Below are 229620 nucleotides of genomic sequence, written 5' to 3'. Positions count from 1 at the left end.
GGCGAGGACGCTCGCGATCAGGACCGCAGTCGTCACTCTCTCGAATTGTGACGGGTCGGTGTAGGCCAAACCGCCGATCAGCAGGGAAACGGTGAAACCCACCCCGGCGAGCATCGCGACTCCCGCGATCTCACGCCAGTGCAGATCCCCTCCGAGCGTCGCCAGGCCGAGCCGCACGGCCGCCCAGGCTCCGCCGAGGACGCCCACGAACTTACCGATCACCAGCCCCGCGATCACCCCGAGGGCCACCCGGTCGGTGAACACCGCGCCCAGGGAGGACGCGCTGAGCGTCACCCCGGCCGACAGGAACGCGAACAGGGGGACGCACACACCGGCGGAGAACGGCCGCAGGGCGTGGTCGGCGCGCTCGGCGTTCGTGGGCCGCTCGTCGGGCGTCTCCTTGGGGCTGGTCAACATCCCCAGGGCCACACCGGCCACCGTGGCGTGGACCCCGCTCCGCTGGACGCAGTACCAGGCGACCACGGCCAGCGGCACATAGACCCATGGCGAACGCACGCCCCTGGACTGCAAGGCCCCGTACGCGGCTATCAGCAGCACCGCGAGGACCAGGGGGATCCACTCCAAGGAGTCGGTGTAGAAGAGCGCGATGATGGTGATGGCGATCAGGTCGTCCACCACCGCGAGCGTCAGCAGGAACGCCCGGAGCGGCGCCGGGCAGGACGAGAACGTCACCGCGAGCACGGCGAGCGCGAACGCGATGTCGGTGGCGGTCGGCACCGCCCAGCCCTTCGCCGCCCCCGGTTCGCCCGCGCTCACGGCCAGGAAGATCACCGCCGGCACCACCACCCCGGCGGTCGCCGCGATCACCGGCAGCGCCGCGTCCCGGGCGTGCCGCAGCTCGCCGTGCGTCAGCTCCTCGCGCAGCTCAAGCCCGGCGATGAAGAAGAACACCGCCAGCAGCGCGCTGGACGCCCAGTGCTGCACGTCCATGTGCCCTATGTGCAGCCAGCCCGGACTGATCTCGTACTGCTGCAAGTCGGTGTAGGACTCCCCCCACGGGGTGTTCGCCCAGACGAGCGCCGCCACTGCCGCGAACAGCATGATGACGCCGCCGACCGTCTCCATCCGGAGCGCCTTCGCGACCTGCCTGCTGTAGCGGACGGTGGGGCGGAACGGCCAGCTGGCGGCGACACGGCTGGGCGTGGACCGGCGAGACGTGGAGTGTCGCGGCGCGGACTGGCGCGGCATGGGCAAACCCCCGAGAAGTCGACGAACGGCCTGATCGGGGCCGACCCCCGTCCATGACGGGCACGACCCCCTGCCGACCAGACTTCCCGGCGCTCCTCTGCGCACCTTACCCACAACATCCGAGCTCACGCCCCACACGCCCACGCGGCGACGCGGTCGAGCGGCTGCGGTTGCCGGTGTGCATGCGAAGGCCCGCGAGCAGGACGGGGCGTATGGGCCGTCCTGGACGCGGGCCATCGTGTGCAAGGGCGTTCGGCATGCACGGCATGCACGGCATGCACGGCATGCCGAACGTCCGGCGGATGCGGGCGGGCCGTCCGCGTGGGCGTGCGGGTCAGTCCTCCGACTTGGCGCTGGGGAGTTTCTCGGAGATGAGGTCCATCACGGTGCTGTCGGCCAGCGTGGAGACGTCCCCGATGCTGCGGTTCTCGGCGACGTCACGCAGCAGCCGGCGCATGATCTTGCCGGAGCGGGTCTTGGGCAGCTCCGGGACGATCATGATCTGGCGGGGCTTGGCGATCGGGCCGAGCGTCTTGGAGACGTGGTCGCGCAGCTCCTTGAGGAAGTCCTCGCCCTCGACGTCGCCCGCGCTGCCGCGCGGGATGACGAAGGCGACGATGGCCTGCCCGGTCACCGGGTCGGTCGCGCCGACGACGGCCGCCTCGGCGACCTTCGGGTGCGAGACCAGCGCCGACTCCACCTCCGTCGTGGAGATGTTGTGCCCGGACACCAGCATGACGTCGTCGACCCGGCCGAGCAGCCACAGGTCGCCGTCCTCGTCCTTCTTGGCGCCGTCACCGGCGAAGTACAGGCCCTCGAAACGCGACCAGTACGTCTTGACGTAGCGCTCGTCGTCGCCCCAGATGGTGCGGAGCATGGACGGCCACGGCTCCTTGACCACCAGGAACCCGCCGCCGCCGTTCGGGACGGGCTCGCCCTGGTCGTCGACCACGTCCGCCGCGATGCCCGGCAGCGGACGCATCGCCGCGCCCGGCTTGCCCTCCGTGACGCCCGGCAGCGGGCTGATCATGATGCCGCCGGTCTCGGTCTGCCACCAGGTGTCCACGACCGGGGTCCTGCCCGCGCCGATGTGCTCCCGGTACCAGACGTAGGCCTCGGGGTTGATCGGCTCGCCGACGCTCCCGAGCACGCGCAGGGACGACAGGTCGAACTGCGCGGGGATGTCGTCGCCCCACTTCATGAACGTGCGGATCGCCGTGGGCGCCGTGTAGAAGATGGAGACCTTGTACTTCTGGATGATCTCCCACCAGCGGCCCTGGTGCGGCGTGTTGGGCGTGCCCTCGTACATGACGCTGGTGGCGCCGTTGGCGAGCGGCCCGTACACGATGTAGGAGTGCCCGGTCACCCAGCCGATGTCGGCCGAACACCAGTACACGTCGGTTTCCGGCTTCAGGTCGAACACCGCGTGGTGCGTGTAGGCGACCTGGGTCAGGTAGCCGCCGGTGGTGTGCAGGATCCCCTTGGGCTTACCCGTCGTTCCGGACGTGTAGAGGATGTACAGGGGGTGCTCGGAGTCCATGGGCTCGGCGGTGTGCTCGTCGCTCTGCCGGTCGACCACGTCGTCCCACCAGACGTCGCGCTCGTTCTGCGCGACCTCCTGGCCGGTACGGCGCACCACGATCACGTTCCCCACGGACGGGGTCTGCTCGACGGCCTCGTCCACGGTCGGCTTGAGCGCGGACGCCTGGCCGCGCCGGTACCCGCCGTCCGCCGTGATGACGAGCTTGGCCTGCGCGTCGTCGATGCGGGTGCGCAGCGCGTCCGCCGAGAAGCCGCCGAACACCACCGAGTGCGTGGCGCCGATGCGCGCGCACGCGAGCATCGAGATCGGCAGCTCCGGGATCATCGGCAGGTAGATCGCGACCCGGTCGCCCTTGGCGACGCCGAGCTCCAGTAGCGCGTTCGCGGCCTTGTTCACCTCGCGCTGCAACTCGGCGTAGGTGAGCGTGCGGCTGTCGCCCGGCTCGCCCTCCCAGTGGAAGGCCACCTTCGCGCCCTTCCCGGCCTCCACATGCCGGTCCACGCAGTTGTAGGCGACGTTCAGCTCGCCGCCCACGAACCACTTGGCGAACGGCGGGTTGCTCCAGTCCAGGACGTCGTCCCAGCGCTTGGACCATGTCAGCCGTTCCGCCTGCCGGGCCCAGAAGCCCAGGCGATCCTCGGCCGCCTCGTCATACGCCTCGGCCTTGACGTTCGCCGACTCGGCGAGCTCGGCCGGGGGTGCGAAGCGCCGCGTCTCCTGAAGGAGGTTCGACAGTGTCTCTTGGCTCTGGCTCAACGCATACTCCTCGCTAGCTGAAACGACGGTCGCCCGGTGTGCCCACTTCACCAGGGAAGGTCCCGCCCACACAAGGCCGCTTCCCACGTGTTGAGCACCAATTCCCACGTATTGAGCACGTAAGGCGCCTTGCGCGCCCGCCTTCGGACGGATGCCCTGTGACGCCCGACACAGCGGCCGTGCCCCCGCACGCGAAACGGGAACCGCGCTGTTCAGCGTACGACGGCGACCAACTAGGGTCGGGCCGTGACCGATGCCTCTGGACGCCGAGCGCCCGCCGTATCCGGACGCGGCGCGTCCGGGGCGTCCGCGCGGGACGCCTTCGCGGACGTGGCGAACCTGCCCGGCGTGGCCGACGCCGTCGCCGAGGCGCGCACGGCGGTGGACCGCCTGCTCGGCCATCGCGTCCTGCGACGACGCAGCGCGGAGGTCTCCACCGAGTCCGCGCTGCGCGGGGCCAGGGCGTCGGCCGTCCTTGAAGGCGCTTCCGTCGGTTTGGACGAACTCCGCACTGGAGAACACCCGTCCGACCCCGTCGTGCAGGGTGCCCTGCGGGTATCGGCGGAGCTCGGACCGCTGACGGAGACGTGGCGGCAGGCGCCACGGCAGGTTCTCGCGCGGCTGCACGTCCTCGCCGCAGCGGACGTCGTCGAGAACGCCGATCTCGGACGCCCGCGCATGGACGGTCGTCCTGTGCGGGACGTCCTCGGCCTAGGCGAGCCTCCGCCCGCCTCCGAGGTGGCGGCACGGCTGGACGTGCTCAGCGGGCTGCTCACCCAGCCCACGAACGCCCCTGCGCTCGTGGTCGCGGCCATCGTGCACGGCGAGATCCTGGCGCTGCGTCCGTTCGGCTGGGGGGACGGCGTCGTCGCCCGCGCCGCGCAGCGTCTCACCCTCGTGGCCCGGGGTCTCGACCCGAAATCGCTCACCGCGCCTGAGGTCGGGCATGCGGAACTCGCCGACGACTACGCCCAGGCCATCCGCGCATACGCGTCGGGCACGTCCGAGGGCGTCGTGGCGTGGATCGCCCACTGCGCGGCCGCCACGTCCGCCGCAGCGCGCGACTCCCAGGCGATATGCGAGGCGTACCAGCGGGGCTGATGTCCGCCTGAAGGGACGCTTGTCGGTGGGAGACGTCATGGTGGTCCCATGGCCGATCGCATGCACGGGCGTCTCGCGGCGCCCACCGACACGACCGTCTCGTCCGCGGACTGGGACTCCCGGGACCTGACGGGCGAACAGCACGAACGCGTCCTGTTCGTGGATGTGGACATGACCGAGGCCAGCGGCGTGGGAGCGGCCTTCACTGACTGCACGTTCCGCGGCGTCCGGTTCAACGCGTCCACCCACACCGACTCGGCGTTCGTGAACTGCACGTTCGTCCGGTGCCGCTTCTTCGACACGACGTTCACCGGCTGCAAGCTCGTGGGCAGCATGTTCGACGGCTGCACCTACGACCTGCTCAAGGTGCGGGGCGGCGACTGGTCGTTCACCGGCCTCCCAGGCGCCGATCTGCGACGCGCGTCGTTCACCGGCGTCCGCATGCGGGAGGCCGACCTCACCGGCGCGCGCTGCGAGGGCGCCACGATCCGGGGCGTCGACCTGTCGGGCTCGTGGCTGCACAAGGCCGACCTGTCCCGCTGCGACCTGCGCGGAAGCGACCTGTCCGCCGTCGACCCGCGCACCGTCGAACTGAGGAAGGCGGTGATCGACCCCTACCAGGCGGTCGTGATCGCGACGACGCTCGGCCTGGACGTGCGCGACTGAACCTCGGCGCACAGCGGCAGCACGTAGGCGCACAGCGAGCGGCGCCTCTCTACGAGACGCCGCCGCCAGTCACGTCACACCGGGTTACCAAGCGTGCACCTCATGTTCGTCGGAGCGGGTCAAGCCCGTCTCGACGCGCCTCCCGCGGCTGGTCGCGCGTGGGTGCCCGGCTGCCGTGCTCGGACACATGGTCCGTAGCCCTTGTCTACGCCTCGTTTGCCCAGATGACAACCCCCTATTCGCAAAGCGGGCGCGCCATTGGGAACGCCTCCCGCGACGACGTCATCGCAGCCCGCGCCAGGGAACGGGGATGTAACTAACTATTTCGGACTATCTGCGGCTTCAGGAATCGATCACACGCTGTGATCGATTCCTTTCGCGCGCCGATCAGCGAAAGATCTTTAGTTCTCCTGTACGCTCCCACTCCCGTCGCGTTGCGGAAGACGGGGCGGAGACGGGGCAGGCGGGCGCCGCTTCCCCGCCCCCGACGGAGGTGGATCGCCCTAGCGGGACGAGAAAAACCGTTAGATCCGGCTCCAGTTTGTGACTCGACGGAACTCGCGGCGATCGGGCAGCATATGTTGTATCCACCTAGACTGGAGACGGCGAGTTTGCCTCTCCTATAGATCGAGCTTGCGCGGCACAACCCGATCTTCCTGAGACTTTCTTGGAAAGACGGGCCGGCTCTACCCCCCCGGAGCCGGACCGTTACGGCGACCCCCGCTATCCCCCCCGGCGGGGGTCGCCAAGACATGGAGCGCGGCCGGGCGGCACCGCCGCCCGGCCGCCGCCTTGTGGGGGCGGGCGAGGTTATCCACAGTTGGCGCGACCTCTTCCGCGGGCCTCGGGGCGGACCGCAGGGTGGAGTCCTCCGGACGACGAGGAGGACCCGATGGACCCGGCCGCGCTGATCGTCACGAGCGACCCCATGATCGCCGACGCCCTGCTCAGGCTCGCCGCCGCAGCCGGCACACGGGCCGAGGTCGCCCACGGCGCCGACGAGGCCCGATTCGCCTGGGCCTGGCCGCCCCTGGTCCTGGTGGGCGCCGACTCGGCGGCGGAGCTGGCCTCCGCGGCACTCCCGCGCCGCCAGGGCATCGTGCTGGTCACGGGCGCGGACGCCACGTCCGAGACCTACCGCACGGCGGTCGAGGTCGGTGCCCAGGACGTCGTCCGGCTCCCCGACCACGAAGACTGGCTGATCAACGCCTTCGCCACCGCCGCCGAGCCCGACGGCGCCCTCGGGTCCACCGTCTGCGTCGTCGGCTCCCGAGGCGGCGCCGGAGCCAGCGTCCTCGCCGCCGCCCTCGGCCTGACCGCCGCGAGCACCGGCCTGCGCACCCTCCTCGTCGACGCCGACCCGTTCGGCGGCGGCATCGACCTCCTGTTCGGCCTGGAGGAGCACGAGGGCGCCCGCTGGCACGACCTCGCCGACCGCCGGGGCCGCCTCAACACCGGCGTGCTCCGCGAGGCCCTGCCCAGCATCGGCGAGCTGTCCGTCCTCTCCTGGCGCCGGGGCGAACCCGTCCCGATCCACCGGGACGCGGCCCACGCGGTCCTCGACGCCGCCGCCCGCGGCTTCGACCTGATCATCGCGGACGTCCCCCGCCAGCCCGGCGACCTCGGCCGCATGGCCCTGCACACCGCCGACACCACCTACCTCCTCGTCCCCGCCGAGGTCCGCGCCACCGTCGCCGCCGACGGCCTCGCGACCGCCCTCCGCCGCGACACCACCGACGTCCGCCTCGTCGTCCAGGGCCCGGCCCCCGGCGGCCTGACCCCCGAGATGATCGCCAGAGCGCTCGACCTCCCACCCGCCGGCACCTTCGACCGCGACCGCCGCCTCCCCACCGCCCTGGACGAAGGCCACCTCCCCCGCGCCTGCCGCCGAGGCCCCCTGGCCGACTTCTGCACCCACCTCCTGACCGACCTCCCTCTACCCCGCCCCGAACACCAAGCAGAAGCCGCCTAACCCCCCGGCAACAAGGCCCAACAAGTCCAGGCAAACCCAGACGGACAGCCCCCGCCCCGGGCGTAAGGGCAACCTCCGTGGAGAACCGCGAGTCGTCCGCGAGGCACGCGCGACCTGGCTCGGCGCGGGAGGTGGTGACCATGTACTGGAACGGCCTGAGGGACATGCGGTGTGCACGCGCGGGAGGCCCCACGGCGAGCGGCTCCGAACGAAGTGGGGAACCGCGAGGCGCCTGCGAGGCACGCGCGACCTGGCTCGGCGCGGGAGGTGGTGACCATGTACTGGAACGGCCTGAGGGACATGCGATGCGCACGCGCGCGCCCCCACGGCGAGCGGCTCCGAACGAAGAAGCGTACGGAAGGCGCGAGAACCCGCAGGCAGAACGGGTGGCGCGCGGGTGCGCCGGCTTGGACGAGGTGTGCTGCGCGATGGCACGAAGTGATGGAACGGAGAGCGGCCCGGATGAGGACGTCCAGGACGCCGCGAGCGTGGGGAGGGATGGCATGACCAGGTTGTCCGAGGCTGTGCGCGACCGGCTCGCCGACACCGGCGGTGAGGCCACGGCCGGACGGGTCGCGGCGGCGCTGCGGGCCGAGGAGCGGCTGCTGGGCGACCGTGAGGTGCTGACGCTGGCCGACGAGTTACGCGCCGACTTCGTGGGAGCCGGTCCCCTGGAGCCGCTGCTGCGTTCTCCGGAGATCACCGACGTCCTGGTGAACGGTCCCCAGGAGGTATGGATCGACGCGGGCGGCGGCCTGGTCCGCACCTCCCTGCGCTTCCAGGACGAGGCGACCCTCCGGCGTCTCGCCCAACGTCTCACCGCCGCGGCCGGACGGCGCCTGGACGACGCCTCTCCCTACGCCGACGCGCGGCTGCCAGGCGGAATCCGGCTGCACGCCGTCCTGCCGCCGATCGCGCCGAGCGGCACCTGCCTCTCGCTGCGCCTCCCGCGCCGCCAGGCCTTCACCCTGGACGAGCTGGTCGAGAGGAAGACGATTCCTCCGGAGGGCGCGGCGCTCCTGGCCGCACTGATCGAGTCCCGTGCCCGGTTCTTGGTCACAGGGGGAACGGGTTCGGGGAAGACGACCCTGCTCAGCAGCCTTCTCAGCTTGGCCGACCCCACCGAACGGCTCGTCCTGGTGGAGGATTCCGCAGAGCTGAGACCCGACCATCCCCACGTGGTCCGGCTCGAAGCCCGGCCCCCGAACGTCGAGGGCGCAGGAGAGGTGACGCTGAACGACCTGGTTCGCCAAGCGTTGCGCATGCGTCCAGACCGCCTCGTCGTAGGCGAGGCCAGAGGCCCCGAAATCGCAGCTTTCCTGCAAGCGCTGAACACCGGGCACGAAGGCGGTTGCGGCACCCTGCACGCGAACACGGCGGCGGATGTCCCAGCCCGTCTCGAAGCACTGGCATGCGCCGCGGGCCTCACCCGCGAAGCCGTGCACAGCCAGCTCGCCGCCGCTCTGGACATCGTCGTCCACCTCGTCCGTGAACCAGGCGGTGGCCGACGCCGGGTGGCTGAGATCCACCTTCTGCGCAGGGGGACCGACGGCCTGGTCAGGGCCGTCCCGGCAGTGGCGTTCACCACCGACGGCGAAACGGTCGCGGACACCGGCGCCTCGGACCTCGACAGCCGCCTGCGCGCCCGAGGGAGGGCCGCATGATCAGCGCGACAGGGCTGGCGGCGCTCTTCTCCTCGGCCACCGTCTGGACGCTGCTGACGCCGTCCCAGGCGACCCGGCGTCTTGACCGCCTGCTCACCCCCGCGCGGCCGCCCGCCGAGAACCTGCTCAGATCCAAGATCAAGGAGTACAGGGAGCGCAGGAGCCTCCCCCACCGATGGCGGACCGCGGTCATCGAACTCTGCGACGGCATGGCCGCCGAACTCGCCGCCGGACGCACCCCGCACGAGGCGTTCAGAGCCTCCGCGACCTCCCTGGACCCGCACGTTTCCAAGACCCTCCTCAACCCTCCGCGTCCACCTCCCTCCGGCCACGACGAAATGCCCGATCACCTGGAGCGTTCAGCGGACCAACCAGGAGCGGAGGGCCTGCGCCTCCTCGCGGCCTGCTGGCGCATCGGCGCCGAGCGCGGCGGCACGCTCGCCACCGTCCTGGACGGCCTGGCCGCCGCCCTCCGCGACGAGGAAGCCCTGCGCCAGGACGTGACCGTCCAACTGGCGGGCCCGCGTGCAACCGCGCGCCTCCTGGCGGCCCTGCCCCTGCTCGGTGTCGCCATGGCGGCGGCCCTCGGCGCACACCCGATCTCCTTCCTCTGCGGCTCGCTCCCCGGCCTCGCATGTCTCACCACCGGCGTGGGCCTCAACGCGACGGGCCTGTGGTGGACGCGGCGCCTGGCCAGAGCTGCCGAATCTCCAGGTCGGCCCTCTCGCACCTCAAGGAGATAGGCGAATCGATGACAGTCCTCGTGATCGTTCTCTGCGCGGCCGGGGCCGGCTTCCTCTGGCCCAAGACCACAAGCGCCGCCACCCGAAGACTCGCGGGCCAACTGTCCCGGGCCTCACCCAGGCATGCGGCCCCGAGCAAGCGCGCTGACCGGCAACCAGGCGACAGAAGGTGCTGCGACCCCAGCACGCGACCAGATACGTGCCCTCTCGAAGCACAGCGAAGAGACGCCCAAGCCTCCAGCCGTCCACCCCCTGACAACCGCTACACCGCACCCGCCCCCGGCAGAATCACCTGCCGCAAAGCAGAAGCTCAACGCCGCGACCTCTTCCTGCGGCGCGCCGCGTCCGCCGCCGCGGCCCTGCTCTGCGTCGTGGTGTTCGGCGGCCTCCCAGGCATGGTGCTGGGCGCCTTGACCGGTCTGGGGGTCTGGCACTCCTTCACCCGTCTCGGAAGCGCCGAGCGGAAGCGCAGACAGGCGCGACTCGTCGCGGACCTTCCCGTTGCGGTCGACCTCCTGGCGGCCTGCCTGCGAGGCGGGACGCCCTGGCATGACGCGGTCGAAGCAGTCGCGGACGCCGTCGGTGGGCCGCTCGGGGACGAACTGCGCGGCGTCGCCATCCAGATCCGCCTGGGCGCCGATCCCACAGACGCCTGGCAGGCCCTGGCGAAGGAACCGACGCTGGCGCCCCTGGCACGCAGTGCGGTCCGCGCGACCTCAAGCGGCGCCGCGCTGGCCCCGTCCCTCAGCCGCCTCGCGCGCGACCAGCGTCGCGTCGCCCGCACGGCCGCCGCCGAGCGGGCCCGAGCAGCGGGCATCCGCGCGCTCGCCCCGCTCGGCCTGTGCTTCCTCCCCGCGTTCGTCCTCCTCGGAGTCGTGCCGGCCATCGCCGGAATCGCCTCGACGATCCTCATCCCGTAGCGCGGTTATCCACAGAACGACGTTCACCTGTCACTCACCGTCGCGGCCCAGCAGGCTGAGAACGGACGCGATCGAGCGTCCACCAGCAAGGAAAGGAACCTGATGCGGGCGATCGACATGGTGGTGCGACGGTGGCGCAACACGGCCAGAGACGAAGGCATGTCGACCGCGGAGTACGCCGTCGGCACGATCGCGGCGGCGGCGTTCGCCGGTCTGCTCTTCAAGATCGTAACGAGTTCGGAGGTGAAGGACATGCTGACCGGAATCATCGAGAAGGCGCTCCAGCTCGCCGGCTGAGCGACCGGGCCGAGCGCGAGCGGGGCATGGCGACGGCGGAGATCGCCGTGGCGCTGCCGAGCCTGGTCCTGATCACCGCGCTGGCGCTGTGGGGAGTGCTGGCCGCGTCCGTCCAGCTCACATGTGTGGACGCGGCCCGCGCCGGCGCTCGCGCGGCGGCACGAGGCGAACCTCTCGCCGCCGTCCGCGCCTTGATCGTCGAAGCTGTACCCGCCGGCGCCTCAGTGGAGGTCCGGCGAGACGCGGCGACGGTACAGGTCGACATCTCGGCCCCGGTCCAGGCCCCCGCAGCGTCCAGGCTGCCGCCGCTGGTCATCCACGCCCACGCCACCGCCGCCACCGAACCAGGCGCCCTAGAGGAGGCAACCACCTAACCCACACCCCACCAGAGCCCCCACCCCCGTGGGCCAAGTCCCAACGGGCCGAGCCCCGCCGGGCCCCCGTCCCAACAGGGCCCACACCCCGCCGGCCCACGCCCTGCCAGCACGTTCTGGCGGGTCCACCCCGCGCCGGGCAGGCTCCGCCAAGCCACGTTCCGCCGGGTGTGCGGCCGGGCCGGGTTCTGCCGGGCCGAGCCTCGCCGGGCCGCGTCCCAACAGGGCCCACACTCCGCCAACCTACGCCCTGCCAGCACGTTCTGGCGGGCCCACGCGGCGCCGGGCATGTTCCACCAAGCCACGTTCCGCCGGGTGTGCGGCCGAGCCAGGTTCCGCCGGGCCGGGTTCCGCCGGGGCAGGTTCCACCAGGCCCGGTTCCACCAGGCCAGGTTCCGCCGGGTCACGTTCCGCCGGGTCACGTTCCGCCGGGCCCCGTTCCGCCAGGGGTGCACCCCAGCAGGACCCACGCTTGGCAGGGACATGTTCCACGAGGTCTACGTCCCGCCTGGGTAGCGCGCCCAGGAGGGCCCCGTGTCGGCAGGGGCCCGTGTCGGCGGGGGCCCCGTGTCGGCGGGGGTCGCGTTTCGGCGGGGGCAGCGTCTCGGCAGGGGTCGAGTTTCGGCGGGGGGCGCGTCTCGGTAGGGCCGTGTCCCGACGGGTCCACGTTTCTGGGCGAGGTGGAGGCCTGTGTGCGGAAGGGCGTCCTAGCGAAAGGAAGACTCCTCTTCCGGGCTGGTTGAGCACTGCGGCTTCAGTGTTTGGCGTCGCTGAAGCCGCAGGATCACGCTCCGCCTGGGCCCGCTCCGGTGGGCTCCGTTCCGTCTGGCCCGCGCCCCAGCAGGGCCCATGCCTCGGTGGGGTGCACGTTCCGCGAGGGTCGCGGCCCAGCGGGCCTACGTCCGCGGTGAGGTGAATGCCTGCGGTGGAAGGCGTTCTTGCGAAGGAAGGCGTCGTCCGGCCTGCTCGGCCGCCGCTCCTTCTGGTGCTGTGGAAGGAGGTTCTTACGAAGTTAGGTGGCTCTGCTGGGCGGGCTGATGCTGCGGCTTCAGTGGTTGGGGCCGCTGTAGCCGCAGTGCTCACCCATTGCGAGCAGGAGCAGATTGGCTAGGGAGTGCGGCTCGGCGACGGAGAGCACTCTTCAGGAAGGAGCACTTCCCGAGCGGGGACTGCTGGCGACGCGCCTACGGCGGCGGCCGACTGAGCGTAGGAGCTCGTCGCAGGCAGGGAGCGACCCGGGCGGGAGTGGGTGAGGAAGTCGGGAGATCCGTTGTGCGGCTGAGGGAGGGGTGGCGTGCGCGTTCTGAAGGGCGGGGAGCGTGATCGGGGGGCCGCTACGTTGTGGGTTCTGACCTTCACGGCGATCATCTGGCTGGTCGGGGTGAGTGCCATGGCCGTGGGTGGGGTGCGGGCGGCCCGGCACCGCGCGGACGCGGCGGCTGATCTCGCGGCGTTGGCGGCGGCCGCGCGAGTGCCGGAGGGGGCCGCGGCCGCGTGTGCGAGGGCGCGGAGCATCGCGGCCGAATCCGGGGCGCGCGTCGCGCGATGCGCGGTCAAGGACGGAACGGTCGACGTCTCCGTCACGCTGGCGCTGAGAGTGCCGCTGGGCGTCGGCGCGGTGCGTGTCGGGTCCCGGGCCAGGGCCGGCCCCGTCGAGTAGGAGCCCTCTCCCGAGCCGGGTGGGGGTGGGTTGGCGAATGGTGGGGAAACGGGTGCTTTGGAGGGAGAGGTACGAGGTCGGGCATGGTTCTTGCGCTGCTTTGTCATCGAGCTGTGACTTTTGCTACCGGCTGGTACGTTACGCTGCCTAAGCGCACAGTCATCACTCGACACGGTGGCCGCATCGGTCCCCCGCCCCCAGCTGTTTAACGGCTGGGCGAAGCGGGGAGAGCCCGGCGGCGGGTTGCTCGATGAAGGGATTGGGGCCGTGACAATCATCCGCAGGATCGGCGTGGTCGCCCTCGCGACGCCCCTTGCGATGAGCTTCCCGGTACTCACCGCGCTTCCCGCGCAGGCCGCCGAATCGAGCGTCACGGCACCGGCCAGCGGCACCGTCATCACGAGCGGTTCCCAGGTCACCGCCAGCGCCCACTTCGACTTCGCGGTCAGCATGCAACTGCGGGTCATCGCGCCCGGGAGCGGCGACAGGCTGCTCAAGGAGCGTTTGCTGTCGGGCACCATGTCGGCCCCCGTACAGATCAGTAGGAACGGGAAGTACACGGTCCAGTTGAAGGGGGCGGTGACCCACCGCGTCTACGACTCCAGCGTCTTCACCGTTCGTATCCCGCCGGCCGTCCCCAGCGGGGCGACCGCGAAGGTGTCGGGCGGCAAGCTCGTGGTGAAGTGGAACCGCGGCTCCGAGGAGGACCTCAACGGCTACGCGTTGGCCGGGACGGGCGTGCAGTCCAAGTCGGGATCGGTGGGTTCGTTCTGCTCGGGCGCGCGCTGCTCCGCCAGCCTTCCGGTGACCCAGGCGAGCGGGCCCGTCTCGGTGGGCATCCGAGCGAAGCGCCCCGGCGGGGATCCCGGCCCTGTCTATTCGGGGGCGGCCTCCGTGAATGCCACGGTCAACGGGGGCGTGACCGGTTCATCGCCGGCCGGGTCCACGGGTCGGCTCCCATCGGGCGCCGCGGGCTCCGCACCTTCCAGCAGCGGGAACCCGCTGACCCCGTTCAACACCGATTCGCCGATCACCTTGCCGTCCGTCCAGCCCGACGGGGCGACGCCCGGCTTCGCCTACCCGACGCCGCAGCTCGCCGAAGCCCCGAAGGCCCAGAACGTCGCTGCGACCGACCGCCTACAATGGGGCAGGAGCGTCGGCATCGCGCTCGTGCTGCTGGTCGTCGCGGCTCACCTCGGCACCTGGACGCGTCGCCTGCGCGTCGCCCAGGCCGGGACGAGCAGCCGCGGCATGGCCGCCCGGGTCGCGCGCGGCGGGACCGGGCGCAAACGGGTCAAGAACTCGCGCGAGAAGATCGCCCGTGCCGAGGCCATCGCCAAGACGACTCCCGTTACGGCTGGAGAGGCCGAACGTCCCGCCCCTTCGCGGGGGGCGAGGGGCGGACGTCGCCCCGCCTCCGGTGCCAAGGGAGCGGTCAGCGGCGTGAGCGTCCGTATCGCCGAGCCCTCTTCCGAGGAGGCGAGCGGCGATCGTCGCCGTCCTTCGCGCGGGCGCCGCCGGAAGTAGTGTCCGGCGGCCAGCTTCGTACCGCGGTGTGAGGGCGGCCGGTCATCGTCATCGCGACGGATTGCGCGGAGCCCTGGTGCTCGGTGCTCCTGGTTGACCTCGCGGCGGCGTCCTGGCCCGCCTGGATTCGGCTGCGGGGGCCGTCCGCTATGGGGCGGGGGAGGCTTTTGCGGGGTGGATGAGTGGGGGTGGCGGGTGGATTGGGGGCGGGTCTAGGCTGCCTTGCCAGTCGGATCCCCCCGGATCGTCCGGCAGATGGAGAGGAGATCCTCCGCATGATCTTCCTGGGGCTGGTCATCGCGCTCGCCGCCGTGGTGGTGGGGACGGCGGTCGTGCTGGACGACACGGGCGAGGCGCAGTTGACCTTGTTCGGGGACGGCGTGCCGGGGGTCACCGAGCAGTGGCACGTGTTCATGGCGGGTGCCGTGGTGGCGATCGTGTTCGTGGCCGGGGCCGGGGTGGCGGCGCTCGGATACAAGCGGGCGATCGGGATGCGGCGGGAGTTGCGGGATCTGCGGGACGAGCACGAGCAGTCCTTGCAGACGCTGGAGATGGAGCGCCGCAAACTTCAGCAGGCGCTCGCCCAGGCGCGGCGTGAGATGGACGAGGCGCCGGTCCCCGCTCAGCGGGTCGCGCCTAGTTAGGGGCCCCCGCCAGGAGCGCGGCGAGGAGGTCCAGGGCGCCGTGCTTGTCCAGGGGGTCGTTGCCGTTGCCGCACTTGGGTGACTGGATGCAGGACGGGCAGCCCGAGTCGCATTCGCATGCGGCGATCGCGTCGCGGGTGGCGCGGAGCCATTCGGCCGCGTCGCCGTAGCCGCGTTCGGCGAATCCGGCGCCGCCCTCGTGGCCGTCGTAGACGAAGACGGTGAGCAGGCCCGTGTCGGGGTGGACGGCGGTGGAGACGCCGCCGATGTCCCAGCGGTCGCAGGTCGCGAACAGGGGGAGCAGGCCGATCGAGGCGTGCTCGGCGGCGTGCGCGGATCCGGCGAGGTCGATGTCGCCCAACGCGTCGATCTGGGACGGGGAGAGCGTCCACCAGACGGCGCGGGTGCGGAGCGTGCGGGGTGGCAGGTCGAGGGGCTTCTCGCCGAGCATCTCGCCCGTCTGGACGCGGCGCATCTGGTAGGCGACCACCTGGCGGGTGACGTCGACCATCCCGAAGCAGAGGGTCGCCTCGCCCCAGGACGTGGAGCGGAGCCGCTCGGCGATCGTGATGTCGGTGACGTCGCGGGCGGTGGTCGTGTAGTCGGGGTCGGCGGGTTCGACGAGCGCGACGGAGTCGTCCAGGTCCAGGGTCTGGACGACGAACGAGTCGCCCTGGTGGATGTAGATCGCGCCCTCGTGGACGGTCGTGTGGGCGGACGCCTCGTCCACCGTGCCGAGCAGCCGTCCGGTCATCGCCTCGACGACCTGGATGGGAGCGCCGCCCGCGCCGCGGATGTCGGCCAGGTCGGCGGCCCTGTCGCGGCGCGTCCAGTACCAGCCGGCGGGGCGGCGGCGCAGGAGGCCGCGGCGGACGAGGTCGGGCAGGAGGTCGGCGGTCGCGGGGCCGAAGAGGTCGCGGTCGTCCTCGCTGAGCGGCATCTCGGACGCGGCGGCGCAGAGGTGCGGTTCGAGGACATAGGGGTTGTCCGGGTCGAGGACGGTGGCCTCGACCGGTGTCCCGAAGATCGCCTCCGGATGGTGGACGAGGAAGGTGTCGAGCGGATCGTCGCGGGCGACGAGGACGGAGAGCGCGGCCTGTCCGGAGCGTCCGGCGCGTCCGGCCTGCTGCCAGAGGGACGCGCGGGTGCCGGGCCAGCCGCAGACCAGGACGGCGTCGAGCCCGGAGACGTCCACACCGAGTTCGAGCGCGTTCGTGCTGGCCAGGCCGACGAGGTCGCGGGAGCGCAGGGCGGCTTCGAGGGCGCGGCGCTCCTCGGGGAGGTAGCCCGCGCGGTAGGCGGCGACCTGGTCGGCGAGGTCCGGGGACACCTCGTGCAGTGCCCGCTTCGCCCCGAGCGCGACCGATTCGGCTCCCCGGCGAGAGCGAACGAAGGCCAGCGTCTGGACGCCCTCGACGACGAGGTCGGCGAGCAGGTCGCCCGCCTCGGCCGTCGCCGTCCGGCGGACCGGTGCGCCGCGCTCGCCGCGCAGCTCGGTGAGCGGCGGCTCCCACAGCGCGAACGTGGCGGGGCCCCGGGGGGACGCGTCGTCATCGACGGCGACCACGTCCAGGCCGGTGAGCCGGGACGCGGCGCTCGCCGGCTCGGACGTGGTGGCCGAGGCGAGCACGAACGTCGGGTGCGCGTGGTAGCGGGCGCACAACCGGCGCAGGCGGCGCAGGACGTGCGCGACGTGCGAGCCGAAGACGCCGCGGTAGCCGTGCGCCTCGTCGACGACCACGTACCGGAGGCGGCGCAGGAACGACGACCAGCGCGCGTGGGAGGGCAGGATCGAGCGGTGCAGCATGTCCGGGTTGGTCAGGATGTAGTTCGCGTGCTGCCTGACCCACGTCCGCTCGTCCCGAGGGGTGTCGCCGTCGTAGGTCGCCGCGCGCACCCGGGTGAGCCGGAGGGCGCGCAGGGCGCGGAGCTGGTCGGCGGCCAGGGCCTTGGTGGGCGACAGGTAGAGGGTCGTCCCCTCCTGATGGCGGTTCTCTTCGCCGTCGTAGATCGCGGCGACGGAAGGCAGCAGGTAGGCGAGCGATTTGCCGGACGCGGTGCCTGTGGCGATGATCACAGACCGGCCGGCGTGGGCGTGCTCGGCCGCGACCGCCTGATGTTGCCAGGGCGCGTCGATGCCCTGGACGGCGAGCCGCTCCAGCAGCAGCGGCGTGGACCACGCCGGCCATGCCGCGCGACGGCCCTCACGTGCGGGAACGCTCTCCACATGGGTGATGCGGTCGCGACGCGTGGGGTCGGCGAGGAGCCGGTCGAGGGGAGGTGAGGATCTTTGGGCGCCCATCAGGTTTTCAGTTTGCCAGCCGGGGCAATACTACGGGAACGCCCCGGTGCCGGAGGGCCCTTCCCCCCTGCCCTGACCATTAGATCAGCAGGTCAGACGGGATGGCGCGAACTTTCGCCCGAGTGGGCGATAACGTGCGTGCACGTCGCCGGGGCGTGGTTGAATCACGGCTAAGTCTCGCCGACCGAACGCCGCTCCGGGGTCGGACAATGCGAGATCAGATTGTGCTGCACGGCGCTGGAGGATCTGTGGACCTGAAGGTGAACGACTACACCACCGACGATGGCCTCACCGTCATCAACGTGGAGGGCGAGATCGACGTCTACACGGCGCCCAAGCTTCGCGAGAAGCTCATCGACCTGGTCAACAAGGGCAAGTTCCACCTGCTCGTGGACATGGAGAAGGTGGAGTTCCTCGACTCGACCGGCCTTGGCGTCCTGGTCGGCGGGCTCAAGCGGGTGCGCGCCCACGACGGTTCCCTGGAGCTGGTGTGCACCCAGGAGCGCATCCTCAAGATCTTCCGGATCACGGGGCTGACCAAGGTCTTCGGCATTCACGACACGATCGCGGAGGCCGAGGAGAAGCGCAGGGGCGCCAGGTAGGCGGCCTGAATCTGAGATGGCGACCGTTGAACTGTCCTTCAGTGCGCTGCCCGTCCATGTCCGGACCGCTCGGCTGATCGTGACCGCCGTAGCCCGTCGCAGCGGCGTCGCCGAGACGCTGCTCGACGAGGTCAGGCTCGCGGTCGGCGAGGCGTGCTCGCGTGCCGTGGAGGCGCACCGCCGGCACTGCCCGGACGAGCCCGTGCGGCTCGAACTGGTCGGTACCGAGCACCGCTTCGAGGTCATCGTGAGCGACACCGTCCCCGGCGACGACGCGGCGGGCGGACTCCCCACGATCGACGACGCGGAGGAATTCGAGTACGGCCTTGGCGAGGGCACCGCGGAGCTTGGACTGGCCGTCATCGCCGGGCTCGCCGAGGACGTGGACATCGAGGCCACGCCCAAGGGCGTCCAGATCCGGATGAGCTGGCCCGCCGAGGCCGAGGCGACGATCTGAGGCGCACCCGTCCCGACCCAGGCCCGCAAGGGCCTCGCCCGGCGGCCGTGCCGGCCCCAGCCCGGCCCGGCACCGCACGCCCGGCGGCGGTGTCTCCGCGATCCCGGCCCCTCGTGCACGCCCGGCGGCCCGCACGTCGGCCGTGATCGCACCGGCACCGCATCCTTTCGCGATCATCCCCGGGGTGAGGCACGCCTCCGGCCCCGCCTCACCCCGGGCCCGCCAAAGCACTCAGGCGGCGGCTGAAACCGCCCGAACCCCTCGCCTGACGGCTGCGTCAATGAGGTAGGCGCTCCGCTCGGCGACCGTGCCCACGAAGTCCGACCCCCCTCCCACCTCCCCTGCGCCGCTCGGGCCCCCTGCTCCTGTTCCCCGCGACCCACTCCGCAGGCTTGCTCCCGCTCCCGGCTCCTGCTCGCCCCGCGCTCCGCGTCCCGTGCCCCGCGTCCCGTGCCCCGTGCCCCGTGCTCCCGCGCTCCGCGTCCCGCACTCCGCGCTCCGCGTCCTGCGCTCCGTGCCCGCGCCCCGCGCCCGCGCTCCGTGCCCGCGCTCCGCGTCCTGCGCTCCGTGCCCGCGTCCCGTGCCCCGTGCTCCCGCGCTCCGCGTCCCGCACTCCGCACTCCGCGTCCTGCGCTCCGTGCCCGCGTTCCGTGCCCCGCGCTCCGCGTCCCCGTTCCGCACTCCGCGTCCCGTGCCCCGTGCTCCCGCGCTCCGTGCCCCGCGTTCCGCACTCCGCGTTCCGCACTCCGCGTTCCGCACTCCGCGTTCCGTGCCCCGTGCTCCCGCGCTCCGCGTCCCGCACTCCGCGTCCCGCACTCCGCGTCCCGCACTCCGCGTCCCGCACTCCGCGCTCCGCGTCCTGCGCTCCGTGCCCGCGCCCCGCGCCCCGCGCCCCCGTTCCGCACTCCGCGTCCCGTGCCTCGCGCTCCGTGTCTCGCGCTCCATGCTCCCGCGTTCGGCGTTCAGCTCTGGGGGCCTGTGGTCCGCGCCTCCGGGTCCCGTTTCGCGGGCCCGCTCTCGCTCTCCGTGTTCTCGCGTTCCGTGCCTGGTGGGTCGGGCTGTTGTGGGTGAGGGCGGCATCGCTTCTTGATGGTCCGCCTCCGGTGGGCTGGTGCATGCGACCGCTCAGGTCACTGTGGAGGGGACTCAGGCGATTCTCCGTCCGCGCGTGGGTCGCCCTCGGCCGCCTCCTGCGCGCCAGGCGCGGCCGCTCCTTGCCGGGTCGTCGCTCCTCCGCCTTGTGTGAGGCGTGGGGCGGGTGGGATTGCGGGCGGTTCTTGGGTCTTCCGGACGGACCCGTGTTTCAGGTGGGGGCGGTTGTCGGGTGCCGGAGCGGCATGTGGGATCTTCTGTAGGTCGATCTTGATATATCCCGATTTTGGGTCTGGACATTTCCCATGATAATGCCTAGCTTAAATGGGGAACGCCGGTGACTCTGATGCGGAGGGGTGCGGCGTGGACGTGTCAAGCTATCCGCCGGGCAAGAACTTACTGACCGCTGCTGACCTGCGGCGATGATGAACCACGGCACTTAAAGGTCAATTTCCGGCGTAACGCTCATTGCTTTTCCGTGACATCTCTGTAAAGGAGGTCGCGGCCTTCTCATTCGCATGCCGCCTGCGTAGACTCCCGGAACCCGCGCTGCCGTGCGAGGCGTTCGAAATCATGACTCGCGGGGTACGCGGTAAAGATCGTCTTTTGGACGGTTGAGAGCGCAACGCCCCTGTCGAGGAGGACGGATGTCTGGGCTTTCCCTGTCAAGCCCGGCCAGCGCAGACGTGGATCTCGGCGGCGGCGACCTCACCCTGGTCGTCGTCGTCGCCGTGATCGCACTGCTGGCACTGGCCGTCGCCGCAGGTCTGGTACGCGACGTGCTGGCCGCGGGCCAGGGCACGGAGAAGATGCAGGAGATCGCGCGGGCGGTCCAGGTGGGCGCGAGCGCCTATCTGAAACGCCAGTTCCGCACGGTCGGCGTCTTCGTCGTGCTCATCCCGCTTGTTCTGTTGCTCCTACCCGCCGATTCGACGTCCGAACGGATAGGACGGTCGGTCTTCTTCGTCATCGGCGCGATCTTCTCGGCCGTCACCGGGTTCACCGGCATGTGGCTGGCGGTCCGGGGCAACGTCCGGGTCGCCGCGGCCGCGCGCGAGGAGGGCGGCGAGAAGACGGCGATGCGGATCGCGTTCCGCACCGGCGGCGTCGCCGGGATGTTCACGGTCGGGCTCGGCCTGTTCGGCGCGGCGGTCGTCGTCCTCGCCTACAAGGGCGACGCCCCCAAGGTGCTGGAGGGCTTCGGCTTCGGCGCCGCGCTGCTCGCCATGTTCATGCGGGTCGGCGGCGGCATCTTCACCAAGGCCGCGGACGTGGGCGCCGACCTGGTCGGCAAGGTCGAGCAGGGCATCCCCGAGGACGACCCGCGCAACGCGGCGACGATCGCCGACAACGTGGGCGACAACGTCGGGGACTGCGCCGGGATGGCGGCGGACCTGTTCGAGTCCTACGCGGTCATGCTGGTCGCGGCGCTGATCCTCGGCACCGCGGCGTTCGGCACCGAGGGCCTGGTGTTCCCGCTGATCGTGCCGATGATCGGCGTGATCACCGCGGTGATCGGAATCTTCGCCGTCGCGCCCCGTGACGGCGACCGTTCCGGGATGTCCGCGATCAACCGGGGATTCTTCATCTCGGCGATCATCTCGGCGGTGCTGGTGGCGATCGCGGCGTTCGCCTACCTGCCCTCCTCGTTCGCCGACCTGTCCGGCGTCACCGACCCCGACATCCGCGACCTGGACGCCGACCCGCGCTGGGTCGCGCTCGGCGCAGTGATCATCGGGATCGTGCTGGCGAGCGCGATCCAGCTGCTCACCGGCTACTTCACCGAGACGAACCGCAAGCCCGTCCAGGAGGTGACGGGCAGCGCCAGGACGGGCCCGGCGACCGTCATCCTGTCCGGCATCTCGCTGGGGCTGGAGTCGGCCGTCTACACCGCGCTGGTGATCGGCGCGGCGGTGTACGGGGCGTTCCTGCTCGGCTTCGGCAACACCACCGTGGCGCTGTTCGCGGTGGCGATGGCCGGGACCGGGCTGCTCACCACGGTCGGCGTGATCGTCTCGATGGACACCTTCGGGCCCGTCTCCGACAACGCGCAGGGCATCGCCGAGATGTCCGGCGACGTCAAGGGCGAGGGCGCGGCGGTGCTGGAGCGGCTGGACGCGGTCGGCAACACGACCAAGGCGATCACCAAGGGCATCGCGATCGCGACGGCGGTGCTGGCGGCGACCGCGCTGTTCGGCTCGTTCCGGACGACGGTCGTGGAGGCGCTCGGCGACGCCTCGGCCGACGCCAAGGACGCGCTCGGCGACTTCAAGGTGTTCAGCCTGTCGATCGACAACCCGAACGTGCTGATCGGGCTGATCATCGGCGCGGCCGTGGTGTTCCTGTTCTCCGGCCTGGCGATCATGGCGGTCGGACGGGCGGCGGGACGGGTCGTGGTGGAGGTGCGCGAGCAGTTCCGCACCAAGCCCGGGATCATGAACTACACCGAGAAGCCCGACTACGACCGGGTGGTGGACATCTGCACCCGGGACGCGCAGCGCGAACTCGCCACCCCCGGGCTGCTGGCGATCATGACGCCGATCGCGGTCGGCTTCGCGCTCGGGTACGCGCCGCTCGGCGCCTTCCTCGGCGGCGCCATCGCGGCCGGGGTGCTGATGGCGGTGTTCCTGTCCAACTCCGGCGGTGCCTGGGACAACGCCAAGAAGCTCGTCGAGGAGGGGCATCTCGGCGGCAAGGGCAGCGAGGCGCACGAGGCGACGGTGATCGGCGACACGGTCGGCGACCCGTTCAAGGACACGGCGGGCCCCGCGATCAACCCGCTGATCAAGGTGATGAACCTGGTCGCGCTGCTGGTCGCGGACGCCGTCGTCACGTACGCGGGCAACGTCCCGCTGCGCATCGGCGTGACGGTCGTGTCGGTGGGCATCGTCGTCGCCGCGATCGTGGTCTCCAAGCGGCGCGCCGACCCGATCGCCGAGGCCCCGACCGCGCCGCCCGCCGCCGAGGGCTCCGGGTCGTCCGGGTCCATCGGCGGCGCGACGGTCGTCGAGCCGCGCAACGGCGAGACCGAGGCCGAACGCGCGGGTGAGGGGTCGGCGGCGAACAAGGGCTGACCGTCCGGAAGAGGCGAGATCGAGGGCCGGTGGCGCGCGAGGCGCCGCCGGCCCTTCCGCATCGGTGGGTGGTGTCGCGGGCATGCGGGCCCGGCCATACGCTGTACACGGACGTGCCGGGAGGACGGCCGACCGGCGAAGCGTGGAGGTGGACGGTGGCGAGCGGAGGGAAGTCGGCGATGTCCGGGCCCAAGGGGTTCGCGCTCGTGCTCGGCGGGATGCTCGGCATCATGCTCCTGCTCTGGGGCCTCGCGGCGCTCGTCGCCCCCTGAGCACTCCTGGACAAAACCGCCATCAGGCGTGTCCGTTTTTGGAGGGCGACCGGGCCTCGCAGGTGAGGCCGGGTTTACCGGGGTTGCCGTTTCCGGTCGTGCCGGATGCGGACCTTGAGGGGCCGCCGGCGCGGTGGGCACCGTGGCGGGTGACGCTCCCCCGTCCGATGTCAGGAGCCCGGATGTCGTCCGACCATCTCAGCCGCCGGACCGTGCTCACGGCCGGTGCCGCCGTCGCCCTCACCCCCGTCCTGGGCCGGACGGCCGCCTCGGCGGACGTGCCGACCTGGCAGGACGTGCCGGTCTCCCTCGGGGCGGACGTCGCCTCCCTCGACGCGCTCGCCCTCGTGGACCGCCACTGGGGGTGGGCGGGAGGCGAGCTGGCGGGGACGGCCTACAACCTCGCCCTGGCCAGGTGGAACGGACGTGCCTGGAGCCGCTTCCCCATACCCGAGCCCTTCGGCGGCGGAGGCGTCGTCATGGCCGCGGCGGACCGCCGCCACCTGTGGCTGATGGGGTACGGCACCTACTACAGCGCCTTCTGGGACGGCTCCGCCTGGCATGAGGCGGAGATCCCGCGTGACCCCGGTTTCAGCTTCCCCGTGGAGGTCGGCCCGTATTCGATCTCGGCGGCGCGCGACGGGACGGCCTGGGCGGTCCTCGTGGACGTGGTGAACGACCGGTACGCCGCCGTGCGCTGGGAGGACGGCGCGTGGGCCAGGGTGCCCGTGCCGGTGCCCGACCGGGGCGTCGCGCAGCGCGTCGCCGTCCGGTCGTCCCGCGACGTGTGGATCAGCGGGTGGTACCGCGGCGGGAGCGGGAACCGGATGCCGTTCAGCCTCCACTGGGACGGACGCTCCTGGACCGGTGTGGCCGTCTCGCCGCCCGACCAGCCCCGCGAGGGCCAGACCATCAAGCACCTGTTCCCCGTTTCCAGGTCGCTCGCCTGGGCCTACCGGAGCTGGGACGCGATGCCCACACGGCGGACCCTGCTCCGTTGGACGGGAGGCGATTCCTGGCAGGAGTTCCCGCTCCCCGACGACGTCCCCTACACCGGCGGGGCCCTGGCGGACGACGGCCGGGGCGGCGTGTGGATCGGGGGCGGAGACTACGGGTCCTCCGGCTACGGACACTTCCGGGACGGCGGCTGGACGGTCCTGAGAGGCCCCTCGCGCCAATCCGACGAGCGGGCCGACGTCATGAGCCTGGCCAGGGTGCCCGGCACGCGGACGGTCATGGCGGTGGGCCAGATCACCTGTCGCGACACCGGAAACCCGTCCGGCTACGCGAAAAGGCCCTTCGCCGAGCGCCTCCACTGACCTCGGCCGCACACGCGTGCAGCCGACTGGCCGATGCCGCCCGGGACGGGACACCGCCTAGGGTGGCGCCATGCCGACGCTCATCGTGCTCCGCCACGCCAAGGCCGTCTCCGGCCTGGAGATTCCCGACATCGACCGCACCCTCACCGACCGCGGCCGGCGCGACGCCGCCGCGGCCGGGGAGTGGCTGCGCGCGAACGACCTCGTCCCCGACCGGGTGCTGTGCTCGGTCGCGACGCGGACGCGCGAGACCCTCGACCAACTCAAGATCGACGCGGATACGGTCGTCGAGCCGAAGATCTACGACAACGACCCCGACGAGCTGCTCGCCCTGGTGGCCGAGACCCCCGCCGAGGCCGGCAGGCTCCTGCTGGTCGGGCACAACCCGTCGGTGCACCACCTCGTCCACGACCTGACCGGGCAGGCGCCCGACGCGTTCCCGACCTGCGCGCTCGCGGTGATCGGGCTGCCGGGCGCGTGGGCGGACGCGCGGCCCGGCACCGGAACGCTGGTCACCGTCCGGACCCCGAAGGACTAGGACCACCCGGCGGCCAGCGACCCGTCGATGACGCGTCCGGTGTCGCGGCGCAGCGCCCTGATCGTGTAGCGGGTGCCCGACACCTGGAGGAGGGCGTGCCGCAGCGGCGTCAGCTCGTCCCGGTCGACGCCCGACTTGATCTCCGCGCGGCGGCGGCGCGTGAGCGTGGACAGGTAGTCGTCGAGCCCGGCCAGCTCGTCGTCCAGCTCCAGGACCGTGGACGGGGCCTCGCGGTCCTCGGGCGGTTCCTTCACCGCGGTCGCGGCCTCCTCCAGCGTGTCCGCGAGCCGGTCGAGGATCTCGGGGACGGGCCCGGTGTCGGGCGCCTTCTCGCGGGAGATCCGGGCGACCGCGATCAGGTGGTCGCGGATCCGGTGCGAGGCGCGCACGACGGTGTCGAGCCGGTTGATCAGCTTGGTGTCGGGGACCCGCTCGTGGCAGAGCCGGGTCCGTGTCTCGGCGACGGCCTCGGCCGCCTCCTCGGCGGCGACGATCTTCTCGTGCGGCAGCCGCACGCGTTCGCCGCCGGTCACGTCCGCCGCCGCCCGGACGAGGTCGGCGTGCAGCGCCAGCAGCCGCGAGAGCTGGACGGGCAGCCGCTCGCGGTGCCCGGTCGGCCACAGCAGCGAGATCGCGAGGAACGACAGCAGGGTCCCGGCGAAGGTGAGCCCGATCCGCTCGCCCGCCGTGCGCCAGTCGGCCGGGACCGTGAAGTCCAGCAGCAGCATCGCCTGCGGCGTCCCGAACAGCGCCCAGTAGGTGAAGTTCACCGGGCGCAGCGCGAACCCCGCCAGCGCGAAGCAGAAGACGATCAGCGCCGTGGTGGGGCGGCCGGGCGCGAGCGTGAGCAGCAGCGCCGCGATGACCGAGCCCGCCGCCGTGCCGCCCACGCGCTGGACGAGCTGGTCGACGGTCTCGCCGTAGCTCGCGCGCAGGCTCAGCATCGCGGTGATCGTCATCCAGTGCCCGTGCGGCAGGTGCAGCGCCGCGGCCAGCGTCATCGACACCAGGGCGGTCACGAACACGCGCGAGACCTGCCGGAACCTCGGCGACCGCGTCCGGACGGCCTTGCGCAGCCGCTCCAGCGCCGAGACGGGGTGCGGCGCGTCCGGCATCCTGGGGTGGCCGAGCCCGATCCGCAGCCCGCCCGCGACGATCCGCCGCGCGGACGCGATCTCGCCGGCGATCCGGTCGATCGACCGGCGTACCTGGCCGATCAGCGAGACCGCGACGAGGTCCTCGTCCCCGGCGAGCCCGGCGCGCCTGATCGTCTCGGCGGCCCGCCCCATCCGGCGGACGGCCGCCGACTCCTCACCTCCCAGCGGCGCCTCGCCCCACGTCTCGATCGCGCCCGCCAGCAGCCGCAGCCGCGCCGCCAGCGCGGACACGGCGGTCTGCGCCTCCAGCTCCCACTCGCGGTCCGGCGGGTAGTTCCGCGCCGCCTCCAGCACGGCCTGCAACGTCACGGTCTCGTGCAGGACGCGCGACAGCGCCTCGATCAGCCGCTCGGGACGCGTGGGGTCGCCGCCGCCGCGCCCCGTCCGGTACAGGGCGTAGGTGGCGCGCGCCGAGGTGAGGGCCTCGGACGCGTCGCGCCTGCACCGCTCCCAGTCCGGCTTGCGGGTGACGGCGATCAGGTCGGGATGGACGTCGTCGAGGGGGCTCTCGTCGGACGCGCCGATGTCCTGCGCGACGGCGTCCAGCGTCATCGCGACCTTGTCGGCGGCCTCGAACAGCGCCTCCCGCAGCGGCCGCAGCCGCCGCGCGGGCCAGGGCGCGAGCAGCAGGGCGGTGGTGAGCAGCCCGCCGACCAGCTCCAGTGCCCCGGTGTGGACGACGTCGGCGGACGGCGGGCGGACCGCGCTGAGCAGCACCGCGAGCCCCGCCGTCGCCCCGATCCGCGGGACGGCCACGCCCAGCGCGATCAGCGGCGGCACCACGATCACGGTGGGCCAGGTGTGCCCGGACAGCGCCCCGCCGACCCCCGCGCCGACCGCGACCATGACGACGCCCGCGGCGAGATCGCGGGCGCGGGCCCCGTAGGGCCCCTCCGGCGCCCGCAGCGCGACCAGGTACGCGCCGAGCGCGATCACCGAGCCCTCCGCCGCGTGGCCCGTCAGCGACCCGGCGAGCAGCGGCACCGCCATGGCGAGCGCGGCGGCCAGCCCATAGAAGGGCGTGATATGCCCTTCTACCTGGGCGTACGCGTCCCGCGCACGCTTGAGCACGCTGCCTCCGCTGTCCGGCGACCCGCTATCTGATCACCAATACCCACGAGGGGGGCTCAGTAGGCTCCGGCGTCCGCGGCCTCGACTTCCTCGCGGGAGATGCCGAGGAGGAAGAGGATCGTGTCGAGATAGGGCACGTTGACCGTCGTGTCGGCGGCCTCGCGCACGACGGGCTTGGCGTTGTAGGCGATGCCGAGCCCGGCCGCCTGAAGCATGTCGAGGTCGTTCGCGCCGTCGCCGATCGCGACCGTCTGGCTGATCGGCACCCCGGCCTGCCGCGCGAAGCGCTTGAGCGCGGCGGCCTTGCCCGCGCGGTCGATCACCGGTCCGGTGACGCCGCCGGTGAGCTTGCCGTCCTTGATCTCCAGGGTGTTGGCCATCGAGTAGTCGATGCCGAGATCGTCCACCAGGGCGTCGGTGACCTGCGTGAACCCGCCGCTGACGATCGCGAACGCGTAGCCGAGGCGCTTGAGCGTGCGGACCATCGTCCGCGCGCCCGCCGCGAGCTGCAACTCGCCCCGGACGAGGTCGATCGCGGCGGCGTCGAGCCCGGCCAGCAGGGCCACGCGCTCGCGCAGCGACCCCTCGAAGTCCAGTTCGCCGCGCATGGCGGCCTCGGTGACCTTGGCGACCTCGTCCAGGCACCCCGCGTGGGCGGCGAGCAGCTCGATGACCTCGCCCTGGATGAGGGTGGAGTCGACGTCCATGACGATCAGCCGCTTGGCCCGCCGGTGCAGGCCGCCGCGCTGGACCGCGATGTCGACCTGCTGCTCGGCGGCCTCGGCGGCCAGCCCGGCCCGCAGCTCCTCGGGGACGGCACCGGAGACGTCCAGCTCGATGCAGGTGACGGGGGTCGCGGCGAGCCGCTCGATCCGGTCGATGTTGGCGCCGTTGGCGGCGATCCGGCTGGCGATCCCGGCCATCGCGGCCGGTGCCAGCGGCGCGCCGAGCACGGTGACGTGCAGCCGCCCGCGCCGCTTCGGCATCCGCTTGTTGCGGCCGGTGGACAGCTCGACCTCCATGTCGAGGTCCGTCGCGACCTTCTCGGCGGCGTTCCAGACCCGTCCGATGTCGGCGCCCTCGGTGTAGGCGAGCAGCACGCCGAGGACGAGCCGGCCGCGGATCACGACCTGCTCCACGTCGGCGACCGTCAGCGGGAACTCCGCGAGGGTACGGAACAGCCGGGACGTGACGCCGGGGCGGTCACGGCCGGTGAGGGTGATGAGCAGCGTGCGCTGTGCTGGGCCGTCCATGCTGTTCACAACGGTACCGGGCGGGGCGTGTGGATGGCCTGTGAGGTCCACCATGCAAGACGTCGGGTGCGTGACAAGGTCTTTACGATCACGGAACCAGAAGGTTGACCGCGCCTCCGAACTCGGATGGATCCCCCTGTCAACCCCATGGCAGGACCCACCCCCTCAAGCCGGACGGGCACTCCGCACCGTACCCGGCCATATATCCCAACCTTAACCACATTTTGAGACACCCCCACAAGACCCCCGCCCGCAGCAGGCCAGGGGCAGCACCCGCGACCCGGTGACCGCGGCCATCGCGACGGGCCGGGTTCCTGCCGTCCCTGCCTCATGGACAGGTCGGGACCGGTCCCGACCTGCCGATGTGACACTCGGCATCGCTCGCGATACCCGCCGTCTCCATGGGCGGAGAACGGCCAGAAGAGTTCGGACGGAGGAGTCATGAAGTCTCCGGACATCCCCAAGGCGCGCGGCGCACTGCCGCTGGTCGGGCACGCGCCGCGGCTGTTCCACCGGCCCCACGAATTCCTCACGGGGCTTCCCGCCTATGGGGATCTCGTCGAAATCCGCCTCGGCCCTGTCAGGGCGGTGGTGGTCTGCGATCCCGAACTGACACGACAGGTACTGCGGGGAGATCGCGTCTTCGACAAGGGAGGTGTCATCTACAGGCGCCTGCGAGAGTTGGGCGGGGACGGTCTCGTCACCAGCACGCACGATCGGCATCGGAGGCAGCGGCGCCTGACCGGGCATGCGCTCCACAGCGCCAACCTCCCCGGTTACGCGCGGACCATGACCCGCCAGATCGACTCGCTCACCGAGCGCTGGGGAGACGGGCAGGTCCTCGATGTGCCGGCCGAGATGCTCGGGTTCACCATGCGGGTGCTGACGGAGACCATGTTCTCCAGCGCCCTACCGAGGCACGCCCTCGGCGAGACGGTCGAGGACCTCGTCGTGATCATGAGAGGGATCCTCCGGCGGTCGGTCGTGCCCGCACCGCTGAACCAGATCCCGACCCGGGGCAACCGGCGCTACCAACGCGCCCTCGCCCACCTGCGGACCACGCTCGACGCGGTCATCGCCGACCGCCGCGCCGCACCGCGCGAAGGTGAGGACCTGCTGTCCCGGCTGCTGTCGGCGCGCGACGTCGCCGACGGCGGCCACGGCCTGACCGACCGGGAGGTCGCCGACAACGTCATCACCTTCTTCGTCGCCGGTTCCGAGACCACCGCGAACGCCCTGGCATGGGCCCTGCACCTGCTCGCCCGGCACCCTCGAATCGAGGACCGCCTCCACACCGAGGTGCGCCAGGTGCTCGGAGACGGCCCGGCCGGATACGACCACCTGCCGCGCCTCGGCCTGACCAAACGCGTCATCGCCGAGACCCTGCGCCTTTATCCGCCCGCGCTGATGTTCACCCGGATCACGACCACCGACACGGAACTCGGCCGACATCGGCTTCCGGCGGGCACCACAGTCGTCTTCTCGCCGTACGTCATCCACCATCGCGCCGACCTTCACGATGACCCCGAGAGCTTCGATCCGAGCCGGTGGGAATCCATGCCGCCCGCGCGCGGCGACTACGTGCCGTTCGGGTCCGGGCCCCGGAAGTGCGTGGGGGAGCAGTTCGGCATGACCGAGGCCACCCTCGCTCTCGCCACCATCACCGCCCGCTGGCACCTTGAATCCGTGCCGGGGCGCCGCGTCCGCACCGCCATGTCCCTGAATCCCCACGGTCTCCGGATGCGGGTCGTCGCGCGGACATGAGAAGCCAAGAGTGAGACCACGGAGCGATCAGTGACAAGCGCCAACGAAGCCCGGGACGCAGAGATACTCGCCGTGCGGCCGTTCTTCTGCCCCATAAAGCCCGCCTCCTCGCCCTGGGCCGCAGAACTCAACACCCTGGCCGAAGGCTGGCTTTCGGTCCAGGGTTTCGAACCGGACTGGAAGCAGCGGGAACGCCTCTCCCGAGCGAACCTCGGGGAACTCGCGGCCAGAACCATGCCGGACGGCCACAAGAACGCGCTGGCCAACGCCACCCGCCAGTACGTCGCGTTCTTCGCCCTGGACGACGCCTGCTTCGACGAACCGCCCATGCCGCTGGGCAGGCTGACGAGGAAACAGTCGATCATCCTCAGCGCCATCCAGCATCCGGAGACCCGCTGGCCCGGCGAGGACGCCTACGTCACCGCCTCACGCGATATTGCGAACGGATGGAAAGAAATCGCGTCACCCGTGCAGTTCCAGCGCTGGGTCGAAGGGATGCGTGCGTTCTTCTTCGGCGTCACCTGGGAGGCGGTCCATCGTCATGGGCGTGAACTGCCGAGGCTCAACGAGTATGTCGCGATGTGGATGCGCGCGATCGGCATGAGCCCGGTCCTCGCCCTCATCGACACGGTCGGCGGATACGAAGTGCCCTCCTCCGAGCTGGCGCACCCCCAAACACAGGCTCTGGTGGAGATGGCCCACTTCCTGGTGGCATGGGACAACGACTTCATCTCGCGGGCCAAGGAGATCCAACGCGCCCACGACCGCCTCAACATCGTCGACGTCATCGCCGCCGAGAGGGGAGTCGAGCCTGTCCAGGCATTGGACGCGGCCACGGCGATGCGCGATCGAGTGATGTGCCTGTTCCTTCACACGCACGACCGGTTGACGTCACGCCCAGCCACCCACCAGAACCTGCGAAAATACGCGGATGGCCTGGCGAACTACATACGGGGCCACCTGGACTGGGCATTGTCGTGCGACAGATACGCCAACGTTCGTCCCCCAGAAAATGACGCTCCAGCCAATGAGAAAGCCCCGCCGGCCTCATGGAAGGACGCTCCGGACGACGACGACTTCATGAGCCCCCTGCCCATCCCGGCCATCGCCTGGTGGTGGACCCGGAACTCGCAGTGACCCCGCACCTTTCTCGACTACAAGTGGACGGGTTGGCGGGGGAGTCCAGCCAGATGCTCTGCCCCTCCTAAGGCAGGCTCGACACGGCGGCCGTAGAGACCACGCGGTCATAGGGCGCGTTCGCCGGGTAGCCGAGCTCGCCGTCCCCGGTGATGACTTCCACGTGGCAGTCGAACCACAGATTGAATACAATTCTTCCGCTATTAGGGGAGCAGTAGGTTGGTGTCGCCGAATTCGTGCCAGAGGTAGTTCTCTTTCAGGGCGGCTTCGTAGGTCGTTGTCAGGAGGTTTCGGCCTGCTATGGCGGTGAGCATCATCAGGTGGGACGAGCGGGGCTCGTGGAGGCCGGTCAGGAGGCCGTCCACGGCGCGGACGCCCTTCTCGGGGGTGATCACGTGCTCCGTCCAGCCCGAGGACGGGGTGACGCGGCCCGCGCCGTCCACGGCCGTCTCCAGGGCGCGGACGACCGTGGTCCCTATGGCGATCACACGGCCCGACTGATTGCGGACGTGGTTCACCAGCGCGGCGGTCGGGGCGGGGACTTCGTAGCGTTCCGCGTAGGGCGGTTCGTGGGCCTCGGGGGAGGCCACGCCGGTGTGGAGGGTGATCGGGGCCACGAGGACGCCCTGGGAGACCAGCCGGGTCACCAGTTCGGGCGTGAACGGGCGTGCGGCGGACGGCATCTCCGCGCTCCCGGTCGTCCTGTCATAGGCGAACGCGGTCTGGTAGGTGGCCGTGGGCCAGTCGCGGCGGACGTAGCCGTAGCGGATCGGCGTCCCGTGGCGGCGCAGGTAGGGGACGACGTCGGTGCTCAGCCGCGCCTCCCAGAGGCGGGCGGTCCGCCGCCGGACGAGGGTGAGGGTCGTGCCGCCGGGCATGGGGATCCACTCGCCGGTGCAGCCGCCGCCGTAGGGGAGGCTGGTCTTGCCGGTGCGGCGGCGCAGTTCGACGAGCCAGAGCCGGTCGCCGTCGCCGCCGGGGAGCGGGGTGGAGAAGTGCACGCTGATCCGGTCGAGCCGGACGGCGGCGGGCAGCGTCGCCGAGGTGTTGACGACCAGCAGGTCGCCCGGGTCGAGGAGGGCGGGCAGGTCGCCGAACCCGTGGTGGGAGACCTCGCCGGTGGCGCGGCGCCCGACCAGCAGCCGGACGCCGTCGCGGCCGCGGCCGCGGGCCTCGGGCGGCTCGCGGGCCTCCAGCGCGGCGGGCAGGACGAAGTCGAAGGTGTCGGTCATTTCACGGCCTCCAGCCGGAGAGCGGCGATGACGCCGAGGACGGCGATCGCGGCGAACAACGTCCCGGCGACGGCGAGCCCGGTGCCGAGCCGGTCCTCGCCGAAGCCGGTGACCAGCGCGCCCGCGACGCCGACCACGAGGGACGCGCCGAGGGTGTCGCTGATCTGGAGCGCGGAGGAGTTGTGGCCCTGCTCGCTCTCGGCGGAGCGGTCGAGCGTCAGGACGCTGAGGCTGCCGTTCGCGAAGCCCATCCCGGCGCCGCCGATCATCCAGGCGGGCACGGCGGCCCATCCGGAGACCTGGAGCGCGACCGTCACGCTGACGATGCCGGCGGTGACGAGCACGGCGCCGAGCAGGACGAAGAACTCGCGGGAGCGCTCGGACCTGCCCTGGATCTGCGACGCGGCCGACCAGCCGAGCCCGCCCACGGTCAGGACGACGCCCGCCATGGTGGGGGTGAAGTCGTGCAGCGAGGTCAGGGTCAGGGGGATGTACACGTCGGCGCCGAAGAACGCGCCCGCCAGCAGGCCCCGGGCGAGGATCACGCTCGGCAGTCCGCGCCGCATCCGCAGCGCCCCGGCGGGCAGGAGCCTGGGCAGCCCGAAGCCGAGGCCCGCGATGCCCGCGGCGGCGAGCGGGACGATCGTCCAGCCCGCGCCGTCCAGCCCGTAGAGGAGGATCGCGGCGCCCGCCGTGATCGCGACCGCCGCCACCAGCCGCGACCGGAGCGGTGCCGTGGCGTCCTCGGTGGGCGCGGGCAGCCCGCGCAGGACGGGGATGAGCATCAGCGTCGGCGGCACCACCAGCGGGACGAGGGCGAGGAACACCCACCGCCAGCCGACGTGGTCGGCGACGGCGCCGCCGATCGCCGGGCCGACCAGCGACGGCAGCACCCAGGCGGCCGACAGCGCGGCGAAGACCCGCGAGCGCAGTTCCTCGGGGTAGGCGCGGGCGATGAGCACGTACAGCGCGACCATGGGGATGCCGGTGCCGAGCCCCTGGACGGCGCGCCCGGCGACGAACACCCACATGGTCGGCGCGGTGCCCGCGATCGCCAGTCCGACGACGAACGCGGCGATCCCGACCAGGAACGGGCGCGCCGGGCCCGACCGGTCGACCCAGCCGCCCGCCACCACCGTGGACAGCAGGCTGGTGATCAGCGTGGCGCTGAACCCCCACGCGTACAGCGACAGGCCGTCGAGGCCGCGCGCGACGGCCGGCATGACGGTGCTCACCGCCATCGCCTCGAACGCGAGCAGCGTGACCAGCGTGACGATCCCGATGGTCACGGCCCGGTTCCCGCCGCCGAGCAGGCCCCGCACGGGGGTCGGGGCGTCCGGCTCCAGGACGGTGGTCATCGCGCGGCGAGTTCGTCGGCCCGGTAGCGGCCGCTCGGACGGCGTTCGCTGATCAGCCGGTGCAGCGCGGCGGCGGCCTCGGCGGGCGGGGGCGCGGCGTCCGCGTCCTCACCGGCGGCGCGCAGCATGTCGGTGGCCATCTCGCCGGGGTCGGCCCACCACACCGCGAGGCGCGGCTCCTCGGCCGCCAGCACCCGCGACAGCTGCTCCAGCGCCGCCTTGCTCGACCCGTAGCCGCCCCACGTCTCATAGCCCTCGACCGCCGCGTCCGAGCTGATGTTGAGGATCGCCCCGCCGCGCGCCCGCAGGCTCGGCAGGACGGCCTGGATCAGCGCGAGCGGCGCGAGCACGTTGGTCGCGAACGTGTCCGCCAGCTCCTGGACGGGCTGGTCGGCGAGCCGGGGCAGCGGCGTCGTCCCGAGCGTGCCCGCGTTGTTGACGAGCAGGTCAAGGCCGCCGGACACGGCCGAGGCGAGCGCGGCGCGGTGCGCGGCGTCGGTGACGTCGCCCGCGACGGCGGTCACCGGGCCGATGTCGCGTGCGGCCTCGTCCAGGGCGGCGGCGTCGCGCGCGTCGAGGACGAGGTTCCAGCCGTCCCGCGCCAGCTCGCGGGCGAGCGCCCGGCCGAGTCCTCGGGAGCCTCCGGTGATCAATGCGGTCTTCATATCAGCGACGCTAAGGATCGGCGCAGCTCACGGCATCGGCCGTCGGGGCCCGGGCGGATCCGCAAATGGTCGTAGGACCGGCGTCCCCCGCCTTCGCGGAGGACGCCCCGCCGCCCCCGGGAGTAGGCGCGCGGCCGGAACCTAAGTCCCAGGGCTGATTCGGGATGACCTGGCCAGAGAGTACGGTTTCCACATGTGGACGCCGGGCGGGCGTCCACCGCGGACACGAGAGGCCGGAATGGGCACCGAGGCAGGCGCCGGCGGCGGGGGTGAGGGGGCGACCCTGCACGCCGTCAGCTCCGCCGTGCTCGCGGTCACCCGGCACCTGTCGGTCCACGAGGTGCTGCAGGTGATCGTCCGGGCGGCGGCGCAGCTGCTGGACGCCCGGTACGCCGCGCTCGGCGTGCCCGACGACGAGGGATCGTTCGGCGAGTTCGTCGTCGAGGGCGTCTCGGACGAGGAGTGGGACCGGATCGGCCCGCTGCCCCGCCAGCACGGCATGCTCGCCGCGATGCTGCACGGCGACACGCCCAAGCGGCTCAAGGACATCCGCCGCGAGCCGGAGTTCGAGGGCTGGCCGGTCGCGCATCCCGTCCTGAAGGACTTCCTCGGCGTTCGTATCCAGGACGGCGAGGACGTGCTGGGCATCATCTTCCTGGCGAACAAGCGCACCCCGGGCGGCTTCACCGAAGACGACGAGGAGCTGCTGTCGCTGTTCGCCGCGCACGCCGCGATCGCGATCATCAACGCCCGCCTCCACGAGCACAACCGCGAGCTGACCGTCGTCGCCGAGCGCAACCGGCTCGCGCGCGAGCTGCACGACGCGGTCGCGCAGAAGCTGTTCTCGCTGCGGCTGACGGCGCGCACCGCGTCCGCGCTCGCCGAACGCGACCCGGCGCGCACCGTCCAGGAGCTGGAGCAGGTGGAGCGGCTCGCGGCCGAGGCGCTCGCCGAGCTGCGCGCCGTCATCTTCGAGCTGCGCCCCGCCGACCTTGCCGACGGGCTGGTCGCCTCGCTGCGCAAGCACGTCGAGGTGCTCGACCGGGCGCACGAGACGTCGGTGCGGTTCGCCGCCGAGGGCGCCGACGTGCTGCCGGAGGAGCATGAGACCGTCGCCTACCGCATCGCGCAGGAGGCCCTCTACAACGCGCTGCGACACGCCGACGCGCGGACCGTCGACGTCCGTCTCGCGGCGCGCGACGAGCACGTCGTCCTGGAGGTGGCCGACGACGGCTCCGGGTTCGAGGCGTCGGAGGCGGGGCGGTCGAACGGCGACGACCGCGGCCTCGGCCTCGCGTCCATGCGCGAGCGGGCCTGCTCGATCGGCGGCACGCTGACCATCGACGCCGCGCCCGGACGCGGCACGACCGTCCGGCTGGAGGTGCCGCTGTGACCGGCGCGCGCCGCGGTACCCCGATCAAGGTGCTGATCGCCGACGACCACCCCGTCGTCCGGCAGGGCCTGCGCACCTTCCTCGGCATCCAGGACGACATCGACGTCGTGGGCGAGGCCGACGACGGCACGGCGGCCGTGACGCTGGCCGAATCGCTGAAGCCCGATATCGTGCTGATGGACCTCAAGATGCCGGGCGTCGACGGCCTGACCGCGCTGACGGAGCTGCGGGCTCGTGGGGTGGCCGCGCGCGTCCTGATCCTGACCAGCGTCACGGAACGCGGACACGTGCTGCCGGCAGTACAGGCGGGAGCCGCCGGGTATCTGTACAAGGACGTCGACCCGCAGGCGCTCGTGCAGGCCATCCGGGCCGTCCACGACGGGCACGTCCTGTTCGCGCCCGACGCGGCCGAGGCGATGCTGCGGGCGGATCCGGCGACGGAGGAGAACCGCGGCCTGGCCGCGCTGACCGAACGGGAACGGGAGGTGCTCGTGCACATCGCGCGCGGCAGGTCCAACCGGGAGATCGCCCGCGCGCTCGTCGTCTCGGAGAAGACGGTCAAGACGCACGTGAGTAATCTGCTCATGAAACTGGGAGTGCAGGATCGGACGCAGGCGGCGCTGTATGCCGTCCGGCACGGTGTCGGAGCCGCCGGGGAGGCCGCCCGTGACTGACAGAACTCCTCTGACAGGATCGTCATCGAAATTGGTATGAACGTAGCAATCAGGTACGCAGCAGGCAGCGACATCGGGTGCAACCGAGAGAACAATGAGGACTCGGGCTACGCCGGTGCGCGGTTGATCGCGGTCGCGGACGGCATGGGCGGCTATGCCGGCGGCGAGGTCGCGAGTTCGACCGTCATCGGTTCCCTGCGCTCGCTGGACACCGCCGCCCACAGTGACGACCTTGTCGAGATCATGGGACGCGCCGTCGCGGAGGCCAACGAGAAGTTGCGCATCGTCCGCGAGGAACGCCCCGACCTCAGCCGGATGGGCACCACGCTCACCGCCATGCTGTGGTCGGGCGAGTCCGTGGCGCTCGCGCACATCGGCGACTCGCGCGGCTACCTGCTGCGCGACGGCGAGCTGTTCCAGATGACCCAGGACCACACGATGGACGAGCTGCTCAAGGCCGAGGCCGAGCAGGCGGGCCAGACCGCCGACCCGGCGGAGACGTCCCGGCTGTCCCACGTGCTGTACCGGGTGCTGGACGGGCGCGAGGACCGCGAACCCGACCTCCGGCTGCGCGAGGGCCGCCTCGGCGACCGCTACCTGCTGTGCTCGGACGGGCTCAGCGGCCCGGTCGACGCCCAGCGGATCTACGAGATCCTCTCGGCGGAGGCCGACCCGCAGCGCGCCGTGGACCGGCTCATCGAACTGGCCCGCGAGAACGGCGGCCCCGACAACATCACCGCCGTCGTCGCGGACGTCGTCGAGTCCGAGCACATCGGCGAGCCCGACGCGCCGCGCGTGGTGGGCGCCGCCGCGAACGCCTGACGCCGCACACCGACCCGGCGCGCGTCCCGGACGCGAACACCACTCCTCCGCGCGCCGCCGACCCCCGCCACACCCCGCGCCGTCCTCCGCACGACCGCGCCGCTGTGCGACCGTGCCGTCCTCTGTGTGACCGCGCCTTCTGTGTGACCGAGCCGTCCCCGGCGCCGCGCTGCGTCGTCTTCCGTACTGCGCCGTCCTTCGTGCGGCTTCGTCCTGTGTGCCGGGTCGTCCTTCGCGCGACCGCGCGTGCTCCAGTGCTTCGTGCCGCCTCCGCTTCGCGAGTCGCGGCCGCCCTTCCTGCTCAGGTTGCGCCGCGCGCGGCGTTCGCTTCGCGTTGTTCCTGTGCTTGCGACCTTCTGCGGGTCGCGTCGTCTGGTTTGTGGTTCGTGTCCTCTGCTGTGACCTGCGGGGTTGTCTCCGGGTTCGCCGTCGGGTGGTGGCGGTGCGCGCGTCGTGGATGATCCAGCGGGGCGGTCCGGACGTTTTGCTCGTAGATGGGGCAGGAAAGGTGCCCATGTAGCTGGCACTTTGTCCTACTCTTGCCGTGAGGTGGTGTCCTCACGCTCTTGGTAACGGTCCCATCGCGGATGGTCGCGGAGACTTGACCCACCTCGGGGTGAACCCGGTATATGGGTCACTCGGACGAATGTCATCGAGGCGGAGGAATCCTTGGGGGGAGTGCCCGGGGCGGCGGCTGCGGGCGTACCGGACGGTGCGCTCGGCGGGATCGTCAGCCGGACCCTCACCGCGGCGCGGCACGGCCCCGTGGGGGTACTTCTGCGCGTCGCGGCGATGGCCATCGCGGCCGTCGGCGCGGCATGGATCCACCGTGTCAACGACCCCGGCGTGCTGTGCCCCCTCCGGGCGCTCACCGGCATCCCGTGTCCCGTCTGCGGCGGCACCACCGTGTTCATCGAGTTCGGGGCGGGCCGTCCGGCCGAGGCCGTGCTCGCGAACCCGGTGGCGCTCACCGCCGCGGCCGGCGTGGCCCTAGCGCCGCTGGGACTGGGTGGACGGTGGTGGGCACTCCAGCCAAGGACCCGTGCCTGGTTGCTCGGCTCCGCCCTCGTGGGGTCGGAGTTGTGGCAGCTCGTCCGGCTCGGTGTTCTTCGAGTTTGAGCCGATGTCCGTCGTCGGTCAGACTTGCGGAGCCCTCCGGGTCCGGCGGGCGTCACATATCCACAGGGTCAATCAATAAGGAGCAAGTGTGGGTAACCCCTACGACCCCTACGGTCAGCAGCCGGGCTACGGGCAACAGCAGCCCGGGTACGGCCAGCCGCCCGCCCAGCCCGGTTACGGTCAGCCCCCGGCGCAGCCGGGCTACGGTCAGCCTCCCGCCCAGCCTGGATACGGCCAGCCCCCGGCCCAGCCTGGTTACGGTCAGCCTCCGGCGCAGCCCGGGTACCCGCCCGCGGCGCAGCCCGGTTACGGCCAGCCTCCGGCGCAGCCCCCCGGGCAGCCCTACCAGGAGGTGCACCACCACCACTACGGCTCCACCGGCCAGCTCGCCGAGTGGGGGTCGCGTGCGGGCGGCTACATCATCGACTACCTGATCTTCGGTGGTCCGCTGTTCGTGCTCTACCTGCTCGGCGCGCTGCTCAGCAGCTCGGGCGGCGGCGCGGCGGTGCTCGGTCTGCTGCTCATCCTCGTCGGCGGGTTGATGTCGTTCGCCGGGGGCCTGTGGATCTGCTACCAGGAGGGCACGACCGGCCAGTCCATCGGCAAGCGGCAGATGGGCATCCGCCTCATCAGCGCGCAGACCGGGCAGCCGATCGGCTTCGGCATGGCGTTCGTGCGCAAGCTCGCGCACATCGCCGACAGCTTCCTGTGCTACCTCGGCTTCTTCTGGCCGCTGTGGGACGAGCGCAAGCAGACGTTCGCCGACAAGATCGTGAACACCATCGTCGTGCGCGCCTGACCGCCCGACGGTACGAGCGGGGCGTTCCCATCGGGGACGCCCCGCTTTCGTGCGTCCGGGACCGGTCCTAGGGCACCGGGTCGAAGGCGCTGTTGCACGCGGCGACCAGTGCCCGCCGGACGGCGCGGTCGAGCAGCCGCAGCGCCTCACCCCGACGGAACATCTGGTCGGCGGTGAGGCCATGGTCGTCCAGCCGCCGGGCCAGGTCCACGACGAGGGAGAGCCGTCCGGCGAGCGCGGCGAGCCGGTGCGCGCGGGGCGGGTAGCCGGGCGCGAGCGGGTGGTCGCCGCGGTGCGGGTCGCGCAGGTCGGCGAGCGCGTCGGTGATCTCGGGCGGGACGCCGGACACGCCGTCCACCGTGAGCAGCGCCTCGGTCGCGTCGCGCATCGCGAGCGTGAGCTGCCGGTCGGCGTCGGCGAGGGACGGGACGTCGGGCAGCCCCGGCGCCGCGCCCCAGGTCGTCCAGCGGACGCCGACGTAGGACGAGCCGCGCCGGTCCTCGGACGGCACGAGCCCCATCGCCCGCTCCCGCAGCTCCCGCTCGCCGAGCTGGACGACGACGGCCGCGCCCGCCTCGATCGCCGCGCGGTTGAGGTCGGGCGGGCCGGTCAGCCCGAGCGGGTCACCCGGCGCGGGCAGTGCCAGCCGGAACGCGCTCATGCCCGCGACGCGCAGGTCGCCGAGACCGCGCCGGAGCGTGACCTCGGCGGGCTCGCCGCCGAGGATCTGCGGCCCCGCCGCCTTCTCGACGGCGTCGACGGCCTCGTCCAGACCGACGTGCCCCGTCAGCCATGCGTTTCCCCACGCCACCAGCGCGGTCGCGACGTCGTTGCTCATCCATCCCCGAAAATCCCCAGTGGGCATGCGATCCACGATAAGCGCTCCCGTCGCCGGCGCCACCGCACGTGTGCGCAAGGCCCCACGGAGAGGGGAGCCCGCCGGGCCATGCGCGCCGCCGATCGCATAGGTTCTTTCCTGAGAAACAGGCCACCTGGATTGCGGGATCGAGGTCGAGGGCGCGCGATGACCGGCGAGGTACTGCAGCTCCACGGAGTCGGGGTGACGCGCGGCGGCGCCGACCTCCTGCGCGATGTCACGTGGACGGTGAACGAGAACGAGCGCTGGGTGATCGTCGGCCCGAACGGCGCGGGCAAGACGACCCTGCTCCAGATCGCGGCGGCGATGCTGCATCCGACGCGCGGGTCGGTCGAGATCCTGGAGGAGGAGATCGGCAAAACCGACGTCTTCGAGCTGCGCCCCCGGATCGGGCTGGCGAGTTCGGCGGTGGCCGAGCGGGTGCCGACGTCGGAGAAGGTCATCGACCTGGTCCTGACCGCCTCGTACGCGATCCTCGGCCGCTGGCAGGAGGAGTATGAGTCCACCGACCTGACCCGGGCGCTTGCGCTGCTGGACGCGCTCGGCTGCTCCGACCTGATCCGCCGCACGTTCAGCACGCTGTCGGAGGGCGAGCGCAAGCGGGTGCAGATCGCCCGCGCGCTGATGCCCGACCCGGAACTGCTCCTGCTGGACGAGCCCGCCGCCGGGCTCGACCTCGGCGGCCGCGAGGACCTCGTCTCCCGGCTGGCCGGCCTCGCCGACGATCCGGCGGCGCCCACGATGGTGATGGTCACCCACCACGTCGAGGAGGTCCCGGACGGGTTCACCCACGCGCTGCTGCTGCGCAAGGGCGAGGTCGTGGCGCAGGGCAAGGTCGACGAGGTGTTCACCGAGGAGCACCTGACGTCGTGCTTCGGGCTGCCGCTGACCATCGACCGGCAGAACGGCCGCTGGTACGCGCGCGCCGTCCGCTGACCCGGCGAACCGTCGCGCGGCCCTCTGACCCGGGGTTCGCGCGCGGGAGTGACCCCCCGTTCACATCGCGTGGCGCGCGGTCTCTACCATCGGGAGCGCAGTTGAGGAACCGCTAGCGCTTGGATGGGACGCCCTTGAACGTGCTCGACGCGCTCGCGGTGTTCGCGGCCGGGGTCGCCGCCGGCGGCATCAACACGATCGTGGGGTCGGGCTCCCTGATCACGTTCCCGACCATGCTGGCGCTCGGCTACGTGCCGGTGGTCGCGAACGTCTCGAACAACATCGGGCTCGTCATGGGCAGCGTGACCGGCGCCTACGGGTACCGCGAGGAGTTGAAGGGGCAGCGGGAGCGGCTCGTCCGGCTCGGCAGCGCGTCGGTGGTCGGCGCGCTGGTCGGCGCGGCGCTGCTGCTCGGGCTGCCGGCGGGCGCGTTCCAGGTGATCGTCCCGGTGCTGATCGTGATCGCGCTCGTGCTGGTGGTGGTGCAGCCGAGGCTCCAGGCGTGGACGCTGCGCCGCCGCGACGGCGAGGGCCGGGCGCACGGCGGCCCCTGGCTGTGGACGGGTGTGCTGCTCGCGGGCGTCTACGGCGGCTACTTCGGCGCCGCGCAGGGCATCGTGCTGATCGCGCTGCTCGGCATCGCGCTCGACGACGACCTCCAGCGCGTCAACGCGGCCAAGAACGTGCTGTCGGCCGTGGTGAACGGCTCGGCGGCCATCGTGTTCATCGGAATGTGGCTCTTCGCCGACACCCGGATCGACTGGCTCGCGGTGCTGCTGATCGCCGCCGGGTCCATCCTCGGCGGCCTGGTCGGGGCCCGGGTCGGGCGCCGGATCCCGCCGCTCGTCCTGCGCGGCGTCATCGTCGCGGTGGGCCTGGTCGCGATCGCCAATCTTCTGCTCTGACCTGCGGTTTCGTGCCGCTCGGGCGGCCCCGGGAAGGGTTGCCGGAGCCGGTTCGCGGGTATAAGTCGAATATATGTTCGACTACCGGAGGAGTCGCCGATGAAGGGTGACAGGGTCGAGATCATGATCGACGCCGGCGGTGAGGGAACGCGGACCTACGAGGTCCTCGCCACCCGGGCCGGGCGCCGGGTGGAGGTGGCGACCAGGCGCGGCGTCGTGGAGGTCAGCGAGGTCACCCGCACGGGCACCGCCGTCCGCACGGCGCGGTTCATGGCGAGCCGCGTCCTGGCCCTGGTCGAGTACCCGAGCGCGGACGCCGCCCAGCCCGACGAGACGGACTGACCCCGCTCAGCCGATGGGGCGCACCTGCACGAGGCCGTCCTCGGTGACGCGGCTCTCGAAGGAGGGCTGGCGGCCGGTGGCGGGGCCGTGCACGACCGAGCCGTCCACGACGCGGAACGTGCTGCCGTGCCAGGGGCAGACGACGCAGACGACCGCGTCGTCGTCGGTGACGATGCGCCCCTGGTGCAGCGGGCCCGCGAGATGGCTGCACCGGTCGGCGAGGACGTGGATCTCGTCCCCGGTCCGCAGCACGAACAGGCTGATGTAGCCGAGGCGCCGGTGCACCGGCCAGCCGTCGGGGAGGTCGTCGGCCGGGCACAGGTCGTGCCAGCCGAGCGCGACCAGGTGCGCGACCTGGTCGGCGTGGTTGGCGCCCGCCGCCAGTCGGAACGCCAGGTGCCCGCCGAGGTAGCCGCCCGCCAGCAGCGCGGCCAGGCCCGCGAACCCGAGGGCCCGCCCGGTGCCCTCCCGGCCCCGGGATCGTGCCACCAGCGACGCCGAGTACAGCGTGCTCGCCGTCAGCATCCCGGAGGCGTGCACGAGCCCGACGCGCTGCTGCTCGCGGTGCAGGGCCGACCAGTCGGAGAGCCCGGCGAGCGCGGTCGGGACCGCGCCCGCCAGGCCCGCCGCGACGAGGATCCGCGCGGCGCGGCCGGTGCCCGGCAGCAGGTCGAGGACGCCGGCGGAGATCCAGCAGCCGACCGGCACGTCGGTCAGCGGGGGGTGGGCGGGATGCCCGAACGGGACGCCGTGCAGCGTGTCCTTGACCGGCCCGGGACGCAGTGTCCGGCGGACGGCCGAGGAGATCAGCCGGATCGTGTGGTCGAGCCCCCGCGCGTGCTCCAGCCCCTCGGCCGCGTCCACCAGCCGCTGGGACGCCTGCGGCCCCGGCCTCCGGAAGATGTTGCTCGCCCGTCGGTTCATGTCCCTCCTCGGGTGCGTGCATATTCACGAAGTCACGGCGGTGTCATCGGGCCCCGGCCCGCGCCTGGCGGGCCCGGGTCGTGACCGTCCCCCGGCGAGCGCGGCGACGCTTCGCGATCCTCCCCGCGGGACCCGCCTCCGGCGTCGCCCCACCGAGAAGGTAACGCGCTCGCGCGACGGCTCAGGCCATTTCACGACACACCCTAGCCTCCGCGTTCCCCGGCGGCCGTTCTGGTGAGCTTACCTGCAGGTAGAGGGCCTAAACCGGTCGAAATGCGCAGTGGCCGCGGGGCCTGTCGCGCCGTCCGTTCCGGGGTTACCGTGAGAGGTGAGGACATCGGCCGCCTCAGGGAGCCGCTATGGAGGCGTGGATCGCCTGGCTGCTGCTGGCGGCGCTGCTCGGGCTCGCCGAACTGCTGACGCTGACCCTGGCGCTCGGGCTGCTGGCCGCCGCCGCGCTGGCCGCCGGGCTGGCGGGAGCGCTGGGCCTGCCGCTCGGCGCGCAGGCCGCGGTGTTCGCGGCCGGGTCGGTCGCGGGCCTGGCCGTGGTGCGGCCGCTCGCGCGGCGGCACATCCGGCAGGCGCCCGCGTTGCGCAGCGGCACCGCCGCGCTGGTCGGGCGGGAGGCGCTCACGCTCACCGAGGTCAGCCGCTCGGGCGGCCGGGCCAGGATCGGCGGCGAGGAGTGGACGGCCCGCCCCTACGACCCCGACCTGGTCATCCCCGCGGGCACGCCCGCCGACGTCCTCGCCATCGAAGGGGCCACGGCCCTGCTGTACCCGCTCGGGGAGCCGTCATGACCGACATCGCGATAGCCGTCCTCGTCGTCCTGGCCGCCGGGGTGGTCGTGCTGGCCACCGCCGTGATGCGGGCGGTGTGGATCATCCCGCAGGCGCGGGCCCGCAACGTGGAGCGGCTCGGCCGCTACCACCGCACGCTCGAACCGGGGATCACCTTCGTCGTCCCGTTCGTCGACCGCGTGAAACCGCTCATCGACCTGCGCGAGCAGGTGGTCTCGTTCAAGGCGCAGCCGGTCATCACCGAGGACAACGTCGTCGTGCACATCGACACGGTCCTGTTCTTCCAGGTCACCGACCCGCGCGCGGCCGACTACGAGATCGTGAACTACATCAAGGCGATCGAGCAGCTCACCGCGACGACGCTGCGCAACGTGATCGGGACGCTGGACCTGGAGGCGACGCTGACCTCCCGCGACCGGATCAACACGGCGCTGCGCGGCGTGCTGGACGACGCGTCCGGCAAGTGGGGCATCCGGGTGACCCGGGTCGAGATCAAGGCGATCGAGCCGCCGCCCTCGATCAAGGACGCGATGGAGAAGCAGATGCGCGCCGAGCGGGAGAAGCGCGCCGCGATCCTGACCGCCGAGGGCGCCCGCCAGTCCAAGATCCTCACCGCCGAGGGCGACAAGCAGTCGGCGATCCTGAAGGCCGAGGGCGGCAAGCGCGCGGCGATCCTGGAGGCCGAGGGGCAGTCGGCGGCGATCGCGCAGGTCTTCGAGGCCGTCCACGCCGCCGACCCGGACCCGAAGCTGCTCGCCTACCAGTACCTCCAGACGCTGCCGAAGCTCGCCGAGGGCCAGGGCAGCACGTTCTGGGTCATCCCCAGCGAGGTCACGGCGGCGCTCCAGTCCGTCTCGAAGGCGTTCGAGGGCTCCCTGGACGAGGTCACGTCGTCGATCACCCGCGCCGCGCGTCCCTCGCCCGACGTCCCGGCGCAGGCGGAGCGGCGGAAGCTGTCCGGCGACGATGTGGCGCCCTACGAGCTGGCGCCGGGCGAACCCCACGGCGTCGCGGACCGGAAGGCGCGCTAGACGCCTGAGGGGGCACAGGGACCCGAGTTTCCCTGTGCCCCCGGAGGGCGCGAATGCCGTGGACCGCCGTCGGCGGTCGGGCGGGCTCGCCACGACGTGATCGTGCCGTCGGCGGTCGAGCCCACAGTGGCACGGTAGCCGCCGGCGTCCACGATCGCCAGGAGGCCGCCGCCGACGTTTCCGGTCCGGGCGGCGAAAAGGGGCGGCCCCGAGCGGGGCCGCCCCTTCGCGCCGCTGGTCAGGTGCCGTTGATCCCGAGGCCAGTGGCGACGCGGTCGCCGAGGTCCTTGTGCACGTTGCGCCAGTACTCGACGACGCGCCTCCTCATGTCGGCGGTCACCTCCGGGGCCGAGGCGTGGCCCACGATGTTGGAGACCATGTGGTCGCGGTCGGTGCCGGACAGCACCTTCTCCCACAGCGTGCGGGGCTGGCCGTGGTCGTCGTCCTCCGCGTGGAGCGTGTAGGCGCTGCGGATGATCTCGCCTGCCACCCCGTGGCCCTCGCCCTCCCAGCGCGCCGGGTCGGCGGCCGGCCCGCCCGCGCTGTTCGGCGCGTAGACCGGGTCGCCGGAGTTGGCGTAGGCCATCGCGCCGTCCTTGTTGTAGGAGTGCACGGGGCTCTTCGGGCGGTTGACCGGGAGCTGGAGGTAGTTCGCGCCGACGCGGTAGCGGTGGGCGTCGGGGTAGGAGAACAGCCGCCCCTGGAGCATCTTGTCCGGGGAGGCGCCGATCCCGGGGACGAAGTTCGACGGCTCGAACGCCGCCTGCTCGATTTCGGCGAAGTGGTTCTCGGGGTTCCGGACGAGCGTCCACCGGCCGATCGTGATCGGCGGGTAGTCGCCGTGCGGCCAGACCTTGGTGAGGTCGAACGGGTTGAACCGGTAGTCCGCCGCGTCCTCGAACGGCATGACCTGCACCTGGACCGTCCAGGACGGGTGGTCGCCCTTCCTGATCGCCTCGTGGAGGTCGCGGAGGTGCGCGTCGGGGTCGACGGCCTGGAGCGCGGCGGCCTCGTCGGCTGTGTAGTTCTTGATCCCCTGGTCGGTCTTGAAGTGGTACTTGACCCAGAACCTCTCCCCGGCGGCGTTGTACCAGAGGAACGTGTGCGAGCCGTGCCCGTTCATGTGGCGCCAGGAGTACGGCGTGCCCCGGTCGGTCATGAGCAGCGACACCTGGTGCGCGCTCTCGGGCGAGAGCGTCCAGAAGTCCCACTGCATGTTGTGGTCGTGCAGGTTGGTGTCGGCGCGCCGCTTCTGGGAGTGGATGAAGTCGGAGAACTTCTGCGGGTCGCGGATGAAGAAGACCGGCGTGTTGTTGCCGACGAGGTCGTAGTTGCCGTCCTCGGTGTAGAACTTGATCGCGAAGCCGCGCGGGTCGCGCGCGGTGTCGGCGCTGCCGAGTTCGCCCGCGACCGTGCTGAAGCGCACGATCGACTCGGTCCGCGCGCCCTTCTGGAACAGCTTGGCCTTGGTGAACTGGCTGACGTCCTCGGTGATCTCCAGGACCCCGTACGCGCCGCCGCCCTTGGCGTGGACGACCCGCTCGGGCACGCGCTCGCGGTTGAAGTGCGCCATCTTCTGGATGAGGTAGTGGTCCTGCATCAGCAGCGGGCCGTTCGGGCCCACGGACTGCGAATGCTCGTCGCTCGGGGCGGGGTTCCCGGAGTCGTTCGTGGTGGTGGGCCTGTCGGACATGGCGCGGTTCTCCTCGCTCCGTGGGCGCTCTGGATCGTCTGGGTCAGCGGTGTCTGAGTGATCCCAACCTATCCGCTTAACTTGAATGGCTCAAGTTTAGGAACTTTGCGCCTTTGGTCGCCTCGGGTCCGGTGGCGGGTGATCCGCGAACCTTCGCTTGATCACCCGAGTCCAAGCAGGCACGACGAGCGGGAGGCGGACATGGGGACCGGACGTGGGACGAGACGGGCGTTCGCCCTGCCGAAGTCGCCTCTGCTCGCGGCGGTGGCGGCGGCGACGCTGGCGACGGCCGGGTGCGGGGCGCTCGCCGACGCCTCCGGGTCGGCGGACGGCAAGCGGCCCGCGGGCAAGCCGTTCACCGTCGCCTTCGGCGGTGACGTGCACTTCGAGGGCGAGCTGCGGGCCCGGCTCGACTCCTCCCCCGACACCGCGCTCGGCCCGGTCGCGGACGGCCTGAAGCGCGCCGACCTCGCCATGGTCAACCTGGAGACGGCGGTCACCGAGGGCGGGACCCCGGCGCCGAAGCAGTTCACGTTCCGGGCGCCGCCGTCGGCGTTCCGCGCGCTCCGGTCCGCCGGGGTGGACGTGGCGACGATGGCCAACAACCACGGCATGGACTACGGGGTCACCGGCCTCCAGGACTCCCTCGCCGCCGGGAAGCAGGCCGGGTTCCCGGTCGTCGGCATCGGGCGCACGGCCGACGAGGCGTTCCGCCCCTACCGGACGGCGGTCAACGGCGCGAAGGTCGCGGTGATCGGCGCGACCCAGGTGCTGGACGACAACCTCGTGCAGGCGTGGACGGCGACCGACGCGGGGCCGGGCCTCGCCTCGGCCAAGGACGCGCCGCGCCTCGTCGCGGCCGTGCGGAAGGCCCGCGAGGCCGCCGACGTCGTGATCGTCGACCTGCACTGGGGGCAGGAGCTGAACCCGTGCGCGACCCCCGTCCAGCGGCAGCTCGCGGCGCAGCTCGCCGACGCCGGGGCGGACGCCATCGTCGGAAGCCACGCGCACGTCCTGCTCGCGGGGGGATTCCTGAAGGGCAAGTACGTCCACTACGGGCTCGGCAACTTCGTGTTCTACAACTCCTCCGGGCGGACGGCGCAGAGCGGCGTTCTGACGTTGACGTTCGACCCGTCCGCGAAGACGCGGCGCGTGACCCGGGCCGACTGGGCCCCGGCCGAGATCTCCGGCGGCGTTCCGCGGCCGCTGTCGGGCCCCGCGGCGCAGGAGGCCCGCGCGCAGTGGGAGGGCCTGCGCCGCTGCGCCGACGTCACGGCGACCCCCTGACCCCGCTCGCCGGGCCGACCTTCCGGCGAACCCCCTGATTTCGCCCACCGCGCGGGCGTCAAGGCGCGCCCATGATCATCCCTGCCGGCGGGCGGGTGCGGCGTCCTCCCGCTAAGCGGGGGTTTCATGTGAATCATCGGACGGTTGTTACATCCGGGGCCCTCTGGGTGCTACGGGCGGTTTCTGTCATGCTGGGCCCCAGCCGAACAGGGAGGTCCGATGCGCGGGAGAACGCTCGCGGTCACCGCCGTCGCCGGGGTGACGGTGCTGGTCGCGGCCGCGTGCGGGGGCTCCGGCGGGTCCTCAGGGGAGACGGACGCACGGGGCGCGACGCCGCCCGCCGCGTCCCGTCCGGCCGAGGGGCCCGCGAGCCCGAAGGCGGCGGCGGCCAAGAAGCCGATCGTCATCGCGTTCGGCGGCGACACCCACTTCGAGGGGCAGCTCCGCTCGCGCCTCGGCAGCCCGAGGACGGCGCTCGGCCCGGTCGCGGCGCAGCTCCGGCGCGCCGACCTGGCCATGGTCAACCTGGAGACGGCGATCACCACGGGCGGGACGCCCGCGCCCGGCAAGGAGTTCGCCTTCCGCGCCCCGCCGTCGGCGTTCACGGCGCTCCGGGGAGCGGGCGTGGACGTGACGTCCATGGCCAACAACCACGGCATGGACTACATGGAGGGCGGCCTCCGCGACACGCTCGCCGCGATCAAGCGCACCGGGTTCCCGGTCGTCGGCATCGGAAAGAACGCCGACGAGGCGTACCGGCCCTACCGGACGACGGTGAAGGGCAACCGGATCGCGATCGTCGGCGCCACCCAGGTGCTCGACGACAACCTGATCGAGGCGTGGACGGCGACCGACACCAAGGGCGGCCTCGCCTCCGCGAAGGACGTGCCCCGGATGGTGCAGGCGGTGAAGGAGGCCCGCAAGGGGTCCGACGTCGTGATCGTCCACCTGCACTGGGGTCAGGAGCTGAAGTCGTGCCCGCTGCCCCGCCAGCAGGAACTCGCGCGGCAGCTCGTCGCGGCGGGCGCGGACATCGTCGTCGGCGGCCACGCGCACGTCCCGCTGGGCGGCGGCTACATGAACGGCAAGTACGTCCACTACGGCATGGGCAACTTCGTGTTCTCGTCCGCGTCGGGGCAGACGGCCAACTCCGGTGTGCTGCTGCTGCGCGTCCAGAACGGCAAGATCACCGCCGACAGGTGGAAGCCCGCCCGCATCTCCGGCGGCCTTCCGATCCCGCTGACGGGCGCGGCCGCGGCGGCCGAGGCCAAGCGCTGGAACGGCCTGCGCGGTTGCGCCGGCCTACAGGCGCGTCCCTGACTGGACTCTCCCCTTAGGGGAGGGGCGAGGCTGAGGGTGTGAGCGAAGATCTCCTGCCCATCGGGCGGTTCGCGCGGTTGTGCAGGCTGAGCGTCAAGCAGCTGCGCAACTACGACGACCTGGGGCTGCTCGCCCCGGCCTGGATCGACCCATCGTCCGGTTACCGCTACTACCGCCGCGACCAGGCCCGCGACGCGCTGTCGATCGGGCTGCTCCGGACGCTGGAGGTGCCGCTGCCCGCGGTGGCGCGCGCCCTGTCCGGGGACGCGGCGGACGCCCTGCGCGAGGCCCGCGACCGGATCGAGGACGACCTGCTGCGCCGCCGCCGGGCGCTGCACCTCCTCGACCGGGTGCTGGCCGGGGGACTGCCGGAGGCGCGGGTGAGGACCGTCCGCGAGCCCGCCCGGCGGGTTCGGGTCGCGGCGGAGGCGGCGACGCCGACCACGATCGCGAGGGCCACCTCGGCGTGCGTGGCGCGGCTCCTCTCCGGCGGGACGCTGGAAGGGGCGCTGGTCGGGCTGTTCCCCCTGGACATGACCGACGGGTTCGACGTCCGCGTGGCCATGGAGGCGGCGGACGGCGCCGACCTGCTGCCCGGCGGCCTGTTCGCCGCCGCGACGCACGTCGGCCCCTACGAGGAGATCCAGCTCACGGTCTACGGGGTGCTGGCGTGGATCGGCGACCACGGGCACGCGCCCGGCGGTCCGGTCCGGGAGGTCTATCTGGACGACCCCGCGGCCACCGAGCCCGAACGCCTGCGCACCCAGGTGCTGATCCGACTGGAGGACGCGTGATGAACCTGTACGAAGCGGCCGGGGAGCCGGAGATCGCGGAGTTCGGCCCGGCCTCGGCCCTGTCCGTCTCCGGGCAGGGCGAGCCGGGCGGCGCCGCCTACTCCGCGAGCGTCGCCGCGCTCTACGCGGTGATGGGCGCGCTCGACGCCCCCATGGTGCCGCTGGAGGGACGCTGGTGGGTCGAGGACGAGCGGTCGCCGTTCGACGTCCCGCGTGAGGAGTGGCGGTGGCACCTGTTCCTGCGCCTCACCGGCGACGTCGCGCCGGGCGCGGTGGAGCGGGCGCGGGAGCAGGTGCGGGCCGGGGTGCCGGCCGCCGCGCGCGTCCAGCGGGTGGCGTTCACCGACGGGCGCTGCGTGCAGATGCTGCACAGCGGACCGTACTCGGAGGAGCCCGCGAGCCTCACCCGCATGCACGCGCTGATGGAGGCCGAGGGGCTCGTTCCGAACGGGCTGCACCACGAGGTCTACCTGACCGATCCGCGCGAGGAGGACCCGGAGAAGATCCGCGTGATCCTCCGGCAGCCCGTCCGGTGAACACCGATCGGACCCCGCGGGCGTAGGTTTCTCCTGGGCGGCACCTTCTGAACGGGAGAGGGCTGTGCGGGATTTCCGGGTCAAGTCGGGGGAGATCGAGCTGGCGGTGCGGGAACGCGGGGAGGGGAACCGTCCGACGGTGGTCCTCGTCCACGGGTATCCCGATACGGGCGCGGTGTGGGACGAGGTCGCGGACCGGCTCGCGCCCCGGTTCCGCGTGGTCACCTACGACGTGCGCGGCGCGGGCGCCTCGTCCGCGCCCCGGGACCCGCTCGACTACGGGCTGGACGCGCTCGTCGGCGACCTCGGCGCCGTCCTGGACGGGGTCGGCGCGGACGAGCCCGTCCACCTGGTCGGCCACGACTGGGGCTCGGTCCTCGGCTGGGAGGCCGTGATCGGCGACCGGCTGCGCGGCCGCATCGCGTCCTACACCTCGATCTCGGGCCCCGACCGGCGGCACATGGCCCGGTGGGTGCACCGGTCGCTGCGGTCGGGGCCGCGCGGTGTCGCGGAGGTCGCCGGGCAGGCGCGGCGCAGCGTCTACATGCCGGTCCTGCGGGCGCCGCGCGTCGGCGAGTTGATGGCGCGCGGCCTCGCGGCGGCGTTCGCGCGCGGGATGCGGGCGCGCGAGGGCGCCGAGCCGCGCCCCGGCCACCCCGCCGACACGCTGCCGCGGGACGCCGTGAACGGCCTCGGCCTGTACCGCGTGAACCTGGGCCGCGGCTCCAAGGCGGGCGCGGACGGCGACGGGAGCACGGACGTCCCCGTCCAGCTGATCGTCCCGATCAAGGACCGGTACGGCTCGCCGTCGCTCCTGCTGTCGGCGCGCGGCCCGGTCGCCCGCCTCTACGTGCGGCGCGCCCCCGCCGGGCACTGGGTGGCGCGCAGCCATCCCGACCTGGTCGCCCGCTGGGTCGCCGAGTTCGCCGAGCACATCGGCGGCGGCCCGGAGACGCCCGCGCTCGCCGCCGCCCGCGCCGCCGGGGAGCCCGATCTGGACTTCGGCGGCGACCTCGTCGTCGTGACCGGCGCGGGCCACGGCATCGGCCGCGCGACCGCCCGCGCGTTCGCCGCCGAGGGCGCCCGCGTCGTCGTCGCCGACATCGACGAGGTCGCCGCGCGGCGCACGGCGGACGAGATCGGCGACCGGGCCCACCCGTACGGGGTGGACGTGGCCGACGCCTCCGCCATGGAGGACTTCGCCGCGCACGTCCGCGACGCCCACGGCGTGCCCGACGTGGTCGTGAACAACGCGGGCATCGCGATGGCGGGCTCGCTGCTGGAGACGTCCGAGGACGACTGGGCCCGCGTCCGCTCCGTCAACCTGGACGGCGTCTACCGGGGCTGCCGCCTGTTCGGACGGCAGATGGTCGAGCGCGGCGAGGGCGGTCACCTGGTCAACGTCGCGTCCATGTCGGCGTTCGGCCCGAGCGCGGACACCCCCGCCTACAGCGCCACGAAGGCCGCCGTCCTGCACCTCGGCGGGTGCCTGCGCTCCGACCTGGAGCGGCACGGCATCGGCGTGTCCACGGTCTGCCCCGGCGTGATCGACACCGGCCTGATCAGCCGGACCGACTTCGTCGGCCTCCCGCCCGGCGCCGCCGCCGCGGTCCGCGAGCGCATGGCCGGGGCGTTCGAGCGCCGGGGCCACCCGCCGGAGAAGGTCGCGGCCGCGATCCTGCGCGCCGTCCGGCGGGACGCGCCGGTCGTGCCCGTCGGCGTCGAGGCGCACGCGGCCGGTGTCCTCGCCCGCGTGTCCCCGTCGGCGACGCGCGCCCTGGCCCGCGCGGGCCGCCGCGCCGGCGACCGCCTCCGCGCCGAACTCCAGCCCCGCTAGCGCACATCGCGGGCACGAAGGCCGGGCACGAAGGCCGGGTGCGAGGGCCGGGTGCGAGGGCCGGGTGAGAAGGCCAGATGCGAGGGCCAGACGCGAGGGCCGGGCGAGGAGGCCGGGTTAGAAGGCCCGGTGCGAAGGCCGGGTGCGAAAGCCGGGCCCGAAGGCCGGGCGCGAAGGCCAGACGCGAAGGCCGGGCGGGGAGGCCGGGTTAGAAGGGCGCGTGCGAGGGCCGGGCGGGAAGGGTGCGCCTGGCCTTCGTGCACCTGGCGGGACGGGTCCCGGGCCGTCCATGTGAGGCTGCTCCCATCCGACGCCGGGCACCGGCAGGAAGGGACCCAGATGGACACCTGCCCGCGCTGCCGGTCGGCCGACCCCGTCGAGCGGGCCCACGCGATCGTGGGACGCGGGACGCGGCCGCTCTCCGGCCTCCTGTGCCTGCCCGCCCCTCCGCCCATGCCGGGCCGGATCAAGGCGTACCGGGCCTGCGTCACCGTCGGGCTCCTCCTGTTCCTCGCGGGGCTCGGCTCCACGTCCGACTCCGAGAACCAGCGGGACGCGGTGGCGGTCCAGGTCGGGGCGGCGATGTCGACGATCGGGCTGCTCGTGCTCATCGTCGGGCTGATCCTGCTGGCGTCCTCGGGAGAGGTGCGCAGGCAGTGGCGGACGGCCGGATGGGTGTACCAGACCGTCCGGCGGTTATGGCCGCTGCTCGACTACTGCCATTACTGCAACCTCGTCTTCATGGCGGGCGGGACGTTCGGCGTCGATCCCGTCCATACGGTCCGCTTTCTGTGGGATGCCGCCGACCACACGCTCAAGGTCGGGGCCCCGAGACCTCCGGGGATGTGAGCCGGCCATCAGGTGTCGGGGAAACGGCGCTTCTTCGCGGAGTCGATCCACCACAGCAGCAGAAATCCGACGACGATGACGGACGACGACACCAGCCACCACGCGGGGCTCGGCAGGCGCGTCGGAAGCGACAGCGTCGGCTTGCCGTCCCACAGTTTCGCGACGAACGGCATCACGCCCTCGTGGAGCCCGACGATGAAGACCACCGCCGACAACCCGTCATAGGACTTCGGACTGTTCATACCCGCCAACGTAGGGACGCCGTCCGGCCCCCGATAGCGACCAAGGTCGATGCGCCGCGTCCAGTGGTTCACACGTCGAGGGCGCCGAGTCCGTCCTCCACGGCCTGGTCGAGTTCGACGCGCAGCTCGGTGCAGTCGCGCACCGGGTCTGCCCTGGGGCAGGTCAGCATGTGCTCCAGGAGGTGCTGGGCGGCCCGCAGGTCCTCGACCCTGCCCCTGATCGTCTCGATCGAGGCCTCCAGCACCTCGCGTCCCGTCGGCCGGTCGTCCGCCGGAGCCTCGCAGATCAGCGCGGCGGTGTCGGCCAGGCTGACCAGCCCGCGGTGGTGCAGCCGCTGGATGAGCGCGAGCCGCCGCAGTTCGGCGGGGCCGTACAGGCGCACGTTCCCCTTGCGCCCGGCGGACGGGAGCAGGCCCAACTCGTCGTAGTACCGCAGCGTCGAGATCGGCACGCCGAAGCAGCGCGAGACCTGGCTGATCGAGTAGCGCTCGTCCGTCATGGCCCCATCTTGCACTCAAGTGGACTTGAGCGTGCAGGGTGGACGCCGATCGCGAAGGAGCAGGCGGATGCGTATTGACGATGTACCCGTGCTGGTGGTGGGCGGCGGACCGGTCGGCTTGTCGACGGGACTGTTCCTCGCGCACTGGGGGATCCGGCCGCTGGTCATCGAGAAGCGGGACGGGATATCGACGGTGCCTCGGGCGAGCACCTCCCTCCGCACGCTGGAGGTGTTCCGCTCCATCGGCCTCGGCCCGGCGCTGGACGAGCTCGGTTTCGAAGGCGGCCCCCCGATGCGGACGGTCTTCAAGACGAGCGGTCTCGGCGCCACCCTCCAGCGGTCGGGCCCACCGGCGCGCTACGCCGCGATGCTGGAGAGTTGCAGCCCGGTGAACTCCCGGCTGATCCTGACGCACGACCAGATCCAAGGTCTGGCCCTGCGGGAACTGCGCCGCCGTGACGTGCGATTCGGCGTCCGCCTGACCGGCCTCGTCCCCGATACCGACCACGTGCGCGCCCAGGTCGTCGACGTCGCCACGGGCGAGGAATGGCAGATCAGAGCCGAGTACGTGGTCGGCGCGGACGGGGCGAGCAGCGACGTCCGCGAGTACCTCGGCATCACCGTCCCCGACCGGGAGGTCATCGCCCGTCTCGACACCGCGTTCTTCCGCGCCGACCTCGGGCCCGTCCTGACCGAATGGGGCACGCACATGTGCTTCGTGCGCAACGACGCCGTCTACGCGACGCTGATGTCGAAGAACGGCCGCGACCAGTGGTCGTCCCACATCATGGACCACCCCGGCAAGGATCGGGCGTCGCGCCTGTCGGAGCCCGAGACGCTCGCTCTGCTCCGGGCCGCGATCGGCGACGACACGGTCCCGATCGAGTTGCACACCGTCAACGCCTGGGAGGCGGCCATCGGAACGGCGTCGTCCTTCCGGAACGGCCGGGTCTTCCTCGCGGGCGACGCCGCGCACGTCCAGAGCTCGGCGGGCGGTCTCGGCATGAACACCGGGATCCAGGACGGCCACAACCTCGCCTGGAAGATCGCCGCCGTTCTGAACGGGCAGGCCGCGCCCGGCCTCCTGGACGGCTACGAGCCGGAACGCCGGGCCGCCGCCAAGGCGTCCCTCGCCCTCTCGCGCGCACTCCACCGGGGCTACCAGTCGCTGGAAGGCGACCCGGACGCCCTGTACGAGAAGATCGCCATCGCCTACCTGCGCGGCATGATGTGCTACGCCTACCCTCCGCACGACACGGAATCAGATGTCCTGGACGACGCCATCCGCCCAGGCCGCCGATTCCCGCACCGCTGGGTGGGGTCCGACTCCACCCTCGACCTGATCGGCTCCCGCTGGACCCTGTTCGCCGCGCGGGACCTGGACCGCTGGCGGACGGCGGCCGCCCGCCTCGACCCCCAGGTCCACGCCCTCGACATCGACGGCGCCGTACTCGTGCGGCCCGACGGCTTCGTGGCCTGGCAGGGCACCACGGAGGACTCCCTCCGGGCTCACTGGGGCTGATTGGGCGCGGGCGGCAGGACCGGCGGCGTGGCGGCCACCTGCGCCCGCCGCGCCGACCACCGCTGCCCCTCGCCCTCGGCGATCTCCAGCACCGTCGCGCACAGCAGCCCGCGCGAATCCCCGGCTTCCCCGTAGGGGCCGTGCTTCATTCCGTAGAGCGCGATCTCCTTCTCGATCTGGTGCCGCGCCTGCGCGAAACTCATCCAGTTCTCATGCCACCCGACGACCTGACGGATTCCGGTGACCAGAACCAGTACCGCGCCGAGGATCGCCGCGGCCGTCGCGCTCTTCCACACGACGGCCGAGACGGGAATCGCCGCCGCGACCAGGAGGCTGGACAGTTCGAGCCCGTAATAGCTGAACCGCGCCCGCGTGGCAGAGCGCGCGTACCAGCGCCACGTCTGCGACACCACCTCGGGGAACTCCTGGTCGGCCTCGACGATCCGCTCGACCCAATGCCCGTCCGTCCCGGCCACAGACACGTCCCTTCCGTCGTCGAGCACGCACGGCCGCCACACGCTGCGGCACACGGTGCCCCCGCCCTGCGGGGACTCTATCCGTCCCGACCACGGCCCCCCACCGACGAGCCGCAGCCAACTCATGCACCCCTCCTCTCCGCAGAAGAACCTCCGCTTGTCGAACCCGGCCCATAAACCCACGGTCTCCCTTTCTATGAACAGCAGTGATCACGGCCCCGAAGGGCTGACCTTCTGCCCTAGAACGTGTAACGCGCCCAGACCCATTTGCCGGACGGAGGCGTCCTGCGCACCCCGCACTCCGACGACAGCGCGACCACGATCGGCAGGCCCCACCCGCCGTCGCGCCCCCGCTCCAGCGCCCGCGCGTCCGGGACGATGTCGTCCAGGCCCAGTTCCTTGACGGGCCGGGCAATGGGCATGCACTCGGAGGAGTCCCACACCCGCAGCACGACCGAGTGCGGCTCCCGGCTGACCCACACCCGGATCTCCTTGGACGGCGCGGCCGCCACGGCATTCGCGACCAGTTCGCCCGCGATCAGAACCACATCGCCGGCGATTCCGCTCAGGCCCCACTCGTCGAGCCTGAACCCGATCAACGTCCGCTCCAGCCCGGGGCCGGTAGGCGCCGCCAGGCAGGTCATGTCCAATTCATCCGAGCTAATGGCATTAATCCCCACCTGGCGGCCCCTTTCTTTTGCCGTTCCCAAGACAAGGGTGACCGCCCCGGATTAATTTGTCGTGTGTCGAATAAAGACCCGACACAGCGGAGGTAGATCCGGTGGCTCCGATCGACTACCTGAACCCCGACGCGTCCTTCAAGCACTGGATCGCCTCTGACCTGCGCTTCTTCCGCGAGCGAGAGGAGTTGTCGCTCTCCCAGATGGGCCTGGTCATGAAGTGCAGCAGGCACACTGTGTCGAACATCGAGCACGCCCGCGACGGCTGGAACATGAACGAGGAGCAGGCCGCCCGCCTCGACGTCCACCTACGACTCAACGGCCATTTCGCACGCCTCGTCCGCTACGCCCGCACCGCCCACGACCCGGACTGGTTCGCCGAATACGCCAAGTACGAGGCAAAGGCCCTGGTCGTCCGCCTCTACCGCCTCTCCCTGATCCCCGGCCTCCTCCAGACCCCCGAGTACGCCCGCGCGATGATCAAAGAGTCCGGGCTGGTGCAGGACGTCGAAGCGGCGGTGGAGAGTCGTATGAAGCGGCAGGAGCTGCTTTCTCGCCCCAAGCCGCCGCCTATCTGGGTAGTGCTCGATGAGGGCATCCTCCATCGCCCGATGGGTGGCGCAGAAGTGATGTATCAGCAGCTCGCACGCCTTAGGGAGGCGGCCGAACTGCCCCATGTGACGGTCCGAACGGTTCCGTTGTCCGTGGGCTCCTATGTGGGGCTGGACGGCTCGTTCAACAGCCTGGCCATGGAGACCGAGGACCTCGCTTTCGTGGAGGCTCCCGGTGGCGGCAGGCTGATACAAGAGACCGCAGAAGTGCGCGGGTTCGGGGTACGTTGGGAGCGAATCGGGGCATGTGCCCTACCCCGAGACGCCAGCCTGGGACTCATCGATCAAGCGATGGAGCGGTTTGCATGATCATTTGGCGTAAGTCCAGTTACAGCGGCAGCGGTGCGGCGGGGGGTCAGGACTGCGTGGAGGTGGCGCGGCTCGCGGGCACCGTCGGCGTCCGGGATAGCAAGGCGCCCGAGGCAGGTCACCTGTCTATCACCCGCGAGGCGTTCGCCGTCCTCGTGGCCCGCTTGAAGCGGGACGAGCCGGACCGCTGATCCTCGGCGTTCCGGCTAGGTGCGTGGGGCGTACATGATGACGAGGACGCCGACCAGGCAGATGGCGGCGCCGATGAGGTCCCAGCGGTCGGGGCGGAAGCCGTCCATCACCATGCCCCAGGCCAGTGAACCGGCGACAAAGACGCCGCCGTAGGCGGCCAGGATCCGGCCGAAGTCGGCGTCGGGCTGCAACGTGGCCGCGAACCCGTACAGGCCCAGCGCGATGACCCCGGCGCCGATCCACCAGACGCCCCGGTGCTCGCGCACCCCCTGCCAGACCAGCCAGGCCCCGCCGATCTCCGCGACCGCCGCCAGCGCGAACAGGACCAGGGATCGGACGACCGTCATGATCAGAACCGTACCCGCCGCTGGTCAGGCGCACGTCCAGCACTGGCGCGGCCCCCGCGTCGCCTTGGAGGAGACCCCCGAGCTTTGTTTCCTACAGGTCAGCGGCGGCGTGGTCGGTGCCCCAGTTCCAGAGGGTTTGGAGGACGGGGCCCAGGCGGTGGCCGCTCGGGGTCAGGCGGTAGCGGGTTCGGGACGGCCAGGCGGGTTCGCGGTGGCGGGTGACCACGCCGGTCTCGGCGAGGTGGGACAGACGGTCGGAGAGCACCTTGTCGGAGAGCGCGGGCAGGGCGTCGCGGAGTTCGGTGAAGGTGTGCTCGCCGCGCAGGAGTTCGCGGATCACCAGCGTCGTCCAGCGGCCTTTAAGGGCGGCGAGGGCGATCTCCACCGGGCAGGACGGGGACGGTTCCGTGGTGTGCCCGTGCGGGTCGTCGGGCAGGCCCGGACGGGGGCGGCCAACCGTTTGGTGAGTCACGAGGGGGGCTCCTAGCGTTTGCCGTGTCCCCATGATTTCTACCTGGTGAGAGGGCGTGTGCGCTGATGGCGCGGAGTCTTGCGGTTCGGCCCGAGGATGTGCCCGCGGTGTTCGCCGAGCGGTTCAACAGCGGTGACACGGACGCGGTGGCGGAGGTCTACGAGGAGGGGGCGGTGTTCGTCCCCGGGCCGGGGGCGCCGGTGACCGGGCAGCTGGCACACGACGCCAATGCCCAGTTCGTCAAGATGAGAGTGCCGATCAAGGTGCGGCCCCGGCACGTCTACACGGCGGGCGATGTCGCGTTGCTGATCGTGGACTGGGTCATCGAGGGCACCGCGACGGACGGGAGTCCCGTGAACATCGAGGGGACCGCGACCGATGTCGCCCGGCGCGGGGCCGATGGGTACTGGCGGTACGTCGTCGACAACCCGTTCGGTGTCGCCGGCTGAGTCTCAGGTGGGCCAGGCCGCCAGGGCGAACTCGGCGGTCTGGGCCAGTTCGGCGGCGTCGGCCCCGTCGCGGGCGCGTTGGGAGATGCCGAGGATGACGGTCGCGTAGAAGCGGGCCAGGGCGCGGGGGTCGGCGTCCGGAGGGATTTCGCCGTCCTCCTGGGCCGCGCGGAATCGATTCTCGAACCGCTGGAGCTGGAGGGCGCGGAGGCCCTGGAGGAACGTGGCGACCTCCGCGTCCTGGGGGCTGATGTTGGTGGCCGCGCTGATCGTCAGGCAGCCCGCCGGGTGGGACGGGTCGGTGTACAGCTCGGCGGCCTCGCGCAGGATGCGCTCGAACGCCTTGTAGGCGGTGGGCTCCTCGGCGAGGGCGGTCCTCATGAACGCTCCGCTGGGGCAGTCGCCGTAGGCGAGGACGACCTCCTTGAACAGCGACTTCTTGTCACCGAACGCCGCGTAGAGGCTGCCCGGCCTGATCCCCATCGCCGCGGTGAGCTCGCCCACGGACGTGGCCTCGTAGCCGCGCTCCCAGAACAGCCGGGTGGCCTGGGCGAGCGCGGCGTCGCGGTCGAAGCCGCGGGGGCGGCCCCGGGCGGTGCCTGTTCTGCTCATGACCTCATTGTAGAGCGTTCACTCAAAAAAGTGTGCTACGGTCTTTCTTGAGTGGTCGTTCAAGAAACAGGGAGGCCCGTGATGGGAGCACTGGACGGCAAGGTCGCGCTGGTCACCGGGGGTAGCCGGGGCATCGGCCGGGGCATCGCCGAGCGGCTCGGACGCGACGGCGCGCTGGTCGCGCTCACCTACGCCCAGGCGAGCAAGGAGGCCGACGAGGTCGTCGAGCGGATCCGCGCGAACGGCGGCGAGGCGTTCGCGATCCAGGCCGAGTTCGGGCAGCGCGGCGACGCGGCCCGGCTCTGGGAGGCGTTCGACGCGCGGACGCCGCAGCCGGGTGTGGACATCGTCGTCAACAACGCGGCCAGGGGAAGCAACCAGGACCTCGCCTCGGTCACCGAGGAGGAGTTCGACAAGGTCTTCGCGGTGAACGTCCGGACGCCGTTCTTCATCATCCAGGAGGCGGTCGAGCGGATGCGGGACGGCGGCCGCATCATCAACATCTCCAGCGGGGCGACCCGGCTCGCGATGCCGAACATCATCGCCTACGCGCCCACCAAGAGCGCGGTGGACAACCTCACGCTCCACCTGGCCAAACTGCTCGGCCCGCGCGGGATCACCGCGAACTCGGTGGCCCCCGGCTTCGTCGACACCGACATGAACGCGGACTGGCTGCGCAACGACGAGGAGGCCTGGGCGCGGTCCGCCGCGGTCTCGGCGCTCGGACGCGTCGGGGAGCCGCGCGACATCGCCGACATCGTGGCCTTCCTCGCCTCCGACGACGCGCGCTGGATCACCGGTCAGGTGATCGACGCGACCGGCGGTTCGCTGATCTGACCGGCGGCCGGGCGCGGTCTCGGGTCCTCGCTCGGGGGCGAGGGCCCGAGCGAACGCGGCGGACGTTGATGCTCAACGGCCCGGTGTGATGCCCGGATCTTGAGGTGACGCCGTTCTGCGCGGGGGAGCCGAGTGCCGTCGGCGGATTCGCCTACCAGGCGGCGAGGCCCGCGCGATCGGCCTTTATGATCAGCGCGAATTGCGCGTACCCAACCCTCGAAATTATTCGGAGGGTTGAGTTGAAAACTGACGATTGACAGTGATTGGCGCGAAAGTTACCCTTCGTGAAATTTCTGGATCGGAGGGAACGCGTGCATAAGGGAATGCTCGTTCTCGGCGCGGTCGTCGCGGGGCTGACCGCGGCCGCGACCCCGGCCGGCGCCGGTTCGCGCCCCGCTCATGGCCCGGTCGGCGTCACCATCGTCATCGCGGCCGCCAACGGCTCCGGGTGCCCGCCCGGCACCGTCCGGACTCAGCTCGACCCCGACAGGGACGGCTTCAAGGTCGTCTATTCCCAACACATGGCCCAGGTCGGAGGCTCGTCGAGCCCTGCGGATTCGCGTAAGAACTGTCAAATTCTTCTGAAGGTACGTGTACCTGACGGTTACAGCTACGCGATCTCGCAGGTGCGGAGCCACGGCTACGCCCAATTGCAGGATGGCGCGAACGCTCTGCACAAGGGTGCCTTCTACTTCCAGGGCGTCCTTGACGGAACGAGGATCACGCATGAGTTGAAGGGTGCCTTCAGGGGCAGTTGGCGGTTCACTGACACCCTGCCCGTCCTCGACTGGACGCGATGCGGGGAAGAGCCCGATCTGATCCTGTATACGGAGTTGCGGGTCGATAAGGGGACATCGGATCCGGCGAAGGTCAGTTTCATCAGCATGGATTCCACGGATCAAGACGCTGGAACCACCTACCGGCTTGCCTGGAGGACATGTCCCTAGCCTGCGAACCGCCGTCCCGCGGCCCGAGGGCGGCGCGCTCACAGGACCGCGCCGAGGGCCTTCACCTTCTCCTGGGCCGCTGCCAGGGAATCGGCCGTCATCTGCTTGAAGCGGGCCAGGTGCGGGACGAGGCCGGTCAGCGTCATCTCCGCGTTGGCGAAGTGCACGTCGTCCTCGCTGAGCCCGAGCCTTCCGAAATAGGCCCGCAGGTAGGGCTCCTGGAAGTCGAGGGCCTCATTGGGCGTGCCGGGGCCGTAGGCTCCGCCGCGCGCGGTGACGACGACGGCGCGGGTCCCGCGCAGCACGTCCTCCATGTAGGCGCCCGGGAAGGTGATCCGGTCGATCCACGCCTTCAGGGACGCGGGCACCGAGTAGTTGTACATCGGGACGCCCAGCAGAATGGTGTCGGCGGCGTGCACCTCCTCTATCAGCGGCAGGGTCAGTGCCCACTCGCGCTCCTCGGCCGGGTCCTCGACCAGCGCGGCGACCTTCTCCGGCGGGACGAGCCCGCGGCTTTCCACGCGCCGTCCGAGCGCGCAGTAGGCGGCGGTCAGTGGCGGCGCCGGGTCGGCGGCGAGGTTCCGGTAGCGGTATCCGGCGCGGCCGTTCGCCGCCGTCCAGGTGTCGGCGAAGAGCCCGGTCAGCCTCCGGGTGATCGAGTCGCCGGAATGGCTTGAATCAAGGTGCAGCAGGGTCATCTCGTCCTCGCGCAATGGTGCCCGGCCGACCCGCGTGCCCGGCGGGCGCCGCTAGCATGGGCGGGTCGGCTTCCTCGTCCGTTCGTCGTTCTCCTCATTGATATGACGGCGGGTGGCGAGGGAAGGTGACCGATGGACGAGCGAGCCGAACTGGCCGAGCAGTTCGACCGTGCGCGCGGGCATCTGCGGGCGGTGGCGTTCCGCATGCTCGGTTCGGCGGACGAGGCCGACGACGCGCTCCAGGAGGCGTGGCTGCGCGCCGACCGGGCCGGGGCCGACGGCGTCGCGAACCTCACCGGCTGGCTGACCACGATCGTCGGCCGGGTCTGCCTCGACGTGCTGCGCGCGCGCAAGCGCCGTCCCGAAGACCCCTCCGACCTGGCCGAACTCGTCACGGTCCCGGACGCGGCCGACCCGGAGGGCGAGGCGGTGCTGGCCGACTCGGTCGGGCTGGCGCTGCTGGTCGTCCTGGACAGGCTCGGGCCCGCCGAGCGGGTCGCGTTCGTCCTGCACGACCTGTTCGCCGTGCCGTTCGCGGAGATCGGTGAGATCGTCGGGCGGTCACCGGCCGCCGCGAAGAAGCTGGCGAGCCGGGCGCGCGCCCGTGTCCAGGGCGCCGCGGCGGTCCCGGTCGACGATCTCGGCCGGCAGCGGGAGGTCGTGGAGGCGTTCCTCGCCGCGTCGCGCGCCGGTGACCTCGACGGCCTCCTCGCGGTGCTGGCACCCGACGTGGTCAGGCGCGACGGCGCGACCGTGATGCGCGGCGCCGGACGCGTCGCGCGCGAGACGCTCACCAACGGCGGGCTGGCGCGGGTGGCCCGTCCCGCGCTCGTGGACGGGGCGGTCGGGCTCGTCGTCGCGCCGCGCGGGCGGCTGCTGCTCGTCCTGCGCGTCGAGGTCAGGGACGGACGGGTCGCCGCGTTCACCGCGGTCAAGGACCCGGACGCGCTCAGCCGCGTCGACCTGGCCGTCCTCGATGCCTGAGGGCGCGGACCTTCAGCGCTCGGTCCGCGCCGCGTGCTCACCCAGTTCGAGCTCGATGAAGGCGCCGATCATCGCCCGCCACACCGCCTCGGCGACGTCCGGCGCCAGCCCGCCCGCCTCGGCGCGCTCGCGTGCCAGCGCGACGACGGCCTCCACCCGGCCGGGTGCGCGCACGGCCTGCTCGTCCCGCTTGAACGCGGCGGCCGCGCGCACCAGTTCCTGCCGCTCGGCGAGCAGCCGCACCAGCTCACCGTCGAGCGCGTCGATCCGCGCGCGGACCTCGTCCAATGTCTCCATGCCGCCATCCTCGCACCGCCACGCCCTCGCCCGACGCCCGCATCCCCCGTCTCAGGGGTATCCGCAATCCCCACTAAATACGAATATCGTTCGGATCTTTGGGCTTGTGGTGTTCTGAGCGGAAGAGTCCGGTGTCCGCGAGGAGGGGATCGTGGTCCGTGGCCTGCCGCGGCGTGTCCGGCTCGGGTGACAATGGTCCGGTGACCGAGATCCGGACCCCGCTCCGCCGCCTCCCCGCCCAGCGCCGCAGTGCCGAACGCGTCCAACGGATGCTCGACGCGTGCGCGGACATCCTCGACGAGGACGGCTACGACGGCCTCACCACCACGCGCATCGCGCAGCGCGCCGAGGTCGCGATCGGCTCGGTCTACCAGTTCTTCCCCGACAAGCGCGCGGTCGCCCAGGCGCTCGCGCTGCGCAACCTGGAGGTCTTCGGCGACCGGATCTCCCGGACGCTCACCGAGGGCGCCTTCGCGGACTGGTCCGACACGGTCGGCGCGATCATCGACATCTTCGTGGAGATGCACCGGACCGTTCCCGGCTTCCGCGTCCTGCGGTTCGGCGACGTCGCCGACGTCAACCTGCTCGACTCCGACGCCGACAACAACGCCGTCGTCGCCGGGCGGCTCCGCACGATGATCGTGGAGACGTTCGGCGTCAAGGACACCCCGGGCCTCGCGACCGCGCTCGCGATCGCGGTGGAGGCCGGCGACGCCGTCCTGAAGATGGCCTTCCGCCGCGACCCGGACGGCGATCCGGAGATCGTCGCCGAGGCCGAGCGGCTGATCCACGGGTACCTGGCCTCCCACATCCGCGAGTCCTGACCCCGCGCCGCCCTGGCGGCGCGGCGGAGCACCCCTGTCCTGCGTGGGCCGAATTGTCACCTTAAACGGATGATTTGTGGCAGACTCCGCCTTTGATTCGTCAAAATCACGATCAGGATGGGTGAGTTCGCTGGACGACGAGCGGCTCCAGACGCAGCACCGGCTGCTCGTGCGGCAGCGGCTGCGGTTCATGGTGAACCAGTACGAGGTGCACGCCGAGAACCCGGACGGGTCGGAGGGCGAACTGCTCGCGTTCGCGCAGCAGAAGCGGATGGCGTTCAAGGAGCAGGTCACCCTGTACGCCGACGACAGCAAGACGCGCCCGCTCCTCGGGTTCAAGGCGCGCAAGCGCATCGACCTCGCCTCCGCCTACGACGTCACCGACGCCGCCGGGCAGCCGATCGGCGTCTTCCGCAAGGACTTCAAGAAGTCGCTGCTCGCCTCCACCTGGCACCTGGAGCAGCCCGGCCTCGGCGTGACGACCGGCAGCGAGCGCAACAAGTTCGTCGCGGTCCTGCGGCGGGTCTGGGACCTGATCCCGTACGTGGACGTGCTGCCGTTCGCCTGGCCGTACCACTTCGACTTCTACGCGGGCGACCAGGCCGTGTTCTCGGTGGAGAAGAAGTTCGGGTTCCGCGACCGCTACCTCGTCGAGATCCGGGACCCGCGCCTCGACCGGCGCCTGGTGATCGCCCAGGCCATCGCGCTGGACGCCCTCCAGTCGCGCTGAGCGGGCGGGCCGCCCCGATGGAGCGGGGACGGCGCGGGAGGCGAAACGGCCGCGCGCGGGTATGGCCTCACCCGGCTTTACATGTTACGAAAGCATGTAAAGCATCTAGGGTGGAACACAGCCCGCAACCCCGCGTCCCCCGGCGTCGCGACCGAGCGGCGTCACGCCCGGAGGAGGCTTCCCCCGTGAGTTCCCATGACCTGTACACCACGCCGGTGCCGACCGACACGTGGAACGTCCAGATGGCGGGCCAGGCCCGCTTCTCCTGGGAGTACGACGACGGCCGCGACCGGCTGCTCGGCCTGTACCAGAAGGGCAAGGACAAGCAGTGGGACGCGCAGAAGCGCATCGACTGGGACATCGAGGTCGACCCGCTGAACGTCGCCGGGCTCCCCGACGAGTTCAACCCGCTGCTCGGCTCCGACATCTGGGACAAGATGTCGCAGAAGGAACGTGACGAGTTCGGCCGCCACCAGGGCTCGTGGCTGTTCAGCCAGTTCCTGCACGGCGAGCAGGGCGCGCTGAACGTGTCGGCGCGCATCGTCCAGTCCGTCCCCGACCTCGACTCCAAGTTCTACGCCGCCACCCAGGTCATGGACGAGGCGCGGCACGTGGAGCTGTACGGGCGGTTCGTCCAGGAGAAGATCGGGATGTACTACCCGATCAACCAGGACCTCGCGAAGCTGCTCGCGGAGTCGCTGGAGGACAGCCGCTGGGACCTGCCCTACCTCGGCATGCAGGTCCTGATCGAGGGCCTCGCGCTCGCCGCGTTCGGCGTCTACCGCGACCTGTCGACGAACCCGCTGGTCAAGCAGCTTCTCGCGTACGTCATGCAGGACGAGGCGCGGCATGTCGCGTTCGGCCGGCTCGCGCTCAAGGACTACTACGCCGAGCTGACCGAGAAGGAGCGCGCGGAACGCGAGGAGTTCGTCGTCGAGGGCTGCTACCTGATGCGCGACCGGTTCCAGGGCCGCGAGATCTTCGAGCAGCTCGACATGCCGGTCGACCGGTGCCTGGAATATGTGGACAACGCGCCGATGTACCAGCTCTACCAGTCGTTGCTGTTCACCCGGATCGTGCCCTGCGTCCGCGATATCGGGCTGTGGGGCGACAAGGTGCAGGCGGCCTACACCGACATGGGCGTGCTCGACCACGCCAAGGCGAGCCTGGACGAGTTGATGCACCAGGACGAGGAGATCGCCGACAAGATCGACGAGGAGCGTTACGCGGCCGAGGTGGCCGCCCGCAAGGACGAGATCGACGAGGCCATCGCGGTCGGCGGCACGGGCTAGCGCGCCGCGCGGGCCCGAGCGGGGCGCCCCCGGAGCGTGCTCCGGAGGCGCCCCGACGCATGTCCGGCGCCGTCCGCTTTTCCTCCGGTAAGAGCCGCCGAATTGCCGGTCTTATCGCCATGTAACGCCCGGCGGAATGCCACCGGTTCGTTCACCTGGATTCTTATTTCTCCCCCAACGGATTCGTGTAACGCCGGTGCGCGGGGCCTTCGTGTACTAACGTCCCCCGACGACGGTGCGCCGGAGAGTCGCGGGCGCACGCACACCGCGCAGGGTCCATCCGACAACCGGGGGAAACAATGAAGCGATCCGCCATAAGCATGCTCAGCGTCTCCGTCCTCGCCGGCGCGCTCACCCTTTCGACCGTGCCCGCGCACGCCGCGCCGCCCGCCCCCGGCGGCGGTCCGGTCGGCTGCGCGCTGGACGGCGCCGCCGACCTCCCGCTCGGAGCGCTGGGCGACCGGCCGGGCGACTGCCTGCGCGCCGACCGGCACGCGGGCCGGCAGGCGGGCAAGCCGGCGCCCTCCCCGCTCGACACCGCCGGGAAGCTCGTCAGGACGACACAGAAGGTCACCCACACGGCGAGCAAGGTCACCAACCGGCTGGGCGTGGCCGGGGCCGCCCCGGTCGGGAGGTATGCGAACGCCAGGAAGGCGCAGGTCGGCGGCGCCCCCGCGCTGCCGGGCGGGCGGTTCGTGAACGGGAGCCTCGGCCAGGGCGGCGGCATCCTCGGCGCGCCGGACGTCCCGGGCGTGGTCCGCTCCGCCGACGCCGCCGGGCTCCCGGTCGGCTCCTCGATGCTGTTCCCGCCCGCCGGACGGCGCGCGCTGCGCGACCCGGCGCCGGGCGGCGACCTGCTGGGGCAGGTCGGCCAGACCGCGAACTCCGCGACCGGCGGTGTCGGCGGCGTCCAGCAGTCCGTCGGGCAGGTCGTCACCGTGCTCAAGGCGACCTAGCGAACCCGCGTCCCGCCCGGCCTTTCACGGGCTCCGGGCGGGCCGGAGGGCCTGCGAGAACCGCCGAACGGGGCGTTCCACGTTGCGTGGAACGCCCCGTTTCGCTTCTCCCGGAGTGCGCGTTATTCCCCCGTGATCATGTCTTCCATGGCGGGTAAAGTCGATCTTCAAAAACGATGACCCAATGGAGTTGATCAGCTTCGGAGGGCAAAGAAGAGGGTGATAAACCCCACAAAGTGGGGCCGAGTGTCGTGATCTAGGCCGGACACGCCGTACGGTCTGGGACTTGTGCGGCGTCGCAGTTGACCAGAAATGAAAAAGCGTTCCCGCCGCACCTGCCGGACGCCGGATCCGCGATGACGCGGACACGCCTGATGAGCAGGCGAGCGGTAAGGGGAAACGGGGACGAGAGGTCGCCCGTGCCCGCCGCGACACGGTGGTGACCAACGCCGGGCGTCCGGGGCCCTGTCCCCGATCAAAGGACTCCTTCGTGGGTAGCCCTCGATTTCGCTTTCGCACGATCCTGATCGCCTCCGGCGTCGCCGTGGCCGTTCTCGCGGCCGGCGCGTTCGCCCTGTTCAACGGCGGCGGCTCCGCCGACTCGGCCGTTGCCGCGCAGACGTCACCGCAGGTGAGCGCGCCGGTCGCCGACCCACCGCGCAGCACGCCGACCCGGGCGAGCCGGGGCGGGGCGCGCTCTCCCGAGCCGTCCGCCAAGCCCGCTCCGAAGAAGAGCGCCAAGCCCCGGCACACGGTGAAGAAGAAGGCGAAGAAGCCGGCGAAGAAGACCTACAAGGTCCTCAAGTCGGGCGCGTGCACGGCCTCCTACTACTGGGAGGGGCAGATGACCGCGAGCGGCGAGCCCTTCAACCCGAACGAGTTGACGGCGGCGCACAAGACGCTGCCGATGGGCTCGAAGGTCCGCGTGACCAACACCGGCAACGGCCGGTCGGTCATCGTCCGCATCAACGACCGCGGGCCCTACGCGGGCGGCCGCTGCCTGGACCTGTCCAAGGCCGCGATGCAGAAGGTCGGCGGCACGGGCGCGGGCGTGATCCCCGTCCGCTACCAGGTGCTCGCGCGCGACTGACGGTCAGTTCGGGTGGACGGCCGTCGCCCGCGGTTTCGGCTCGTCATCGGGGACCGGCGCGGAAGCCGGGGTCTCCGGGAGGCGCAGCCTGATCGGCGGGACGTCGGCGGGCGGCCGCGGCCGGGGCTCGGCCAGCCGGTCGCGGAACCAGTCGGTGAGGACGCCGTCCACCCGCACGGCCTCGGTGATCGGCGGCAGCGCCTCGGTGCCGGGCTCGGGCGCCAGCGCGTGCCCCATCCGCAGCGTGACCGACTCGGCGGCGGGCGCGCCCGCCTCGCGCAGCCGGTCGCACAGCGCGGTCACCTCGCCCGGCGGGACGACCCGGTCCTTGCCGCCCGCGACGAGCAGCAGCGCGGTCTCGCGCGCGGCGATGTCGGGGGCGAGGGCGCCGAGGTCGAGCCGGTCGGCGAGGGCGCGGGACCGCTCGCTCCACGTCCGCTCGCGGGCGGCGCGCTTCTCCACGGCGCGCGCGGCGCGCGAGGGGGCGATGACGGGCGCGACGAGCGCGGCGGTCGTCACCGGGACGACGTCGCGGGCCAGCGCGAGCAGCGCGACGGCGGCGCCCGCGCTGAACCCGGCGAGCCCGAGCGGGCCGCCCGGCCCACCGGCCTCGCCGGGCAGGCCGAGGACGTCGCGGAGTTCGGCGACGACGGCGGGCAGCGTCTCGACGGCACGTTCCACAGCCGCGCCGTAGCCCTCGATCGCCTCGTTCTCCAGGATCGCGCCGGAGCCCAGGCCGCCGGGCGGGCCGCCGGGCAGGTCGAGGAAGACGCGCCACGCGGGCACGCCGGTCATCGGCACCGCCGCCGCCAGCGCGCGGGCCGTGCGCGGCGGGTCGAACCCCGGCCACGCGACGATCAGGCGGGTCGGCCCCGAGGCGACCACGTCGACGGCGGTCGGCGGCAGCGCCACATAGCTGACACCCGCCGCGCTGCCGTACAGGGGCAGGGACAGGTCGTGCGGATGGTCGCCGCTCATGTCGGTCAGCTCCCACGATGCTGGACGGCCGGGCCAGGGAGGCGGCGCTCCTCCCGCGAATCCCGCGAACCGAGCGAGGTTCCCGCGTCCATCCTCGCAGCGGACCGCGCGAACCGTGGCCGGATCGTCACCAGAGTGACGTAGAACTCACTTCGGGTAACTGAAAACCGCTGCGAAACGCCGGGCGGACCTGAACGCGAGCGGGCTGTGGCCGACCTCATGGGCCCTTTATTGGAACAATTCGGGCGCCTGTCGCGTCGTAAAGAGTCGTGGGCGCCGCGGGGGCGCGCCCCCCTAGCCCGAGGAGTACCTGTGGACAGGAAGCGCAGCGCGGCCGCCGCCGGGCAGGCTTGGCAGATCTACAGCGAGACCTTTCGCCCCGACGCGCCGGGCCTGTGGGAGCGGACGCGCGCCGTCCCCCGGATGCTGAAGGCCGTCCTGCGCGGACGCTACAAGGGCATGTCGTTCGGGACGCTCGGCCTGCTCGTGCTCGGCCTCATCTACATCGTGTCCCCGATCGACGCCATCCCGGACGTCTTTCCCGTCGTCGGCATCGTCGACGACACGGGCATGGCCCTGTGGCTCGCCGCCGCCCTCGTCAAGGCCGCCGGAGACTTCGTCATCTGGGAACGCGCCGGCCGCCCCACCGTCCTGGTCGGCGAGCCCGTCGACTAGACGGTGTTCATGAAGTCCCGGCCCAAGCCACTCGCCTGGCGGCTCGTACCTTGACCGCGCCTTGGCGGGCGCGGCATCGCTTCGCGATCTTCCCGGTGGGGGCTCGCCTCCGGCTTCGCCCCCACCGGTCAGCTAACGCGCCCGCGCGATGGCCGAGGCCACTTCGCGGCGCGCTCTAGGCGGGGCGGAGTTCGTTCGCGAAGCGTTCGGCGGCGGCCAGCATGATGGGGGCGACGTCGGCGACGGTCTCGCGGGTCATCCGCGCGGACGGGCCCGACACGGAGAGCGCCGTCAGCGCGGGGCCGCCGCTCAGCGCGACCGCTATGCAGCGCACGCCGATCTCCTGCTCCTCGTCGTCCAGCGCATAGCCCTGTTCGCGGATGCGCTCCAGTTCCGCCACGAGGACGTCGGGGTCCGTGTAGGTGTGGGGGGTGTGGGCGTCCATGCCCGTGCGGGTGAGGATCTCCCTGACCCTCCGCTCAGGCAACTGCGACAGCAGCGCTTTGCCGACGCCGGTGCAGTGCGGCTGGACGCGGCGCCCGACCTCGGTGAACATCCGCATGGAGTGCCTGGAGGGCACCTGGGCGACGTAGACGACCTCGTCGCCGTCCAGCACGGCCATGTTCGCGGTCTCGCCGGTCGCCTCCACCAGCCTCGCCAGGACGGGTCGCGCCCACGTCCCGAGCAGCCGGTTCGCCCCCTCGCCCAGCCTGATCAGCCGGGGGCCGAGGGCGTAGCGCTTGGACGGCTCCTGCCGGACGTATCCGTGGTTGACCAGCGTCCGCATCAGCCGGTAGATCGTCGGCATCGGCAGGCCCGAGGCCTCCGTCAGCTCCGAGAGCGCCATCTCGCCGCCCGCGTCCGCCAGATGCTCCAGCAGGTCGAACGCGCGCTCCAGCGACCGTACGGCCTCCGCCACCTGCGCCCCCTTCTTTCGGTCACCCGATTCTACGGAGAACTGATTTCGGTATACGAAACGCGGGTGCCGCGTTACTCATGGTCATGATCGGGCAGGACTGTCTACGCCCGGCGCCCGGAGCCGCCGCCCCCCTGGCAACGTACGACCGCGAGGGGGAACGGGTGCGCAGGGGGGCACGGAAGAGACGCTGGGGTGCGATCGTCGCGGGCGGGGTGCTCGCCGTCGTACCGATCGCGGCCCCGGCGGCGGGGGCCCGCACGGGAGCGGGCGTCCGCCTGGTCGCGGACTTCACCGCCGTCCCCGCCCCTGGCAAGGGCCCGGACTACGCGATGACCTACATCGCCCTCGTCCGCGCGACCGGCGGGACCGCGCACGGCACCGCCGTCCGCCTCACCGCCGACCGGCCCATGTCATGGACGAGGCACTCGGAGGGCTGCGCGCTGTCGGGCCAGGATGTCGACTGCCGCTTGGGCGATGTCGGCAAGTCGGCCGTGAAGCGCGTCGCGGTCGTGCGGGTGCCCGCGTCGGCGCTCACGTCCAAGGCGCTGAACGTGTCCCTTGTCGCGTCCGCGAACAACGCCTCCACGCGGACCGTGCGCACGGTCATCAACCTCTCGGCCGCGAAGCCCAAGGCGAAGCCGAGAGCGAAGCCCGGCGGCACTCGACCCGGCACGCATGGCAAGGCGACTCATGACGACCATTCCTGCGCTACGGAGAAGCCCGCGCAGTCCGAAGGGGTCGCGCCGCCCGCCGAGCCGGACCCCGGTGGGAAGCCGCCGGTGTCCAGCGAGCCGTCGGCCTCCGGTGAAACGCCGACCTCGCATGGGGGACCGGCCACGTCGCATCACAAACCGTCCGCTGGTGGGACGCCCAAGGGGAACGGCATACCGGCGGTGGGCGGGAAGCCCGAATCGTCCGTCGGCGGTAAGCCGAAGGTGAGTTCCGGTACGGCGTCCAGCGGCAAGCCGTCCTTCAAGAAGCCCTCGTCCAAGGGGGAGCCTCTGGAAACAGGGCCTTTGGAGGAGGACGCCGCGCCGTCCACGCATGCGGCGCCGGGGGTCGCGCCGCAGATGTCGGTAGCGCCCCGTCCGCCGGAGGCGGTGGTGCTGCCGCCGGTGACCGCGCAGCAGCAGCAGGCTCCCCGGCCGAACGGGGAGCAGATGACGCTGGTCTCACCGGCCGCGACCGACGACGAGGGCGACGGCACGGACTGGGCCCTCGTGCTCGGGATCGTCCTCATCGCCGAGATCGGGCTGCTGTGGGGGGCCGCGTGCGTCGGGCTGTGGAGGCGGCGCCTGCTGTTCAGGCGGACGCCCGACCAGGGCGCCGACGCGTAGCGCGCGGGCGGGGCACGCCGGTTCCGGACACGCGATTCGGCGGGGGAATGTCCTGCTGGAATGCCGTTTGGACGATGGTGTCACTAAGCTGACCGACTGACGGTGAACGTAGTCGTTACCGACAGGGGGTCCGGTATGTCTGAGGCGACGCTGCTGTGTCCGAAGTGCGGGGCGGGGCTCGACACCCATGAGCGGCACGGGGTCGTGATCGAGGAGTGTCCGGGCTGCAAGGGCGTCTTCCTCGACCGGGGCGAGTTGGAGCAGCTCATCGACGCCGAGAGCGAGTACCTCGCCACGCTGCCGGACGGGGAGAACCCGGACACGACCTATCAGGGACGGCACCGCAGGGGCATCATGGAGCGGATCTTCGCGTCGGACTGACCGCCTGGGACATGGGGAAATGTCCGGCTATCTGCTGGATTTTCGGCAGCAATGAGGGGACCAAAGGGCCGCCGCGCCCGGTGATCGCGGGCTACTATCGCGCCGTGTCCACCCCCTGGGCGGCTCACGATCATGGCGGCCCGTCCCCCCGGAGCTGACTGATGGCCTTAGGCTCGCTGCTTCCCGAACTCCTCCCCGGCGGTGCCGAGCGGACGCCGCTGATCGAGCGGCTGGCGCGATGGGCGCGGGACCGGCCGGACGCCCCGGCCTTCACCTTCGTCGACTACGCGCTCGACCCGTCCGGCGCGGCGCGCACGCTGAGCTGGGCGGAGGCCGAGCGGCGGGCGCGGGCGACGGCGGCGGGGCTGCGGCGGGCGGCGGGCCCGGGGGAGCGCGCGGCGTTGCTGCTGCCGCAGTCCCTGGAGTACGTGACGGCGATGCTCGGCGCCCTGTACGCGCACGTCATCGCGGTTCCGCTGTTCTCGCCCGACCTGCCGGGGCACGCCGACCGGCTGCTCGGCGCGTACACGGACGCCGAGCCGGCGATCGCCGTCACGACGCGGAGCGCGCTCCCGCACGTGGAGAGGTTCCTGGCCGACCACGACGTCCCGCGTCCCGGGCACATCCTGCTGGCCGACGAGACCGGGCCGGGGAGCTGGCAGGACGAGCCCACGGGGTTCGACGATCTGGCCTACCTCCAGTACACGTCGGGGTCGACGCGCCGCCCGGCCGGGGTGGAGATCACGCACGGGAACATGACCGCGAACGCGGCGCAGCTGTGGGCGCGGTGGGCGCCCCGCGGACCGGATCCGGAGCTGGTGAGCTGGCTGCCGCTGTTCCACGACATGGGGTTGGTCGCGACGCTGGCGCTGCCGCTGGTGCGGGGCGCCCACGCGGTCTACACCGATCCGCTGTCGTTCCTGAAGAATCCGCTGCGGTGGCTGGAGCTGGTCGCGGGGCGTCCCGGGAGGAACGTCTATACGGCCGGGCCCAACTTCGCATACGAGTACGTCGCGTCCACGGCGTCGCCGGAGGGGGTCGCGAAGCTCGACCTGTCGGGGTTGACGACGTGCCTGAACGGCGCGGAGCCGGTCCGTCCGTCCACGCTGGCGAGGTTCGCGGACGTGTTCGCCGCCGCCGGGCTGCGTCCGGGCGCGCAGGCCCCGGGGTACGGGCTGGCGGAGGCGACGGTGTTCGTGACGGCCGCCGCCGAGGACCGTCCGCCCCGGGTGGTCGCCGTCGACCGGGACGCGCTGACCCGCGACGAACTGCGCCCGGGAGGCACGGGCGAGCTGGTGTCGTGCGGACGCCCGTCCGGGCAGCTCGTCGCGATCGTCGATCCCGAGACGCGCGTGGAGCGTCCGGACGGCCGGCTCGGCGAGATCTGGGTGCACGGCCCGAACACCGCGCGCGGGTACTGGCGGAACGAGGAGCGGAGCCGGAGCACGTTCGGCGCCGAGCTGGCCGACCCCGGCGGGCTGCCGCCGGGGCCGTGGCTGCGGACGGAGGACATCGGTGTCGTCCACGACGGTGAGCTCTACGTCACCGGACGGATCAAGGACCTGATCATCGTGGACGGCCGCAACCACTTCCCGCAGGACATCGAGATGACCGCGCAGGAGGCGCACCCGGCCGTGCGCCCGGGGCATGTCGCCGCGTTCGCCCTGCCCGGACCGGACACCGAGCGGCTGGTGGTCGTGGCCGAGCGCAACCGGCGCGTCCCGCTCGGACGGCTCGACCCGCGCGAGGTGGCGGCGGCGGTGCGCGGCGCCGTCAGCGCCGGGCACGAGATGAGCGTCCACGACTTCGTGCTGGTCGAGCCGGGCGGGGTGTCCCGCACGTCCAGCGGGAAGGTCGCGCGGGACGCCACCCGGCGGCGCTACCTCGCCGGCGCGCTGCCGACGACGCGGGCGCGCCTCGCGGCCCGTCCGGATGCTTGAGGGGCTCGGGCGGCTCGTCCACCGGCGGCGATGGGCCTTCCTGCTCCTGGTCATCGTGCTGACGGGCGCGGCCGGCGCGTTCGGGCCCGGTCTGTTCGGGCCCGGCGTGTTCGCCAGGTTCAAGTCCGGCGGCTTCGAGGACCCGCGCGCGTCGTCGGCGCTGGCCGACAGGCTCGGCCGGGCCTACTTCGGCGGCACGGACCCCGACGTCCTCGTCCTGTATCGCAGCGACACCATGAAGGCGGACGATCCGCGCTTCAAGCGCGCCATCACCATGACGACCGCGCGGCTGCCCAGGGACCGTGTCGAACAGGCGGTCACCTACTGGGCCCCCGAAGGCGTGAGGGCGGGCTCGCTGGTGTCCCGCGACCGGCACGCGACGCTCGTCGCGCTGGAACTGCGCGGCGCGGACGAGCCCGCGAAACTGAAGAACTACGAGGCCGTGCGGGACCGGCTGCGCGCGCCGGGGCTGACCGCGCGGTTCGGCGGCGCCGTCCCGCTGGCGAAGGAGTTCGGCGAGCAGGCCGCCGCCGACATCGTGCACGCCGAGACGATCACCGCGCTGCCGCTGCTCCTGCTGCTGACGATGCTGTTCGGCGCGTTCGCGGCGGCGGTGCCGCCGCTGCTCGTGGCGATGTTCGCGATCCTCGGCGGGCTCGCCGTCCTGCACGCGGTGACCTACGCGGCGGAGGTGACCTCGTTCGCGCCGGAGGTCGTCACGATGATGGGCGCCGGGCTCGCGATCGACTACTCGCTGCTGGTCGTCGGCCGGTTCCGCGAGGAACTCGCCCGCCGGCCCGGCGCGCCGCGCGAGGACGCCCTCGGCGCGACCATGGCCACCGCCGGACGCACGGTCGTGGCCTCCGGCGTCACCGTGTCCGCCGCGCTTGGCGGGCTCCTCCTCTTCCCCCAGATGTTCCTCCGGACGATCGGCCTGGCCGGGATCGCCACGGTCGCCGTCGCGGTCTTCGGCGCGACCGTCCTGCTGCCGACCTGCCTGGCGCTCCTGGGCCCGCGCGTCGAATGGGGGCGGATGCCCTGGCGCGGCCCCGGGCGAGCGCGGCGCGACCCGGACGGCGGCTTCTGGTACCGGCTGGCGCGGAGCGTGATGAGGCGTCCGCTGCCGTACTTCGCGGCGGTGCTCGTCGTGCTGGGGGTGATGGCGGTCCCGTTCCTGGGCGTCCGGTTCGTGGGAATCGACGCTCGGGTGCTGCCCGAGGGCAGCGGCGCGCGAACCGTCGCGGAGACGGTCGAGCGCGACTTCCCGGGCGGGGCCGCCGAGCCGATCGACGTGGTCGTGTCCGGCGACCTGGTCCCGCGCGGGTGGAAGCCCGGCCGCCGCACGACCGTCCCTCCCTATCTGGAGGACTTCCGCAGGCGGCTGGGGGCGCTGCCGGGCGTGACGGACGCGCGGTTCACCGGCTACTCCGGCGAGTACGGGGGCGCGCGGATCTCCATCACGCACCGCTATGACCCGCTTGACGCGCGGGCGCGGGACCTCGTGCGGACGGTCCGCCGGATGAGCCTGTCCAGGGACGGCTACCCGATGCACGTCGACGTCGGCGGCGGCACGGCCACGCGGATGGACCTGATGGCCGGCCTCGCACGGACACTGCCGAAGATGGCGATCGTCGTCGGGCTCGCGACGTTCGTCCTGCTGTTCATGTTCTTCCGGTCGATCGTGCTGCCGCTGAAGGCGATCGCGATGAACGTCCTGTCGATCGGCGCGTCGTTCGGCGCGATCGTGTGGGGGTTCCAGGAGGGGCACCTCGCGGGCGTCCTGGACTTCACCCCGACCGGCGGCGTCGAGGCCACCAGCATGATCCTGGTCCTGGCGGTCGTGTTCGGCCTGTCCATGGACTACGAGGTGTTCCTGCTGAGCCGGATCCGCGAGGAGTGGGACCGCACCCGCGACGACCGCGCCGCCGTCGCGTCCGGCATGCAGCGCGCCGGCGGCGTCGTCACCGGTGCCGCGCTGCTGTTCCTCGTCGTCGTCGGCGGGTTCGCGACGGCGGGCCTCACGGTCGTCAAGCTGATCGGCGCCGGCATGTTCGTCGCCGTGGCGGTGGACGCGGCGCTCGTGCGCTCGCTCCTCGTCCCGGCGACGATGCGGTTCCTGGGCGCCGCGAACTGGTGGCTGCCGCGTCCGCTCGCCGCCCTGCACGCCCATATGGATCTACGCGAACGCGATTCCACCGGCCCCCTCGACCTCCATTGGGAAAAGCCTCCCGGGTTGGAATGAAGAACGCGGCGCCGTTCTCCGGAATCGGGATTTCGTGCGGCGTCCGAACGGCGGACTTCCTCAGAATTCGGAGGCGCGCCGCCGGGGTAGGGTGAGGCCGCTGATCAGCCCGCCGACCAGGACGAGAACGGCCGCGAGCAGCAGACCCGACGCCGTTCCGTCACGGAACCTCTCCAATTCGGCGGCGCTCGCGCCCGGCGCGGGGACGTGCTGGACGAGCAGCCCGAGTATCGCGATGCCGAACGCGCCGGACGCCTCGCGGACGAGGTTGACGACACCGCTCGCGACGCCCGCCCGCTCCTCCGGGACGGCCTTCAGCACATAGACCATCAGCGGCATCCCCATGGCCGCGCCGACGCCGACGACCAGGACGCCGGGCATGAGGTCGGTGTAGCCGTCGCCCTGCCGGATCGTGGAGAACCAGACCATGCCGCACGCCATGACCGCGAGCCCGCCGCCGATCGCCGGACGCGGGCCGAACCGGTCGGCCAGCCGGAACGCGACCGGCGTCAGCAGCATGACCGCGATGGCCGGGGGCAGCAGCACGAGGCCCGCCCGGGGCGGCGAGAACCCGAGGTAGCGCTGGAGGAACACCGCCGAGTAGAAGATCATCCCGTTGAAGCCGGCGCCGTAGAGCAGTTGCGAGGCCAGCCCGCCCGCGAAGACCCGGTCGCGCAGGTGGCGCGGGTCGATCATCGGGTCGGCGGCCCGGTGCTCGACCCAGGCGAAGCACGCCGTCCCGGCGGCGGCGGCCACGAGCGCGCCGAGCGCCGCCCGGTCGCCGAAGCCGTGCCGCCCGCCGTGCTCAAGCGCGAACGTCAACGAGAACAACGTCACCGCGGAGACGAGGAGGCCGGGCAGGTCGACGCGCGCGCCACTCTTCCCCTCCCTCCCGGTGAGCACGATCAGCCCGAGCAGTATGACGAGCACCCCGGGGACGAGGTTGATGAGGAAGATCCATCCCCAGTCCCAGTGCTGGACGATCAGGCCGCCCACCCCCGGGCCTGCCGCCGTCGCCACGGACGCGGCGCCGACCCACACGATGGTGCCGACCGTCCGCCGCCGGTCGTCGCGCCCGACGGTGATCATGACCTGGGTGGCGGGCAGCGCGAGCGCGGCCCCGGCGCCCTGCACGACGCGCGCGAGGATCAGCGGACCGGCCCCGGTGGCGAATCCGCAGGCAGCGGACGCGGCGGTGAACACCGCCATGCCCGCGACGAACGTGGCGCGGCAGCCGAGGACGTCGGCGAGCCGCCCGCCCGCGACCAGCAGGCAGGCGAACGCCAGGATGTAGCCGGTCGCGACCCAGTCCCGCGCGGCGTCGGACAGGCGCAGCTCGCGCATGATCGTGGGCAGCGCGCCGGTGACGACCGTGTTGTCCATCGTGATCATGAAGGCGCCGACGGCGACCACCGCGAGCGTCCACCGGTACCCGCCGCGCGTCACCCGGCCCACCCGTCCCCGTGTTCCCGGGAAATTCGCCGCTTCCCCCTAAAACCACCATTCGCTATTGTCACTACAGGTTTGTAACCGGTCACACGCTTCCGAGCGACCTGCTGAGTGGGTGAACTATCCCATCGGTCCGAAATGGTCACTTCGGAGTCCTGTGATCACCGTGTTCGGCGCGAAGGGGGAAAGGTGGTTCGGGTCCGGATCATAAGACGGGCAACTTAGGACAAGTCGCCTCTCCCTCTGCCTTGATGAAAGATCCCGGTTTTCACAAGGGGAACCCCGCCGCATGCAGAGCAATGATCTTTCCGGAGCCGCCAGGACCCGCGCGGACGCGATCCGCCGGCACCTGGTCGAGCAGGTCGCACGCCGCGCCGGGATCCCCGGCGGCGAGGTCGACACCGACCGCCCGCTGGAGGAGTTCGGCCTCGCGTCCCGGGACGCGGTCGCGATCGCGGGCGAGCTGGAGCGGATGCTCGGCCGGGCCCTGCCCGCGACGCTCGTCTGGGAGCACCCGACGATCACCGGCCTCGCCGAGGCCCTGGCGGACGACCCGCCCACCGCCTCACCAGGGCCGGAACGCGGCCGCGCGCCCGGCGGAGACGAGCCGATCGCGGTGGTCGGGATCGGCTGCCGCTTCCCCGGCGGCGACCGCGACCTCACCGGCCCGCGCGACTACTGGCGTTTCCTCACCGGAGGCGGCGACGCGATCCGCGAGGTCCCGGACGGCCGCTGGGACGCCTTCGACGACGGCTCCCCCGAGACCCGCGACCTGCTCGCGCGGACGACGCGGCACGGCGGGTTCCTGTCCGACATCGCCGGTTTCGACGCGGCGTTCTTCGGGATCGCCCCGCGCGAGGCGGCGGCGATGGACCCGCAGCAGCGCCTCGTCCTGGAGGTGGCGTGGGAGGCGTTCGAGCACGCGGGCATCGCCCCGGCGTCGCTGCGCGGGAGCCGCACCGGCGTGTTCGTCGGGGTGTCGGCGCCGGAGTACGCGGCGCTCACCGCGTCCGACCCGGGCTCGCTCGAACCGTTCACGGCGACCGGCGCGGCGCCGAGCGTCGTCGCGAACCGCCTGTCCTACCTGCTCGACCTGCGCGGACCCAGCCTGGTCGTCGACACGGCGTGCTCGTCGTCGCTGGTCGCGGTGCACCTCGCGGCGCGGGCGCTACGCGGCGGCGAGGCGGACGTGGCGCTCGCGGGCGGCGTGAACGTGCTGCTGTCGCCCATGGTCACCAGGACCTTCGACCTCGCCGGAGGGACGGCGGCGGACGGGCGCTGCAAGCCGTTCGACGCGTCCGCCGACGGGATGGTCCGCGCGGAGGGCTGCGGCGCGGTCGTCCTGAAGCGCCTCCGCGACGCGGCGCGCGACGGCGACCGGGTGCTCGCCGTCGTCCGGGGCTCCGGCGTGAACTCCGACGGCCGCTCCAACGGGCTCGTCGCGCCGAACGCCGGCGCGCAACGCGCGCTGCTGCGCGAGGTGTACGCGGCGGCGGGCGTCGGCGTCCACGACGTCGACTACATCGAGGCGCACGGGACGGGCACGCTCCTGGGCGACCCGATCGAGGCGGGGGCGGTCGGCGCGGTGCTCGGCGCGGGCCGTCCGCCCGGCGAGCCGCTCCTGCTCGGCTCAGCGAAGTCGAACCTCGGGCACCTGGAATCCGCGGCGGGCGTCGCGGGGCTCATCAAGGCGGTCCTCGCGCTGCACCACCGGATGATCCCGCCGACCGTCCACTACCGCGAACCGAACCCGCACATCCCGTTCGGCGAGCTGCGGCTGGCGGTCGCCGCCGCCGGGACACCGTGGCCGGAGCGCGGCCGACCGGCGCGGGCCGGGGTCTCCGGATTCGGGTTCGGCGGGACGAACGCGCACGTCATCCTGGAGGAGGCGCCTGCCGCCGAGCCGCCCACCGAGCGTGCGGCGGTGCGGACCTTCCCGCTGTCGGACATCGACGACGCCCGTGTCCGCGAGCACGCCGCCGTCCTCGCCGGATGGCTCGGTACCCGCGATGGCGCCGCCCTCGCCGACGTCGCCCACACCATGGGGAGGCGCACCGGACGCGGCCGTTCCCGCGCCGCCGTGACCGCCCGCGACCGGGCCGGGCTCGTCGCGGGCCTGACCGCGCTCGCGGACGGCCGCCCGCACCCCGACGTCGTCGCGGGCACGGCGGACGGGGCTCCCGGCCGTCCGGTATGGGTGTTCTCGGGGTACGGCGCGCAGTGGCCGGGCATGGCGCGGCGGCTGCTGGACGAGGAGCCCGCGTTCGCCGAGGCCATCGACGACCTCGACACCCTGTTCGCCGACGAGAACGGCCCCGACCTGTGGACGCTGCTGGAACAGGGTCGCATCCAGGACGGGCCGTCCGTCGCGATGCCGGTCCTGTTCGCTGTGCAGATCGGGCTGGCCCGCATGTGGGCGTCCTACGGCGTGACGCCCGGCGCGGTCATCGGACACTCGATGGGCGAGGTCGCGGCGGCGGTCGTCGCGGGCGCGCTCACCCTCCAGGACGGCGTGAAGGTGATCTGCCGGAGGTCCCGGCTGCTGGCGCGGCTGTCCGGCGGCGCGATGGCGGTGATCGGCGCGTCCGCGCGGGAGACCGGCCTGCTCGCCGCCGGGCTCCCCGAGGTCCACACGGCGGTCCACGCCGCACCGGGCCAGACCGTCGTCACCGGCGACGCCGCGCAGGTCGCCGAGGTCGTCGCCCGCGCCGAGGCGGAGGGACGGCTCGCCCGGCCCGTCCAGGCCGAGGGCGCGGGCCACTCGCCGCAGGTCGACCCGCTGCTGCCCGACCTGCGCGAACTCCTCGCGGGCGTCGGCGCCGACCCCGGCACACCCCTCGCCGACGGGATCGTCCGCTACACCACCGCGCTGGACGACCCGCGCTCCGCGCCCGTGCCCGACGCGGAGTACTGGGCCGCGAACCTGCGCGCACCCGTCCGGCTGCTGGAGGCGGTGGCGGCGGCCGCAGGCGACGGCCACCGGACGTTCATCGAGGTCAACGCGCATCCGATCCTCGCGCACGCGATGACGGAGACACTGGAGGGCACCGGCGCGCTCGTCACGCACACGCTGAAACGGGCCCGGGACGACACGCTGACCTTCCACACCCGGCTGGCCCTCCTCGCCGCGCACGGCCACCCGACCGCCGCCCCCGGCGGACGGGTCACGGACGTGCCGCTCCCACCGTGGCGACACACCCGACACTGGGCTGACCTGCGCCGCCGCGTGTCCACGTCCGACGAACACCCGCTGCTCGGCGCCCATGTCGAACTGCCCGGCGAGGACCGGCACGCCTGGCGCGCCGACGTCGGCCTCGCCGTCCAGCCCTGGCTGCGGGACGCGGCCGTCCACGGTCTGCACGCGCTGCCGGTCGCGGCGTTCGCGGAGATGGCGCTGGCGGCGGGGGCCGAGGCGCTCGGCACCGGCGACGTCCGCGTCAACGGCCTGTGGATGGAGCGTCCGCTCGCGCTCGCCGACCACACGACCGTGACCACGACGTTCGCCGAGGCGGAGCAGCGGGTGGAGATCCACGCGCAGACCCCGGCGGGCACCTGGGTGCGGCTGGCCAGCGCCGACGTCGGCGAGGACCATCGCGCCCCCTTCGTCTCCGCCCTCCCCGCCCGCGCGGGCGGCGTCGAGGTCGCGGGAGCGGAGCGCGGCCGCTACCGCCTGCATCCCGAGGTGTTCGGACGCTGCCTCGCGGTGCTGTCCGCGGAGGCGGGCGCCGTCGAGCCCGGAGTGTGGCTGGCCGAGACCATCGACGTGCTGCGCGTCCACGGGCCGACCCATCGGGGCGGCCGGGTCCGCGCGGAGGTCGTCCAGGACGACGACGGCATGTCCGGCTCCCTGCGGCTCCTCGACCCGGAGGGACGCATCCTCGCCGAGGCGACCGGCATCGTCCTGCGGCGCGTCGAGCGCCACGACGTGCCCGTGCCGGTCGCGGACAAACTGGTCGAACACACCTGGGTCAGGGCGCCGCTCCCGGCACCGCCCCGGCCCGGCGGCACCTGGCTCATCCTCTCCGACGAGGACGACGCGCTCGCCGCGGCCACCACCGCCGGCCTGGAGGCGGCGGGCCGCCACGTCACCCGCGAACGGTCGACCACCGGCCTGCCGGACGGCGTGGTGCTGATCCCGTCCGCCGATCTGGTGGACGAGCGGCTCGTCCTCACCATCGCGGACATCAGCCGCTCCCTCCCCGAGGGGCCGCGCCTATATATAGCGACCCGCAATGCGCTTCCTGTTCTGGAGGGCGAGGCGGGCGAACCCGGCCACGGTTGCGTCGGCGCGCTGGCCCGCGTACTGGCGTCCGAGCGGCCCGCCCAGCGGACGACGCTCGTGGACGCCGACCGCCCCGCCGACCTGGTGACCGAACTGCTCGCGGGCGACGCGGCGCGCGAGGTCGCCTGGCGGTCGGGCACCCGGTACGCGGCGCGGCTGGCGCGCGCCGCCCTGCCGCCGCCGGACGGCAGGCGCGGACGCATGGTCCGGCGCGGCGGCGCCTACGTGATCACCGGCGGCTACGGACGGCTCGGCCTGCTCACCGCGCGACTGCTGGCCGAGCGCGGCGCCGGGCGGATCGTCCTGTCCGGACGCTCTGGCCCCGGCGCCGACGCCGAGAAGGTGATCGCCCACCTCCGCGAGGACGGCGTGGACGTCGGCGTCGTCCTCGGCGACATCGCCCGCCCCGGCACCGCCGAACGCCTCATCCGCGTCGCGGGCGAGGGCGGCGCGCGGCTGCGCGGGGTGGTCCACGCCGCGGGCGACGACGCTCCCGGCCCGGGTGTTCTCCACAGGGTGTGGACGGCGAAGGCCGAGGGCGCCCGCCGGATCAGCGAGGCCACCTGGGACCTCGACCTCGACTGGCTCGTCGCGTACTCCTCCGCGGCGGCGCTGCTCGCCGCACCCGGCCGGGCCGCCCACGCGGCGTCCGGTGCGGCGGTCGACGCGCTCATGGCCTACCGCCGCGCGAACGGCCGCCCCGGAACCACCATCAGCTGGGGCACATGGTCACCCCACGGGACCGCCGTCCCCATGCTCGAACCGATGAGCCCGGCGGAGGGCACGGAGGCACTGGAGGCGCTGATCGTCCACGGGATGCCCGCGACGGGCGTCCTGCGCTTCGGCGCCTACGCGGCTGTCGAGTTTTTCCCCGAGATCAGGTCCATTCCGTACTTCGCGTCGGTGCCCTCCCCGAGCGAGTGGCCGGGCGCGGCCGCACTCCAGCGCCTCGACCCCGCCACCGCCCGCACGATGATCGCCGCTCGACTCAGGGACCGGATCGCCGCCATCCTCGGCTACGCCCCGGCCCACCTGGACCCGGCCGTCCCACTGACCGACCTCGGCCTGGACTCGCTGCTCGCCGTCCGGATCAAAAGCGCCGTCGAACACGACCTGGGGCTGACGGTTCCCCCGTCCGTCCTGCTCCAGGGCGCGAGCGTGAACACGTTCGCGGACTGGACCACCGCCCGACTGGCCCTGACCACCCCCGAGAAGGCGGACGGTCCGAGTTCGCGGGAGGGCATCGCGCCGGGGCGGACAGCGAGTGAGGGCGGGGCCCTCTTCGTCGCGCATCCGGCGGGCGGGACGACCGCCTGCTACCGCGGGCTCGCCGGTCTTCTTGGGCCAGGCCAGAGCATCCACGGTCTGGAGCGGTTCGAGGACGCGCCGCCGGTCGAGGAGCGCGCGGCCCGGTACGTCCGGCACCTGCGGGACGTCCGGCCCGACGGAGCGCTCCGGCTCGGGGGCTGGTCGTTCGGCGGCGTCCTCGCCTACGAGACGGCACGGCAGCTCACGGCGGCCGGACGCGAGGTCGAGCTGGTCGCGCTGTTCGACGCGGGCCTCCCGCTCCCCGTCGCCGACGAGTCCGACGCCCTCGCCCGCCGCTTCGCCCTGTTCGTCCGCCACATCAACGCCACCTACGGCCTGGATGTGGCCCTCTCCTACGACGAACTCGCCGGGCTGGACGAGCGGGCGCAACTCGCCCTGGTCATGGAGCGCGCCGCGCCGCTGGCGGACCGCCTTCCCCCGGAGGCCCTCGTCCACCAGCTCGCGTCCCACCAGGACACGAGATCCCTGGAAACGTACGAACCGAAGCCCTACTCCGGACGCGTGATCCTCTATCGCGCACCGGAGGAGACGCCCTGGACGGTGAAGGACGCGCGGTACGTCCTCGACGGGACCAACGGCTTCGGCGCGTACTGCCCGGACCTTGAGGTCGTCCCGATCCCCGGGGCGCACCATCTGAACCTGCTCGACCCGCCGGCCGTGGAGACCCTCGCCGCGCACCTGAAGCAGGAACTCGCGCGGCCCGCCCCCACCCGCTGAGGAAACCCCCACGGAGGAACCCCCCATGGTCCACCTTTGCTCCTCGCACGACCTGCTCGACGCCGTCCGGTCCGGAGCGAGCGGACCCGAGCTGCGGGAGATCGAACTCCCCGCGCGGTTCCGCGCCGCGTTCACCCGCAAGGACGAGGTCGGCATCTTCGACGGCCGTGCCGACAAGGACGTCCGGCGCTCCCTGCACGTCGGCGAGGTCGACATGCCCGAACTCGCCCCGGACGAGTGCGTCGTCGCCGTCATGTCCGCCGCGATCAACTTCAACACGGTCTGGTCGGCGATCTTCGAGCCCGTCCCGACGTTCGCGTTCCTGGAGAGGTTCGGGCGCCAGGGCCGGCACGGCGCCCGCCACGACCTGCCCTACCACGTCCTCGGCTCGGACGGCGCGGGCGTCGTCGTCCGCACCGGCCCCGGCGTGCGGCGCTGGAAGGCGGGCGACAAGGTCGTGCTCTCCCCCTCCTACGTGGACGAGCAGGACCACGGCTCCTACGACGACGGCATGATGAGCGAATCCCAGCTCGCCTGGGGATTCGAGACGAACTTCGGCTCACTGGGCGAGTTCTGCGTGGTCAAGGCGAACCAGCTCATCCGCAAACCCGCCCATCTCACCTGGGAGGAGGCGGGCGCGAGCACCCTGTGCGCCGCCACCGCCTACCGGATGCTCGTCGGCCGCCACGGCGCCCGGATGAAACAGGGCGACATCGTCCTCGTCTGGGGCGCCACCGGCGGCCTCGGCTCGTACGCCACGCAACTGGTGCGCAACGGCGGCGGGATCCCCGTGGCGGTCGTCTCGTCCGAGGAGAAGGCGGAACTCGTCCGCTCCCAGGGGTGCGAGCACGTCATCAACCGCACCGACCTGGACCTCGGCGAGCAGGGCCTGCGCCACCCCAAGGCGGGCCGGATCCTCGGCGAGACCATTCGCCGCCTCGTCGGCGAGGACCCCGGCATCGTGTTCGAGTACCTCGGCCACGAGACGTTCGGCGCGTCCGTCTACGTCGCCGGGCGCGGCGGCAAGATCGTCACCTGCGGCTCCTCGACCGGCTACCGGCACGAGTACGACAACCGCTTCCTCTGGATGCGGCTCAAGAGCATCATCGGCTCGCACGGCTTCAACTACCACGAGGCCGTCGAGACCAACCGTTTGATCGCCCTCGGCATGCTCCACCCGACCGTTTCCACGGTGTTCCCGCTGGACGAGGCGCCGCAGGCGACCCGCGCCGTCCAGACGAACCAGCACGTCGGCAAGGTGGCGGTCCTGTGCGCCGCCACCGCCGAAGGCCAGGGCGTCGACGATCCCGCCCGCCGCGACCGCCTGGCCGGACACCTCAACCGTTACCGCCGGTGACGCAAACTTTGCGTAGTCATTTGATTACTGCTAGTTTGCGGCCGTGCCTACAAAGCTGCACGAGCTCCCGCTGGAGATGGTCCGCAACCGGCCGGAACTCGTCCCCGAACTCTTACGGACCGTCTTCCACATCGACGTCCCGGAGGAGAGCCCGGCCACGCTGACGTCGGAGTCCTACGCCGACACCAACCCGGCCGAACTCCGCTGCGACGCCACCGTCCTGCTCGGCGAGCCGGACGCCCCGACCCTCGGCGTCGTGGTGGAGTCGCAGCTACGGGTCAAGGAGGCCAAGTCCTACAGCTGGCCCGCCTACCTGGCCTCGCTGCGCCTGCGCCGCAAGTGCCCGGTCCTCCTCCTGGTGATCTGCCCCGATCAGGCCACCGCGCGCGGCTGCGCCGTCCCGATCGACATGGGCCATCCCGGCTGGGTGCTGAAGCCCCTGACCCTGTCCCCCGAGGGAGTACCCCCGGTCGCCGACGAGGCCACGGCCCGGCGCCTCCCCGAACTCGCCGTGCTCAGCGCCGTCGCCCACCAGGACGGCCCCTGCGCCGAAACCGTCCTGAACAGCCTGGCCATAGCGCTGGGGGCCCTGCCCGAGGACACCCGCCAGCTATACCATGAACACGTCGCGCCACAACTCTCCGAAGTCGCTCGCAAGCTCTTGGAGGAGTCCATGAGGAAGACCGGCCTCCCAACGCTGGAGGACTACGCGAACAAGTACAAGGCCGAAGGCGAAGCCGTGGGCCTGGCCAAGGGCGAAGCCATAGGCCAAGCCAAGGGCGAGGCTACGGGAGTGGCCAAGGGCGAGGCCAAGGGGGAGGCTAAGGCGCTGCTGCTCATGTTGGGGGCGCGGGGGGTTCCGGTGTCCGACGGGGTTCGTGAGCGGATCAGCGCGTGTAAGGACCTCGACCAGCTTGAGCGCTGGATCCTGCGCGCCGCTTCCGTTGAAACCGCCGAGGAACTTTTCGACTGAGGCCGAAGCGATCAGTCGTTTTTGCAGTGGGTCGGGGAGGGGCGGAATGGGCCCAGCGTTCCTCGTTGCATCCAGTAGTGGGACTGGTGCGGTTTCCAGATGGCCACCATGACCCAGCCCTGTGGGGTGTCCGTCCAGCGGACGACCTCAATGACCTCGCCGCGCGCTTTCTCTTGGATGACCTCGCTGCCCGTGTCCGAGTATTCGTAGACGGCGGCGGTCTCGGCGGTCACGCTGGTGCACTGCCATTTCTCGGGCGTCGAGGTGGGTGGCACCGGGGGCTTGCGGGCTTTGGGACGCGCGGGACGCACATGGCGGGGGACGGGGCGCGCCGGCAAAGGCGCGGGCGCGGGGCGCTGGGTGGAGCGTTTCGGCTCCGGCTTCGGCTCGGGCGACGTGGTGTCCGGGGCGTCGGGCGTGGCGGCGACGACCTGGGGCGCGGAGGGCGGCGGGGCGGGGGCCGACTGGTCGACCCAGCGGGCCTGCGAGGAGCCCGAGACGACGGTGGCCGTGGATAAGACGACGCCGAGGCCGAACGCGGCGCCGGCCCAGATCGCGGTGCGTGCGACGCGGAAGCCGCCGTCGGCCTGGGCCCGCGCGTGCGCCTCGACCCGCAGGACGATCGGGACGCCGGTCACCGGCGGCGGGTCGTCGGTGGGCGGGTCCTCGGCGGGGGGCCTGGGGGAGTAGAAGGCGCCGTTCTTGTGTTCGAGGGCGTCCTGGTAGAGCCGCGGCAGCAGTTCCAGGTCGTCGTCCTGGAGGGCGTGGGGAGTGGACTCGAAGTAGCGCAGCATCGTGGCGAACTGCACGGCGTCGGGCAGCGCCCTGCGCTGCGTGAGCCAACCCCGGACGGTTCCTTTCGGCAATCGGACCGGTACCTCAAGCTGCTCCCCGTATGTTTCCAACTTGCTGTACGTGCCGCGCCCGCACCTACCGAAAACTGCGGCGAGTCGGCCGTAGAAGGCGTTGATCGGATCGCTGCCCACGTTGATCACTCCCCCTGTTACTGCTCCCGTGCCAGAAGTGTGCCCCGCCGTTGGACTGGTCGCAAACACTATGCGCGCAAACGCGGGACCGGACCCTTCTGGACTGTGCCAAAACGCGGGAACGCGCGAGTTCGCGCGAGTTCGCGCGTTCTCGTCCACCAGTTCGGCGGGGCTGCGGTGAACCCCTTTCGAATGGCTTCCCGATCGGTCACGGTGATGCGTGAGCCGCTCGGTCCGGAGCGGTGATCCATGCGGACGCGGCCGACCATGTCGCGTCGTCACAGGAGGCTTACATGACCATGCCGATGCTCCCCGGCCGCCGGGTCGTCGTGACCGGAGTGGGCGCGGTCCTCGCCGCGGGAATGCTCGTGGCCGGGCCCAGCGCGAACGCCGAGAGCGCCGACGCCGCCGACGCCGCCCAGAACGGGGCGGTGGCGAACACCCGGTACACGGCCAAGTGGAACATCCGACTCACGGTGAACCGCAGGACCCACCGCATCCGCGCACGGGGCGAGATCACGGACACGACCAGGAACAAGAGGGTCCGGGTGGCGGTCCAGTCCCGCGTCCAGCGCAAGGACGGGCGCCGTTGGGTCACGGTCTACACGGGCCCCCGCGTCGAGAGGTGGGAGCACGCCGTCAGCGACACCGGCCTGCGCGGCTGCGCCCGCGGCAAGACCTACCGGGGGGTCTACAACTTCAACTACAACAGGGGCATGAAGCGGTTCACGAAGGTGACGCGCGCCGTCACCTGCTGACCTGGACAGCGGTCGGAGCCGTGCCGTGGCGCCACCGCACGGCTCCGACCGCTGTGAGGATTTCTCAAGACCCTTCCCGCGATTTGCGGTGGTCGGTGGCCAGCGCGGCGAAGGGGAGCGGGCAGCGGGGTTCGCGTGAGCAGGCCATGAGGTCGTCGCATCCGGCGTTCAGCGCCTCGCGCAGGCTGCCGGCGATGACCTCCAGGTCGGCGATCCTGGCCTCGACCTCGGCCAGTTTGGCCTGTGCGCGCACCGCGAGACCGGTTTCCGGGGGCCGGTGGCGGTGGGCGCCGGTCTCCAGCAGCTCGCCGATCTCCTCCAGAGTGAAGCCCAGCCGCTGCGCGGTTTTGATCACCCGGAGCAGGGTCACGGTCTCGGCGGGGTACAGGCGGTGGCCGCCCAGGCTCCGCGCGGGCTCGGCGATCAGCCCCCGCCGCTCGTAGTAGCGCAGGGTCTGCGGGTTCACCCCGGCCGCCTCGGCGACCTGGCTGGAGCGCAGCCCCTCGTATCCGAACCGGGCTCCCACCATCCCGACACCTCCTCAGACTCCGGCCGTCCACGCTACGACGGCAAACCCTGGCCGGGGTACCGGATGCGAGGACTTTTACCAGGTCAGCCTGGGCCGATCCGTTCGGCGAGCGCCGCCACGACCGGTGCGTGGCCGTCGTCGGCGGCGACCTCCAGCGTCAGCGCGCCGCCTGCCGCGGTCATCGTGAAGGTGAAGAACGAGCAGCACGCGGTCTCCCGTGCCGCGAGTTCGGCGGCGCGTCCGGCCAGTTCCGGTTCGGGTCGCATGCGGAGCCGCATTCGCCCTGGCGCGACCAACGTCACTTCGGTGGCCGCCTCGGCGAACAGCGCGTCGAACTCGGCGACGCGCAATGGCCTCTGGGCCGTGGGCAACGTGCACGACGGCGGGGCCCACCCTTCGTCCTGAACCGCCGGAGTCGGACCGGTCCGCTGCTTGAACTCCATGGAACGACGGTAAGGCTGTACCTCGGTACCGGATTCAAGGTGCGGGCTCCCGCCGGCGGGGGCGTCCGCCGGCGGAAGCGCCCGGGGGTCAGTAGGTCACGTCGCTCTTCTTGCAGAGGGTCTGCTTGCCCTTGTTGTTGTAGGTGCACTTGTCGTCCAGCGTCCAGAAGTTCTTGGCGTAGGCGGAGCCGACGTAGCGGTACTTGCCGTTGAACACGCAGTAGCCGCCGCCGCCCGCCTGGATGTAGCCGAGAGCGTCGTAGACGTTGAACTTGTAGACCTTGAAGCCCTGCCCCACGCGGAGGGTGAAGTGGCGGCGCGTCTTGAGGCGCCACCGCATCGAGATGTCGGTCGACTTCTCCTGGGTCACCTGGAAGCCGACGGCCAGGTTGATGGACTTGATGGGCGCGCCGAGGGTCGCGGTGACGACGTTGGAGACCTTCTCGCCCTTCTTGATCTCGACGTTCTTCGGGCCCCAGGCCGAGGTGCGCCACGGATAGTTGTTGTTCCAGACGTACTGCGTCCGCTCGAAGTGGCGGTATTTGGCGACCCTGGAGTTCGGGACGACGCAGGGCACCTTGGCCTTCTTCGCGGCGACGTGCGTCCCGGCCGAGACCGTGGATACCTTGCTGCTGCCCGGGTCGTCCTGGAGGACCGTGGCCAGGCCGCCCCCGCCGACGGCGGTCACGGCGGTCGCGATCATCGCGATCTTCACTGCCTTGCGGGTCATGGGGGTCCTTCCGACTGTGGCTGGTGCGTCGAAAGGAACCTAAGTCCGGGACGGGTGCGCAGGTCAGAGCCCTAGGGCCCCATTGGCGGCAGGGCCTTAGGGCCCTAGGCGGGGATTCCCGTGAGGTCGGCGGAGAGCCGCCAGAGGCGCGCGGCCGCTTCCGGGTCGGCGGCCCAGGCGGCGACGCCGTTGCCGAGGACGGCGCCCGGCTCGGCGGGCTCGGCTATGTCGCCGTCCTCGCAGTAGACGCCGCCGAGACCGTCCAGGAGGGGTGAGGTCGCGGCCCACACCTGGGTCGCCGCGCCCTGTTCGGGGGTCTTCCAGCCGGTGTTCGTGGGGCTGGCCTCGATCATCGCGGAGAGGTCGGCCAGTTCCCTCTCGGACATGTGGCGGCCCAGGGAGGTCGCGATGGTTCCGGGATGCACGGAGAACGCGCGGACTCCCGCGTCGCGGCCGAGAGCGTCCAGATGGACGGCGAACAGGGCGTTCGCTGTCTTCGCCTGGCCGTAGGCCAGCCACTTGTCGTAGCCGTTCTCGAAATGCACGTCGTCCCAGCGGATGTCGGAGAGCTGGTGGCCGTTGGAGGAGACCGACACCACCCGCGCGCCGCCGTCCGCGATCGCCGGCCAGAGGCGGTTGACCAGGGCGTGGTGCCCGAGGTGGTTGACGCCGAACTGGCTCTCCCAGCCGGGGCCGACGCGGGCCTCCGGGGACGCCATGACGCCCGCGTTGTTGATCATCAGGTCGACGGGGCGGCGGGAGGCGAGGAAGCGCTCGGCGAACGACTCGATGCTCCGCGGATCCGCGAGGTCGAGCTCCTCGATCTCGACGCCGGGGACGTCCTTCAGCGCCTCCTCGGCGGCCGGGCGGCGGCGCGCCGGGACGATCACTCGGGCGCCCGCCTGGGTGAGGGCCCGGGTCGTCGCCAGCCCGAGGCCCGAGGCTCCGCCGGTGACGACGGCGAGCCGTCCCGAGAGGTCGATGCCCGCGAGGACGTCCGCGGTGGTGCTCCGCGCGCCGAAACCCGAACCGATCTTGTGCTGCGGTGTGGTCATGGCTCGAAAGTAGGAGCTGGAGTGAACTCCAGGTCAAGCGCGAGGGGTTCCGCCATCAGCGAGAGTACGTTCCGTACGTTACGTACGTTTGGCAAGGTGGACCCATGAGGCTTCTGATGCTGGGTGGGACGGAGTTCGCAGGTCGCGCCATCACCGAGGACGCGCTCGCGCGCGGCTGGGAGGTCACCGTCTTCCACCGGGGACGCCACGATCCACCGGCCGGGGCGGCGTCGCTCCACGGTGATCGTGTGGAGCCCGGCGGGTTGAAGGCGCTCGGCGAGGGGGAGTGGGACGCGGCCGTCGACACCTGGTCGGGCGCGCCGTCCGCGGTGCGGGACGCGGCGCGCCTGCTCGCCGACCGCGTCGGCCGCCACGTCTACATCTCCAGCCGGTCCGTCTACCCGTTCCCGACGGCACCCGGGCTGGGCGAGGACGCGCCCGTCGTCGACGGTTCCGCGGACGCGGGCGAGGTCGAGTACCCGCAGGCCAAGCGGGGCGGCGAGCTGGCGGCGACGGGCGCGTTCGGTGACCGGGCGCTGCTCGCCCGGGTGGGGCTGATCATCGGGCGGTACGAGAACATCGGGCGGCTGCCGTGGTGGCTCACGCGGATGGCCCGGGGCGGGAAGGTGCTGGCCCCCGGGCCGCGGAACCATGGCCTGCAATATGTCGACGTCCGCGACCTCGCGGCCTGGACATTGGACGCTATCGAGCGAGGACTCGGCGGCCCGTACAATCTCGCCGGCCCGGTCGACCACACGACGATGGGTGAATTCCTCCAAGCCTGCGCCGACGTGACCGGGAACAAGGCGGAACTGGTCTGGGCCGATCCGGAATCGATTCTCGCGGCGGGCATCGAACCGTGGATGGACCTCCCGGTCTGGCTCCAGCCCGGCGAGGTCTACGACACGATGATGCGGGCCGACGTCAGCAGGGCGCTCGACTCCGGCCTTCGCAGCCGTCCGATACAGGACACGGTCGCCGACACCTGGGAATGGCTGCGGAGCATCGGCGGACAGGCCCCGCACCGCCCCGACCGTCCGAAACTCGGATTGGATCCGGAAAAGGAAAGAGAATTCCTCGCTCACACGGAATCGGGCGAGGTCGCCGAGCCCCGCCGGAACTCGGCCTCATAACGCGCCTCGCCCAAGACCGAACGCGCGCGGGCGGCGATCCGGTCGACGTCGGTGCGTTCCGCCGGGGGCAGCGGCGCGCCGACGGACGCGCGCAGCGCCGCGGCCGTGCCGAGGAGGCGGGCGGCCTCGTCCGGCGCCCCTCCGAGGACGCGCGCCCCCGCGATGCCCTCCAGGGCGAGCGCCACGGCGCGCGGATCGCCGACCTCGCGCGCCGATTCCAGACCTTCGCGGTGCGCGGCCAGCGCGGCGGACGCGTCGCCGCGAAGCTCGGCGATGAATCCCAGCTCCGCCAGTACGAGCGCCAGTCCCGGCTCGCCCTTCTGAGTCCGGATCCAGCGCAGCCACGGCAGGAGGTGCGCCTCGGCGGTGTCCAGATCGCCGCGGTGGCGGGCGATGAGGGCCAGGCCGACCTCGGCGAAGTGCTCGGCGACCCGGTCCGAGGCGCCGACCGCGAGGCGGAGCGCGCGGCGGTGGTAGTCCTCGGCCGCGGCCGGGTCGCCGTCCAGCAGGGCGACGCGGCCGAGGCCGGAGAGGCTGAAGGACGCCTCCGTCCACAGGGGCAGCTCCTCGGCCATGCGGAGGCCGTCGCGGCGCAGCCCGGCGGCGCGGGCGTTGTCGCCGTGGATCTCGGCCAGCTCGGCGAGCGTGTTCGCGGTCTTGACGCCGCCCCAGCGGTCGCCGAGGTCGCGGAAGCTCGCGCGGCTCTCCTCGGCGTCGGCGCGCGCGGCGGCGAGGTCGGCGCGGGCCCGGTGGATGGACGCGCGGACGCTCAGCGCCGCGGCCGTGCCCCACCGGTCGCCGCGTGCGCGGAAGTCGCCGAGCGCCCGCTCGACCATGGACATCGTCAGGGCCAGGTCGCCGCAGCCGCGGTGGGCGAGGGCGAGGAACCACTGCGCCCACGGGTCGGCGTCCGGGACGTCGAACTCCACCACCGTGCCGGACAGCAGCGTGAACCCCGTCCGCCACACTTCGGCGCGGTCGCGCAGCGCGCGGTCGCCGTCGGCGGGCGCGATCGCGAGGGCCAGGTCGAGGGAGCGGCGCGCCTCGGTCAGCCTGCCGCGCAGGAGCCAGTACCAGGCGAGCGCGTCGACCAGCCGGAGCGCGTCGTCCACGGCGCCGAGCGCGGCGGCCGTGTCGAGCGCGCCGCGCAGGTTCGCGGTCTCGGCGTCCAGCAGGTCGAGGAACCGCCGCTGGTCGTGCCCGTAGAGGCGGGGCGCGGCGCGGACGGCGAGGTCGGTGTGGTGGCGCAGGTGCCGCATCCTGACCGCGTCGTGCTCGCCCGCCTCGCGGAGCCGGTCCAGGCAGTAGGCCCGGACGGACTCCAGCAGCCGGTAGCGGCCCTCCTCGGTCCGGACGACGAGGGACCGGTCGACCAGCCGGGCGAGGACGTCGAGCACGTCCAGGCCGTCCTGCGCGCAGACCGCCTCCGCCGCCTCCAGCGTGCAGCCGTCGGCGTGGACGGCGAGCCGCCGCAGCACGGTGCGCTCGGCGGCGGGCAGCGGCTCCCAGCTCCAGTCGATCATCGCGCGGAGCGTCCGCTGCCGGGCGGGGGCGTCGCGGCGCCCGGCGACGAGCAGGCGGAACCGGTCGTCCAGGCGTCCAGCCAGCTCGTGGACGCCGAGCGCGCGGACCCGGGACGCGGCGAGCTCCAGCGCGAGCGGCAGGCCGTCCAGGCTCCGGCAGATCGCCGTGATCGCCGCCCGCTCGGACGGGGACGGCGCGTAACCGGGCACGGCGGCGGCGACGCGCGCGACGAAGAGCCGCTCGGCGTCGGGCGGGTCCAGCGGCGGGACGGGCCACAGCCGCTCGCCGGAGATCCCGAGCGGCTCCTGCCCGGTGGCGAGGATCCGCAGGCCCGGCACCTCCCGCAGCAGGTGCGCGGCCAGCTCGGCGACCGGTTCGACGACGTGCTCGACGTTGTCCAGCACGAGCAGCGCGGGCCGCGCGCGGAACGCGGCCGCCAGCCGGCGCAGCGGATCGGGGGCGGCGCCCGGCAGCGGGCCGTCCTCGCGCAGGCCCAGCAGGGCGGCGAGGCCCGCGACGAGATCGGCGAGGGCGGCCGTGCCGCGGTCGAACCCGGCCAGCTCGACCAGCCAGACCTCGTCCTCGTCCTCGTTCTCGGCCGCGGCGGCCTCCAGCGCCAGCCGGGTCTTGCCGACGCCGCCGGGCCCGGTCAGCGTCACGAGGCGGCTCGTCCGCATGAGGTCGAGGACGGACGTGATCGCCGCCGTTCGCCCGATCAGCCCGGTCAGCGGCGCGGGGAGGTTCGTGCGCGGCCGGGTCGCGGAGTGGTGCAGCTCGTAGGTGGACAGGTCGAGGTCGGGGTCCTGCTTCAGGATCGCCTCGTGCAGGGCCGCCAGCTCGGGGCCGGGGTAGAGGCCGAGGTCGGCGTCCAGGCGGGCGCGCAGCTCGGCGAACCCCGCGAGCGCCTCGCTCTGGCGCCCGGCCCGGTAGAGCGCCCGCATGTGCACGGCGCGGAGCCGCTCGCGCAGCGGGTTCGCCGCGACCAGGTTCACCAGGTCGACGGCCAGCGCGGCGTGCTCGCCCAGCTCAAGCCGCGCCTCGGCGCGGTCCTCCTCCGCGACCAGGCGCTCCTCGTCCAGCTCGACGATGGCCGGGCGGACGAAGTCCGCGTCGCCGAAGTCCGCGTAGGCCGACCCCCGCCACAGCGCCAGCGCCTCGTCGAGCAGCTCCACCTTCGCACGCCGGTCGGACATCGCCCGCGCCCGCACCGCGAGCGCCCGGAACCGGAACGCGTCCACCTCGGCGCCGCCGTCGGCGGGGTCGAGGTGCAGCCGGTAGCCGGGGCGCTGCGACACGACGACGTCGCGCCCGCCGGGCTCGGCCTCCTCCAGCGCGCGCCGGAGCTGGGACACGCGCGTGTGCAGGGTGGCGATCGGGTTGCGCGGCGGATGGTCGCCGTTCCACACGTCCTCGATCAGCCGGTCGGAGGAGACGACCCGGCCCTCGTGCGCGAGGAGGTCGGCGAGCAGCGCGCGGACCTTCAGCTCGGGGACGCGCACGGGCCTTCCGTCCGCCGCCCAGACCGCGAGCGGGCCGAGCACCCCGAAACGCATGTCCGCAGACTAACGTGCCCGCGAAAATCCGCGCCCGCGAAAGGCGCGCCCGTGAAAGCCGTCCGGCCTACAGGGAACCCGAAGGGGACCTGAAGCGCCCGCGGGCACGCTGGCGGCATGACTTCACAACCCACGGTCGGCCGTGAGATCCGGCTGGCGTCGCGTCCGGTGGGCGCCCCCGTCGCGGCGAACTTCCAGACCGCCGAGAGCGAGATCCCCGAGCTGGCGGACGGGCAGATCCTCGTCCGCAACACCTGGATGTCGGTGGACCCCTACATGCGCGGACGCATGGACGACGTCCCCGGCACCCTCCCGCCCTTCGCGGTCGGCGAGCCGCTCGACGGGTCCGCGGTCGGCGAGGTGATCGCCTCCCGGTCGCGGGACGTGCCCTCCGGCGCCCGCGTCTCGCACTTCCTCGGCTGGCGCGAGTACGCCGTCATGGACGCGGCGGGCGCCGCCGTCATCGACACGGACCTCGCGCCCGAGCCCGCCTACCTCGGCGCCCTCGGCGTCCCGGGCCTCACCGCGTACGCCGCGCTCACGGACGTGGCGGAGGTGCGCGAGGGCGACGTCGTCTACGTCTCGGCCGCCGCCGGGGCGGTCGGCAGCCTCGCGGGGCAGATCGCCCGCAAGCTCGGCGCGTCCCGCGTGATCGGGTCGGCGGGCGGGCCGGAGAAGAACCGGCTGCTGCTCGACCGCTTCGGCTACGACGCGGCGCTCGACCACCGCGCCGGGCCGATCGCGCCCCAACTCGCCGCCGCCGCGCCGGACGGCATCGACGTCTACCTCGACAACGTCGGCGGCGACCACCTGGAGGCCGCGATCGGCGCGCTGCGTCCCGGCGGTCGCGCCGCGCTCGTCGGCGCGATCAGCGGGTACAACGCGACGGAGGCCGCGCCCGGCCCGTCCAACCTGTTCCGGATCGTGCAGGGCGAGCTCACGCTGCGCGGGATGCTGGTCTCCTCCTACGTCGGCCTCCTGCCCGAGTTCATCGGGAAGGCCGCGGGCTGGCTCGCCGACGGATCGCTGCGCACCGAGCAGACCGTCCTGGACGGTCTCGACCGGGCGCCCGCCGCGCTCATCGGCGTGCTGAGCGGCGCGAACACGGGGAAGATGCTCGTCCGCCTCCACTGAGCCGGACCGGCGTCCGGTGGACGCGGCGCCCCCGAGTCCGCTAGAGAGACGTGGTATGACCGCATTGGTACTCGGGCCGCACCTCCGGCACGTGAGCGCGCACACCGCGACGATCTGGGTGGAGACCGACGGCCCGTGCGAGGTCCGGGTCGTGAACGCCGAGCACGGCCTGGACGCGGCCGCCCGCACCTTCACCGCGCACGGCCACCACTACGGGCTCGTGGAGATCGACGGGCTCGACGCGGGCGCCCGGATCCCCTACGCCGTCGTCCTGGACGAGGAGACCGTCTGGCCCGAGCCCGGCGACGGCTTCCCGCCGAGCCAGATCCGGACGCTGGACCCCGAGGGCGAGCTGCGGATCTCGTTCGGGTCGTGCCGCCGCTCGCCCGGCACGCCCGAGGAGTTCGGCCACGACGCGCTCGCCGCGTTCGCCCACCGGCTCCGCGCCGGCGGCGCCGACGTCGCCTGGCCCGACATCCTGCTCATGGTCGGCGACCAGGTGTACGCCGACGAGCTGAGCGACGACATGCGCGAGTTCATCCGGTCCAGGCGCGGCCCGGACGAGCCGCCCGTGGACGAGGCCGCCGACTTCGAGGACTACACCCACCTCTACAAGCTCGCCTGGCTGCGCGACCCGGCGGTGCGGTGGCTGCTGTCCACCGTCCCCACCTTCACGATCTTCGACGACCACGACATCCGCGACGACTGGAACACCTCCTACGCCTGGCGCGAGGAGATGTGGTCCCAGCCCTGGTGGAAGGCCCGGATCACCGGCGGCATCGGCTCGTACTGGGTCTACCAGCACCTCGGGAACATGTCGCCGCGCGACCGCGCGTCCGACCCGCTCTACAAGGCGGTGCTCGACGCGTCCGGCGACGCGGGGCCGATCCTGGACGAGTTCGCCGAGCAGGCCGACAAGGAGCCCGCGAGCACCCGGTGGAGCTACGCGCACGACTGGGGCGGCACCCGGCTGATCGTCGTGGACAGCCGCTGCTCCCGGCTGCTCACCGCCGACCGCCGCGGCATGCTGGACGACGAGGAGTTCCGCTGGCTGGACGAGCAGTGCCAGGGCGGCATGGACCACCTGCTCATCGCCAGCTCGCTGCCCTACCTGCTGCCCCGCGCGATCCACCACGCCGAGGCGTGGAACGAGGCGGTCGCGGGCGGGGCGTGGGGCAGGCGGGGCGCGGCGCTCGGCGAGAAGATCCGGCAGGCCGCCGACCTGGAGCACTGGGCCGCGTTCGAGCGCTCGTTCCGCGAGGTCGCGGGCGACGTCGTCGCGGTCGGCCAGGGCGACCGGGGGCCCGCGCCCGCCAGCATCTCGTTCCTGTCCGGCGACATCCACTACTCCTACCTGGCGCGGGTCGTCGCCCCGGAGGCCCGGTCGGAGATCACCCAGATCGTCTGCTCGCCGCTGCGGAACCCGCTGATCGGCAAGTTCCGGTGGGCGAACAAGATCGTGTGCTCGCGCGCCGCCGCCGCGCCGTTCCGGGTCCTGTCGATGCTGGCGAAGGTGCCCGCGCCGCCGCTGCGCTGGCGGATGACCGACGGCCCGTGGTTCGACAACGCCATCGCGACCGTCACGCTGTCGGGACGCGAATGCGACGTGCGCTGGGAGACGCCCCGGGACGCGACGACGCTGGGGGAGATGGGCCGCGCGTCCATCACCCCGTGACGCGCCATGCGCGGTTGAAGGCGAGGTCGTAAGGATCTCCCTGGCCGAGCGTTCACCTGCTGCTTCCCGTAAAGATCATGTGGATCCGGGAGGGCCGGCGGGCCCGGCTGGTAGCGTCCGCCGCGGCCCGCCAATCTTTGTTACCGGGGAGTCGCGAACCGGCGGGGCGTCATGAAAGAGTGGCGAATCGCCGTATCGACCTACGGGGCTGGTGGGCTTCACTACGCTAGAGGCGCCCGGGGCCGCTACGCCGGCCAGCATCCCCGAGCGCAGGAAGGCGGCCGCCGCACGATGGTCACTCTCGCCGGCCCGACGGCCCCGTGTTGAGGAAGGGCGGTGCCGCATGGATCGCTGCGCCCTGTTCGTAGACGCCGGCTACCTCCTGGCCGACGGCTCCATGGCGGTACACGGAACCCGCCACCGCGAGACCGTCTCCTGGGACTTCGGCGGCCTCCTGCAACTGCTGAGCAACCTCGCGCGAGAACGCACCGGCGTGCCGCTGCTGCGCTGCTACTGGTACGAGGCCACGATCGAGGGCAGGCGCTCGGCCGAGCATGAGGCGCTCGCCGACCTGCCGGGCCTGAAACTGCGCCTCGGCCGGGTCCGGCCCGGCCGCCGCGAGGGCGTGGACATCGAGATCCACCGCGACCTGATGACGCTCGCCCGCAACGGCGCGCTCGCCGACGCCGTCGTCGTCAGCGGCGACGAGGACCTCGCCCAGGTCGTCGCCGACGCGCAGGACCTCGGCGTCCGCGTCACCGTCGTGCACGTCGCCGTCGACGGCAACTGGACGATCTCGCGCGTGCTGCGGCAGGAGTGCGACGACCTCATCGAGATCGGCTCCGGCCACCTGCGCCCCTACGTCAACCTCCTCTCGGGCGCGGAGTCCTCGTCCCCGTCCTCGCTCGGGACGAGCCCGCTGTCCAACGGGCACGGCGGCGGGACGAGCCCGATCGGGCCGCTGCGCCCCACCTCGCAGCCCGGGCCGCCGCCCTCGACGCCGGTCGTGGGGCGGCCGCCGGCGCCGCTCGTGTCGCCGTCGGTCCGCGACCTGGGCCCGGCGATGACCTCGAACTCCCCCCTGTCCGGCTCCTCGATGGGCACGGGCCCGCTGCCGCTGCCCCTGCCGGGCGGCAGCGGCGGCTCGCTCGGCTCCTCGTTCGGCAACTCGACGACGCAGCCGCCCATGCCGCTCCAGGCCGCGCCGACGCCCAGCCCCCCGTCCACGACCGCGCCGGGCCCCGCGCCGTCGTCGCCGCCCTACAACCCGCCGATCCCGGCGCCGTCCCCGCCGCCGCCCCCGCAGTCGCCGCTGTCCTCCCAGCCCTCGCCGCTGCCGTCCAACACCTCGCAGCCGATGCCGGCGCCGTCCGCGGGGCTCCAGAGCCCGTCGCCGGGGCCCTACACCGGCCCGCAGCAGATCGCGCCCGTCCCGGCGCAGCAGAACGCCCCCACCCTCGCCGACGCGGTCAAGGCCGCGCACCAGGAGGGCCAGGACTTCGGCGAGTCCGTCGCCCGGGACGCGCCCGCGCTGTGGCTGGAGGCGGTGCTCGCGCGCAAGCCGCGCATGCCGTCCGACCTGGAGGCCCGGCTGCTCCAGGGCTCCTCGCTGCCGATCGACTTCCTCCTGCACGACGAGGTGCGGCACGCGCTGCGCCGTGGTTTCTGGGACGCCCTCGAACGTTCCCGCAGGTGAACCCCGCCCGTCCGGCGGGTTCGCGTAGGTAATTCACGATCATCATCGATTCGCCCGCTTCGGCCGCCGGGTGCCGGGTAGCGTTGAAGCGTGACGCATGTGACGGAAGACGATCTCGACGATCTGGAGTTCGACACCCTGCGCACCGGCGATCACATCTCGGCTGCCAGGCGGCTGTCCGAGCTGGCCGAGGCGGTGTCGGGCGGGGTCTCGCGCGCCAACGTGCTGCTGCGCGCGGGCGAGCAGTGGCAGCACGCGGGCGACCACGCGCGGGCGGCCGAGCTGTACCGCAGGGCGCTGGAGGACGGCGGCGAGGTCTACGGCGACCCGCGCGCCTACCTCGCCGACGCGCTGTTCGAGCTGGGCCGGGTCGAGGAGGCGCGCGGCCTGGTCGAGCAGATCCGCGCCGACCGGCCCCGCGATCCCGAGGTGTACCGGGCCGTCGCCGAGGTGCTGTACGCGCAGGGCGACACCTCCGGCGCGCACGAATGGGCCACGAGCGGCGCCGACGTCGTCCTCGCCCTGCGCGACCGGGCCGTCGGCACCGGCATCGGCGGCGGGCCCGACGAGGCGCCCGCGCCGCCGCCCGAGTCGCTGACGCCGGGCCCCGACGACGTCGCCCTGGCCGAGGACAGCCTCGAAGCCCTCCTGCGGCTGCGCTACCGCGCCCGCATCGACCTGGGCCGCGCCGAGGACGACTACGACGCGCTGCTGGACGACCTGCTGAAGAACGACGCCTGATCAGAGCGTGCTGACCAGCTCGCTGAGCGACTGCGCGACGGCGGCCGGGGGCTCGTGCTCCACGACCGTCCAGCCCCGCAGCCCCGCCTGCCTGACCGCCTGGTCATGTCCGGACGAGGCACTCCGGTCGGCGTGCGTCCGCAGGTACCCGCACGGTGCCTCGGGCCAGTCGGGCGGGATGGGGACCTGCTCATGATCATGGGCGCCCTGCGGGCGGGGCAGCGCGGCGTCGACGAACACATACCCGCCGACCATCCGGTGCGCCGCCCGCTGGGCCAGCGCGACCGCCGGCAGCAGCGGCCCCGCGTCCCCGTGCGCCACCAGGACGAGCGGCACCTCCGGCCCGGACGCCGTGATGATCAGCGACACCCGCGCGACGTACCGGGACCCGGTCTCGGCCACGTCCGGCGCGATCACGTCGAGCCCGTAGGAACGCAGCATCTCCGGCAGGTCGCCCCAGGACGCGGCGGACGCGCCGGGCGCGTGCAGCAGGACGAGGGAACCGGGGGTCACGTCCACATCCTCGTCATGCCCTCACCGTAGCGAACCCCGGCGGGCCCAATAGGGTTTCCTTCCGTGAGCGATCGTGATGACCTGCTGAACGCAATCAAGGGCAAGGCCGTCGTGCACGGCGACTTCGTGCTCTCCTCCGGCAAGCGCGCGTCCTGGTACGTGGACCTGCGCCGCGTGACCCTGGACGGGGCGATCGCGCCGCTCGTCGGGCGGGTGATGCTCGACGCGACCGCCGACCTCGACTACGAGGCCGTGGGCGGCCTCACCCTCGGCGCCGACCCGGTCGCCACCGCGATGCTGCACGCCGCCGCCGCCCGGGGCCGCCACCTCGACGCGTTCGTCGTCCGCAAGGCGGGCAAGGCCCACGGCCTGCAACGCCGCATCGAGGGCCCGGACGTGGAGGGCCGCCGCGTCCTCGCGGTGGAGGACACCTCGACGACGGGCGGCAGCGTCCTGACCGCCGTCGAGGCCCTCCGCGAGGCCGGCGCCGAAGTGGTGGCCGTGGCGACGATCCTGGAACGCGGCGCCGCCGACCGCATCGCCGCCGAAAACCTGGAATACCGCCACCCCTACGACATGACCGACCTCTCCCTCTAACCCGACGACGCGCCGCCGATCAACGCGGCCAGGTCGAGCCGATCGCCGCGAACGTCGGCGAGCCACGAGTCGTGGACGTACTCGAAATCGAGGGTGCGCGTGTCGAACAGCCCGATACTGCCCGGCGCGACCTGCTGGCGAGGATTGACCGGCGTCGAGTCCCTCAGGTCGCGCTTGGGCGGAATGAGCTGGGCAAGGGCATAGGAGACCGTCGCCCCATAGCGGCGTGGCCCGTTCTGGTGGTGGTAGTGCCCGCTGACGTGCAGGCGGGGCTGAAGGTGCTCGATGAGGCGACTCAGCTTCCTCGACCCCTGCGTGACCCCGCGCCAGGAGGACATGCCGTACGGTCCGTCATGGGTGACCAGAACATCCACGCTCCCGGGCTCGGCGGCCAGGAGGCGGTCATGGGCGTCCGGGTCGAGGTCCATATAGCCGTCCAGCTCGACCCTCCCCAAAAAGGCCACTCGCTGTCCCGCGACCTCGGCGATGTGCCCGCAGACGACGTGCTGGAAGACGCCCAACGGGTCCACGGGCGTCACAGCACCGCGCCCCCGATGCAGTCCCGCGAGCCATTCATGGTCCTCATGGTTACCACTGAGAAAGAGGAGCGGGGGAATCTCCCCAAGCGCCATACGAACACCCTCACCCAGCCGCGAAGAGGGATCCAACAGACGAAAGAAATCACTCTGTGCCGGACCTTCGGCACCGAACCGGCGACTGGGCTCGTCCCACCGCTCAGCCGAGGGAAAGGCGCCCAGATCCCCGACCTGGATCACAGCGTCGAGCCTGATCCGCCGATGCCGGGCCAGCAACACGGCCGCCCCTAACGCGTGCAACACACACCCATGCACATCACCGAGAAACGCAACCTTCATCCGACCTCCACGAACCGGTTGGGCGGACAGGCGAGCTTACGCGGCGGAGGCCGTTGGCCGGGTTTACGGCCCGCGGACGTGGCGATGGCCTCGCCACGTCGCTGTGGGGACGCCGCCCGCGGTAATCCGTTTCGGGTGACCACGGCCCTCTGCCAGCATGAAGCCCATGCGCCACCCTTTTGACACGCTGGACTGGCCGATCCCTACCGCCCGACTCCTGCTGCGCCGGGCCACCCCCGACGACCTGGAAGCGACCTGGACCTTCCGGCAACTGCCGGAGACCCAGGAATGGATCGGGGCCGCCCTGACGGCATACGACGACTACCGTGAGCACTTTCTCCACGACGAGCGGCTCGCGGAGCTGCTCATCGTCGAACTGGACGGCCGGGTAGTCGGCGATCTGACGCTGCGGGTCCAGGACGCTTGGGCCCAGAAGGAGGTCGCCGACCAGGCGAAAGGCGTTCAAGGAGAGCTCGGCTGGACGTTGGACCCCGCCTACGGCGGCAAGGGCTACGCGACCGAAGCGGTGCGCGCCCTCATCGACCTCGCCTTCGGGAGGCTCGGCCTGCGCCGCCTGCGCGCCGACTGCTTCTACGACAACGAACCCTCGTGGCGGCTGATGGAACGGGTCGGGATGCGCCGCGAACAGCACACGGTGAAGGACTCTCTCCACCGCGCCAGGGGATGGCTCGACGGTCTCTCATACGCACTCCTGGCCGAGGAATGGCCCGCTCCCAAGTGACGAACCGCCCCGCTATCCGACCCCAGTGGAGGCGGCTTTCCGGAGGACTTGAGGCGGAGTATTCACGATGACCATGCTGCCGCTTTGTTCATGGTCGAACCTCCGTCAGGGGCTCTTCTCGATGAACGGCACTCCGTCCGCACCCGCTGACGGTCCGCTTACTCTCTTGAACGGGCATCTCCAGCGGTGGTCAGTTCACAGCGGCCGTTGTTGCAGGTGCGTTGCAGGCGGCCTCGGGAGATGGTTTGGATCAGGCCGATCGTCCAGCAGGTCGGGCAGCCGCGCAGGGCCAGGAGGCCGAGCGGTGCCAGGAGGAGGGTTGCCGGGCCGAGCAGCGGTATGAGGGCGAAGGCGGCGATCAGGGCGCCGAAGCCCACTGCGCCGCGTAGCAGGTGCCGGGGGAGTGATGTGCTTGCGAAGCTGCTGGTCATTGTCCCGCCGAGTGGAGTGTGTGGTGGACGGCCGCCCGGGCGCGGTGGAGGCGTGACTTCATCGCGGGAAGGCTGAGGCCGAGGGCGTCGGCGACCATGCGGCCGCTGTGGCCCTGGACGTCGCGCATGATCAGGACCTGGCGCTGGTCGGCGGGCAGGGCGGCGATCGCGGCGGCGATGCGTCCGGCCTCCAGGCGTTGGAGGGCTTCGTCCTCGGCCGAGTCCGTGAGGATGTCGGCTGTGCCGAGGTCGGCCGGGACGTCGCGGCGTAGGCGTCGCAGGCATTCGTTGCGGACGATGCGGAACATCCACGAGGCGAGCGCGCTGGAGGCGCGGAGTGTGCCGATCTTCCGGTAGAGGATGATCAGCGCTTCTTGTGCGGCGTCCTCGGCGTCTTCCGGCGAGGCGCAGAGGGTGCGGGCGAATCTGCGCACGTGGGGGTGCGAGCCCGACACCAGAGCGGTGATCGACTCCACGTCGCCGCGCCGGGCGGCGGCGATGAGCCGCTCGCCCGGCCAGGTCGTCTCAGCCACGGGAGCGGCTCCGCCGCCGCAGGACCGTGACCGTGCACGCGCAGATCAGCACGGCCACGCCGATTCCGGCACCGATGACCATCATGACGACCTCCCAGTTCGGTTCGCCGCTGCACGCGGTTCGCCTATGAGAGGGGTGAAGCCGTCCAAAGGATTCAGACGGATTACTTCGTCAGGGACAGGCCGCTGGACGGGGTCACCGACAGGCGGTCGGCGGGCTCGTCCAGGTCGACGACCACCTCGTCGCCGTCCTTGACCTCGCCCGCGAGGAGTTCGCGGGCCAACTGGTCGCCGATCGCCGTCTGGACGAGGCGCCGCAGCGGCCGCGCCCCGTACAGCGGGTCGTAGCCGGTCAGGGCCAGCCATTCGCGGGCCGCGTCGGTGACGCGGAGGGCGAGCCGGCGCTCGGCGAGGCGTTCGGCGAGCTTGTCGACCTGGAGGTCCACGATGCGGGTCAGCTCGTCGGTCGAGAGGGCGTCGAACAGGAGGACGTCGTCCAGGCGGTTGAGGAACTCCGGCTTGAACGAGCCGCGGACGGCGTTCCAGACGGCCTCGCGTTTCGCGCCGTTCTCCAGCGTCGGGTCGACGAGGAACTGCGAGCCGATGTTGGAGGTGAGGATCAGGATCGTGTTGCGGAAGTCGACCGTGCGGCCCTGGCCGTCGGTGAGGCGGCCGTCGTCGAGCACCTGGAGGAGGATGTCGAACACCTCGGGGTGCGCCTTCTCGACCTCGTCCAGCAGGATGACCGAGTACGGGCGGCGGCGGACGGCCTCGGTGAGCTGGCCGCCCTCCTCGTAGCCGACGTAGCCGGGGGGCGCGCCGACCAGGCGGGCGACGCTCTGCTTCTCGGAGTACTCGCTCATGTCGATGCGGGTCATCGCCCGCTCGTCGTCGAACAGGAACTCCGCGAGCGCCTTGGCCAGCTCGGTCTTGCCGACGCCGGTCGGGCCGAGGAACAGGAACGAGCCCGTCGGACGGTCGGGGTCGGAGATCCCGGCGCGGGCGCGGCGCACCGCGTCCGACACCGTGCGGACCGCGGAGTGCTGGCCGATGAGGCGGCGGCCCAGCTCGTCCTCCATGCGGAGCAGCTTGGCGGTCTCGCCTTCGAGGAGGCGCCCGGCGGGGATGCCCGTCCAGGAGGCGACGACGTCGGCGACGTCGTCGGGGCCGACCTCCTCCTTCACCATCGCGTCGCGGTTCTCGGCCGCCTCCGACGCCTCCTCCAGCTGCTTCTCCAGCTCGGGGATCTCGCCGTAGGTGAGCCGCGCGGAGGTCTCCAGGTCGCCGTCGCGCTGGGCGCGCTCGGCCTCGCCGCGCAGCTGGTCGATGCGCTCCTTGATCTCGCCGACGCGGTTCAGCCCGGCCTTCTCCTGCTCCCACCGGCCGACCAGGCCGTTGAGCTGCTCCTGCTTGTCGGCGAGGTCGGCGCGGAGCCGTTCGAGGCGCTGCCTGGACGGCTCGTCGGTCTCCTTGGCGAGGTTCAGCTCCTCCATCTTCAGCCGGTCCACGGCGCGCTGCAGCTCGTCGATCTCGACGGGACGGGAGTCGATCTCCATGCGGAGCCGGGAGGCGGCCTCGTCCACCAGGTCGATGGCCTTGTCGGGCAGGAACCGGGAGGTGATGTAGCGGTCCGACAGCGTCGCCGCCGCCACCAGCGCCGAGTCGTTGATCTGCACCTTGTGGTGCGCCTCGTAGCGGCCCTTCAGCCCGCGCAGGATCGCGACCGTGTCCTGCACCGACGGCTCCCCGACCAGCACCTGCTGGAAGCGGCGCTCCAGGGCCGGGTCCTTCTCGATGCGCTCGCGGTACTCGTCCAGCGTGGTCGCGCCGATCATGCGCAGCTCGCCGCGGGCCAGCATCGGCTTCAGCATGTTGCCCGCGTCCATCGCGCCCTCGGCGGCGCCCGCGCCGACGACCGTGTGCAGCTCGTCGATGAACGTGACGACCTGCCCGCCGCTCTCCTTGATCTCGTTCAGGACGGCCTTCAGCCGCTCCTCGAACTCGCCGCGGAACTTCGCGCCCGCCACCATCGCGGCGAGGTCCAGCGAGACCAGCCGCTTGCCGCGCAGCGACTCGGGGACGTCGCCCGCGACGATCCGCTGCGCGAGGCCCTCGACGACGGCGGTCTTGCCGACGCCCGGCTCGCCGATCAGCACCGGGTTGTTCTTCGTGCGGCGGGAGAGCACCTGGACGACGCGGCGGATCTCGGCGTCCCGCCCGACGACGGGGTCGAGCCGTCCGTCGCGGGCGGCGGCGGTGAGGTCGACGCCGTACTTCTCCAGCGACTGGTAGGTGCCCTCGGGGTTCTCGCTGGTGACGCGGGCGTGCCCGCGGACCTTCTCGAACGCGTCCAGCAGCGCCTCGGGCGTCGCGCCGACCTCCTTGAGCAGCCCGGCGGCCGGACCGCCGTCGGCGGCGAGGCCGACGAGCAGGTGCTCGGTCGAGACGTACTCGTCCTCAAGCTGCCGGGCGCGGTTGCCCGCGGTGTTGATCGCCCGCTGGAGCTGGCCGGACAGCCGGGGCGTCGCGACCGTCGAGCCCGCCGCCCGCGGCTTGGCCGCGAGCTGCTCCTCGGCCTGCCGCCGGACGGCCTGCCAGTCGGCCCCGGCCGCCTCCAGCAGCGGCACCGCCGTGCCCTCGGGCAGCCCGATCAACGCCACCAGCAGGTGCTGCGGCTCCACCTCGGGATGTCCCTCGGCCGCCGCCCTGCGGACCGCGACCGACACCGCCTCCTGACTCTTCTGCGTGAGCTTGATGTCCACGATTCCCCTCTCGATCTGGGGGGACGACCCCCCAGACCCCCCGGCAACTGCTTTTAGTCGCGGTTGCGCTCGTGCCACACGACGACGCTGGTGTGCCTGATCGGCACCAGGTCGGAGCCCGGCGTCCCGCCCGCGTCCCCGCGCCGCCGCTGCTGCGCGAGGCGCGCGGCGACGGAGCGGGTCGATTCCAGTTCGTTCGCGAGGTCCTCCAGCGCGGCGTGGGCCTTCGCGAGTTCCTCGCGGAGCCGGACGTTGTCGCGCTGGAGTTCCAGGATGTGCTTGATGCCCGAGAGGTTGATGCCCTCCTCCTGGGAGAGCCGCTGGATCTCGCGGAGCATCACGATGTCGCGCATCGAGTAGCGGCGCCCGCGCCCGGCGGTCCGGCCGGGGGACACCAGGCCCAGCCGGTCGTAGGTCCGCAGCGTCTGCGGGTGCAGCCCGGAGAGCTGCGCCGCCACCGAGATCACATAGACCGGGGTGCTGTCGCCGAAGGGATCGGTGTTCATGGTCGCGCCTCCGCCCGCCGATCGTTCACCGGGTCACTCCGTTCTGGCCTGCTGGAGCAGGTCGGCGCGCAGGTCGTCGCCCGCGCCCGACTCGCGGAGGCGGGTGAGCGCCTCGCGGGTCTGGTCGTCGAGTTTCTGCGGCACCTGCACGTCCACGGTGACCAGCAGGTCGCCCTTGGTGCCGTCGCGGCGGGACGCGCCGCGCCCCTTCACCCGGAACGTGCGGCCGTTCGGCGTGCCCTCGGGCAGCCGCAGCGTCACCGGCTGCCCCTGGAACGTCGGCACCCGGATCTCCGCGCCGAGCGCCGCCTCCGGGAACGTCACCGGGACGGTCAGCGTCAGGTTGTCGCCGCTGCGGCCGAACACCTGGTGCGGTCGCACCTTGATGTTGACGTACAGGTCGCCGTTCGGGCCGCCGTTCTCGCCCGGCGCGCCCTTGCCCTTGAGGCGGATCTTCTGGCCGTCCGCGACGCCCGCCGGGATCCGCGCCTGGATCGTGCGGGTGCCGGTCGCGCGGCCGCTGCCGTGGCAGATCGGGCAGGGGTCGTCGACGACGAGACCGCGCCCGTGGCACTGCTTGCACGGCTCCTGGAACCCGAAGTTGCCGAGGTTGCGCGTCTCCTGCCCGGTGCCCTCGCAGTTGGGGCACACCCGCGGGACGGTGCCGGCCTTCGCGCCGGTGCCCCGGCAGCCGTCGCACGGCGCCTCGCTGGTCAGCTTGATCGGGACGGTCACGCCGTTCATCGCGCGGCCGAACGACAGCGTCACGTCGGTCTCGACGTTCGCGCCGCGCCTGGCCCGCCGCGTCCCGGTCGTGCGGGTGCCGCCGCCGCCCCGGTTGAACAGCCCGCCGAACAGGTCGCCGATGCGCTCCCCGGCGCCGCCCGGCTGCGTGCCCCCCTGCTGCCCGAAGAGGTCTCCCAGGTCGAAGGGGAAGCCGCCGCCCTGCTGGCCCCGGAACCCGCCCGGCATGGAGCGCACCGAGTCGTACTCCTTGCGGCGCTTCTCGTCGGAGAGGACGTCGTAGGCCTCCGAGACCTCCTTGAAACGGTCCTCGGCGTCGGTGTCGCCCTTGTTGGCGTCCGGGTGGTACTTGCGGGCCAGCTTCCGGTACGACTTCTTGATCTCCTCCTGCGAGGCCGTCTTCGCGACACCGAGGACCTTGTAGTAGTCCTTCTCCAGGTAGTCCTTGGTGCTCACGGCGCCCCGCTCTCTGCTATCGCCACTTGCCACATGTCTTCTGCACGCCCCGGGGGCCCGCCCCGGGCGGCACCGCTCGGTGCCGCCCGGGGCGCAGGCCCGCGAGCCGTTCCAGGGTCACCTCTGGAACGTGCCGGAGTCACCCCCGGATCCCTCCCGGGCCGAAGCCGGAGGGGTCACTCGTCGTCGTCGGTCTTCTCGTCGCCGTTCGGCGTGGCGTCGGACGCGGCGTCCGGTTCGGCGTTCGGGTCGGGCTCGGCCACCGCGACGCGCGCCGGACGCAGGATCCGCTCGCCGATGCGGTAGCCGGGCTGGAGGACGTCCGCCACGCTCGTCTCCGTCACCTCCGCCGAGTACGCGTGCATGAGCGCCTCGTGGACGGTCGGGTCGAACGGCTCGCCCTTCGCGCCGTAGCGCTCCAGGCCGAGCTTGCCCGTCACCGCCTCCAGACGGTCGCCGACGGACTTGAACCCGCCGGTCAGCTCGTCGTGGTCACGGGCGCGGCCGATGTCGTCCAGCACCGGGAGCAACTCCTGGAGCACCTGCCCGAGGGCCTGCTCCCGCACCGCGACCCGGTCGCGCTCGACGCGCTTGCGGTAGTTGTCGTACTCCGCCTTCAGCCGCTGGAGATCGGCGAGCCGCTCCGCGAGCTGGGTCTTCAGCGAGGAGTCCGCGTCGCCCTCGGCACCGGCGGCCGGCGCGGCGGGCGCGGCGGGCTGCTCGCCCGTCCCGCCGGACTCGCGGACCTTGCCCGTCTCGGGATCGATGCGCCGCTTGTCGCGGATCACCGGGCCCTCCCGCTCCTCGCCCTCGTTGGGGGAGGTCGTCACGATGCGTCACCCTTCGGCTTCTCGTCGTCCACGATCTCGGCGTCGACGACCTCGTCGTCCTGGTCGGCCTGGCCCTGGGCGCCCGCCGTGGGGCCGGGGTCGTCCGCGCCCGCCTGCGCGCCCTCGGGGTTCTGCGCGTACATCGCCGCGCCCATCTTCTGGCTGACCTGGGCGAGCTTCTCCGCGCTGGTCTTGATGAGGTCGACGTCGGTGCCCTCCAGGGCCTTCTTGACCTCGGCGACCGCGTCGCCCACCTCGGTCTTCAGCTCGGCCGGGACCTTCTCGTCGTTCTCCCGCAGGAACTTCTCGGTGGAGTAGGCGAGGGTGTCGGCCTGGTTGCGGACCTCGGCCTCCTCCTTGCGCTTGCGGTCGTCCTCGGCGTACTGCTCGGCGTCGCGCATCATCTTCTCGATGTCGTCCTTGGGCAGCGCGCTGCCGCCGGTGATGACCATCGACTGCTCGCGGCCGGTGCCCTGGTCCTTCGCGCTGACGTTGACGATGCCGTTGGCGTCGATGTCGAAGGTCACCTCGATCTGCGGGACGCCGCGCGGCGCCGGCGGCAGACCGGTGAGCTGGAACGTGCCGAGCTTCTTGTTGTAGGCGGCGATCTCGCGCTCGCCCTGGAAGACCTGGATCTCGACCGAGGGCTGGTTGTCGTCGGCGGTGGTAAAGGTCTCCGAGCGCTTGGTCGGGATCGTGGTGTTGCGCTCGATGATCTTGGTGAAGATGCCGCCCTTGGTCTCGATGCCGAGGCTCAGCGGCGTCACGTCCAGCAGCAGGACGTCCTTGACCTCGCCCTTCAGCACGCCGGCCTGGAGGCTCGCGCCGATCGCGACGACCTCGTCGGGGTTGACGCCCTTGTTGGGCTCCTTGCCGCCGGTCAGCTCCTTGACCAGCTCCGACACCGCGGGCATGCGGGTCGAGCCGCCGACCAGGACGACCTGGTCGATGTCGCTCACCGAGATGTTCGCGTCCTTCAGCACCGAGTGGAACGGCGCCTTGGTCCGGTCGAGCAGGTCGGAGGTCATCCGCTGGAACTCGCCGCGGGTGAGCTTCTCCTCCAGGTGCAGCGGCCCCTCGGCCGACGCGGTGATGTAGGGCAGGTGGATCGTGGTCTCGGACGAGCCGGACAGCTCGATCTTGGCCTTCTCCGCGCCCTCGCGGATCCGCTGCAGCGCCATCTTGTCCTTGGACAGGTCGACGCCGTTGGCGTTCTTGAACTTCTCGACCAGCCAGTCGACGACCTTGTTGTCCCAGTCGTCGCCGCCGAGGTGGTTGTCGCCGCTGGTGGCCTTGACCTCGACCACGCCGTCGCCGACCTCCAGCAGCGACACGTCGAACGTGCCGCCGCCAAGGTCGAACACCAGGATCGTGGCCTCGTTCTCCTTCTCCAGGTGGTAGGCCAGCGCCGCCGAGGTGGGCTCGTTGATGATGCGCAGGACGTTCAGCCCGGCGATCTGCCCGGCCTCCTTGGTGGCCTGCCGCTGGTGGTCGGAGAAGTAGGCCGGGACGGTCACGACCGCGTCGGTGACCGTCTCGCCCAGGTAGGACTCGGCGTCCCGCTTCAGCTTCTGCAGCACGAACGCGCTGATCTGCTGCGGGGTGAAGTCCTTGCCGTCGATGGTGGTCTTCCAGTCGGTGCCCATCTCGCGCTTGACCGAGCGGATCGTCCGGTCAACGTTGGTCACCGCCTGGCGCTTGGCGACCTCACCGACGAGCACCTCACCGTTCTTGGCGAAGGCGACGACGGACGGCGTGGTCCGCGACCCCTCCGCGTTGGCGATGACGGTGGGCTCGCCGCCCTCCAGGATCGCGACGACCGAGTTGGTCGTCCCGAGGTCGATGCCGACCGCACGTGCCATGTCTCTCGTCCTCCGTCGTTCTTGCCGGTCTGTCGTGCTGCCCGGCGTCGCCCCCTGGGTCACGCCGGTCGGTCCGTTGCCAGCAAGACTGCCGTCCGTCGGTTCCTCTTGTCAAATGACTTGAGTCGAGCGGACTCAACTTTGCTGACGACCTCTACAACAGGACGATTGAGCGGGCTATTCCGGTTCCCGTGACGTTCCCGGCGACCCGAAGATCGTCTGCACGGAGGAGGACCTCCCCGCCGCCGTCCCTCGGCGGGAGGAGCGCCTCCTCCGCGCGATCCGGAATCCACCGGGGCCTCGGCCGTGAATTCGATCACCCGCATTGGGCGATCAATAGCGACCGTCCAACCGGGGCGGTCGTGGCAGAGGAGACTCGATGACCCACAGACGCTGGAGCCGGGCGCTGCTCGGCATCTCGCTCACGGCCGGGGCGCTGGCGGTTCCGCCGGCGCCCTTCGCCCATGCCTCGCCGCCGCCCGGCGGCCTGGACCAGGGCGGATCCTGGAAGGTGACGCTGCTGACCGGGGACGTCGTCGACGTCCGGACGGTCAAGGGCAAGCCCCCGCTGGTGTCGGTGACCCCGGCGCCCGGCAGGGAGAAGCGCTCGTTCCGCAAGGAGATCCGGCCGGACGGGCACGTCGTCGTCACCCCGACCGACGTGTCCGGGCTGGTCGGCCGCGTCATCGACCCCAGGCTGTTCGACGTCACGACGCTGATCGCGCAGAGGTACGACGACGCGCGCAGCGAGGACGTGCGGCTGATCGTCCAGCGGGCGCCGGGGTCGGGCTCGCCGAAGTCGCTCGGTGGAACGTTCGAGACCACGCGCGAGCTGCCGAGCCTCGGCGCCGTCGCCGTCCGGCAGCCCAAGCGCGAGGCCCGCCGGCTGGGCGCCGCGCTGGCGGGGATGCCGTCGGCGAGGTCCACCGGCGACATCCGGCACATCTGGCTGGACGGGAGGGTCGAGGCGACCTTCAGCCGAACCCCGGCGACCCTCACCCGCACCCCGGCGGCGCCCTCCGGGCACCGGCTCGACCGGAACCTGGAGCAGGTCGGCGCGCCCGCCGCGTGGAAGGCCGGGTTCACCGGCAAGGGCGCGAAGGTCGCGGTGCTCGACAGCGGCGTGGACGCCGGGCATCCCGACCTCCAGGGGCGCATCGCCGAGTCGAAGAACTTCTCCGAGGCGGCCGACACCGTCGACCGGGTGGGGCACGGCACGCACGTCGCCTCGACGATCGCGGGCACCGGCGCCGCCTCGCACGGTGAGCGCCGGGGCGTCGCCCCGGACGCGAGCCTGCTGGTCGGCAAGGTCCTCGACGACGACGGCTTCGGCACCGACTCCGGCGTCATCGCCGGGATGGAGTGGGCCGCGCCGCGCGCGGGCGTCGTCAACATGAGCCTCGGCGGCGACGCGACCGACGGCACCGACCCGCTGTCCACGGCGCTGAACGGCCTCACCAAGAAGTACGGCACGCTGTTCGTGGTGTCGGCGGGCAACGAGGGGCTGGTCGGGAGCGTCGGCACGCCCGGCACCGCCGACACCGCGCTGACCGTCGGCGCGGTCGACGACCACGACGGGCTCGCCGAGTTCTCCAGCCGGGGGCCGCGCGGGCACGCCGCCAAGCCGGAGATCGTCGCGCCGGGCGTCGACACCATCGCGGCCCGCGCCGAGGGCACCTCGATGGGCACCCCGATCGGGGCCGAGTACACGAAGTCCTCCGGTACCTCGATGGCCGCGCCGCACGTGGCGGCCGCGGCCGCGCTGCTGGCCGCGAGGCATCCGGACTGGAAGGCGCCCCGGCTCAAGGCCGCCCTGGTCGGCACGGCCGCCCCGGCGACCGGCGGCGACGTCTACGAGCGCGGCGCCGGACGGCTCGACGCGGGCGCGGCCGTGCTCAGCCCGGTCCTGGCCGCGCAGAGCGTCGTCGACCTCGGCACCTCGCGGTATCCGGAGCACGGGGCGCTGTCGACCAAGCTCGCCTGGACCTCCACCGCGTCCAAGCCCGTCTCGCTGGGGCTGAGCGTCGAGGTCGTCGACCGGCACGGCCGGAAGACCGACGGCGTCGCGAGCCTCCAGCCGAGCGCGGAGGTTCCCGCCGGCGGGACCGGCTCGGCCTCGCTGGCCGTGGACGCGTCCAAGCTGGCTGCGCGCCCCGGCCTCTACACGGCCGTGGTGACCGCCAAGGGCGGCGGCGCCGCGCTCGGCACGCCCGTCACGTTCTACGTCGAGCCCCCGGCCCACACCCTCACGGTCAAGGCCACGCCCCTGCCCGGCACCGACCCCGCGAACTTCGGCGCCACCGCCACGGTGGTCAACATGAAAGACATGGCGGTGTTCTCCCAGTGGGTGGACGTCCCGGGCACGGCGGAGGTCCGCGTCCCCGACGGCGTCTACGCGGTCCTCGGCAACGTGGACGACTTCAGCGGCTGGCGGTCGGCCCTGGTCGGCGACCCCGAGGTCGTCGTCGAGGGCGACACGGCCGTCACGCTGGACGGCGCCGCCGCCGTCCCGATGAAGGCGAGCGTCGAGGGCGTCGAGGCCGAGCAGACGACGGCGACCATGGACCTGGTCCGCGACGCCGGGCAGGGGCTGTGGGCCTACAGCGTGTACTCGTCCGATCCCGGGGCCATGCCCGTGTACGCCCAGCCGATGGGCGGCGTCCGGACCGGGACGTTCCACGCCTACACCGGCAACCGGCTGACCGGGCCCGGCACCGTCTACGACGTCGTCCGCCCGCTGGGCGACGGGATCCCCGCCGACCTGACGCAGGTCGTCACCCCCGCCGATGTCCAGCGGATGGCCCGGGTGGAGCAGCGGTTCGCCGCGTTCGACGGCGACCCGTCCATCCCGATGAGCGAGAAGCGCTACGGCATCAGCCCCGAGGGCCTGCTGTCGTTCGAGGGGAGCGACTGGGTCAAGCCCGGGACGACCCGCACCGACTACGTCTCCACCGACGCCGGATGGCTGTGGGGCGACGAGGCGTTCGTCAAGTTCGGCGAGGACCTCTGGGTCGACCAGGGCGGCTTCACCGCGCTCAAGGCCGGCGAGCGGACCTCGAACCGCTGGGGCCGCCAGCCGCTGCGTCCGGGCCCGCTCTCCGGCACCGCCGTCACGCCCAGCGGCTGCAACCGCTACCCGACCACCCGCACCGGCCGGAACATCCGCGTCTCGCTCGTCGACCTCCAGACCCGGCCGGACGGCTTCGACTGCGACATCCACGAGGTGAGGGGAAGGCACCTGGAGCTGTTCGACGGGGACAGGAAGATCGGTGAGAAGGACGGCCCGTTCGGCGACTTCACCGTCCCGGCCGGTACCGGCGACTACCGGCTGACCTATGAGAACGACGCGTCGGCCCTCCTGCCGGTGTCGACCCACACGTTCACGTCGTGGCGGTTCCGGAGCCGCCAGCCGCGCGGCCACGGGAGCGCGGGCCTCCCGCTGCTGCTCGTCGACTACGACCTGAAGCTCGACCTGAACAACCAGCCCGCGGGCGAACCGGCCGAGTTCACGGTCGCGCGGATGGCGGGCTCGGGCACGGCGAAGGTCACCGGGCTGGAGTTCTGGACGTCCGTGGACGACGGCGGGACCTGGCAGGCCGCCCAGGTGAAGCCGCTCGGCGGCGGGCGCTTCAGCGCCCCGCTCCCGGCTCCCGCCAAGGGCCAGGCCGTGTCGCTGCGCGTCAGCGCGAAGGACGCGGGCGGCAGCGGCATCGAGCAGCGCGTCCTGCGCGCCTACCGGGTCCGGTAGGCCGGGGGCCGCGGGGCACGAAAGCGGCGGGGGCTTCCGGGTGATACGTCTGTGACCGCCATCCGTGCGACGGAAAGGCACCACATGACGGGGAAGCCCCTCACCGAGGCGCGGCCGGACCGGCCTGACACCGGTCCGGCCGCGCCGCGGTCGTCCCTGCACGACCCCCACCCGGTCGGCGACGTCTTCGACGCCCACTTCGCCGAGATCCACGGGTACGCCGCCAAGCGGCTGGGCCCGGACGCCGCGGGGGACATCGCGTCCCAGACGTTCCTGGAGGCGTTCCGCAACCGGGACCGCTACGACCCGGCGCGCGCGAACGTGCGGACGTGGCTGTACGGCATCGCGACCAACCTCATCGGCAAGCACCGGCGCGCGGAGGTGCGCGGCCTGCGGGCCCGCGAACGGCTCCCCGCCCCGGGCGCGGAGGGGCACGCCGACCGGGTGGACGCCCGGGTCAGCGCGCAGGGCCTGCGCGGACGGCTGGCCGGGGCGATCGCCGGGCTGCCGGACGGCGAACGGGACGTGCTGCTGCTCGTCGCGCTCGCCGACCTCAGCCACGAGGAGGTCGCGGCGGCGCTCGGCGTCCCCTACGGGACGGTCGGGTCGCGGCTGAGCCGGGCCAGGAAGAGGGTGCGCGAGGCACTCGGCGGGACGAATCCGATGCGTGAGGTGGAGGACGACCATGGATGAGCTGGAGACGATCCGCGAGGCGTACGGGGAGCCGGCACCGCCGACGCTCCGGGAGACGACCGAGGCGCGCGCCCGCGTGCTGGGGAAGCGGCCGCCCCGGCGCTCCGGCCTCGGCCGGCGGCTGAAGGCGGGGATCGGCGTCGCCGCCGCCGGCGCGGCCGTCGCCGTCGGGATCACCGTGACCGGCTCCGGCTCGCCCGCGCCGCCCTCGCGGACCTCGCCCGCCCCCTCGGTCGACCTGGGCAGGCAGGCCGTGCTGGCGGCGGCGGGCAGGGCCGCCGCCCAGCCGGGCGGCAGGTACTGGTACTCCGACAGCGTCGGCGGCCAGTCGTACCTGGTGCGGCCCAAGACGGGCGCCTACGCGATCGTCGGCGCGCACACGGAGTTCTACAGCTGGGCCGGGGCGAAGCCGGGCATGGGCGCGGGGAGCTACGGCCGCGACATCCCGTCCCGGCCGCTGACGAAGGAGGACGCGGAGCTCTGGAAGAAGGACGGGTCGCCGTCGAGGTTCCGGGTCTGGTCGAACGACCACTACGGCACCTACGGCCTGGGCACCTCGAAGTGGGAGATGGACCCGCCGTCCCCGGAGGGCGGCGGGAGGTGGCGCGGCATGACCGCCGAGCAGCTCCAGGACCTGCCGACCGACCCCGAGGGGCTGACCAGGGAGCTGTTCTCCGCGGAGGCCCGGTTGAAGCGCATGGATCCGCACCTCCCGGCCGCCGGCCGCCGGAACCTTGAGGAGGGGATCAAGGAGCGGCCGGTCGATCCCGCGTACACCTTCGTCGCGGCCGGCGAACTGCTGCGGGACGCGCCCATCCCGCCGGGCGTCCGGGCCGGTCTCATGCGGGTGCTCACCGCGCTGCCCGGGGTGACGGCGATCGGCACGGCGACCGACGCGCTGGGGCGGACCGGCCCCGCGCTGGCCAGGACCATGGAGACCACGACGGTCACGGCGGAGGACGGCGCGCCCGCCGCCGAGCGCGGTGACTACGACTCCCGCCAGGAGCTGGTCTTCGATCGGCGGACGGGTCGGCTGATCGCCTCGCAGAACGTGCTGACCAGGCCGGGCGGCCCGTACCGGGACCGCAGGCCGGGCTTCGTGATCAACTACGAGGCCGTCCGGGACGCGGGCTGGACGGACGCCAAGCCGGTGCCGCCCGCCCGGTTGCCCTTCTGAGCCGTTTCACCAGCGCCCCCGCCCGGCATTCCGGGCGGGGGCGCTCGCGCGTGAAGGCGGGACGGGGGATCGGTTGAGAGCGGGGTGACCGTGATCGTGCACTCCCCCGACAGCGAGGATCTACCCCATGGCCCTACACGACCCGCCGGATTCCGGTGGGGCCGACTTCGAGGCGGCGGCCGCGTCCGGCGCGTCCGCCGCCAACGCGTCCGACGCGGCGGCGATCACGCGTTCGCGGCGCGAGCCCGCCGCGTTCGCGGAGATCTTCCACCGGCACTTCACCGCGATCCACGGGTACGTGGCCCGGCGGCTCGGCGCGGACGCGGCCGACGACATCGCCGCCGAGACCTTCCTCACCGCGTTCCGCAAGCGCGACCGGTTCGACCCGGCGCGTGGAACGGTCCGGCCCTGGCTGTACGGCATCGCGACCCGGCTGATCGGGCTGCACCGGCGCTCGGAGGGCCGCCGCTACCGCGCCCTCGCGCGCACGCCCGCCCAGCCGTTCGAGGACGGCCACGAGGACGTCGTCACCGCGCGCGTCACCGCCGGCGGCGCGGGGGCGGAACTCGCGGACGCGCTGGCCCGGCTGCCGCGCGGGGACCGGGACGTCCTGCTGCTGGTCGCGCTGGCCGACCTGTCCTACGAGGAGGTCGGGCAGGCGCTCGGCATCAAGACGGGCACGGTCGCCTCCCGCCTGCACCGCGCCAGGCGCCGCCTCCGGGAGTCGCTCGGCGGCACCAACCCCACCTTGATCGTTGAGGAGACGCCCGCGTGAACAGGAACGAGATGGACCAGGTCAGGGGCCTGTTGGGTGATCCGCCCGCCCCCTCGGCGAGGACGACGAACAAGGCCCTGACGATGCTGGAGGACGAGATGGCGGGCAGGACGGCGGGCAGGGGCGCGCGGACGGGACGGCGCCGGATCGCCTGGCCGGTCGGGCTCGGCGCGGGGCTGGTCGCGGCGGGCGCGGCGGCGGCCGTGGCCATCGCCCTCACGGGCCAGGGCCCGGCGGGCCCGTCCGGCTCGCCGGAGGCGGCGGGGAACGTCGACCTGAACAAGCAGGCGGTGCTCGCGGCGGCCGCCAAGGTGGAGCGGACGCCGGTCGGCGAGTACTGGTACAGCGACAGGATCGACGGGCAGTCCTACGTCGTCCGGGCGAAGACCGGCTCGTACGCGATCGTCGGCGCGGCGAGCGAGTCCTTCCACTGGGCCGGCATGAAGAAGGGGGACGGCGAGGCGTACTACGGCCGCGACCTCCCGGCCCGGCCGCTGACGAAGCGGGACGGGGCGCTGTGGCGCAAGGCCGGGTCGCCGTCCAGCTTCCGGGTCTGGTCGAACGACCACTACGCCACCTACGCCGCCAAGGGCACGAACTGGACGTCGAGCGGCCCGGGGGTGGGCCTCGACCCGCGCGGCGGCGGCGAGTTCCTGGGCAAGCCGGTCGAGGAGTGGCGGAACCTGCCGACCGACCCGGCCAAGCTCGCCGAGCGGTTCCTCAGCGAGCAGGAGATGCGGCGGGCGGGGGGCCCGGCGGGGAAGGCGCTGAAGCTGCGGGACTCGGCGTCCGCCTCCGGCGGGATCTGGCGGACGGCGTCGATCCTCGGCGGCACCCCCGTCCCGCCGAAGGTGCGGGCGGGGCTGATGCGGGCGCTGGCCGGACATCGGGGCATCACCGCGATCGGCGAGGCGACCGACCCGCTGGGCCGACGGGGCGTCGCGCTGGCCTCCGCCGAGCGCACCGCGACGATCACCGGCGAGTGGGGCACGCCGAAGGACCACCAGGGGACCTACGCGTCGCGGACGGTGATCGTCTTCGACGAGAAGACCGGTGACGTGCTGTCCGTCCAGGACACGCTGACCAAGCCGGGCGGCCCGTACGCGGAGATGGGGCCGGGCTTCGTCATCAACTACGTGGCCATCCGCTCGACGGGCTGGAGCGACACCAAGCGGCAGCCCCCGGCGGAGCAGCCCTTCTGACCCTCCTGTGCACGGGGCCGGCGACCGCTGCCGTTATCCCCCGGTGAGTACCGCCGCCCCGCCGGTGCCCTCCGCCCCGACCAGGGGCGGAGGGCATCGCCGTCCCGGCCCTAGGGTCTGCGGGATTCGAGGCCGTCCAGCACGCAGCCGAGGCCGAAGGAGAAGCGCTCCTCCAGGACGGCGCGGGTCTCCTTCATCCAGATGTCGCGGATGTGGGCCGCGAGATCGGGGCGCTCCGCGTCCAGCCGGTCCAGGTACGGGCCGAGGTTCTCCACCCATTCGGCGGCGGACGTGCCGTGCTGCTCGCGCTGCCAGCTCGCCTCGCTGCCCGCCGCGCCGATGACGTAGTCCACCACCGCCGACCAGGCGTATTCGAGGTCGAAGCCGGTGAAGCCCGCCGACCCGAACGCGGTGAGCACCTCGTCCAGGACGCGGGTGGCGTTCGGGCCGATCATGGGGCGGCTGCCGAACAGCGTGACCGTCCACGCGTGCCGGTGGATCATCGTGCGGAGGCTGCGCGCGTAGCCGTCCGCCGCCGCGCGCCAGCCGTCCCCGGCGGGGACCTCCACCTCGGCCATGACCCGGTCGAGGGCGAGTTCGAGCAGCTCGTCCTTGTTCGCGACGTGCCAGTACACCGATGTGGCGCCGGAGTTCAGCCGGGTGCCGAGGCGGCGCATGCTGAGCCCGTCCAGGCCCTCGGCGTCGAGCAGGCCGAGCGCCGCGTCCACGATCTGGTCGCGGGTGAGCGTGGGCTGCTCGCGCCGCGTTCGCGGCGGGCGGGTCCAGACCGATGTCGGCCCCGCCGGTGCCTTGGCCATGGGCCTCCTCCTCGCGGCTCGTGTCGTCTCGTACAGGGTACCGGGACTTGAACACTGTGCGAGGTAGCTCGTACAGTGTGCCGGTCTACTCGAACACTGTACGAGGAGGGTGCCATGAGCCCGCATCCGAGGCGCTGGCGGATACTTGCCGTGCTCTGCCTGAGCCTGTTCGCGGTCGTGGTCGACAACACGATCCTGAACGTCGCGATCCCGTCGCTGCTGGACGATCTGGACGCCACCACGTCCGACGTCCAGTGGGTGATCGACGCCTACTCGCTGGTCTTCGCGGGCGCGCTGCTCACGGCGGGCAGCCTCGGCGACCGGTACGGCCGCCGCCGCGCGATGCTGATCGGCTTCGCGCTGTTCGGCGCCGGCTCGCTGCTGGCCGCGTTCGCCGCGAACCCCGCGCAACTCGTCGCCACGCGCGGGCTGATGGGCGTCGGCGGCGCGTTCCTCATGCCCGGGACGCTGTCGATCATGGCGCAGGTGTTCGGCGAGGACGAGCGGGCCAAGGCGTTCGCGATCTGGGGCGCGACGTCGATGGTCGGCATCGCGGCCGGGCCGACGCTCGGCGGGTTCCTGTTGGAGCACTTCTGGTGGGGGTCGGTGTTCCTGGTGAACGTGCCGGTCGCGCTCGTCGCCGTCGTGGGGCTGGTCGTCCTGGTCCCGGAGTCGCGGGGGCCGCGCCGCCGCCCGGACGTGCTCGGCGCCGCGCTGTCCACGCTCGGCATGTCGGCGCTGGTCTGGGCGATCATCTCCGGCCCCGAGCACGGCTGGACGGGCCCGCGCACGCTCGGCGGGCTCGCCGTCGCGGCCGCCGGGCTGGGCCTGTTCGTGCTCTGGCAGCACCGCGACCCCGAGCCGATGCTCGACCTGCGGCTGCTGGCGCACCGCCGGTTCTCCGGCGCCGCCGCCGTCATCGCGATGTTCGGGTTCGCGCTGGCCGGGACGATGTTCGCGCTCACCCAGATGTTCCAGCTCGTCCTCGGCTACGGGCCGCTCAGGGCGGGGCTCGCGATGCTGCCGGTGGCGGTCTCGGCCGGGGTCGGCAACGGCCTCGGCGCCGCGCTGGAGGCGCGGATCGGCGGGTCGAAGGCCATCGCCGCCGGATTCGCGATCGCCGCCGCGGGTTTCGTGGCGCTCGGCCTCGTCGGCCCCGGCGACGGCTTCGGCGTGATCGTCGTCGGGCTCGCCGTGTTCGGTCTCGGCGCCGGGCTCGGCACCCCGGCCGCCTACAACACGCTGATGGCCGCCGTCCCGCGCGAGGAGGCCGGGGTCGGCTCGGCCGTCAACGACGCCGGGCAGGAGCTCGGCAACGCGCTCGGCGTCGCCGTGATCGGCAGCATCATCTCCGCCGCGTACCGAGGCGGCCTCCCGGGCGGCGTGCCCGCCCCGGCGCGGCACTCGCTCGGCGAGGCGCTCGCGATCGGCGACCCCGGCCTCGCCGCCGCGGCGCGGGACGCCTTCGTCCACGCGCAGTCGGCGGGCTCCTTCACCGCCGCCGCGACGATGCTGGCCGCCGCGGTCTTCGCGCTGGTCGTGCTGCGCGGCGGCCGCGCGCCGGACCGTCCGGCGGAGGGGCGGACGCGGGCGGCCGTCCCGCACGCGTGAAAGCGATCCGGGGGCCGAGCGGAGTAGATGATGACACCAACTCCCGGAGGTAGCCCATGCCCGACCCCAGCCGAGGGGCCGACGGGTGACGGCCCCGCCCGAACTCGCCGAGCCGGAGGCCGCGCGCGACGACGCGGCGCTGCTCGCCGCCTCCCTCCAGGACGGCGAGGAGTTCACCGCCCTGTACGACCGGTACTTCCCAGCGGTGTACCGGTACGTCGCGGGACGTCTCGGACGTGAGGCGGCCGACGACGTCGTCGCCGAGACGTTCCTGGCCGCGTTCCGCCGCCGCGCCGCGTTCGACCCGGCGCGCGGCGCCGTCCGGCCGTGGCTGTACGGGATCGCGACGAACCTGATCGCGCAGCACCGGCGGACGGAGACCCGCCGCTACCAGGCGCTCGCCCGCATCGGCACCGAGCCCGACCAGACGGGCCACGAGGACCGCGTCGCGAGCTCGGTGACCGCCGAGCGCCTCCAGCCGCACCTGGCCCGCGCGCTCGCCGGGCTGTCGCGCAAGGACCGCGACGTCGTCCTGCTCAAGGCGCTCGGCCAGCTCGGCAACGAGGAGATCGCCGCCGTCCTCGGCGTCCCGTACGGGACGGTCGGCTCCCGCCTGAACCGCGCGCGCCGCAAGCTGCGCGCCGACCTGCCCTTCGACGGCACGGAAGGACCCTGACATGGACGGTGACATGGACGGTGACATGGACGGTCTGGACGAGTACCAGATGATCGCCACGATGCTGGACGAGCCGCCGGAGCCCGAGGCGGCCGCCGCCGGACGCCGCCGCCTCACCGAGGGGATCCGCGGGCCGCGCCGCCGTCCGCTCCGGTCGAGGTGGCCCGTCCTGGGCCTCGCCGGGGTCGCGGCGGCGGCCGTCGTGGGCGCGGTGCTGGTGTCGTCGGGCACGTCGCCGCGCGCGCCCGATCCCGTGGACGCCCGGCCGGTGTCGGCGCGGGAGGTGCTGCTGTCGGCCGCGGAGCGGGCGGAGTCCTCGCCCGACATCGGCCGCTACTGGCACCGCCGGACGCTCGCGACCACGTCGGTCGAGGTCGGCCCCGAGGGCGGACGGTACCAGGTGGAGCAGCGGCGGGTCAGCGAGACCTGGGCCCGCCCGGACGGCCAGGTCTGGATCGCCGACCGCGACGCGGGCGCGCGCCCCCGCACCGCCGCCGACCAGGCGGCCTGGGAGCGCGACGGCAGGCCGACCGGCTGGAAGGGCCGGTCGAGGCTCGGCGGCGGCCGCCTCACGCTCGCTCCCGGACCCGGCACGGTGATCAAGGCGCGCGGGCCGCGCTCGTTCACGGTCTGCGACAAGGAGATGTCGTTCACGCAGGTCCGGGCGCTGCCGACCGACCCCGCCGGGCTACGGGACGCCATCCGGAACGCGATGCTCCACAACGACGACGGCCCCGTGCCCGCCGACGCCCAGACCGGTTTCGTCAGGGAGTGCCTCACCGGGCTGCTCTCCGACGTGCCCGCCCCGCCGAAGGTGCGCGCCGCCGCCTACCGGGCCCTCGCCGGCATGCCCGGGGTGAAGGCCACCGGCGCGGCCGACGACGGCACCGGACGCGCGGGCGTCGGCATCCTCATCCAGGACCGCGGCGGCGCCGGGACCCGGCTGACGATCGACCCGAAGACCTCGTTCGTGCTGGCCGAGACGCGGGAACCCGGCGGCGCGCCGCTCCCGGTCAAGGGCCACACGCTGATCCACCTCCAGGTCGGCTGGACCGACGAGGGCCCGCGGATCCCCGCCCTTCCCTGAACGTCAGCCCACCAGGTCGAGCGGGCCGGTGCCGGTCTCCGCCAGCGGCAGGCCGAGCGCCGCCCGCTCGGCCAGCCATCCGCTCGGACGGTAGCGGGGGTCGCCGGTGGCCTCGTGCAGCCCGCGCAGGACGGCGAGCACCCGCGCGGCCCCCACGCCGTCGCCCCACTCCAGCGGGCCGCGCGGGTATCCGAGGCCGAGCCGGGCGCCGGTGTCGATGTCCGCCGGACGGGCGAGACGCTGCTCCGCGATGCCGCACCCGACGTTCACCACCGCCGCCATGAGCCGCTGGGCGACGCTCGCGGGCGCGTCCCGGACGACGCTCACCGCCCGCCCCGTCGCGATGAGGGCGGCCAGCGCCGCGCGCCCCGCGTCCCGGTCGACCCCCGGATGCACGGCCAGGGTGAGACGGGTGAAGAACCCGCCGAACGGGTCCACGCCGAGGGTCCGCTCCAGGGGGAGGCCGTCCGGGACGCTCCGCGCGACGTCCAGGACGCTGCGTCCGAACGGCGCCACCAGCACGATCGCCTCACCGGACGGCTCGTCCCCCGATTCCACCTGCACGCCGCCCTCGGACAGGAGCGCGCCCAGCCCCTCCCTTACGCCGGGCTCCGCGTCGTGGATCCAGACCGGGCGCGGCGCCACGTCCGGCGCGGAAACCTCGTCAGGCTCCTGCTTGGCGCCGTCCACGTACTTGTAGAAGCCCTCACCCGTCTTGCGCCCGAGGAGGCCCGCCTCCATGCGCGCCCGCGCGATCCGGGACGGACGCAAGCGCGGCTCGGTGTAGAAGCCCGTCCAGATGCCCTCCATCACCGGTTGCGACACGTCCAGGCCGGTGAGGTCGAGCAGCTCGCACGGGCCCATCCGCAGGCCGAGGACGTCCCGCGCGATCCGGTCGACGTCCACCGGCTCCGCCGCGCCGTCCGCCAGGATCTGGAGCGCCTCGGTCACCAGCCCGCGCCCGGCGTGGTTGACGAGGAACCCGGGCGCGTCCGGCGCGAGGACCGGCTCGTGCCCGAGGCGCCGGACGAGATCGGCCAGCGCGTCCGGCACCCATCCGGCCGTCCGCGCGCCGGGGACCACCTCGACCAGCCGCATCAGCGGAACCGGGTTGAAGAAGTGCAGCCCCGCCAGCCGGGACGGGTCCGCCAGCGCCGCGCCGATCGCCGTCACCGGCAGCGAGCTGGTGTTGGTCGCGAGCACCGTGTGCTCGGGGCACACCTTCTCCAGCGCCGCGAACAGCTCGCGCTTGGCCGCGAGGTCCTCCCGGATCGCCTCCACCACGAGGTCGCAGTCCTGGAGCGGCGTCAGCGGCTCCCCGACCGGGCGCAGCCGCGCCTTGGCCTCCGCCGCCTCGGCGGCCGTCGTCCGCCCCTTCGCGGCGAGCCGGTCGAACATCGCGCCGATGTGCTCCACCGCGTCCGCGACCGCCTCCAGGCGCTCGTCGGCCAGCTCCACCGTGAGCCCGCCCGCCGCCGCCCACTGCGCTATCCCGCGTCCCATCGCCCCGGTGCCGATCACCCGGACCGTCGTCGCCCGCCCTGCCCACTGCTGCATCCAGACCTCCTCGCTCGTCCGCACATTCAACAAGAGTCCGCTCGGCGGAAACCCGCCCGTGAGTCGCGATCGGACACGTCGTAGCCTGCCAAGTACCCGCCAAACCCGGAGAAAGAGGAGCACACCATGCGCGACGCGGTGATCTGCGAGCCGCTGCGTACCCCGATCGGCCGGTTCGGCGGGGTGTTCAAGACCGTCCAGCCGACCGAGCTCGCGGCCACCGTCATCAGGGCCCTGGTCGAGCGCACCGGGCTGCCCGGCGACGCGATCGACGAGGTCATCCTCGGCCACTGCTACCCGACCTCCGACGCGCCCGCCATCGGACGCGTCGCCGCGCTCGACGCCGGGCTCCCCGTCGAGGTCGGCGGGATCCAGATCGACCGGCGCTGCGGGTCCGGGCTCCAGGCCGTCGTCAACGCGGCGATGCAGATCCAGACCGGCGTCAGCGACGTGATCATCGCGGGCGGCGCCGAGAGCATGAGCAACGCGCCGTTCTACACGACCGAGGCGCGCTGGGGCATCCGGGGCACCGGCCTCAACCTGCACGACTCGCTCGCGCGGGGCCGCGTCACCGCGGGCGGCGCGAACCACCCCGTCCCGGGCGGGATGCTGGAGACCGCCGAGAACCTGCGCCGCGAGTACGGCATCGGACGCGAGGAGCAGGACGAGCTGGCGGTCCGCTCGCACCGGCGCGCGGTCGCCGCGCAGCACTCGGGCGTGTTCGCGGAGGAGATCGTCCCGGTGACCGTCCGGTCGCGCAAGGGCGACACGGTCGTGGACACCGACGAGCACCCGCGCCCCGACACCACGCTGGAGGGGCTGGCGCGGCTGCGTCCGGTCCTCGGCAAGAGCGACGACGCCGCCACGGTCACGGCGGGCAACTCCAGCGGCCAGAACGACGCCGCCGCCGCGTGCGTCGTCACGACCCCCGAGCGCGCCGCCGAGCTGGGCCTGCGCCCGCTCGTCCGGCTGGTCTCGTGGGCGCGCGCGGGCGTGCCGCCGCGCACGATGGGCATCGGGCCCGTCCCGGCCACGGCCAGGGCGCTGGAGGCGGCCGGGCTGGCCTTCGCCGACCTCGACCTGATCGAGCTGAACGAGGCGTTCGCCGCGCAGGTGCTCGCCGTCACCCGCGAGTGGGACCTCAAGGACGCCGACTGGGACCGCGTCAACGTCCACGGCTCCGGCATCTCGCTCGGCCACCCCGTCGGCGCGACCGGCGCCCGCATCCTCGCGACGCTCGCCCGCGAGATGCACCGCCGCGAGGCCCGCTACGGCCTGGAGACCATGTGCATCGGCGGCGGCCAGGGCCTCGCGGCGGTGTTCGAGCGGGTCTGAGCCGAGGTCAGGCGGGCGGCGTCCAGGACGGGTCGCGCCCGGTCATGGCGATCATCCGGTCGAGGGGCCCGGCGCCGTCAGGGGCGGTGTGGGCGGCGCCGAACAGCCCCTCGACGGGCGCGCCGCCGCTGTTTTCGACGGCCGCGCCGACGAAGTTGAGACACAGGTCGACCTCCGCCTCGTCGACCTCGTAGGGCCGGCCGAGCGCCCTGGCGACGTCCCAGCCGTGGACGACCAGCTCGTTCAACGCGACGCTGCCGGCGACCGAGGCGGGCAGGTCGACGCCGCCCGCGCGGGTCATGCCCTCCCACGCGGCCGGGTCGCCCCACGCGGCGGCGAGCGCGTCGAGCCGCTCGGGGATGCTCTCGCGCCAGCCGTCCGGCAGCCGGGACGCGTCGCCCGACGGCGGGGCGGACTTGTCCGCCGGCCACGCCTTCGCCGCCGTCCAGGCGAGGCCGACCGAGAACCCGTTCACGTGGTCGATCAGGTCGCCCAGCGTGTACTCCTCGCACGGCGTCGCCGCGCCGAGCGCCGAGTCGGGGACGCCGGCGATCAGGCGGCCGAGCCGCCGCGCCGCCGGGGCCAGGTCCGGGGAAGAGGTCGTGCCGGTATCGGTGCTCACAGGGCGCTCCTTGATTGGTCCTCGTAGATATTGACTCCTGGACGGGACGATTCTCATCGCCTCTCCGGATCTCTATGGTGTGGGGATGACGCGAGCATCGGCAGCGGATCACGGTGGCCGGGAGCGGCCGAGCGCTGACCTGCGGAGCGGCGCATAAGCTACTACCGAGTAGTATTCGGCCCCCGGATGATGCGCGGTATGCGGCGAGTCCTACGCTGACTGCCATCGCCCGTAGCAGGAGGACGGAACCGTGTTCTGGACCACTTTGATCATTGGGCTCGCAGGGACGGCGGTCGCGCTGGCGCTGGCCGGACGGCGCGTGCTGTTCCTCTACGCGATCGCGCGCGGCGGCCAGCCCGACCCCGAGCGGGTGCTCCAGGTCAGGCGCGACCCCAAGAGCGACGTCGAGGACCAGGTCACCGAGGTCTTCGGCCAGCGCAAGCTACTCAAATGGACCGTCGCCGGCCTCGCGCACGCCGCGGTCATGTGGGCGTTCATCCTGCTGATCACGGTCTACCTGGAGGCGGCGGTCGCGCTGCTGTTCGGGTTGGACGAGCACATCCCCGGGCTCCAGACCTGGGGCCCGATCGGCTTCGTCCAGGACACCATCGCGCTCGCCTGCGCCGCCGGACTGCTCACCTTCACCGCGATCCGGATCAAGAACTCCCCGCGGCGCATCGGGCGCGACTCCCGCTTCAAGGGCTCGCACCTCAGCGGCGCCTGGATCACGCTGTTCATGATCTTCAACGTGATCTGGACGATGTTCTTCTTCCGCGGCGTCGAGTGGGCGAGCGGCAACCTCGACTACGGCAAGGGCGCCTACTTCTCCTACGCCGTCGGGCACCTGTTCGACGGGATGAGCCACGACACCCTCGAAGTGCTGGAGTCCGTCGGGCTGCTGCTGCACATCGCGGTCGCGCTGGTCTTCCTGGTGTTCGTCGTCCACTCCAAGCACCTGCACATCTTCCTGGCGCCGCTGAACGTCATGTTCAAGCGCCGCCCCGACGGCCTCGGCGCCGCCCAGCCGATGATGTCGGGCGGCAAGCCGCTCGACTTCGAGGAGGCCGACCCCGACGAGGACGTCTTCGGCCGGGGCAAGATCGAGGACTTCACCTGGAAGGGCTTCCTCGACATGGCGACCTGCACCGAGTGCGGGCGCTGCCAGTCCCAGTGCCCGGCCTGGAACACCGGCAAGCCGCTGTCGCCGAAGATGGTCATCCTCGAACTGCGCGACCACGCCCTCGCCAAGGCGCCCTACTTCACCGCCTCCGAGGAGGCCCGGGAGAGGTTCACCGACGAGCAGAAGCTCGACATGCAGGTCGACAAGGAGCTCGTCGGCGAGAACGGCGTCATCCACCCCGACGTCCTGTGGTCGTGCACCAACTGCGGCGCCTGCGTCGAGCAGTGCCCGGTGGACATCGAGCACATCGACCACATCCTCGACATGCGCCGCTTCCAGGTCATGATCGAGTCCTCGTTCCCGTCCGAGGCGGGGGTGATGCTGAAGAACCTGGAGAACAAGGGCAACCCGTGGGGCATGTCCGAGACGAAGCGCCTCGACTGGGTCGGGGAACTCGACTTCGAGGTCGAGGTCGTCGAGGAGAAGCTGCCCGAGGACACCGAGTACCTGTTCTGGGTCGGCTGCGCGGGCGCCCTTGAGGACCGCGCCAAGAAGACGACCAAGGCCGTCGCCGAACTGCTGCACATCGCGGGCGTGAGGTTCGCCGTCCTCGGCCCGATGGAGGCGTGCACCGGCGATCCCGCGCGCCGGCTCGGCATGGAGTTCGTCTTCCAGATGCTCGGCCAGCAGAACGTCGAGACGCTGAACGAGGCGGGCGCCAAGAAGATCGTCGCGACCTGCCCGCACTGCTTCAACACCCTCGCCAACGAGTACCCGCAGATCGGCGGGAACTACGAGGTCGTCCACCACACGCAACTGCTCGCGCACCTCGTCGAGGAGGGCAGGCTCACCCCGGTCACCCCGATCGAGGAGAACATCACCTACCACGACCCCTGCTTCCTCGGCCGCCACAACAAGGTCTACAAGCAGCCGCGCGACATCATGGCCACCGTGCCCGGTGTCAGGACGCAGGAGATGCACCGCCACAAGGACCGCGGGTTCTGCTGCGGCGCCGGAGGCGCGCGCATGTGGATGGAGGAGCGGATCGGCAAGCGCATCAACACCGAGCGCGTGGACGAGGCGCTGGAGACCGATCCCGACACCGTTTCCACGGCCTGCCCGTTCTGCCTCGTCATGCTGGGCGACGCCATCAACGAGAAGAAGAACTCCGGCGAGGCCAAGGAGTCGCTGGAGGTCGTGGACGTCTCGCAGCTCCTGATCCGCTCCATCAAGGGCGAGGGCGGCTCGGCCCCCGCGAAGGAGGCCGTCGCGGCGGAGTGACGCCCGGGGCGGGCGGTGCAGGAGTGACGCCCGGGGCCGCCTGGCCTCGAATTCATGTCGCGGTCAAGCGACCCATAGCGGTCCATGATGCTCGGAAGGCCGCCGAACTGGTATGACCAGGGGATGGCCGTGCTCGTGTCCCTCCTGGCGTTCCTGATGACGCTCGCCGGCGGTCTCGCCGCGATGCGCGTCCGGGACCACCGGCACCTCGTCCTCGGGCTCGCGGGCGGGCTGATGCTGGGCGTCGTGGCGTTCGACCTCATCCCCGAGTCGCTGGAGATGACCCACGACCGGCCGCTCGGGGTCCCCGCCCCGATGATCGGCTTCGCGTGCGGGTTCCTGCTGCTGCACGTGGTGGAGCAGGCCGTCGCGATCCACCGGGGGCACGAGGGCGAGTACGCGCCGCACGACCATCCCGGCGGCCACGCGCACGGCCCGGCCGAGGGGCGGGCCGGGCTGCTCGCCGCGGCCGCGCTCGTCGGGCACAGCCTGGTGGACGGCCTCAGCATCGGCCTCGGCTTCCAGTCCGGGATGGAGACCGGCGTGTTCGTCGCCCTCGCCGTGATCACGCACGACTTCGCGGACGGCTTCAACACCTTCACCGCCGCGTCCCTGAACCGCGAGAACAACCGTCCCGCCCTGCTGATGCTGCTCGCCGACGCCGCCGCGCCGATCGTCGGGGCCGCGCTCACGCTGCTGGTCTCGGTCCCGGACGCGGTCCTCGGCCCCTATCTCGGGGTGTTCGCGGGGGTCCTGCTCTACCTCGCCGCCTCCGAGATCCTCCCCGAGGCGCACAGCGGGCACCCGCGCGTGATGACGCTGTGCGCCACCGGAATCGGCCTGCTCGCCGTCGTCTTCAGCGTGGGAGTGGCGGGCTGAGAAGGGCGGAGGGCCGTCCGGAGACCCGGACGGCCCTTCTGCCACTTCCTGTTTGGAACGTTCCGAACGGGGGTCAGCCCGTCATGGACCGGGCGAAACCGGGGTTCGCCTTCAGCCATTCCGTGACGGCCTGGTCCGGCTGCCCCTTGTACTTGTTCTCGATGAGATCCTCAAGCGAGCCGAGCTGCTTGTCGTCCATCCGGAACTTCTTCAGCCAGCCCGCGACCTCGGGCTTGTCGTCGCCGAAGTCCTTGCGGGCAACGGTGTTGATCCCGTCCGGCCGGCCCATCGCGCCCTTCGGGTCCGCGAGGTCGCGGACGGGGAACTTCGAGTACGCCCAGTGCGGCCGCCACAGCGTGACGACGATGTCCTTCTTGGCGTCGGTGGCCTTCTTCAGCTCGGTGAGCATCGCCGCCGTCGAGGACGTCGTGACCTCGTACTCGTCCTTCAGCCCGTAGGCGGGCAGCATCTTCTCCTGCGACACCCGGTAGAGCCCGGAGCTCTTCTCGATGCCGACGATCTTGCCTCCGTACCGGCCGCCCTTCCCCTTCAGGTCGTCGAGCGACCTCAGCGGCGAGTAGTCCGGCACCGCGATCGTCAGCGGCGCCTTGTCGTACCAGACGCCGATCTTCTCCAGCTTCTTCCCGTACTGCTTCCAGTAGTCCTCGTGGGTGCCGGGGAGCCAGGAGTCGATGAACAGGTCCACGTCCCCCTTCGCCATTCCCGTGTAGAGCGGCCCGGTGTCGAGGGTCTTGACGTCGACCTTGTAGCCCTTGTCGCTCAGCAGGCGCTTCCACAGCGCCGTGGCGGCCTCACCCTCGGCCCAGCCGGAGACCACGCCGATGGTGACCTCCTTGTCGTCCTTCTTGTCACCGGAGTCGCACGCCGCGGCCCCGATTCCCATGGCCAGTGCGACCGCCGCGATCGCCGATCCCTTGAACGTGAAGCGCATGCCCTTCCCTTCTTCGTCCTGCGTGAAAGCCGACCAGGGTCAAGCCGGCCGCGAGCGGCGGCCGGGAAGATGACCGGTGGTCAGAAGATGTTCGCCATGGCGCGCGACACGGTCGTCCGGTCGCCCAGCGCCCCGGTGACGCGGTCCAGGAAGATCGCCAGCACGACCACGGCGACGCCGCCCTCGAAGCCCTTGGCGACGTCCACCCGGTTGATGCCCTCCAGCACCTCACCGCCGAGCCCGCCCGCGCCGACCATGCCCGCGATCACCACCATCGACAGCGACAGCATGATCAGCTGGTTCACGCCCGCCATGATCGACGGCATCGCCAGCGGGATCTGGATGCGGGTCAGGATGCGGCCCGGCGGCGTCCCGAACGCCTTGCCCGCCTCGACCATCTCCGGGTCCACGCCGCGGATGCCGAGTTCGGTCAGCCGCACGCCCGGCGGCAGCGAGAAGATCACCGTCGCGACCACGCCCGGCACCACGCCGATGCTGAAGAAGAAGATCGCCGGGATCAGGTACACGAACGCCGGCATCGTCTGCATGAGGTCCAGGGCGGGCCGGACCATCCGGCTCACCACGTCGCTCCGCGCCGCCGCGATGCCGACCGGGATCGACACCGCCACCGACACGACCGCCGACACCAGCACCAGCGCCAGCGAGTCCATCGCCGGCTCCCACAGCTCCATGCTCTCGATCAGGCCGAACCCGAGCAGCGTGAACAGCCCGAGCCTCCACCCGCGCAGGAACAGCGCGAGCAGCGCGAACACGACGGTCAGCGCCAGCGGCGGAAGCACGGTCAGCACGTCGGTCAGCCCGTCGACGGTCGTCTCGACCGCCGAGCCGATCCCGTCGAACAGCCACCCGAGGTTGTCGGTGCACCAGGTGACCAGGTCGTCGAACCACTCGCCCACCGGCACGCGGGGAAGATCACTCATCGACGGCCGCCTTCACCGGCGGCCGGGCGCTGATCGCGCCGAGCGCCGCGAGCAGCGTCACCCGGGGGATCACGCCGAGCAGCGTCCCCTCCGCGTCCGCGACCGGCACCGGCAGGTCGCTCTCCGCGCACCGCGCGAACAGGTCGGCGACCGGTGTGTCGGGCGCGACGGGCGCCAAGTCCTCGGGGTCGAGCAGGCTCTCCAGCGACTGGACGCCGTCCTGCACCGCGTCCGTGATCGCCACCGCCTTGACCTTGCCGACCAGCCTGCGGTCGCGCCCGACCACGAACGCCGCGTTGGACTGGTGCTCGCGCATCGTCCGCAGCGCGGTCCGCGGCCCGGTGTTCGCCGGGACGGTGACCAGCGGCTTCTCCATCACCGAGGCGGCCGTCAGCACTTTGGTACGGTCCACATCCGCGACGAACCGGGCGACGTAGTCGTTCGCCGGGTCCGTGAGGATCTCCTCTGCCGTCCCGATCTGCACGATCCGGCCCTCCCGCATCACCGCGATGCGGTCGCCGATGCGCATGGCCTCGTTCAGGTCGTGGGTGATGAAGACGATCGTTTTCCCGAACCGCCCCTGCAGATCAAGCAGCAGGTCCTGCACCTCGCGCCGGATCAGCGGGTCCAGGGCGCTGAACGCCTCGTCCATCAAGATGATGTCGGTGCCCGCCGCGAGCGCCCGCGCGAGCCCGACCCGCTGCCGCATGCCACCGGACAGCTGACCGGGGAGCCTGTCCTCCCACCCCTCAAGTCCGACCAGCCTCAGGAACTCCCGGGCGGTGCGCTCCCGTTCCTCCTTGGGCACGCCGCGCACCTCCAGCCCGTACGCCGCGTTGGCCAGGACCGACCTGTGGGGGAACAGCGCGAAGTGCTGGAAGACCATGCTGATCTTGTCCTGCCGCAGCGCCCGCAGCGCCCTGGGGGACAGCTTGGCGATGTCCTGCCCGTCGACCTCCACGGACCCGTCCGACACGTCCAGCAGCCCGTTCAGCATCCGGATCAACGTCGACTTGCCCGACCCCGACAGGCCCATGACCACGAAGATCTCGCCCTGCTCGACCTCGAAGTCGGCGTCGAGGACGGCGGGGGTGACACCCAGCGCCCGGACCTCCTCCGGCGTCGCACCAGCCCTGAGTCTTCGCTGCGCCTCGACCGCCTTGCGGCCGAAGAGCTTGGTGACGCTTCGCGCGCGGAGTATGGACACGATCTCCTTCCGTGTTCCCACGTCCGGGGTGAGAACGGGTTCACGCCCGGACAGGACTCAACTCACGCAAAGAGATGCCAACCGGACGCCGATGTCAGACGTCGGTCGAAACTACCCGTATCGCGAAGATGTTTCATCTTTTGGTGATCCGCGTCACGATCACACCCTGGTGCGATGGAAGTTCAGGTACGACCGCGACGGCGTCGGCCCCCGCTGATCCTGGTACCGCGACCCGTACTTCTCCGACCCGTACGGATACTCCGCCGGCGAACTGGTCCGGAACAGGCACATCTGCCCGATCTTCATCCCCGGCCACAGCTTGATCGGCAGCGTCGCCACGTTCGACAGCTCCAGCGTCACGTGCCCGTTGAACCCAGGATCGATCCACCCCGCCGTCGAGTGCGTCAGCAGCCCGAGCCGCCCGAGCGAACTCTTCCCCTCCAACCGCGCCGCGAGATCGTCCGGCAACGCGAACACCTCGTAGGTGGACGCGAGCACGAACTCCCCGGGGTGCAGCACGAACGCCTCGTCCGCCTCCACCTCCACGAGCCGCGTCAGATCCCTCTGCTCCACGGCCGGGTCGATGTGCGGATACCGGTGGTTCTCGAACACCCTGAAGTACCGGTCCAGCCGCACGTCCACACTGGACGGCTGAACCATGCCCGGCTCATACGGGTCGATCTTCACCCGTCCGGACTCGATCTCGAACCTGATGTCACGATCGGAGAGCAGCACGTCCAAAAGCTACCGCCCCCGCCCACCGCACGCGCACACCGCCGATCCGGTACGATGTCCGAACGACGGCGGCCCCCACACCGCCCACGCGGGTGTAGTTCAATGGCAGAACTTCAGCTTCCCAAGCTGACAGCGCGGGTTCGATTCCCGTCACCCGCTCCCACACAAAGGCCCAGGCCAGTGACTCATCACTGACGCTGGGCCTTTCGCGTTCATCGGCCGCCGTGCCCGCTACGTGCCCGATGCCTCATCGGAGCCGTCGCCCTTCTTCCGGCGCTTCTTGGCCTTCTTCTCCTTCTTGAGTTCGCGCGCGGCCGTCTTCCCGAGCGTCGAGGCGATCTCCCGGTCACTTTCCTTCCGCGCGTGCAGGTAGACCTGCGCCGCCCGCGTGGACGAGTGGCCCATCCGGCTCATCAACTCGGCGAGCGAGGCGCCCGACGCTCCGCGGCCGCCGGGGCCAGCGCGGGATGGCGGGCGTGCGGCCTCTCCGGGCCGGTCCCGCCGTCCCGCGCTGCCCCTGGCAGCAGGGTGCCCGAGCGCAAGAGAATGCGAGCGACCGGGCCGCTCTGGGATGCTTCGGATGTGCCCGCCATCGGAAGCGGTCTTGATCGTTTCAGCGACACGCCGGGGACTCATGCACTACCGGAGGCTTGCTGAAATTGCAGCCCATGCACGGCCGCCCGTGCGTTACCCAGCCAGCGGCTTTACCATGGGGTCCTCATCGCCCCTACGAGGGTTCGCAACATCGTCATTGCCATGAGGTCCCTGCGGGGCGTGGACAGGTCCTCATCGCCCCTACGAGGGTTCGCAACCGTGCGCGGCTTCGCGCAACTGCTCCCACTCCACCCCCCGTCCTCATTGCCTCTACGAGGGATCTCAGAACCGCACCAGGACGAGTCGGAAGTCGCTTGAGCGAGCTCGAACTAGGGGCTACGCCGCCTTGTAGGCACCCGCTTGGCGGTCGCCGACGGCCGTGCCCGGCTCTGCGCGCCGGGCATGCGGCCTGTTCCGTCCGGTCCCGGCGCGCAGCCCGTGCGCGGTCGCCCCAGCGCCAGTGGGACCCTGAAGCCCAGGCTTTAACCGGTCGAGCAGCCTCCCCGCTTCCGGTGCCAAGGTCAGTTCTGTCGAGCCGCTTGATGGCCGGGATCGATGCCGCTGGCCGGTTCCCGACTTGTACGGGGCCCGCGCGGGGCCTCGCGACGGGCCATTGCGGGCAGGCAGGTGCTGCCCGTCCGCCGGGGCCCCCGCCCCCGCACAAGTCCGGAACCGTCCAGCTTTGAAGCGCAGGGAGTTGTCGGAATCGTCGCAGCTCCGTGGTTCTGCGTTAGGAGCGCGGTGCCGCTCCGCGGCTTCTACCGGGAAAATCGAAGGTCTTGCGGCTTGTTGCTCGCCCCAAGGCGGATGCGAGAGGCAACGCCAGTGATCACGGCAGCGCGCCCTTTTCGGCTGTCTGGATTCGCGCGTCCGGTTCGGGGGCGGTCTCGCGTTCCAATGTGCGGCCGGTGAATCCGTGTCGATGTGCGCCGATGACGATAGCGAGCGCCGGGAGCAGGAGCGCGAGTGTGATCCAGCTCAAGGAGGGGGGTCCCAGCACGTTGAGGGTGATACCGCCGATGATCCCGCCTGCGGCGATCGCGATGTTCCAGCATGTGGTGAGGAGTGCTTGTGCGACGTCGCCCGCTGGGCCTGCGGCGTCAGCGATCGCGGTTTGCAGCAGGGTTGAGGCGCCGCCGAACGCGAGTCCCCACAGGGCTGCACTGGCGTACACGAGGGCGGGGTTGCCAGAGAAGACGCTCAGGATGAGAGCGGCTGTGGCCAGGAGCGCGCAGGCCAGGATCATGAGCATGCGCAGGTGCCGGTCGATGAGCACGCCGGTGAGCCAGATGCTCACGAGCGAGACCAGGCCGAAGGTGAGCAGCACCGAGTCGACCTGACCCTCCATGTCGAGCGGGGCCAGGAACGGGGCGATGTAGGTGAAGAGGATGTTGTGCGCGAACACGAACGTCATCGTCACGATGAGGATCGGGGCGACACCGGGCAGACGGAACGTGTGGGCCAGCGGCAGTCGTGCGCCCTTGGATTGGCCGGGGAAGTCCGGAACGGTGGCGGTCACCCACACGATCAGCGCGAGAGTGACCAGCGTGATGACCCCGAACGCGAATCGCCAATCGACGGCCTTGGCGAGGAACGCGGCTGCCGGGACACCGACGGACAGTGCAACGGTCCCGCCCGCCATCGCGATGGCCATGGCCTTGCCGCGTTGGTGCGCGGGAACCATCCTCCGGGCGTAACCGGCAAGGAGCGCCCAGAGCATGCCGCCGACGATCCCGCCGAGGAACCGCGCGGCCAGGGTGAGCGCGAAACTGTCGGAAAGGGCCGTGACCGTGTTGGCGACCGCGAACCCGGAGATCGCGAACAGCAGGAGGTGCTTGCGCCGCCAGCCGATCGTGGCTCTCGTGAGAGGGACCGCCGCGAGAATCGCCCCGATCGCGAAGACCGTGACGCTCTGCCCCGCAGCCGCCTCGCTCACTCCCAGGTCGCGGCTCATCTGCGACAGCATCCCAGCGGGCATCGTCTCCGTCAGGAGCGTGATGAGCCCCGTGGCAGCCAGAGCCAGCAGACCCGCGAGCGGGAACCGTGCGTCAGCGGCGGAAGGGGGTGGTGATGTATCCGTTCGTGGCATACCCGATCATCAATGTGTGACATTGGTGTGAGGGTCAAGTCCGGCTGCATCGCAGCCCAGACGCGAAGGGTGTGGGGATGAAGATCGGTGAGCTCTCCCAGCGCACGGACACGCCGGTGCGGATGCTCCGCTACTACGAGGAACAGGGGCTGATCCACTCCGAACGGCTGCCCAACGGGTACCGGATCTACGAGGACTACGTTGTCGACCGGGTGCGGCAAGTGCGGGGCCTCCTCGAAGTCGGCCTGCCCACCCGGATCATCAAGCAGATCCTTCCCTGCCTGGACAGCTCAAGGGCGATATACCTGCCGTACGTCACCCCGGACATGATCGCGACACTCGAACACGAACGCGACCGCATGGCAGAGAAGATCGAATGCCTCACGAAAAACCACCGAGCCATCAACGACTACCTCGACGCCGTGAGCCGCGATATCCGAGACTCCTGATGAGACGCCCCAGTACGTCTTGAGCCGCCCGGGTTCGTTGGAGACTTGATCGAGCGGATGATCGAGTCATGGCACGGAAGCCCCCTACTTTCCTGAGTTGCGGCAGCGTGAGGTGCGTCCGCGGTACGACAACGAGATGGCCGCGATCAAGTTGGTGGCCTACAAGCCGGGCATCGGGTCTGCGGTGGCCATGCTGGGACGAAGTGGTCTTGCAAACTCCGGTGCTAACAAACGGGCTCGGACGATCCTGGACGGTTGTGGAGCCGGCGAAATCAGGGGAGGGTTCCCGCGCAGGTCAGGGGACAAACGCTCCCCGGCTCAGCCCTAAGATCGCCACGGCGTGGTTGAGGTCGGTGCGCCACTGCGGGCGATCGCTGCCGCGCGGCTTCTGGTGCTCGGGCCGTGGCCGGCCCTGCGCTCTGGGTCTGCTTGCCCTTGGGTCAACGGGCGGAGGGCAGGTCGGCTGTACGGCAGCGGTTGGCGAAGCAGTGGCACGGGAGCCGGCGGAGTGGTTTGCAGCCATGGCGATCGCCGCTCACCACCGTCGGCGAAGGTCTCCCGTTAAAGTCCCCTAGCGACGCGGAAGCCGATGTTGCCTGCGGAACTGTCGGGTGTATTGGACGACCTGGCCGCGACGCGATAGCGGTTGCAGTAGGACGCGTGGCACATGTGCGAACCACCGCGCATCACCCGTGTCGTGCCCTCAGGCGGACCCACCGGGTCCCTGCGTGGCCCGGTGCGGTGGAAATCGGCGCTGAACCAGTCGGCACACCACTCCCAGACGTTCCCGGCGACGTTATAGAGGCCGTAGCCGTTAGGCCGGTAGGACTTCACCGGCGCCGTGCCGAGATGGCCGTCCTCGCCGGTGTTGAGATTCGGGAAGTCTCCCTGCCAGACATTGCACATGTGCCGTCCGCCCGGGGTCAGTTCGTCCCCCCAGGGGTAGCGGCGCTGTTCCAGTCCGCCTCGCGCGGCGTACTCCCATTCCGCCTCGGTGGGCAGCCGGGTTCCCGACCAGGCGCAGTACGCCTGTGCGTCGTTCCACGAGACGTGCACGACCGGATGGTTCTGCCTGGAGGTGATGGACGAGCCAGGCCCCTCTGGCCGCTTCCAGAAAGCACCCGGTACGGCACGCCACCAAGGAGTCGCGTGGACAACCTGGGAAGCGCGCGTGTTCTTCTCACTGAGAAAGCTCTCGAAAATGAAGGAGAACCCGAATCGTTCGGCCTCGGTGACATGGCCGGTGGCCTTGACGAATGCGGCGAACTGGGTGTTGGTCACCGTGGTCGTCTCGATTCGGAAGGGGGTCAGCTCGATCTGCCGGACCGGTCCCTCTCCGTCGGCCCGGTAGCCCTCCTCGTCGTCGGTGCCCATGAGGAAGGGCCCGCCGGAAAGCTGGACCATGTGCTTGTGGCGCGGCGTGGCCGACCGCGGGGGCGCGGTCGGCAGGGTGCCCGCCGGCTCGCGGCCGGGGGTGCAGCAAAGGTCGTACATGGGTTCTCTCCGCTCGGCCAGGTGACCGCGGCCCGCCCGCGAACGCGGGCCGCGGTCCTGGCTGTGTGGTCAGCTCTGGCGGTCCGCGGCGAGCTGAGTGGCCAGCGCGGGGATGCCGAGGCTCTGCTCGTCGGCGGGGCTCGCCTGGTAGAGCTTGTTGGTGAGCTGGTACGGGTCGTTGACGAGGTCGTAGTACTCCCGGAAAGTGACCTGTCCGGTGCCGGAGACGCTGCCGCTCGCGTCGGTGTGCAGGTCGTAGTACTCGACGTACTGCCGGTTCTTGGCGACGTAGGACGCCCAACTGTCCTTGACGCCCGCGGTGCCCTGCTTCCACCATTCGACCAGCAGGTGATCGCGGTTGAATCCGGACAGCAGCGACTCACCGTCCTGCGACGTCGGGGAGGTGATCCCGGCGGCGGCCAGGATGGTCGGTGCGATGTCGATGTTGGCGACAATTCGGTTGTCCGTGGTCCCCGAGCCCAGGCCGCCCGCGGGCCAGGACAGGTAGAACGGCACCTCGTGGGCCGGGGAGTAGGGCGTCCCCTTGCCGAGGAGGCCGTGATCGGCCCATTGGAATCCGTTGTCGCCGATGTAGATGACGAGCGTGTTGTTGAGCTGGCCGAGGTCTGTGAGCTTGTCCTTGAACGCCTGCACGGCGTCGTCTACGGACAGCAGAGTCCGCAGTTGCCGCTGCCGCACCGCCCGGCCGTCGGCCAGCGTGTTGGACGCGTTCTTGACATAGGCCGGCTTGTCACTCCGGTCGGCCTCGGGCACGGAAGGACGGCCGTTCCAGGACGGCACGACCGTATCGGCGTACTGGGCGGCGGGAATGTTGGGCTCGTGCGAGGCGTACGGTGTGACATACGCGAACCACGGGCGCGTGTCGGTCGTGGATTTGCTCAGGAAGGCCAGCGTCCTATTCTTGACGATGTTGGTCGTGTACCCGTTGATCGTCTGAACGGTGCCGTTGACGTTCCACTGGGCGTCCACGTATCCGGGCTGGAGCAGCGCCCATTCCTCGAAGTGCGGTGGGTTGTCGGCCAGCGTCCAGGAGTTGAGGTACTTCCCGAACAGCCCGGTACGGTAGCCCGCTTGCTTGAGGTGGTGCTGCACCGTCGTGCTCTGGTCCAGGCTGTGAGAGGCGGCGTTGTTCCGCACGCCGTGGTTGTGCGCGTAGCGTCCTGAGAAGATCGATGACCGCGAGGGGGCGCACAGCGGCGTGGTGACGTGGCCGTTGTTGTAGGTCACGCCGTGCCCGCCGAGCCAGGCGATGGTCTTCTGGATCGCCCAGTTCGTCTGCTTCGGATTGTCGTCGGTCACGATCAGCAGGATGTTCGGACGGGCGGCCGCGGACGCCGTCCCGCCGATCCCCGGAAGCGCCGAGGAGGCGGCCGCCACCGCGGCCGCCGCGGCGGTGCCGGCGAGAAATTGCCGCCGACCGACCCCGCTTCCGCGCTCTTGCTGTTCCTCGTTCATGTTCCCCACTCCTCTCGCTGACGGCGGCCTGCCGCCTCCGGACGGAAATGAATCACTCGATAGACGCACGGGACGCCGAGAAAGAGAAAGGGAAAACGGGCCTGCGGCACGAAGAAATTCGAGCCGCATCGGAAGGTGATCTCAAACCTGGAGCCCTGGATGCGAAATCACAGGGGGCCTGGCCGGCGGCATGGCAATGCGCTGCCGTTCCGACTGCTATAGGGCGAAGGGCGGACAGAGCGCGCTCGCCTGCCGCTTGAAATCGACATGCAGGCGAGCGACCAAAAAGTCACCCGAAGTCATAAGCGAACGGTAATGAACTGCCCCCCGCCGCGTCAATCCCGCGAGCTGACCTATTTCCGGAAGAAGGTGGGCCCCGCGACCATGGGCCAATGTTGAGACGGCGCACGCCTACGCCTTAACGTCACAAGGGGGCGGCTATGCGCATTGGCGATTTCGCGCAGAGTTTGGCGGGTGCCCGCAGATTCGAGCACGGCCGACGCGCCAGCCCTTCGGCCAGGCGCTCGCGCAGCCTTCCGGAAGCCGTCTGAAGCGGCTTCGATACGAACAAAAACGATAGGAAAAGTAGAATAGATTGTCAACACTTCGGCTCAGGGCCATGTCGACCACTGTGGCGCACGCCCGAGCCGGGAAGCGACCAGCCCGCCCGCGCGCCGTCCAGCCAGCGGCTTTGGCATGGGTCCTCATGGCGCCTGGGAGAGAGCGGCGGGCGTGTTGGGGAGATCGGTCGGCCGACTTCGTCGTCCCTGGTGGTGGGCGCCGGCCCGGGGCGATCCGGTCGCGTCCGGCTCGGGGGTGCAGGGTGGGCCATCGGCTCGGCTTCTTGAGCACTCTGGGGCGGTGCCGAACCGACCTGGGCTGTCACGCTGATGCGGATGATCCGCACTCCCTTGAGGTAGGAGATGCCGTCGCGGGCCACTTGCCGGGCAGCACCCGAAGCGGCATCGTCCGCCCGGCGCTTGAGTTGCCTACTCGGACGCGAGCTGGACAGGCACGATCCATGTCACCACACCAGCATCGGCGACACGCCCGCCGGCCGCGTACCTGACCTCCCAGGGCAGTACACCAGGCCCCGTTCGGACAGACATGTCGCGCCATACGGCGAGCAGCGCCTACGGTGTCGTTGATCGGAACCTGACGCTCAGCGCGGTCCCGAGAGAAGTACCGCCTGGAGTCAGCGGCCGAACTCGGCGATCGCCTCCGGGGTGAAGAAGTTGACGAGGTTGCCGTCGGGGTCGCGGAACGGCAGCGCCCGGTTGCCCCCACGGCATCGTGGTCGGCTCGGTGGCGAACTCGCCGAGCTATCCGGTCAGGTCGCCGTGCGTCCGGTCCACGTTGTCGGCGGGCCTGGACGAGCTCGGCGCGAACAGCGGTCCGGTGCGGGGTGCTCGCGATGGGAAACGTGTCCCAACCTGCCGGCCGCGTGCTCACCCTCCTCGATCTGCTCCGGTCCGGCGGCACCCGGACGATCGCCGACCGCCCCGGCGGCGAGGGCCAGACCGTCCGGCGGTACGCGGATCAGCTGCTCGACCTCGGCGTGCCCGTCGAGGCGGTGCGCGGCCGCTACGGCGGGTACCGCCTCGCCTGCGGGCTTCGGAACCGCGAGCGAGATGGCGGCGGCGAAGATCCGGCGGGTGCTCCCTCTCGCCCTTGCCCGCGGGCTCGACGCCGTCCTGGAGTCGCTCGCGTTTCACCCGGCCGTCCGGCAGGCCCGCCGCGTGCATCTGCGCCCTGGGCCGTCACTTACCGAGCGTCAGTACTTAACCGTAATGTGCACCGCATGGGCTACGACCTGCACATCACGCGGAAAGACAACTGGTCAGAGGAACTCGGAGCGGAGATCAGCACCGCCGAGTGGGCTGAGGTGGTTGTGGCTGATCCCGACCTGGTTATGTGCCGAACAGCGCAGGCGGTCGTGGATGGTCAGGAGTTGACGTACGAGCACAGATGGTTGGCTCAGATGGTGACCCACCCCGAACGAGACGAGAAGGGCGCTTGGCTCGACTGGTCGAACGGCCGCATCGACGTGAAGAACCCCGATGACCTCCTGGTGGAGAAGATGCGTCAGATAGCCCGGAGGCTGAACGCTCGGGTCCAGGGTGATGACGGCGAGTACTACGACGAATTCTCCTCCAGCGGACGGCCAGGGTCGGCTGAGCGTGCGTGACTGGGGAACCCCGTGGTTCCCAGACCCGCCGAGGAAGTCACCCGTTCGCGCGAACGATCACCCCGGAGCGATGCGCGTCTGTGCGGCCAGGCGTCGAAGAACGACAGGGAAGCCAGGGGCCAGCCCGATGCAGGTCAGCGGAGCGAAAGGCATGCAAATAAAAGGGTGTCAAGGGGCGGTCGCGGCCACTCGTGGTGCGAGCAGAGGCCAGGTCAGCCGCCATGACGGCTTAGATCGGGTTGGTTCCCGAGCTGACAGCGCGGGTTCGATTCCCGCCACCCGCTCCCACCGCAAAGGCCCAGGCCAGAGACTAGCTCTCCGCCCCTGGGCCGCGGTCTTCCGAAGACCCGCCAAGGGGCGCCCTCCCCCGAGCGTGCCCCCAGGCGCCAGGCCCCGCTCGCGCCACCGTCGCGGCCCTTGAGGTGCCCATCCACGCGAACGAACCCTGACGTCACGCCCCGAGAACCGGGCCGGAGAGAACTTTCCCTACGTCTTCAAAGGCGCCCGCTGCGCGGCCGCCGTTACCAGCCCGGGACGGCGGCGTGCCGCCTTTGCGGGCCGGTCCCGCCGTCCTGTGTGTCGGTTTGTGGGCCTTTGGCCACAGCAGTGCCCCCGTAGCGACTGCCGGACCCATGAGGAGCGCTAAACGCCTGCGACGAACCAGCGGTCTCACGCAGAACCTGGCTCGCACTAGCGCATTAGCCGACCGGGAATGTGTGTTGGTTGCCTATTCGTTCGCGGTGGGCTCGATGCGCGAGCGCACCGGCCGAGCCGCGAGGTGGTCACGGACGAGGTGGTGCGGTGCTGGTCGGGGCCTGCGACTTCACGGTGCCGGCGATCGCCGCCATGATCGCCGTCAAAACACTGAAGATGACCGTCATCCCCATGGCGGCGCCGTTGCCCTTCTGGAAGCCGAAGAGCCACTTGAGCTGACCACCGAAGGTCGTGGTCCCCCCTAGCGGCTGTACGAACAAGATCGCCACTACGTAGAGCATGCAGAGCGTTACAGTGCCCACACGCCGGCGATCCTGCGGGCGAACGCCAACGCCGCTGCGATGAACAGCAACCCGGCGCCGATGACGCCGCCGACCACGTTCTCCACCACCGGGCTCGGTGAGGAGTCGGCCGACCCGCCGACGGTGGCGACGTTGTAGAGCGCGAACCAGATGAGCATGCCGGCGCTGAGCAGCGCCAGGTTGCCCGCGGCCATCGCCGCCGCGGCATTCGCCCTCGGTTTGGGCGGCCCCGCGAACGGGCTTGGTCCGCCACTTCGCGGCGCGGGTCCGCCTGGCATCGGCGGCTGACCATACTGAGGAAACCCGGGCTGCGGTGGATTCGGTTGCACCCGCACTCCTCGCCTGTTCCGGCGGCACGGGACCGCCGCCTGTCGGTGTTCGTGATCATCAGAGCGAAAGTCCGCGAATTGTGGTTGGCCGGTGGCGGCACGCTGACTTCGCAGCGCGGCGACTGGGGCGGGGCTGCGGCAGCGTAGCGACCTGGCACCGTCCGAGCGGAACCGTCGCGAAAACCCTGGTTCGGGATCGCGGTGGCCATGTCGTCGATGGTCTGGACTGCCGAGAACTCGTAGCAGCCCAACGCGATATCGACCAGGTCGGCTGGGCCGGGCCTGGTGTAGCGCAAACGCGGCCGTAAGCGCACGCTCGGATCGCTGTGTTTCGACCTGCGTTGCTGGTCGAGCCATGTTGACCGTGCGGTTTCCTCATCTCAGCTCGAAGTATTCGTCGTGGTACAGGGCGTCGGCGGTGCCTTGGTCGGTCATGCCGGCCCGGTAGACCGCCTGCAACCTGTTGAGCCACCGGTAGCGTTCGGCCCCGGTCTCGAACATGCACGCTCCTACGATCTTGCCGCCGAAGCCCGGCGAGGTGTTCATCCGTCCGGTCCCGTACATGTAGATGAGCGCGTTGTCCTCGGTGACGACCCGGCCGCGCCAATCCAGTGTCCCGGTGCCGTCGGGACCGATGACGAACCAGTCGGCGGCTGCCCCCTGGAGGCGGGCGGTGAGGCCACGGCCTTCGATGATCCCGTCTGTCAGGTCGATGATGACCCGGGTGCCCGCGGGTGTTCCGCCGAGGGTCGCGTAGGGAGCCGGTCGCCACACGCCCCGGAACAAGGGGGTGAGGGACGCCGGGGTGGAAGTCCCCGGCAGGTCGTGGACGATCTGCTTGAGCGTCAGCACGGGCCACCCTTTCTGCACTACTTTGACCCCCCAAGGTACTCGTTAACTTTGGAGTGTCAAGGTAGGGTCGGTGGATGCAGCGACGAGTGCGACGTGATCCCGGCGAGGCCAAGCGGCTCATTCTCCAGGCGGCCGAGCAACTGCTGGCCGACGGTGGGCTCGGCGCCGTGCAGGTACGGGCTGTGGCCGCCAAGGTCGGTGTCACCGACGCCGCGGTGAACCATCATTTCGGCGGCCGCGATCAGCTCCTGGCCGCGCTGCTCAAACATGGCGGTGCCCGTGTGCGGCAACGCATCGGTCAGGTGGTCCAGGGTTGGATCAGCGCCGACGCCGACATCGGCGAACTCGTCCAGGCGCTCGCGGAGATCTACGCCGACGGTTATGCCGAACTGGCCCTGGCACTGCACCAGTCAGGATGGCGCGACCCGGGAAGCGGGATGCTGGACGAGGTCGTCGACGCACTCCACGAACGCGTCACCGCCAGAGCACGGCAGCGCCACCGCCCCTTGCCCGACCGCCGCCGCACTCAGCTCACCGTCGCCGCCCTTCATCAGGCACTCGCGATGGAACCGATCGTCGGCCGGCAGTTCCGCCGCAGCGCGGGCCTGACCGGACCATCCCAGCAGGACACGGCGGACACCCTCACCTGGTGGCGGGATCTGGTGAACCACATGCTCGACCCATGAAGTGGTCGGCTCGCCCTGGGCGGGGGCTGGTCGATCTGACTTGCTCCTGCATGGTCATGGTCTGATGCCCAAGCGATCCGGCAGCACCGTTCGCTGAATCGTGGTCGATGGCCTGGGTGCGGTAGGCCTCCCAGGCCGTCTTCACGTCCGGTGTGTGTCGTGTCCGTACGGCCTGAAAGTGCCGGCTCCAGGAAATCTCCGACCGGCGGCGGCGTCCTCGTGCACTGAGCAACCGATTCGACGAGCAGAGGAGCATGACATGTCTGACAGGCCGACTTTTGTGTATGTCACCTTCATCCAAGCCACGCCGGAACAGGTTTGGCACGCGCTGACCGACGCCGATGTGACCGCCCAATACTGGGCCGAGCACAGCAACGTCTCCGACTGGCAGGTCGGCTCGGCCTGGGAGCACCCGCGCACCGACGGTTCCGGGATCGTCGACCTCGTCGGCACGGTCCTGGAGGCTGCGCCACCCAGGAAACTGATGATCACCCGGACCGGTCCGAACGAGGAGCGGCCCGACGGTCCCGGCCGGGTCACATTCGACATCGAGCCGCATGGCGACATCGTCCGGCTCACCGTCACTCACGAGAACCTGGCCGACCACGACGAACACGTCTCGGTCTCCGCGGGATGGCCGTCCGTGCTCGCCAACCTCAAGAGCCTCCTGGAGACCGGGCACGTCCTCCCGCAGGGGCCATGGGAAATGTACGCCGAGATGCGCGCCGCCCGAATGGCGCGCAACGACCCTCGGTAACCCCGCGGCCCTGATTGTTTCCCGGTGCTCTCGTCCAACCGCGGATTCGCGAAGGTGGCGAACAGGTTGAAGGCGCGTAGCCGGTTGACTTGGGCCGCGTTCACGTGCCCAGCATCGGTCAGCTTTTTCGCTGGCCTGCTCGGCCTGCGTACGTGTCGCGAGGGCCTGTAAGCCTCGCATGGCGCCGTCCTCGACTCGATAGTGCAGTCGGTACTTCCTAGCCTTCGGCCCCGAGGGTCGGGGGCACGCGATGCGTGAGACGGGCTGCTATGCCTTGCGCGGCGCCTGGGTGGGTGCTGGGCACGTCGGATCTGGGCCGGTGCGAAGTTCGTTCGGCAGCTGGTGATGAATGGGTCGTCGGTTCGATTCCAGCGGGCGGTTGCGTCTCAAGACCTCTTGAGCTGGAAGGGCTCGTGGGTGACTGCCGGGCTGGGCCGCCCCTGGAGTCGGTCCACATCTGGCCATTCGGGCAAATTCGGCGTCGGCTGGGGCGTCTTCATTGTGCAGATCGAACATGCGATGGTTCTTCATCGACTCTAGGTAGGTGCTCATCTTGCGACGAAAACCTCTGCTCGGGCCTGGTGTTCTCGTTCTCGCGATCGCATTGACCGTGAACCTCGTCACGGTCCGCGGCGCCGACGCCACGGAGAAGATCCGGCCGACCATCACGCTCGCGGCGGACAGGAACCCGCTCGACGTCGGCCATCGGACGGCGGTCGTGACCGGCACGGTCACGGCGACCATGCCCGATGGGAGTACCGGGCCGCTCGCCGACCAGCAGGTCGAGGTCACCCCCGATGTCGGAGCGAGCCAGCCACAGACGCTGACCACGGACGGCGACGGACACTTCAGCCTGGCCGTCACCCCGGACGACCGGTACACGATCGTGGAGGCGGCGATCCAGGAGACCGATCAGGTGGCGGCGGCGAGGGCGCCGCAACTGTGGCTGGAGGTCCGGCAGACCGCGGCCAGTGCTCAGTCCTGCGAGGTCACCCCCGCCCGGGTCACCAGGACCACACCCATCACGGTCACCGGCACCGTCACCTATGACACCGGCGCCGGGCCCGTGCCCTTGACCGGTCGAAACGTCGTGGTAAGGGATGACAAGAACTACCAGAGGCTGGGAACCGGTCCGCTGAACGCCGCCGGAGCATTCAGTGCCACGGTGCCGATCACGGCGGACCCGGGCTACCACCCCCTCTACGTGGCACCCGACATTCCGTCGGACGACCTCTACTTCTACCCGGTCAACTGCGGCAACTCCGAGGGCAAGGTCCCGGTTGTCCTCGCGCCCGGGAAGCCGCGGTTCGTGAACTTCAGTGTCGCGTTCAACGAGCCCGGACGAGCGGGCGTCTTCGGGGCCATCGAGAGCCCGCTGGGACCGAACGGCGAAGTGTTGTTCTCCGACATGGAGAATCTGCCCATCGTCATCGAGTGGTCGCGCAACGGCAGAAACCACTGGCGGCACCTCGGGCGGTTGACCTCCCTGAGCAGCAGCGGGGTCTTCGGCACTCGTGACCGGGGTCTCCCGGAATCGGACAGCGACCCGTTCCCCTCGCGCGAGGGGTACTTCCGAGCACGCTTCGAAGGAAACAACTTCCTCTACCCGGCCGCCGGCCCGGTGGTGCGCGCGCGGTAAGCAGGCGTGATGAGGCACAGGCCGGCATGAGCTTCGGAGCGCGGGGTCCTGGGTGGTCCTGCGCTCCGGGGCGTGGTCGCGTCGTCATTCGTGCTGAGGTTGAAGCACGAGGTCCGCGATCGCTGACTCTGGTTTCGGCGGGGCGTCGCGGCGGTGGTCACTGGAAGATCGTGGGGCGTCTGGACGTTGGCTGCGGGTATGGAGAGCAGCGAGGATCTCGAAGTACGGGCACTGGTCCAGGGGTCGCACCGGGGGCCGAAGGATCTGGTCCTGACGACCGACCGGCGGCGCCCCACCCCTGGGGCTGGTGAGTACCTGATCCGGGTGGGGGCGGCCGGGGTCAACTTCGCGGACGTCATGCAGACCCATGGCACCTACAGAGGCGGGCCGCGGGCGCCGTACGTGGCGGGTTTCGAGGCCGCCGGCGAGATCGCGGGTGTGGGCCCGGACGTGAAAGACCCGCTTCCGGTCGGTACACATGTCATCGGCGCCGGGCGGGGAGCGTTCGCGCAGTACATGACGATGCCGGCGGCGGGTGCGCTTCGCGTGCCCTCCGGGTGGAGTGACGCCCAGGCTCTCGGCCTGGTACTGAACTGGGCGACCGCGTTGGCGGCGTTGAAGCCGCTGGGCGAGGTCAAGGCGGGTGAGGTGGTGCTCGTTCATGCCGCGGCGGGTGGTGTGGGGCAGGCCGCCGTCCGGCTCGCACGCCATTACGGGGCGCGCGTCATCGCGACGGCGTCACCGGCCAAGCACGACACCGTCAAGGCGCTCGGTGCCGACGAGGTCGTGGACGGTCGGCGTCCCGATCTGGCGGCGGAGATCACCCGCTTGACCGGCGGCGTCGATGTGGTCCTGGAATCGGTGGGGCAGGCCACGTTCGAGGCCAGCCTGTCGGTCGCCAAGCCCTTCACCGGACGTGTCATCGTGTTCGGTGCCGCTTCCGGCGACGCCACTTTGACCACGGCCGACCTGGTCTTCACCCATCATGCTCAGGTGAAGGGCCTGCACATCGGCGCGCTGGCGGCCGCGGCCCCGGCCCTCTACCAGTCGTTGCTCGTCGAGATCGAGGCGCTCATCGCCCAGGGCGTGTACCCGCCCGGCAACCCCCACGTTCACCCCCTGGAGGAGGGGCCGACGGTGCTGCAAGACCTCGAAACCGGCCAGACCCAGGGCAAGCACGCACTCGACCCCTGGCGCTAGCGGCCGCGGTTCCAGCGAGGATAGGGCGTGCCTGGCCACGGCCGCCGCGGCTTGGGCGTCGTGGGGCCCTCCAACTGGATTTCGGGGGCGCGACGTCCGGTGGTTCGGCGGTCCGGCATTCCCAGCCGCGCAGGGCACCGTGGAGACCGTGCTGATCCGGGCGCGACATGGCCGGACTTCTCTCCTTGGCCCGCCAGGACAGGGCGTGCTCGCTCGCCGGTTGCGCTGGGGGGGTTGTGGGTCTGTGCCGAGGCCCGGCTTGTGCTGTTGCGCTGTCCGGGAACGCCGGGCCTCGGCCTGGCATGAGCTGGGCGGCTTCGTGTCGGTTGGGGCCGTCGCCGTCCGGTGGCGGTGGTCAGGTGGCTTTGCCGCGGGCTATGTAGAGGTTCATGTTGGTGAAGTCGACGGTGACGTTGAAGGGCTTGAAGAAGCAGTGGGCGAAGTAGCCGGTCGCGTCGTAGCCCGGACCGTAGGGAAAGGGGACGTTGACCTGCATGTTCGGGTCCATCTCGCAGTAGACGTCGGTGGCGGCGGCGTCGCCGAGGCGGAGCTCCCTCGGGTAGCAGGGGTAGGTGACGGTCGCGTGGCCGTGCCCGGAAGTCTGGAGGGGGCGGTCGTAGTCGGTGCGGATTCCCAGCCGCTTGGCCACGTCCCCGGGCATGCCCGCGGCTATCTCGCCGGTTCCGCCGAGGTTCACGCCCACCACGCGGGTGCCGGAGCCCGCGATGCTGCCGATGCTGCTGAGGTCGTGGTCGCGGGACATCCACAGGGGCAGGGGCTTGACGCCCGCCCGTGCCGCGTCGGTGCGGACCTTCCTGGCCGCCTCGGGGGTCGGACGGCGCAGGATCAGCGACCCGCCCGCGTAGTCGAAGGTGGTCAGCAGGTGGTAGAAGACCCAGGTGCCGATCAGGCCGTCGTTGCGCTTGGGGGGCGCGTCCTCGGCCGATTCCGCCTCGGACCAGTTCACGGGGACGTTGCGCAGTTCGATGCCGCCCAGCTTGAAGGAGTCCAGCACCCCGTAGTAGGAGACCATCTTGTGGCCTTCGAAGTCGCTCTCCTCCTGGTAGACGGGGCGTAGCCCCGCCTCCTTGGCCACCGCCGCGGACATGCCCAGCCAGCCGGCGCCGGTGTAGAAGCTGAAGAGCTTCGGCGGCCCGCCGTTGACCGAGACCTCGATCTGCGGGTCCGGGTCCGACTGCTCCCATTCCACACGGCCGATGTCGCCGTGGACCTGGTACGCGTCGCCGCCGACCGCCGCGAACCATTTCGCGTAGGCGACCTCGCCGGCCGCCTGCCAGTGCGGGACGGAGAGGGAGAACTTGTCCTGCCGGATGTAGCAGTCGCCGAGGAGCGTGTTGGCCTCCTTGTCGTCGGGCGCCGACTTGAGGGCCATCGTGAGGTACTTCTCGGCTTCGGGGAACCTGTTGCCCAGGAGCCCGATATAGCCGCGCTGGCGAGCCGCGCGCAGGTTCGTGGGGTCCTTCTTGAGGATCTCCTCGTACGCGCGGGCGGCCTGGTCGAACTTCCCGGCGTTGAACAACGCGTCCGCGTCGTCGCCGCGGGTGCGCGCCTTGGCCGTTCCGCCTACCAGCGGTGCCGTCGCGGCGGCACCGGCCACCACGGCCGCGCCTCGCAACAGCGCACGCCGGTCCCACGAGCCGTCGTCGACCATGGCCTTCTCCTCTTCTGGTCACCTTCCGAAGCCGGGGCGCCATGCCCTCGGCACGGACCGTGGCGGTCCATCGCCTCCCATCGAAGACCGAAAAGTGTTGTGGTCGTGTATGCGCTTTTCGATATGCGGGCGATACACACGCTTCCCGGATTCAAGGAACCGGCCAGCGAGGGCACGGTGCAGGTTGTGGCGCATGTCGCGGCGGCGTCGGGTGGGCGGCTGGGCGTTATGGCCGGGTTCAATGGTGTGCGCTCGAATGTTGAGTTAAAAATTGAGGTTTGACAGTGATTGGTGTGAAAGTTACTCTTCGTCCAGTTTCTGGATTCGCGTGCGTGGGCGGCGGGCAAGTGTGCCGGCTGTTGGAAGGCGAGTTCCGCTATCAGGTTGGAGGAATCGCGTGCGTAAGGGGACGTTCGTTTTCGGCGTGGCCGTCGCGGCGGTTGCCGTGACCGCGATGCCTGCCAGTGCTGGTTCGCGCCTCGTTCATGCTCCGGACGGGGCCACCATCGAGGTCGTGGCCGCTTACGGCTCCGGGTGCCCGGTCCACACCGCCCAGGCATGGTTCAAAGCTGAAAAAGATGCCTTTGTGGTCACTTACAACGCATACCTAGCCCAGTCTGGTGATTCGTCGCCCCTTCCCGACGCGCGCAAGAACTGCCAGGTTCGGCTCAAGGTCAACGTCCCGCCAGGTTTCACCTACGCGGTCACAAAAGCGAATTACACCGGCTGGGCTCAACTGCAGGACGGCGCAAGTGCCACCCACAGGGGCTTCTACTACTTCCAGGGCATCCGTGCCGCCAGGAAGACGACGTTCGAGCTGGCAGGTCCGTTCGAGGACGATTGGTACTTCACCGACACCACGCCGCCGCACCAGGTCGTCTGGAGGTCCTGCGGTGAAGATCGCGATTTGTGGCTGGACACGGAGTTGCGGGTCAACCAGGGAACGTCGGATCCGGCGGTGGTCAATTTCATCGCCGCTGACTCTCTGAGTGACGGCCCTCAAACGTTCTACAACTTGATCTGGAAGGAATGTAAGTAGGGTAGGGCCGGGCTCTCGCTCAGCGGCACATCGCCTGGATGAGGTCCGGGAACCGGTGTCAGCGCCGGCCCCAGCGGGACAGGGCTCGTACCACGTCGGGGATGTCCTCGGGGTGAGCCCGGAAGAGCGCGACGAGGCCGAGCGTGAGCCACGCGACGGTTGTGATCAGCGCGATATAGACGACTGGCACGACAGACCGCCTTTCGACAGGTGGGCCCATCGCTGGTCCGGGAATACCGCAGATCACGGGCCTCCGGGACCGTGGGCTGCGGCACCTGCGAAACGAGCGCGTCGGGTGGAGGCACTCGCCTTGCAGACACCAGCTTTGGCTACAGGATGACAGTTACATGTACGGGCCTGGGGGTCAACCCGATCGCGGGGCCGACCTCCGCGACCGGGGCCAGGCGTTAGCGGGCCATTGGTGGTCGGGGGTTCGCGCTGCGTCAGCGGAGAGCGGTGGGGCGGGCGGGAATCGGTCGGCGATGCCGAAGGCGATCCAGGTGCCGGGCGGTCGCCTGTCCAGCTCGTCGGCGACGTCCGGGCCCAGGGCCGTCTCGGGGCATGGTCACGCGGAGTGGACCTTCGTGTACGCCTTTCTTGGACGCTCTAATCCGGGCCTCTCGGTCGGGGGGCGGGAGTCGGGTTTTGCAAGGGTTGGTGGCGTCCGGTCTGTGCCACTTGTGGGGTGGGGCGAGCCATTGAGCAGGGCGGTGATCCAAGATACGTTCGAGCAGCAATAACTCTGTTATGGACCGATCCGACGCGTGGGGGAGTGGCCACGGTGGGTTTCCTGGCGCCCCGAAGGGTGGTCATCGTCGGAGCGGGTCTGGCAGGTACGGCCACCGCGATCCGCCTCCTGCAGTTCGCCCGGGAGCCGTTGCAGGTCGTGTTGCTGGAGCGGCGCCCTGAATTTCGGAACGCCGGTGTGGCCTACCACCGGGCGGGCAACCACTGGCAGCACGTCTTCAACATCCAGGCGGGACGCATGTCGATGTTCCGGGAGGACGTCGACGACTTCGTCTCCTGGGCCAACGATGAGGCCGATCGGGACGGCTGGCCCGCGGAATGGAGCGGCTTCACCTTCACCGAGTCCGGCCCCGCGCCGCGCCGGATCTACGGCGACTACCTCGCCACCCGTCTCGCCGACGCCGCGGGTGAGGCGTCGGACGGGGTGACGCTGCTCGACGCCGACGGTGAGGTGGTCGACCTGGAGGTCGGCGCCGGGGGCGTGGGGGTCGTGGTCGAGAACTGCTCCCTGGCGGGCGGGCCGCCGGGACGGACGACGCTCCACGCCGACCACGTCGTCCTGGCGACGGGCCTGGAGGAACGGGACCTTCCATTCGCGGCCGCCGTGCGCGACCACCCTTCCTTTTTGCGGCACCCCTATTCAGCGGCGGGAATCGAGAAGATCCTCGGCGTACGCAAGGACGCGGTCGTCGCCATCGTCGGCACCTTGCTGAGCGCCTACGACTCGGCTTCGCTTCTTCTGCGGCGCGGGCACACCGGGAAGATCCACATGATCTCGCGGTCCGGGTTGACGCTCCGCACCTACCCTTCGGACCACCGGCATCATGTGCTCGACCTGCCGGCTCCGCGGCTGCACGCCGACACATACGAAGGCCGTGACGAACTCGTCCGGCGGTTCAGGGACGAGTGGGAGCGGGCCTGCGCCATCGTCACCCGCGAGCATCCCGACGTGGCCCCCGCGGTGATGACCGAACGGGTCACCAAATCGTGGGAGCCCTTTCTGCCCGCGGTTCTGGAGCGGATTCCCTCATCCGACCTGCGCGCGCTCCTCGACGCCTACGGAAGCCTGATGGCCACGCTGCGGGTGAGCGCCGTCGCCTACACCACCGAGATCGTCGACGCGGCGATCGCGGACGGCAGCCGGCTCGTCCTCACGGCGGGGAAGGTCGACGGGATCGTCGGCACCGGGAACGGCACGCTGAAACTGACGGTGTCTTCCACAGGCCCGACCCGGACGATCGAAGCGGATCTCGTGATCTCGAACTTCGGACGTGAACCGGACTATGAGCGCGCCGGCTCGGCGCTGTGGGCGAACCTGCTGCGGAAGGGGATCGCCGCCCAGCACCGGCGGACGGGGCGCGGCGTCGAGGTGGACGCCAGCGGCTTCCTCCTCGGACCGGACGGTGTCCGCCCCGGTCCGATCTCCGTGGTCGGCACTCCCCGCGAGGGCGACGAGATCGTCCGGTACGGGCGGGTGGGCGCGTTCGCGTTCAATCTCGCCGCGATCAAGAACCATTCGGTGGGCGTCGCCGCGACCGTGCTGCACCATCTCGAATCCTGCTATGCCGAACGGGCCGGAGCCGCGGAGACGGCCATGGCGGGGGAGGCGTTCGACCGCGCGGTCGCGCTCGACGTGCACCGGATGGCCGCTCGGCGCCGCCGTGACCGCGACGCCCTGAGCGCCTCCTTGGAGGAGGGGCTCGGGGCCGTCCGCCGGGCCCTCCCGGCTCCCGTTGACGACCGTGCGCTGCGGTTCGCCGTGAACAGGGCGGCCGTGACGAGGCTCAACGACCTGTCCGTGACGCCACGGGAGCTGCGCCACCTGCTCGGGCTCGCTGTGCCGCCCGGGTCGGATTAGCGAGAAACACACCTGGGCATTCGAGAAGGTGCGCGGCGGCCCCGGCGGCTGCCAGCATCCAAGCATGCTCTGCCCGGATGAGGCGCGTCGAGCTCCCCGGGCGGGCCGACCCGGAATTGGCGGAGAGGACACTCGTGAGCCCTCGCGAAATACCAGGGGTTTTGCTCGTCGGTTCGCACCATCGTTACGTCAAGGGGCCTTGCAACCGCACCGGGGAACCGGTCGATGACGCCGTTCTGGTCGTCGAGAGGCTCGGCCCTGAACTTTACGACGCCATTGTCGTCTGCGCGGGGGTGATCTGCGCCAAGGGTGGGCGCACCGGCCATATGCAGTCCCTCTGCCGCTCGCGTGGGATCCCCGTCCTGCGGGTCGACTCGTCGGAGCTGGACGCGTTCACCGGCGAGGTCACCATCGTGCTCGACCGCGAGTCGGTCGTGCTCGGCGAGGCCGAGCCCGCGGCTCCGGCGGCCGAGTCCGCGGCCGTCGCCTTCGACGACATCGAGTCGATCTGCGTGGTCATCGCCGATGCCACCGATGTCCGCTCGACGAACGCCCTCGTCCCGCGGGTGGAGCGCGTCGACTCCTATTTCATCCGCGAGGAGTTCGTGTGTTTCGCGGCGGGACTGAGCCCGATCGACTCGCTTCGGGCGGGAGCGCGTGAGGCCGAGCGCTACGGTGCCGCCATCGCCTCGGAACTGTGCTCGATGGTGGACGAGCTCCTCCCCGGCCAGCGCCTGGTCATGAGGCTGCTCGACCTCCGCTCGGACGACGCCGCCCAGATCACGACCGACATGCACGTCGTCGACGAGCCGAATCCCGAACTCGGCCTCCACGGCGCCAGGTGGCTGCTCAGCGAACCCCACTATGCCGACGCCTTCCGGGCGCTTCGCACCTATGTGTTGGAACACCTCGGCACCGACGCCGACCGTTTGAGTTTCGCGATCCCGTTCATCAACGACCGCGACGAGTTCGTGCGGCTGCGGCGGTGCCTTGAGCTGGGGGAGGAGACGCCGCTCGGCGTCTTCGTCGAGACCCCGGCCGCCGTGCACTCGGCGGCCGACTTCTGCGCCGCCGGGGCGGGCGAGCTGTTCGTCGGCACCAAGGACCTGATCCAGTTCTATCTCGCCGCCGACCGGGGCAACCATCTGGTCTCCTCCATCTACCAGACCCGGCATCCGGCCGTCCTGGCCGCGCTGCGGCAGGCCGTCGAGGCCGGCCGGGACGCCGATGTCCCGGTGCACGTGTTCGCGCTCGGCGCCGATCTCGACCACTACGTCCAGCACCTTCCGACGCGAAGGCTGATGATGTGCACCGCCGAATTGCAGCAGCTCGCCAGGAGGTCGGCGGCCTAGAACCCCGGCGCGGACGGTTGTCACGAAGAGGGGGAGCATCTATCTTGGAATGAGCGTTCCAAGATAGCTGCGAGGGGCCATGCCGGACGTCAAGCACTTCGATCCCGACCGGGTGCTGGACGAGGTGGTGGAGCTGTTCTGGCGGCGCGGCGCGTCCTCGACCGGGGTCGGTGAGGTCGTGGCCGTGACGGGGCTCAGCCGCTCCAGCCTCTACTCCACGTTCGGTGGCAAACAGGAGTTGTACCTGGCGGCACTGCGCCGCTACGTCGACCGGCGGTCCCGCCCCGTACTGGACGCCCTCGCCTCCGACGGCCGGGGGCTTCCGGTCATCGCCGAATTCTTCGACCGGCTGGTTCAGGCGCGCTGTGCGGGGCCGCAGGCCCGCTGGGGCTGCATGGTGTCCAACGCCCATGCCGACACCGTTGTGGACGCCGACGTGCGCCAGATACTGGACGACCACCATGAGCGGTTGCGCTCGTCCATGCGCTCCGCACTCGAAAGCGCCCGGTCGCGCGGGCAGCTGCGCCCCGGCCTCCACGTCGAGTCCACCGCGGAAGCGCTGGCGTTGCTGGCCTACGGGGTGAATCTGCGGTCGCGGGCCGGTGCCCCGGCGGCCGACCTGCGAGCGACCGTCACCGCGCTCCTGGAGACCTTGTCCGCTGAAATCCCTGCCAAGGAGAAGTGAGAATGGCCGAGTTCACCGTCTATGACGAGACCAACGCCCCCGAGGAGTCCCGCCCCTATCTGGAAGCGGCCAAGAAGCGGATGGGCTTCGTCACCACCCTCAACGGTGTGATGGGCGAGTCGCCCGAGCTGCTGGCCGGTTACAACGCGCTGGCCGAGCAGTTCGGCAAGTCCTCGCTCCCGGCGCGCGCCAAGCAGGTGGTGCTGATCACCATCAGCGTGGAGAACGGCTGCGAATACTGCGTCGCGGCCCATTCCACGATCGCGTTGCGCACCAAGGTTCCGGCCGAGGTGGTGGAGGCGCTGCGCGCGGGCGAGCAACTGGACGACCCCGAGCTGGAGGCCGTGCGCCGCTTCACCCGACTTGTGGTCTCCGGCCGGGGCTGGGTGGACGACGCCGAGGTGCAGGCGTTCCTGGACGCCGGTTACACGCGCCGCCATGTCATGGACGTCGTCCTCGGCGTCGGGATGAAGACGCTTTCCAATTACACCAACCACATCGCCCACACCCGGCTGGACGACGCGTGGCAGGACCAGCGCTGGACTCGCCCCTGACACCGCACCGAACGCCGGTGCCTCAGTAACGGGCGGGGGAATCCAGAAAGGGAGGGGAAGCCGCGTCCGGGCGCGGGGCGGGCGTGTTCTCCAAATAGCGCAGGACGGCGGCGACGCGGCGGTCGGCGCGGTCGGTGGGGGCCAGGTCGAGTTTCGCGAAGATGTTGCGGATGTGCTTGTGGACGGCGCCCTCGGTGACCGAGAGGTTCTCGGCGATCGCGGTGTTGCCGAGCCCTTCCGCCATGAGGGAGAGGACGTCGAGTTCCCTCGGGCTCAACCGTTCCAGGGCGGTGTCGCGGCGCAGGAGTTGCGCGACGACGTCGGGGTCGATGGCCGTTCCCCCGCCGGCCACGCGGTGCAGCGCGTCCAGGAAATGGGCGACGCGGCCGACCCTCTCCTTGAGGAGGTAGCCGAGCCGGGCGGCGCCGCCGGAGAGCAGTTCGGTGGCGAACGCCTGCTCGACGTGGGCGGACAGGACGAGGACGGCGAGGTCCGGGCGGCGGCGGCGCGCCTCGACGGCCGCGACGATGCCCTCGTCGGTGTGCGTCGGCGGCATGCGCACGTCGACGATCGCGACGTCGGGGGCGTGGACGTCGACGGCGGTCAGGAAGTCGGCGGGGTGGTCGGCCGTGGCGACCACGTCCAGGGACTCCGCGCGCAGCAGGAGGGCGAGCCCCTCGCGCAGGAGCGGGTCGTCCTCGGCGATCACGATCCGCATGGCAGCTCCGCTTCGAGGGTGGTCGGCCCGCCGGGCGGGCTGGTCACGATGAGACGGCCGTCCAGCGCCTGGACGCGGTGGCGGATGCCCGCGAGGCCGGAGCCGCGGGTCTCGTCGGCGCCGCCGTCGCCGTCGTCGCCGATCCACAGCAGCAGCCGGTCGCGGTGGCGGCGGACGGTGACGGCCGCGCGCCGCGCGCCGCTGTGCCGGGAGATGTTCGTGAGCGCCTCGGCGACCACGAAGTAGGCGGTGGCCTCGACGGACGCGGCGCACCGCCCGGGGACGTCGACGTTCAGCCGGCAGGGGACGGCGCAGGCCGCGACGAGGCCGGCGAGCGCTCCGGCGAGGCCCCGGTCGTCCAGCACGGGCGGGAGGATGCCGCGCACGACCTCGCGGAGTTCGGCGAGGGCCTGCTCGGAGGCGTCCTGCGCGCGGTCGAGGAGGGCCGCCGCGCCGGAGGGGTCGCGGGCCAGCGCGCGGCGGGTCGCGCCGAGCATGACGGTGACGGCGACGAGCCGGTTCTGCGTGCCGTCGTGCAGCGAGCGTTCGATGCGCCGCAGTTCGGTGGCGTGGGCGTCCAGCGCCGCGGCGCGGGTGGCCGACAGCCGCGCGACGCGCAGGGACAGGTCGGTGACGGGGACCGGGCTGAGCAGCCGCCGACCCGGCCACGCCTGGAGGCGGGCCATGGCCGGGGCGAGGCCCATGAACGCGACGGCCCAGCCGAGGCCCGCGAGCGGCGCGCAGAGCGCGTCGGCGAAGCCGTGCACGTCCCAGAACTCGGGGGAGCGCTCGGAGGCGTCGCCCGGGACGGCCCACCAGTACAGCGGATAGGTGAGGTCGCGCACGACGTAGTAGGGGACCGGCGCCCCGGCGAGCCCGACGGCCATCCCGAACGTGGAGTGGGTGATCAGCCAGCTCAGCTCCCGCCGGACGGACGGGTCGGCCGCGGCCGCGCGGACACCGGCGGGCGCCGGGCGCGGGTCGATCATCTCCGGGCCGCAGTGGGAGAGCCGGGCCCGCTCGCGGTCGGCGACGAAGCGCAGCCCGCGCAGGGCGGCCGACCTCAGGAACGTTCCGATCCCGAGTGCGGACGCGAGCGCGGCGGCGGCCAGCGCGATCAGGACGATCACCGCCAGGATCGCCGTGCCGAGACCGCCGACGAGTTGTTCGAGCGCGTCCAGCGCGCGGCGGGCCCGGCAGAGGAGCCGCTGTCTGACCTCCCCTCTCGCCCTGGTCCGCCCACAATGCTCAGCCGGCATTCGCTACCCCCCGAGTCGGCGACGGCGGGGCGCCGCCGCTCCTTTCGCAGAATAACTTCCGAGAAGAACGGGGGGCCGTACGGCGGACGACGTCCGCGGCGAGGACGACTTCAGCGAGAACGGCGACCAAGGCTTTTGCTGATGACCAGCGCATTCGCCGCCCGGTGCCATCCCGGTGATCAGTGAGAACCATGTTCGGTTCGTGCGGACGTAGGCTCCGCTTTGGCACCGATCGTCCGCTATCCCGGCGCCCGGTGCCGACGATGACCGCTGTCGGACATCGCTCCGGGGTTTGGTCAAAGTGATCTTGAAAATGTCGCGGCGACCTGCAATTCTCTGCGCCCTGCCCGCCCAGAAGAGAATGGCCGCTCAGCGCAGCCGAGAATGGCCCGTTCGGGGGCGGACGGCACCCTCTGGAGGCGAAGGCGGAGCCGTCCTTGAGCCTCACTTGAGAGGGGACGGCTCCACCGGGCGCCCCTGCGGCGGTCCAGGCGACCCGGTGGAGGCGCCCTGCGTCAGGGGCGTTCGGTGGCCAGGTTGGCGGCGAAGCCGAGGAAGGCGATGCCCGTGAACTGCTCCAGGCGGCGGCGGACCGAGGGGCGCCGCAGCCGCTCGGCCAGCGCGGCGGCCACGCCGGAGACCAACCAGTACCAGACGACGAGTTCGGCGAGGTCGATGCCCGTGAACAGCAGCGTCGTGCTGAACGTCGGGGCGCCTTCGGGCATGAACTGCGGGATGAGGCTCATGTAGAAGACGCCCGCTTTGGGGTTGAGGAGGTTGGTCCCCACCCCGGCGCGGAAGGCGGCCCAGTGTCCGCGCGGCTCGGCGGCGATCTCGGGTTCCGAGGTCCGCGCCGTGGTCTTGCGGCGGGCGTGCCACAGGGCGGACGCGCCCAGGTAGAGGAGGTAGAGGGCGCCGCAGATCCGCAGCGTCTCGTAGGCGACGTGGGAGGCGGTGAGCAGTGCGGTCAGGCCGATCGCGGCCGCGAGGCCCCAGGCCAGGCAGCCGGTCATGACGCCGAGGGAGGCGATGACCCCGCCCGCCCTGCCGTCGGAGATGGAGGTGCGCAGGACGAGCAGGGTGTCCACGCCCGGGGTGATGTTGATCAGGAGGGCGACCCCGGCGAAGGCGATCGCGGCGGTCAGCATGATCGGATCGTGTTCAGCATGATCGGATCGTAAGGGGCAAGTCGGGCGAACGCTGCTGAGTTTCGCTGGTGGTCGCAACTTCGTCAGGGATACTTGACGTCAGGTTGTCTTGACCCTGAGACTCGGAGACATGATCACTGCTGACGCGTTGGAGAAGGAAGTCACGCTGCCCGGGGCTGCGGCCCGCCACGACGACCTCTGGATGCGGGACGCGGTCGGGGAGTCGCCGCTGCGCCGGGACGAGGCGCTGGAACTGCTGGCGCTCGGGGAGGTGATCGCCCGCAAGGCGGTCTACGGGCGCCAGCTCGCGGTGCGGAGCGCGCGGGCTTCCGGCGCCTCCTGGTCGCAGATCGGCGCCGCGCTCGGGATCAGCAAGCAGGCCGCCTGGGAGGCGCACGGCCGGTGGATCGACGACCAGGCCGAGCAGAACCGGGAGACCGGCTACGAGGGCCTCGACGAGGATCAGACGGCCGCCGCCCGCGCCCTGGCGGGGGATGTCGACGACGGGGCGTGAACCGAGACCTCGCGGGTCAGAGCCGGGACGGCCGTGATGGCGCACCGAAGCGCGGACGCCTCCGTCCACCGGAACAAGGGGCACCTCCGGCGGCCCGCGAAGCGCGCGCCGTGTTCGACGCGATCGGGGTGCATGATCACCGCCAGGGCGGCAATGGACCGTGGTGCGGAACGCTTCGCGTCGAGCGATCTCGGCGGCGGGAGCACCGAGGTGATGGCGAAGATCGCGAAGGGTTGACCAGGCCCCTGACCTGCCGGGTATCACGTGGTGGGGGTGGCGGAAGTTTCCGGCGTGTGGTAATGGGAAATCTGCCTCCTAGAGGAACGGAGGCGGTTCGCATGGAGGTCGTCCTTGAAATGACCTTGCCCAGGGACGCCGAGAGCGCGCCCCTGGTACGGCACACGCTCGACGCCTCCCTCCGCGGTCTCGGGGTGACGTCCGACATCAGGGCGGACATCTCCCTGGCGCTGGGTGAGGCGTGCGCGAACGCCATCCAGCACGCGGTGGCGGGTGAGTACGAGGTCCGCGCGCGTATGGACGGGGCGCGCTGTGTGGTGGAGGTCATCGACGGAGGCGGAACGGGACCGGCGTCGTGGGAGAAGCCGCGGGCGCCACAGGACGCGCGGCAGGCGTCGTGGGACGCACGGCAGGCGCCGCCGCATGCCGAGAGCGGGCGCGGGCTTCAACTGATCCGCGCCTTTATGGAAGAGGTGCACATCATGGATCGCGTCTCGCGGAACGGGGCGATCGTGCATTTCGAGAAATCATTGGCGAGCTGAGCGGTGCGGGCCCGCCGCGCCCGGTGGCCCGATACGCGCGCGAAAAAACGGCCCGGGGAATCCCCGGGCCGTTTCCTCGTGAAAGCGTCAGCCGGCGACGGGCAGGTCGCGCTTCACCGGGGTCGGCGCGGGAGCCTCGGCGGCGGGACGCGGGCGCGGGTGCGCATGCGGGCGCGGCGCGGCGGCCTGGCCGCAGGTGGCGGAGGCGATCCGGACGGTCGAGTCCTTGGCGACCTTGGACAGCGGCAGGTTCAGCTCCATCCCGGTGACGGCGAGGCGGCCGTCGCGCATGCGCTGCTGCTTGTTGAGGATGAGCGAGGTGCGCCCGACGCCCTCGACGTCGACCGGGACCGTGGTGTTGGGCGGCGGCGCCGCGTCGAGCCGGCGCCCGGCGACCAGGGCGTCGGTCAGGTGGGTCGCGCCGCGTCCGCCGTCGCAGGTCGCGGTGACCGCGCCCGCGGTGAGGCCCGCCGGCGGGACGTTCAGCCGGGCGACCGACGAGCTGGCGTGCCCGGCCCGGGCCATCACGTCCAGCGCGGACGCCTGGACGTACTCGGTGCGGTCCTCGCGCAGGAGGCTCTTCCTGGCCGCGCCCGAGCGGGACGAGACGGCGGGGACCGGCGCGAGCGGAACCGCGCCGATCGCGGTGAGCCCGTACGCGGAACCCTCTCCGCGGGCCGTGCCGGAGTGCTCGGCGGGCGCGGCCATGGCCGGGCTCGTAACGGCGACGAGCCCGGCGGCCAGCAGCCCGGCCGTGGTCAGGCGTCGCAGGACGTGGCGCATATGTGTGTCTCCGATCAGATACTGGAGGGGCCGAGCGGCGGTGCGCCGGTCAGCCGTTGATGAGCACGAGCGTCCCGAGCGGGACGCTGGAGAGGCGGCGCAGCGCGTCCGCCGGTACCCGCACGCAGCCGTGCGTGACGGCCCTGCCGAACACGGCGCGGTCGGGCCAGCCGTGCAGGGCGACGGTGCCGGGGCCGCCACCGAAGGTGTCCAGGGTGGCCGAGTGCGTGCCGAGCGGCAGGACGATCGGGCTCGGCGTCTGCTTCGCGGGGGCCAGGGAGGCCATGACGAACGTCCGCCCCGGCGGGGTCGGGGTCCTGGTGCCGCCGACCGCGACCTTCCAGCGGCCGACCGGCCGCGCGGACTCCAGCAGGGTCAGGCTGCGCCGTGCGAGGTCGATCCTGACCGTGTAGGGCGTGTGCGCGGTCCGCAGCCCCGGGGTCGCGGCGGAGATCCAGCCGGTCGCCCGGTTGGGACGGCTCGGCAGCAGCACGCGCCGCCAGCCGCCGGAGGTCTCCACGACGGGCACCCAGGTCGGGCCGCCGAGCTGCTCGGCCGGCAGCGTGGCGACGGTGCGCCCGCCGGGCCGGTCGAGGACGGGCACCGCCGCGCTGGGGTGCACGACCAGGCCGTCGGTGGCGGACTGCGCGCCCTCGTCCTTCGGGGCGCCCGGCACCGTGGCGAACGTGGTGGCGGCGGGCGCGTTCACGCCGTCGGGCCGGTCGGCGGACGGGCCGGCCTGGCCGCCTAACCCGCTCCCCGCGGACGGCTCGCCCGAGGCCGCCTCGCCCGGGGACGAGCCCCCGCACCCGCCGAGCAGCAGCACGGCGGCGGCCGCCGGAGCGAGCGCGCCCGCCGTCCGGACGCGTCTCGCCCGGGTATTCATGGTCGCCATGAGCCGGATATTAGTGGCGCGGAGCCGCCTGTGCGCGGAATGGCGGAAAAACAGGCCCGGTCATTCTCGCCGCGCCACCAAAACACATTAATGGTCTGATTTGCCGGGCAATTAAAGGATCGGGCGGATAAAAGCGGATGAAAGCGGAGCCTGGCTCCAGACCCGACGCCGCGCGGGTCGCCGGGGCCCGCCGGGAGGTTTCCTGAGATGTCCGGTAACGATGGATCCTCGCACGCCACTACCTGGTGACGGACACACCTGGACGGACGAAGGGGCAGGCGGTGGCAGACGAGGCCTCCGAGGAAGAACGCTTCACCGCGATGTACGACGCGTGCCGGCAGCGCGTGTGGGCGTACGCGGTGAGCCGCGCCGGCCGGCAGGTCGCGGACGAGGTGGTGAGCGAGACCTTCGCGGTCGCCTGGCGCCGCTTCCGCGACGTCCCCGACCCGGCGCTGCCGTGGTTGCTCGGCGTCGCGCGGAACGTGCTGCGCGAGGGGTACCGGGCCGAGGCGCGGCGCGAGGCGTTCGCGGCGGAGCTGCGCGGCTGGGCCGAGCGCGCGGACGCCGGGCGGGGCGGGCACCCCGCGCACCCCGGACCGGCCGGGGACATCGCGGAGGACGTCGCCGAGCGGCTCGCCGTGCTCCGCGCGATGGCCGCGCTGCCGGAGGGCGACCGGGAGATCTTGATCCTGGTCGCCTGGCAGGGGCTCACGCCGCGCGAGGCGGCGCGGGTCGTCGGGTGCTCGGCGGCGGCGCTGCGGGTGCGGTTGCACCGGGCGCGGCGCCGCCTCGTCCGGGCGGTCGAGGATCGCCCCGCCGAGCGCGCGGCCCGCTCCGCGGGGCCCGCGGGCCACCCCGCCGAGCATGGGGCTCGGCCTGAAATGCGTCCGGTCGGGATCATCAGTGAGGAGAGGCCATGAGTGACGACGTGCTGAGGACCCTGCGGGAGGCCCGGCCCGGCGAGCTCGACCCGGACGTCCGGGTCGAGGAGGGCGTGCGGGCGGCGGAGCTGGCGCGCGCGATGGCGACGCCGCGGAACGCGGCGGGCGCGGAGAGGACGGCCCCGCGGCGGCGGCTCGTCCGTCCGGCGTGGGGGATCGGGCTGGTCGGCGCGGCGGCGGCCGCCGCGCTGGTCGTGGCGGCCCTGCCCTCGGGCGGGGGCGGCGGCGCGGCCGGCCCGCGTTCCCAGGCGGGCGGCGAGCCGGAGCAGCCGGGCGACGCGCGCACCGTCCTGCTCGCGGCGGCGGAGAAGCTGGACGGGCAGACCGAGGGGACCGGGGCGTACTGGCACATCGCGACCAGGTCCTACAGCTTCTACCGGGTCGGGAACCCCGCCTACACGGTCGTGACCGCGGACAAGGACGACGGCTGGACGCCCGGCAAGCCCGGCGGCCGCTCCTATGGCCGCCAGCAGTCGCTCGGCGCGAAGCCCGCGACCCCGGCGGACGAGAAGGCCTGGCGGCGTGCCGGATCCCCGTCCGAGTTCGAGGTCAAGGTGAGCGTCACGCCCGGCGGCGGGCGGTACAAGAGCATGAAGCTGCGGACGGCGCCGGGCCGGCAGACGGTCAGCAGCATGCCGCTGGTCGACGGCGACAAGGTGTTCTGGCTCGGGCGGAACGTGACGATGAAGGACCTGCGCGACCTGCCCGCCGACCCGAAGCGGCTCAAGGCGACGCTGATGCGCTGGTACGGGGGGCACGACACCGAGGCCGAGTCCGTGCCGATGTCGGCGGACGCGTGGCTCTACCGCGTCGGCGGGAACGTCGTGACCAGCCTGCCGGTCAGCCCGAAGGTGCGCGCGGCGGCGTTCCGGATGCTGGCGGGGCTGAAGAGCGTCGAGGGCATCGGCAAGGTGAGGGACGCGGCGGGCCGCACCGGCGACGCGATCGCGATGGACGAGAAGACGCCGCGCGGCGTCCTGCGGCACCGGCTCGTGATCGACCGGGCCAACGGCAACGCGCTGGCGGATGAGAACGTGCTGCTGAAGCCGTCGGGCGGTGAGAGCGCGCCCGCCGGTTCGCTGCTGAACTCCACCACCGTGATCACCATGGAATGGACGAACACGGTCCCGCGCTGACCGCCCGCGGGACGGCTTCGCCGCAGGGGCGGTGCCCCGGCCTCACCGGCCGGGCGCCGTCCCCGCGCGGCGTGCCGTGATCGGCTTGTGATCAGGCGCTTTTCGGGGTGTGGCGGGCGGCTTTCTGGGCGGCCTTGCGCTGCGCGGCGACGGACCTGGCGCGGTTCAGGCTTTCCCTGACCCGGGCGGCGCCGCGCATTGCGGTGGCGGTGTCCTTGACGCGGCCGGCGTAAACCGCGAGAACCTCCGCGACCGGAGGGGGCGACCATTCCTCCTTGATCGCGGCGGCGTGCGGCGCCGGGGCGGGGGCACCGGCGGGCAGGGGGTTCGCGGGCAGGACGGTCGGGGTCGTGGAGGCGGTCGGGAGGGGGACGGGGACGAGCGCGAGATGGGATTGGCAGTGCGGGCACCGCACTCCCGGATGGGTGTCTCTGCTCATAACAAGAATGATTACCCAAAGGTCTGACAAAACAGAGGCGGCGCCTCCTCACGTGCCCTATTGAAGGCAGCCGGTAACGTTGCGGTCGTCCTCAATCACGGCGCCGGGGGCGGCGCCGCGTCCGGCGAATGCCGCCTTCCGGACGGCCGGCAGCAGCCCCCGGCGGCCGGCGGAGCACACCCGGTCGAGCGCGGGCGTGTGCGCCGCCGACGTCTCGTGGCTCCCGTGCCGCACGTAGGTGGCGCCGCAGCACAGCAGCGCGATGAGCACCGCGAACCAGGCCATCATCCGGCTCGTCCGCAGGCCGTATCCGCTGGTCAACCACAGGACGTGCAGGGTCAGCCGGCGCCACTGCGCGTGGTCGCCGTGCCGCCGCAGCTCCAGCGCGGCGTAGCGGAAGTCCCGGGCCAGCGCGGCCTGCCCGCAGCCCGCCGACGCCCGCGCCAGCTCCCGGTAGAGCGCCTCCAGCCGCGCGGCGTCCACGCCCCCGCGCCTGACGCGCCCGCGTGCCGCGCCGTGCCGGCGGCCGTGACCGCGGCCGTGTCCGCGGCCGGGCTCTCCGCCGGCCCCCGCGCGGCGGGCGAGGTCCTCGGCGAGGACGGCGCGGCCCCGGCGGGCCGGACCGCCGAACGGCTGCCAGTGCCGCGCCGGGACGGTCGCGAACGGGCAGTCGCCGGAGATGCGCAGCAGATCGGGCCGGTGCAGGCCGAGGAACCCGCAGCCGCTGAGGTCGACGTCCGCCAGGTGGAGGCCGCGCGCGGAAACGCCGCGCAGTGACAGGACCCGCACCGTGGGTGGACCGATCCACACAGGTTCGGCCACGCCCTGGATCGGCTGCGGCAGCGACCGGACGGTGACCGTCCCGCCGACCCCCGCGCCCTCCAGGTCGAGTTCGGCGTGCCGGAGCCGGAAGTCGGCCGCCCCGTGGACGGTCGCCCCCCGCGCGCTCACCTGCCGCGCCGCCGCGTGGACGCGCAGGCCGCCGTTCGCGCTCGCGTCCGCCAGCCCGATCCGGCCGCCCGCCACCAGCGGCCCGAGCCAGGCGCCGTGCCGGAAGCGGGCGCGCTCGAAGCGCGCGTGCCGGGCCACGTGCACGCGCTTGAACGACACGGCGGCGCCGAAGCAGGCCGCCTGCATCGCCGCGTCGCGGCCGAAGCGGGCGCGGTCGAAGCAGGCCGCGCCGATGAAGACGGTGCGCCGGAAGGACGCGTCGGCGTGCCAGGCGGCCTCGCCGAACAGCGCGTCCCCGGCGAAGACGGCCTCCTCGAAGGAGGCGTGCCGGTGGAAGCGGGCCGCGTGGAAGGAGGCGTTCCCGCCGAAGCGCGCCCCCCGGAAGGAGACGTTCCCGAAGAACCGCGCGTCGTAGAAGGACGCGCCGCCGAGGAAGCAGGCGCCGTCGAACGAGCTGTCGCCCTCGACGCAGGCTCCGTGCAGGACGGCGTGGGCGGGCAGGACGGCGCCGTCGAAGCGCGTCCGGCCGATGTGGGGCCGCCCGTCGGGACCGGTGAGGGCGTCCAGGAGGGCGTCGAGCAGCCACGCCGGGACGGTGACGCCGCGCAGGTCGAGGTCGGCCCCGGGACGCAGGCCCGCGACGAACCGGTCGAACTCGTCCGGCCGCAGGTGCGCGGGACAGCCCCCGAGACGTTCCACGGCGCGCCCGGTGCACCCGTGCACGGCCGTGCACCGCGGCCAGAGCACGGTGGTCAGGGGCGGCTGCGAAGACTCGTGGGAAGTCACCTTTCTCGTTCTACCGATGTCACCTTCCGACGGGAAGGTCTCCATGTGGACAGGTCGATACTCCCTTTGCAGTAACCCGACACGGTCCGTTATTTTCGCCACACCGGGCGTACGGGGCGTAGCGGACACGCCTCCGCGCCCGCCGAGATGTGGATCACCGGTTGCCCCGAACGCGGAGTGATCAGCGGGAACCCGGGGCATGATCCACGTGTCTGATACTTCGGAAAATCGACGACATCAACCGAGTTCGACTGCCGTTCATCTTGGTCGGGGAAAATTACGGACATGACAGTCAATCCAGGACATCTGCCACATAGCGATGAGGCGCTGCCCGATGATCGCTTCCTCGACCGTGAGGAGAGCTGGCTCAGGTTCAACCAGCGGGTCCTGGAGCTCGCCGAGGATCCCGCGCTGCCGCTGCTGGAGCGCGTGCGGTTCCTGTCGATCTTCGCGAGCAACCTGGACGAGTTCTTCATGGTGCGGGTCGCCGGGCTCGCGCGGCGCATGGCGACCGGCCTGGCCGTCCAGTCCGCGAGCGGCCGCCAGCCCCGCGAGGTGCTGGAACGTACCGCCGGGGTCGCCCACGAGCTGATGCTGCGGCACGCCGCCGCCTTCCGCAACGAGATCCGTCCCGCCCTCGGCAAGGAGGGCATCGACATCCTGCGCTGGGACGAGCTGGCCGAGACCGAGCAGGAGCGGCTGCGGCGCCTGTTCCGGGACCGGATCTACCCCGTCCTGACGCCGCTGGTCGTCGACTCCGCGCACCCCTTCCCCTATATCTCGGGCCTCTCGCTGAACCTCGCCGTGATCGTCCGCGATCCGGAGACGGACGCGACGATGTTCGCCCGGGTCAAGGTGCCGCCGCTGCTGCCGCGCTTCATCGAGGCGTCGGCCGACCGGTTCACGCCGCTGGAGGACGTGATCGCCGCGCACCTCGGTCAGCTGTTCATCGGCATGGAGGTCGTCGAGCACCACGCGTTCCGCGTCACCCGCAACCAGGACCTGGAGATCGACGACGACATCAGCGAGGGCCTCCTCCAGGCGCTGGAGCGCGAGCTGCTGCGCCGCAGGTTCGGCCCCGTCGTCCGGCTGGAGGTCGAGGAGTCGATCTCCGACGGCGTGCTGGAGCTGCTCACCGAGGAGCTCCAGGTGCACGACTCGCAGATCTACCGGGTCGGCGGCCCGCTCGACCTCGGCGGCCTCGCCGCGATCGCGGACCTGGACCGCCCGGAGCTGAAGTACGTCCCTTTCGTCCCCTCCAAGGTGGCGCTGCCGGAGGATGTGAGCATCTTCACGGCCATCCGTGAGCGGGACGTGCTCGTCCACCACCCCTACGACTCGTTCACCACGAGCGTCCAGCGGCTGATCGAGGACGCCGCCGCCGACAAGCGCGTCCTGGCGATCAAGCAGACGCTCTACCGCACCAGCGGCGACTCCCCGATCGTGGACGCGCTCATGAACGCGGCCGAGGCGGGTAAGCAGGTCGTCGTGGTCGTCGAACTGAAGGCCCGCTTCGACGAGCGCGCCAACATCGCCTGGGCGCGCAAGCTGGAGACGGCGGGCTGCCACGTGGTCTACGGCTTCGTCGGGCTGAAGACGCACTGCAAGATCGCGCTGATCGTCCGGCAGGACGCCGACGGCACCCTGCGCCGCTACTGCCACATCGGCACCGGCAACTACCACCCGAAGACCGCCCGGCTGTATGAGGACTTCGGCCTGCTCACCGCGAACCCCGAGGTCGGCGAGGACGTCAGCGCCCTGTTCAACCACCTCACCGGCTACTCGCGGCAGAACTCCTACCACCGGCTGCTGGTCGCGCCGAACAGCCTGCGGTCCGGGCTCGTCCAGCGGATCGAGCACGAGATCGAGAACCACCGCGCCGGGCACGCCGCGCGGATCCGGATCAAGTGCAACTCGCTCGTGGACGAGGTCGTGATCGACGCGCTGTACCGGGCGTCCCAGGAGGGCGTGCCGGTGGAGGTCTGGGTGCGCGGCATCTGCGCGCTGCGTCCCGGCGTTCCCGGCCTGTCGGAGACGATCAAGGTGCGCAGCGTCCTCGGCCGGTTCCTGGAGCACTCGCGGGTGTTCGCGTTCGAGAACGGCGGCGAGCCCGAGGTGTGGCTCGGCAGCGCCGACCTGATGCACCGCAACCTCGACCGCCGCGTCGAGGCCCTCGTCTCGGTCAACGACCGCGCCCAGCGCGAGGAGCTGCTCACGCTCCTCGACACCGCGATGGACGACGGCACCCAGGCGTGGACGCTGGCCGGCGACGGCACCTGGACGCGCGCCACGGCGCCGCCCGGCGAGGCCCTGCTGGACATCCAGACCCACCTGGTCCGCAGCCGCCGGTGGAGGACCGTCGATGGCTGAGCCCGTCCACGCGGCGGGAGCGGTGCTCTGGCGGGACGGCCCGGAGTTCGCGGTGATCCACCGTCCCCGCTACGACGACTGGTCGTTCCCCAAGGGCAAGGTCGACAAGGGCGAGCACGTGCTGCGCGCCGCCGTCCGGGAGATCGAGGAGGAGACCGGGGTGCCCGCCCGCCTCGGCCGCCGGCTGCCCACCGTCCGATATCCGGTCGACGGGCGGCCCAAGCAGGTCGACTACTGGTCGGCGCGCGGCGTGGGCGAGAGCGCGTTCGCGGTGAACGACGAGGTCGACCGGCTCGTCTGGCTCCCCGCCGCCGAGGCCGAGGCGAGGCTCAGCTACCGGCACGACGTCGACCTGCTGCACGACTTCCTGCGCGGCCCCCTGACCACGTGGCCGCTGGTGATCCTGCGGCACGGCTCCGCCGGGGAGAAGCACGCCTGGCACGAGCCCGACGAACTGCGTCCGCTGGACGGGAAGGGCCGCGCCGAGGCGTCCGAGCTGGCGGCACTGCTGCACGCCTACGGGCCGTCCCGGCCGCTCAGCTCGGCGACCGCGCGCTGCGTGGAGACCGTGCTGCCCTACGCGCGGCTCGTCCGGACGCCGATCACCACCGACGCGGCGTTCACGGTCGGCGAGACCGACGCGGACCGCGCGATGGAGCGCGTGCTGGAGATCGTCGCCGAGGGGCTCCCCACCGTCCTGTGCACGCACGGCGAGGTCGTCTCCGATCTCGTCACGGGCCTGTGCAAGGAACTGGGCGAGAACCCCCCGGACGACCCAGGACTGCGCAAGAGCGAGTTCTGGGTCGTCCACCTGGACGGGTCAACGATCGCCTCGCTGGAGCGTCACACGCCGCTCAGAAGGACGGGCCGAGCGTCTGCGACCAGGTGACGGCGAGGCGGTCCCGCGCCGCCTCCGCGTCACACCGCTCCGCCCCGTACAGGACGCCCAGGGCGAACGCGTCGGCCACCGCCCGCGCGCGCCGCGCGGCCTCTTCGAGGTGCTGCATGGCGATGACGCCGTCCTGGTGCTCGCCCAGCACCTCCTGGATGCGCTTGGCGTCCTTGACGACCCGCCGGGCCGCCACGCCCAGCACGGGCACCGCGACCTCGGCCGCGTAGCGCGCGCGCTTGGCCGCCTTGCGCGTGTCGTGCCGCGCGACGTCCTCGTCCTCGGCGACCGCGATGGACGCGTAGTCCTTCGCCATCCGCTCCCACGCCTTCGTCACCAGGACGGGCAGCTCCTTGCGCGCCTTCTTCTCCGCCGCCCGGCCCAGCGGCGGATGCGCGACCAGTTCCTCCAGCGTCTCCAGCAGCGCGAAGTACCGGGGCTCCTTCAGGCTCGCGTTCAGCCGCCGGTACGCGCCCCGCTCCCGCCGGGCCAGCTCCTCCATCCACCCGGACGCCGCGCCGTCCAGCCGCTCCTGGAAGCGCATCCGCAGCACCTCCAGGTCGCGGACCTCCCCGAGCACCGCCGCGAGCCACTTCAGCTCCTCGCCGAGCGAGCCGTCCACGTTCAGGACCGGCCGGTAGGTCTTCAGCGTGCTGCGGATCCTGCGCACCGCCACCCGCATCCGGTGGACGGCGTCGTCCTCCCCGACCCGCGCCTTCGGGTCGTACTCGAACACCGCCTCGACCTGCGCCGCGAGATAGCCCATCACCGCGTCCCCGGTCGTCACCGCGGGAGCCTTGCCGTTCGTGGTCAGCGCCACCAGCCGCGCCCGCGTCTCCGCCCGCGCGGCCTTCGCCTCCGACGGGACGACCGCCCCGTCCAGCAGCCGCCCCAGCTTCGACGACGACGCCGCCCGCTTGGCACCCGACTTGCGCAGCCGCTTCCCCACCGCCTTCAGCAGCTCGGGCGCGCCGTCCCCGAGCTCGACCTCGACCTCGCGCCACTGCCGGGGCGCGCCGCCCCGCGCGTCCTGCCCGGTCACGAGGTCGTCGGCCACCTCGACGAGCATCGTCCCGTCCTCGCCGTACAGCCGGACGACCGTCCGCTCGGTGTCCAGCGTCGCCACCTGGTCCAGCGCCGCCCCCCGTGTGTGCGCCGCCACCAGACCCGCCAGCCGCACCGGGACCACCCGCGGCCGCCCGAGCGCCGCCCGCAGTTCCTGCTTGCTGTCGGGCCCCACCGGCATCTTCAGGTGCCACCCGGCGTCCGTCCCGCCCCTCCTGCGCCGCAACGTGATCCCCTGCGCGGCCAGCCGCAGATCCTCGGTGTCGAAGTAGCTCGCGTGCAGCTCGTACGTCACCGGCTCGCCCACCGACGCCACCCCCGGCAGCCCGTCCAGCTCGGGCAGGACGAACTCGGCGGCGGCGTCGAACTTGTGCTCGATCTCCAGATGCTTCAAGGCCACGATCTGCTCCTCCACGGGGTTCCAACGGCGACGAGCACACCCAGATGGCCAGCATTCCACGCCAAGGTGAACAGATACAGAAACCCGAATGTCGGCCCCAGAGTCGCCTTGACCTGACAATCCCCTGAACCGGCGCGGGTAAAGCGACCCCGCCCCGGGCCCCGCGGCGTGACGAGCATCTCCCCACGTGGGCGCCCGACCCGGGCGACGGAAGACACACCGTGCTCACCCCGGAGGCGTCGAGTCCGACGGGCCCCTTCGTCAGCCGTCCGTGAGGTGGTATTTCATGCCCATGTGGGACGGGCGGAAGCCTATTTGCTGGTAGAAGCGGATCGCGTCGGGGCGTTGGCGGTCGGTGGTGAGTTGGACCACCCGGCAGCCCCGGGTGCGGGCCCGGGTGATGGCCCAGGTGATGAGGGCCTGACCCACGCCCCGGCCGCGGTGGTCGGCGGCGACGCGGACGCCCTCGATCTGGGCCCGTTCGCGGCCCGTGTAGGTGAGGCCGGGGATGAACGTGAGTTGGAGCGTTCCAGCGACCTGGCCCGCGATCTCGGCGACGACCAGGGTGTTGTTGGGGTCGTCCGTTATGGCGGTGAAGGCGGCGATGTAAGCCGCTTCGGCGTCGGGTGTTTCGCGGGCGGCGCCGAGGGGATCGTCGGCCAGTAGTCGGACGATCTGGGGCAGATCGTCCAGCGTCGCCTCGCGGAAGGTCACTTCTTGGTCACGCTGCACATCCACAGGTTATCCGGCCGTTAGGTTGCGAAGTTCGCGATGACTTGTAGTACTACGGCTCGTAGTACTACGTTGGGTGGACGACCACCCGTGTGTCTGCCGGTGGCCGCAGGCCGCCGCAGGGGGAGAATCCATGCACAGCGAAGAGAACGAGGAACACTGGACCGACCACGCCATCTGCCGTGGGGCCGATCCCGACCTCTTCTTCCCGATCGGCTACTCCGCGCTCGTCCTGCGTGAGCAGGAGGACGCGGCGAAGGCGATCTGCTCGAACTGCCCGGTCGCGGCCGAGTGCCTCGCGTGGGCGCTGCGGGTCGGGGAGCCCGACGGGATCTGGGGCGGGACGACCCCGGAGGAGCGGCGCTATCTGAGGCGGACGGCCGACGCGCCCGAGCGCAGGCGGCTGCCCGTGATCGTGGTCCGCGGGGACGCCTCCGAGCCGGAGCACGCGTCCGCCGCCTAGGCACCTTTCCGGTGGCCGGGACGTTGTCCGGGTGACGGCGTCCAGAGTTACGGTGGCCTCCATGAGCGATTCCCAGCGGTCAGAAGGGCTCGTCCAGGCCGGCGCGCGGGCTCTTTCGGCGGCCCTGCTGGTCGGTGGCATCACCGCGCTGATGTGGGTGGTGGAGCTGTTCGACGTCTACGTCGACCACGACCGGCTCGACCGGCTCGGGATCCAGCCGCGCGACGTCGGCGACCTGCCCGACATCTTCACCGCGCCGTTCGTGCACGCGGGGATCGGGCACATGATGGGCAACACGGTGCCGTTCCTCGTGCTCGGGTTCCTGGCGGCGGTCAGGGGGATCGCGAAGTTCCTGGTGTCGAGCCTGATCGTCATCGTGGTGGGCGGGCTCGGGGTGTGGTTCACGAGCCCGGCGAACACGCTCGGGTCCAGCATCCTGATCTTCGGGTTCTTCGGCTACCTGGTGGGGCGCGGGCTGTTCGAGCGGCGGCTCGCCGACATCGTGATCGCGGTCGGCGTCGTCGCCGTCTACGGGACGATGCTCGTCGGCGTGATCCCCGATGACCCCGCCATCTCGTGGCAGGGCCACCTGTTCGGGCTGATCGGCGGTGTGCTCGGCGCGTGGTTCCTGCGCCGCGGCGCTAGCTCGGACGGACGGTCACGTCCGACACCACCGCGTCACGGGGCGTCTCCAGGGCGCTGACGAGCACGCGCGCCACCGTGGACGGGGCGGCGAAGTCGTCCTCGGCGTAGGGGTGGCCCTCCTGAGCGCGGACGCTGCGCTGCATCTCCGTGGCCGTGCGGCCCGGATAGACGGTCGTGACGCGCAGGGACGGCTCCTCCGCGCGCAGGGAGTCGGCCAGGGCGCGCAGGCCGAACTTGCTCGCGGCGTAGGCGGCCCATTCGGGGTTGGCGCGCAGGCCCGCCGTGGAGTTGACGAAGACGACGTGCCCCTGCGCGGCGCGCAGCGCGGGCAGCAGCAGCCGGGTCAGCTCGGCGGCCGAGACGAGGTTGACCGACAGGTGGTCGATCCACTCGTCCGCCTCCAGGTCGGCGACCGGCGACAGGTGGACGACCCCCGCCGCGTGGACGAGCCCGTCCAGCCGGGGCGGGAGGTCGTCCAGGGCCAGGGCCGCCTCGATGCGGCGCGGCTCGGTGAGGTCGAGCGGGATGGTCCGGATCGTCCGGGTGGAGGGGCCGACGCGCGGCGCCTTCGGGTCGATGACCTGGGTCGAGGCGTGCGCGCCGGTCCGCAGCGTCGCGGCGAGCTTGTCCAGCCGGTCGGGTGAGCGGCCGGTCAGGACCAGGTCGTGGCCGCGCTCGCGCAGCAGTTCCGCGACCGCGGTGCCGATGCCGCCGGTCGCCCCCGTGATGAGATACGTGCCCATGGCGCCCCATTCTCGTGGATCTTCGACTCGCCCGCCTAACCGGGTGGACGCTCCGCGGCGCGGATCAGTTCGGACGCAGCACCCGGGTGACCCCGGCGATCAACGCGGTCGCCAGCACCCAGCCGGTCGCGACCAGCGCGTAGGCGACCCAGCGGGACCAGCCCATCGCGTCGAACGCCTGCTGCTGCCCGAAGGTGTCCAGGGGGATCAGCAGGTCGAGGCTGTAGACGAGGGAGTGGAAGACGGGCCGCTCGTCCGGCGGCTTGATCGGTTTGGGTGGGTCGGCCGAGAACACGGTGGTGCCGACCGCGAGCAGGAAGCCGAACCACGCGAAGGCCAGCCAGGGGCGGAAACCGTAGCCGACCGTCCAGTCCAGAAGGTGGTTCCACGCCCGCCCGACCGGGTGCAGGCGCCGGCGGCGGGCGCGCATCTTGGCCAGTTGGACCTTGCGGGCCAGGTCGTCCGATCCGACGCCGTGGTACCAGGCGGCGAGCTGCTCGTAGGGCTGGAGGTGGAACTCGGGGTCGCGGGACACCCAGCTCAGCCGGTCCTTGAACGTGCCGTTGAAGCGCAGCGTCTCGTAGGTGAGGCCGTTCAGGTACAGCTCGTCGGGCCAGGTGTCGGGGCTGTCCATGATCAGGTTGATGCGGGAGTAGGACAGCGACACCCGCCCCTGGATCTTCTCCAGCGGCCACAGGAGCAGCTCGTCCACCTGCATGTGGCTGCCGTGCAGGGCCATCCGGGCGGGATCGCCCGAGTCCAGGACGCCCCGGGAGAACGACAGGATGCCGTTGACCCGCGCGCTGCGCAGCCGGAGGGTGCCGCGCGCGACGAAGTCCCGGCTGAACTCGGCGGCATCCTCGACGATCATGTTCAGCGCGTCCAGCGCGATCCGGCCGGGGTTGTCGAGGGTCGTGCCCTGCATGAACAGCCCGCCGTTCATGCGGGCGCCGACGAGCCGGACGCCGCCGGTGATGTGCGAGTCCTGGATGAACGTGCCGGCGTCGACGACGAGGGCGCCGCTGAACACCGCCCACTTGTCCGGCTCGGACGCGGTGATCGTCATCCGGTTCATCCGCAGGCCGCCGCTGATCTGCGCGCGCGGGAGCCGCACCTCGCCGTCCACCGTCGAGCCCGACAGGCTGAGGTAGCCGTCGACCTGGAGGCCGCCGCCGTCGAACCCCGGCATCCGGCAGTCGGAGAGCCGGAGCTGCCGCGTCTTGGCGTTGGAGAGGTCGGGCTCCTCGACGAGGCGGCACCGCTCCAGGCGCAGCTCGTGCTCGACCGTCCCGCCCGAGACGTCGAGCCTCCCGATGACGTAGGCGCCGCGCAGCCGGACCGCCGACACCGCGCCGGCCCGCGTCTCGCCCGCGCCGAGCAGCAGCCGGGTGATGGTCTCCGCGCGGACGATCCGGTCGGGCAGCGGCCCGGCCGGGCGGTCGTCGCCGAGCACGACCGTGTCGCCGGAGGGGAACGCGGCCCACAGGCGGCGTTCGGCGTCGTTGAGTCCGGGGGGCTGGGGCACGGTCACCCTTTCTACGGGGCGGTCCCCTCCGTGATCAAGCCGGAGAGGACCGCGCTGAGGTCCCCCCAGGAATCAGAAGAAGCCGCGGCGGCGGGACGCCTCGTCGAGGAAGCCGCCGAGCTGGCGCTCCCAGTCGGTGCCGTGGACGCTCGCGTAGTCCACGGTGAAGCGGCTGAACGCGTCGTGGCCCTCGGACAGGATGCCGCCGCGCTTGTCGAGTTCGAGGACGACCTCCATCGACTGCGGGTAGGACACGAACGTCACTTCGAGCTGGTTGATGCCGCGCGCGTACTGGTGGGGCGGCGTGAACTCGATCTCCTGGTAGAACGGCAGCTCCTGGTGGACGCCCCAGATGCGGCCCTTCTCGCAGTCGGCGTTGCGGAAGTGGAAGCCGAGGTTGGAGAACGCGGCCAGGATGCGCTCCTGCGCGGGCAGCGGGTGGACGGCGATCGGGTCGAGGTCGCCCGGGTCGAGCGCGCCCGCGACCTCCAGCTCCGTCGCGATCCCGACCGTGGTGCCGCGCAGCGGCTGCCCGTACATGTGGGTGAGCGGCGCCTCCCACGGGATGGGGAACTGGAAGGGGACGCTGTGCCGCGCGCCCTCCTCCAGCCTGAAGTTCCCCGCGACGGGTGTCTTGGCGTACTCCAGGTTGGAGGTGTACTCGTTGTCGCCCGACTCGACCTCGACCCGGGTGCGCAGCGCCAGGTTCACCGACGTGATGTCGGAGTTGAACTGGCCGCCGATGATGGTGATCTCACCCGTCACGACCGAGCCCGGCGTGGTGTTCGGGTCGTGCAGGACGGTCTCGATCGACGGCCCGCCGATGCCCATCGCCTGACGCAGCTTCTTGAAGACCAAGGTCTACCCCTCCGTGTACGAGCTCTCTCGTCCCATAGACGCCCTTACGGGAGGGTACGTTCCATCAAGGGTGGTTGACCTGCGATTTAGCAGGTTCGTTGGCCACTTCGGGTCGATCAGTGCGCGCCGCCCGCGAGGTTCAGGCCGATGACGCCGACGATGATCAGTGCCAGCGCGCCGATCTTGACGGCGGAGACGTCGTCGCCCAGCACCAGCATGCCGAGCGCGGCCGTTCCGACGGCGCCGATGCCTACCCAGACGGCGTAGGCGGTGCCGACCTCCAGGTCCTTCAGCGCGAGGTTGAGCAGGCCGAAGCTGGTGACGGCGAAGACGAGGAAGCCGAGCGACGGCCAGAGCTGGGTGAAGCCCCGGCTGCCCTTCAGGCACAGGGCCATCGCGACCTCGAACAGGCCCGCGACGATGACGAGGATCCAAGCCATTGGTCACTCCCGGACGGTGAGACGGCACGGTCACGCGTCGTCTTCGCCCACCGGGTACGGCGCACCTCGTCCGGGAGGACCCCGGAAGGGGCCCTCACCCAGCGACAACGCCCCCGATCCCCCGGGTGTTCCCCGGAGGGCCGCGACGACTCGCCGCGACCCCCGGGCGTGTTCGCAAGCGACCTCAGCCGTCACGCGGGGGCGTAGCCGACCGGTGGGGCCGACGCAGGAGGCGGGGCCCCACCGGGAAGATCGCGAAGCGATTCCGCGCTCGCAAAGGCACGGTCACGGCCCGAGCCGCTAGGCGAGGGTCGTGGGCCGGGACTTCTCTAAGCTCTGCCGAGGGCGCGGTACTCCCAGCCGGCGGCGCGCCAGCGGGCCGGGTCCAGGGCGTGGCGGCCGTCCACGATGCGCTTGTGCCGGACGACCTTGGCGAGCGCGTCCGGCTCGATCTCGCGGAAGTCGGCCCACTCGGTCAGCAGGACGACGACGTCGGCGTCCTCGGCGGCGTCCAGCGCGTTGTCGCCGTAGCGCAGCTCGGGGTAGGCGCGGCGGGCGTTGTCGAGCGCGGCCGGGTCGTAGACGCGGACGTGGCCGCCGAGCCCGTGCATGGTGCGCGCGACGTCCAGCGCGGGCGCGTCGCGGATGTCGTCGGAGTTCGGCTTGAACGCGGCGCCCCAGGCGGCGATCCGGCGGCCGGAGATCTGGCCGCCGAGCAGCTCGCGGACGAGGTCGACGGTGCGGGCGCGGCGGCGGCGGTTGATGTCGTCCACCTCGCGGAGGAACGACACGGCCTGGCCGACGCCGATCTCCTCGGCGCGGTGCGCGAACGCGCGGATGTCCTTCGGCAGGCAGCCGCCGCCGAAGCCGAGGCCGGGGCGCAGGAACTTGCCGCCGATCCGGTCGTCCAGCGCGAGCGAGTCGGCGAGGTCGCTGACGTCGGCGCCGACCGCCTCGCAGACCTCCGCCATCGCGTTGATGTAGGAGATCTTGGTGGCGAGGAAGGAGTTCGCGGCGACCTTGACCAGCTCGGCGGTGGCGAGGTCGGTGCGCACGACCGGGGTGCCGATGTCGAGGATCGGCTGGAACGCGGCGCGCAGCCGCTCGTCCGCCCAGTCGGAGGCGACGCCGAACACGAGCCGGTCGGGACGCATCGTGTCGTCGACCGCGAAGCCCTCGCGCAGGAACTCGGGGTTCCACGCCAGCTCCACCTCGTCGCCCGCCGGGGCGAGCTCGTGCAGCACGCCGGTGAGCCGCTGGGCCGTCCCGACCGGGACGGTGGACTTGCCGACGACCAGCACGCGCCGGTCCAGGTGCGGCGCGAGGGCCTGCACGGCGGCGTCCACGTAGGTCAGGTCGGCGGCGTCGGAGCCCGGCCGCTGCGGGGTGCCGACGCACAGGAAGTGCACGTCGCCGAACTTCCCGGCCTCCTCGAAGGAGGTGGTGAAGCGCAGCCGCCCCGACTCCAGCGCCTTCGTGAGCAGCTCGGGCAGCCCCGGCTCGAAGAACGGCACCTCGCCGGACGCCAGTTTGGCGATCTTGCGCTCGTCGACGTCCACGCCGAGGACGTCGAAGCCGAGTACCGCCATGCAGATGGCGTGCGTGGCACCGAGGTAGCCGGTGCCGATGACGGTGAGCCGTGGGGACTCCGTCGCGTTCATTCGCGCTTCTCCTTGATTCATGTCGGGTGGTTGACGGACGTTCCCCTGCTAGGAGCAGGTGCCCTTCTTCGTCAGCTTGCCGCCGGTGACCTTGTTGCCGCAGCCGATCGTGTTGCCGCCCGTGGTGTCGTTGATGCCGACCCCGCCCCCGCCCGCGAGGTTGATGATGTTGTTCCGGAACGTGTTGCCGCGTCCCCAGCCGTCCACGATCTCGTGGGTCTGGAAGCCGTCGAGGGGGGTCTTGGTCCCCTTGTTCCCCTCGATCAGGTAGCCGTTGCCCTTGACGTCGACCCACGAGTCGTTGTGCTTGTCCCCGCCCGTCTTCGAGCCGTCGAAGACGTTGTTGAGGATCTTGCCGCCGCTGGTGCCTTCCTTGATGTCGATCGCCTCGGCGGTGGCGCGGATCAGGTTGCCCCGCACGATGTTGCCGTCGCTGTTGTCCATCCGGCCGCCGGTGACCGACTCCCAGTTCGACTGCGCGGTGCCGAGGTAGACGCCCTCGCCGAACTTCTCGCGGCGCAGCCCGGTGTTGTAGACCTTGTTGTACTGGACGGTGTTGCCGGTGGAGAAGTTGCGCAGGTGGATGCCCTCGTCACCGATGTCGTGCACGTTCAGGCCCTGGATGACCGAGCCCTTGGTGGTGTCGGCCATCACGCCCTTCTGGCTGTTCTGGACCGAGAAGCCGACCAGCCGCCAGTAGGACGCCTTGTTCAGGTGCAGCGCGTAGCCCTTCTTGATGCCGCCGCCGTCGATGACCGACTCCTCGGTCCCGCAGAGGTAGATCGGCTTCTGCGGGGTGCCGGACGCCGTGGCGACGAACTTGCCCTGGTAGGTGCCCGGGTTCATCTTGATGACATCGCCCGGACCGGCGCCCTGGAGCGCCTGCTGGAGTCCCTTGGCGTCGCTGACGGTCTTGGTCGGGCGCGGGCACTCGATCTTGCCGGGGCCGTCGGGGACGGGCGTGCTGAGCGGCTCGCCCTTCGGCGCGCCGCCGCCCGACCCCTCGTCGTCGCCCTTGTCGCCGCTGCCGTCCACGTTCCCACCGTCCCCCTCGTCCCCGCCCCCGGTCGGCGCGGGGCTCACCTGCTCTGACCCGGCCGTCTTCTTCGAATCGCCGTCGTCCCCGCCCAGGCCCGTGACCAGGAACACCAGACCGCCGACCACGACCGCGCCGACCAGCAGGCCCAGCACGAACTTGATGTCGATCCTCGCCGTCATCGGCGGACCACTCCCTCGGTGTCGTCAACTACGCGGCGCAGCAGCCGGACGGGACGCTCCTCCAGCTTGGTCTGCCGCTCGTACGGGTGGGCTCCGCGGCGTCCGATGCGCATCCCGTCGCCCCGGGAGCGGAACATGGACACCGCGACGAGCAGGAACACGCCCGCCCAGATGATGTTCATCGGCTTGAAGACGCGCTTGACCCACGTCCAGAAGCCGGCCGTCTTGTGCCATCCCGACGTGTTGTTGCCGGTCTCGGCGAACTTGCCGGTGGCGCGGTCGACGTCCATGACGCTCGTCCCCGCGCCGCTGATCGTGTTCCCTCTGATCGTGGTGCCGGTGACGTTACCGCGCAAGGTGAGGCCGTGCCGGTGCGCCGACTGGACGGTGTTGCCCGAGATCAGGCTGCTCGCGTCCCGGACGTACAGGGCCGTCTTCCCGCCGACGATCACGTTGCCCGACACGGTGCCGCCGCGGGCGCCGTCGCGCAGCACGATCCCCTGCCGCTTCGCGTTCCTCACCTGGTTGCCGGTGATCTGCACGCGGGTGGCCTGGGCGCGCATGACGATCCCCATGTCGCCGCCGATGATCTGGCTGGTCTGCACGGTGACGTTGTCGCCGCCGAGCAGCTCGACCCCGTAGCGGCGGTTGTTCCGGATCACGCTGCTGCTGATCAGGTTGCCGCCGAACGGCGTGATCGCCTCACCGGACGCGGACGGCCCGTCGGCGAGCGGCTGCCCGTTCAGCGTGAACCCGTTGCCGCCGTTCTTCTCGGACGTGCAGTGCGTCACCCGGACGCCCTCGGTGCCGCGCGACAGCACGAACCCGTCGCCCCGGCTGCCGCTGACCGTGGTGTTCTCGATCGTGGCGTTCTTGGCGAAGCGGTGCAGCACGACACCGTGCACCAGGCTGTCCTTGATCGTGTTGCTCGCGATCCGCGTCTGGTTGGACGCGGTGACGAACAGGCCGTAGGCGTCGCCGGTGAACGAGGACTGCTCGATCGCGCCGCTGACGAGGTTGGCGGCCGGGACGTAGAACGTGCCGCCGCCGCGCCCGCCGGCGGGGGTGACCTCGACCTCCTCGCGGTTGCCGCGCGTCCCCTCGTTGGTGCCGTTCGGCAGCCGCACCGCGCGCTGCGGGCCCGGCGTCCCGGCGGGCTCGGCCGCCGAGTCGGGGCGGTCCGAGCCGGTCAGCGCGACGCCGCCGGTCCGCCCGCTCCAGAAGCCGAGGTCGGAGACCTGCGTGTACTTCATGTCGAACTGGCCGCCGATCGCGCGGATGTAGGCGCGGCCGTCGGAGACCTGCGTGTCGGGCACGCGCTTGCTGTCGTTCCAGCTGGAGAACCGGACGGGGTTCTGCGCCGAGCCGTTGATCCGCACCGTCCCGCCCGCGCTGACGATCGAGGTGAACTGGCCCGGGATGCTGCGCATCCGGATCGTCAGCGGGCCGGTCGAGCTCTGCAGGATCAGCTTGCCGCCCGCCGCGACCATGATGTTCACGCCGAGCAGGTAGGACCCGTCGCTCTGCTTCTGGAAGTCCTGCCCGGCGAGCTTCGCCAGCTCGGCGACGTAGTAGGGCTGGCGCCGCTGCGGCAGCATCAGCGTCCGGCCGTTCGCGGACGCGAGCACGCGCGGGACGCGCGCCGCCGCTGCCGCCGCCCCGCCGCCCGCGAGGTCGGACTCCTGCTTGGCGCGGATCTGCATGATCCGCATGTCCTCCTGGTCGACCAGCGTGGCCTGCTGCTTGGCCGACTCGGCGGACACGTCGTTGACGTCGGGCATGCCGGAGTCGTCGGCGATGTAGACGCGGTAGGCGTAGGCGCCGCCGCCCGCGAGCCCGAGCACCAGCAGGGTCGTGACGACCTTGCCCATCCGGCCCTGCTTCTTCTTGGGCGGGGCCGGAGCGGGGGAGGGCGCGGGCACGGGCACGGGCGGCTTGGCCTGCGCCGACGCGCTGTGGCGGGCCGGGGGCCGCCGGGCCGGGATCGGGATCGGGGTCGGCCGGGTGACGTTCGGATCGGGTCCGTTCATGTCAGGCGCCTCCTGGTTCCGGCCGCGCGGCGCCCGGCCACGGGGTCGGGTGCGGTGGGGCGGGCGGCGCCGCGTGCGGCTGGGGCATCGGAGGATGCGGCGCCGCGAGCGGCACTCCCTGCGGCAGCCCCTGCGGCGGCGCGGAAGGCGGCGCCGGGTGGGGCGCCGGCGGGTGCGCGGCGCCCGCCATCGCCGGTGCCGGACGCGCCGGCTGCCCCAGGGCCTGCCCCTGCACGTGTCCCTGGCCGTGTGGCTGGCCGTGTGGCTGGCCGTGTTGCTGGCCGGGGCCCTGCGCGTGCGCGGGTGCCGGTGCCTGCGCGGGCCCCTGGGCCGGTGCCTGGCGCGGGCCCGGACGCGGCATGCGCGGGAGCCTCCACACCGGACGCAGTTCCATCGGCTGCTGGAGCACGTAGGGGTGGGTGCCGCGGCGCCCGATCCGCAGCCCGCCGGTGCGGGCCCGGATCATCGTGATGATGACCATGAGGAGCACGCACGTCCAGATGATGTTCAGCGGCGTCATGTACCGCTGCGCCTTCATCCACAGGGACGCGGTGTCGTTCCATCCGCCGGTGTCGTTGCCCGACTTCTCGATGCCGCCGTGCGCCCGGGACGTGCTGACCGCGCTCGTCCCCGAGCCGCTCAGGTGGTTGTCGCGGATCTCCGAGCCGCCCGCGTTCCCGACCAGCGTGATGCCGTGCGAGGTCGCGCCCTTGATGACGTTGCCGACCAGCGTCCCCGACGAGCCGCGCAGGTAGATGCCGGTGCGCGCGCCGTCCACGGTGTTGCCGGCGAGGCTCGCGTCCCGCACCCCGTCGCGCAGCGAGATGCCCTGCCGGATCTGCCCCGACAGGCGGTTGCCCGACACCTGCACCTGGGTCGCCGCCGACCGGACCACGATGCCCATGTCCCCGCCGATGACCTGGCTGTTCTGCACCGACAGCTTGTCGCCGCCGAGCAGCTCGATGCCGTAGTGGCCGTTGTTGCGGGCCAGGCTGTTGTTGATCGAGCTGTCGCCGAAGCTCTCCAGCGACTCGCCGGAGGCCGAGGGGCCGTCCGCGAGCGCCTGGCCGTTGACGGTGAAGCCGTTGTGCCCGTTGTTCTCCGAGCGGCAGTTGGTGACGCGCACCTTCTCCGTCGCCCGCGACAGCACGAACCCGTCGCCCTTGCTGCCGGTCACGATCGTGTTCTCGATCGTGGCGTTCTTGGCGAAGCGGTGCATGACGAGCCCGTGCACCAGGCTGTTCATGATCTTGTTGTTGGTGACCTGCGTCTGGTTGGAGCCCGACACGAACAGCCCGAACGCGTCCCCGATGATCGTGCTGTGGTCGATCGACCCGGTGACCAGGTCGGCCGCCGGGACGTGCGTCGCGGTGCCGCCCGGACGCTCGATCTCGATGTCGCCGGGGCCGCCGCCGGAGCCGCCCTTGCGCTGCTGCTCCAGCCGCTTCTTCTTGTTGGCGTGCCGCTGCTCCTTGTTGAGGTGCTTGGCGGCGCTCGCCGGACGGTCGGTGCCGGTGAGCGCGATGCCGCCGGTCCGCCCGCTCCAGAAGCCGAGCTGCGACACGTGCGCGTACTTCATCCGGAACTCGCCGCCGACCGCGCGCAGGTAGGCGCGCCCGTCGGCGACGTTGGTGTCGGGCCTGCGGGTCCGCGGGTCCCAGCTGAAGATCCGCGCCGGGTAGCGGGCGTTGCCCTCGATCCGGATGTTGCCGCCGAAGCTGACGATCGAGCTGAACGCGCCGCCCGTGCTGCCCATCCGGATGACCAGCGGGCCGCCGGAGGGGTTCTGGAGCAGCAGCCCCGCGCCGTCCGCGACGAACACGTGGATGCCGAGCAGGTACGAGCCGTCCGGGAGCCGCTGGAAGTAGCGGCCGCCGTAGCGGCGCAGGTCCTCCACCGTGTACGGCTTGCCGGTGTTCACCGCGGGCAGGACGAGCGTCTTGCCCTGGCTGGAGCCGAAGATCTGCGGCCGCTTCCACTGCGCGGTCGCCTGCCCGCCGATCTGCAGGATCGCGGTCAGCACCGACCGCGTCTGCATGATCCGCTGGTCCTCCTGGTCGACGAGCGCGGCCTGGCGCGCGGCGTCGGCGGGGGTGTCGGCGTGGGCGCGCGGCAGGTGCTGGACCGGCAGGAGCACGGCCGGGACGAGCCCGAAGGCCGCCACCAGCCCGGCGCGGAAGGCCCGCCGCCCGGCCGTGCGGAGCGTGCGTGTCGTGCGGGACGTGCGCGTGGTGCGAGGTGTGCGCGCCATGCGGAACATGCGTGTCCGGCCTCGGGTTATTCGGAAGGTGTCGCTTAGTACGCCGGGGAGCCTCGGCGTCCGGTCCATCTCAGCCCACTCCCTGGAGCGAACTGGCGCTCTGCCCGGCGCCGCCGACCTGGTCGGACGTGCGGGTCAGCCAGCCCTGCTTGTTCATCGTCGCGAACGCGTACAGCTTGATCGGCAGCGAGATCATGATGATGACCAGCGCGGTCAGCGGCAGCAGCAGGATCTCGCCGGGGTGGCGGCGCAGGTGCGAGTAGCCGCGGACGCCGCGTCCGAACAGCACCCAGCCGATCGCCAGCGAGATGCCGAGCGGGTGCAGGTTGTCCAGGATCCGGCTGAAGATCAGGTAGCCGAGCGTCACGCCCATGGTGACCGGGGTCAGCAGGATCTGCAGGACGGTGACCTTGGTGACGAACGGCGTCTTCCACAGCCAGCCCTTCCACAGGGCCGTGAGGTAGCAGCGGTAGGAGTTGCGGCTCCAGCGGATCCGCTGCTTGAAGAACGCGCGGAAGGAGTCGGGGAACATCGAGATCGCGCGCGCCGACGACTGGTGCACGGTCTTGTACCCCTGCGACAGCGTCAGCCAGGTCAGCCGCCCGTCGTCACCGGCGATGCAGCGGCGTCCGAGGAAGAACTCGTTCTCCAGGTTCTCGACCACCGGCTGGATCACCGAGCGGCGGTAGGCGGCGGTCCGCCCGGACAGGCACGCGACGCCGCCCTTGGAGCCCATCGCCGGGACGTAGTCGTAGTAGCGCAGGTTGACCAGCCAGTCGGCGATGCGGCGCCACACGCTGGTCTCGCGCTGGTAGACGTTCTGCTGCGTGCCGACGCCGCCGACCTGCGGGTCCTCGAAGGGCATCTGCACCGCGTCCAGCAGCCCCGGCTGCCACCAGGTGTCGGAGTCGGCGAACACCACGATCTCGCCCCGCGCGGCGCGGATGCCGACGCCGAGCGCCGAGCGCTTGCCGGAGTGCTCGTACACCAGCACCTGGAGCCGGGGGTCGGCGACCTCGGCGAGCCTGCGGTGCCCCTCGGTGTCCCCGACGTCGATGACGATGATGACCTCGCTCGGGTCCTGGGCCAGCCAGCTCTCCAGGCAGCGGACCAGGATCTCCGGGTCCTCCCGGTAGGACGGGACGACCACCGACACCGTCGTCCGGAAGTTGTTGACCACCGGCCTGTCCAGGCGGGACAGCACGACGCGGTAGAGCCAGAGCCCCCACACCAGCAGCCCCGCGAAGCCCAGCGGGACGAACTTCCTCCAGTCGCCCCCGGCCGTCGCCGCCGAGATCGAATCCCAGGCGTCGCTCAGCCACCCCGTGACAGATGACAACTCGGTCCTCCCTCTCCCGTGTTCTCACGGGGGAGAACATCCGCCTCAGGTGACCCCCGCACCACCACATAGTTAGATGCGCCGGAGCGGTGGTTGGACCGTTATTTCCATATTCGGCCATCCAAGATCACCAGGTCAGAGGGGTCAGGCGCGATATCGGTCGCCTCGGGCGTGTGTCAAGGGCTTCTAGTGCGCACAAGCGAAAAAAGAGACATAAGACATCCCTGGGACGGGCACTCGCCACGGTTCCGACACACCCGACTGACAGTCAACTGTGGTGTATATGGCTCTATGTCTTGTTCATAGCTTTTTGTCCGTTTGTCGGTACTGTCAGGTAGGTGTGACACACTGTCGCTGTGAATTGCGTCACATTAGGCCCCGTTTACGTGTAGAGATGTGGTCTGCGTCCCGAGCTCGATTCGGTTCTGGGTGGTTGCGACTGGTTACCAGCGGGTAGCATGAGGGTGAGTTACTGACCAGTACCGACGCGCGGGGCCCCCGGCCGCCGCTGGACCGGACGGAGAGTCTCGAATGGGGCACTACAAGAGCAACCTCCGGGACCTGGAGTTCAACCTCTTCGAGGTGTTCAGGCGCCAGGACCTCCTCGGCAGCGGCCCGTACGCGGAACTGGACGAGGACACCGCGCGCAGCGTCCTCGACGAGGTGAACCGGCTCGCCGAGGGCCCGCTCGCCGAGTCCTTCGAGGACGCCGACCGGCACCCGCCGGTGTTCGACCCGGCCGCGGGAACCGTGACGATGCCCGAGTCGTTCAAGAAGTCGTTCAAGGCGTGGATGGACTCCGAGTGGTACCGCCTCGACCTCGCCCCCGAGTTCGGCGGCAGCGGCGCGCCCCGCTCGCTCACCTGGGCGGTCGCCGAGCAGGTGCTCGGCGCGAACCCGGCCGTCTACACCTTCGCCTCCGGGCCCGGCTTCGCCCAGATCCTCTGGCACATCGGCACACCCGAGCAGAAGCGGTTCGCCGAGTTGGCGCTGGAGCGGCGGTGGGGCGCCACGATGGTGCTGACCGAGCCCGACGCCGGGTCGGACGTGGGGGCGGGACGCGCCAAGGCGGTCCGGCAGCCCGACGGCACCTGGCACATCGAGGGCGTCAAGCGCTTCATCACCTCGGCCGAGCACGACATGGCCGAGAACATCTTCCACCTGGTGCTGGCCCGCCCCGAGGGCGCCGGGCCCGGTACCAAGGGGCTGTCGATGTTCCTCGTCCCGAAGTACCTGGTCGACCTGGAGACCGGTGAGCTGGGGGAGCGCAACGGCGCCCACGTCACCGGCGTCGAGAAGAAGATGGGCCTGAAGGTCTCCACGACCTGCGAGCTGACCTTCGGCGAGAAGGAGCCCGCGGTCGGGTACCTGGTCGGCGACGTGCACCAGGGCATCCGGCAGATGTTCCTGGTCATCGAGTACGCGCGCATGATGGTCGGCACCAAGGCCATCGCGACGCTGTCCACCGGCTACCTCAACGCGCTGGAGTTCGCGAAGGAGCGCGTCCAGGGCGCCGACATGACGCGGATGACCGACAAGACCGCGCCGCGCGTCACGATCACCCACCACCCCGACGTCCGGCGCAGCCTCATGACGCAGAAGGCGTACGCCGAGGGCATGCGGGCGCTGGTGCTGCTGACCGCGTCCTACCAGGACGCCGTCCAGGTCGCCCAGCACGAGGGACGCGCCGACGAGCGGTCCGAGAAGATCAACGACCTGCTGCTGCCGATCGTCAAGGGCTTCGGCTCCGAGCGGGCCTACGCGCTGCTCGGCGCCGAGTCGCTCCAGACCCTCGGCGGCTCCGGGTTCCTGCAGGACTACCCGATCGAGCAGTACATCCGCGACTCCAAGATCGACACCCTGTACGAGGGCACCACCGCCATCCAGGGCCAGGACCTGTTCTTCCGCAAGATCCTGCGCGACAACGGCGCCGCGCTGAACGCCCTGCTCGGCGAGATCGAGGCGTTCGCGGGCGGCGAGGCGGGCAACGGCCGCCTCAAGAACGAGCGCGGCCTGCTCGGCCGCGGGCTCGACGACGTCCGCGGCATCCTGGAGCCGATGGTCGGCTGGGCGGTCGGCTCGCTGGAGAACCCGAAGGAGCTGTACCGGGTCGGCCTCAACTCCACCCGGCTGCTGCTCGCCCTCGGCGACCTGATCGTCGGCTGGCTGCTGTGCCGGCAGGCCGAGATCGCGCTGAACGCGCTCGGCGGCGACGGCGTCTCGGAGTCCGACCAGGCGTTCTACACCGGCAAGGTCGCCGCCGCGCAGTTCTTCTGCCAGACCGTCCTGCCGCGGCTGGCCGCCGACCGCGCGGTCACCGAGGCCACCACGCTGGACGTCATGGAGCTTCCCGAAGAGGCGTTCTGACCGCTTCCGGTTCCGCGCGGCGCGGAGGCGCAGGTAGCGGCGGGGACCCCGGTGGACTCGCGCGCCGGGGCCCCTGCGTGCGGGGCGCGGTGTCACTACTGTGGGCCGCGTCCCTCCGCCTCCCCCAGCGAAACCGGAGTGCCGATGCGCGCCGACCCAGCGAGCGTCCCCGCCTCTGCGAGGATCCCCCTAGCCCTCTCCCTCGCCGCGGTGCTGGTCGCCGCGGGCTGCTCGGACGCGGGCAAGGCCGAGACCAGCGATCCGCCGACGGCCAAGGGGAGCGGCGGTGCCCGGCCCAGCAGCGCCCAGCCGGCCGGGAAGTACGTCAGGGAGGGCTGGTTCGGCGGCGGGACGAGCGGGCTGCACGCGCGCCTTGAGATCAAGGCGGTCGAGCGGCAGGCCGCGAAGTCGGTGGTGCGCTACAGCGTGACGTCGCTGGACACGGCCGCGAAGTCGGTACCGATGCCGATGAGCGTGATCGACCCGGTCGGGCGCGAGTTCTACCGCGCCGCCGCGGCCGCGGGCGGCGACCAGTTCGCGCCGGGCGCGACGCGCGAGCTGGTCGCCGAGATCCCGCCGCTGCCGCCGACCGTCCAGCAGGTCACGGTGCTCACGCCGGGCACGACGGGGGAGTTCACCGGGATCCCCGTGACCTCGGGCGGCGCGGGCGGCGGCTCCCCCCAGAACACGCCCGGCGGCGTGCCGGGCGGCGTGCCGGGGTCGGGGGGCTCCACCGGGACCGGCGGTTCGGGGGCGCCCGCCGGATACCTCGCGGCGGCGCCGAACCCCTCGCCCTCGCCGTCGGTGTCGTCGTCGGTGTCGAGCGCGCCGTCCGGGATGCCGACCATGCCGGGCACCGGAAGCTCGCCCGGGATGCCGGTCGACCTCTACGACATCACCGAGGGCGAGATCAAGGACGTCACCTCCAGCGGGTCCGACATGACCGTCAACCTGCGCACCGACGTGCTGTTCGCGTCCAACTCGGCGAAGCTGTCGGGCAACGCCAAGAGCGTGCTGGACGAGGCCGCCAAGGAGATCAAGGAGAAGGCCGACCCCACCCGGCGGCCGCTGACCCTCAACGGCCACACCGACAGCAAGGGCAGCGACTCCTACAACCTCAAGCTGTCGCGCGACCGCGCCGAGGCGGTGATGAAGGAGCTGAAGAACCGGCTGGGCGACTCCTACAAGTACTCCGCGCACGGCAAGGGCGAGGCCGAACTGATCGCCAAGGAGGGCGGCAAGGACGACGCGCAGGCCCGCGCCCGCAACCGCCGCGTCGAGATCTCCTACGACGTCCGGCAGCAGACCCCCGGGACCAGCGGCACCCCCACCGCCCCCGCCGACGGACGCGGCGGAACCGCGTCCCCGGCCCCCTTCCGTCCCCAGGACGGCACGAAGGTCGCCAGCCGTTACGGCCGTTTCGGCGCCGACAAGCGACGGCTCGACGTCAAGCCCTTCTACCGGGACGGCGCCTACATCGTCGGCGTCTTCGACATCGTCAACGAAGGCCCCGGGCAGACCCCTGCGAACGCCACCTACGCGCACAAGGACTACCCGGGCGGGATCTTCACGTCCTTCTCGATCCTCGCGCCCGGCGGCAAGGACGTGTTCCGCGCCGTCCGCATAGGCCCAGCGACCGCGGGGGCGTCCGCGTCATACGTCGCGTCCGGCTCGGCGGCCTACCGAACGGCCGTCAACGAGCCGGTCCGCGTAGTCGTCTACATGCCCGCCCCGCCCGGCAACACCACGTCCGTGGTCTTCGACGGCGGCCCCTTCGGCAAGGTGAACAACGTCCCCGTGTCCTGAGGCCGTCCCGCGGGCTCTTGGTGAAGGTGCCGCTACGGCGCCACGCCGGGCGGCGTGCCCTCGCTTCGATCCCGCGCGAGAATCTCGTCGAACTCGGTGACCCACTCGGCGCCCTGTCGGTCGGCTGGGAGTCCGGCCTTGCCTTCGCGGGCGAGCGCCGCGTGGAGCCATCCGGTGAGAACGGCCTATTCGGCGGCGATTCCCGCCGTCATCAGGCGGTGTCGGTGATCGCACCGTCCAGGCTGGTGCGCCGGAGATCCAGCGTGCTCAGGTCGCATTCGCGCAGGTCGACATCGGCCAGGTCACATTCGCGGAACGAGGTGTGGTCGAGGGTCGCGCCGGTGAAGACCGCGCCGTCCAGGATCGCCGGCTGGATCATCGCCTTGCCCAGCCGCGTGAAGGCGATGGTCGCGTTGACCATCTCGCTGTAGCCGAACCCCGCCTCGGTCAGGTCGGCACCGGCGAGATTGGCGCCGGTCAGGTCGGCACCGGAAAAGACCGCGCCGCGTGCGGAGGCGCGCGACAGATCCGCACCGGCGAGATTGGCGCCGGCGAACGCCATCTTGTCGAGGTCCAATCCGCGCAGATCGGCACCGGAAAGATCGAGTTCCTCCTCCGCGTTGTCGGCACGCCACTGGTTGAAGGCGAACGGCCCTTGCCTCAGGATTTCGATGACCCTCGCCGCCCCCTTTGGCATGTCCGCCTCCCCGCCGAGACGTCCCGCCTGCTCAGGGCCACCGGTGGTGGAGGCGACGGGCGTGTTGAGGGCGGCGACCCCCTCCCTGGCACCGGCGAGTTCTGCGGCGAGTTCCTCGTCGAACGGATACATCTCCGCCACCGCCTCCATCATCGTGAGGCGGGTGCTCAGCAGTCTCAGTGCGTTGTCCCGATCGCCGTCGCCCTTGGCCAGGCCGGCGAGGCGTTGGAAGGCCAGGCTCGCCTCCATGGCCGTTTCCGGGCCCTTATTCGCCTGGAAGAGCCGGGTACGGATCGTTGAGCACTCGGCCCAGATCTCGTATTCCTTGTCTTTGTGCTCCGGCAGATCGAGCACGCGGTACACCTCGCCGAGGTGCTGCAGCGAGTTGGCGAGCCGCTGGTCTGCCTCCATAAAGGTCGGATGCTCGGCTGCCAGCTCGTGGTAGATGTTCACGGCGACCGTGAGCGCGTCCTCGGCCGCCGCCAGCCGGCCGTCGGCGAACCGGGCCTGGCCGCAGGTGTCGTATGCGGCGCCGAGGCAGAACCGGGCCTCGTCGCGCTGCGGGTGAGTGGCGGCCCACTCCGCCACGGAGGACAAGGATCGTTCGGCCACCTCCCGTGCGGCGCGTGGGAAGCCGTGCCGGCCCAACATGGCGACCAGGTGGTCACGGATCTGACGGTGATGGCCGTTCCCTCCCGGCACGTACGGCGTCATCTCCCCCAGCAGCGCCATTCCCGCGTACTCGGCGTCCGTCTCCAGGCTCTCGACCACGCCGAGGACGAAGGCCGTCAGATCGCCCATCCCCTGGACCGCCACCAGATGCCGGCAGACCGCGACGTAGTCGCCGAACGTGCCGCCGTCGTGTGTGCGGCTGTAGTGCATGTTCAGGGCGCGCTCGTGGCGGTCGGCGATTGCGGGGCCTTGGTACGGCGCCAGCATCTCCGCGATCCAGCGGTCGGCGAAGTAGACGGTCTCCCCGCCCCACCCCTCCCACGCGTTGAGCAACCCGAGCTCGGCGAGCCGGGCCACGGTGGCCCGCACGCTGTTGAGCGCCATCCGCTCGGGTTCCGGGCGGTGCCGCACGTCCGGATCGCCGGTGTCGCAGGCCACGGCCAGGTCGCGTGCGGTGATCGGGACGGTGGAGACCGCGGCCTGGAGCAATGTCTCCCGCTGTTGCCCAGTCAGCTCGGCCAGGACGAGACCGAGCGGCTCGGCCCCTGGTGTCACGGCCGCGAGCCGCGCCTCCGCCCCCGCGGGGTTCGCCGACAGCCAATCGTCGACCAGTTGCAGGGACCGCGGGTGCGGCGTGGACGTGCGGACCACTCGCTCCCGGGTGGCCGGATCCAGCGTGGACAGGAAGGGCAGTCCAGCGGCCAGCTCGGTTCCCGCGGTGAGGTCCAAGGGGCCGAGCCGTAGGACACCGAGCCGCTTGTCCATGGTCGACGGCGGTAGCGGCGTCCGGCTGGTCACCAGCACCCGGCCCCGATCGGCGGCCTGGCACAGCCGGTCGAACGCCTCGCCGAAGCCGGGATCCAGCCAGCCCGTGCCACCCAGGTTCTGGCCCAGGTCGTCGAAGAGCAGGACCAGAGGGAACCTGCTCAGCAGTCGGCAGGCCGTGTCGAACATGGCGTCGTCCGACGGAGCCAGAGTGAGGGTCTCCATCATGCGCGCCAGCTCCGGAGGGAGTTCCTCGCCCCAACCGAAGAAGGCCTCTCTGACGCCTCGGAACAACTCTTGCGGAGACCATTTGCCCACGACGGCGGCTACTCCCCAGCCATCGGCCTGAAGACGCCCGAGCACCTGGCGGGCCAGGGCGCTCTTGCCCGCCCCCGCTTCCCCGGTGATCACAAGCCCGGCCGGGCCGGCGGCCAGCAGGTTCAGCGCGGTCCGCACGTCCGGCTCTCTGGCGAGGATGGGCGAACCGAGACGTCGCACCTCCGGGCTCATGTTCGCTTCCATATTCACCATCGCCCTCTGGCCAGGCATAACGAATTCGACCGACCTGGTCCCGATTTCGGGTGAGCTTACTGGGTCATCGGCGATCTCTAAGGTGATCTTCAAAATGAGTCGGTCGAGGAGCTGAGTCCACCGCCGTGGGGCGTCGTTGAACTCGCCGCACGACAGGCACGGACTCGCCGCCTCGGGCAGGTCCGTGCCCGCCGCCTACCCGGTGACCGTCAGTTCCGGGCGGGCTGCACTCCGACGACGCGGCGGCACGGTCCTTCCCCCGTGCCCCTGCCGCCGCGTCCCGGAAGGGTGGGCCCGTGAAAGCTCCTGAGGAGCCGGCCACCCTCCATGACGCCCTCGCCGCCTGCCGGCAGTTCTCGGACGAGGTCGCCACTGAGACGCAGTACTACTTTCAGGGCAAGCGCGAGAATCCCGACAAGATGGCCTATCTGGGGAACATCATCGAACGTCTCGCCGCCCGCGAGCGCGAGGTCAGGCGGAAGGCCGAAGGTGCGGGCCGGTCGTTGGTTCGGCGGCCCGCACCTTGAGCTGGGGCGATGTTACGGAGAGACCGCCAGCAGGCGGAGTGGGTCCGCCAGCAGGTCGCCTATGTCGCGGAGGACCTTCGAGCCCAGCTCGCCGTCGATGACGCGGTGGTCGAACGACAGCGACAGCGTGGTCACCTTGCGGATCGCCAGCTCGCCCTCGTGCACCCACGGCATGTCCCTGATCTGGCCGAACGCCAGGATCGCGGCCTCGCCGGGGGTGATGATCGGGGTCCCGGCGTCGACGCCGAACACCCCCACGTTGGTGATCGTGATGGTCCCGTCGGTCAGGTCGGCGGGGGACGCCTTGCCCGCGCGCGCCTTCGCGGTCAGCTCGTTCAACGCGCGCGCGAGGCCCGGCAGGCCCAGCGCCTGCGCGTCCTTCACCTTCGGGACGATCAGGCCCCGGTCGGTGGCCGCCGCGATGCCGAGGTTCACGTAGTGCTTGACCACGATCTCGGCGCCGTCCGGGCCGTCCGACCAGGAGGAGTTCACCATCGGGTGCCGCGCAACGGCGGTGAGCAGCGCCCGCGCCACCAGCAGGAGCGGGGACACCTTCACGTCCGCGAACTCGGGCAGGTCGCGCAGCCGCTTCACGGTCTCCATGGTGGGCGTGACGTCCACCTGGAGGAACTCGGTGACATGCGGCGCGGTGAACGCCGAACCGCTCACGGCGGCGGCGGTCGCCTTGCGCACGCCCTTGACCGGCACCCGCTCCTCGCGGGCGCCCTGCGGGGCCTGCGGTGCGGCCTGTGCGGCCTGTGCGGCCTGCGCCGCCTGGACGTCGTCGCGCGTGATGGAGCCCTGCGGACCCGTCCCGACGATCGCGGTGAGGTCCACGCCGAGGTCCTTGGCCAGCTTGCGGACCGGCGGCTTGGCCAGCGGCAGGCCGTTGTCCACAGGCTGTGGAGAACCTTGGGCGGGGACCTTCGGGGCCGTAGCCTGGGCCGGCGGCGCCAGGGCCACGGGGGCGGTGGTCGGCGGCGGGGGCGGGGGCGGCGCGCCGTTGGCCGAGCCCTGGGCCGAGCCCTTGCGGGGACGGCGCTTGGTCGCCCCCTCGCGGACCCCGTACCCGACGAGGACGGGCTGGCGCTTGGGCTGGTCGGGCGTGACCGTGCCCGGCTCGTTCATGGCCGGTGCGTCCGCCTGCTGGGGCGCCGCCTGCTCGGCCGCCTGGCCGGGCTGCGCGGCGGCGCCGTCGCCGCCGGTGTCCACCGTGATGATCGGGACGCCGACATCGACCGTCTGCCCCTCGGAGACCAGCAGCTCGGTCACCACGCCCTCGTACGGGCAGGGCAGCTCGACGATCGCCTTCGCCGTCTCGATCTCGACGATGATCTGGTGGATCTCGACCTCGTCACCCGGCTGGACGTGCCACCTGACGATCTCGGCCTCCGTCAGGCCCTCGCCCACGTCCGGGAGGCGGAACTGCTTCGGGCTCACCGGCGTCACCACGCGAAGGTCCGGTCGACCGCGTCCAGGATGCGGTCGAGGTCGGGCAGGTACTGTTCCTCGACCCGCGACGGCGGGTACGGCGTGGAGAAGCCGCCGACCCGCAGCACCGGGGCCTCCAGCCGGTAGAAGCACCGCTCGGTGATCCGCGCGGCCAGCTCGGCGCCGTAGCCGTTGAACACCGGCGCCTCGTGGACGACGACGCAGCGGCCCGTCCGGTCGACCGAGGCCGTCACCGTGTCGATGTCGAGCGGGTTGAGCGAGCGCAGGTCGATGACCTCGACCGAGCGTCCGTCCTCGGCGGCAGCGGCGGCCGCCTCCAGGCACGTCTTCACCGACGGCCCGTAGGCCAGCACCGTCACGTGCTCGCCCGGCCGGACGACCTTCGCCGCGTGCAGCGGCGTCCAGTCGGTCGACTCGGTGTCGACCTCGGCCTTGTCCCAGTACCGCCGCTTGGGCTCGAAGAAGATCACCGGGTCGGGGGAGGCGATCGCCTGCTGGATCATCGAGTAGGCGTCCACCGGGTTGGAGCAGCTCACCACCCGCAGCCCCGCCGTGTGCGTGAAGTACGCCTCCGGCGACTCCGAGTGGTGCTCGACCGCGCCGATGCCGCCGCCGCACGGGATCCGCACCACGACCGGCAGCGACAGCGCCCCGAGCGAGCGCATCCGCATCTTCGCGAGCTGGGTGATGATCTGGTCGGCCGCCGGGAACACGAACCCGTCGAACTGGATCTCCACGACCGGGCGGTACCCGCGCAGCGCGAGCCCGATCGCCGTCCCGACGATGCCCGACTCGGCGAGCGGGGTGTCGATGACCCGCTCCTCGCCGAAGTCCTTCTGGAGCCCGTCGGTGATCCGGAAGACGCCGCCGAGCTTGCCGACGTCCTCGCCCATCACGAGGACCTTCGGGTCGTTCTCCATGGCCTTGCGCAGGCCCGTGTTCATCGCCTTGCCGAGCGTCAGGGTCGTCACGACGCCTCCTCCTCGAACGACGCCAGGTACGCGGCGAACCGCTCCTGCTCCTCGGTCATCAGCGGATGGTCCTCCGCGTACACGTTCTCGAAGATCGTCAGCGGGCCGGGGTCGGGCAGCGCCAGGCACCGCTCCCGCAGGTCCTTCGCGGTCGCCTTCGCCTCGTCGTCGACCGCCTCGAAGAACGCCGCGTCCGCGAGGTCGCCGCGCACCAGGTACGCCTTGACCCGCTCGATCGGGTCCTTGAGCTTCCACGCCTCCTCCTCGGCCTTCAGCCGGTAGCGCGTGGGGTCGTCGGTGGTGGTGTGCGCGCCCATCCGGTAGGTGAACGCCTCGACGAGCGTCGGGCCCTGGCCCGTCCGCGCGTTCTCCAGCGCCCTCCGCGTGACGGCGAGGCAGGCGAACACGTCGTTGCCGTCCACCCGGATGCCGGGGAAGCCGTAGCCCTGCGCGCGCTTGAACAGCGGGATCCGCGACTGCCGCTCCAGCGGCTCGGAGATCGCCCACTGGTTGTTCTGGCAGAAGAACACGATCGGCGCGTTGAACACCGAGGCGAACACGAACGACTCGTGCACATCGCCCTGCGAGGTCGCGCCGTCGCCGAAGTAGGCGATCGTCGCCCCGGCGGACGGCGTGCCGAGCACCCCGTCCCGCTGGATGCCCATCGCGTACCCCGTGGCGTGCAGCGTCTGGCTGCCGATCACGATCGTGTAGAGGTGGAACCTGTGCTCCGCGGGGTCCCAGCCGCCGTGGTTCACGCCGCGGAACATGCCGAGCAGCCGCAGCGGATCGACGCCCCTGCACCACGCCACCCCGTGCTCGCGGTACGTCGGGAACACCATGTCGTGCTCGCCCAGCGCCCGCGCGGAGCCGATCTGCGCGGCCTCCTGGCCGAGCAGCGACGCCCACAGCCCCAGCTCGCCCTGGCGGGTCAGCGCCACGGCCTCCAGGTCGAGCTTCCGGGTGATCACGAGATCGCGGTACAGCCCGCGGACATCCTCGGCACTGAGGTCGAGCGGGTAGTCGGGATGCTCGACACGCTCACCCTCGGGGGTGAGCAGCTGCACGAGCTCGGGCTCGGCGAGCCCGGGGGTGTCTGGCGCGCCGCGCACGGAGTCGATCGTCATCGATGACACTCCTCGTTCGGGGCCGGTACACGGGATCGCCGTCCACCGGCCGACTTCGGCGACCCGGCCCCCGGTAAGGGACAAAAGCCGCTAACGCCATGGTGGCAGACCTCACACCCCGCCACGCAAGCCCGGTTTCCTCGGGTTCCGGCGCAACGCGCTCGCGGTCACGTGGAGCGGTCACCCGGGGACGTACCGTCCCGCTTTCCCCCGGTCAGCCGGTTCCGACGTGATCCGCACCACGTCCACCTTCATCCTCCCCGCCAACTCCGGGCCAAATCCCCGCTAAAGCCTCGGATGGGAGACGTGGATCACATGGGCGGGCCGGGCGCGGATCACTCGCGGGAGAGGGCGCGGGTGGCCCCGGCGGCGACGGTCAGGCCGAGCAGCAGGCCCGCCGCGACGATGAAGTTGGCGATCCACTGGTAGACGCCCTTCGGCGCGAACTCGACCTCCTGGCCGAGGCTGCCGATGGGCAGGAGCAGGTCGAGGGTGTAGAAGAACGCGTTGAAATGCGGCTTGTGGCCGTCGTCCAGGACGTCGGGTTTGTGCAGCGAGAAGACGATCGTCCCGAACGCGAGCAGCCCGACCAGCCAGCTCGCCGCGCGGAACGGCCGGTAGCCGTAGCCGACCAGCGCGTCCTGGAACCAGCCGACGATCTTGCGGGAGACGCCCTGCGTGCGGCGGCGGTCGCGGGCCTTGGCGAGCAGGATCGAGCGCCCGTCGGCGTCCAGGCCGAGGGCGCGGTAGGTCTGCGCGAGGCGCTCGTAGGGCTGCGGCGCGTAGCCGTCGGTGTCGCGGCGCAGCCAGGCGAGCCGGTCGCGGGCGGTGAGCGGCGGCTCCAGCGTCTCGTACTGGAGGCCGTCGAGCTGGAGGCGGTCCGGCCAGGTCTTCGCGTCGTCGCGCAGGAGGTTGATGCGCGCGTAGGAGAGGTCCGCGACGCCGCTGATCGGCTCGGCGGGACGCAGCAGCAGCTCCTCGGCCTGGAGGCGCTGGAGGCTGAGCGCGGTGCCCTTCTCGTGCCGCAGGTGCGCGCCGCGCAGGCTGAGCTGCCCGGCGACACGCGCGCCGGCGAAGCTGACCGCGCCGATGGCGGTGAAGCCGTCCGAGCAGTAGACGTCGGTCTCGACGGCGAGGTCGTCGGCGTTGAGCGCCGTCCGGTCGGGGTGGGTGAGGTGGGCGCCGACGAACGACAGGTAGCCGCCGACGCGGGCGCCGCGCAGCCGCACCTCGCCCTCGGCGCTGAACCCGCCGTCGCAGAAGACGTTCGCGGCCACGTCCAGGCGGCTCGCGTACAGGGCGGACCCGGACGGGTTGTGCAGCCGCGCCTCCCGGAAGATCAGCTGGCCGCCGACCCGGGCGCCGGGCAGCCGGACCTCGCCGTTGGCCACGAAGCCCTGGTCGCAGTAGACGTTCGCCTCGACGGTGAGGCGGTCGGCGAGCAGCGCGTCCCCGCCGGGGTTGGACAGGTGCACGCCCGACATGTTCAGGATGCCGGTGATGTTCGCCCCGTCCAGCCAGAGGCCGCCGGAGATGCGGCTGCCCTCCAGCCACAGGTGGCCGTCCACGCGCGTGCCGGACGCGATCAGGCCCGGCAGGCGGCAGCGCATCAGGTGGACGCTGTTCATGCTCGCCCAGTACAGGTGCGGCGCCTCGTCGAAGGCGCAGCCGGTCAGCGCCAGCGGGACGTGGACCTCCGCGTGGCCGAGGTTCAGCGAGCCGGTGACCCGCGCGCCGCTGAGCCGCACGGCGGGGACCTGCCCGGGGACGGGGTCCACGGCGCCGACGAGCAGCGCGACGAGGACCTCCGCCCTGACCGAGCGGTCCTGCCCCCAGTAGGCGGTGCCGCCCGGATCGTCCAGCGCCGGGTCGCCCGTGCCCAGGTCGACGGACTCGCCGCGCGGGAACGCCTCCCAGAGGCGGCGCTCCGAGGGGGTCAGATCCTCGATGTTCATCGGGCGGCTCCGGGGGAGGGGATGGGGTCCGTCAAGCCATGGTGCCGTACGCTTCGGGATCGTTGCCGTACGCTTCAGGATCGTTGTCGTACGTCAGGAACGCAAAGAAAGCGCAGACCAGTGAGGGGGCGGTCGTGGCGCGTGTCGTCGTGGACGTCATGCTGAAACCGGAGATCCTCGACCCGCAGGGTCAGGCGATCGCGCGGAAACTCCCGCAGATGGGGTACGAGGGCGTCGTCGCCGTCCGGCAGGGCAAGCGGTTCGAGGTGGAGGTGGAGGGGCCCGCCGACGAGGCGGCGCTGGAGCGCGTCCACACGATCGCCGAGACGCTGCTGGCCAACCCGGTCATCGAGAACTTCGAAATCCGCGTTCTCTAGTCGGGAATAGCGTGGAATATATCGCTCGGTGATGTCCCGTTGCGCAACGTGGCTGGTGCGTTCCAGGGGACGTGTGCCATTTCACGTTGGGCTTCGCGGCGGCCGGCTTTACGCGAAAGAGCCGACACTATAGCGATTACGGAAGATTCCGCCGGGGAAGTGTTAGCTGCGTCGAGTCCGTCGAGCACGCTCCGGTACCGGGGGCCTGACCAGGGAGCCGGGGCAAACACGGGGTGTCTCCGGTGGAAATGAGAATCTCGCTCGCGCTGCCGCGGGAGGCGTTGAGCATTCCGGTGGTCCGTCGGGTGGTGGGCGACTCCCTGCGGGGGCTCGGAGTCGCGGACGACTGCGTCGCGGACATTCTCGTCGCCGCGTCCGAGGCGTGCACGAACGTCATCCAGCACGCCCGCGCGACCGGCGACTACGAGGTCACCGGGCACGTGGACGAGGACGGCTGCTCGCTCACCGTCACCGACTGGGGACGCGGCCCGCGTCCCGCCCCGCGCGACCCCGGCGTTTTGAGCGAGTCGGGGCGCGGCATTAGGATCATGCGGGCGCTGGTGGACGACCTCAGCATCGACTCCTCACCCGACCGGGGCACCGTCGTCCACCTGCAGAAGCGGCTGACCTGGCAAGACGAGGCACCGGTGGGGAGCCTCGAACGCAGGCTCATGCACAGCGCCGGGTAGATTGGTACGCGCGCGGGGGGAATGTTACGCGCGGCGGGGTGATCAGCGGAGGAGACCCGCTCGTTCCGGCGACACCTCATTTCGGAGGAACAGTAGAGATGGACGCTGCCCGGGTAGGGGTCATCACCTTCCCTGGTTCCCTAGACGACAAGGACGCCGCACGGGCCGTACGGCTGGCCGGCGCCGAGCCGGTCGCCCTCTGGCACGGCGACCACGACCTGCGAGGGGTGGACGCCGTCGTCCTGCCCGGCGGGTTCTCCTACGGGGACTATCTGCGAGCCGGAGCGATCGCCCGGTTCGCGCCGCTGATGGCCGAGGTGGTGGACGCCGCGAAGGGCGGGCTGCCCGTCCTCGGCATCTGCAACGGCTTCCAGGTGCTGTGCGAGTCGCACCTGCTCCCGGGGGCGCTGCTGCCCAACGCGGGCCTGCACTTCGTGTGCCGCGACCAGCGGCTCAGCGTCGAGAACGCCGAGACCGCCTGGACGAGCGAGTACCGCGAGGGCCAGGAGCTGGTGATCCCGATCAAGAACGTCGACGGCCGCTACGTCGCCGACCGGGAGACGCTGACCGAGCTCGCCGACTCCGGCCGGATCGTCGCCCGCTACCTCGACCTGAACCCCAACGGCTCCCTGGACGACATCGCCGGGATCTGCAACGAGGCGGGCAACGTGGTCGGGCTCATGCCCCACCCCGAGCACGCCGCGGAGTCGCTGACCGGCCCGTCCACCGACGGGCTCGGCTTCTTCACCTCGATCATCAAGAGACTGGTCAACGCATGAGCGAGCAACGGCCCAACGCGTCCGGACGGACCGACCGCGCCCGCGACGCGGCGCCCGGCCCCGGGCCCGCGGACGACTTCGTCGAGAACGGCTCCGGCGGCGCCGGACGCGACTCCGACGAGCCGTCGCTGGAGTGGCTCGGCGAGCTGAAGTCCGACGCCGACGACCCCGAGCTCTCGCCCGTCGACCCGGCGGTGACGCAGGCGTTCGAGGCGATGCTGGAGGAGGGCGAGCGGATCGAGCGGCCCGCTCCGGCCTCCGCCCCCGTGCCCGCTCCCGCCCCCGCTCCTTTCGTGGAGCCGTTCGGTGGGCCAGGCGACCCGTCCATGGGCGGGCAGCCGCCCATGGAGGTCACGCCCGAGTTCGCGCGGGCGCTCGCGGAGGAGGGCACGTCGGTGCCGGCGCCTCCGTCCCCTCCCGCGTCTCCCGCGGGCGACCCCGCCTACACCGCGCCCGACCTGAACGGGTCGGGCGCACCCGAGCCTTCCGTGCCGGACGCGCCGGGCGTCTCGGGCACCGGCCCGCAGCCCGCGGTCGGCACCGGCCCGCAGCCCGTCGTCGGCACGGGTGCGGGCCCGCAGCCCGTGGTGAGCACCGGTCCGCAGCCGTCCCTCGACCCCGGGTCGGATCCGCTGGCCCAGGGGCCGCTGGGGACGGGCCCGCAGCCGGCCCTCGGGACCGGTCCGCAGTACGTCCAGCCCATCACCGGGTCTGACGGGCCGAACACGGGCCCGCAGCCCGCGGTCAACGGCCCCGGAACCGGCCCGCTGCCCGCCGTCGAGGGCCCCGGAACCGGCCCGCAGCCGGCCGTCGGACCGAACACGGGCCCGCAGCCCGCGGTCAACGGCCCCGGAACGGGCCCCCACCCGGCCGTCAACGGCCCCGGAACCGGCCCGCAGCCCGCGATCGACGGTCCGGGCACCGGCCCGCAGCCCGCGATCGACGGTCCGGGCACCGGCCCGCAGCCCGCCGTCAACGGGCCGGGAACCGGCCCGCAGCCCGCGATCACGGGCACGGGTCCGCAGCCCGTGGTCGACGGCCCCGGGTTCGGCCCCGGTCCCGGCACCGGGCCGCAGCCCGCGGTCGTCCCGGTCGAGCCGGGCACCGACACCGTCGCGATCGCCGCCGCCTCTCCGGAGCGTCCTCAGCCCTATGCCGAGCTCGGCATGAAGGAGGAGGAGTACCGGCGGGTCCGCGAGATCCTCGGCCGCCGCCCCACCTCGTCCGAGCTGGCGATCTACTCGGTCATGTGGAGCGAGCACTGCTCCTACAAGAGCTCCAGGGTGCACCTGCGCCAGTTCGGCGACAAGGCGCCGAAGACCGACGCGCTGCTCGTCGGCATGGGCGAGAACGCGGGCGTCGTCGACATCGGCCAGGGCTGGGCGGTCACGTTCAAGGTCGAGTCGCACAACCACCCGTCCTACGTGGAGCCCTACCAGGGCGCCGCGACCGGCGTCGGCGGCATCGTCCGCGACATCATGTCGATGGGCGCGCGTCCGATCGCCGTCATGGACTCGCTGCGCTTCGGCCCGGCCGACGCCCTCGACACCCAGCGGGTGCTGCCCGGCGTGGTGGCCGGGGTCGGCGGCTACGGCAACTCCCTCGGCCTGCCCAACATCGGCGGCGAGACCGTGTTCGACGCCTGCTACGCGCAGAACCCGCTGGTGAACGCGCTGTGCGTGGGCGTGCTGAAGCACGACGAGATCCAGCGCGCGATCGCCCCGGGCCCCGGCAACAAGGTGATCCTGTTCGGCGCGACGACGGGCCCCGACGGCATCGGCGGCGCGTCCGTGCTGGCCTCGGCGACCTTCGACGAGGAGTCGCACCAGAAGCGGCCGAGCGTCCAGGTCGGCGACCCGTTCATGGAGAAGCTGCTCATCGAGTGCTGCCTGGAGCTGTTCGCCGAGGACCTCGTGGTCGGCATCCAGGACCTCGGCGCGGCCGGGGTGTCGTGCGCGACGACCGAGCTGGCCGCCGCGGGCACCGGCGGCATGCACGTCGACCTCGACACGGTCCCGCTGCGGGACGCGACGCTCCGCCCTGAGGAGATCCTCATGAGCGAGTCGCAGGAGCGCATGATGGCGGTGGTCACGCCCGACAAGGTCGACCGCTTCATGGAGATCTGCGGCCGCTGGGAGATCCCGGCGACGGTCATCGGCACCGTCACCGACACCGGTCGGCTGGTCATGACCTGGCGGGGCGAGACGATCGTCGACATCCCGCCGGGCACCGCCGCCGACGAGGGCCCGGTGTACGAGCGCCCGTACGCGCCGCCGCACGACCTCGGCGCGCTCCAGTCCGACACGCCGGGGCGGCTGACCCGTCCGACCTCGGGGGACGAGCTGCGCCGCACCGTCCTGTGGCTGGCCGGTTCGCCGAACCTCGCGAGCAAGACGTGGGTGACGTCCCAGTACGACCGCTACGTGCTCGGCAACACGGTGCTGGCGATGCCCGACAACGCGGGCGTCGTCCGCGTCGACGACGAGTCCGGCCTGGGCATCGCGCTGTCGCTGGACGGCAACGGCCGCTACACGCGCCTCGACCCGTACGCCGGCGCCCAGCTCGCGCTGTCGGAGGCCTACCGCAACGTGGCCGCCACGGGCGCCCGCCCGCTCGCCGTCACCAACTGCCTCAACTTCGGCTCCCCCGAGGACCCGGGCGTCATGTGGCAGTTCGCGCGCGCGGTCGAGGGCCTGGCGGACGCCTGCCAGTACCTCGGCGTCCCGGTGACGGGCGGCAACGTCAGCTTCTACAACCAGACCGGCACGACCCCGATCAACCCGACCCCGGTCATCGGCGTCCTCGGCGTCCACGACGACGTGCGCCGCCGCGTGAACATGTCGCTCACCTCCGACGGCGCCACGATCGCGCTGCTCGGCGAGACGCGCGAGGAGTTCGGCGGCTCGGAATGGGCGCACGTGGTCTACGGCCACCTGGGCGGCCTGCCGCCGCTGGTCGACCTGAAGGCGGAGTCGGCGCTGGCCGGGGTGATGATCCAGGCCGCCCGCGACGGGCTGGTCACCGCCGTCCACGACCTGTCGGACGGCGGCCTGTCGCAGACCCTCGTCGAGTCGTGCCTGCGCGGCGGCCTCGGCGCGCGGATCACCCTGCCGGGCGACCCGTTCGTCTCACTGTTCAGCGAGTCGGTCGCCCGCGCGATGGTGGCCGTGAGCCCCGGCGCCGAGGCGCGCCTGGCGGCGCTGTGCGAGGCCGCGGGCGTCCCGGTCACCCAGATCGGCGTCGCGGGCGGCGACGCGCTCAGCGTGACGGGCAGGGGGGCCGAGGGCGAGCAGCAGGAGCTGTTCTCGATCCCGCTGGCCGAACTGCGCGAGGCGCACGAGCGCATGCTGCCGAGCTACGCCAACTGACCCCGGCGAATCCGCTCCGAAAGGGCGCCCCGATCGGGGCGCCCTTTCGCGTTCCGTCCCCATGTGGACAAACCCCTAAGCCGGATGCCGGACGGATCCACGATGTAGCCATGAGTGGCCGACGGGGCAACGGGTGGCGATGGACGCTGGTGGTCTGCTGGCTGATGACCGGACTTCTGGCGACCTTCCTGGCCTGGTATTCGGAACGGAACTGGGACGGCGTCGAGCGGGCCAGTTGGGTCGCGGCGCTCTGGGGCACCATGACGCTCGCCGCCACCGGACTCGGCTGGGCGCAGGGCCACCGGTCGAGGAAGGGCCCGGCCGAACTGAAGCCGCTGCCGCCCGCGATCGAGGGGTCGTCGCGTTCGGAGGACGGCGGCGCCGAGGCGCAGGTGAGGTTCGTCAATCTCCGCGACGACCACGTGTGGATCTATTGGATCGACTTCGACGGCGAACGCCAGCCGTACCAGCATCTGCGTCCGGGGGCGACGTTCGGGGTGAACACATGGGACACGCACCCGTGGGTCGTGTGCACTGACGACTACACGGCCATCGCCGTGTTCGAACCCGTACCCGGCGCCGCCCGCGCCCTCATACGAACGGCCGTGGAGCCCCGCCGCCGCGTTTCCTTCCGGCGGAACCGTGCCGTCCCTCCGCACCGCTCCGGCATTCCCTGACCGCGTCCGGCGACGGGAAGGAGGGCGGGGTCACGGGATTCTGCCGACTCCGGGACGTATCCGGGAGCGGTTCCGTACCCACCCTCCCTGAGCCGCGGACCCTGACGGGTGCTCAGACCGGTCTCCAATGCGCGCCACCCTACCGAGCCCCCCTGACAGGAGTCCGGCTAGAAGACCGAGATGTGGACGTGGTCGTAGTGGTTCGCGGTCACGCCGCCCCGGTTCTCCATGGAGCGCCAGCCGGGGCTGCGCAGGTCGTAGATGCGCTGCCGCCAGATGATGTACTTGATGCCGAGGGCGCTCGCGTGCGCGATCGCGTAGGCGGCGGTGCGGTCGCCGAGGGACTGGGCGCTGCCGCTGGCCATCTGCCCGCCGGTGGTCACCATGAAGTCGCAGGCGTGCCCGGTGCCGTGGTCCTGCGGGTCGCCGGTGCTGCGGACGCAGCCGATCGTCGGGAACGGGCCCTCTTCCATGTCGATGGTGTTCTTGACCTTCAGCATGCGGGGCGTCACACCGCCCATGCCGACGCTCGGCGACTCGGGCTTGTACTTCTTGACCAGGCTCCTGATGCGGCTCTTCTGCGCGAGGAGTTCCTTGATCTCCTTCTGCAACTCCGTGATCTTCTGCTGCGCCTCCTGGCGGGCCTTGTCCTGCTTGGAGACGAGCGTCTGGATCTGGGCGACCTTGGCGGCCTTGTTCTGCGCCAGATGGCTGACCAGGCTGACGTTGCTCAGCGAGTCGGACGGGTTGCCGCTGGTGATGATCGAGACGGCGGGGTCCTGCCCGCCCGTCATGTACTGGGACGCGGCCATCTGGGCGACGAGGTCGCGGGCCTCGTTGAGGTCGGACTGGAGGACCTTCGACTCGTCCAGCGCCTTCTTCGCCGCGTACCGGGCGTCCTTCAGCTTGGCGAGGTCGCCGCCGTAGGCCTTGTCGAGCCGCTCGATCTGGGCGTTGAGCCTGCCGAACTTGCCGCTGTCGCCCGGGTCGGCCGCGAGCGCGGCGGCGGAGGGCTCGGCCGCCGAGGACGGGACCGCGCCGCTCGCCAGGGGTCCGGCGGTGGCGACGGCCACCAGCGCCACCGCGGCGCGCCGGAGGGTGGAGGTGGGGGTCTCCACGGCTGCTCCTCTCCTCGTTGGCCTACCGGGTTAGCTGACGGGTTCGGGCTGGAGTGCGCCCTATCGCGGGCCTCCCGGCCTGCGAATTCACCCCGGCCGGGTCGTCCCGGCTGGTGGGTCCCCGGTTCCCGGGCGCGCGCCCTGGGATTCGGCCCGCCGACCGGCGTGCCCGGGATCTCCGGGCGTCGCGCCGACCGATCATGGCATCGGACTGGGTGGGGCCGTCCGTCGCCCCGCCAAGATTAAACACCCAGCGGGCCGCCGCGACGGCTCGAAGCCCGAGAAGCCCGGCTCCCTGCCGGGAGCCGGGCCGACTTATGTGATGAGGTTCATAGTTTGCCCTTGTAAAGCAGCCTGTTCGCCTGCCCCCGCAGGTGCCCCAGGGAGTTCTTGGTGGAGTTGTCGTTCAGCCATTTCTGGACGGTCGGGAACGTGGCCTTGCGGTGCGTCGTCAGGTAGAGCGCCGCGACGCCGCTCACGTACGGCGCGGCCATCGACGTCCCGCTGAGGGACTTGTGGCCGCCGTTCTTCCAGGTGGAGGTGATCCCGTAGCCGGGGGCGCTGATGTCCACGCACCTGCCCCAGTTGGACCAGGACGCCCGGTTGTCGTAGACGGTCGTCGCGCCGACCGTCATGACCCATCCCGCACTGGCGGGCGACGTCCGGCACGCGTCGACGTTCTCGTTGCCCGCTGCGACCGACACGAACACGCCCGACTTCGACAGGTTCGTCACCGCCGTGTTGAGCGCCGCCGACTTCGGCCCGCCGATCGAGATGTTGGCGACCGCCGGCTTCGCGGCGTGCGTGCGCAGCCACTGGGCGGCGGCGACGAGGCTCGACAACGAGCCCTCGCCCTTGCAGTCGAGCACGCGCAGCGCCCGCAGCTTCACGTTCTTGGCGACGCCGTAGGACTTGGACCCGATGATGCCCGCGACATGCGTCCCGTGCCCGTTGCAGTCGTTGCCGTCGGCGAACCCGGCCGCCTTCCACGCGACCGCGGCGCGCCCGCCGAACTCCTTGTGCGTCGTGACGAGCCCGGAGTCGATGATGTAGGCCGTCACGCCGCTGCCGGTCGCGCTGTAGGTGTAGGACTTGGAGAGCTTCCGCCCGCGCTGGTCGATGCGGTCGAGCCCCCACGGCAGCGGCGCGCGCTGGGTCCTGGACGCGATCTTCACGACCTGGTCCTGCTCGATCGCGGCGACCCGCCTGTCCCGGCGCAGCTCGCCGAGCTGCCGGTCGCTCAGCCGCGCCGCGAAACCGTTCAGCACGCCGTCGAACCTCTGCACCCCGGTCGCGTCGACCTTCTCGGCGGCGTCGCCGGTGGACGCGCCCGCCTTCAGGGTGACGATGTACCGGCCGGGCAGCGGAGTGCCCTCGGCCGCCCTGACCTGCACCAACGACGGTGAGGGGTCATCGGCGAGCACCGGCGGTGCGGCCGCGCCGCCCACACCCGCCACGACCGCGCCGACCAGCAAGAGCCTTCGGTGGACAGCCCGCAAGACGTCTCCTTCTGCCCGGGGAACGGCGTTCTCGGAGGCCAGACCGCCACGTCCGGGGGGCTAGCCGAGGGGAACCTTAGCGGATCTATCACGACATGACTGGTAAATCGGTCATCCTCGATCCGCCGCCGGACGCCGCCCTTTACAGCCGGACACCGTCCCCTCCACGCGAACGGGCGCTGGAGCCGGGTGGGGCGGCCCTGCCGAGGGCGCGGGGACCTCCACCAGCGGCGACCTGCCGGGCGAGTGCGACGGACTCACCGGCTCGGGGCCTCAGCCGCGGCTCAGCTTGCCCGCGTAGCCGAGTTGGGTGCCGGGCTTGCTCCAGGTGTACTGGAGCGTCCCGTCCGGTTCGCGGAGGACGCGCACGATGCCGTTCGTGCACGGTTTGGGGATGACCAGGTCCATGTTGAGGGTCTGCTCCGTCCCCTTGCTCAGCGTGAGCGTTCCGGTGCACCTCTCCCGCGGATAGACGGCCCGCGCGGTCCTGCCGCCCGTCTCGAACGTGACCTCGATGGGGAACGAGGCGTTGCGGTTGGTGTTGACGACCGTCCCCTTCCACGTCCCGGCGAACGAGGGCGGGATCGCGGTCACCGGACGGTCGGAGGTCGTCTTGTCCACCGTGGGCCCGGCGTCGTCGCCCTTGAGCTGCGGCCACAGCACCAGCGCGATGATCGCGATGCCGACCCCCACGCCGATGGTCAGGGAGAGCGCGACACCCAGCACATGGTTGCTCGGACGGCGCAGCTTCCCGAGTGCGAGCCCCGGGTTGAACCGCCGCTGCTCGCCGCTCTCCCGCGAGGGCTTCAGCCCCGGGATGAGGTGCGGGCCCGTTTGGGTGCGGTCGTGCGAGCCGTCCGGCTCGACCGACGTGAACGCGGCCGTCTGGTCGTTCGGTGAACCGATCTCAAGCACCGTCGTCGACTCGCCCCCGCCCACCGGGGAGAACGCGGCGGTCGCTTCGAAGGCCGCCGGGTCGAGCTCCGTCGGCGAGGGCTCGTCCTTCTTGGGAGCGTCTCCGGACGGCGGAGGCGGAGCCCCCATGGGTGACCGCGGCGGTACGAGCGGACCGCCCGCGGGCCCGGCACCGTAGTTCGCCGTCCACGGCCCCGCCGCACCACCCCCAGGCACGGCGCCGAAGTTGCCGGGCCCGGGCGCATTCGCAGGGCCGCCCGGCCCGGGCACGGGGCCGAGGTTCGTTGGGCCGGACTCCGGCGCGCCGCCGGAACCGCCGAACGGCGGCGCGGGAGGGGCGATGCCCGTCCCGCCAGGGGCGGTCACCGCCGAGCCGGTGTCGGGGGCTCCTGATCCGGAACCCTCGGAGTCGGACACCACGGGCTCGGGCGCGGTCGGATCGGGCACGCGGTCTCCGGAGCCCACCTGACCGGCCGCTTCGCCGGTCCCGGCGATGATCTGGGAGGACGACGCGAGCGCGCGGCCCTCCGCGACCGTGGCGGAAGGCATGCGTCCCGCCAGCGGCGCGCCGTCGTCCAGCAGGCGTTCCAGCAGGATCTTGGCGGTCGGACGTTGGGCGGGGTCCTTGGCCAGGGCGTCCGCCATCACCTCGCGGAGCGACTCGGGGACGACCGACAGATCGGGGTCGTCGTAGACGATCCGCTGCATGACCTCGGACGGCGAATCGTCCCCGAACGGAGCCTTCCCGGTGGCCGCGAACAGGATCGTCGCCGCCCAGGCGAACACGTCGGCGGGCGCGCCGATGCCATGGCCGCTGAGCTGCTCGGGCGCCTTGTAGGCGGGGTCCTCGGCGACCCGTCCGGCGGGAGTGGCGTTGACGGCCTCCAGGGCGCCGGCGATGCCGAAGTCGCACATCCTCGGCCCGGCCCGTCCGAGCAGGATGTTGCCCGGCTTCAGGTCGTGGTGCAGGGCACCGGCGCGGTGGACGGCGGCGAGGGCCACCGCGGCACCGACCGCCAGGCGCTCGACGACGGCACCGCCGCGTACGCCCTCCTCCTCCACGAGCTGCTGGAGGGACGGGCCGTCCACCCACTCGCTCACCACGTAGGCGCGGTCGCCCTCCACGTCGGCGTCCAGGATCGCGGCCGTGGAGAAACCGGAGACCTTCCGCGCCGCCGTGAACGAACCCGCGAACCGCGAGCGCGCCACGGGCTCCCCGCTCAGCCGGGCGTGCAGCAGCTTCACCGCCACGACACCGCCGGCCGCGTCCCTGCCGAGGAAGACGGCGCCCTGCTCACCGACGCCGAGCCGTCCCGTGATCTCGTACGCGCCGAGTCTTCGCGGGTCACCCGGCTGCAGGGGCAGCGCCTCGGGCATCTGACGAACCTCCGTGTCCTGCGGGGACCCGTGTCCCCGGCCGTCCGTTCCCCTTCGCCCCCATGTCTCGCACCGGGGTCCATTGTTACCGCCCCGGTGGCGTTGTGCCGCCGGACGGCCCTAGCCCACGACCCGGTAGCGTCGGTCGCGATGCCCCGAACACCTCTGTCCCCGGCCGTCCTCACCGAGCAGCGCGCCGCGCTCGGCCTGCCGCCCTACACCGGCCCGGACGAGCCCGCCGAACTGCGCCGCGCGGCCCTCGACACCGTGCTGGCCTCGCTCGATGCCGGTCCCGCGGCCGCCGTGCCGTCCCGTCCGGTCGTCCAGGGCGCGGTGCGGTTCCTGCTCGACCGCCTGGCGGAACTCGCGCCCGGCCGGTCGGTGGAGGTCCGCGTCCCCCCGCACGCCGCCGTTCAGTGCATCGACGGCCCGCACCATACCCGGGGAACACCGGCAAATGTGGTCGAGATGGACGCCACCACCTGGATCGCCCTCGCCACCGGACGCCTGACCTGGCCCGACGCCGTAGCCAACGGCACCGTCCGCGCCAGCGGCTCAAGAGCAGACCTCTCCGCCCACCTTCCCCTCCCCACCGACTAACCCCCGCCACATCCTGGACGTGACGCCGCCAGCAGGAAGGAGAGGCCAGGGCGCCCCCGCCAAAACGAGCGCCGCCCCCGCGACGCCAGCCGCCCACCCCGAGGAATCGCCTCTATCCCGGGTCCACCGTGCCAGGAAGAACATCGGGCGAGGTGCCCGAGGCAAGACCGTCCGGACCAGAGCGGCTCCAAGCCCCAACCCCGGACGCGACCACCGGAGCCGACGCTCCCCCTCAAAGCCGCTGCCCAGGCCCACCGCTCGCAACCCCCGTGCTCACCACTCGGCAGCCCAGCCCAGCCCAGCGACCCCGACACCAACCTTCGCCTGTCCCGCGAACATCTCCTCGCCACAGTCGAGGACATGCAGGGCGTGCCGCCTCTACCTGTGGTCCAGGTTCGTGCGAGAACCTCGCACGAACACGTCAGCAGAGCAGGACGGAGTTCCAGACAAAGGCTCAGCGGTGGGGCCAACCGGCGCGAGCGCGCCGCCGCAGGATGCTGCCTTGCTGAGCGAGCCGGACAGCGCCACAGAGCCGAAGTCAGGCACGCCGGCCAGCAGATGCAGTGACGCAACGCGCGGTCATGGCCGTCGCATCCGCGCCGCTACGCCTACCCCGCCCTGGGCGCGCCGCAGGGACACGGAGCTGTGGGGTTGCGGATCTGTGGGGACGCAGCCAGCCGCCGCCAAGCACCGCCAAGCGCAGTCAGACGCCGCCTGCTCGTGCCCCAAATCGCTGTGAGCCAGAGTGCCGAGGCTTCGCGGCCAGTAGACGGGCGCGTCTCGGCGCTGGGGGCTTGCCCCCGGAACCTGGGTGAGTCAGGGAGTCCTGGGCGGGTGGCCGGCGAGCGGGCGTGGCCCGGCCTCGTCAGCTTGTGCGGGAGCCGAGGGTTCGCGGCCAGTAGACGGGAGCGTCTCGGCACTGGGGGTCTGCCCCCGGCACCTGGGTGAGTCAGGGAGTCTTGGGCGGGCGGCCGACGAGCGGGCGTGGCCCGGCCTCGTCCGCCTGGGCGGAATCGGAGTGCGCAAGGGGGCTCTAGATGGGGGGGTTGCAGGTCAGTGTGATCTGGCGCTGTCCGCCTGTGTACGGAGTTGCTGTGGGCAAGAAGGTCGGCTGGGCGGGGGACCCGAGCTTCCTGGCAGGGGCGTGAGGCCCAGAGCGCGGTTTCGGCGGCGGGCGTTCGCGCCTTGCGGTCTGGGGAGTCGGGCCGGACCAGGGTCCCAAGGGATGCGTGGCCAGCGAGTTGGCGTGGCTCGCCATCGTCGGCGGATCGGCGGGGATAGGGGCCGTAGCCGGGTGGGGCGGCAGGGCAGGGTGGCTTGGTGCCGTCAGTCTGTGCGCGGAGTTGCTGTGGGCGGGGAGGTCGGTCGGGCGGCGAGGCCGAGCGGCTTGGCCGGGGCGTAGGGCGTGAGGCCGGTGGTGGGTGTTTGTGTTTTGTGGCCTGCCTGGGGGCTGGGGACGGTGTTCGGGAGGTGGTGTGAGAGTTGCTCCCCTCTGGGGGCCGCGGTTTTGCGGGCGTGGGAAACCGGTGGGTGCGGGGGGTAAAGGCCGGTTAAGGAGATGCGCCGATCGGAGCAGGTGAAGGGGGCATCTAGACTGGTTCGCGTGCCTCTCCGTGATGGACGTCTGAGCCACGACCTCGACCCCTCCGACCGCTCCCCGCAGGACGCCTGCGGTGTGTTCGGCGTCTGGGTCCCCGCTGACCAGGCGTCGCGAGCAGAAGTGAGCAAGCTCACCTACTTTGGCCTGTACGCGCTTCAGCACCGCGGGCAGGAGTCGGCCGGGATCGCGGTCAGCGACGGGTCCCGCATCGTCGTTTTCAAGGACATGGGCCTCGTCGCCCAGGTCTTCGACGAGTCGGTGCTGAACACGCTCCGTGGTCACATCGCCGTCGGACACTGCCGGTACTCCACGACCGGCTCGCCCACGTGGGAGAACGCGCAGCCCACCTTCAGGTCGACCGACTCGGGCGGGTTGGCGCTGGTCCACAACGGCAACCTGATCAACACGCCCGAACTCGCCGCGCGGCTGGAGCCCGGGGTGTTGACCGCGACCAGCGACACCGAGGTGCTGGCCGCGTTGCTCGCCACCGAGGGCAAGCGCGCGGAGACCTCCGGGGCGGTGGACGCGCGTGGTGACAATGGCCACACTTCCGCCCCGTCCGAAGATCTTCGTTCCCTCGGGCAGGGTGCCGCCTCGGTGAACGGTGGGGCCAGGCTCCTCCATGACGGTCACGATGAGCCGGTGGCGCGGGTCGACGAGGGGCCGTTGGCTGCGGCACGGAAGATCCTTCCTGCTACGCGGGGTGCCTACTCACTTGTCTTCATGGACGAGGGGACCCTGTACGCCGCGCGCGACCCCGAGGGGATCCGCCCGCTCGTCCTGGGCAACCTTGAGGACCGCGGCTGGGTGGTCGCGTCCGAGACCGCCGCGCTCGACATCGTCGGGGCCCGCTTCGTCCGCGAGATCGAGCCCGGCGAGATGGTCGCGATCAACGGCGATGGCGTGCACTCCGAGCGGTTCGCCGAGCCCCGGCCCAAGGGCTGCCTGTTCGAGTACGTGTACCTGGCCAGGCCGGACACCACGATCGCCGGACGCAGCGTCCAGGCCACCCGCGTCGAGGTCGGGCGCCGGCTGGCGCGCGAGCATCCCGTCGAGGCCGACATGGTCATCCCCACTCCGGAGTCGGGGACGCCGGCCGCGATCGGATACGCCGAGGCGTCCGGGATCCCCTACGGCCAGGGGCTGGTGAAGAACTCCTATGTCGGGCGTACCTTCATCCAGCCGTCCCAGACCCTTCGCCAGTTGGGCATCCGCCTCAAGCTGAACCCGCTGCGCGAGGCCATCGAGGGCAAGCGCCTGATCGTGGTGGACGACTCGATCGTGCGCGGCAACACCCAGCGGGCGATCGTCTCGATGCTGCGGGACGCGGGTGCGGCCGAGGTCCACGTGCGGATCTCCAGCCCGCCCGTCGCCTGGCCCTGCTTCTACGGGATCGACTTCGCCACGCGCGCCGAGCTGATCGCCGGGAACCTGTCGGTCGAGGAGGTCCGCGACTCCATCGGCGCCGACTCGCTCGGGTACATCTCGCTGGACGAGTTGATCTCCGCCTCGCACATCGCCAAGGACAACCTGTGCCGCGCCTGCTTCGACGGCGTCTACCCGATCGAGGTGGAGGAGGCGGCACGCGGGAAACACCTCCTTGAGGTGACCCGCTCCTGAGGGGCCACGGGCGGCTGTGGTCGATCTCCTTCCATGCCAGGGTGGGGGATCTGCCGGGTGATGGACTGGATGCGCAAGTGCACGTCGAGAGGACGAGATGACCTCGTATGAGGCCGCCGGAGTCGACATCGCGGCGGGAGAGCGTGCCGTCGAGTTGATGAAGGCCAGGGTCGCGCGGTCGCGGCGGCCCGAGGTCGTGGACGACGCCAGCGGGTTCGCGGGCCTCTTCGACGCGTCGGCGTTCCTGCGCTACCGGCGCCCGCTGCTCGCGACGTCCACGGACGGCGTCGGCACGAAGGTCGACCTGGCGCGGCGCCTCGGGGTCTACACCACCATCGGGCATGACCTGGTCGGCATGGTCATCGACGACCTGGCGGTGTGCGGCGCCGAACCGCTGTTCATGACCGACTACATCGCCTGCGGCAAGGTCGTTCCCGAGCGCGTCGCCGACATCGTGGGCGGGATCGCCGAAGCGTGCGCCCTCGCCGGATGCGCGCTGGTCGGCGGCGAGACCGCCGAGCACCCCGGGCTCCTCGAAGCCGACGAGTTCGACGTCGCCGGCGCCGGGACCGGTGTCGTCGAGGCGGACGAGCTGCTCGGGCCCGAGCGCGTGCGGCCGGGCGACGCCGTCATCGCGATGGCGTCGTCGGGGATCCACTCCAACGGGTACTCGCTCGTCCGCCACATCCTGGCGACGACCGATCTCACGCTGGAGTCCGAGCCCGCCGACCTCGGCCGGTCGCTCGGCGAGGAGCTCCTCACCCCGACCCGCATCTACGCCAAGGACTGCCTCGCCCTCACCGCGCTCGGCGGCGTGCGCGCGTTCGCCCACATCACGGGCGGCGGCCTGGCCGCCAACCTGGCCCGGTCCCTGCCCGCGACCGTGGACGCCGTGCTGCGCCGGTCCTCGTGGGAGGTCCCACCCGTGTTCCGGACGCTCCAAGCCCACGGGAACGTCCCCCAAGCGGAGATGGACAAGACCTTCAACCTCGGCGTCGGCATGGCCGCCATCGTCGCCCCCGACACGGCCGACGAAGCGCTCCGCGTCCTCGCCGACCGTGGCGTCCCCGCCTGGCAACTCGGTGAGGTCGTTCCGGGCACCGGTACCGCCCTCCTGTCCTGACGTCTCCCGTTTGGGGGGCTGTCTCGGCGGTGTGCCGTCGGTCGGCGCCACGTCGGTATCGCCCTCCTGCCCTGACGTCTCCAGCTTGGAGAGTCGTCTCGACAGTGCGTGGTCGGTCATCGCTGTACCGGTATCGCTCTCGTGTGCTGACGTTTCCCGTTTGGGGGCCGCCTTGGCGGCTTGTTGTCGGCCATCGCTGGCACCTCCGTTCTGCTGAGTTCGACGGCCTTGTGGGCGGATGGTCCGTTTGGGGCTCTTGGGCTGTGTGTTCGGTGTGAGGCGGCTTCTCGTGGCTGGTGTGCCGCAGGTCCTCGGCTGCTGTTGAGATCCCGGTCTCGGTGGGCGTGCGAGCTTGTCGGACCGTCCGGCTTCGGTTCGTTTCGCGGCCTCGGGGGTGCGCCGGTTGGGGGCGGGTGGTCTGTCGGCTTCATGCTCTTCTTGGCGGTGGGGGCGGGGAAGTGGAATCGCGTTCTGTGGATAACGCGCGAACTTCGGTGGTGGTGGGGACGTCCTAGTTGTGTGATCTTCATGCGGGGGCGGGCTGAGGGGGCTCAGGAGGGCGCGGGAAGGCTGCTGAGGCTCTGGGGATGGGTGAGGCGCTGGGCGGGGCCTCTGGGCGTTCTCGGCGGCCTTGGGGCGTACGCCGTGCTGGCGCCGATGGGGTGGGCGTACGCGGACACCGCCCGATATCGGTACTCGGTGGAGGGCGTGCCGGAGACGCCGGTCGCGCTGGTGCTGGGGGCCGGGGTCTGGAGCGGGCAGCCGTCGCCGCTGCTCGCGCGGCGGCTGGATCTGGCCGTGGACCTCTACCGGCGGGGCAAGGTCAAGGTGGTGCTGGTCTCCGGCGACAACCGGTTCCGGGGCTATGACGAGCCGACGGTGATGCGCGCCTACCTGATGGGGAAGGGCGTGCCCGAAAGCAAGATCGTCCGGGACTTCGCCGGGCTGGAGACGTGGGACTCCTGCACGCGCGCCAGACGGATCTTCGGCGTCACGAAGCTGACCGTCGTCACGCAGGACTTCCACCTGCCGCGGGCGGTCGCGCTCTGCCGGGCGGCGGGGATCGAGACCTGGGGCGTGGGGGACGACAGCATGGGCGGTTCGCGTACGCAGGCCACCGTGCGGGGTTACGTGCGCGAACCGCTCGCGATGCTGAAGGCGATGCGGAGCCTCACGCTACGGCCCGATCCGGCGCTGCTCGGCCGGAAGGAGCCGGGGGTGGAGCAGGCCCTGGCCTCCCCCTGAGGGGGCAAACAAACGCCACTGCCCGGGATCCGGGCAGTGGCGCCATGTCAGCCGGTCAACCGGAGGTGCCGTCCTTACGGTCCTCCGTGCCGTAGTCCTCTGCGAAGTCCGCGTACTTCTCGGCGAGCTCGTCATAGGAGTCGTCGCCGGAGTCGTTGACTCCCAGTTCGCTCTTCAGGCGGTCGAGGTCCGTGTTGCCGCTGTTGTACTTGAGCTGTCGGGCAACCTTTACCTGCTTGGCCTTGGCTCGGCCGCGACCCATTGGCTCGACCCCCTCGATGGTCAGGGCTTTCGTGGGCCCATCAACGCGCGCGTGTACCACACGAACCGGTGCCTGATGAGCCATGCGTCAGTCACGGATACAACCGTACCCGTTTTGCGCCCGGCTCGGTACATCGACGGTACGTGGCGGCGCTCATGTTGCTTGGAACACCAGTCTATCTAGGCCCTGGCTAGGGAAGACAGGGTCTCGTAACCCACCCGGACACTTAGATCACCAAGGCCGTCATGGGAAGTTTCGGACAGCCCATGACGGCCCCGTGATGGCCTCGTGACGGGTCGCTCAGACGAGGATGCCGCGCAACCGGCCGATCTCCGACATCCGGCGCTCGGCGAGCCGGTCGGCGGCGACCGCCGGGGGGACGCCCTCGTCGGCGGCGAGCGCGAAGATCTTGCGGGTGGTCTCGAAGATGCCGGAGGCGCGGGCCTTGGCACGGTCGAAGTCGAAGCCGTCGATCTCGTCCGCCACCTGGATCACGCCACCGGAGTTGACCACATAGTCGGGCGCGTACAGGACGTCCCGGTCGGCGAGGCTCTTCTCTATGCCGGTGTGGGCGAGCTGGTTGTTCGCCGCCCCGCAGACGATCCGGGCCTGGAGGGCGGGGACGGAGTCGTCGTTCAGGGAACCGCCCAGGGCGCACGGCGCATACACGTCGAGTTCCGTGCGGACCATGGCGTCCTTGTCCGGGACGACCTCCACTTCGGGGTGCTGCGCCCGGACGCGTTCGACGGCGGCCTCGTTCACGTCGCAGATCACGACGTCCGCGCCGTCATCGCGCAGGTGCTCGACCAGCCGGTGGCCGACCTTGCCGACGCCCTCGACGCCGACGCGGCGGCCATGCAGGGTGGGAGCGCCCCACACGGTCTCGGCGGCGGCGCGCATGCCCTGGAACACGCCGAACGCCGTGAGGATGGAGGAGTCGCCGGCCCCGCCGTGCGCGACCGTCCTGCCGGTGACGTAACGGGACTCGCGCGCGATGACGTCCATGTCCTCGCTGAAGGTGCCGACGTCGCAGGCGGTGTAGTAGCGGCCGTTCAGGGTCTGGACGAAACGCCCGTAGGCCCGTAGCAGCGCCTCCGACTTGTCCACCGCCGGGTCGCCGATGATGACGGCCTTGCCGCCGCCGAGGTCCAGCCCCGCCAAGGCGTTCTTGTACGCCATCCCCCGGGACAGGTTCAGGACGTCGGTGAGCGCCTCCTCCTCCGACCCGTAGGGGTAGAACCGGGTGCCTCCCAGGGACGGGCCCAGGGCGGTGGAGTAGATCGCGATGATGGCGCGCAGGCCGCTGGCCTCGTCTTGGCAGAAGACGACCTGCTCGTGTCGGGGTTCTGAGCCCTTGTGAGGCGACCCGAAGACATTAGGCACGGTAGTGCCCTCCTCTCTGTCTCTAGATCAGCCTAAGGGGGCTACATGCCTGGCCGCCTGCGTATGCGCGTTTCCTCCGGGACGTGATCAGAGACGGACGGGCGAGGTAACGCGCCCGTCTCGGTGGCCCTGACAGGCCCTCGCCGGGGCCAGTCTCATGTCACGATGCGGTTGTGTTTCCGTACGCCGCGTACCTGCGGGTATATGAGCCGGTGACCGCCTTCCCGCAACCCGCGCGGACCCTGTGGACGGCCTACGCGGACTCCAGACGGCGCCCGAGGCGGATCCACGCCCTCGCCGCGGAGCACCGGGAGGCGGCGCGGCGCCTCACCTCCGCGCCGCCCGAGGTCGTGCCGGACCGCGAGAGCCGCGACGCCTACGTCCGCCGCTCGGACGACATGATCTTCATCTGTCCCTGGGAGACGCGGCTGCGCTCCTGGCTGGCCTTCGAGCGCTTCCGGGACGAGCGGTCCGCGGGCGTCGCGGCGGCGTTCGTCCCGCCGACGGTGGCGGAGCGGGCGACGAGCGAGTTCGAGCGCTGGAAGCGGGCGGGCCGATCACTGCGCCCGCACATCCTGACGGATGTCTGGCATGTGCCGCTGGCCTGGTTCGTGCCGTTCGCCCGCTCGGAGCGGTGTCTGATGCTCGGCGCGCCCGGTACCGGATACCGGACGACGTCCGACGCTTTGCAGGAACATGCAGGTCATGGGCCTGCGACGGCCGCTCGTGCGCGTACGCTCATCTATGTCACCTCGATGGGCGAGGCCCGCCGCAGGGTCGCCTCGGCGCTGCCGGTGGTACGCGCCAACCTCGGCGAGGGGGCCGCGGACGCCGTCCCGCTGTCGGCCGGACGGCTGGAGGCCCTCGGCCGGTGGCTGGAGGAGTTCCATCCGCGGGCGCTGGTCGAGCTGGACTACGGCGGCCTCGTCCACCTCCTGGACGACCGGACGCTCCAGGCGGACGAGTCGGTGGCGGAGATGTCCGTGGCGCTCGCCGCGATGGAGCGCGGTGAGGCCGAGCTCGCCGTCGCGATGTACAAGCGGCTCCTCGCGCGCTGGAGGCCGGTCAGGGCCCTCGAAACGGCGAACTAAAACAAATTTCCCGAATCAGCGGGCGATACGACTATACGTGTCGCTAGAATCACGCAGCGTGACCCGCTGGCCATCGAAGACGCGCTGCTCCCGGCGTCCGCAGGGATGTTTGCACGCAACTACCGCCAGGAACTTGCTTGTTGCGCTGAGTGGTGGCAAGGTTACACGTTGTGATGTCATAGTGGCTCTTTCGGGCCATAGGGGACATCAGTGACACCGCGAGGATCAATCGCAGGATCGGTCCACGGAGGAGAGGCCGCAAACATGTCAGCACGTACGCCAGAGGCCGAGCCCCTGCTGACGCCGGCGGAGGTGGCGACGATGTTCCGCGTCGACCCCAAGACCGTCACGAGGTGGGCGAAGGCCGGGAAGCTCACGTCCATCCGCACGCTCGGGGGGCACCGCCGCTACCGCGAGGCAGAGGTGCGGGCGCTGCTGGCGGGGATCCCGCAGCAGCGGTCGGAGTAGCGACTCCGCTCGGAGTAGTCGCTCCATCCGGCGGCGTACCGCCGGAACCGCCGGTCACCCGGCGGAACGCAAGGGGGGTCAGGAGGCCCTTGGACGACCTCGCGCGTCCATGTTCGCGCGAGGACACGCCAGAGGTCTCCTGAACAACGGGCCGGGACCACGGTCATCCGAGAATCGCGGTCCCGGACCGGCATCGTTCGACCGGATGTCCCGTCCGCGACCAACCGCGGGCGGGACATCCGCACGCCCTCACCCGCCATCCGGTCACGTGGTCGCTGTGTGTGCACGGCCGGTGCGGCGGGGTAGGGCCGGCCTACCTCGGGGGCCACTTCTCGGTGGCGGGCGGGAGAGCGGAGGCGGCCGTGGGCCACATCTCGGCGCGGCCACTTGTGGGTGGCCGCGGTGGTGACGTCGTCTGACCTTCGGTCACGCTGTGCGGTCGCGTCTGTTTGCATGGACGCGTGTGGGTGTTCGTGGCCCATGGGACGTGAGTCGTCGAGTTTGGGACGCGGCGTCCACAAGAGGACAGATCTTCAGGGGCTCGGGTGGAGTTCCGCTCGGGCCAGGCGGTCGACGAGGGCACCGGTGTCGGGGTCGCGGCGACCGGCGGCGTCGAGCATGACCACGAGCTGGTCGGCCAGGAGTCCCTCCAGGTCAGGACGTGGGACGTCGCGGTTCTCCAGCCAGTCCAGGCAGGCGGTCTCCACGGCGGCCATCCAGGAACGCAGCGTGATGCGCAGGATGGGCTGCGGAGACGCGACTCCCAAGGAGTGGAGGATGCGGTCGAGAAGGAGTCGGCGGATGCCGTCGACGATTTCGCCCACTTCGCCGGAACGGTCGGCCGGGCCGCCGCGAAGGAGGGCGGTATAGCCGGCGGCGTGGCTTTCGACGAAGTCGAAGTAGCGTTCGAGAGAGATGCGCAGGCGGTCGAGGGGGGCGCCCTCGGCGGGGGGTTCGAGGAGGACCGACAGCCGCTTGGCCGCGCTTCCGAGAGCGGCCAGGTAAAGCTCGTACTTGCCGCCGAAGTAGTGGTAGACCAATGCGCGGGAGGCGCCGGCGGCGGCCGCGACATCGTCGATCGAGATGTCCTCGGGCGGGCGGGTGCTGAACAACTGCAGCGCCGCTTCGATCAGTTCGTCGCGCCGTTCGTCGACGCTGAGCCTGCGGCGTCCGGGGCGGGTGCCCTCCCGGCTCCGTGCCTTTCCACCGGCCACGGCATGATCTCCCACCTGGGCAGCGTATCCGAGCGTGAACGGCCACCCGCCGCCCGCGGGCGGGGCCCGGCGCCGTTTTCGCCGGGTCCTGATCACGCCAGAATACGGCTGTGGCCCGAAACACCATAGCCCCGAACTGCCATTCACGGATGCCCGTTACTGACTGTTGCGACGATATGGGGTGAAGCCGAGGCATCATGGCATCTCCTCCCGCGCGGAGGCGGGCGCGCCGAGACTTCCCTGCAGTGGATCCCCGGGGCGCCATCGCGGCAAGTCCTGCAGGCCCCCCTCCTGGACGGAGTGCCATGTCATCTGGTGAAGGAAGCCCCCCGCACAACAGGCCGGTGATGGGAGAAGGCGCGGTTCCCCCACCGCGCGACGGCGGCCCTCATTCGGCGCGCGGCGAAGGGAGGTCGGTACCCGCGCCCAAACCGACCATCCGCAACGTCGCCGAGCGAGCCGGCGTGTCCAAGTCGCTCGTGTCGCTTGTCATGCGGGGGTCACCCCACGTGAGCGAAAGGCGGCGGCAGGCCGTCCTCCAGGCGGCGCGGGAGCTCGGCTACCGGCCGAACGCCGTGGCGCGCAGCCTCGTCGAAGGACGGACGAGGCTGATCGGCGCCATCGTCGCCGACCTGCACAACCCCTTCTTCGCGGAGTTCCTCGACGGGTTGCAGGAGAGCCTGCACGGTGAGGGCCTGCGGATGCTGGTCGGCAGCGGGCGGTGGGATCCGCTGTTCGAGGCCGAGGCGGTGGAGGCGTTCCTGGAGATGCGGGTGGACGGCCTCGTGCTGCTCAGCGTCGTCCCCGAGTCGTTGAAGGAGGCCGCCGCCAGCGTGCCCGTGGTGGTGGTCGGCGAGCGCGACGTCGTCGGCGTCGACATCGTGGTGGACGACGACGAGCTGGGCGCGAGCCTGGCCGTCGACCACCTCGTCGAGCTCGGGCACCGGCGGATCGCGCACATCGAGGGCGCGCGCTCGACCACCGCGCGGTACCGGCGCGCGGGCTATGAGAAGGCGATGCGACGGCACGGCCTGACGGACGAGATCGTCGTCGAGCCCGGAGACTTCACCGAGGAGGGCGGCTACCGCGCCACCCGCGCGCTGCTGCGCCGCGACCCCCGGCCGACGGCGATCTTCGCGCCGAACGACCTGGTGGCGACGGGCGCGCTGTCGGCGGCCGACGAGCTGGAGACGCCGGTGCCGACGCAGTTGTCGATCGTCGGATACGACAACACGCACCTCGCGGCGATCAGGCACATCTCGCTGACCAGCGTCGACCAGCCGCGCCGGGACATGGGACGGGTGGCCGCCGAGCTGCTCACCGCGCGGATCGGCGACCCGTCGCGGATCGCGCGGCAGAACCTCGTGGTCCCGCACCTGGTGATCCGATCGACGACGGGCCCGGTGCCCGTCCTGTAGTGGCCACGGCCAGGTCCCGGTGCCACGGCCCGGCCCCGGTACCGACGGCCGGGTTCCCGGTGGTCACGGTCAGGCCCCCCGCCTCCTCCAAGCTCCCCATCTGTCGTAGGGGCCGCACGTGTTCCCGAGGTAGATCGTTCCTCGGACCGGTGCGCCCCGGGTAAGGGCCCGGCCAAGCCTGCCGTATTCGCCGGATCCCGGGCCGCCGCCGGAGGGTTAATGGACGCAACCGTTCGGCGGGGCCCGGTTCCGGCGCGGCCTCGGGTGAGGCCGCCCGTGTCGGCTCCGTCCTGCGTGACACGGGGAAGCTTCACCCAGGGGGGTCGGCTCATGCGTGATCCGGAATTGGTGTCGTGCGCGCAGCGCGCGGCGAACGAGTTGGAACGCGCGTGGACGGAGTGGCGGCATGCGCGCGGGCTCGCCGAGCAGGTCTCGGAGTCCGTCGCCAGCTACGTGGCCCACTCGATCGACCATCCGTGGGGGCAGCCCCGGGTGGTGCTGGGCCTGGACGCGGACGAGGCGCGCGCGCTCGCCGCGCTCCTCGGCAAGGAGGGCCCGCTCGGGTAGGCGGCCTGACGCGCTCGGGCAGGCGGCACGGTCCGCCCGGGTAGGCGGCAGGCCCACCCGGGTAGGCGGCACGGCCCGTTCGGGCGGGCCCGCCCGCCTGCGCCGCGCGTGGCTGAGTCCTGCCCATTTCGTGGAACTTCGTTTGACGAACCCGGGTCCGTGTGCAGACTGTCAGGGTCGGTCACGAAGTCGTCACGGAGGGCGGGGTCTGTGCGCATCCATCGAGGCGGCCCCGCGGCCGCCGGTCTCGCGCTGTGCCTCGGCGTCCTGGCGGCCTGCGGTGGATCGTCCGACGACGCCTCAGGCGACCCCGCCGCGCCCCCCACGGTGCGCGGGACGGCCCCGCAGAGCGCGACCGGCTCCGAGGGGCCGAGGTCCCCGGAGGGCTCGCCAGAGGGCTCCCTGGACGGCTCCGCCCTGCGCGGCAAGGTGATCGTGATCGACCCCGGGCACAACGGGGGCAACGCCTCGCACCCGTCCGAGATCAACAAGCAGGTGCCGATCGGGAACGGCAGCAAGGAGTGCGACACGTCCGGCACGAGCACGAACGCCGGATACGAGGAGCACGCCTTCACCTGGGACGTCTCGAACCGGCTCGCGAAGCTGCTGCGCGCCGGGGGCGCCAAGGTGACGCTGACCCGCAAGAACGACACGAGCGTCGGGCCGTGCATCACCGAGCGGGCGGCGGTCGGCAACCGGCTGCGCGCCGACGCGGCGCTGTCCGTCCACGCGGACGGGGCGTCCGCGTCCGGGCACGGTTTCCACATCATCGAGCCGATCGGCGTGAAAGGCCACAACACCGAGGCCGTCCCCGCCTCCCTGAAGCTCGGCCGGAACCTCCGGGACGCCTACCGCTCGGGCACCGACGTCCCGTACTCGAACTACATCGGGGAGAAGGGGCTCGACCGGCGCAGCGACCTCGGCGGGCTGAACCTGTCGACGGTGCCGAAGGTGTTCATCGAGTGCGGCAACATGCGCAACGCGGGCGACGCGGGCAGGCTGTCCAGCTCGTCGTTCCGGCAGCGCATCGCCGAGTCGCTGGCCAAGGGCTTCGACGCCTACTTCCGCTGACCGCGACGCCCGGCGGTTCCGCGGCGCCCCGTCCCCTGAACCGGGGCGCCGCGTGTCACCTCAGGGCTTCACCTCGCGCAGGCGCCCGGTCTCGACCTCGTAGACGAAGCCGCGCACCTGGTCGGTGTGCGGGATGAACGGGTCGGACGTGACGCGCCGGATCGACTGGCGGACGTCCTCCTCCAGGTCGGGGAACGCCTCGGCGGCCCAGTCGGGCTTGACGCCGGTCTCCCGCTGGATGTCGGCCTTGAACCCGTCGTCGGTGAAGGTCAGCATGCCGCAGTCGGTGTGGTGGATCAGGATGATCTCGCGGGTGCCGAGCAGCCGCTGGCTGATCGCGAGGCTGCGGCGCTCGCCCGCGGTGATCACGCCGCCGGCGTTGCGGATGACGTGGGCGTCCCCCTCGCTCAGGCCGAGGACCCCGTAGGGGTTGAGCCGCGCGTCCATGCAGGCGACGACCGCGACGCCCTTGCCGGGCGGGAGGGGCAGGTCGCCCTTGTCGAATGTGGCGGCGTATCGCTCGGCGTTGGCGAGGAGTTCGTCTGTCACGCTCATGGCGGCCTTCCGTTCGCTCGGGACCTCAGGATTTCCGATTAAAACGGTAGAGTCAATGGGTAATGACGCACCGTGATTTCCGGGCCCGCGGAGTGTCGGGAGCGGGCAGGATGGGCGGATGCCTGATCTTCGTGCGCCCCTGGAACGCGTCCGCGCCGTCCTGGACGGGGCGGGCTACACCGTGGACGGCGTGCGCGGACTGCTCGGGCCGGTGGCGGGCGGGGCGCTGGCGCGGGACGAGATCGTCCCGGCGCTGCGCGCCACCCGCGGCGGGTCGCCGCTGGAGGCGCTGACCCGGCTGTTCTGGCTCCAGGTCCCGGTGGCGGCGGACACCGTCCCGGTGGACGACCTCGTCCGCGCGGGCCTGGCCGAGGTCTCCGTGGACGAGGTGCGGCCGCTGCTCCACGTCGAGCCGCTCGAAGCCACCGGGCATGTCGGGTACGCCGTCTCGGATCTGAAGGTGCGGCCCGGATCCGGGGGCGTCGTGCCGTCCGATCATGTGGTGGGCGCGGGCGGCGCGTCGGGGAGCCTCGCCCGGCTGGTTGTCCACAGGGCTGTGGACAACGTGCTCGATCTCGGGACGGGATGCGGGGTGCAGGCGGTCCATCTGGCGCACCGCGACCCCGCCGCGCGGATCACCGCGACGGACGTCAACCCGAGGGCCCTGCGACTCGCCGCGATGAGCTTCGCGCTCTCCGGAGTGGAGGGCGCCGAGTTGCGCGAGGGGTCGCTTCTGGAGCCGGTGAGGGGGCGGCGTTTCGACCTGATCGTGTCCAATCCGCCGTTCGTCGTCGCGCCGTCAGGGGAGGGGGATCCGCGCTTCACCTACCGCGAGTCCGGGTTGCCGGGCGACGAGTTCTGCCGCCGGATCGTCACCGAGGCGCCACACCTTCTGAACGACGGCGGGCATGCACAACTGCTGGCCAACTGGCTGCACGTCGACGGGACGCCCTGGGAGGAGCGGGTCGGCGCGTGGGCGGAGGAGTCGGGCTGCGACGCGTGGATCGTCCAGCGGGACGTCCAGGACCCGGCGGAGTACGCCGAGTTGTGGCTGCGCGACTCGTGCGAGGCGGGGACCCCGGAGTACCGCGCGCGGTACGAGGCGTGGCTCGCGCATTTCGAACGCCGGAACGTGACCGGGATCGGCTTCGGCTGGATCACGCTGCGGCGCACCGGCGGGCGTCCGGGGGTGCGCGTCGAGGAGCTGCGGCACGCCGTCGAGCAGCCCGTGGGAGCCTATGTCGATCACGTGCTGGACGGCCTCGCGGCGGCCGCGGAGTTTTCCACAGGCTGTGGACGGCGGTTGCTCCGCGCGGCGGAGGGAATCGTCCAGGAGCAGATCGGCGCGCCGGGCGCGGAGGACCCGGAGCGGATCGTCCTGCGCCAGACCGGGCGGCTCGGGCGGGCCGCCGGCGTCGGGACGGTCGAGGCGGGGCTCGCCGGGGTCTGCGACGGCACGCTGCCGCTCGAACCGCTGCTGGACGCCATCGCCCAGCTCACCGGCATGCCCCCGGAGCAGGTGCGCGAGCACGCGCTGACCGTCCTGCCCGAGCTGATCGCGGACGGCTTCTTCGAGGTCCCGTAGGGGTCAGCCGCGGCGGGCGGCGGTGATCGTGCGGAAGGCGCTGCCGCGCAGGCGGCGTGCGAGGGCGCGGTTCACCCGGTGCGCCCACAGCGGCCCGCCGTAGATCATTCCCGTGTACGCCTGGACGAGGGTGGCCCCGGCCCGCACGCGTTCCCACACGTCGTCGGCGGTCTCGACGCCGCCCACCGAGATCAGGACGAGGCGTCCGCCGGTGCGGGCGTGCAGCCGGCGCAGGACCTCCAGCGAGCGCTCCTTGAGCGGGGCGCCCGACAGCCCGCCGGTCTCCTTGGCCAGGCCGGGTGCGCTGCGGAGCGCCTCGCGCCCGATCGTGGTGTTGGTGGCGATGATCCCGTCGAGCCCGAGGTCGAGCGCGAGGTCGGCGACGGCGTCGACGTCGTCGTCGGCGAGGTCGGGGGCGATCTTGACCAGCAGCGGAACGCGGCGCGCGGCGCACGCCCGGTCGGCCGCCTCGCGCACGGCGGTCAGCAGCGGCCGCAGGTGCTCGACGGCCTGGAGGTTCCGCAGGCCGGGGGTGTTGGGCGAGCTGACGTTGACGACGAGGTAGTCGGCGTGGGGGGCGAGGCGCTCGGTGCTCGCGACGTAGTCGGCCGCGGCCTCCGCCTCCGGCACGGCCTTGGTCTTGCCGATGTTGACGCCGACGATCGTCCCCGGACGCCGCCGCCGAAGCCGCAGCGCGGCGGCCTCGGAGCCCTCGTTGTTGAAGCCCATCCGGTTGATGACCGCCCGGTCGGGGACGAGCCGGAACAGCCTCGGGCGCGGGTTGCCCGGCTGCGCGCGCCCGGTGACGGTGCCGATCTCGACGTGGCCGAAGCCGAACGCGCCGAGCGCGTCGTAGGCGACGGCGTCCTTGTCGAACCCGGCGGCGAGGCCGAGCGGGCCGGGGAAGTCCAGCCCGAGCGCGCGGACGGCGAGCGCCGGGTCCCGGGGCGCGAGGACGCGGCGCAGCAGCGGCGCGAGGCCGGGCACGGCCTGGACCGCCCGCAGCGCGGCCAGCGTGAGGTGGTGCGCGGTCTCCGCCGGGACCCGCGTGATGACCAGTGAGAACAGGAGTCGATACATCGCCCGCCAGTATCCCAGCCGGTTCGCCCGGAAAGGTCAGTGGCCCCGGAAGGTGCGGCGCAGCGTCAGGCGGACCTCGCGGCTCGTCTCCCGCATGGTCGCGCGCACCGCCCGGACGGGGTCGCCGACGGTGACGCGCCAGCTCGTGCGGATGCCGTGCCCCACGGGGCGCAGCACGCTCGTCCTGACCCAGCGGGACGGTGCCACGATCAGGACGCGGCCCGTCCAGCGGAGGGGGACGGTGACGAACGTCCGCCAGAGCCAGCGCAGGAGCCGGGCCGCGAGGCGCCACGTCCCCCTGACGCCGTGTCCGATGGGGGTGAGCAGGTGCCGGTAGAGGGCACGTGCGGGCAGGACGAGCAGGTAGCGCGCCGGCAGGACGAACAGGACGTGTCCCAGCCACGCCAGGCCGCGGCCCAGCAACCGCCACGTCCATGCCACGGCGGATGCGAACGCCTTCCAGCCGCTGGCGAGCACGTCCCACACCGCGACGAAGAAGAGGCCGATTCCGCGCGCGACCCACGCGATGCCGCGGCCCACGGTCAGGAAGAGCCAGGCCAGACCGAGGAGCGGCGGACGCAGGACGTACCGCCACACCAGCACGGCGGGCAGCACCACCAGGACGCCGATCAGCCGGCCGACGACCGTCGCGATGCCCGATCCGAGCCAGGCCAGCCCGCGTCCGACCAGCCGGAGCGGCCGCAGCAGGACGAAGTCGAGCACGAGCGCGAGCCCGCGTCCGGTCATGGCGAGGAGGCGGCCCACCGGGAGGAGCAGCCGGCGGTAGAGCCATCGGGCCAGGTGCACGGCGCCGCGTCCGAGGAGCCGGAGGCCGCCGATCACGACCACGACCACCAGCCACCGCAGCGGCCGGGTGATGAGGAGGTCGAGCAGCCACGCCACACCCCCGCCGACCGCGCGGAAGACCGCCGCGACGCCGCGTCCGACGAGGCGGAGCAGGTCGTAGCAGAGCCGGAGCGGGAGCACGACCACCAGCGCGACCGCCCGCGCGGGCACGACGATCCACGCCGGACCCGTCGGCCCCGCCGAAGGTTCGCGCCGCATGCCGGGTGCGGGCGCCGCGCCCTTGCCGAGGCTGACGCGGTCGCCCTCGCGCGCGCCGCGGCCGTCCGTGGGGGGTCCGGCGGTCACCACATCGCACCTCGGGGCGGGTCGGGGCAGTTCGTCCGGAATGAGACCTGCTGGGAAGGCGAACGGTTCCCTCGCGCCGCCGTACCGGTCGAGCCGGTTGAGCCGGTCGTGCCGGTCGTGCCCCGGTCGCACCCGGTTTGAACCTGTCGGGTCCCCTCCACCGTACTGCTAGTTGATCAAGGAGGGCGGTGCGGCCGCTTCGCCTCGATCGCCGCAGGGACCCCGGCCGACCCGGGGCCCGCATCGACCTGGAGGACACGACATGGAATTCCCACGTTGGGCGATCCCCGCGGCGGCCGCCCTGACCGCGACCGGGCTGGTGGTCACCGCGTGCGGGCAGGAGAAGGCCGGGGCCCAGCGGAACGCGGCGGCGGGCACGAGGCAGAGCCCCGCCGCGGCCGCGACGTCCGCGGCGCCGAAGCCCGAGCCCGAACCGACGACGCTGGAGGTCGCGAGCGTCACCAGGCTCGGGAAGGTCGTCACGGACGGCCGGGGCATGACGCTGTACCGCTTCGACAACGACACCGCGCGTCCGCCCGCCTCCACCTGCGAGGGGGCGTGCGCCAAGGCGTGGCCGCCGGTGTGGGCGGGCGCGGCCGAGACCGAGGTCAAGGGCGTCCGGCGGTCGCTGGTGGGCAAGGTCAAGCGGCCGGACGGCAGGTGGCAGGTCACGCTCGGCGGCTGGCCGCTGTACCGGTTCGCCAAGGACGCGAGCCCCGGCGACGTGAAGGGCCAGGGCGTGGGCGGCACCTGGTACGCGGCGGCGCCGACCGGCAAGAAGGCCCTGACGGCCGCGCCCACCGAGAAGGCGCCCACCGAGAAGGCGCCCACCGGGAACAAGCCCGCGAACGACCGCTGGAAGGGCTGGACGGTCGTCAGGGCCAAGCGCGATCCGAGGCTCGGACTGATCATCACCGATGGGCGGGGCCGCACGCTCTACCGCTATGACAAGGACACCAGCAGGCCGCCGAACTCCGTCTGCTTCGGCGCCTGCAAGAAGGCGTGGCCGCCCGCCGTGTTCAACGGCTGGAAGCATCTGAAGCTGGAGGGCGTCAGCAAGAAGGCCGTCAACTTCATCGAACGCAAGGACGACGGGAAGTGCCAGCTCACGATCAACGGCTGGCCCATGTACTTCTACGAGAAGGACGCGCGTCCGGGCGACACCAAGGGGCAGGGCGTCGGCGGGGTCTGGTGGGCCACGACCCCCGAGGGCAGGAAGGTCATGTCCGCGACCGGCAACGGTAACGGTTACTGAATTCGGCCGTCCGCGTCCTGATCCGCCCCCACGGGCGAAGGCGCGGGAGGTTCGTGGGTCGGTCGGGGCCCGCGAGCCTCCCGCGTCTTCTTTGCTCTGCTTACGCCATCGACGTTCCCCCGAGTCCCCTTTATCGAAACAAGTCCGTATCCGTACCACTGGTATCCCGTGGTATGGGCGGGGACATTGTTAGGCGTGGGCCGCTTTATGATCACGATCCCTTTCCGGACCTCGACAGGCACCCGCTCCAGTGATCGAATGAACACGGTCCCGCCATGGATGCGGCCCGGCGAAGTGCCCGCGCTTGGTGGGTGGCTTCAGGAGGCCCGATGGTCGAGCGGATCGGACGACGACCCGGCCGCGTCATGCGCGCTGAACGGATCGCACGGAGGAGAGCCATTCCGCCCGACCGGCACGCCCCGCCCGACCGGCGCATGCGGCGGAGCCTCCCCGCGCTCCGCGCCGCCGTGGCCCTGACCCTGCTGGCCGGCGGCCTCGCCGCGTGCTCGGGCGGCGGCGGGGGAACACCCACGCTGAACTGGTACATCAACCCCGACGACGGCGGCCAGGCCAAGCTCGCCGCGTCCTGCACCAAGGCGTCCGGCGGCAAGTACAAGATCAAGACCTCGGTGCTGCCGAACGACGCGACGCAGCAGCGCGAGCAGCTCGTCCGGCGGCTCGCCGCGAAGGACTCCGGGCTCGACATCATGAGCCTCGACCCGGTGTTCGTCGCGGAGGTCGCCAACGCGGGGTTCCTGCGCCCGTTCACCGCCGCCGAGTCGAAGCAGTTCACCGACGGGGTGTTCCCGCCCGCCGTCCAGA

200 protein-coding genes, 1 tRNA gene, 1 pseudogene and 2 riboswitches (2 of these 204 cut by a window edge) are annotated in these 229620 nt (G+C 71.6%); of the genes and pseudogenes, 115 read left to right on the top strand and 87 right to left on the bottom strand.

Annotated elements, in window-relative coordinates; all coding sequences use genetic code 11:
• A protein-coding gene (gene nhaA / locus KLI87_RS01780; RefSeq protein ID WP_250903452.1) for a Na+/H+ antiporter NhaA crosses the window boundary here: on the bottom strand, positions 1-1086 show its 5' portion. It extends 66 nt beyond the left edge of the window; the window shows 1086 of its 1152 coding nt (coding positions 1-1086); it begins with the start codon at positions 1084-1086; its stop codon lies off the left edge, out of view.
• Between the two features lie 457 nt (positions 1087-1543).
• Positions 1544-3508 carry an acetate--CoA ligase gene (gene acs / locus KLI87_RS01775; RefSeq protein ID WP_214615575.1) on the bottom strand — a complete coding sequence of 655 codons (1965 nt, stop codon included), beginning with the start codon at positions 3506-3508 and terminating at the stop codon, positions 1544-1546.
• A 330-nt stretch (positions 3509-3838) separates the two neighbouring features.
• On the opposite strand from acs, the gene KLI87_RS01770 reads away from it, so the two are divergent.
• The 12 genes from KLI87_RS01770 (at position 3839) to KLI87_RS01715 (ending at position 15076) form a co-directional block, all read left to right on the top strand.
• The gene (locus KLI87_RS01770; protein ID WP_214616578.1) at positions 3839-4609 is read left to right on the top strand and encodes a Fic family protein; all 771 of its coding nucleotides are present in this window, start codon (positions 3839-3841) and stop codon (positions 4607-4609) included.
• A 48-nt stretch (positions 4610-4657) separates the two neighbouring features.
• On the top strand, positions 4658-5275 hold the full coding sequence (locus KLI87_RS01765; protein ID WP_214615574.1) for a pentapeptide repeat-containing protein: 618 nt from the start codon (positions 4658-4660) through the stop codon (positions 5273-5275).
• An 892-nt stretch (positions 5276-6167) separates the two neighbouring features.
• On the top strand, positions 6168-7247 hold the full coding sequence (ssd, locus tag KLI87_RS01760) for a septum site-determining protein Ssd (RefSeq protein ID WP_214615573.1): 1080 nt from the start codon (positions 6168-6170) through the stop codon (positions 7245-7247).
• Between the two features lie 503 nt (positions 7248-7750).
• Complete coding sequence (locus KLI87_RS01755) at positions 7751-8911, top strand: TadA family conjugal transfer-associated ATPase (protein WP_214616577.1); 1161 nt, start codon at positions 7751-7753, stop codon at positions 8909-8911.
• On the top strand, positions 8908-9654 hold the full coding sequence (locus tag KLI87_RS01750; protein WP_214615572.1) for a type II secretion system F family protein: 747 nt from the start codon (positions 8908-8910) through the stop codon (positions 9652-9654). The genes KLI87_RS01755 and KLI87_RS01750 overlap by 4 nt, the downstream gene beginning before the upstream one ends.
• Before the next feature lie 410 nt (positions 9655-10064).
• A complete protein-coding gene (locus KLI87_RS01745; RefSeq protein ID WP_250903451.1) occupies positions 10065-10574 on the top strand; it encodes a type II secretion system F family protein in 510 nt (169 codons plus the stop codon).
• Between the two features lie 102 nt (positions 10575-10676).
• Positions 10677-10871, top strand: coding sequence for a DUF4244 domain-containing protein (locus KLI87_RS01740; RefSeq protein ID WP_214615570.1), 195 nt, complete (start codon positions 10677-10679; stop codon positions 10869-10871).
• Between the two features lie 26 nt (positions 10872-10897).
• The gene (locus KLI87_RS01735) at positions 10898-11245 is read left to right on the top strand and encodes a TadE family type IV pilus minor pilin (RefSeq protein ID WP_214615569.1); all 348 of its coding nucleotides are present in this window, start codon (positions 10898-10900) and stop codon (positions 11243-11245) included.
• A gap of 288 nt (positions 11246-11533) precedes the next feature.
• The gene (locus KLI87_RS41795) at positions 11534-11761 is read left to right on the top strand and encodes a pentapeptide repeat-containing protein (protein WP_214615568.1); all 228 of its coding nucleotides are present in this window, start codon (positions 11534-11536) and stop codon (positions 11759-11761) included.
• A 778-nt stretch (positions 11762-12539) separates the two neighbouring features.
• Positions 12540-12905, top strand: coding sequence for an Rv3654c family TadE-like protein (locus tag KLI87_RS01725; protein WP_214615567.1), 366 nt, complete (start codon positions 12540-12542; stop codon positions 12903-12905).
• A gap of 267 nt (positions 12906-13172) precedes the next feature.
• Positions 13173-14432: a hypothetical protein gene (locus tag KLI87_RS01720; RefSeq protein WP_214615566.1), complete on the top strand. Its 1260-nt coding sequence runs from the start codon at positions 13173-13175 to the stop codon at positions 14430-14432.
• 182 nt (positions 14433-14614) lie between these two features.
• Positions 14615-15076: a DUF6338 family protein gene (locus KLI87_RS01715; protein WP_308165811.1), complete on the top strand. Its 462-nt coding sequence runs from the start codon at positions 14615-14617 to the stop codon at positions 15074-15076.
• Here the strand turns inward: KLI87_RS01715 and KLI87_RS01710 are convergent.
• The gene (locus KLI87_RS01710) at positions 15069-17378 is read right to left on the bottom strand and encodes a DEAD/DEAH box helicase (RefSeq protein ID WP_214615565.1); all 2310 of its coding nucleotides are present in this window, start codon (positions 17376-17378) and stop codon (positions 15069-15071) included. The two genes, KLI87_RS01715 and KLI87_RS01710, sit on opposite strands and share 8 nt — an antisense overlap.
• 248 nt (positions 17379-17626) lie before the next feature.
• Between KLI87_RS01710 and KLI87_RS01705 the strand changes: the two genes are divergently transcribed.
• The 5 genes from KLI87_RS01705 (at position 17627) to KLI87_RS01685 (ending at position 24732) form a co-directional block, all read left to right on the top strand.
• Positions 17627-17980 carry an STAS domain-containing protein gene (locus KLI87_RS01705; protein ID WP_214615564.1) on the top strand — a complete coding sequence of 118 codons (354 nt, stop codon included), beginning with the start codon at positions 17627-17629 and terminating at the stop codon, positions 17978-17980.
• Positions 17981-17996: 16 nt separating this feature from the next.
• Positions 17997-18437 carry an ATP-binding protein gene (locus tag KLI87_RS01700; RefSeq protein WP_156217243.1) on the top strand — a complete coding sequence of 147 codons (441 nt, stop codon included), beginning with the start codon at positions 17997-17999 and terminating at the stop codon, positions 18435-18437.
• Between the two features lie 1739 nt (positions 18438-20176).
• A complete protein-coding gene (locus KLI87_RS01695; protein WP_156217244.1) occupies positions 20177-22603 on the top strand; it encodes a sodium-translocating pyrophosphatase in 2427 nt (808 codons plus the stop codon).
• A gap of 454 nt (positions 22604-23057) precedes the next feature.
• The gene (locus tag KLI87_RS01690) at positions 23058-24194 is read left to right on the top strand and encodes a hypothetical protein (RefSeq protein ID WP_214615563.1); all 1137 of its coding nucleotides are present in this window, start codon (positions 23058-23060) and stop codon (positions 24192-24194) included.
• Between the two features lie 70 nt (positions 24195-24264).
• The gene (locus KLI87_RS01685; protein ID WP_214615562.1) at positions 24265-24732 is read left to right on the top strand and encodes a histidine phosphatase family protein; all 468 of its coding nucleotides are present in this window, start codon (positions 24265-24267) and stop codon (positions 24730-24732) included.
• On the opposite strand, the gene KLI87_RS41395 is transcribed toward KLI87_RS01685, so the two are convergent.
• Positions 24729-26960, bottom strand: coding sequence for an FUSC family protein (locus KLI87_RS41395; protein ID WP_214615561.1), 2232 nt, complete (start codon positions 26958-26960; stop codon positions 24729-24731). The genes KLI87_RS01685 and KLI87_RS41395 overlap by 4 nt on opposite strands.
• Positions 26961-27016: 56 nt before the next feature.
• A complete protein-coding gene (gene serB / locus KLI87_RS01675) occupies positions 27017-28213 on the bottom strand; it encodes a phosphoserine phosphatase SerB (protein ID WP_156217248.1) in 1197 nt (398 codons plus the stop codon).
• 441 nt (positions 28214-28654) lie between these two features.
• Between serB and KLI87_RS01670 the strand changes: the two genes are divergently transcribed.
• Together KLI87_RS01670 and KLI87_RS01665 are read left to right on the top strand one after the other, a co-directional pair.
• The gene (locus KLI87_RS01670) at positions 28655-29977 is read left to right on the top strand and encodes a cytochrome P450 (RefSeq protein ID WP_214615560.1); all 1323 of its coding nucleotides are present in this window, start codon (positions 28655-28657) and stop codon (positions 29975-29977) included.
• A gap of 30 nt (positions 29978-30007) precedes the next feature.
• On the top strand, positions 30008-31114 hold the full coding sequence (locus tag KLI87_RS01665; RefSeq protein ID WP_214615559.1) for a hypothetical protein: 1107 nt from the start codon (positions 30008-30010) through the stop codon (positions 31112-31114).
• Positions 31115-31181: 67 nt separating this feature from the next.
• On the opposite strand, the gene KLI87_RS01660 is transcribed toward KLI87_RS01665, so the two are convergent.
• From KLI87_RS01660 to KLI87_RS01645, 4 genes are read right to left on the bottom strand one after another with little or no spacing between them, the layout of a single operon-like run.
• A complete protein-coding gene (locus tag KLI87_RS01660; RefSeq protein ID WP_308165810.1) occupies positions 31182-31277 on the bottom strand; it encodes a hypothetical protein in 96 nt (31 codons plus the stop codon).
• A 40-nt stretch (positions 31278-31317) separates the two neighbouring features.
• A complete protein-coding gene (locus tag KLI87_RS01655) occupies positions 31318-32346 on the bottom strand; it encodes an S-adenosylmethionine:tRNA ribosyltransferase-isomerase (protein WP_214615558.1) in 1029 nt (342 codons plus the stop codon).
• Positions 32343-33704, bottom strand: coding sequence for an MFS transporter (locus KLI87_RS01650; protein WP_214615557.1), 1362 nt, complete (start codon positions 33702-33704; stop codon positions 32343-32345). Before KLI87_RS01650 ends, KLI87_RS01655 begins: the two co-directional genes overlap by 4 nt.
• Positions 33701-34369, bottom strand: coding sequence for an SDR family oxidoreductase (locus KLI87_RS01645; protein ID WP_214615556.1), 669 nt, complete (start codon positions 34367-34369; stop codon positions 33701-33703). The genes KLI87_RS01650 and KLI87_RS01645 overlap by 4 nt, the downstream gene beginning before the upstream one ends.
• Before the next feature lie 238 nt (positions 34370-34607).
• On the opposite strand from KLI87_RS01645, the gene KLI87_RS01640 reads away from it, so the two are divergent.
• The 5 genes from KLI87_RS01640 to KLI87_RS41390 all read left to right on the top strand — a co-directional run bounded on the left by KLI87_RS01640 (position 34608) and on the right by KLI87_RS41390 (position 39176).
• Positions 34608-35762 carry a GAF domain-containing sensor histidine kinase gene (locus KLI87_RS01640; protein ID WP_156217254.1) on the top strand — a complete coding sequence of 385 codons (1155 nt, stop codon included), beginning with the start codon at positions 34608-34610 and terminating at the stop codon, positions 35760-35762.
• Positions 35759-36436, top strand: a complete 678-nt coding sequence (locus KLI87_RS01635; protein WP_308165809.1) for a response regulator transcription factor — start codon at positions 35759-35761, stop codon at positions 36434-36436. Before KLI87_RS01640 ends, KLI87_RS01635 begins: the two co-directional genes overlap by 4 nt.
• A 36-nt stretch (positions 36437-36472) precedes the next feature.
• Positions 36473-37258 carry a PP2C family serine/threonine-protein phosphatase gene (locus KLI87_RS01630; RefSeq protein ID WP_156217255.1) on the top strand — a complete coding sequence of 262 codons (786 nt, stop codon included), beginning with the start codon at positions 36473-36475 and terminating at the stop codon, positions 37256-37258.
• A 678-nt stretch (positions 37259-37936) separates the two neighbouring features.
• A complete protein-coding gene (locus KLI87_RS01625) occupies positions 37937-38377 on the top strand; it encodes a DUF2752 domain-containing protein (RefSeq protein ID WP_242883914.1) in 441 nt (146 codons plus the stop codon).
• Between the two features lie 88 nt (positions 38378-38465).
• Complete coding sequence (locus tag KLI87_RS41390; RefSeq protein ID WP_214615555.1) at positions 38466-39176, top strand: RDD family protein; 711 nt, start codon at positions 38466-38468, stop codon at positions 39174-39176.
• 67 nt (positions 39177-39243) lie between these two features.
• Here the strand turns inward: KLI87_RS41390 and KLI87_RS01615 are convergent, their stop codons facing one another.
• Positions 39244-40014, bottom strand: a complete 771-nt coding sequence (locus KLI87_RS01615) for a hypothetical protein (protein WP_156217256.1) — start codon at positions 40012-40014, stop codon at positions 39244-39246.
• A gap of 186 nt (positions 40015-40200) precedes the next feature.
• On the opposite strand from KLI87_RS01615, the gene KLI87_RS01610 reads away from it, so the two are divergent.
• The 3 genes from KLI87_RS01610 to KLI87_RS01600 all read left to right on the top strand — a co-directional run bounded on the left by KLI87_RS01610 (position 40201) and on the right by KLI87_RS01600 (position 42236).
• Positions 40201-40989, top strand: coding sequence for an ABC transporter ATP-binding protein (locus KLI87_RS01610; RefSeq protein WP_156217257.1), 789 nt, complete (start codon positions 40201-40203; stop codon positions 40987-40989).
• A gap of 134 nt (positions 40990-41123) precedes the next feature.
• On the top strand, positions 41124-41894 hold the full coding sequence (locus KLI87_RS01605; protein ID WP_214615554.1) for a sulfite exporter TauE/SafE family protein: 771 nt from the start codon (positions 41124-41126) through the stop codon (positions 41892-41894).
• A gap of 99 nt (positions 41895-41993) precedes the next feature.
• Positions 41994-42236, top strand: coding sequence for a hypothetical protein (locus KLI87_RS01600; RefSeq protein WP_156217259.1), 243 nt, complete (start codon positions 41994-41996; stop codon positions 42234-42236).
• Between the two features lie 6 nt (positions 42237-42242).
• Here KLI87_RS01600 and KLI87_RS01595 read toward each other — a convergent pair whose 3' ends face one another.
• Positions 42243-43160: a Rieske (2Fe-2S) protein gene (locus KLI87_RS01595; RefSeq protein ID WP_156217260.1), complete on the bottom strand. Its 918-nt coding sequence runs from the start codon at positions 43158-43160 to the stop codon at positions 42243-42245.
• Between the two features lie 359 nt (positions 43161-43519).
• Here KLI87_RS01595 and KLI87_RS01590 point away from each other — a divergent pair, with 359 nt between their 5' ends.
• The gene (locus KLI87_RS01590; protein WP_214615553.1) at positions 43520-43960 is read left to right on the top strand and encodes an NfeD family protein; all 441 of its coding nucleotides are present in this window, start codon (positions 43520-43522) and stop codon (positions 43958-43960) included.
• A complete protein-coding gene (locus KLI87_RS01585; protein ID WP_156217262.1) occupies positions 43957-44991 on the top strand; it encodes an SPFH domain-containing protein in 1035 nt (344 codons plus the stop codon). The genes KLI87_RS01590 and KLI87_RS01585 overlap by 4 nt, the downstream gene beginning before the upstream one ends.
• Positions 44992-45229: 238 nt before the next feature.
• On the opposite strand, the gene KLI87_RS01580 is transcribed toward KLI87_RS01585, so the two are convergent.
• Positions 45230-46684 carry a catalase gene (locus KLI87_RS01580; RefSeq protein WP_214615552.1) on the bottom strand — a complete coding sequence of 485 codons (1455 nt, stop codon included), beginning with the start codon at positions 46682-46684 and terminating at the stop codon, positions 45230-45232.
• A gap of 201 nt (positions 46685-46885) precedes the next feature.
• Here KLI87_RS01580 and KLI87_RS01575 point away from each other — a divergent pair, with 201 nt between their 5' ends.
• The 6 genes from KLI87_RS01575 to KLI87_RS01550 all read left to right on the top strand — a co-directional run bounded on the left by KLI87_RS01575 (position 46886) and on the right by KLI87_RS01550 (position 53307).
• Positions 46886-47971, top strand: a complete 1086-nt coding sequence (locus KLI87_RS01575; RefSeq protein WP_214615551.1) for a CapA family protein — start codon at positions 46886-46888, stop codon at positions 47969-47971.
• A gap of 219 nt (positions 47972-48190) precedes the next feature.
• Positions 48191-49291, top strand: coding sequence for a CapA family protein (locus KLI87_RS01570; RefSeq protein ID WP_214615550.1), 1101 nt, complete (start codon positions 48191-48193; stop codon positions 49289-49291).
• A 38-nt stretch (positions 49292-49329) separates the two neighbouring features.
• On the top strand, positions 49330-50085 hold the full coding sequence (locus tag KLI87_RS01565; RefSeq protein ID WP_214615549.1) for a GyrI-like domain-containing protein: 756 nt from the start codon (positions 49330-49332) through the stop codon (positions 50083-50085).
• Positions 50085-50621, top strand: coding sequence for a GyrI-like domain-containing protein (locus tag KLI87_RS01560; RefSeq protein WP_214615548.1), 537 nt, complete (start codon positions 50085-50087; stop codon positions 50619-50621). Before KLI87_RS01565 ends, KLI87_RS01560 begins: the two co-directional genes overlap by 1 nt.
• A 64-nt stretch (positions 50622-50685) precedes the next feature.
• Positions 50686-52458, top strand: coding sequence for an SDR family oxidoreductase (locus KLI87_RS01555; protein ID WP_214615547.1), 1773 nt, complete (start codon positions 50686-50688; stop codon positions 52456-52458).
• A 339-nt stretch (positions 52459-52797) separates the two neighbouring features.
• Positions 52798-53307, top strand: a complete 510-nt coding sequence (locus tag KLI87_RS01550; RefSeq protein WP_214615546.1) for a hypothetical protein — start codon at positions 52798-52800, stop codon at positions 53305-53307.
• An 8-nt stretch (positions 53308-53315) separates the two neighbouring features.
• Here the strand turns inward: KLI87_RS01550 and KLI87_RS01545 are convergent, their stop codons facing one another.
• Together KLI87_RS01545 and KLI87_RS01540 are read right to left on the bottom strand one after the other, a co-directional pair.
• Positions 53316-53549 (bottom strand): hypothetical protein, encoded by a 234-nt coding sequence (locus KLI87_RS01545; RefSeq protein WP_156217268.1) that lies wholly within the window; start codon positions 53547-53549, stop codon positions 53316-53318.
• A 68-nt stretch (positions 53550-53617) separates the two neighbouring features.
• Positions 53618-54049 (bottom strand): MerR family transcriptional regulator, encoded by a 432-nt coding sequence (locus tag KLI87_RS01540; RefSeq protein WP_214615545.1) that lies wholly within the window; start codon positions 54047-54049, stop codon positions 53618-53620.
• Between the two features lie 67 nt (positions 54050-54116).
• On the opposite strand from KLI87_RS01540, the gene KLI87_RS01535 reads away from it, so the two are divergent.
• Positions 54117-55571, top strand: a complete 1455-nt coding sequence (locus KLI87_RS01535) for an FAD-dependent monooxygenase (RefSeq protein ID WP_214615544.1) — start codon at positions 54117-54119, stop codon at positions 55569-55571.
• Here KLI87_RS01535 and KLI87_RS01530 read toward each other — a convergent pair.
• Positions 55559-56173, bottom strand: coding sequence for a DUF4231 domain-containing protein (locus tag KLI87_RS01530; RefSeq protein WP_156217271.1), 615 nt, complete (start codon positions 56171-56173; stop codon positions 55559-55561). The two genes, KLI87_RS01535 and KLI87_RS01530, sit on opposite strands and share 13 nt — an antisense overlap.
• A 113-nt stretch (positions 56174-56286) precedes the next feature.
• Positions 56287-56691: an ATP-binding protein gene (locus KLI87_RS01525; RefSeq protein ID WP_214615543.1), complete on the bottom strand. Its 405-nt coding sequence runs from the start codon at positions 56689-56691 to the stop codon at positions 56287-56289.
• A gap of 137 nt (positions 56692-56828) precedes the next feature.
• On the opposite strand from KLI87_RS01525, the gene KLI87_RS01520 reads away from it, so the two are divergent.
• Both KLI87_RS01520 and KLI87_RS01515 read left to right on the top strand, forming a co-directional pair.
• Positions 56829-57647: a DUF5753 domain-containing protein gene (locus KLI87_RS01520; protein WP_214615542.1), complete on the top strand. Its 819-nt coding sequence runs from the start codon at positions 56829-56831 to the stop codon at positions 57645-57647.
• Positions 57644-57838 (top strand): DUF397 domain-containing protein, encoded by a 195-nt coding sequence (locus KLI87_RS01515; protein ID WP_214615541.1) that lies wholly within the window; start codon positions 57644-57646, stop codon positions 57836-57838. Before KLI87_RS01520 ends, KLI87_RS01515 begins: the two co-directional genes overlap by 4 nt.
• Positions 57839-57853: 15 nt before the next feature.
• Here KLI87_RS01515 and KLI87_RS01510 read toward each other — a convergent pair whose 3' ends face one another.
• On the bottom strand, positions 57854-58186 hold the full coding sequence (locus KLI87_RS01510; protein ID WP_214615540.1) for a YnfA family protein: 333 nt from the start codon (positions 58184-58186) through the stop codon (positions 57854-57856).
• Positions 58187-58277: 91 nt separating this feature from the next.
• The gene (locus tag KLI87_RS01505) at positions 58278-58658 is read right to left on the bottom strand and encodes a helix-turn-helix domain-containing protein (RefSeq protein ID WP_214615539.1); all 381 of its coding nucleotides are present in this window, start codon (positions 58656-58658) and stop codon (positions 58278-58280) included.
• 98 nt (positions 58659-58756) lie between these two features.
• On the opposite strand from KLI87_RS01505, the gene KLI87_RS01500 reads away from it, so the two are divergent.
• A complete protein-coding gene (locus tag KLI87_RS01500) occupies positions 58757-59107 on the top strand; it encodes a DUF4440 domain-containing protein (RefSeq protein WP_308165808.1) in 351 nt (116 codons plus the stop codon).
• A 3-nt stretch (positions 59108-59110) separates the two neighbouring features.
• Here the strand turns inward: KLI87_RS01500 and KLI87_RS01495 are convergent, their stop codons facing one another.
• The gene (locus KLI87_RS01495; RefSeq protein ID WP_214615537.1) at positions 59111-59719 is read right to left on the bottom strand and encodes a TetR/AcrR family transcriptional regulator; all 609 of its coding nucleotides are present in this window, start codon (positions 59717-59719) and stop codon (positions 59111-59113) included.
• Positions 59720-59800: 81 nt separating this feature from the next.
• On the opposite strand from KLI87_RS01495, the gene KLI87_RS01490 reads away from it, so the two are divergent.
• Positions 59801-60556 carry an SDR family oxidoreductase gene (locus tag KLI87_RS01490; RefSeq protein WP_214615536.1) on the top strand — a complete coding sequence of 252 codons (756 nt, stop codon included), beginning with the start codon at positions 59801-59803 and terminating at the stop codon, positions 60554-60556.
• 284 nt (positions 60557-60840) lie between these two features.
• Positions 60841-61503 (top strand): DUF4360 domain-containing protein, encoded by a 663-nt coding sequence (locus KLI87_RS01485; protein WP_214615535.1) that lies wholly within the window; start codon positions 60841-60843, stop codon positions 61501-61503.
• A gap of 38 nt (positions 61504-61541) precedes the next feature.
• Here the strand turns inward: KLI87_RS01485 and KLI87_RS01480 are convergent, their stop codons facing one another.
• Positions 61542-62201 carry an FMN-dependent NADH-azoreductase gene (locus tag KLI87_RS01480; protein ID WP_214615534.1) on the bottom strand — a complete coding sequence of 220 codons (660 nt, stop codon included), beginning with the start codon at positions 62199-62201 and terminating at the stop codon, positions 61542-61544.
• Between the two features lie 132 nt (positions 62202-62333).
• Between KLI87_RS01480 and KLI87_RS01475 the strand changes: the two genes are divergently transcribed.
• Positions 62334-63185, top strand: a complete 852-nt coding sequence (locus tag KLI87_RS01475; protein ID WP_214615533.1) for a sigma-70 family RNA polymerase sigma factor — start codon at positions 62334-62336, stop codon at positions 63183-63185.
• 12 nt (positions 63186-63197) lie between these two features.
• Here KLI87_RS01475 and KLI87_RS01470 read toward each other — a convergent pair whose 3' ends face one another.
• Positions 63198-63482, bottom strand: coding sequence for a chorismate mutase (locus KLI87_RS01470; protein ID WP_156217282.1), 285 nt, complete (start codon positions 63480-63482; stop codon positions 63198-63200).
• A 200-nt stretch (positions 63483-63682) separates the two neighbouring features.
• On the opposite strand from KLI87_RS01470, the gene KLI87_RS01465 reads away from it, so the two are divergent.
• From KLI87_RS01465 to KLI87_RS40840, 5 genes are all read left to right on the top strand, one after another.
• Positions 63683-64306, top strand: coding sequence for a TetR/AcrR family transcriptional regulator (locus KLI87_RS01465; protein WP_214615532.1), 624 nt, complete (start codon positions 63683-63685; stop codon positions 64304-64306).
• 121 nt (positions 64307-64427) lie between these two features.
• Positions 64428-65036, top strand: coding sequence for a hypothetical protein (locus KLI87_RS01460; protein WP_308165807.1), 609 nt, complete (start codon positions 64428-64430; stop codon positions 65034-65036).
• Positions 65037-65221: 185 nt separating this feature from the next.
• The gene (locus KLI87_RS01455) at positions 65222-66328 is read left to right on the top strand and encodes a ferritin-like domain-containing protein (protein ID WP_214615531.1); all 1107 of its coding nucleotides are present in this window, start codon (positions 65222-65224) and stop codon (positions 66326-66328) included.
• Positions 66329-66627: 299 nt separating this feature from the next.
• Positions 66628-67284 (top strand): hypothetical protein, encoded by a 657-nt coding sequence (locus KLI87_RS01450; protein ID WP_214615530.1) that lies wholly within the window; start codon positions 66628-66630, stop codon positions 67282-67284.
• 490 nt (positions 67285-67774) lie between these two features.
• Positions 67775-68374 (top strand): septal ring lytic transglycosylase RlpA family protein, encoded by a 600-nt coding sequence (locus KLI87_RS40840; protein ID WP_214615529.1) that lies wholly within the window; start codon positions 67775-67777, stop codon positions 68372-68374.
• A 3-nt stretch (positions 68375-68377) separates the two neighbouring features.
• On the opposite strand, the gene KLI87_RS01440 is transcribed toward KLI87_RS40840, so the two are convergent.
• On the bottom strand, positions 68378-69352 hold the full coding sequence (locus tag KLI87_RS01440) for a S9 family peptidase (RefSeq protein WP_214615528.1): 975 nt from the start codon (positions 69350-69352) through the stop codon (positions 68378-68380).
• A 312-nt stretch (positions 69353-69664) separates the two neighbouring features.
• Here KLI87_RS01440 and KLI87_RS41385 point away from each other — a divergent pair, with 312 nt between their 5' ends.
• On the top strand, positions 69665-70027 hold the full coding sequence (locus tag KLI87_RS41385; protein ID WP_214615527.1) for a YkvA family protein: 363 nt from the start codon (positions 69665-69667) through the stop codon (positions 70025-70027).
• Between the two features lie 175 nt (positions 70028-70202).
• On the opposite strand, the gene KLI87_RS01430 is transcribed toward KLI87_RS41385, so the two are convergent.
• On the bottom strand, positions 70203-70946 hold the full coding sequence (locus tag KLI87_RS01430) for an IclR family transcriptional regulator (RefSeq protein ID WP_214615526.1): 744 nt from the start codon (positions 70944-70946) through the stop codon (positions 70203-70205).
• A gap of 161 nt (positions 70947-71107) precedes the next feature.
• Here KLI87_RS01430 and KLI87_RS01425 point away from each other — a divergent pair, with 161 nt between their 5' ends.
• From KLI87_RS01425 to KLI87_RS01410, 4 genes are all read left to right on the top strand, one after another.
• Positions 71108-72283: a hypothetical protein gene (locus tag KLI87_RS01425; RefSeq protein ID WP_214615525.1), complete on the top strand. Its 1176-nt coding sequence runs from the start codon at positions 71108-71110 to the stop codon at positions 72281-72283.
• 135 nt (positions 72284-72418) lie between these two features.
• The gene (locus KLI87_RS01420) at positions 72419-72664 is read left to right on the top strand and encodes a zf-TFIIB domain-containing protein (protein ID WP_156217287.1); all 246 of its coding nucleotides are present in this window, start codon (positions 72419-72421) and stop codon (positions 72662-72664) included.
• A gap of 161 nt (positions 72665-72825) precedes the next feature.
• On the top strand, positions 72826-74604 hold the full coding sequence (locus KLI87_RS01415) for a fatty acyl-AMP ligase (protein ID WP_214615524.1): 1779 nt from the start codon (positions 72826-72828) through the stop codon (positions 74602-74604).
• Entirely contained in the window at positions 74597-76846 is a 2250-nt protein-coding gene (locus tag KLI87_RS01410; protein ID WP_214615523.1) for an MMPL family transporter, read from the top strand. Before KLI87_RS01415 ends, KLI87_RS01410 begins: the two co-directional genes overlap by 8 nt.
• A 60-nt stretch (positions 76847-76906) precedes the next feature.
• Here KLI87_RS01410 and KLI87_RS01405 read toward each other — a convergent pair whose 3' ends face one another.
• A complete protein-coding gene (locus tag KLI87_RS01405; protein WP_214615522.1) occupies positions 76907-78292 on the bottom strand; it encodes an MFS transporter in 1386 nt (461 codons plus the stop codon).
• 292 nt (positions 78293-78584) lie between these two features.
• Between KLI87_RS01405 and KLI87_RS01400 the strand changes: the two genes are divergently transcribed.
• Genes KLI87_RS01400 through KLI87_RS01390 form a run of 3 tightly spaced genes read left to right on the top strand, consistent with a single transcriptional unit; the run spans position 78585 to position 86953 of the window.
• Positions 78585-84623 carry a type I polyketide synthase gene (locus tag KLI87_RS01400; protein ID WP_214615521.1) on the top strand — a complete coding sequence of 2013 codons (6039 nt, stop codon included), beginning with the start codon at positions 78585-78587 and terminating at the stop codon, positions 84621-84623.
• A 25-nt stretch (positions 84624-84648) separates the two neighbouring features.
• Positions 84649-85980 (top strand): crotonyl-CoA carboxylase/reductase, encoded by a 1332-nt coding sequence (ccrA, locus tag KLI87_RS01395; RefSeq protein WP_214615520.1) that lies wholly within the window; start codon positions 84649-84651, stop codon positions 85978-85980.
• Between the two features lie 43 nt (positions 85981-86023).
• Positions 86024-86953 (top strand): hypothetical protein, encoded by a 930-nt coding sequence (locus tag KLI87_RS01390; RefSeq protein ID WP_214615519.1) that lies wholly within the window; start codon positions 86024-86026, stop codon positions 86951-86953.
• 11 nt (positions 86954-86964) lie between these two features.
• Here the strand turns inward: KLI87_RS01390 and KLI87_RS01385 are convergent, their stop codons facing one another.
• Positions 86965-87819: a hypothetical protein gene (locus tag KLI87_RS01385; RefSeq protein WP_214615518.1), complete on the bottom strand. Its 855-nt coding sequence runs from the start codon at positions 87817-87819 to the stop codon at positions 86965-86967.
• A 413-nt stretch (positions 87820-88232) separates the two neighbouring features.
• On the opposite strand from KLI87_RS01385, the gene KLI87_RS01380 reads away from it, so the two are divergent.
• The gene (locus KLI87_RS01380; protein ID WP_156217294.1) at positions 88233-88697 is read left to right on the top strand and encodes a hypothetical protein; all 465 of its coding nucleotides are present in this window, start codon (positions 88233-88235) and stop codon (positions 88695-88697) included.
• A gap of 64 nt (positions 88698-88761) precedes the next feature.
• Here the strand turns inward: KLI87_RS01380 and KLI87_RS01375 are convergent, their stop codons facing one another.
• The 4 genes from KLI87_RS01375 to KLI87_RS01360 all read right to left on the bottom strand — a co-directional run bounded on the left by KLI87_RS01375 (position 88762) and on the right by KLI87_RS01360 (position 91454).
• Positions 88762-89226, bottom strand: a complete 465-nt coding sequence (locus tag KLI87_RS01375) for a MerR family transcriptional regulator (RefSeq protein WP_156217295.1) — start codon at positions 89224-89226, stop codon at positions 88762-88764.
• An 83-nt stretch (positions 89227-89309) separates the two neighbouring features.
• Entirely contained in the window at positions 89310-89669 is a 360-nt protein-coding gene (locus KLI87_RS01370; RefSeq protein WP_214615517.1) for a hypothetical protein, read from the bottom strand.
• An 88-nt stretch (positions 89670-89757) separates the two neighbouring features.
• On the bottom strand, positions 89758-90399 hold the full coding sequence (locus tag KLI87_RS01365) for a hypothetical protein (RefSeq protein ID WP_214615516.1): 642 nt from the start codon (positions 90397-90399) through the stop codon (positions 89758-89760).
• A gap of 104 nt (positions 90400-90503) precedes the next feature.
• A complete protein-coding gene (locus KLI87_RS01360) occupies positions 90504-91454 on the bottom strand; it encodes an SDR family NAD(P)-dependent oxidoreductase (protein ID WP_214615515.1) in 951 nt (316 codons plus the stop codon).
• Between the two features lie 104 nt (positions 91455-91558).
• On the opposite strand from KLI87_RS01360, the gene KLI87_RS01355 reads away from it, so the two are divergent.
• The gene (locus KLI87_RS01355) at positions 91559-92587 is read left to right on the top strand and encodes an NAD-dependent epimerase/dehydratase family protein (RefSeq protein ID WP_214615514.1); all 1029 of its coding nucleotides are present in this window, start codon (positions 91559-91561) and stop codon (positions 92585-92587) included.
• On the opposite strand, the gene KLI87_RS01350 is transcribed toward KLI87_RS01355, so the two are convergent.
• Positions 92536-95664 (bottom strand): BTAD domain-containing putative transcriptional regulator, encoded by a 3129-nt coding sequence (locus tag KLI87_RS01350; RefSeq protein WP_214615513.1) that lies wholly within the window; start codon positions 95662-95664, stop codon positions 92536-92538. The two genes, KLI87_RS01355 and KLI87_RS01350, sit on opposite strands and share 52 nt — an antisense overlap.
• Positions 95665-95781: 117 nt before the next feature.
• Here KLI87_RS01350 and KLI87_RS01345 point away from each other — a divergent pair, with 117 nt between their 5' ends.
• The 4 genes from KLI87_RS01345 (at position 95782) to KLI87_RS01330 (ending at position 100910) form a co-directional block, all read left to right on the top strand.
• Complete coding sequence (locus tag KLI87_RS01345) at positions 95782-96798, top strand: NADP-dependent oxidoreductase (RefSeq protein ID WP_214615512.1); 1017 nt, start codon at positions 95782-95784, stop codon at positions 96796-96798.
• Positions 96799-96853: 55 nt separating this feature from the next.
• Positions 96854-98473 carry an alkaline phosphatase D family protein gene (locus KLI87_RS01340; RefSeq protein WP_156217302.1) on the top strand — a complete coding sequence of 540 codons (1620 nt, stop codon included), beginning with the start codon at positions 96854-96856 and terminating at the stop codon, positions 98471-98473.
• 343 nt (positions 98474-98816) lie between these two features.
• Positions 98817-100169, top strand: coding sequence for an NYN domain-containing protein (locus KLI87_RS01335; RefSeq protein WP_214615511.1), 1353 nt, complete (start codon positions 98817-98819; stop codon positions 100167-100169).
• A 90-nt stretch (positions 100170-100259) separates the two neighbouring features.
• A complete protein-coding gene (locus KLI87_RS01330) occupies positions 100260-100910 on the top strand; it encodes a tetratricopeptide repeat protein (RefSeq protein WP_242883360.1) in 651 nt (216 codons plus the stop codon).
• On the opposite strand, the gene KLI87_RS01325 is transcribed toward KLI87_RS01330, so the two are convergent.
• Positions 100911-101423, bottom strand: a complete 513-nt coding sequence (locus KLI87_RS01325; protein ID WP_214615510.1) for a hypothetical protein — start codon at positions 101421-101423, stop codon at positions 100911-100913. It lies immediately after the preceding gene.
• A 63-nt stretch (positions 101424-101486) separates the two neighbouring features.
• Between KLI87_RS01325 and pyrE the strand changes: the two genes are divergently transcribed.
• Positions 101487-102020 carry an orotate phosphoribosyltransferase gene (pyrE, locus tag KLI87_RS01320; RefSeq protein ID WP_214615509.1) on the top strand — a complete coding sequence of 178 codons (534 nt, stop codon included), beginning with the start codon at positions 101487-101489 and terminating at the stop codon, positions 102018-102020.
• Here pyrE and KLI87_RS01315 read toward each other — a convergent pair.
• Complete coding sequence (locus KLI87_RS01315; RefSeq protein WP_214615508.1) at positions 102017-102895, bottom strand: metallophosphoesterase; 879 nt, start codon at positions 102893-102895, stop codon at positions 102017-102019. The genes pyrE and KLI87_RS01315 overlap by 4 nt on opposite strands.
• A gap of 157 nt (positions 102896-103052) precedes the next feature.
• Between KLI87_RS01315 and KLI87_RS01310 the strand changes: the two genes are divergently transcribed.
• A complete protein-coding gene (locus KLI87_RS01310; protein WP_214615507.1) occupies positions 103053-103637 on the top strand; it encodes a GNAT family N-acetyltransferase in 585 nt (194 codons plus the stop codon).
• A 158-nt stretch (positions 103638-103795) separates the two neighbouring features.
• Here KLI87_RS01310 and KLI87_RS01305 read toward each other — a convergent pair whose 3' ends face one another.
• The 7 genes from KLI87_RS01305 to dnaK form a co-directional block, all read right to left on the bottom strand.
• Positions 103796-104068 carry a hypothetical protein gene (locus KLI87_RS01305; RefSeq protein ID WP_156217306.1) on the bottom strand — a complete coding sequence of 91 codons (273 nt, stop codon included), beginning with the start codon at positions 104066-104068 and terminating at the stop codon, positions 103796-103798.
• Entirely contained in the window at positions 104065-104601 is a 537-nt protein-coding gene (locus KLI87_RS01300; protein ID WP_214615506.1) for an RNA polymerase sigma factor, read from the bottom strand. The genes KLI87_RS01305 and KLI87_RS01300 overlap by 4 nt, the downstream gene beginning before the upstream one ends.
• A 164-nt stretch (positions 104602-104765) precedes the next feature.
• Positions 104766-107363: an ATP-dependent chaperone ClpB gene (gene clpB / locus KLI87_RS01295; RefSeq protein WP_214615505.1), complete on the bottom strand. Its 2598-nt coding sequence runs from the start codon at positions 107361-107363 to the stop codon at positions 104766-104768.
• A 53-nt stretch (positions 107364-107416) separates the two neighbouring features.
• On the bottom strand, positions 107417-107869 hold the full coding sequence (locus KLI87_RS01290; protein ID WP_156217307.1) for a heat shock protein transcriptional repressor HspR: 453 nt from the start codon (positions 107867-107869) through the stop codon (positions 107417-107419).
• Between the two features lie 33 nt (positions 107870-107902).
• Positions 107903-109069 carry a molecular chaperone DnaJ gene (gene dnaJ / locus KLI87_RS01285; RefSeq protein WP_214615504.1) on the bottom strand — a complete coding sequence of 389 codons (1167 nt, stop codon included), beginning with the start codon at positions 109067-109069 and terminating at the stop codon, positions 107903-107905.
• A 176-nt stretch (positions 109070-109245) separates the two neighbouring features.
• Entirely contained in the window at positions 109246-109902 is a 657-nt protein-coding gene (gene grpE, locus KLI87_RS01280; protein WP_214616572.1) for a nucleotide exchange factor GrpE, read from the bottom strand.
• Positions 109896-111761 carry a molecular chaperone DnaK gene (gene dnaK, locus KLI87_RS01275; RefSeq protein ID WP_156217308.1) on the bottom strand — a complete coding sequence of 622 codons (1866 nt, stop codon included), beginning with the start codon at positions 111759-111761 and terminating at the stop codon, positions 109896-109898. The genes grpE and dnaK overlap by 7 nt, the downstream gene beginning before the upstream one ends.
• Before the next feature lie 379 nt (positions 111762-112140).
• Between dnaK and KLI87_RS01270 the strand changes: the two genes are divergently transcribed.
• The 5 genes from KLI87_RS01270 to KLI87_RS01250 all read left to right on the top strand — a co-directional run bounded on the left by KLI87_RS01270 (position 112141) and on the right by KLI87_RS01250 (position 119356).
• Positions 112141-115509: a S8 family serine peptidase gene (locus KLI87_RS01270; RefSeq protein WP_214615503.1), complete on the top strand. Its 3369-nt coding sequence runs from the start codon at positions 112141-112143 to the stop codon at positions 115507-115509.
• An 84-nt stretch (positions 115510-115593) separates the two neighbouring features.
• Positions 115594-116202: an RNA polymerase sigma factor gene (locus tag KLI87_RS01265; protein ID WP_214615502.1), complete on the top strand. Its 609-nt coding sequence runs from the start codon at positions 115594-115596 to the stop codon at positions 116200-116202.
• A complete protein-coding gene (locus tag KLI87_RS01260) occupies positions 116195-117379 on the top strand; it encodes a CU044_5270 family protein (RefSeq protein WP_214615501.1) in 1185 nt (394 codons plus the stop codon). The genes KLI87_RS01265 and KLI87_RS01260 overlap by 8 nt, the downstream gene beginning before the upstream one ends.
• A gap of 127 nt (positions 117380-117506) precedes the next feature.
• Positions 117507-118154, top strand: a complete 648-nt coding sequence (locus KLI87_RS01255; protein WP_214615500.1) for an RNA polymerase sigma factor — start codon at positions 117507-117509, stop codon at positions 118152-118154.
• Positions 118151-119356 carry a hypothetical protein gene (locus tag KLI87_RS01250; protein WP_214615499.1) on the top strand — a complete coding sequence of 402 codons (1206 nt, stop codon included), beginning with the start codon at positions 118151-118153 and terminating at the stop codon, positions 119354-119356. The genes KLI87_RS01255 and KLI87_RS01250 overlap by 4 nt, the downstream gene beginning before the upstream one ends.
• 110 nt (positions 119357-119466) lie before the next feature.
• On the opposite strand, the gene KLI87_RS01245 is transcribed toward KLI87_RS01250, so the two are convergent.
• Positions 119467-120174, bottom strand: a complete 708-nt coding sequence (locus KLI87_RS01245) for a TetR/AcrR family transcriptional regulator C-terminal domain-containing protein (RefSeq protein ID WP_214615498.1) — start codon at positions 120172-120174, stop codon at positions 119467-119469.
• A gap of 114 nt (positions 120175-120288) precedes the next feature.
• On the opposite strand from KLI87_RS01245, the gene KLI87_RS01240 reads away from it, so the two are divergent.
• From KLI87_RS01240 to KLI87_RS01230, 3 genes are all read left to right on the top strand, one after another.
• Positions 120289-121785 carry an MFS transporter gene (locus KLI87_RS01240; protein ID WP_214615497.1) on the top strand — a complete coding sequence of 499 codons (1497 nt, stop codon included), beginning with the start codon at positions 120289-120291 and terminating at the stop codon, positions 121783-121785.
• 85 nt (positions 121786-121870) lie between these two features.
• Complete coding sequence (locus KLI87_RS01235) at positions 121871-122461, top strand: RNA polymerase sigma factor (protein WP_214615496.1); 591 nt, start codon at positions 121871-121873, stop codon at positions 122459-122461.
• Between the two features lies 1 nt (position 122462).
• Complete coding sequence (locus tag KLI87_RS01230) at positions 122463-123548, top strand: CU044_5270 family protein (RefSeq protein ID WP_214615495.1); 1086 nt, start codon at positions 122463-122465, stop codon at positions 123546-123548.
• A 3-nt stretch (positions 123549-123551) separates the two neighbouring features.
• Here KLI87_RS01230 and KLI87_RS01225 read toward each other — a convergent pair whose 3' ends face one another.
• Positions 123552-125105, bottom strand: coding sequence for a 3-hydroxyacyl-CoA dehydrogenase (locus KLI87_RS01225; RefSeq protein WP_214615494.1), 1554 nt, complete (start codon positions 125103-125105; stop codon positions 123552-123554).
• 126 nt (positions 125106-125231) lie between these two features.
• Here KLI87_RS01225 and KLI87_RS01220 point away from each other — a divergent pair, with 126 nt between their 5' ends.
• Positions 125232-126440, top strand: a complete 1209-nt coding sequence (locus tag KLI87_RS01220) for an acetyl-CoA C-acetyltransferase (protein WP_214615493.1) — start codon at positions 125232-125234, stop codon at positions 126438-126440.
• 7 nt (positions 126441-126447) lie between these two features.
• Here the strand turns inward: KLI87_RS01220 and KLI87_RS01215 are convergent, their stop codons facing one another.
• Positions 126448-127062 (bottom strand): TIGR03086 family metal-binding protein, encoded by a 615-nt coding sequence (locus KLI87_RS01215; protein WP_308165806.1) that lies wholly within the window; start codon positions 127060-127062, stop codon positions 126448-126450.
• A 250-nt stretch (positions 127063-127312) separates the two neighbouring features.
• Here KLI87_RS01215 and KLI87_RS01210 point away from each other — a divergent pair, with 250 nt between their 5' ends.
• On the top strand, positions 127313-129463 hold the full coding sequence (locus tag KLI87_RS01210; protein WP_308165805.1) for a (Fe-S)-binding protein: 2151 nt from the start codon (positions 127313-127315) through the stop codon (positions 129461-129463).
• A 123-nt stretch (positions 129464-129586) separates the two neighbouring features.
• Positions 129587-130342 (top strand): ZIP family metal transporter, encoded by a 756-nt coding sequence (locus KLI87_RS01205; RefSeq protein WP_156217320.1) that lies wholly within the window; start codon positions 129587-129589, stop codon positions 130340-130342.
• Between the two features lie 73 nt (positions 130343-130415).
• Here KLI87_RS01205 and KLI87_RS01200 read toward each other — a convergent pair whose 3' ends face one another.
• The 4 genes and pseudogenes from KLI87_RS01200 to dcd all read right to left on the bottom strand — a co-directional run bounded on the left by KLI87_RS01200 (position 130416) and on the right by dcd (position 134177).
• Complete coding sequence (locus tag KLI87_RS01200) at positions 130416-131294, bottom strand: glycine betaine ABC transporter substrate-binding protein (RefSeq protein WP_214615491.1); 879 nt, start codon at positions 131292-131294, stop codon at positions 130416-130418.
• Between the two features lie 80 nt (positions 131295-131374).
• Positions 131375-132112 (bottom strand): annotated as a pseudogene (locus tag KLI87_RS01195) (ABC transporter permease); the annotation flags it as partial.
• Positions 132113-132227: 115 nt separating this feature from the next.
• Entirely contained in the window at positions 132228-133442 is a 1215-nt protein-coding gene (locus KLI87_RS01190; protein WP_214615489.1) for a glycine betaine/L-proline ABC transporter ATP-binding protein, read from the bottom strand.
• Positions 133443-133601: 159 nt separating this feature from the next.
• The gene (gene dcd / locus KLI87_RS01185) at positions 133602-134177 is read right to left on the bottom strand and encodes a dCTP deaminase (protein WP_214615488.1); all 576 of its coding nucleotides are present in this window, start codon (positions 134175-134177) and stop codon (positions 133602-133604) included.
• Positions 134178-134265: 88 nt separating this feature from the next.
• Here dcd and KLI87_RS01180 point away from each other — a divergent pair.
• A tRNA-Gly gene (locus KLI87_RS01180) sits at positions 134266-134336 on the top strand.
• A gap of 72 nt (positions 134337-134408) precedes the next feature.
• Here the strand turns inward: KLI87_RS01180 and KLI87_RS39640 are convergent.
• Both KLI87_RS39640 and KLI87_RS01170 read right to left on the bottom strand, forming a co-directional pair.
• Positions 134409-134582 carry a hypothetical protein gene (locus KLI87_RS39640; protein ID WP_250903450.1) on the bottom strand — a complete coding sequence of 58 codons (174 nt, stop codon included), beginning with the start codon at positions 134580-134582 and terminating at the stop codon, positions 134409-134411.
• Between the two features lie 1018 nt (positions 134583-135600).
• Entirely contained in the window at positions 135601-136725 is a 1125-nt protein-coding gene (locus tag KLI87_RS01170; protein ID WP_250903449.1) for an MFS transporter, read from the bottom strand.
• A 212-nt stretch (positions 136726-136937) separates the two neighbouring features.
• Between KLI87_RS01170 and KLI87_RS01165 the strand changes: the two genes are divergently transcribed.
• On the top strand, positions 136938-137309 hold the full coding sequence (locus KLI87_RS01165; RefSeq protein ID WP_156217340.1) for a MerR family transcriptional regulator: 372 nt from the start codon (positions 136938-136940) through the stop codon (positions 137307-137309).
• 561 nt (positions 137310-137870) lie between these two features.
• Here KLI87_RS01165 and KLI87_RS01160 read toward each other — a convergent pair.
• Positions 137871-138803: a formylglycine-generating enzyme family protein gene (locus KLI87_RS01160; protein WP_308165804.1), complete on the bottom strand. Its 933-nt coding sequence runs from the start codon at positions 138801-138803 to the stop codon at positions 137871-137873.
• A gap of 69 nt (positions 138804-138872) precedes the next feature.
• The gene (locus tag KLI87_RS01155) at positions 138873-140279 is read right to left on the bottom strand and encodes a sulfatase (protein ID WP_214615486.1); all 1407 of its coding nucleotides are present in this window, start codon (positions 140277-140279) and stop codon (positions 138873-138875) included.
• A 1801-nt stretch (positions 140280-142080) separates the two neighbouring features.
• On the opposite strand from KLI87_RS01155, the gene KLI87_RS01150 reads away from it, so the two are divergent.
• On the top strand, positions 142081-142467 hold the full coding sequence (locus KLI87_RS01150) for a hypothetical protein (RefSeq protein ID WP_214615485.1): 387 nt from the start codon (positions 142081-142083) through the stop codon (positions 142465-142467).
• Between the two features lie 782 nt (positions 142468-143249).
• On the opposite strand, the gene KLI87_RS01145 is transcribed toward KLI87_RS01150, so the two are convergent.
• From KLI87_RS01145 to KLI87_RS01135, 3 genes are all read right to left on the bottom strand, one after another.
• Positions 143250-143462, bottom strand: coding sequence for a hypothetical protein (locus KLI87_RS01145; protein WP_214615484.1), 213 nt, complete (start codon positions 143460-143462; stop codon positions 143250-143252).
• A gap of 8 nt (positions 143463-143470) precedes the next feature.
• A complete protein-coding gene (locus KLI87_RS01140) occupies positions 143471-143677 on the bottom strand; it encodes a hypothetical protein (RefSeq protein WP_214615483.1) in 207 nt (68 codons plus the stop codon).
• A gap of 510 nt (positions 143678-144187) precedes the next feature.
• Entirely contained in the window at positions 144188-144664 is a 477-nt protein-coding gene (locus tag KLI87_RS01135) for a DUF3237 domain-containing protein (RefSeq protein WP_214615482.1), read from the bottom strand.
• Between the two features lie 74 nt (positions 144665-144738).
• Between KLI87_RS01135 and KLI87_RS01130 the strand changes: the two genes are divergently transcribed.
• The 4 genes from KLI87_RS01130 (at position 144739) to KLI87_RS01115 (ending at position 148946) form a co-directional block, all read left to right on the top strand.
• Complete coding sequence (locus KLI87_RS01130; protein ID WP_214615481.1) at positions 144739-145350, top strand: TetR/AcrR family transcriptional regulator; 612 nt, start codon at positions 144739-144741, stop codon at positions 145348-145350.
• Positions 145351-145609: 259 nt separating this feature from the next.
• Positions 145610-146107: an SRPBCC family protein gene (locus KLI87_RS01125; protein WP_214615480.1), complete on the top strand. Its 498-nt coding sequence runs from the start codon at positions 145610-145612 to the stop codon at positions 146105-146107.
• 544 nt (positions 146108-146651) lie between these two features.
• On the top strand, positions 146652-147746 hold the full coding sequence (locus KLI87_RS01120) for a hypothetical protein (RefSeq protein WP_214615479.1): 1095 nt from the start codon (positions 146652-146654) through the stop codon (positions 147744-147746).
• 198 nt (positions 147747-147944) lie between these two features.
• Positions 147945-148946: a zinc-binding dehydrogenase gene (locus KLI87_RS01115; protein WP_214615478.1), complete on the top strand. Its 1002-nt coding sequence runs from the start codon at positions 147945-147947 to the stop codon at positions 148944-148946.
• A 355-nt stretch (positions 148947-149301) separates the two neighbouring features.
• Here the strand turns inward: KLI87_RS01115 and KLI87_RS01110 are convergent, their stop codons facing one another.
• On the bottom strand, positions 149302-150618 hold the full coding sequence (locus KLI87_RS01110) for a tetratricopeptide repeat protein (protein ID WP_214615477.1): 1317 nt from the start codon (positions 150616-150618) through the stop codon (positions 149302-149304).
• Positions 150619-150723: 105 nt separating this feature from the next.
• On the opposite strand from KLI87_RS01110, the gene KLI87_RS01105 reads away from it, so the two are divergent.
• Entirely contained in the window at positions 150724-150900 is a 177-nt protein-coding gene (locus KLI87_RS01105; protein WP_156217351.1) for a hypothetical protein, read from the top strand.
• 115 nt (positions 150901-151015) lie between these two features.
• On the top strand, positions 151016-151657 hold the full coding sequence (locus tag KLI87_RS01100) for a DUF4360 domain-containing protein (protein WP_214615476.1): 642 nt from the start codon (positions 151016-151018) through the stop codon (positions 151655-151657).
• Between the two features lie 58 nt (positions 151658-151715).
• Here KLI87_RS01100 and KLI87_RS40835 read toward each other — a convergent pair whose 3' ends face one another.
• On the bottom strand, positions 151716-151847 hold the full coding sequence (locus KLI87_RS40835) for a hypothetical protein (RefSeq protein WP_281377999.1): 132 nt from the start codon (positions 151845-151847) through the stop codon (positions 151716-151718).
• A 495-nt stretch (positions 151848-152342) separates the two neighbouring features.
• Between KLI87_RS40835 and KLI87_RS01095 the strand changes: the two genes are divergently transcribed.
• From KLI87_RS01095 to KLI87_RS01080, 4 genes are all read left to right on the top strand, one after another.
• A complete protein-coding gene (locus KLI87_RS01095; protein ID WP_308165803.1) occupies positions 152343-154262 on the top strand; it encodes an FAD-dependent oxidoreductase in 1920 nt (639 codons plus the stop codon).
• 77 nt (positions 154263-154339) lie between these two features.
• Entirely contained in the window at positions 154340-155614 is a 1275-nt protein-coding gene (locus KLI87_RS01090; RefSeq protein ID WP_214615475.1) for a putative PEP-binding protein, read from the top strand.
• Positions 155615-155693: 79 nt separating this feature from the next.
• A complete protein-coding gene (locus tag KLI87_RS01085) occupies positions 155694-156299 on the top strand; it encodes a TetR/AcrR family transcriptional regulator (protein WP_214615474.1) in 606 nt (201 codons plus the stop codon).
• 2 nt (positions 156300-156301) lie between these two features.
• Positions 156302-156853, top strand: coding sequence for a carboxymuconolactone decarboxylase family protein (locus KLI87_RS01080; protein ID WP_214615473.1), 552 nt, complete (start codon positions 156302-156304; stop codon positions 156851-156853).
• 22 nt (positions 156854-156875) lie between these two features.
• Here the strand turns inward: KLI87_RS01080 and KLI87_RS01075 are convergent, their stop codons facing one another.
• From KLI87_RS01075 to KLI87_RS01065, 3 genes are all read right to left on the bottom strand, one after another.
• On the bottom strand, positions 156876-157571 hold the full coding sequence (locus KLI87_RS01075) for a response regulator transcription factor (RefSeq protein WP_214615472.1): 696 nt from the start codon (positions 157569-157571) through the stop codon (positions 156876-156878).
• The gene (locus KLI87_RS01070; protein WP_214615471.1) at positions 157559-158830 is read right to left on the bottom strand and encodes a sensor histidine kinase; all 1272 of its coding nucleotides are present in this window, start codon (positions 158828-158830) and stop codon (positions 157559-157561) included. The genes KLI87_RS01075 and KLI87_RS01070 overlap by 13 nt, the downstream gene beginning before the upstream one ends.
• 515 nt (positions 158831-159345) lie before the next feature.
• Positions 159346-159978 (bottom strand): LysE family translocator, encoded by a 633-nt coding sequence (locus KLI87_RS01065; protein WP_214615470.1) that lies wholly within the window; start codon positions 159976-159978, stop codon positions 159346-159348.
• A 130-nt stretch (positions 159979-160108) separates the two neighbouring features.
• On the opposite strand from KLI87_RS01065, the gene KLI87_RS01060 reads away from it, so the two are divergent.
• Complete coding sequence (locus tag KLI87_RS01060; RefSeq protein ID WP_156217358.1) at positions 160109-160492, top strand: hypothetical protein; 384 nt, start codon at positions 160109-160111, stop codon at positions 160490-160492.
• Positions 160493-160830: 338 nt separating this feature from the next.
• Positions 160831-161271 (top strand): ATP-binding protein, encoded by a 441-nt coding sequence (locus KLI87_RS01055; protein WP_156217359.1) that lies wholly within the window; start codon positions 160831-160833, stop codon positions 161269-161271.
• Between the two features lie 87 nt (positions 161272-161358).
• On the opposite strand, the gene KLI87_RS01050 is transcribed toward KLI87_RS01055, so the two are convergent.
• Together KLI87_RS01050 and KLI87_RS01045 are read right to left on the bottom strand one after the other, a co-directional pair.
• Positions 161359-162054, bottom strand: coding sequence for a choice-of-anchor P family protein (locus KLI87_RS01050; protein ID WP_246249890.1), 696 nt, complete (start codon positions 162052-162054; stop codon positions 161359-161361).
• Between the two features lie 49 nt (positions 162055-162103).
• A complete protein-coding gene (locus tag KLI87_RS01045; protein ID WP_250903448.1) occupies positions 162104-162949 on the bottom strand; it encodes a L,D-transpeptidase in 846 nt (281 codons plus the stop codon).
• A gap of 281 nt (positions 162950-163230) precedes the next feature.
• Here KLI87_RS01045 and KLI87_RS01040 point away from each other — a divergent pair, with 281 nt between their 5' ends.
• Together KLI87_RS01040 and KLI87_RS01035 are read left to right on the top strand one after the other, a co-directional pair.
• Positions 163231-163869 carry a sigma-70 family RNA polymerase sigma factor gene (locus tag KLI87_RS01040; RefSeq protein ID WP_308165802.1) on the top strand — a complete coding sequence of 213 codons (639 nt, stop codon included), beginning with the start codon at positions 163231-163233 and terminating at the stop codon, positions 163867-163869.
• A complete protein-coding gene (locus KLI87_RS01035; protein ID WP_156217360.1) occupies positions 163866-165026 on the top strand; it encodes a CU044_5270 family protein in 1161 nt (386 codons plus the stop codon). Before KLI87_RS01040 ends, KLI87_RS01035 begins: the two co-directional genes overlap by 4 nt.
• Before the next feature lie 91 nt (positions 165027-165117).
• Here KLI87_RS01035 and KLI87_RS01030 read toward each other — a convergent pair whose 3' ends face one another.
• Together KLI87_RS01030 and KLI87_RS01025 are read right to left on the bottom strand one after the other, a co-directional pair.
• Complete coding sequence (locus KLI87_RS01030; RefSeq protein WP_156217361.1) at positions 165118-165465, bottom strand: hypothetical protein; 348 nt, start codon at positions 165463-165465, stop codon at positions 165118-165120.
• 57 nt (positions 165466-165522) lie between these two features.
• The gene (locus KLI87_RS01025; protein ID WP_214615469.1) at positions 165523-167115 is read right to left on the bottom strand and encodes a pentapeptide repeat-containing protein; all 1593 of its coding nucleotides are present in this window, start codon (positions 167113-167115) and stop codon (positions 165523-165525) included.
• Between the two features lie 372 nt (positions 167116-167487).
• Between KLI87_RS01025 and KLI87_RS01020 the strand changes: the two genes are divergently transcribed.
• Positions 167488-169572: an RNA degradosome polyphosphate kinase gene (locus KLI87_RS01020; protein ID WP_156217363.1), complete on the top strand. Its 2085-nt coding sequence runs from the start codon at positions 167488-167490 to the stop codon at positions 169570-169572.
• Positions 169565-170461: an NUDIX domain-containing protein gene (locus tag KLI87_RS01015; protein WP_156217364.1), complete on the top strand. Its 897-nt coding sequence runs from the start codon at positions 169565-169567 to the stop codon at positions 170459-170461. The genes KLI87_RS01020 and KLI87_RS01015 overlap by 8 nt, the downstream gene beginning before the upstream one ends.
• Here KLI87_RS01015 and KLI87_RS01010 read toward each other — a convergent pair.
• Both KLI87_RS01010 and KLI87_RS01005 read right to left on the bottom strand, forming a co-directional pair.
• The gene (locus tag KLI87_RS01010) at positions 170427-171926 is read right to left on the bottom strand and encodes a CYTH and CHAD domain-containing protein (RefSeq protein WP_214615468.1); all 1500 of its coding nucleotides are present in this window, start codon (positions 171924-171926) and stop codon (positions 170427-170429) included. The genes KLI87_RS01015 and KLI87_RS01010 overlap by 35 nt on opposite strands.
• Before the next feature lie 261 nt (positions 171927-172187).
• Positions 172188-172640, bottom strand: a complete 453-nt coding sequence (locus KLI87_RS01005) for a GNAT family N-acetyltransferase (protein WP_214616568.1) — start codon at positions 172638-172640, stop codon at positions 172188-172190.
• Positions 172641-172791: 151 nt separating this feature from the next.
• On the opposite strand from KLI87_RS01005, the gene KLI87_RS01000 reads away from it, so the two are divergent.
• On the top strand, positions 172792-173121 hold the full coding sequence (locus tag KLI87_RS01000; RefSeq protein WP_214615467.1) for a WhiB family transcriptional regulator: 330 nt from the start codon (positions 172792-172794) through the stop codon (positions 173119-173121).
• 61 nt (positions 173122-173182) lie between these two features.
• Complete coding sequence (locus KLI87_RS00995) at positions 173183-173824, top strand: rhomboid family intramembrane serine protease (protein WP_156217367.1); 642 nt, start codon at positions 173183-173185, stop codon at positions 173822-173824.
• On the opposite strand, the gene KLI87_RS00990 is transcribed toward KLI87_RS00995, so the two are convergent.
• The 9 genes from KLI87_RS00990 to KLI87_RS00950 all read right to left on the bottom strand — a co-directional run bounded on the left by KLI87_RS00990 (position 173763) and on the right by KLI87_RS00950 (position 185840).
• Positions 173763-174509, bottom strand: a complete 747-nt coding sequence (locus tag KLI87_RS00990) for an SDR family oxidoreductase (protein WP_156217368.1) — start codon at positions 174507-174509, stop codon at positions 173763-173765. The genes KLI87_RS00995 and KLI87_RS00990 overlap by 62 nt on opposite strands.
• Before the next feature lie 64 nt (positions 174510-174573).
• Entirely contained in the window at positions 174574-176034 is a 1461-nt protein-coding gene (locus KLI87_RS00985) for a hypothetical protein (RefSeq protein WP_214615466.1), read from the bottom strand.
• Positions 176035-176106: 72 nt separating this feature from the next.
• Positions 176107-176892, bottom strand: a complete 786-nt coding sequence (locus tag KLI87_RS00980; RefSeq protein WP_214615465.1) for a sporulation protein — start codon at positions 176890-176892, stop codon at positions 176107-176109.
• A 116-nt stretch (positions 176893-177008) separates the two neighbouring features.
• A complete protein-coding gene (locus tag KLI87_RS00975; RefSeq protein WP_156217370.1) occupies positions 177009-177332 on the bottom strand; it encodes a multidrug efflux SMR transporter in 324 nt (107 codons plus the stop codon).
• A 31-nt stretch (positions 177333-177363) separates the two neighbouring features.
• Positions 177364-177429, bottom strand: a riboswitch (guanidine-III (ykkC-III) riboswitch).
• Between the two features lie 232 nt (positions 177430-177661).
• Positions 177662-178993, bottom strand: coding sequence for a UDP-glucose/GDP-mannose dehydrogenase family protein (locus KLI87_RS00970; RefSeq protein ID WP_156217371.1), 1332 nt, complete (start codon positions 178991-178993; stop codon positions 177662-177664).
• 48 nt (positions 178994-179041) lie between these two features.
• Positions 179042-180211 (bottom strand): nitrous oxide reductase family maturation protein NosD, encoded by a 1170-nt coding sequence (locus KLI87_RS00965; RefSeq protein ID WP_214615464.1) that lies wholly within the window; start codon positions 180209-180211, stop codon positions 179042-179044.
• Positions 180208-182241, bottom strand: a complete 2034-nt coding sequence (locus tag KLI87_RS40830; RefSeq protein ID WP_156217373.1) for a nitrous oxide reductase family maturation protein NosD — start codon at positions 182239-182241, stop codon at positions 180208-180210. Before KLI87_RS40830 ends, KLI87_RS00965 begins: the two co-directional genes overlap by 4 nt.
• A 1-nt stretch (position 182242) precedes the next feature.
• Positions 182243-184492 (bottom strand): nitrous oxide reductase family maturation protein NosD, encoded by a 2250-nt coding sequence (locus KLI87_RS00955; protein ID WP_214615463.1) that lies wholly within the window; start codon positions 184490-184492, stop codon positions 182243-182245.
• A gap of 79 nt (positions 184493-184571) precedes the next feature.
• Complete coding sequence (locus KLI87_RS00950; protein WP_156217375.1) at positions 184572-185840, bottom strand: glycosyltransferase family 2 protein; 1269 nt, start codon at positions 185838-185840, stop codon at positions 184572-184574.
• A 531-nt stretch (positions 185841-186371) separates the two neighbouring features.
• Here KLI87_RS00950 and KLI87_RS00945 point away from each other — a divergent pair.
• The gene (locus KLI87_RS00945) at positions 186372-188207 is read left to right on the top strand and encodes an acyl-CoA dehydrogenase (RefSeq protein WP_156217376.1); all 1836 of its coding nucleotides are present in this window, start codon (positions 186372-186374) and stop codon (positions 188205-188207) included.
• A gap of 144 nt (positions 188208-188351) precedes the next feature.
• A complete protein-coding gene (locus tag KLI87_RS00940; protein WP_214615462.1) occupies positions 188352-190013 on the top strand; it encodes an OmpA family protein in 1662 nt (553 codons plus the stop codon).
• 211 nt (positions 190014-190224) lie between these two features.
• Here KLI87_RS00940 and KLI87_RS00935 read toward each other — a convergent pair whose 3' ends face one another.
• A complete protein-coding gene (locus KLI87_RS00935; protein ID WP_214615461.1) occupies positions 190225-192657 on the bottom strand; it encodes a pentapeptide repeat-containing protein in 2433 nt (810 codons plus the stop codon).
• 317 nt (positions 192658-192974) lie between these two features.
• On the opposite strand from KLI87_RS00935, the gene KLI87_RS00930 reads away from it, so the two are divergent.
• Positions 192975-193205, top strand: coding sequence for a hypothetical protein (locus KLI87_RS00930; protein ID WP_214615460.1), 231 nt, complete (start codon positions 192975-192977; stop codon positions 193203-193205).
• Positions 193206-193217: 12 nt separating this feature from the next.
• On the opposite strand, the gene KLI87_RS00925 is transcribed toward KLI87_RS00930, so the two are convergent.
• From KLI87_RS00925 to KLI87_RS00910, 4 genes are all read right to left on the bottom strand, one after another.
• Positions 193218-194645: a dihydrolipoamide acetyltransferase family protein gene (locus KLI87_RS00925; RefSeq protein WP_308165801.1), complete on the bottom strand. Its 1428-nt coding sequence runs from the start codon at positions 194643-194645 to the stop codon at positions 193218-193220.
• 5 nt (positions 194646-194650) lie between these two features.
• The gene (locus KLI87_RS00920; RefSeq protein ID WP_214615458.1) at positions 194651-195628 is read right to left on the bottom strand and encodes an alpha-ketoacid dehydrogenase subunit beta; all 978 of its coding nucleotides are present in this window, start codon (positions 195626-195628) and stop codon (positions 194651-194653) included.
• Positions 195625-196755, bottom strand: coding sequence for a pyruvate dehydrogenase (acetyl-transferring) E1 component subunit alpha (gene pdhA, locus KLI87_RS00915; RefSeq protein ID WP_214615457.1), 1131 nt, complete (start codon positions 196753-196755; stop codon positions 195625-195627). The genes KLI87_RS00920 and pdhA overlap by 4 nt, the downstream gene beginning before the upstream one ends.
• 335 nt (positions 196756-197090) lie before the next feature.
• A complete protein-coding gene (locus KLI87_RS00910) occupies positions 197091-198710 on the bottom strand; it encodes a hypothetical protein (RefSeq protein ID WP_156217381.1) in 1620 nt (539 codons plus the stop codon).
• A gap of 134 nt (positions 198711-198844) precedes the next feature.
• Between KLI87_RS00910 and purS the strand changes: the two genes are divergently transcribed.
• From purS to KLI87_RS00885, 5 genes are all read left to right on the top strand, one after another.
• Positions 198845-199087 (top strand): phosphoribosylformylglycinamidine synthase subunit PurS, encoded by a 243-nt coding sequence (gene purS / locus KLI87_RS00905; protein WP_214615456.1) that lies wholly within the window; start codon positions 198845-198847, stop codon positions 199085-199087.
• Positions 199088-199335: 248 nt separating this feature from the next.
• Positions 199336-199776, top strand: a complete 441-nt coding sequence (locus KLI87_RS00900; protein WP_156217604.1) for an ATP-binding protein — start codon at positions 199336-199338, stop codon at positions 199774-199776.
• A 98-nt stretch (positions 199777-199874) separates the two neighbouring features.
• Positions 199875-200555, top strand: coding sequence for a phosphoribosylformylglycinamidine synthase subunit PurQ (gene purQ / locus KLI87_RS00895; RefSeq protein ID WP_214615455.1), 681 nt, complete (start codon positions 199875-199877; stop codon positions 200553-200555).
• Positions 200552-203923, top strand: a complete 3372-nt coding sequence (gene purL / locus KLI87_RS00890; RefSeq protein WP_308165800.1) for a phosphoribosylformylglycinamidine synthase subunit PurL — start codon at positions 200552-200554, stop codon at positions 203921-203923. The genes purQ and purL overlap by 4 nt, the downstream gene beginning before the upstream one ends.
• A gap of 110 nt (positions 203924-204033) precedes the next feature.
• Positions 204034-204600, top strand: a complete 567-nt coding sequence (locus KLI87_RS00885; protein WP_156217384.1) for a hypothetical protein — start codon at positions 204034-204036, stop codon at positions 204598-204600.
• Positions 204601-204767: 167 nt separating this feature from the next.
• Here KLI87_RS00885 and KLI87_RS00880 read toward each other — a convergent pair whose 3' ends face one another.
• From KLI87_RS00880 to KLI87_RS00870, 3 genes are all read right to left on the bottom strand, one after another.
• Complete coding sequence (locus tag KLI87_RS00880; RefSeq protein WP_214615454.1) at positions 204768-205718, bottom strand: hypothetical protein; 951 nt, start codon at positions 205716-205718, stop codon at positions 204768-204770.
• 3 nt (positions 205719-205721) lie between these two features.
• Positions 205722-205882, bottom strand: a riboswitch (cyclic di-AMP (ydaO/yuaA leader).
• Between the two features lie 165 nt (positions 205883-206047).
• Positions 206048-207217 (bottom strand): S8 family peptidase, encoded by a 1170-nt coding sequence (locus tag KLI87_RS00875; protein WP_214615453.1) that lies wholly within the window; start codon positions 207215-207217, stop codon positions 206048-206050.
• Positions 207218-207490: 273 nt separating this feature from the next.
• On the bottom strand, positions 207491-209509 hold the full coding sequence (locus KLI87_RS00870) for a serine/threonine-protein kinase (protein WP_214615452.1): 2019 nt from the start codon (positions 209507-209509) through the stop codon (positions 207491-207493).
• A 150-nt stretch (positions 209510-209659) separates the two neighbouring features.
• Between KLI87_RS00870 and KLI87_RS00865 the strand changes: the two genes are divergently transcribed.
• The 4 genes from KLI87_RS00865 to KLI87_RS00845 all read left to right on the top strand — a co-directional run bounded on the left by KLI87_RS00865 (position 209660) and on the right by KLI87_RS00845 (position 215697).
• On the top strand, positions 209660-210109 hold the full coding sequence (locus KLI87_RS00865; RefSeq protein WP_156217387.1) for a sterol carrier family protein: 450 nt from the start codon (positions 209660-209662) through the stop codon (positions 210107-210109).
• 1558 nt (positions 210110-211667) lie between these two features.
• On the top strand, positions 211668-213329 hold the full coding sequence (gene purF, locus KLI87_RS39620; RefSeq protein ID WP_250903446.1) for an amidophosphoribosyltransferase: 1662 nt from the start codon (positions 211668-211670) through the stop codon (positions 213327-213329).
• Between the two features lie 97 nt (positions 213330-213426).
• Positions 213427-214452 (top strand): phosphoribosylformylglycinamidine cyclo-ligase, encoded by a 1026-nt coding sequence (gene purM, locus KLI87_RS00850; RefSeq protein ID WP_214615451.1) that lies wholly within the window; start codon positions 213427-213429, stop codon positions 214450-214452.
• Positions 214453-215097: 645 nt separating this feature from the next.
• Positions 215098-215697 carry an ElyC/SanA/YdcF family protein gene (locus KLI87_RS00845; protein ID WP_308165798.1) on the top strand — a complete coding sequence of 200 codons (600 nt, stop codon included), beginning with the start codon at positions 215098-215100 and terminating at the stop codon, positions 215695-215697.
• 55 nt (positions 215698-215752) lie between these two features.
• Here KLI87_RS00845 and KLI87_RS00840 read toward each other — a convergent pair whose 3' ends face one another.
• Positions 215753-215959 (bottom strand): DUF3073 domain-containing protein, encoded by a 207-nt coding sequence (locus tag KLI87_RS00840; protein WP_131954916.1) that lies wholly within the window; start codon positions 215957-215959, stop codon positions 215753-215755.
• 300 nt (positions 215960-216259) lie between these two features.
• On the bottom strand, positions 216260-217342 hold the full coding sequence (locus KLI87_RS41380; RefSeq protein WP_214615449.1) for a Glu/Leu/Phe/Val dehydrogenase dimerization domain-containing protein: 1083 nt from the start codon (positions 217340-217342) through the stop codon (positions 216260-216262).
• 173 nt (positions 217343-217515) lie between these two features.
• On the opposite strand from KLI87_RS41380, the gene KLI87_RS00830 reads away from it, so the two are divergent.
• Positions 217516-218433 (top strand): hypothetical protein, encoded by a 918-nt coding sequence (locus tag KLI87_RS00830; RefSeq protein WP_214615448.1) that lies wholly within the window; start codon positions 217516-217518, stop codon positions 218431-218433.
• Positions 218434-218697: 264 nt separating this feature from the next.
• Positions 218698-218901, top strand: coding sequence for a developmental transcriptional regulator BldC (gene bldC, locus KLI87_RS00825; protein WP_012850682.1), 204 nt, complete (start codon positions 218698-218700; stop codon positions 218899-218901).
• A 533-nt stretch (positions 218902-219434) separates the two neighbouring features.
• Here the strand turns inward: bldC and KLI87_RS00820 are convergent.
• Positions 219435-220130: a TetR/AcrR family transcriptional regulator gene (locus KLI87_RS00820; protein WP_242883502.1), complete on the bottom strand. Its 696-nt coding sequence runs from the start codon at positions 220128-220130 to the stop codon at positions 219435-219437.
• A gap of 332 nt (positions 220131-220462) precedes the next feature.
• Here KLI87_RS00820 and KLI87_RS00815 point away from each other — a divergent pair, with 332 nt between their 5' ends.
• The 3 genes from KLI87_RS00815 (at position 220463) to KLI87_RS00805 (ending at position 223171) form a co-directional block, all read left to right on the top strand.
• Positions 220463-221533, top strand: coding sequence for a LacI family DNA-binding transcriptional regulator (locus KLI87_RS00815; RefSeq protein ID WP_272498217.1), 1071 nt, complete (start codon positions 220463-220465; stop codon positions 221531-221533).
• 330 nt (positions 221534-221863) lie between these two features.
• On the top strand, positions 221864-222100 hold the full coding sequence (locus KLI87_RS00810) for a hypothetical protein (RefSeq protein ID WP_156217390.1): 237 nt from the start codon (positions 221864-221866) through the stop codon (positions 222098-222100).
• A gap of 210 nt (positions 222101-222310) precedes the next feature.
• Positions 222311-223171, top strand: coding sequence for an N-acetylmuramoyl-L-alanine amidase (locus KLI87_RS00805; protein WP_308165797.1), 861 nt, complete (start codon positions 222311-222313; stop codon positions 223169-223171).
• A 60-nt stretch (positions 223172-223231) separates the two neighbouring features.
• On the opposite strand, the gene KLI87_RS00800 is transcribed toward KLI87_RS00805, so the two are convergent.
• Positions 223232-223726 carry a carbonic anhydrase gene (locus KLI87_RS00800; protein WP_156217391.1) on the bottom strand — a complete coding sequence of 165 codons (495 nt, stop codon included), beginning with the start codon at positions 223724-223726 and terminating at the stop codon, positions 223232-223234.
• A 118-nt stretch (positions 223727-223844) separates the two neighbouring features.
• Here KLI87_RS00800 and KLI87_RS00795 point away from each other — a divergent pair, with 118 nt between their 5' ends.
• Entirely contained in the window at positions 223845-225311 is a 1467-nt protein-coding gene (locus tag KLI87_RS00795; RefSeq protein ID WP_214615447.1) for a class I SAM-dependent methyltransferase, read from the top strand.
• A gap of 3 nt (positions 225312-225314) precedes the next feature.
• Here the strand turns inward: KLI87_RS00795 and KLI87_RS00790 are convergent, their stop codons facing one another.
• Together KLI87_RS00790 and KLI87_RS00785 are read right to left on the bottom strand one after the other, a co-directional pair.
• On the bottom strand, positions 225315-226391 hold the full coding sequence (locus tag KLI87_RS00790; protein WP_156217393.1) for a quinone-dependent dihydroorotate dehydrogenase: 1077 nt from the start codon (positions 226389-226391) through the stop codon (positions 225315-225317).
• 36 nt (positions 226392-226427) lie between these two features.
• On the bottom strand, positions 226428-227543 hold the full coding sequence (locus KLI87_RS00785) for a hypothetical protein (RefSeq protein WP_214615446.1): 1116 nt from the start codon (positions 227541-227543) through the stop codon (positions 226428-226430).
• A 262-nt stretch (positions 227544-227805) separates the two neighbouring features.
• Between KLI87_RS00785 and KLI87_RS00780 the strand changes: the two genes are divergently transcribed.
• Both KLI87_RS00780 and KLI87_RS00775 read left to right on the top strand, forming a co-directional pair.
• Entirely contained in the window at positions 227806-228798 is a 993-nt protein-coding gene (locus tag KLI87_RS00780; RefSeq protein ID WP_156217395.1) for a hypothetical protein, read from the top strand.
• A 329-nt stretch (positions 228799-229127) separates the two neighbouring features.
• On the top strand, positions 229128-229620 hold the beginning of the coding sequence (locus KLI87_RS00775) for an extracellular solute-binding protein (protein WP_214615445.1). It continues 911 nt past the right edge of the window; only the first 493 of its 1404 coding nucleotides appear in the window; its start codon is at positions 229128-229130; the stop codon falls past the right edge of the window.

Source organism: Actinomadura sp. NEAU-AAG7 (assembly GCF_018603865.1).
Taxonomy (GTDB): domain Bacteria; phylum Actinomycetota; class Actinomycetes; order Streptosporangiales; family Streptosporangiaceae; genus Spirillospora; species Spirillospora litoris.
Note: the sequence above shows the minus strand (reverse complement) of the source record. Positions and strands in the feature narration are given on the sequence as shown.

Excerpts from the sequence above, each read along its gene's own strand:
- serB (WP_156217248.1), bottom strand. The coding sequence starts at position 28,213 with ATGGACGGCCCAGCACAGCGCACGCTGCTCATCACCCTCACCGGCCGT.
- KLI87_RS01260 (WP_214615501.1), top strand. The coding sequence starts at position 116,195 with ATGGATGAGCTGGAGACGATCCGCGAGGCGTACGGGGAGCCGGCACCG.
- KLI87_RS01315 (WP_214615508.1), bottom strand. The coding sequence starts at position 102,895 with ATGAAGGTTGCGTTTCTCGGTGATGTGCATGGGTGTGTGTTGCACGCG.
- KLI87_RS01140 (WP_214615483.1), bottom strand. The coding sequence starts at position 143,677 with ATGGCCGCGGGCAACCTGGCGCTGCTCAGCGCCGGCATGCTCATCTGG.
- KLI87_RS01415 (WP_214615524.1), top strand. The coding sequence starts at position 72,826 with ATGGCCTTAGGCTCGCTGCTTCCCGAACTCCTCCCCGGCGGTGCCGAG.
- KLI87_RS01240 (WP_214615497.1), top strand. The coding sequence starts at position 120,289 with ATGAGCCCGCATCCGAGGCGCTGGCGGATACTTGCCGTGCTCTGCCTG.
- KLI87_RS01035 (WP_156217360.1), top strand. The coding sequence starts at position 163,866 with ATGAGTGACGACGTGCTGAGGACCCTGCGGGAGGCCCGGCCCGGCGAG.
- purQ (WP_214615455.1), top strand. The coding sequence starts at position 199,875 with ATGGACGCTGCCCGGGTAGGGGTCATCACCTTCCCTGGTTCCCTAGAC.
- KLI87_RS00780 (WP_156217395.1), top strand. The coding sequence starts at position 227,806 with ATGGAATTCCCACGTTGGGCGATCCCCGCGGCGGCCGCCCTGACCGCG.
- pdhA (WP_214615457.1), bottom strand. The coding sequence starts at position 196,755 with ATGACGATCGACTCCGTGCGCGGCGCGCCAGACACCCCCGGGCTCGCC.
- KLI87_RS01345 (WP_214615512.1), top strand. The coding sequence starts at position 95,782 with ATGACTTCACAACCCACGGTCGGCCGTGAGATCCGGCTGGCGTCGCGT.
- KLI87_RS01350 (WP_214615513.1), bottom strand. The coding sequence starts at position 95,664 with ATGCGTTTCGGGGTGCTCGGCCCGCTCGCGGTCTGGGCGGCGGACGGA.
- KLI87_RS01645 (WP_214615556.1), bottom strand. The coding sequence starts at position 34,369 with ATGAAGACCGCATTGATCACCGGAGGCTCCCGAGGACTCGGCCGGGCG.
- KLI87_RS01570 (WP_214615550.1), top strand. The coding sequence starts at position 48,191 with ATGCGCGGGAGAACGCTCGCGGTCACCGCCGTCGCCGGGGTGACGGTG.
- KLI87_RS01150 (WP_214615485.1), top strand. The coding sequence starts at position 142,081 with ATGGGCTACGACCTGCACATCACGCGGAAAGACAACTGGTCAGAGGAA.
- purM (WP_214615451.1), top strand. The coding sequence starts at position 213,427 with ATGACCTCGTATGAGGCCGCCGGAGTCGACATCGCGGCGGGAGAGCGT.
- KLI87_RS01155 (WP_214615486.1), bottom strand. The coding sequence starts at position 140,279 with ATGAACGAGGAACAGCAAGAGCGCGGAAGCGGGGTCGGTCGGCGGCAA.
- KLI87_RS01310 (WP_214615507.1), top strand. The coding sequence starts at position 103,053 with ATGAAGCCCATGCGCCACCCTTTTGACACGCTGGACTGGCCGATCCCT.
- KLI87_RS01690 (WP_214615563.1), top strand. The coding sequence starts at position 23,058 with ATGTCGTCCGACCATCTCAGCCGCCGGACCGTGCTCACGGCCGGTGCC.
- KLI87_RS01650 (WP_214615557.1), bottom strand. The coding sequence starts at position 33,704 with ATGACCACCGTCCTGGAGCCGGACGCCCCGACCCCCGTGCGGGGCCTG.
- KLI87_RS01065 (WP_214615470.1), bottom strand. The coding sequence starts at position 159,978 with ATGCTGACCGCCGCGATCGCCTTCGCCGGGGTCGCCCTCCTGATCAAC.
- KLI87_RS01685 (WP_214615562.1), top strand. The coding sequence starts at position 24,265 with ATGCCGACGCTCATCGTGCTCCGCCACGCCAAGGCCGTCTCCGGCCTG.
- KLI87_RS01515 (WP_214615541.1), top strand. The coding sequence starts at position 57,644 with ATGATCATTTGGCGTAAGTCCAGTTACAGCGGCAGCGGTGCGGCGGGG.
- KLI87_RS00945 (WP_156217376.1), top strand. The coding sequence starts at position 186,372 with ATGGGGCACTACAAGAGCAACCTCCGGGACCTGGAGTTCAACCTCTTC.
- KLI87_RS01000 (WP_214615467.1), top strand. The coding sequence starts at position 172,792 with ATGCACAGCGAAGAGAACGAGGAACACTGGACCGACCACGCCATCTGC.
- KLI87_RS01265 (WP_214615502.1), top strand. The coding sequence starts at position 115,594 with ATGACGGGGAAGCCCCTCACCGAGGCGCGGCCGGACCGGCCTGACACC.
- KLI87_RS01755 (WP_214616577.1), top strand. The coding sequence starts at position 7,751 with ATGACCAGGTTGTCCGAGGCTGTGCGCGACCGGCTCGCCGACACCGGC.
- KLI87_RS01380 (WP_156217294.1), top strand. The coding sequence starts at position 88,233 with ATGACCATGCCGATGCTCCCCGGCCGCCGGGTCGTCGTGACCGGAGTG.
- KLI87_RS00935 (WP_214615461.1), bottom strand. The coding sequence starts at position 192,657 with ATGAGCCCGGAGGTGCGACGTCTCGGTTCGCCCATCCTCGCCAGAGAG.
- KLI87_RS01050 (WP_246249890.1), bottom strand. The coding sequence starts at position 162,054 with ATGCGCCACGTCCTGCGACGCCTGACCACGGCCGGGCTGCTGGCCGCC.
- KLI87_RS01245 (WP_214615498.1), bottom strand. The coding sequence starts at position 120,174 with ATGGCCAAGGCACCGGCGGGGCCGACATCGGTCTGGACCCGCCCGCCG.
- KLI87_RS00940 (WP_214615462.1), top strand. The coding sequence starts at position 188,352 with ATGCGCGCCGACCCAGCGAGCGTCCCCGCCTCTGCGAGGATCCCCCTA.
- KLI87_RS01085 (WP_214615474.1), top strand. The coding sequence starts at position 155,694 with ATGCCGGACGTCAAGCACTTCGATCCCGACCGGGTGCTGGACGAGGTG.
- KLI87_RS01290 (WP_156217307.1), bottom strand. The coding sequence starts at position 107,869 with ATGAACACCGATCCCTTCGGCGACAGCACCCCGGTCTATGTGATCTCG.
- KLI87_RS01055 (WP_156217359.1), top strand. The coding sequence starts at position 160,831 with ATGGAGGTCGTCCTTGAAATGACCTTGCCCAGGGACGCCGAGAGCGCG.
- KLI87_RS01575 (WP_214615551.1), top strand. The coding sequence starts at position 46,886 with ATGGGGACCGGACGTGGGACGAGACGGGCGTTCGCCCTGCCGAAGTCG.
- KLI87_RS01270 (WP_214615503.1), top strand. The coding sequence starts at position 112,141 with ATGACCCACAGACGCTGGAGCCGGGCGCTGCTCGGCATCTCGCTCACG.
- KLI87_RS01655 (WP_214615558.1), bottom strand. The coding sequence starts at position 32,346 with ATGACCGACACCTTCGACTTCGTCCTGCCCGCCGCGCTGGAGGCCCGC.
- KLI87_RS01640 (WP_156217254.1), top strand. The coding sequence starts at position 34,608 with ATGGGCACCGAGGCAGGCGCCGGCGGCGGGGGTGAGGGGGCGACCCTG.
- KLI87_RS01475 (WP_214615533.1), top strand. The coding sequence starts at position 62,334 with ATGGACGAGCGAGCCGAACTGGCCGAGCAGTTCGACCGTGCGCGCGGG.
- KLI87_RS01070 (WP_214615471.1), bottom strand. The coding sequence starts at position 158,830 with ATGCCGGCTGAGCATTGTGGGCGGACCAGGGCGAGAGGGGAGGTCAGA.
- KLI87_RS01340 (WP_156217302.1), top strand. The coding sequence starts at position 96,854 with ATGACCGCATTGGTACTCGGGCCGCACCTCCGGCACGTGAGCGCGCAC.
- KLI87_RS00810 (WP_156217390.1), top strand. The coding sequence starts at position 221,864 with ATGCGTGATCCGGAATTGGTGTCGTGCGCGCAGCGCGCGGCGAACGAG.
- dnaK (WP_156217308.1), bottom strand. The coding sequence starts at position 111,761 with ATGGCACGTGCGGTCGGCATCGACCTCGGGACGACCAACTCGGTCGTC.
- KLI87_RS40830 (WP_156217373.1), bottom strand. The coding sequence starts at position 182,241 with ATGAACGGACCCGATCCGAACGTCACCCGGCCGACCCCGATCCCGATC.
- KLI87_RS01550 (WP_214615546.1), top strand. The coding sequence starts at position 52,798 with ATGGACACCTGCCCGCGCTGCCGGTCGGCCGACCCCGTCGAGCGGGCC.
- KLI87_RS01115 (WP_214615478.1), top strand. The coding sequence starts at position 147,945 with ATGGAGAGCAGCGAGGATCTCGAAGTACGGGCACTGGTCCAGGGGTCG.
- KLI87_RS01610 (WP_156217257.1), top strand. The coding sequence starts at position 40,201 with ATGACCGGCGAGGTACTGCAGCTCCACGGAGTCGGGGTGACGCGCGGC.
- KLI87_RS01595 (WP_156217260.1), bottom strand. The coding sequence starts at position 43,160 with ATGAACCGACGGGCGAGCAACATCTTCCGGAGGCCGGGGCCGCAGGCG.
- KLI87_RS01410 (WP_214615523.1), top strand. The coding sequence starts at position 74,597 with ATGCTTGAGGGGCTCGGGCGGCTCGTCCACCGGCGGCGATGGGCCTTC.
- KLI87_RS01535 (WP_214615544.1), top strand. The coding sequence starts at position 54,117 with ATGCGTATTGACGATGTACCCGTGCTGGTGGTGGGCGGCGGACCGGTC.
- KLI87_RS01490 (WP_214615536.1), top strand. The coding sequence starts at position 59,801 with ATGGGAGCACTGGACGGCAAGGTCGCGCTGGTCACCGGGGGTAGCCGG.
- KLI87_RS00865 (WP_156217387.1), top strand. The coding sequence starts at position 209,660 with ATGCCCCGAACACCTCTGTCCCCGGCCGTCCTCACCGAGCAGCGCGCC.
- KLI87_RS00795 (WP_214615447.1), top strand. The coding sequence starts at position 223,845 with ATGCCTGATCTTCGTGCGCCCCTGGAACGCGTCCGCGCCGTCCTGGAC.
- KLI87_RS01450 (WP_214615530.1), top strand. The coding sequence starts at position 66,628 with ATGAAGCGATCCGCCATAAGCATGCTCAGCGTCTCCGTCCTCGCCGGC.
- KLI87_RS01710 (WP_214615565.1), bottom strand. The coding sequence starts at position 17,378 with ATGGGCGCCCAAAGATCCTCACCTCCCCTCGACCGGCTCCTCGCCGAC.
- KLI87_RS01540 (WP_214615545.1), bottom strand. The coding sequence starts at position 54,049 with ATGACGGACGAGCGCTACTCGATCAGCCAGGTCTCGCGCTGCTTCGGC.
- KLI87_RS01045 (WP_250903448.1), bottom strand. The coding sequence starts at position 162,949 with ATGGCGACCATGAATACCCGGGCGAGACGCGTCCGGACGGCGGGCGCG.
- KLI87_RS00970 (WP_156217371.1), bottom strand. The coding sequence starts at position 178,993 with ATGAACGCGACGGAGTCCCCACGGCTCACCGTCATCGGCACCGGCTAC.
- KLI87_RS01305 (WP_156217306.1), bottom strand. The coding sequence starts at position 104,068 with ATGACCAGCAGCTTCGCAAGCACATCACTCCCCCGGCACCTGCTACGC.
- KLI87_RS01365 (WP_214615516.1), bottom strand. The coding sequence starts at position 90,399 with ATGACCCGCAAGGCAGTGAAGATCGCGATGATCGCGACCGCCGTGACC.
- KLI87_RS01165 (WP_156217340.1), top strand. The coding sequence starts at position 136,938 with ATGAAGATCGGTGAGCTCTCCCAGCGCACGGACACGCCGGTGCGGATG.
- KLI87_RS01740 (WP_214615570.1), top strand. The coding sequence starts at position 10,677 with ATGCGGGCGATCGACATGGTGGTGCGACGGTGGCGCAACACGGCCAGA.
- KLI87_RS01355 (WP_214615514.1), top strand. The coding sequence starts at position 91,559 with ATGAGGCTTCTGATGCTGGGTGGGACGGAGTTCGCAGGTCGCGCCATC.
- KLI87_RS01200 (WP_214615491.1), bottom strand. The coding sequence starts at position 131,294 with ATGCGCTTCACGTTCAAGGGATCGGCGATCGCGGCGGTCGCACTGGCC.
- KLI87_RS01735 (WP_214615569.1), top strand. The coding sequence starts at position 10,898 with ATGGCGACGGCGGAGATCGCCGTGGCGCTGCCGAGCCTGGTCCTGATC.
- KLI87_RS01020 (WP_156217363.1), top strand. The coding sequence starts at position 167,488 with ATGACAGTCAATCCAGGACATCTGCCACATAGCGATGAGGCGCTGCCC.
- KLI87_RS01230 (WP_214615495.1), top strand. The coding sequence starts at position 122,463 with ATGGACGGTGACATGGACGGTGACATGGACGGTCTGGACGAGTACCAG.
- KLI87_RS01615 (WP_156217256.1), bottom strand. The coding sequence starts at position 40,014 with ATGAGCAACGACGTCGCGACCGCGCTGGTGGCGTGGGGAAACGCATGG.
- KLI87_RS01125 (WP_214615480.1), top strand. The coding sequence starts at position 145,610 with ATGTCTGACAGGCCGACTTTTGTGTATGTCACCTTCATCCAAGCCACG.
- KLI87_RS01060 (WP_156217358.1), top strand. The coding sequence starts at position 160,109 with ATGATCACTGCTGACGCGTTGGAGAAGGAAGTCACGCTGCCCGGGGCT.
- KLI87_RS00965 (WP_214615464.1), bottom strand. The coding sequence starts at position 180,211 with ATGACGGCGAGGATCGACATCAAGTTCGTGCTGGGCCTGCTGGTCGGC.
- KLI87_RS01580 (WP_214615552.1), bottom strand. The coding sequence starts at position 46,684 with ATGTCCGACAGGCCCACCACCACGAACGACTCCGGGAACCCCGCCCCG.
- KLI87_RS01370 (WP_214615517.1), bottom strand. The coding sequence starts at position 89,669 with ATGGAGTTCAAGCAGCGGACCGGTCCGACTCCGGCGGTTCAGGACGAA.
- KLI87_RS01510 (WP_214615540.1), bottom strand. The coding sequence starts at position 58,186 with ATGACGGTCGTCCGATCCCTGGTCCTGTTCGCGCTGGCGGCGGTCGCG.
- KLI87_RS01750 (WP_214615572.1), top strand. The coding sequence starts at position 8,908 with ATGATCAGCGCGACAGGGCTGGCGGCGCTCTTCTCCTCGGCCACCGTC.
- KLI87_RS41795 (WP_214615568.1), top strand. The coding sequence starts at position 11,534 with ATGTTCCACCAAGCCACGTTCCGCCGGGTGTGCGGCCGAGCCAGGTTC.
- KLI87_RS01205 (WP_156217320.1), top strand. The coding sequence starts at position 129,587 with ATGGCCGTGCTCGTGTCCCTCCTGGCGTTCCTGATGACGCTCGCCGGC.
- KLI87_RS01335 (WP_214615511.1), top strand. The coding sequence starts at position 98,817 with ATGGATCGCTGCGCCCTGTTCGTAGACGCCGGCTACCTCCTGGCCGAC.
- KLI87_RS01560 (WP_214615548.1), top strand. The coding sequence starts at position 50,085 with ATGAACCTGTACGAAGCGGCCGGGGAGCCGGAGATCGCGGAGTTCGGC.
- KLI87_RS00815 (WP_272498217.1), top strand. The coding sequence starts at position 220,463 with ATGGGAGAAGGCGCGGTTCCCCCACCGCGCGACGGCGGCCCTCATTCG.
- KLI87_RS01015 (WP_156217364.1), top strand. The coding sequence starts at position 169,565 with ATGGCTGAGCCCGTCCACGCGGCGGGAGCGGTGCTCTGGCGGGACGGC.
- KLI87_RS01360 (WP_214615515.1), bottom strand. The coding sequence starts at position 91,454 with ATGACCACACCGCAGCACAAGATCGGTTCGGGTTTCGGCGCGCGGAGC.
- ccrA (WP_214615520.1), top strand. The coding sequence starts at position 84,649 with ATGGTCCACCTTTGCTCCTCGCACGACCTGCTCGACGCCGTCCGGTCC.
- KLI87_RS01255 (WP_214615500.1), top strand. The coding sequence starts at position 117,507 with ATGGCCCTACACGACCCGCCGGATTCCGGTGGGGCCGACTTCGAGGCG.
- KLI87_RS01600 (WP_156217259.1), top strand. The coding sequence starts at position 41,994 with ATGAAGGGTGACAGGGTCGAGATCATGATCGACGCCGGCGGTGAGGGA.
- KLI87_RS01160 (WP_308165804.1), bottom strand. The coding sequence starts at position 138,803 with ATGTACGACCTTTGCTGCACCCCCGGCCGCGAGCCGGCGGGCACCCTG.
- KLI87_RS01695 (WP_156217244.1), top strand. The coding sequence starts at position 20,177 with ATGTCTGGGCTTTCCCTGTCAAGCCCGGCCAGCGCAGACGTGGATCTC.
- KLI87_RS00900 (WP_156217604.1), top strand. The coding sequence starts at position 199,336 with ATGAGAATCTCGCTCGCGCTGCCGCGGGAGGCGTTGAGCATTCCGGTG.
- ssd (WP_214615573.1), top strand. The coding sequence starts at position 6,168 with ATGGACCCGGCCGCGCTGATCGTCACGAGCGACCCCATGATCGCCGAC.
- KLI87_RS01090 (WP_214615475.1), top strand. The coding sequence starts at position 154,340 with ATGAGGCGCGTCGAGCTCCCCGGGCGGGCCGACCCGGAATTGGCGGAG.
- KLI87_RS00995 (WP_156217367.1), top strand. The coding sequence starts at position 173,183 with ATGAGCGATTCCCAGCGGTCAGAAGGGCTCGTCCAGGCCGGCGCGCGG.
- KLI87_RS01110 (WP_214615477.1), bottom strand. The coding sequence starts at position 150,618 with ATGGTCGACGACGGCTCGTGGGACCGGCGTGCGCTGTTGCGAGGCGCG.
- KLI87_RS01630 (WP_156217255.1), top strand. The coding sequence starts at position 36,473 with ATGAACGTAGCAATCAGGTACGCAGCAGGCAGCGACATCGGGTGCAAC.
- KLI87_RS00975 (WP_156217370.1), bottom strand. The coding sequence starts at position 177,332 with ATGGCTTGGATCCTCGTCATCGTCGCGGGCCTGTTCGAGGTCGCGATG.
- KLI87_RS01585 (WP_156217262.1), top strand. The coding sequence starts at position 43,957 with ATGACCGACATCGCGATAGCCGTCCTCGTCGTCCTGGCCGCCGGGGTG.
- KLI87_RS00790 (WP_156217393.1), bottom strand. The coding sequence starts at position 226,391 with ATGTATCGACTCCTGTTCTCACTGGTCATCACGCGGGTCCCGGCGGAG.
- bldC (WP_012850682.1), top strand. The coding sequence starts at position 218,698 with ATGTCAGCACGTACGCCAGAGGCCGAGCCCCTGCTGACGCCGGCGGAG.
- KLI87_RS00955 (WP_214615463.1), bottom strand. The coding sequence starts at position 184,492 with ATGGCGCGCACACCTCGCACCACGCGCACGTCCCGCACGACACGCACG.
- KLI87_RS01225 (WP_214615494.1), bottom strand. The coding sequence starts at position 125,105 with ATGCAGCAGTGGGCAGGGCGGGCGACGACGGTCCGGGTGATCGGCACC.
- KLI87_RS01075 (WP_214615472.1), bottom strand. The coding sequence starts at position 157,571 with ATGCGGATCGTGATCGCCGAGGACGACCCGCTCCTGCGCGAGGGGCTC.
- KLI87_RS01030 (WP_156217361.1), bottom strand. The coding sequence starts at position 165,465 with ATGAGCAGAGACACCCATCCGGGAGTGCGGTGCCCGCACTGCCAATCC.
- KLI87_RS01495 (WP_214615537.1), bottom strand. The coding sequence starts at position 59,719 with ATGAGCAGAACAGGCACCGCCCGGGGCCGCCCCCGCGGCTTCGACCGC.
- KLI87_RS01470 (WP_156217282.1), bottom strand. The coding sequence starts at position 63,482 with ATGGAGACATTGGACGAGGTCCGCGCGCGGATCGACGCGCTCGACGGT.
- KLI87_RS01440 (WP_214615528.1), bottom strand. The coding sequence starts at position 69,352 with ATGAGCGGCGACCATCCGCACGACCTGTCCCTGCCCCTGTACGGCAGC.
- KLI87_RS01670 (WP_214615560.1), top strand. The coding sequence starts at position 28,655 with ATGAAGTCTCCGGACATCCCCAAGGCGCGCGGCGCACTGCCGCTGGTC.
- KLI87_RS00990 (WP_156217368.1), bottom strand. The coding sequence starts at position 174,509 with ATGGGCACGTATCTCATCACGGGGGCGACCGGCGGCATCGGCACCGCG.
- KLI87_RS00840 (WP_131954916.1), bottom strand. The coding sequence starts at position 215,959 with ATGGGTCGCGGCCGAGCCAAGGCCAAGCAGGTAAAGGTTGCCCGACAG.
- KLI87_RS01130 (WP_214615481.1), top strand. The coding sequence starts at position 144,739 with ATGCAGCGACGAGTGCGACGTGATCCCGGCGAGGCCAAGCGGCTCATT.
- KLI87_RS01400 (WP_214615521.1), top strand. The coding sequence starts at position 78,585 with ATGCAGAGCAATGATCTTTCCGGAGCCGCCAGGACCCGCGCGGACGCG.
- KLI87_RS01525 (WP_214615543.1), bottom strand. The coding sequence starts at position 56,691 with ATGACCTGCCTGGCGGCGCCTACCGGCCCCGGGCTGGAGCGGACGTTG.
- KLI87_RS01420 (WP_156217287.1), top strand. The coding sequence starts at position 72,419 with ATGTCTGAGGCGACGCTGCTGTGTCCGAAGTGCGGGGCGGGGCTCGAC.
- KLI87_RS00910 (WP_156217381.1), bottom strand. The coding sequence starts at position 198,710 with ATGAACATCGAGGATCTGACCCCCTCGGAGCGCCGCCTCTGGGAGGCG.
- KLI87_RS01700 (WP_156217243.1), top strand. The coding sequence starts at position 17,997 with ATGGCGACCGTTGAACTGTCCTTCAGTGCGCTGCCCGTCCATGTCCGG.
- purL (WP_308165800.1), top strand. The coding sequence starts at position 200,552 with ATGAGCGAGCAACGGCCCAACGCGTCCGGACGGACCGACCGCGCCCGC.
- KLI87_RS01080 (WP_214615473.1), top strand. The coding sequence starts at position 156,302 with ATGGCCGAGTTCACCGTCTATGACGAGACCAACGCCCCCGAGGAGTCC.
- KLI87_RS01145 (WP_214615484.1), bottom strand. The coding sequence starts at position 143,462 with ATGCTCTACGTAGTGGCGATCTTGTTCGTACAGCCGCTAGGGGGGACC.
- KLI87_RS01220 (WP_214615493.1), top strand. The coding sequence starts at position 125,232 with ATGCGCGACGCGGTGATCTGCGAGCCGCTGCGTACCCCGATCGGCCGG.
- KLI87_RS01590 (WP_214615553.1), top strand. The coding sequence starts at position 43,520 with ATGGAGGCGTGGATCGCCTGGCTGCTGCTGGCGGCGCTGCTCGGGCTC.
- KLI87_RS01545 (WP_156217268.1), bottom strand. The coding sequence starts at position 53,549 with ATGAACAGTCCGAAGTCCTATGACGGGTTGTCGGCGGTGGTCTTCATC.
- KLI87_RS01375 (WP_156217295.1), bottom strand. The coding sequence starts at position 89,226 with ATGGTGGGAGCCCGGTTCGGATACGAGGGGCTGCGCTCCAGCCAGGTC.
- purF (WP_250903446.1), top strand. The coding sequence starts at position 211,668 with ATGCGCCGATCGGAGCAGGTGAAGGGGGCATCTAGACTGGTTCGCGTG.
- KLI87_RS00870 (WP_214615452.1), bottom strand. The coding sequence starts at position 209,509 with ATGCCCGAGGCGCTGCCCCTGCAGCCGGGTGACCCGCGAAGACTCGGC.
- KLI87_RS01530 (WP_156217271.1), bottom strand. The coding sequence starts at position 56,173 with ATGAGTTGGCTGCGGCTCGTCGGTGGGGGGCCGTGGTCGGGACGGATA.
- KLI87_RS00800 (WP_156217391.1), bottom strand. The coding sequence starts at position 223,726 with ATGAGCGTGACAGACGAACTCCTCGCCAACGCCGAGCGATACGCCGCC.
- KLI87_RS00885 (WP_156217384.1), top strand. The coding sequence starts at position 204,034 with ATGAGTGGCCGACGGGGCAACGGGTGGCGATGGACGCTGGTGGTCTGC.
- KLI87_RS39640 (WP_250903450.1), bottom strand. The coding sequence starts at position 134,582 with ATGGGCCACTCGTCCACGCGGGCGGCGCAGGTCTACCTGCACGCGCGG.
- KLI87_RS01480 (WP_214615534.1), bottom strand. The coding sequence starts at position 62,201 with ATGACCCTGCTGCACCTTGATTCAAGCCATTCCGGCGACTCGATCACC.
- KLI87_RS01765 (WP_214615574.1), top strand. The coding sequence starts at position 4,658 with ATGGCCGATCGCATGCACGGGCGTCTCGCGGCGCCCACCGACACGACC.
- KLI87_RS01170 (WP_250903449.1), bottom strand. The coding sequence starts at position 136,725 with ATGAGCCGCGACCTGGGAGTGAGCGAGGCGGCTGCGGGGCAGAGCGTC.